Source organism: Comamonadaceae bacterium OTU4NAUVB1, from assembly GCA_024372625.1.
Taxonomy (GTDB): domain Bacteria; phylum Pseudomonadota; class Gammaproteobacteria; order Burkholderiales; family Burkholderiaceae_C; genus Variovorax.
In genome coordinates, this window is sequence record CP099605.1 from 173,015 (window position 1) to 401,871 (window position 228,857).

Annotated in this window: 199 protein-coding genes and 2 pseudogenes (2 of these 201 running past the window's edge); 121 read left to right on the forward strand and 80 right to left on the reverse strand. The window is 70.1% G+C overall.

Annotated features, from left to right (window positions below; translation table 11 throughout):
* The 3 genes from NF681_04275 to NF681_04285 form a co-directional block, all read right to left on the reverse strand.
* Window positions 1-1,321 carry the 5' portion of a PAS domain S-box protein gene (locus tag NF681_04275; protein UST55859.1) on the reverse strand. The gene continues 716 nt to the left of window position 1, outside the view, so the window shows 1,321 of its 2,037 coding nt (coding positions 1-1,321); it begins with the start codon at window positions 1,319-1,321; its stop codon lies beyond the left edge, outside the window.
* 73 nt (window positions 1,322-1,394) lie between these two features.
* A complete protein-coding gene (locus NF681_04280) occupies window positions 1,395-2,210 on the reverse strand; it encodes a carbon-nitrogen hydrolase family protein (GenBank protein UST54435.1) in 816 nt (271 codons plus the stop codon).
* The gene (locus tag NF681_04285; protein UST54436.1) at window positions 2,207-6,343 is read right to left on the reverse strand and encodes a TIGR02099 family protein; all 4,137 of its coding nucleotides are present in this window, start codon (window positions 6,341-6,343) and stop codon (window positions 2,207-2,209) included. Before NF681_04285 ends, NF681_04280 begins: the two co-directional genes overlap by 4 nt.
* 23 nt (window positions 6,344-6,366) lie before the next feature.
* Between NF681_04285 and glnE the strand changes: the two genes are divergently transcribed.
* Entirely contained in the window at window positions 6,367-9,192 is a 2,826-nt protein-coding gene (gene glnE, locus NF681_04290; protein UST54437.1) for a bifunctional [glutamate--ammonia ligase]-adenylyl-L-tyrosine phosphorylase/[glutamate--ammonia-ligase] adenylyltransferase, read from the forward strand.
* 60 nt (window positions 9,193-9,252) lie between these two features.
* Here glnE and NF681_04295 read toward each other — a convergent pair whose 3' ends face one another.
* Complete coding sequence (locus tag NF681_04295) at window positions 9,253-10,110, reverse strand: ferritin-like domain-containing protein (GenBank protein ID UST54438.1); 858 nt, start codon at window positions 10,108-10,110, stop codon at window positions 9,253-9,255.
* A 400-nt stretch (window positions 10,111-10,510) separates the two neighbouring features.
* On the opposite strand from NF681_04295, the gene yajC reads away from it, so the two are divergent.
* The 4 genes from yajC (at window position 10,511) to NF681_04315 (ending at window position 16,245) form a co-directional block, all read left to right on the forward strand.
* Window positions 10,511-10,843, forward strand: coding sequence for a preprotein translocase subunit YajC (gene yajC / locus NF681_04300; protein UST54439.1), 333 nt, complete (start codon window positions 10,511-10,513; stop codon window positions 10,841-10,843).
* 51 nt (window positions 10,844-10,894) lie between these two features.
* Complete coding sequence (gene secD, locus NF681_04305; GenBank protein ID UST54440.1) at window positions 10,895-12,778, forward strand: protein translocase subunit SecD; 1,884 nt, start codon at window positions 10,895-10,897, stop codon at window positions 12,776-12,778.
* A 36-nt stretch (window positions 12,779-12,814) separates the two neighbouring features.
* Entirely contained in the window at window positions 12,815-13,768 is a 954-nt protein-coding gene (gene secF, locus NF681_04310; protein UST54441.1) for a protein translocase subunit SecF, read from the forward strand.
* Window positions 13,769-13,887: 119 nt separating this feature from the next.
* The gene (locus NF681_04315) at window positions 13,888-16,245 is read left to right on the forward strand and encodes a DUF1631 domain-containing protein (protein UST54442.1); all 2,358 of its coding nucleotides are present in this window, start codon (window positions 13,888-13,890) and stop codon (window positions 16,243-16,245) included.
* Between the two features lie 46 nt (window positions 16,246-16,291).
* On the opposite strand, the gene NF681_04320 is transcribed toward NF681_04315, so the two are convergent.
* The 3 genes from NF681_04320 to NF681_04330 all read right to left on the reverse strand — a co-directional run bounded on the left by NF681_04320 (window position 16,292) and on the right by NF681_04330 (window position 19,278).
* Window positions 16,292-16,810 carry a DUF494 domain-containing protein gene (locus tag NF681_04320; GenBank protein ID UST54443.1) on the reverse strand — a complete coding sequence of 173 codons (519 nt, stop codon included), beginning with the start codon at window positions 16,808-16,810 and terminating at the stop codon, window positions 16,292-16,294.
* Between the two features lie 64 nt (window positions 16,811-16,874).
* Entirely contained in the window at window positions 16,875-18,047 is a 1,173-nt protein-coding gene (gene dprA, locus NF681_04325; GenBank protein ID UST54444.1) for a DNA-processing protein DprA, read from the reverse strand.
* A gap of 25 nt (window positions 18,048-18,072) precedes the next feature.
* Window positions 18,073-19,278: a LysM peptidoglycan-binding domain-containing protein gene (locus tag NF681_04330; protein ID UST55860.1), complete on the reverse strand. Its 1,206-nt coding sequence runs from the start codon at window positions 19,276-19,278 to the stop codon at window positions 18,073-18,075.
* A gap of 200 nt (window positions 19,279-19,478) precedes the next feature.
* Between NF681_04330 and def the strand changes: the two genes are divergently transcribed.
* The 7 genes from def to NF681_04365 all read left to right on the forward strand — a co-directional run bounded on the left by def (window position 19,479) and on the right by NF681_04365 (window position 26,681).
* Entirely contained in the window at window positions 19,479-20,012 is a 534-nt protein-coding gene (gene def, locus NF681_04335) for a peptide deformylase (GenBank protein UST54445.1), read from the forward strand.
* Complete coding sequence (locus tag NF681_04340; GenBank protein UST54446.1) at window positions 20,009-20,542, forward strand: hypothetical protein; 534 nt, start codon at window positions 20,009-20,011, stop codon at window positions 20,540-20,542. The genes def and NF681_04340 overlap by 4 nt, the downstream gene beginning before the upstream one ends.
* A gap of 10 nt (window positions 20,543-20,552) precedes the next feature.
* Complete coding sequence (gene fmt / locus NF681_04345) at window positions 20,553-21,542, forward strand: methionyl-tRNA formyltransferase (GenBank protein ID UST54447.1); 990 nt, start codon at window positions 20,553-20,555, stop codon at window positions 21,540-21,542.
* Complete coding sequence (locus tag NF681_04350) at window positions 21,542-22,279, forward strand: AzlC family ABC transporter permease (GenBank protein ID UST54448.1); 738 nt, start codon at window positions 21,542-21,544, stop codon at window positions 22,277-22,279. Before fmt ends, NF681_04350 begins: the two co-directional genes overlap by 1 nt.
* Window positions 22,276-22,626: an AzlD domain-containing protein gene (locus NF681_04355; GenBank protein UST54449.1), complete on the forward strand. Its 351-nt coding sequence runs from the start codon at window positions 22,276-22,278 to the stop codon at window positions 22,624-22,626. The genes NF681_04350 and NF681_04355 overlap by 4 nt, the downstream gene beginning before the upstream one ends.
* A 210-nt stretch (window positions 22,627-22,836) precedes the next feature.
* Window positions 22,837-25,281 (forward strand): DUF6351 family protein, encoded by a 2,445-nt coding sequence (locus NF681_04360; protein ID UST54450.1) that lies wholly within the window; start codon window positions 22,837-22,839, stop codon window positions 25,279-25,281.
* A 206-nt stretch (window positions 25,282-25,487) separates the two neighbouring features.
* Window positions 25,488-26,681, forward strand: coding sequence for a phosphoglycerate kinase (locus NF681_04365; protein UST54451.1), 1,194 nt, complete (start codon window positions 25,488-25,490; stop codon window positions 26,679-26,681).
* 16 nt (window positions 26,682-26,697) lie between these two features.
* Here NF681_04365 and NF681_04370 read toward each other — a convergent pair whose 3' ends face one another.
* On the reverse strand, window positions 26,698-27,390 hold the full coding sequence (locus NF681_04370; GenBank protein UST54452.1) for a hypothetical protein: 693 nt from the start codon (window positions 27,388-27,390) through the stop codon (window positions 26,698-26,700).
* A gap of 85 nt (window positions 27,391-27,475) precedes the next feature.
* On the reverse strand, window positions 27,476-28,579 hold the full coding sequence (locus NF681_04375; protein ID UST54453.1) for a fatty acid desaturase: 1,104 nt from the start codon (window positions 28,577-28,579) through the stop codon (window positions 27,476-27,478).
* Window positions 28,580-28,776: 197 nt separating this feature from the next.
* Between NF681_04375 and pyk the strand changes: the two genes are divergently transcribed.
* From pyk to NF681_04395, 4 genes are all read left to right on the forward strand, one after another.
* Complete coding sequence (pyk, locus tag NF681_04380; GenBank protein UST54454.1) at window positions 28,777-30,225, forward strand: pyruvate kinase; 1,449 nt, start codon at window positions 28,777-28,779, stop codon at window positions 30,223-30,225.
* 52 nt (window positions 30,226-30,277) lie between these two features.
* On the forward strand, window positions 30,278-31,189 hold the full coding sequence (locus tag NF681_04385) for an alpha/beta hydrolase (GenBank protein ID UST54455.1): 912 nt from the start codon (window positions 30,278-30,280) through the stop codon (window positions 31,187-31,189).
* An 86-nt stretch (window positions 31,190-31,275) separates the two neighbouring features.
* Window positions 31,276-32,163 (forward strand): fructose bisphosphate aldolase, encoded by an 888-nt coding sequence (locus NF681_04390; protein ID UST54456.1) that lies wholly within the window; start codon window positions 31,276-31,278, stop codon window positions 32,161-32,163.
* A gap of 127 nt (window positions 32,164-32,290) precedes the next feature.
* Window positions 32,291-33,196, forward strand: a complete 906-nt coding sequence (locus NF681_04395; GenBank protein UST54457.1) for a phosphoribosylaminoimidazolesuccinocarboxamide synthase — start codon at window positions 32,291-32,293, stop codon at window positions 33,194-33,196.
* A gap of 22 nt (window positions 33,197-33,218) precedes the next feature.
* Here the strand turns inward: NF681_04395 and NF681_04400 are convergent, their stop codons facing one another.
* Both NF681_04400 and NF681_04405 read right to left on the reverse strand, forming a co-directional pair.
* The gene (locus NF681_04400; protein ID UST54458.1) at window positions 33,219-33,707 is read right to left on the reverse strand and encodes an META domain-containing protein; all 489 of its coding nucleotides are present in this window, start codon (window positions 33,705-33,707) and stop codon (window positions 33,219-33,221) included.
* Between the two features lie 74 nt (window positions 33,708-33,781).
* A complete protein-coding gene (locus tag NF681_04405; protein UST54459.1) occupies window positions 33,782-34,702 on the reverse strand; it encodes a tetratricopeptide repeat protein in 921 nt (306 codons plus the stop codon).
* Window positions 34,703-34,738: 36 nt separating this feature from the next.
* Here NF681_04405 and purE point away from each other — a divergent pair, with 36 nt between their 5' ends.
* The 3 genes from purE to NF681_04420 all read left to right on the forward strand — a co-directional run bounded on the left by purE (window position 34,739) and on the right by NF681_04420 (window position 37,594).
* Window positions 34,739-35,320 (forward strand): 5-(carboxyamino)imidazole ribonucleotide mutase, encoded by a 582-nt coding sequence (gene purE / locus NF681_04410; GenBank protein UST54460.1) that lies wholly within the window; start codon window positions 34,739-34,741, stop codon window positions 35,318-35,320.
* A 71-nt stretch (window positions 35,321-35,391) separates the two neighbouring features.
* Window positions 35,392-36,525, forward strand: a complete 1,134-nt coding sequence (locus NF681_04415; protein UST55861.1) for a 5-(carboxyamino)imidazole ribonucleotide synthase — start codon at window positions 35,392-35,394, stop codon at window positions 36,523-36,525.
* A gap of 76 nt (window positions 36,526-36,601) precedes the next feature.
* Window positions 36,602-37,594 carry an L-threonylcarbamoyladenylate synthase gene (locus NF681_04420; GenBank protein UST55862.1) on the forward strand — a complete coding sequence of 331 codons (993 nt, stop codon included), beginning with the start codon at window positions 36,602-36,604 and terminating at the stop codon, window positions 37,592-37,594.
* 52 nt (window positions 37,595-37,646) lie between these two features.
* Here the strand turns inward: NF681_04420 and dacB are convergent, their stop codons facing one another.
* Window positions 37,647-39,017: a D-alanyl-D-alanine carboxypeptidase/D-alanyl-D-alanine-endopeptidase gene (gene dacB, locus NF681_04425; GenBank protein ID UST55863.1), complete on the reverse strand. Its 1,371-nt coding sequence runs from the start codon at window positions 39,015-39,017 to the stop codon at window positions 37,647-37,649.
* Between the two features lie 147 nt (window positions 39,018-39,164).
* Between dacB and NF681_04430 the strand changes: the two genes are divergently transcribed.
* The 5 genes from NF681_04430 to pyrF are packed head-to-tail and all read left to right on the forward strand — an operon-like array spanning window position 39,165 to window position 43,266.
* Window positions 39,165-40,214, forward strand: coding sequence for a DMT family transporter (locus NF681_04430; GenBank protein UST54461.1), 1,050 nt, complete (start codon window positions 39,165-39,167; stop codon window positions 40,212-40,214).
* Window positions 40,207-40,920 (forward strand): tRNA (adenosine(37)-N6)-threonylcarbamoyltransferase complex dimerization subunit type 1 TsaB, encoded by a 714-nt coding sequence (gene tsaB, locus NF681_04435; protein UST54462.1) that lies wholly within the window; start codon window positions 40,207-40,209, stop codon window positions 40,918-40,920. The genes NF681_04430 and tsaB overlap by 8 nt, the downstream gene beginning before the upstream one ends.
* Window positions 40,917-41,444 carry a ribosomal protein S18-alanine N-acetyltransferase gene (gene rimI / locus NF681_04440; protein ID UST54463.1) on the forward strand — a complete coding sequence of 176 codons (528 nt, stop codon included), beginning with the start codon at window positions 40,917-40,919 and terminating at the stop codon, window positions 41,442-41,444. Before tsaB ends, rimI begins: the two co-directional genes overlap by 4 nt.
* The gene (locus NF681_04445; protein ID UST54464.1) at window positions 41,441-42,394 is read left to right on the forward strand and encodes a uracil-DNA glycosylase; all 954 of its coding nucleotides are present in this window, start codon (window positions 41,441-41,443) and stop codon (window positions 42,392-42,394) included. The genes rimI and NF681_04445 overlap by 4 nt, the downstream gene beginning before the upstream one ends.
* 47 nt (window positions 42,395-42,441) lie before the next feature.
* Window positions 42,442-43,266, forward strand: a complete 825-nt coding sequence (gene pyrF / locus NF681_04450) for an orotidine-5'-phosphate decarboxylase (protein ID UST54465.1) — start codon at window positions 42,442-42,444, stop codon at window positions 43,264-43,266.
* A gap of 6 nt (window positions 43,267-43,272) precedes the next feature.
* On the opposite strand, the gene NF681_04455 is transcribed toward pyrF, so the two are convergent.
* From NF681_04455 to NF681_04465, 3 genes are all read right to left on the reverse strand, one after another.
* Window positions 43,273-44,811, reverse strand: coding sequence for an EAL domain-containing protein (locus tag NF681_04455; GenBank protein ID UST54466.1), 1,539 nt, complete (start codon window positions 44,809-44,811; stop codon window positions 43,273-43,275).
* A gap of 91 nt (window positions 44,812-44,902) precedes the next feature.
* Window positions 44,903-45,130: a SlyX family protein gene (locus NF681_04460; GenBank protein UST54467.1), complete on the reverse strand. Its 228-nt coding sequence runs from the start codon at window positions 45,128-45,130 to the stop codon at window positions 44,903-44,905.
* A gap of 41 nt (window positions 45,131-45,171) precedes the next feature.
* Window positions 45,172-46,002, reverse strand: coding sequence for an IclR family transcriptional regulator (locus NF681_04465; GenBank protein ID UST54468.1), 831 nt, complete (start codon window positions 46,000-46,002; stop codon window positions 45,172-45,174).
* 179 nt (window positions 46,003-46,181) lie between these two features.
* On the opposite strand from NF681_04465, the gene hmgA reads away from it, so the two are divergent.
* From hmgA to NF681_04480, 3 genes are all read left to right on the forward strand, one after another.
* On the forward strand, window positions 46,182-47,582 hold the full coding sequence (gene hmgA, locus NF681_04470; GenBank protein UST54469.1) for a homogentisate 1,2-dioxygenase: 1,401 nt from the start codon (window positions 46,182-46,184) through the stop codon (window positions 47,580-47,582).
* On the forward strand, window positions 47,579-48,877 hold the full coding sequence (fahA, locus tag NF681_04475; protein UST54470.1) for a fumarylacetoacetase: 1,299 nt from the start codon (window positions 47,579-47,581) through the stop codon (window positions 48,875-48,877). Before hmgA ends, fahA begins: the two co-directional genes overlap by 4 nt.
* Before the next feature lie 180 nt (window positions 48,878-49,057).
* A complete protein-coding gene (locus tag NF681_04480; GenBank protein ID UST54471.1) occupies window positions 49,058-50,851 on the forward strand; it encodes an ABC transporter ATP-binding protein/permease in 1,794 nt (597 codons plus the stop codon).
* Here the strand turns inward: NF681_04480 and NF681_04485 are convergent, their stop codons facing one another.
* Window positions 50,852-51,346, reverse strand: a complete 495-nt coding sequence (locus NF681_04485; GenBank protein UST54472.1) for an acyl-CoA thioesterase — start codon at window positions 51,344-51,346, stop codon at window positions 50,852-50,854.
* A 102-nt stretch (window positions 51,347-51,448) separates the two neighbouring features.
* Between NF681_04485 and NF681_04490 the strand changes: the two genes are divergently transcribed.
* The 3 genes from NF681_04490 to NF681_04500 all read left to right on the forward strand — a co-directional run bounded on the left by NF681_04490 (window position 51,449) and on the right by NF681_04500 (window position 55,382).
* Window positions 51,449-52,342: a LysR substrate-binding domain-containing protein gene (locus tag NF681_04490; GenBank protein UST54473.1), complete on the forward strand. Its 894-nt coding sequence runs from the start codon at window positions 51,449-51,451 to the stop codon at window positions 52,340-52,342.
* 198 nt (window positions 52,343-52,540) lie between these two features.
* On the forward strand, window positions 52,541-54,202 hold the full coding sequence (locus NF681_04495) for an L-lactate permease (protein ID UST54474.1): 1,662 nt from the start codon (window positions 52,541-52,543) through the stop codon (window positions 54,200-54,202).
* A gap of 28 nt (window positions 54,203-54,230) precedes the next feature.
* Window positions 54,231-55,382 (forward strand): alpha-hydroxy-acid oxidizing protein, encoded by a 1,152-nt coding sequence (locus NF681_04500; protein ID UST54475.1) that lies wholly within the window; start codon window positions 54,231-54,233, stop codon window positions 55,380-55,382.
* Window positions 55,383-55,404: 22 nt separating this feature from the next.
* Here the strand turns inward: NF681_04500 and NF681_04505 are convergent, their stop codons facing one another.
* Genes NF681_04505 through NF681_04515 form a run of 3 tightly spaced genes read right to left on the reverse strand, consistent with a single transcriptional unit; the run spans window position 55,405 to window position 59,026 of the window.
* Window positions 55,405-57,267: a dihydroxy-acid dehydratase family protein gene (locus NF681_04505; protein UST54476.1), complete on the reverse strand. Its 1,863-nt coding sequence runs from the start codon at window positions 57,265-57,267 to the stop codon at window positions 55,405-55,407.
* Complete coding sequence (locus tag NF681_04510) at window positions 57,264-58,283, reverse strand: NAD-dependent epimerase/dehydratase family protein (GenBank protein ID UST54477.1); 1,020 nt, start codon at window positions 58,281-58,283, stop codon at window positions 57,264-57,266. The genes NF681_04505 and NF681_04510 overlap by 4 nt, the downstream gene beginning before the upstream one ends.
* Entirely contained in the window at window positions 58,280-59,026 is a 747-nt protein-coding gene (locus NF681_04515) for an FCD domain-containing protein (GenBank protein ID UST55864.1), read from the reverse strand. The genes NF681_04510 and NF681_04515 overlap by 4 nt, the downstream gene beginning before the upstream one ends.
* A gap of 192 nt (window positions 59,027-59,218) precedes the next feature.
* Between NF681_04515 and ugpC the strand changes: the two genes are divergently transcribed.
* From ugpC to NF681_04540, 5 genes are all read left to right on the forward strand, one after another.
* Window positions 59,219-60,292 (forward strand): sn-glycerol-3-phosphate ABC transporter ATP-binding protein UgpC, encoded by a 1,074-nt coding sequence (ugpC, locus tag NF681_04520; GenBank protein ID UST54478.1) that lies wholly within the window; start codon window positions 59,219-59,221, stop codon window positions 60,290-60,292.
* A gap of 82 nt (window positions 60,293-60,374) precedes the next feature.
* Window positions 60,375-61,703, forward strand: coding sequence for an extracellular solute-binding protein (locus tag NF681_04525; protein ID UST54479.1), 1,329 nt, complete (start codon window positions 60,375-60,377; stop codon window positions 61,701-61,703).
* Between the two features lie 43 nt (window positions 61,704-61,746).
* Window positions 61,747-62,649: a sugar ABC transporter permease gene (locus NF681_04530; GenBank protein ID UST55865.1), complete on the forward strand. Its 903-nt coding sequence runs from the start codon at window positions 61,747-61,749 to the stop codon at window positions 62,647-62,649.
* Window positions 62,646-63,527 (forward strand): carbohydrate ABC transporter permease, encoded by an 882-nt coding sequence (locus tag NF681_04535; protein UST54480.1) that lies wholly within the window; start codon window positions 62,646-62,648, stop codon window positions 63,525-63,527. The genes NF681_04530 and NF681_04535 overlap by 4 nt, the downstream gene beginning before the upstream one ends.
* 70 nt (window positions 63,528-63,597) lie before the next feature.
* On the forward strand, window positions 63,598-64,614 hold the full coding sequence (locus NF681_04540; protein ID UST54481.1) for an LLM class flavin-dependent oxidoreductase: 1,017 nt from the start codon (window positions 63,598-63,600) through the stop codon (window positions 64,612-64,614).
* Between the two features lie 10 nt (window positions 64,615-64,624).
* Here NF681_04540 and NF681_04545 read toward each other — a convergent pair whose 3' ends face one another.
* Complete coding sequence (locus tag NF681_04545; GenBank protein UST54482.1) at window positions 64,625-65,533, reverse strand: ChbG/HpnK family deacetylase; 909 nt, start codon at window positions 65,531-65,533, stop codon at window positions 64,625-64,627.
* Window positions 65,523-66,722 (reverse strand): glycosyltransferase family 2 protein, encoded by a 1,200-nt coding sequence (locus NF681_04550; GenBank protein UST54483.1) that lies wholly within the window; start codon window positions 66,720-66,722, stop codon window positions 65,523-65,525. Before NF681_04550 ends, NF681_04545 begins: the two co-directional genes overlap by 11 nt.
* Window positions 66,723-66,875: 153 nt before the next feature.
* On the opposite strand from NF681_04550, the gene NF681_04555 reads away from it, so the two are divergent.
* The 5 genes from NF681_04555 (at window position 66,876) to NF681_04575 (ending at window position 72,664) form a co-directional block, all read left to right on the forward strand.
* Window positions 66,876-68,525, forward strand: a complete 1,650-nt coding sequence (locus tag NF681_04555; GenBank protein ID UST54484.1) for a glycosyltransferase family 39 protein — start codon at window positions 66,876-66,878, stop codon at window positions 68,523-68,525.
* Between the two features lie 374 nt (window positions 68,526-68,899).
* Window positions 68,900-70,492 (forward strand): hypothetical protein, encoded by a 1,593-nt coding sequence (locus NF681_04560; protein ID UST54485.1) that lies wholly within the window; start codon window positions 68,900-68,902, stop codon window positions 70,490-70,492.
* Between the two features lie 81 nt (window positions 70,493-70,573).
* The gene (locus tag NF681_04565; GenBank protein UST54486.1) at window positions 70,574-71,563 is read left to right on the forward strand and encodes a UbiA family prenyltransferase; all 990 of its coding nucleotides are present in this window, start codon (window positions 70,574-70,576) and stop codon (window positions 71,561-71,563) included.
* The gene (locus tag NF681_04570; protein UST54487.1) at window positions 71,560-72,276 is read left to right on the forward strand and encodes an HAD family hydrolase; all 717 of its coding nucleotides are present in this window, start codon (window positions 71,560-71,562) and stop codon (window positions 72,274-72,276) included. Before NF681_04565 ends, NF681_04570 begins: the two co-directional genes overlap by 4 nt.
* A 4-nt stretch (window positions 72,277-72,280) precedes the next feature.
* Window positions 72,281-72,664 carry a GtrA family protein gene (locus NF681_04575; GenBank protein UST54488.1) on the forward strand — a complete coding sequence of 128 codons (384 nt, stop codon included), beginning with the start codon at window positions 72,281-72,283 and terminating at the stop codon, window positions 72,662-72,664.
* A gap of 51 nt (window positions 72,665-72,715) precedes the next feature.
* Here the strand turns inward: NF681_04575 and ssb are convergent, their stop codons facing one another.
* Entirely contained in the window at window positions 72,716-73,276 is a 561-nt protein-coding gene (gene ssb / locus NF681_04580) for a single-stranded DNA-binding protein (GenBank protein UST54489.1), read from the reverse strand.
* A gap of 195 nt (window positions 73,277-73,471) precedes the next feature.
* On the opposite strand from ssb, the gene uvrA reads away from it, so the two are divergent.
* A complete protein-coding gene (uvrA, locus tag NF681_04585; protein UST54490.1) occupies window positions 73,472-76,573 on the forward strand; it encodes an excinuclease ABC subunit UvrA in 3,102 nt (1,033 codons plus the stop codon).
* Here uvrA and NF681_04590 read toward each other — a convergent pair.
* The 3 genes from NF681_04590 to NF681_04600 form a co-directional block, all read right to left on the reverse strand.
* The gene (locus tag NF681_04590) at window positions 76,570-77,376 is read right to left on the reverse strand and encodes a polyphosphate kinase 2 family protein (protein ID UST54491.1); all 807 of its coding nucleotides are present in this window, start codon (window positions 77,374-77,376) and stop codon (window positions 76,570-76,572) included. The genes uvrA and NF681_04590 overlap by 4 nt on opposite strands.
* A gap of 82 nt (window positions 77,377-77,458) precedes the next feature.
* Window positions 77,459-78,577, reverse strand: a complete 1,119-nt coding sequence (locus NF681_04595) for an NADH:flavin oxidoreductase/NADH oxidase (protein UST54492.1) — start codon at window positions 78,575-78,577, stop codon at window positions 77,459-77,461.
* A gap of 10 nt (window positions 78,578-78,587) precedes the next feature.
* On the reverse strand, window positions 78,588-79,412 hold the full coding sequence (locus NF681_04600; GenBank protein UST55866.1) for an acyl-CoA thioesterase II: 825 nt from the start codon (window positions 79,410-79,412) through the stop codon (window positions 78,588-78,590).
* A 287-nt stretch (window positions 79,413-79,699) separates the two neighbouring features.
* On the opposite strand from NF681_04600, the gene mnmA reads away from it, so the two are divergent.
* Window positions 79,700-80,863 (forward strand): tRNA 2-thiouridine(34) synthase MnmA, encoded by a 1,164-nt coding sequence (gene mnmA / locus NF681_04605; protein ID UST54493.1) that lies wholly within the window; start codon window positions 79,700-79,702, stop codon window positions 80,861-80,863.
* A gap of 40 nt (window positions 80,864-80,903) precedes the next feature.
* On the opposite strand, the gene NF681_04610 is transcribed toward mnmA, so the two are convergent.
* Both NF681_04610 and NF681_04615 read right to left on the reverse strand, forming a co-directional pair.
* Window positions 80,904-81,425, reverse strand: a complete 522-nt coding sequence (locus tag NF681_04610) for an NUDIX hydrolase (protein ID UST54494.1) — start codon at window positions 81,423-81,425, stop codon at window positions 80,904-80,906.
* Window positions 81,426-81,519: 94 nt separating this feature from the next.
* Entirely contained in the window at window positions 81,520-82,266 is a 747-nt protein-coding gene (locus NF681_04615) for a response regulator transcription factor (protein ID UST54495.1), read from the reverse strand.
* Window positions 82,267-82,601: 335 nt separating this feature from the next.
* Between NF681_04615 and NF681_04620 the strand changes: the two genes are divergently transcribed.
* Genes NF681_04620 through NF681_04635 form a run of 4 tightly spaced genes read left to right on the forward strand, consistent with a single transcriptional unit; the run spans window position 82,602 to window position 87,327 of the window.
* On the forward strand, window positions 82,602-83,732 hold the full coding sequence (locus NF681_04620) for a Re/Si-specific NAD(P)(+) transhydrogenase subunit alpha (GenBank protein ID UST54496.1): 1,131 nt from the start codon (window positions 82,602-82,604) through the stop codon (window positions 83,730-83,732).
* Between the two features lie 39 nt (window positions 83,733-83,771).
* Window positions 83,772-84,113 (forward strand): NAD(P) transhydrogenase subunit alpha, encoded by a 342-nt coding sequence (locus tag NF681_04625; GenBank protein UST54497.1) that lies wholly within the window; start codon window positions 83,772-83,774, stop codon window positions 84,111-84,113.
* The gene (locus NF681_04630; GenBank protein ID UST54498.1) at window positions 84,110-85,615 is read left to right on the forward strand and encodes an NAD(P)(+) transhydrogenase (Re/Si-specific) subunit beta; all 1,506 of its coding nucleotides are present in this window, start codon (window positions 84,110-84,112) and stop codon (window positions 85,613-85,615) included. The genes NF681_04625 and NF681_04630 overlap by 4 nt, the downstream gene beginning before the upstream one ends.
* A 35-nt stretch (window positions 85,616-85,650) precedes the next feature.
* Window positions 85,651-87,327 (forward strand): long-chain-fatty-acid--CoA ligase, encoded by a 1,677-nt coding sequence (locus NF681_04635; protein UST54499.1) that lies wholly within the window; start codon window positions 85,651-85,653, stop codon window positions 87,325-87,327.
* A 3-nt stretch (window positions 87,328-87,330) separates the two neighbouring features.
* On the opposite strand, the gene corA is transcribed toward NF681_04635, so the two are convergent.
* Window positions 87,331-88,317, reverse strand: coding sequence for a magnesium/cobalt transporter CorA (gene corA, locus NF681_04640; protein ID UST54500.1), 987 nt, complete (start codon window positions 88,315-88,317; stop codon window positions 87,331-87,333).
* 234 nt (window positions 88,318-88,551) lie between these two features.
* Here corA and NF681_04645 point away from each other — a divergent pair, with 234 nt between their 5' ends.
* From NF681_04645 to hprK, 4 genes are all read left to right on the forward strand, one after another.
* Window positions 88,552-90,696: an ATP-dependent helicase gene (locus NF681_04645; protein UST54501.1), complete on the forward strand. Its 2,145-nt coding sequence runs from the start codon at window positions 88,552-88,554 to the stop codon at window positions 90,694-90,696.
* Window positions 90,697-91,159: 463 nt separating this feature from the next.
* Complete coding sequence (gene raiA, locus NF681_04650) at window positions 91,160-91,489, forward strand: ribosome-associated translation inhibitor RaiA (protein UST54502.1); 330 nt, start codon at window positions 91,160-91,162, stop codon at window positions 91,487-91,489.
* Window positions 91,490-91,583: 94 nt separating this feature from the next.
* Window positions 91,584-92,051, forward strand: coding sequence for a PTS sugar transporter subunit IIA (locus NF681_04655; GenBank protein ID UST54503.1), 468 nt, complete (start codon window positions 91,584-91,586; stop codon window positions 92,049-92,051).
* 24 nt (window positions 92,052-92,075) lie between these two features.
* Window positions 92,076-93,032 carry an HPr(Ser) kinase/phosphatase gene (gene hprK / locus NF681_04660; GenBank protein ID UST54504.1) on the forward strand — a complete coding sequence of 319 codons (957 nt, stop codon included), beginning with the start codon at window positions 92,076-92,078 and terminating at the stop codon, window positions 93,030-93,032.
* Between the two features lie 66 nt (window positions 93,033-93,098).
* On the opposite strand, the gene fur is transcribed toward hprK, so the two are convergent.
* Window positions 93,099-93,518 carry a ferric iron uptake transcriptional regulator gene (fur, locus tag NF681_04665; GenBank protein UST54505.1) on the reverse strand — a complete coding sequence of 140 codons (420 nt, stop codon included), beginning with the start codon at window positions 93,516-93,518 and terminating at the stop codon, window positions 93,099-93,101.
* 87 nt (window positions 93,519-93,605) lie between these two features.
* Here fur and NF681_04670 point away from each other — a divergent pair, with 87 nt between their 5' ends.
* From NF681_04670 to NF681_04685, 4 genes are all read left to right on the forward strand, one after another.
* On the forward strand, window positions 93,606-94,154 hold the full coding sequence (locus NF681_04670; GenBank protein ID UST54506.1) for an outer membrane protein assembly factor BamE: 549 nt from the start codon (window positions 93,606-93,608) through the stop codon (window positions 94,152-94,154).
* Between the two features lie 214 nt (window positions 94,155-94,368).
* Window positions 94,369-95,133: a 4-hydroxy-tetrahydrodipicolinate reductase gene (gene dapB / locus NF681_04675; GenBank protein UST55867.1), complete on the forward strand. Its 765-nt coding sequence runs from the start codon at window positions 94,369-94,371 to the stop codon at window positions 95,131-95,133.
* A 20-nt stretch (window positions 95,134-95,153) separates the two neighbouring features.
* Window positions 95,154-95,900: a MotA/TolQ/ExbB proton channel family protein gene (locus tag NF681_04680; protein ID UST54507.1), complete on the forward strand. Its 747-nt coding sequence runs from the start codon at window positions 95,154-95,156 to the stop codon at window positions 95,898-95,900.
* Entirely contained in the window at window positions 95,900-96,373 is a 474-nt protein-coding gene (locus NF681_04685) for a biopolymer transporter ExbD (protein ID UST54508.1), read from the forward strand. The genes NF681_04680 and NF681_04685 overlap by 1 nt, the downstream gene beginning before the upstream one ends.
* Window positions 96,374-96,395: 22 nt before the next feature.
* On the opposite strand, the gene NF681_04690 is transcribed toward NF681_04685, so the two are convergent.
* The 4 genes from NF681_04690 to glgX all read right to left on the reverse strand — a co-directional run bounded on the left by NF681_04690 (window position 96,396) and on the right by glgX (window position 103,970).
* Window positions 96,396-98,909, reverse strand: a complete 2,514-nt coding sequence (locus NF681_04690) for a glycogen/starch/alpha-glucan phosphorylase (protein ID UST54509.1) — start codon at window positions 98,907-98,909, stop codon at window positions 96,396-96,398.
* Between the two features lie 67 nt (window positions 98,910-98,976).
* On the reverse strand, window positions 98,977-100,461 hold the full coding sequence (gene glgA / locus NF681_04695; protein UST54510.1) for a glycogen synthase GlgA: 1,485 nt from the start codon (window positions 100,459-100,461) through the stop codon (window positions 98,977-98,979).
* Window positions 100,461-101,768, reverse strand: coding sequence for a glucose-1-phosphate adenylyltransferase (glgC, locus tag NF681_04700; protein UST54511.1), 1,308 nt, complete (start codon window positions 101,766-101,768; stop codon window positions 100,461-100,463). The genes glgA and glgC overlap by 1 nt, the downstream gene beginning before the upstream one ends.
* Window positions 101,769-101,858: 90 nt before the next feature.
* Window positions 101,859-103,970, reverse strand: coding sequence for a glycogen debranching protein GlgX (glgX, locus tag NF681_04705; GenBank protein ID UST54512.1), 2,112 nt, complete (start codon window positions 103,968-103,970; stop codon window positions 101,859-101,861).
* A 130-nt stretch (window positions 103,971-104,100) separates the two neighbouring features.
* Between glgX and leuS the strand changes: the two genes are divergently transcribed.
* From leuS to NF681_04740, 7 genes are all read left to right on the forward strand, one after another.
* Entirely contained in the window at window positions 104,101-106,740 is a 2,640-nt protein-coding gene (leuS, locus tag NF681_04710; protein ID UST54513.1) for a leucine--tRNA ligase, read from the forward strand.
* A gap of 32 nt (window positions 106,741-106,772) precedes the next feature.
* Window positions 106,773-107,294: an LPS assembly lipoprotein LptE gene (gene lptE / locus NF681_04715; protein ID UST54514.1), complete on the forward strand. Its 522-nt coding sequence runs from the start codon at window positions 106,773-106,775 to the stop codon at window positions 107,292-107,294.
* Between the two features lie 13 nt (window positions 107,295-107,307).
* On the forward strand, window positions 107,308-108,372 hold the full coding sequence (gene holA, locus NF681_04720) for a DNA polymerase III subunit delta (GenBank protein UST54515.1): 1,065 nt from the start codon (window positions 107,308-107,310) through the stop codon (window positions 108,370-108,372).
* 55 nt (window positions 108,373-108,427) lie between these two features.
* Entirely contained in the window at window positions 108,428-109,723 is a 1,296-nt protein-coding gene (locus NF681_04725; GenBank protein ID UST54516.1) for a glutamate-5-semialdehyde dehydrogenase, read from the forward strand.
* A gap of 131 nt (window positions 109,724-109,854) precedes the next feature.
* Window positions 109,855-111,156: a glutamate--cysteine ligase gene (gene gshA, locus NF681_04730; GenBank protein ID UST54517.1), complete on the forward strand. Its 1,302-nt coding sequence runs from the start codon at window positions 109,855-109,857 to the stop codon at window positions 111,154-111,156.
* A gap of 134 nt (window positions 111,157-111,290) precedes the next feature.
* On the forward strand, window positions 111,291-113,159 hold the full coding sequence (locus NF681_04735) for a potassium transporter Kup (GenBank protein ID UST54518.1): 1,869 nt from the start codon (window positions 111,291-111,293) through the stop codon (window positions 113,157-113,159).
* 53 nt (window positions 113,160-113,212) lie between these two features.
* Window positions 113,213-113,815, forward strand: a complete 603-nt coding sequence (locus tag NF681_04740) for a YitT family protein (GenBank protein ID UST54519.1) — start codon at window positions 113,213-113,215, stop codon at window positions 113,813-113,815.
* A gap of 10 nt (window positions 113,816-113,825) precedes the next feature.
* On the opposite strand, the gene NF681_04745 is transcribed toward NF681_04740, so the two are convergent.
* Both NF681_04745 and NF681_04750 read right to left on the reverse strand, forming a co-directional pair.
* Window positions 113,826-114,767 (reverse strand): polysaccharide deacetylase family protein, encoded by a 942-nt coding sequence (locus NF681_04745; GenBank protein UST54520.1) that lies wholly within the window; start codon window positions 114,765-114,767, stop codon window positions 113,826-113,828.
* A gap of 16 nt (window positions 114,768-114,783) precedes the next feature.
* Window positions 114,784-115,215: a nuclear transport factor 2 family protein gene (locus NF681_04750; GenBank protein UST54521.1), complete on the reverse strand. Its 432-nt coding sequence runs from the start codon at window positions 115,213-115,215 to the stop codon at window positions 114,784-114,786.
* Window positions 115,216-115,344: 129 nt separating this feature from the next.
* On the opposite strand from NF681_04750, the gene NF681_04755 reads away from it, so the two are divergent.
* Both NF681_04755 and gshB read left to right on the forward strand, forming a co-directional pair.
* Window positions 115,345-116,661: a benzoate/H(+) symporter BenE family transporter gene (locus tag NF681_04755; GenBank protein ID UST54522.1), complete on the forward strand. Its 1,317-nt coding sequence runs from the start codon at window positions 115,345-115,347 to the stop codon at window positions 116,659-116,661.
* Window positions 116,658-117,608: a glutathione synthase gene (gene gshB, locus NF681_04760; GenBank protein UST54523.1), complete on the forward strand. Its 951-nt coding sequence runs from the start codon at window positions 116,658-116,660 to the stop codon at window positions 117,606-117,608. The genes NF681_04755 and gshB overlap by 4 nt, the downstream gene beginning before the upstream one ends.
* A gap of 46 nt (window positions 117,609-117,654) precedes the next feature.
* Here the strand turns inward: gshB and NF681_04765 are convergent, their stop codons facing one another.
* From NF681_04765 to NF681_04775, 3 genes are all read right to left on the reverse strand, one after another.
* The gene (locus NF681_04765; protein UST54524.1) at window positions 117,655-119,907 is read right to left on the reverse strand and encodes a TonB-dependent receptor; all 2,253 of its coding nucleotides are present in this window, start codon (window positions 119,905-119,907) and stop codon (window positions 117,655-117,657) included.
* Window positions 119,908-120,044: 137 nt separating this feature from the next.
* Complete coding sequence (locus tag NF681_04770) at window positions 120,045-120,809, reverse strand: class II glutamine amidotransferase (GenBank protein ID UST54525.1); 765 nt, start codon at window positions 120,807-120,809, stop codon at window positions 120,045-120,047.
* Window positions 120,810-120,813: 4 nt separating this feature from the next.
* On the reverse strand, window positions 120,814-122,295 hold the full coding sequence (locus NF681_04775) for a DHA2 family efflux MFS transporter permease subunit (GenBank protein UST54526.1): 1,482 nt from the start codon (window positions 122,293-122,295) through the stop codon (window positions 120,814-120,816).
* A 106-nt stretch (window positions 122,296-122,401) separates the two neighbouring features.
* Here NF681_04775 and NF681_04780 point away from each other — a divergent pair, with 106 nt between their 5' ends.
* A complete protein-coding gene (locus NF681_04780) occupies window positions 122,402-123,841 on the forward strand; it encodes a putative zinc-binding peptidase (GenBank protein UST54527.1) in 1,440 nt (479 codons plus the stop codon).
* Here the strand turns inward: NF681_04780 and NF681_04785 are convergent.
* The 4 genes from NF681_04785 to NF681_04800 form a co-directional block, all read right to left on the reverse strand.
* Window positions 123,826-124,083 carry a cysteine-rich CWC family protein gene (locus tag NF681_04785; protein UST54528.1) on the reverse strand — a complete coding sequence of 86 codons (258 nt, stop codon included), beginning with the start codon at window positions 124,081-124,083 and terminating at the stop codon, window positions 123,826-123,828. The two genes, NF681_04780 and NF681_04785, sit on opposite strands and share 16 nt — an antisense overlap.
* Window positions 124,084-124,139: 56 nt before the next feature.
* On the reverse strand, window positions 124,140-124,559 hold the full coding sequence (locus tag NF681_04790; GenBank protein UST54529.1) for a type II toxin-antitoxin system VapC family toxin: 420 nt from the start codon (window positions 124,557-124,559) through the stop codon (window positions 124,140-124,142).
* Window positions 124,553-124,828 (reverse strand): type II toxin-antitoxin system Phd/YefM family antitoxin, encoded by a 276-nt coding sequence (locus tag NF681_04795; GenBank protein UST54530.1) that lies wholly within the window; start codon window positions 124,826-124,828, stop codon window positions 124,553-124,555. Before NF681_04795 ends, NF681_04790 begins: the two co-directional genes overlap by 7 nt.
* A gap of 118 nt (window positions 124,829-124,946) precedes the next feature.
* Window positions 124,947-127,124 carry a malate synthase G gene (locus NF681_04800; protein UST54531.1) on the reverse strand — a complete coding sequence of 726 codons (2,178 nt, stop codon included), beginning with the start codon at window positions 127,122-127,124 and terminating at the stop codon, window positions 124,947-124,949.
* A 218-nt stretch (window positions 127,125-127,342) separates the two neighbouring features.
* Between NF681_04800 and NF681_04805 the strand changes: the two genes are divergently transcribed.
* Window positions 127,343-128,347, forward strand: coding sequence for a LysR family transcriptional regulator (locus NF681_04805; GenBank protein ID UST54532.1), 1,005 nt, complete (start codon window positions 127,343-127,345; stop codon window positions 128,345-128,347).
* On the forward strand, window positions 128,344-128,796 hold the full coding sequence (locus NF681_04810) for a DUF2214 family protein (protein ID UST54533.1): 453 nt from the start codon (window positions 128,344-128,346) through the stop codon (window positions 128,794-128,796). Before NF681_04805 ends, NF681_04810 begins: the two co-directional genes overlap by 4 nt.
* Window positions 128,797-128,878: 82 nt before the next feature.
* On the opposite strand, the gene NF681_04815 is transcribed toward NF681_04810, so the two are convergent.
* The gene (locus NF681_04815; GenBank protein ID UST54534.1) at window positions 128,879-129,262 is read right to left on the reverse strand and encodes a PsiF family protein; all 384 of its coding nucleotides are present in this window, start codon (window positions 129,260-129,262) and stop codon (window positions 128,879-128,881) included.
* A gap of 145 nt (window positions 129,263-129,407) precedes the next feature.
* Between NF681_04815 and argS the strand changes: the two genes are divergently transcribed.
* The 8 genes from argS to NF681_04855 all read left to right on the forward strand — a co-directional run bounded on the left by argS (window position 129,408) and on the right by NF681_04855 (window position 138,101).
* On the forward strand, window positions 129,408-131,093 hold the full coding sequence (gene argS / locus NF681_04820; GenBank protein ID UST54535.1) for an arginine--tRNA ligase: 1,686 nt from the start codon (window positions 129,408-129,410) through the stop codon (window positions 131,091-131,093).
* Between the two features lie 34 nt (window positions 131,094-131,127).
* Window positions 131,128-131,856 (forward strand): SPOR domain-containing protein, encoded by a 729-nt coding sequence (locus NF681_04825; protein ID UST54536.1) that lies wholly within the window; start codon window positions 131,128-131,130, stop codon window positions 131,854-131,856.
* A gap of 128 nt (window positions 131,857-131,984) precedes the next feature.
* Window positions 131,985-132,638: a thiol:disulfide interchange protein DsbA/DsbL gene (locus NF681_04830; GenBank protein UST55868.1), complete on the forward strand. Its 654-nt coding sequence runs from the start codon at window positions 131,985-131,987 to the stop codon at window positions 132,636-132,638.
* A gap of 396 nt (window positions 132,639-133,034) precedes the next feature.
* Entirely contained in the window at window positions 133,035-133,673 is a 639-nt protein-coding gene (lptA, locus tag NF681_04835) for a lipopolysaccharide transport periplasmic protein LptA (GenBank protein ID UST55869.1), read from the forward strand.
* Between the two features lie 20 nt (window positions 133,674-133,693).
* Entirely contained in the window at window positions 133,694-134,485 is a 792-nt protein-coding gene (gene lptB / locus NF681_04840) for an LPS export ABC transporter ATP-binding protein (GenBank protein ID UST55870.1), read from the forward strand.
* A gap of 199 nt (window positions 134,486-134,684) precedes the next feature.
* Complete coding sequence (rpoN, locus tag NF681_04845) at window positions 134,685-136,298, forward strand: RNA polymerase factor sigma-54 (GenBank protein UST54537.1); 1,614 nt, start codon at window positions 134,685-134,687, stop codon at window positions 136,296-136,298.
* A 14-nt stretch (window positions 136,299-136,312) separates the two neighbouring features.
* Complete coding sequence (locus NF681_04850; protein ID UST54538.1) at window positions 136,313-137,635, forward strand: THUMP domain-containing protein; 1,323 nt, start codon at window positions 136,313-136,315, stop codon at window positions 137,633-137,635.
* 28 nt (window positions 137,636-137,663) lie between these two features.
* The gene (locus NF681_04855; protein UST55871.1) at window positions 137,664-138,101 is read left to right on the forward strand and encodes a putative toxin-antitoxin system toxin component, PIN family; all 438 of its coding nucleotides are present in this window, start codon (window positions 137,664-137,666) and stop codon (window positions 138,099-138,101) included.
* A gap of 139 nt (window positions 138,102-138,240) precedes the next feature.
* Here the strand turns inward: NF681_04855 and NF681_04860 are convergent, their stop codons facing one another.
* Window positions 138,241-139,077: a hypothetical protein gene (locus NF681_04860; GenBank protein ID UST54539.1), complete on the reverse strand. Its 837-nt coding sequence runs from the start codon at window positions 139,075-139,077 to the stop codon at window positions 138,241-138,243.
* Window positions 139,078-139,121: 44 nt separating this feature from the next.
* Window positions 139,122-140,978 carry an FMN-binding glutamate synthase family protein gene (locus NF681_04865; GenBank protein UST54540.1) on the reverse strand — a complete coding sequence of 619 codons (1,857 nt, stop codon included), beginning with the start codon at window positions 140,976-140,978 and terminating at the stop codon, window positions 139,122-139,124.
* On the opposite strand from NF681_04865, the gene NF681_04870 reads away from it, so the two are divergent.
* The 3 genes from NF681_04870 to NF681_04880 all read left to right on the forward strand — a co-directional run bounded on the left by NF681_04870 (window position 140,977) and on the right by NF681_04880 (window position 142,776).
* Window positions 140,977-141,816 (forward strand): UPF0149 family protein, encoded by an 840-nt coding sequence (locus NF681_04870; GenBank protein UST54541.1) that lies wholly within the window; start codon window positions 140,977-140,979, stop codon window positions 141,814-141,816. The genes NF681_04865 and NF681_04870 overlap by 2 nt on opposite strands.
* Window positions 141,817-141,853: 37 nt before the next feature.
* Window positions 141,854-142,444, forward strand: coding sequence for an NAD(P)H-dependent oxidoreductase (locus NF681_04875; GenBank protein UST54542.1), 591 nt, complete (start codon window positions 141,854-141,856; stop codon window positions 142,442-142,444).
* Window positions 142,445-142,530: 86 nt separating this feature from the next.
* Window positions 142,531-142,776, forward strand: a complete 246-nt coding sequence (locus NF681_04880; GenBank protein ID UST54543.1) for a DUF1272 domain-containing protein — start codon at window positions 142,531-142,533, stop codon at window positions 142,774-142,776.
* 18 nt (window positions 142,777-142,794) lie between these two features.
* On the opposite strand, the gene NF681_04885 is transcribed toward NF681_04880, so the two are convergent.
* The 8 genes from NF681_04885 to apaG all read right to left on the reverse strand — a co-directional run bounded on the left by NF681_04885 (window position 142,795) and on the right by apaG (window position 151,391).
* Window positions 142,795-144,171, reverse strand: a complete 1,377-nt coding sequence (locus NF681_04885) for an HD-GYP domain-containing protein (protein ID UST54544.1) — start codon at window positions 144,169-144,171, stop codon at window positions 142,795-142,797.
* A 106-nt stretch (window positions 144,172-144,277) separates the two neighbouring features.
* Complete coding sequence (locus tag NF681_04890) at window positions 144,278-144,820, reverse strand: nicotinamide-nucleotide amidohydrolase family protein (protein UST54545.1); 543 nt, start codon at window positions 144,818-144,820, stop codon at window positions 144,278-144,280.
* Window positions 144,821-144,872: 52 nt separating this feature from the next.
* A complete protein-coding gene (locus tag NF681_04895; protein ID UST54546.1) occupies window positions 144,873-145,430 on the reverse strand; it encodes a phosphatidylglycerophosphatase A in 558 nt (185 codons plus the stop codon).
* A 20-nt stretch (window positions 145,431-145,450) separates the two neighbouring features.
* A complete protein-coding gene (gene thiL, locus NF681_04900; protein UST55872.1) occupies window positions 145,451-146,419 on the reverse strand; it encodes a thiamine-phosphate kinase in 969 nt (322 codons plus the stop codon).
* A gap of 8 nt (window positions 146,420-146,427) precedes the next feature.
* Window positions 146,428-147,615 carry a YbdK family carboxylate-amine ligase gene (locus tag NF681_04905; protein UST54547.1) on the reverse strand — a complete coding sequence of 396 codons (1,188 nt, stop codon included), beginning with the start codon at window positions 147,613-147,615 and terminating at the stop codon, window positions 146,428-146,430.
* Window positions 147,612-148,904 (reverse strand): cation:proton antiporter, encoded by a 1,293-nt coding sequence (locus NF681_04910; GenBank protein ID UST54548.1) that lies wholly within the window; start codon window positions 148,902-148,904, stop codon window positions 147,612-147,614. Before NF681_04910 ends, NF681_04905 begins: the two co-directional genes overlap by 4 nt.
* Window positions 148,901-150,952, reverse strand: a complete 2,052-nt coding sequence (locus NF681_04915) for a site-specific recombinase (GenBank protein UST54549.1) — start codon at window positions 150,950-150,952, stop codon at window positions 148,901-148,903. The genes NF681_04910 and NF681_04915 overlap by 4 nt, the downstream gene beginning before the upstream one ends.
* A 37-nt stretch (window positions 150,953-150,989) precedes the next feature.
* Window positions 150,990-151,391, reverse strand: a complete 402-nt coding sequence (apaG, locus tag NF681_04920; protein ID UST54550.1) for a Co2+/Mg2+ efflux protein ApaG — start codon at window positions 151,389-151,391, stop codon at window positions 150,990-150,992.
* Window positions 151,392-151,454: 63 nt separating this feature from the next.
* Here apaG and rpe point away from each other — a divergent pair, with 63 nt between their 5' ends.
* Window positions 151,455-152,189: a ribulose-phosphate 3-epimerase gene (gene rpe, locus NF681_04925; protein UST54551.1), complete on the forward strand. Its 735-nt coding sequence runs from the start codon at window positions 151,455-151,457 to the stop codon at window positions 152,187-152,189.
* Here rpe and NF681_04930 read toward each other — a convergent pair.
* Complete coding sequence (locus tag NF681_04930; protein UST54552.1) at window positions 152,179-152,544, reverse strand: hypothetical protein; 366 nt, start codon at window positions 152,542-152,544, stop codon at window positions 152,179-152,181. The genes rpe and NF681_04930 overlap by 11 nt on opposite strands.
* 107 nt (window positions 152,545-152,651) lie before the next feature.
* Between NF681_04930 and NF681_04935 the strand changes: the two genes are divergently transcribed.
* The 3 genes from NF681_04935 (at window position 152,652) to ligD (ending at window position 157,312) form a co-directional block, all read left to right on the forward strand.
* On the forward strand, window positions 152,652-153,665 hold the full coding sequence (locus NF681_04935) for a succinylglutamate desuccinylase/aspartoacylase family protein (GenBank protein ID UST54553.1): 1,014 nt from the start codon (window positions 152,652-152,654) through the stop codon (window positions 153,663-153,665).
* Window positions 153,666-153,756: 91 nt separating this feature from the next.
* The gene (locus tag NF681_04940; GenBank protein ID UST54554.1) at window positions 153,757-154,761 is read left to right on the forward strand and encodes a Ku protein; all 1,005 of its coding nucleotides are present in this window, start codon (window positions 153,757-153,759) and stop codon (window positions 154,759-154,761) included.
* A gap of 55 nt (window positions 154,762-154,816) precedes the next feature.
* On the forward strand, window positions 154,817-157,312 hold the full coding sequence (gene ligD / locus NF681_04945; protein ID UST54555.1) for a DNA ligase D: 2,496 nt from the start codon (window positions 154,817-154,819) through the stop codon (window positions 157,310-157,312).
* Here the strand turns inward: ligD and NF681_04950 are convergent, their stop codons facing one another.
* A complete protein-coding gene (locus NF681_04950; protein UST54556.1) occupies window positions 157,313-158,128 on the reverse strand; it encodes a transglutaminase family protein in 816 nt (271 codons plus the stop codon). It lies immediately after the preceding gene.
* Between the two features lie 432 nt (window positions 158,129-158,560).
* On the opposite strand from NF681_04950, the gene katE reads away from it, so the two are divergent.
* Complete coding sequence (gene katE / locus NF681_04955) at window positions 158,561-160,735, forward strand: catalase HPII (protein UST54557.1); 2,175 nt, start codon at window positions 158,561-158,563, stop codon at window positions 160,733-160,735.
* Between the two features lie 88 nt (window positions 160,736-160,823).
* Here katE and NF681_04960 read toward each other — a convergent pair whose 3' ends face one another.
* Window positions 160,824-161,672 (reverse strand): NAD-dependent protein deacetylase, encoded by an 849-nt coding sequence (locus tag NF681_04960; GenBank protein ID UST54558.1) that lies wholly within the window; start codon window positions 161,670-161,672, stop codon window positions 160,824-160,826.
* Window positions 161,673-161,786: 114 nt separating this feature from the next.
* Between NF681_04960 and NF681_04965 the strand changes: the two genes are divergently transcribed.
* Both NF681_04965 and NF681_04970 read left to right on the forward strand, forming a co-directional pair.
* Window positions 161,787-163,895, forward strand: a complete 2,109-nt coding sequence (locus tag NF681_04965; GenBank protein ID UST54559.1) for a molybdopterin oxidoreductase family protein — start codon at window positions 161,787-161,789, stop codon at window positions 163,893-163,895.
* 26 nt (window positions 163,896-163,921) lie between these two features.
* Window positions 163,922-165,001: an aminopeptidase gene (locus NF681_04970; GenBank protein ID UST55873.1), complete on the forward strand. Its 1,080-nt coding sequence runs from the start codon at window positions 163,922-163,924 to the stop codon at window positions 164,999-165,001.
* Here the strand turns inward: NF681_04970 and NF681_04975 are convergent.
* From NF681_04975 to NF681_05000, 6 genes are all read right to left on the reverse strand, one after another.
* Complete coding sequence (locus NF681_04975) at window positions 164,984-165,244, reverse strand: acyl-CoA-binding protein (protein ID UST54560.1); 261 nt, start codon at window positions 165,242-165,244, stop codon at window positions 164,984-164,986. The two genes, NF681_04970 and NF681_04975, sit on opposite strands and share 18 nt — an antisense overlap.
* Before the next feature lie 79 nt (window positions 165,245-165,323).
* Window positions 165,324-166,181 (reverse strand): hypothetical protein, encoded by an 858-nt coding sequence (locus NF681_04980; GenBank protein ID UST54561.1) that lies wholly within the window; start codon window positions 166,179-166,181, stop codon window positions 165,324-165,326.
* 37 nt (window positions 166,182-166,218) lie between these two features.
* Window positions 166,219-166,893, reverse strand: coding sequence for a TetR/AcrR family transcriptional regulator (locus NF681_04985; GenBank protein ID UST54562.1), 675 nt, complete (start codon window positions 166,891-166,893; stop codon window positions 166,219-166,221).
* A gap of 111 nt (window positions 166,894-167,004) precedes the next feature.
* On the reverse strand, window positions 167,005-167,448 hold the full coding sequence (locus tag NF681_04990) for a phasin family protein (protein UST54563.1): 444 nt from the start codon (window positions 167,446-167,448) through the stop codon (window positions 167,005-167,007).
* An 81-nt stretch (window positions 167,449-167,529) separates the two neighbouring features.
* Window positions 167,530-168,660 (reverse strand): GDP-mannose 4,6-dehydratase, encoded by a 1,131-nt coding sequence (gene gmd, locus NF681_04995; GenBank protein ID UST54564.1) that lies wholly within the window; start codon window positions 168,658-168,660, stop codon window positions 167,530-167,532.
* Between the two features lie 5 nt (window positions 168,661-168,665).
* A complete protein-coding gene (locus tag NF681_05000; GenBank protein UST55874.1) occupies window positions 168,666-170,120 on the reverse strand; it encodes a mannose-1-phosphate guanylyltransferase/mannose-6-phosphate isomerase in 1,455 nt (484 codons plus the stop codon).
* 325 nt (window positions 170,121-170,445) lie between these two features.
* Here NF681_05000 and rfbB point away from each other — a divergent pair, with 325 nt between their 5' ends.
* From rfbB to rfbC, 4 genes are all read left to right on the forward strand, one after another.
* Window positions 170,446-171,519, forward strand: coding sequence for a dTDP-glucose 4,6-dehydratase (rfbB, locus tag NF681_05005; protein ID UST54565.1), 1,074 nt, complete (start codon window positions 170,446-170,448; stop codon window positions 171,517-171,519).
* Complete coding sequence (rfbD, locus tag NF681_05010; protein ID UST54566.1) at window positions 171,516-172,406, forward strand: dTDP-4-dehydrorhamnose reductase; 891 nt, start codon at window positions 171,516-171,518, stop codon at window positions 172,404-172,406. Before rfbB ends, rfbD begins: the two co-directional genes overlap by 4 nt.
* A gap of 70 nt (window positions 172,407-172,476) precedes the next feature.
* Window positions 172,477-173,367, forward strand: a complete 891-nt coding sequence (rfbA, locus tag NF681_05015; GenBank protein UST54567.1) for a glucose-1-phosphate thymidylyltransferase RfbA — start codon at window positions 172,477-172,479, stop codon at window positions 173,365-173,367.
* Window positions 173,364-173,912, forward strand: a complete 549-nt coding sequence (gene rfbC / locus NF681_05020; GenBank protein UST54568.1) for a dTDP-4-dehydrorhamnose 3,5-epimerase — start codon at window positions 173,364-173,366, stop codon at window positions 173,910-173,912. The genes rfbA and rfbC overlap by 4 nt, the downstream gene beginning before the upstream one ends.
* Window positions 173,913-173,957: 45 nt before the next feature.
* Here rfbC and NF681_05025 read toward each other — a convergent pair whose 3' ends face one another.
* The 3 genes from NF681_05025 to NF681_05035 are packed head-to-tail and all read right to left on the reverse strand — an operon-like array spanning window position 173,958 to window position 178,265.
* Window positions 173,958-175,187 (reverse strand): class I SAM-dependent methyltransferase, encoded by a 1,230-nt coding sequence (locus NF681_05025; protein ID UST54569.1) that lies wholly within the window; start codon window positions 175,185-175,187, stop codon window positions 173,958-173,960.
* Window positions 175,184-176,383, reverse strand: a complete 1,200-nt coding sequence (locus NF681_05030) for a glycosyltransferase (GenBank protein UST54570.1) — start codon at window positions 176,381-176,383, stop codon at window positions 175,184-175,186. The genes NF681_05025 and NF681_05030 overlap by 4 nt, the downstream gene beginning before the upstream one ends.
* Window positions 176,384-176,387: 4 nt before the next feature.
* On the reverse strand, window positions 176,388-178,265 hold the full coding sequence (locus tag NF681_05035) for a hypothetical protein (protein ID UST54571.1): 1,878 nt from the start codon (window positions 178,263-178,265) through the stop codon (window positions 176,388-176,390).
* A gap of 1,860 nt (window positions 178,266-180,125) precedes the next feature.
* Here NF681_05035 and NF681_05040 point away from each other — a divergent pair.
* The 4 genes from NF681_05040 to NF681_05055 all read left to right on the forward strand — a co-directional run bounded on the left by NF681_05040 (window position 180,126) and on the right by NF681_05055 (window position 184,008).
* Window positions 180,126-181,853, forward strand: a complete 1,728-nt coding sequence (locus tag NF681_05040; protein ID UST55875.1) for a glycosyltransferase family 2 protein — start codon at window positions 180,126-180,128, stop codon at window positions 181,851-181,853.
* Between the two features lie 148 nt (window positions 181,854-182,001).
* On the forward strand, window positions 182,002-182,550 hold the full coding sequence (locus tag NF681_05045; protein ID UST54572.1) for a hypothetical protein: 549 nt from the start codon (window positions 182,002-182,004) through the stop codon (window positions 182,548-182,550).
* Window positions 182,551-182,680: 130 nt separating this feature from the next.
* Window positions 182,681-183,025, forward strand: a complete 345-nt coding sequence (locus tag NF681_05050) for a hypothetical protein (GenBank protein ID UST54573.1) — start codon at window positions 182,681-182,683, stop codon at window positions 183,023-183,025.
* Window positions 183,022-184,008 (forward strand): glycosyltransferase, encoded by a 987-nt coding sequence (locus NF681_05055; protein UST54574.1) that lies wholly within the window; start codon window positions 183,022-183,024, stop codon window positions 184,006-184,008. The genes NF681_05050 and NF681_05055 overlap by 4 nt, the downstream gene beginning before the upstream one ends.
* A gap of 11 nt (window positions 184,009-184,019) precedes the next feature.
* Here NF681_05055 and NF681_05060 read toward each other — a convergent pair whose 3' ends face one another.
* The 5 genes from NF681_05060 to NF681_05080 form a co-directional block, all read right to left on the reverse strand.
* The gene (locus NF681_05060) at window positions 184,020-184,985 is read right to left on the reverse strand and encodes a glycosyltransferase family 2 protein (protein UST54575.1); all 966 of its coding nucleotides are present in this window, start codon (window positions 184,983-184,985) and stop codon (window positions 184,020-184,022) included.
* Window positions 184,982-185,980 carry a glycosyltransferase family 2 protein gene (locus tag NF681_05065; GenBank protein ID UST54576.1) on the reverse strand — a complete coding sequence of 333 codons (999 nt, stop codon included), beginning with the start codon at window positions 185,978-185,980 and terminating at the stop codon, window positions 184,982-184,984. Before NF681_05065 ends, NF681_05060 begins: the two co-directional genes overlap by 4 nt.
* On the reverse strand, window positions 185,977-186,729 hold the full coding sequence (locus NF681_05070; GenBank protein UST54577.1) for an ABC transporter ATP-binding protein: 753 nt from the start codon (window positions 186,727-186,729) through the stop codon (window positions 185,977-185,979). Before NF681_05070 ends, NF681_05065 begins: the two co-directional genes overlap by 4 nt.
* Before the next feature lie 4 nt (window positions 186,730-186,733).
* Window positions 186,734-187,537 carry an ABC transporter permease gene (locus NF681_05075; GenBank protein ID UST54578.1) on the reverse strand — a complete coding sequence of 268 codons (804 nt, stop codon included), beginning with the start codon at window positions 187,535-187,537 and terminating at the stop codon, window positions 186,734-186,736.
* A gap of 96 nt (window positions 187,538-187,633) precedes the next feature.
* Window positions 187,634-188,437, reverse strand: coding sequence for a glycosyltransferase family 2 protein (locus NF681_05080; GenBank protein UST54579.1), 804 nt, complete (start codon window positions 188,435-188,437; stop codon window positions 187,634-187,636).
* A 53-nt stretch (window positions 188,438-188,490) separates the two neighbouring features.
* Between NF681_05080 and NF681_05085 the strand changes: the two genes are divergently transcribed.
* The 3 genes from NF681_05085 to argB all read left to right on the forward strand — a co-directional run bounded on the left by NF681_05085 (window position 188,491) and on the right by argB (window position 191,886).
* Window positions 188,491-189,585, forward strand: a complete 1,095-nt coding sequence (locus NF681_05085; GenBank protein UST54580.1) for a glycosyltransferase — start codon at window positions 188,491-188,493, stop codon at window positions 189,583-189,585.
* 67 nt (window positions 189,586-189,652) lie between these two features.
* The gene (locus NF681_05090) at window positions 189,653-190,984 is read left to right on the forward strand and encodes a flippase (protein UST54581.1); all 1,332 of its coding nucleotides are present in this window, start codon (window positions 189,653-189,655) and stop codon (window positions 190,982-190,984) included.
* A complete protein-coding gene (argB, locus tag NF681_05095) occupies window positions 190,981-191,886 on the forward strand; it encodes an acetylglutamate kinase (protein UST54582.1) in 906 nt (301 codons plus the stop codon). The genes NF681_05090 and argB overlap by 4 nt, the downstream gene beginning before the upstream one ends.
* A gap of 10 nt (window positions 191,887-191,896) precedes the next feature.
* Here argB and galE read toward each other — a convergent pair whose 3' ends face one another.
* Window positions 191,897-192,913 carry a UDP-glucose 4-epimerase GalE gene (galE, locus tag NF681_05100; protein ID UST54583.1) on the reverse strand — a complete coding sequence of 339 codons (1,017 nt, stop codon included), beginning with the start codon at window positions 192,911-192,913 and terminating at the stop codon, window positions 191,897-191,899.
* A 144-nt stretch (window positions 192,914-193,057) separates the two neighbouring features.
* Here galE and slmA point away from each other — a divergent pair, with 144 nt between their 5' ends.
* Entirely contained in the window at window positions 193,058-193,684 is a 627-nt protein-coding gene (gene slmA / locus NF681_05105) for a nucleoid occlusion factor SlmA (protein ID UST54584.1), read from the forward strand.
* Window positions 193,685-193,721: 37 nt separating this feature from the next.
* Here the strand turns inward: slmA and NF681_05110 are convergent, their stop codons facing one another.
* From NF681_05110 to NF681_05135, 6 genes are all read right to left on the reverse strand, one after another.
* Window positions 193,722-194,822 (reverse strand): malate/lactate/ureidoglycolate dehydrogenase, encoded by a 1,101-nt coding sequence (locus NF681_05110; GenBank protein UST54585.1) that lies wholly within the window; start codon window positions 194,820-194,822, stop codon window positions 193,722-193,724.
* 91 nt (window positions 194,823-194,913) lie between these two features.
* Window positions 194,914-196,443 carry an altronate dehydratase family protein gene (locus NF681_05115; GenBank protein UST54586.1) on the reverse strand — a complete coding sequence of 510 codons (1,530 nt, stop codon included), beginning with the start codon at window positions 196,441-196,443 and terminating at the stop codon, window positions 194,914-194,916.
* Window positions 196,444-196,453: 10 nt separating this feature from the next.
* The gene (locus NF681_05120) at window positions 196,454-197,848 is read right to left on the reverse strand and encodes a TRAP transporter large permease (GenBank protein ID UST54587.1); all 1,395 of its coding nucleotides are present in this window, start codon (window positions 197,846-197,848) and stop codon (window positions 196,454-196,456) included.
* 33 nt (window positions 197,849-197,881) lie between these two features.
* On the reverse strand, window positions 197,882-198,457 hold the full coding sequence (locus tag NF681_05125) for a TRAP transporter small permease (GenBank protein ID UST54588.1): 576 nt from the start codon (window positions 198,455-198,457) through the stop codon (window positions 197,882-197,884).
* The gene (locus NF681_05130; GenBank protein UST55876.1) at window positions 198,457-199,386 is read right to left on the reverse strand and encodes a sialic acid TRAP transporter substrate-binding protein SiaP; all 930 of its coding nucleotides are present in this window, start codon (window positions 199,384-199,386) and stop codon (window positions 198,457-198,459) included. The genes NF681_05125 and NF681_05130 overlap by 1 nt, the downstream gene beginning before the upstream one ends.
* 208 nt (window positions 199,387-199,594) lie before the next feature.
* Window positions 199,595-200,305 carry a GntR family transcriptional regulator gene (locus NF681_05135; protein ID UST54589.1) on the reverse strand — a complete coding sequence of 237 codons (711 nt, stop codon included), beginning with the start codon at window positions 200,303-200,305 and terminating at the stop codon, window positions 199,595-199,597.
* A gap of 243 nt (window positions 200,306-200,548) precedes the next feature.
* Here NF681_05135 and NF681_05140 point away from each other — a divergent pair, with 243 nt between their 5' ends.
* The 11 genes from NF681_05140 to NF681_05190 all read left to right on the forward strand — a co-directional run bounded on the left by NF681_05140 (window position 200,549) and on the right by NF681_05190 (window position 212,860).
* The gene (locus NF681_05140; protein UST54590.1) at window positions 200,549-201,283 is read left to right on the forward strand and encodes an SDR family oxidoreductase; all 735 of its coding nucleotides are present in this window, start codon (window positions 200,549-200,551) and stop codon (window positions 201,281-201,283) included.
* A 184-nt stretch (window positions 201,284-201,467) separates the two neighbouring features.
* Complete coding sequence (locus tag NF681_05145; GenBank protein ID UST54591.1) at window positions 201,468-202,130, forward strand: TetR/AcrR family transcriptional regulator; 663 nt, start codon at window positions 201,468-201,470, stop codon at window positions 202,128-202,130.
* Window positions 202,131-202,294: 164 nt separating this feature from the next.
* The gene (locus tag NF681_05150; protein ID UST54592.1) at window positions 202,295-204,091 is read left to right on the forward strand and encodes an acyl-CoA dehydrogenase C-terminal domain-containing protein; all 1,797 of its coding nucleotides are present in this window, start codon (window positions 202,295-202,297) and stop codon (window positions 204,089-204,091) included.
* A gap of 47 nt (window positions 204,092-204,138) precedes the next feature.
* The gene (locus NF681_05155; protein UST55877.1) at window positions 204,139-204,558 is read left to right on the forward strand and encodes a DUF2147 domain-containing protein; all 420 of its coding nucleotides are present in this window, start codon (window positions 204,139-204,141) and stop codon (window positions 204,556-204,558) included.
* 47 nt (window positions 204,559-204,605) lie between these two features.
* Complete coding sequence (locus NF681_05160; protein UST54593.1) at window positions 204,606-207,017, forward strand: 3-hydroxyacyl-CoA dehydrogenase/enoyl-CoA hydratase family protein; 2,412 nt, start codon at window positions 204,606-204,608, stop codon at window positions 207,015-207,017.
* Between the two features lie 43 nt (window positions 207,018-207,060).
* Window positions 207,061-208,257, forward strand: a complete 1,197-nt coding sequence (locus NF681_05165) for an acetyl-CoA C-acyltransferase (GenBank protein UST54594.1) — start codon at window positions 207,061-207,063, stop codon at window positions 208,255-208,257.
* 148 nt (window positions 208,258-208,405) lie between these two features.
* Window positions 208,406-209,245 (forward strand): thioesterase family protein, encoded by an 840-nt coding sequence (locus NF681_05170; GenBank protein ID UST54595.1) that lies wholly within the window; start codon window positions 208,406-208,408, stop codon window positions 209,243-209,245.
* A 54-nt stretch (window positions 209,246-209,299) separates the two neighbouring features.
* Window positions 209,300-210,046: an SDR family oxidoreductase gene (locus NF681_05175; protein ID UST54596.1), complete on the forward strand. Its 747-nt coding sequence runs from the start codon at window positions 209,300-209,302 to the stop codon at window positions 210,044-210,046.
* 33 nt (window positions 210,047-210,079) lie between these two features.
* Window positions 210,080-210,730: a 2-hydroxychromene-2-carboxylate isomerase gene (locus NF681_05180; GenBank protein UST54597.1), complete on the forward strand. Its 651-nt coding sequence runs from the start codon at window positions 210,080-210,082 to the stop codon at window positions 210,728-210,730.
* A gap of 59 nt (window positions 210,731-210,789) precedes the next feature.
* The gene (locus tag NF681_05185; GenBank protein ID UST54598.1) at window positions 210,790-211,593 is read left to right on the forward strand and encodes an enoyl-CoA hydratase; all 804 of its coding nucleotides are present in this window, start codon (window positions 210,790-210,792) and stop codon (window positions 211,591-211,593) included.
* Between the two features lie 172 nt (window positions 211,594-211,765).
* Entirely contained in the window at window positions 211,766-212,860 is a 1,095-nt protein-coding gene (locus tag NF681_05190) for an ABC transporter substrate-binding protein (GenBank protein ID UST55878.1), read from the forward strand.
* A 7-nt stretch (window positions 212,861-212,867) separates the two neighbouring features.
* Here the strand turns inward: NF681_05190 and NF681_05195 are convergent, their stop codons facing one another.
* Complete coding sequence (locus NF681_05195; protein UST55879.1) at window positions 212,868-213,233, reverse strand: acyl-CoA thioesterase; 366 nt, start codon at window positions 213,231-213,233, stop codon at window positions 212,868-212,870.
* Between the two features lie 154 nt (window positions 213,234-213,387).
* Between NF681_05195 and NF681_05200 the strand changes: the two genes are divergently transcribed.
* From NF681_05200 to htpX, 14 genes are all read left to right on the forward strand, one after another.
* The gene (locus tag NF681_05200) at window positions 213,388-215,301 is read left to right on the forward strand and encodes an ABC transporter ATP-binding protein/permease (GenBank protein UST54599.1); all 1,914 of its coding nucleotides are present in this window, start codon (window positions 213,388-213,390) and stop codon (window positions 215,299-215,301) included.
* Window positions 215,302-215,376: 75 nt separating this feature from the next.
* Window positions 215,377-216,321 (forward strand): 2-hydroxyacid dehydrogenase, encoded by a 945-nt coding sequence (locus tag NF681_05205; protein ID UST54600.1) that lies wholly within the window; start codon window positions 215,377-215,379, stop codon window positions 216,319-216,321.
* 19 nt (window positions 216,322-216,340) lie between these two features.
* Window positions 216,341-217,357: a LysR substrate-binding domain-containing protein gene (locus NF681_05210; GenBank protein UST54601.1), complete on the forward strand. Its 1,017-nt coding sequence runs from the start codon at window positions 216,341-216,343 to the stop codon at window positions 217,355-217,357.
* Between the two features lie 269 nt (window positions 217,358-217,626).
* Window positions 217,627-218,526 carry an amino acid ABC transporter substrate-binding protein gene (locus NF681_05215; GenBank protein ID UST54602.1) on the forward strand — a complete coding sequence of 300 codons (900 nt, stop codon included), beginning with the start codon at window positions 217,627-217,629 and terminating at the stop codon, window positions 218,524-218,526.
* A 113-nt stretch (window positions 218,527-218,639) separates the two neighbouring features.
* Window positions 218,640-219,368, forward strand: coding sequence for an amino acid ABC transporter permease (locus NF681_05220; GenBank protein ID UST54603.1), 729 nt, complete (start codon window positions 218,640-218,642; stop codon window positions 219,366-219,368).
* Between the two features lies 1 nt (window position 219,369).
* The gene (locus NF681_05225; GenBank protein ID UST54604.1) at window positions 219,370-220,038 is read left to right on the forward strand and encodes an amino acid ABC transporter permease; all 669 of its coding nucleotides are present in this window, start codon (window positions 219,370-219,372) and stop codon (window positions 220,036-220,038) included.
* Window positions 220,039-220,068: 30 nt separating this feature from the next.
* On the forward strand, window positions 220,069-220,806 hold the full coding sequence (locus tag NF681_05230; protein UST54605.1) for an amino acid ABC transporter ATP-binding protein: 738 nt from the start codon (window positions 220,069-220,071) through the stop codon (window positions 220,804-220,806).
* Window positions 220,807-221,066: 260 nt separating this feature from the next.
* Complete coding sequence (locus NF681_05235) at window positions 221,067-222,086, forward strand: tripartite tricarboxylate transporter substrate binding protein (GenBank protein ID UST54606.1); 1,020 nt, start codon at window positions 221,067-221,069, stop codon at window positions 222,084-222,086.
* 43 nt (window positions 222,087-222,129) lie between these two features.
* Complete coding sequence (locus tag NF681_05240) at window positions 222,130-223,011, forward strand: polysaccharide deacetylase family protein (GenBank protein ID UST54607.1); 882 nt, start codon at window positions 222,130-222,132, stop codon at window positions 223,009-223,011.
* Window positions 223,012-223,062: 51 nt separating this feature from the next.
* The gene (locus tag NF681_05245) at window positions 223,063-223,770 is read left to right on the forward strand and encodes a GntR family transcriptional regulator (protein UST54608.1); all 708 of its coding nucleotides are present in this window, start codon (window positions 223,063-223,065) and stop codon (window positions 223,768-223,770) included.
* A 130-nt stretch (window positions 223,771-223,900) separates the two neighbouring features.
* A complete protein-coding gene (gene pyrC / locus NF681_05250) occupies window positions 223,901-224,965 on the forward strand; it encodes a dihydroorotase (protein UST54609.1) in 1,065 nt (354 codons plus the stop codon).
* The gene (locus NF681_05255; GenBank protein UST54610.1) at window positions 224,962-225,960 is read left to right on the forward strand and encodes an NYN domain-containing protein; all 999 of its coding nucleotides are present in this window, start codon (window positions 224,962-224,964) and stop codon (window positions 225,958-225,960) included. Before pyrC ends, NF681_05255 begins: the two co-directional genes overlap by 4 nt.
* The gene (locus tag NF681_05260) at window positions 225,957-226,784 is read left to right on the forward strand and encodes a DUF3025 domain-containing protein (protein ID UST54611.1); all 828 of its coding nucleotides are present in this window, start codon (window positions 225,957-225,959) and stop codon (window positions 226,782-226,784) included. Before NF681_05255 ends, NF681_05260 begins: the two co-directional genes overlap by 4 nt.
* Before the next feature lie 79 nt (window positions 226,785-226,863).
* Complete coding sequence (htpX, locus tag NF681_05265; protein UST54612.1) at window positions 226,864-227,739, forward strand: protease HtpX; 876 nt, start codon at window positions 226,864-226,866, stop codon at window positions 227,737-227,739.
* Between the two features lie 152 nt (window positions 227,740-227,891).
* On the opposite strand, the pseudogene NF681_05270 reads toward htpX, so the two are convergent.
* Both NF681_05270 and NF681_05275 read right to left on the reverse strand, forming a co-directional pair.
* Window positions 227,892-228,002 (reverse strand): annotated as a pseudogene (locus NF681_05270) (DNA-binding response regulator).
* A gap of 392 nt (window positions 228,003-228,394) precedes the next feature.
* Window positions 228,395-228,857 (reverse strand): annotated as a pseudogene (locus NF681_05275) (ProQ/FINO family protein); it runs 260 nt beyond the window's last position.

The window sequence follows — 228,857 nt, forward strand, 5'->3', positions numbered from 1 at the left end:
GCCGCGCGCTGGCCTGCAGCCGCTCCTGGCTGGCGCGCGAGAGTTCCTCGATGCGGCGCTGTTCGCCGATGTCCACGACCGCGCTCATCCAGCCGGTCTGCTCGCCCTGGGCGTTGATCAGAGGCGCCTCGAAGACCAGCACCGGGAAGCGCGAACCGTCCTTGCGCATGAAGACCGATTCGAAGCCCTCGCGCGGCGGCGTGCCGCCCGACAGGCGGACGTTCTGGCGCTTCCTGTACTCGTGCGCCAGCTCGGTGGGCCAGTAGGGCGATTCGTCGGCTCCGGCGGCCATGATCTCGGTGGCGCTGAAGCCCACCATCTCGCAGAAGGCCGGATTGACGTAGGTGGTGCGGCCCCGCGTGTCGCGCGCGCGCATGCCGGTGATGACCGAGTCCTCCATCGCCTTGCGGAAGGCCAGCGCGTCGGCCAGCTCGTGCTCGGCGCGCAGCCGGCGGCGCGTGTCGCTCGCCAGCAGCGCCAGCACCGACACCAGCGCGATCGAGATCGCCGTGACCAGCCCGGTCAGCAGGTTGGGGAACACGTCGGGCGCGGCGCGCCAGCCGTCCACGCGCAGTGCGAGCGAGATGCCGGGCAGGTCGATCTGCTGGCGCGCGGTGAACACGCGGCTGCCGCTGCGTCGCGCGGTGCCGACCGAGGCGAGCCGCGTGCCGTCGGGCTCGGTGAGCGACACCTCCTGGCCGCGCCGCAGGGTCGGCGCGACCAGCTCGATGAGCACGTCGCGCAGCGCGTAGATCGCCACCAGGTGGCCACCCCCGTCCACCGGCACGCACACCGCCATCACCTCCAGGCCGCTGGTGCCCGGCAGGGGCGCGTAGACGCTGGGCGAATAGGCCGCCGCGCCGAGCCGTCCGGCGGCGCCGCAGGCCGCGCGCGCGACCTCCTCGAGCGCGGCGTCGGCACCGGCCGGGACGCCCTCGGGGCCGTCGGCGCGCCGGATGCGGTAGGGCGTGTCGGTCGACGCCGCCCGCCCGAAGGCGTCGTCGCGCCACTCGAGGCGCAGCCACTCGCGGTGGCCGCGCATCAGCGCGGCGGATTCGGCCGGCCAGCGCCCGAGGTCCAGGCCGTTGGCCTGCAGCGCGCGCAGCCCGAGCACGTTGCGCTGCAGCCCGGTGCGCAGGTCGGCGACGGCGTCGGCGGTGTCGCGGTCGAGGATCTCCTGCACCTGCTCGGCCTCGTGGCGCCCGGCCAGCCAGACCACCGTGGCCAGCAGCACCAGCACCAGCATCGCCAGCAGCACCCACAGGAACCAGCGCTGCCACACCGCGCGCAGGCTCAGGAAGGCCTGGCCGCCGATGCGCATCGCCAGCCGGGTGGCGAGGTTCTCGCGCGCCGGCGCGGCGGTGTCGATCGGACTCACGCGCGGATCGCCGGGCTCACAGCACGGCGTGCGAGAGCGCCGGCAACTGGGTGCGGGCGGCGACGGTCTGCCGCGCGTCGAGGTCGAACAGCACCACGCCCGCGCCACTCGCGCGCTGGGCGACGATGCGGCCCCACGGATCGACGACCAGCGACTGGCCCCAGGTCTCGCGGCCGTTCTCGTGCGTGCCGCCCTGCGCCGGCGCGGCGACCCAGGCCAGGTTCTCGATGGCGCGGGCGCGCAGCAGCACTTCCCAGTGAGCCGCGCCCGTGGTGCGCGTAAACGCGCTGGGCACCAGCAGCAGTTCGGCGCCGCGCCGGGCCAGCTCGCGGTAGAGCTCGGGAAAGCGCAGGTCGTAGCACACCGACAGCCCGATGCGCCAGCGATGGCCGTCGCGCGAGGGCAGCTCGAACAGCACCGGTTCACCGCCCGGCGCCACCACGCGGCGCTCGTCGTGGCGCTCGGCGCCGTTGTCGAAATAGAACAGGTGGATCTTGTCGTAGCGCGCCACGCATTCGCCCGTGGCGGCGTAGACCATCGAGGTGTTGAAGACGTGGTCGGCGTCCTCGGTCGCCAGCGGCAGCGTGCCCCCGACGATCCACAGGCCGAGCTCGCGCGCCGCCGCGGCCAGGAACGCCTGCACCACGCCTTCGCCGGGCCGCTCGCGCAGCGCGAGCTTGTCGGTGTCGCGCGCGCCCATGATGCAGAAATACTCCGGCAGCACGGCGAGCTCGGCGCCCGCGGCGGCGGCTTCGGCCAGCAGGGCGCGCGCGTGCGCGAGGTTGGCGTCGCGGTCCGTGCCCGAGACCATCTGGATGGCGGCGACTTTCATGGCGATCTCTCCTTGGACGGTTCGCCGGCCGAGACGGCGCGGCGCGGGACGCGGGTGATTTTCGGGTCGGCCCAGGTGCCTTCGATCTGGAACTCCTGCGTGGCCGCGGCCGACAGCGGCCGGCTCAGCAGCCACTGCGCGATGAAGGTGCCCAGGCCGACGACCGGGTTGATGGCGGTGGCCACCAGGGCGGCCGTGCCGGCGGTGATCTCGGGCACCACCACCACGCGCAGGTCCTGCGTCTCGCGCACCAGGTCGGCCGAGCCGTCCATCAGCACGGCGGCGTTGACGCCCTTCATCTGCAGGTTGTTGGTGGTGGCGCGACCCTGCGCGATGCGGGCGTCGCCACGCACGATGTCGAAGGCGAAACCTTCGCTGAAGACGTCGCGGAAGTCCAGCACCAGCCGGCGCGGCAGCGCCTGCAGGTTGAGCACGCCCAGCAGCTTGGCCAGGCCCGGGTCGGCCTTGAGGAACTGGCCGCTGGCAACCTCGATGTGCAGCTGGCCGCCCAGGCTGGCCGCGTCGAGCGACAGCGGCGAGCCGCGCCAGTCGACCTCGCCGGAGAGCGAGCCCTGTCCGCGCCGGATCACGTCGGGCATGCCGAAGCGCGCGAGCAGGGCGCCGGCGTCGGCCATCTCCAGATGGAAGGTCATGGCGGTGCGGCGCCGGTCGCCGGCGGCCGTCGGGGTGCCGTCGGCCGCCGCCCAGGACCCCTGCGCGGTGAAGCTCGCCTCCGGCATCGTGAAGGCGAGCCGGTTGAGCCGCCATTCGCGTCGCGCGCCGCCACGGTTGACGGCGTCGATCTCGGCGCGCCCCAGGTGCCGGCCGAGGAGTTCGAGGTCGTCGATCACGATGTCCAGCGCCGGCAGCGTGCCGGGCTGCTCGTCGAGCAGCGATTCCACGTCCTGCGCGGTCTCGCCCGGCGCGATCCTCAGGCGCGCGAGGCGGGCATGGACGCGCCCGGCCTGCGCGGCGTTGTATTCGACATAGCCGCTCAGCTCGGTGGCGTCGACGTTGGCGCGCCAGAGCGAACCCTCGCGCGAACCGCCCAGCACCACGTCGTGCAGCGTGCGCCCGCCGCCGATGGCCAGCGCCTGCGTCCGCACGGCCACGCGGGTGGGCAGGTAGCCCTGGACGTCGGCATCGGCGGCGGATGCGACCGGGGTGCCCGCCGCGCCAGTGCCGCCCGGGCCCGGCGGTGCCGACGCGGCCTCGTCGACGAGCGACTGCCAGGCCGCGACGCTGAACGCGGGCAGTGCCAGGTCGAACTGCACGCCGTCCTCGGGCAGGGCCGCGCCGGCGCCATCCGGCGCGACGACGTCCGGGCCGACGGCCAGCGCGCCGCGCAGCACGCGCGTGCGCTCGCCCGACACGTCGCGCACGTAGCGCGCCGAGGCGACGTCGCCGAGTCGCGCCGACAGGGCGTCGTGGACGCGGGGCAGGCCGTCCACGGTGTCGCGCAGCACCACCTTCTGCTCGACGCGCAGCGCCAGCGCGGTGCCGGCCACCTTGGCGAGCGGGGCGGGCAGGTCCAGCGCGAGGCCCTGCAGGCTGCTCGCAAAGGTGAATTCGGGCGCGCCGCCGCGCAGCGCGAAGGTGGCGTCGTAGCGCATCGCGCCGCTGGCGTGCCGCGCCACGGCGGCCAGCGGCGGCACCTCGCGCAGGGCCCGCAGGCCCTCGGCGGTGGCGCCGCCCTGGGCGGCGAATTCCAGTTCGGCGCCCGCCGTGCCGCCGTAGCGGCCACGGCCCTCGATGCGCGCCTCGCCACCGGCCAGGCGCGCCTGCACGCCGGCGAGCGTGAAGCCGGTCTCGGTGAAAGTCAGGGTGCCGCGCGCCTGGACGAGGGACGGCGCCTGCGGCAGCAGCTGCAGGTCGTTGCCGCCCAGCGTGACGCCGGCGCGCACCCGCGCCTGGTCCATGGTTTCCAGCGGCAACTCGATGCACAGGGCGTAGTCGGCCGCGCCGGTCGCGCGCATGCGCCCGATCGCGCCGGCGGCACCGCCCAGCAGCGGGGCGCCGACCTTCAGCAGTTCGTCGAGCGGCCCCCGGGCCAGCGCGTCGATCTCCAGCACCGGCGCGTGGTGCGCCATGTCGGCGATGCGCACGTCCGCCTTCGTCACCTCGATGCCCGGCGCGCCCGCGAGGCGCCCGCGCGCGTCGCGCACCTGCAGGCCGGCGCGCTCGAAGATCAGCTCGCCCGACACGCCGGTCAGCCCCGGCCAGGGCGCCGCCTTGCCCGCGGCGACGCTCGAGGGCATCACGTAGGCGTAGTCGACGTCCCGCACGCGCGCCGCGATGCGGAACTCGCCCTGACGGGCACGGGCGATGTCGGCCGGCGTCGCCGTGCGCGCCTCGGCGGCATGCACGCCGGAGAACGGCACGTCGTGCAGGTCGCCCTTGACGCGGAAGTCGACGCCCGTGGCCACGCCGCGCGTCACCGTCTCGCGCACGTAGTCGCGCGTGTGCCTGGGAATCGACAGCGGCAGGTAGCGCGCGACGCGCGTGCCGTCGGCGCGCGTGAGCCGTCCCTGCAGGTCGAGCACGCCCGGAAAACGCGAGCGGCTGCCCGAGACCGCCGGGTCGGCGGTGCGCCAGTTCGCCTGCGCCTCGCCGGCGGCGTCTGCATTGGCCAGGCGCAGCTTCGCGACCTGCAGCTGCGCCCGCGCGCCGTCGAGCTTCCACTGCAGCTGCGCCGAGAGCGTGTCCAGCGGGATCAGCGACTCCTCGAAGATGCCGGGAAAGTCGAGCGCGCCCTGCGCGATGTCGATCGAGGCGTTGCCGCCCTGGTGGGTGGCGTCGAAGTCGACGGTGGCGCCGCGCAGGCCGGGCGTCCGGGTGGCGGGCTGCGCGTCCAGGCCCAGGCCGCTGACCCGCCCGCGCGCCTGGTAGCGCAGCGGATCGGCCAGCGGTCCCTGCCAGTTCGCGTCGATGGCCTCGACCACGCCGCGCGGCGCGTAGGCGGCGATGGCGCGGTGCGTCGCCTCGCCCAGCGGCAGGCGGCCGGCGACCAGCGCCAGCGCGCCCAGGTCGAGCCGGTCGGCCTTGAAGGCACCGCGCTCCGGGCGACGCTCCCGCCCGGGCGTGTGGCGAAACGACAGGTTGCCCCCCGGCCAGCGCAGGCCGTCGGCGTCCGCGAACTGCAGCCGCTGCGTCGACACCTCCAGCGTGCCGTCGTCGTCGCGGCGTCCGGCCAGGCGGCCGGTCACGTCGCGCAGCACAAGCGGCGCCAGGCCGTCGCCGAGCGAGGCGTCGATGCGCTCGAGCGCCAGGTCGGCGGCGCCGCCCGTGGCCCGCCCCGCGCGCACGTCGACCCAGGCGCGCAGCGCCCCGCGGCCCTCGCGGATGCGCGCGTCGAGCGCGACGTAGCGGCCCAGGCGCCGCACGTCGATGCGGGGCAGCTCGGCGTAGAGCTCGCCGTTCCAGGTCTGCCAGTGGCCGCTGCGCACCGACAGCAGCGGCTGGCGGAAGCGGCCGCGCAGGGTGAAACGCTCGCCCCAGCCCTCGGGCGGCGTGGCATCCAGGCGCAGCGTGTGTCGCAGGCCGCCGTTGCGCGCGGCGAAGCGCACGTCAGTCAGCAGCAGCGGCTCGGCGCCGCGGCGCTCGTCGGTCCAGCGCACCGTGCCGCCCTCGACGACGACCTCGCGCTGGGCGAAGAACCAGTCGGCCGCGCGGCCCTCGCCACTGGTGTCGGTGGTCACCACGTCGAGGCCTGCCACGTGCAGTCGGCCCTGCGCGTCCAGGCGCACGTCGAGCTGCGGGCGCTCCAGGTAGAGCTGCTCCAGGCTGAGGCGCCAGAGCGAGCGCGGCGAGACGCTGGCCACCACGCGCGCGAGCCGCAACGCCTCGCGCCCCTGCGCGTCCTGCAGGGTCACGCCGCCGAGTTCGATGCTGGGGAACAGGCCGTCCGAGCGCGCCGTGACGGTGGCGATGCGCACCGTTACCCCGATGGCGCGTGTGGCCTGGGTTTCCAGCAGGCCTCTGACCTCGCCGATTCGCGGCACAATCCAGCCGTGTAGGACAACGACCGACAGCGCAAACAGCAACCACGCGGCGATCAGCAGACCCAGCAGCCAGCGCGCCGTGGCGGTGGTGAACCTGAGCAGCCGTGAAGGAGAGGATGCCGGGTCGTTCATTGAGGATCGCTGTGCCAGGAATTATGACCCCCAGCCTCTCCGCGGGCCCCGATCCGGCAGCCCCTTCGCCCACGGGGCCTTCGGCCCTTTCGGGCCATTCCCGCTTCGTCCAGCGCCTGCGACGGCGCTATGCCGGCGAACTCGCCCTGCTGGCCGAGGGCGCGCCGCGCCGCGCCGCCATGCAGGCCACCTACGACGTGCTGCGCGCGCGCGGCGATGCCGCCGGCGTCGCCCTGCGCATCGTGCGCCAGCTGGTCATGGAGCGCCTGGTGGTGCTCGACTGCGAGCGTCAGGCGCCGCTGGACGTGGTCACCGACGCCGTCACCGACCTGGCCGAGTTCGCGCTCGACGTCGCCTGCCGCGAAAGCTTCGCGGAGCTCGACGCGCGCCATGGCGCCCCGATCGGCGCGAACGGCGAGCGCGCGCAGATGTGGGTCGTGGGCATGGGCAAGCTCGGCGCGCGCGAGCTCAACGTGTCCAGCGACATCGACCTGATCTACCTGTATGACCAGGACGGCGAGACCGCTGGCGGCGAGGGCGGGCGGGGCCGCGTCTCCAACCACGAGTACTTCGCCTTCGCGGTCAAGCGCATCTACGCGCTGGTGGGCGACACCACCGAGCACGGCTTCGTCTTCCGCGTCGACCTGGCGTTGCGGCCGAACGGCAACTCCGGGCCGAGCGTGGCCTCGGTCGACGCGCTGGAGGAGTACCTGCAGGTGCAAGGCCGCGAGTGGGAGCGCTTCGCCTGGATGAAGAGCCGCGTCGTGGCGCCGCAGTCGGTGATCGACGACGGCTCGGCGCAGGCGCTGCGCGGCGTGGTGCTGCCGTTCGTCTTCCGCCGCTACCTCGACTACGCCGTCTTCGATGCCCTGCGGGTGCTGCACCGCCAGATCCGCGAGCAGGCCGCGCGCCGTGCCGCCGGGCGGCCCGAGCGCGCCAACGACGTCAAGCTCTCGCGCGGCGGCATCCGCGAGATCGAGTTCACCGTGCAGCTGCTGCAGGTGGTGCGCGGCGGCCAGTTCCCCGAACTGCGCACCCGCCCCACGCTCGACGCCCTGCAGCGCCTGGCGCGCGCCGGCCTCATGCCGCAGGAGACGGCCGACGCGCTGGCGCAGGCCTATGTCTTCCTGCGTCGCGTCGAGCACCGCATCCAGTACCTCGACGACCAGCAGACCCACGTGCTGCCGGTGGAGGACGCCGACGTGCGCTGGATCGCCTCGACCCTGGGCTATTCCGACTGCTGCGCCTTCCTCGCGCAGCTCGATGCGCATCGCGAGGTGGTGGCCCAGGAGTTCGACCGACTGCTCGGCGGCGCGCCCAAATGCGTCGGCTGCAACGGCGGCGCGCGTGCCGCGCCGCCGCCGGCCGATCTCGAGGACCTGATGGCGCGCCTGCCGGCGGTCTTCGCCGCGCGCGTCGAGCGCTGGCGCGGCAACCCGCGCATCCTGGCACTGCGCGACGAGACGCGCGTGCGGTTGCGTCAACTGGTGCAGCGCACCGGCGAATGGATCGGGACGCCCGCCGCCGACGAGGCGATCGGCGAGGCCGCCGCCGCCGAGGGACTGGCCCGGCGCGGCGAGGCCGCCCTGCGCTGGGCCGACTGGATCGAGCCGCTGCTGCGCCGCGAGAGCTACCTGGCGCTGCTGGTGGAGCGCCCGGCCGTGCAAGCGCGCCTGCTGGGCCTGCTGGCGGCGGCGCGCTGGCCGGCGCGCTACCTGCTGCAGCACCCGGGCGTGATCGACGAGCTGGCCAGCGACGAGATGCTCGAAGGCCGCTTCGACGCCGTCGAGTTCGAGCGCGAACTGGAGCGGCGCCAGGCCTCCCTGCGCCGCACCGGCGAGGACGACGAGGAACGGCTGCTGAACCTGCTGCGCCATGCCCACCATGCCGAGGTGTTCCGCACGCTGGCGCGCGACGTCGAGGGCCGCATCACCGTCGAGCAGGTCGCCGACGACCTGAGCGCGCTGGCCGACACGGTGCTGCGCGTGACCGCGCGCTGGTGCTGGCGCCATGTGCGCGATCCGCACCGCGAGACCCCGCGGTTCGCGATCATCGGCTACGGGAAACTCGGCGGCAAGGAACTCGGCTATGGCAGCGATCTGGACATCGTCTTCGTCCACGAGGACGACGACGAGCGCGCCAGCGAGGTCTATGCGGCCTACGTGCGGCGTCTCATCAAGTGGCTGTCGGTGAAGACGCGCGAGGGCGATCTGTTCGAGATCGACACCGCGCTGCGTCCGAACGGCAACTCCGGGCTGCTGGTCACGAGCCTCGCGGCCTACGAGAAATACCAGCTCGGGCGTGGCGGCAACACCGCATGGACCTGGGAGCATCAGGCCATGACGCGCGCGCGCTGCATCGGCATGAGCGACGCGGCTGGCAGCGATGCCGCGTTCGGGGCGGAACTGGTCGCGCACTTCGACCGCATCCGGGAGGCGGTGGTCACCGCGCCGCGCGACCGGGCGGCCCTGCGCCAGGAGATCGTCGCCATGCGCGCCAAGGTGAGGGCGGCCCATCCCGTCAAGGCCGGCCGCTTCGACGTCAAGCACAGCCCCGGGGGCATGGTCGATGCCGAGTTCGCGGTGCAGTTCCTGGTGTTGTCGCACGCGCACGCGCACGCCGAACTGGTGCCCAACGTGGGCAACATCGCCTTGCTGCGCCGGGCCGAAACGGCGGGTCTGCTGCCCGAGGGCATGGGCCGTCGTGCCGGCGCGGCCTATCGCGAACTGCGACGCATCCAGCACCGCGCCCGCTTGAACGAGGAACCGACGTCGGTCGCGCTGCCGGCCCTCGCCGTCGAGCGCGAGACGATGCTCGCGTTGTGGAAGGCCGTGTTCGAAAGTCCGTGAGGACTCGCCCTTGTGCTTCGTGGACCGCGTGCCCGGTGGCGTGTCGGGCGACGCAGCGGTTCAGGCGCCCTGGTATTCCGGCTTCGGCCCGAGCGAGGACGCGAGTTCCTTGCGATAGCGGTTGAGTTCCTGCACGGTCTTGAAGCTGCGGTTCATCAGCAGGCTGAGGTTGTGCAGGATGCGCTCGCCGACCTTCTGTTCCCAGACGGCGTCAAACTTGATCTGGTGGTCCAGCCAATGCTCCAGCCAGTCCGGGTCGGGCATGCGGCTCTGGATGGTGTCGTTCGGGAAGTGCGCCTTGCTCACGTGCAGGTTGGTCGGGTGCAGGGCCTGCGCCGTGCGCCGGGCGCTTGCCATCAGCACGCCGACCTTCGTGAACGCGCCGCGCGCCTCGTCGCCGAACTTCTCCAGCGCGCGCTTCATGTAGCGCAGGTAGGCGCCGCCGTGGCGCGCCTCGTCCTGGCTGAGCGTGGTGTAGATGTGCTTGATGACCGGCTCGGTGTGCCACTCGGCGGCGCGCCGATACCAGTGGTTCAGACGGATCTCGCCGCAGAAGTGCAGCATCAATGTCTCCAGCGGCGGCGCCGGATCGAAGTCGAAGCGGATGTCGTGCAATTCCTGCTCGGTGGGCGCGTGCTGCGGGGCGAAGCGCTTGAGGTACTCCATCAGCACCAGGGAATGCTTCTGTTCCTCGAAGAACCAGATCGACATGAAGGCGGAGAAATCGCTGTCATGGCGGTTGTCGCGAAGGAACATCTCGGTGGCCGGAAGGGCGGCCCACTCGGTGATGGCGTTCATCTTGATGGTCTGGGCCTGTTCGTCGGAAAGCTTGTCGCCTTCGAACTTGTCCCAGGGAATGTCGCGGTCCATGTCCCAGCGGACGGATTCGAGTTGTCTGAAGAGTTCCGGATAGAGCATGGTGATCCTTCGTGCGCTGACGGAAAGAAAGAAGATACGCGCGCTGTCGCGCGCGGGAACAAGGCCGGGTCGCAGAAGTTAACAGGCAATTCGGACGATTCTGCGACGAAACCGACCGATTCCACACAGGACAATCCCGCTCGTCTGTGGCCTGCGACGACGAAAGGTCGTCAGCCTGGATCGCCCCGGTGGGCTGACGACGCTTTCCGAGCCAATGCCCGGACGACGGGGCCGGGCTCCACGACCGGGCGGGTCGCAAGCGCCGCCCTACAATGGCATTCGACGCGAGCGACCCCTGCCGCGCCGGCTGGTCGCGAGGCGCGGTGCTCCGTCGCCGACCGCGACCACGACGCGGACGCTTCGATCCGCCCCCCACCTTTTTCTTCTGCTGGAGACTCCCTTGTTCATTTCCTCTGCCTTCGCCCAGGCCGCGCCCGCTGCTTCCACCGGCGGCGATCTGATGTCCTCGCTCGGGAGCATGCTGCCCCTGGTGCTGATGTTCGTGGTGCTCTACTTCGTCATGATCCGCCCGCAGATGAAGCGTCAGAAGGAAGCCCGCGCCATGATCGAGGCGCTGGCCAAGGGCGACGAGGTGGCGACCGCCGGTGGCCTGCTCGGCCGCATCACGTCGCTGGGCGACCAGTACCTGGGTCTGGAGATCGCCAACGGCGTCGAGATCCGGGTGCAGCGCACCGCCGTGGTCCAGGTCCTGCCCAAGGGCGCGATCAAGTAAGCCGCGCCCGGCTCCTTTCCCACGCGGCACTGCCGCAACACCGATGCGATCATGAACCGTTACCCGGTCTGGAAATACGCGATCCTCGTGGTCGTGCTGCTGGTGGGGCTCGTCTATGCCCTGCCCAATTTCTTCGGCGAGGCGCCTGCCGTCCAGGTCTCCGCGGCCAAGTCGGTCACCAAGATCGACGTCGCCACCCAGGCGCGCGTGGAGGGCCTGCTCAAGGCCGGTGGCCTCGTGCCCGACCTGCTGACGCTCGACGCGAACTCGGTGCGTGCCCGCTTCGCCACGCCGGACGAACAGCTCAAGGCGCGCGACGTGCTCCAGCGCGGCCTGGTGCCCGACGCGAACGATCCCGCCTACGTGGTCGCACTCAACCTCGTGCCGCGCTCGCCCGCCTGGCTGAGCGCGCTGCACGCCTTTCCGATGTACCTGGGCCTCGACCTGCGCGGCGGCGTCGACTTCCTGCTGCAGGTCGACATGAAGGGTGCCATCGACAAGAAGGCCGAGTCCTTCGCGAGCGACCTGCGCACGGCGCTGCGCGACAAGAACATCCGGGGCAGCGCCGTCAGCCGCAATGGCCAGACGGTCGAGGTGCGCCTGCGCGATGCCGCGAGCGCCGAAGCCGCTAGGCGGCTGATCCAGGACCAGTTTCCCGATCTCGTCGTCGCCGACACCCAGGACGGGGCCAGCTGGCTCCTCGCGGCCACCATCAAGCCCGAGGCGGCGCGCCGGCTGCAGGACGGCGCTCTCAAGCAGAACATCACGACGCTGCACAACCGCATCAACGAGCTCGGCGTGGCCGAGCCGGTGATCCAGCAACAGGGCCTCGACCGCATCGTGGTCCAGCTGCCGGGCGTGCAGGACACGGCCAAGGCCAAGGACATCCTGGGGCGCACGGCGACGCTGGAGATGCGCCTGGTCGACGAGAGCGCCGAGGGCCGGGCCGCCGAGACCGGTGCGGGGCCGGTCCCCTTCGGCTCGGAGAAGTTCCTCGACCGCCAGGGCCGCCCCGTGATCGTCAAGAAGCAGGTGCTGGTCACCGGCGAGAGCCTGACCGACGCGCAGCCGGGTTTCGACTCGCAGACCCAGCAGCCCAAGGTCGACCTGACGATGGACGCCAAGGGCGGCCGCATCATGCGCGATGTCAGCCGCGAGAACTTCAGGAAGCGCATGGCCATGCTGATCTTCGAGAAGGGCAAGGGCGAAGTGCTCACGGCGCCGTCGATCAACGGCGAACTGGGCAACCGTTTCCAGATCTCCGGCTCGATGAACGTCGTCGAGGCCAACGACCTCGCGCTGCTGCTGCGCGCCGGCTCGCTCGCCGCGCCCATGGAAATCATCCAGGAGCGCACCATCGGTCCGAGCCTGGGTGCCGACAACATCAGCAAGGGCTTCCACAGCGTGGCCTACGGCTTCCTGGCGATCATGGTCTTCATGTGCGCCTACTACGCCCTGTTCGGCGTGTTCTCCTCGATCGCGCTGGCCGTCAACCTGATGCTGCTGGTGGCCATCCTGTCGATGCTGCAGGCCACGCTCACGCTGCCCGGCATCGCGGCCATGGCGCTGGCCATCGGCGTGGCGATCGACTCCAACGTGCTCATCAACGAGCGCGTGCGCGAGGAGCTGCGCAACGGCGCCTCGCCGCAGGCGGCCATCCACGCCGGCTACGAGCGCGCCTGGGGCACCATCCTCGACTCCAACGTGACCACGCTGATCGCGGGCATCGCGCTGCTGGCCTTCGGCTCCGGCCCGGTGCGCGGCTTCGCGGTGGTGCACTGCATCGGCATCGTGACCTCGATGTTCTCGGCGGTGTTCTTCTCGCGTGGCCTGGTGAACCTCTGGTATGGCGGCAAGAAGAAGCTCAAGAGCGTGTCGATCGGCACGGTCTGGCGTCCCAAGGCCGACGGCGCCGCCGTGGCCGAGGCCCACTGACCCCACGCCCGATCAAGGACCCGTCCCAGGACCGTCATGGAATTCTTCCGCATCCACCGCACCATCCCGTTCATGCGCCATGCCCTGGTGCTGAACATCGTCTCGTTCGCCACCTTCGCGCTGGCCGTGTTCTTCCTGTTCCATCGCGGGCTGCACCTCTCGGTGGAGTTCACGGGCGGCACGGTGATGGAGGTCGCCTACCAGCAGTCGGTCGACGTCGGCCAGGTGCGCGAGACCATCGGCAAGCTCGGCTACCAGGAAGTCCAGGTGCAGAACTACGGCACCTCGCGCGACGTGCAGATCCGCCTGCCCGTGCAGAAGGGCCAGACCTCGGCCCAGCAGAGCACCCAGGTCATGGAAGCGCTCAAGGCGGCCGACGCGTCGGCCACGTTGCGCGGCACCGAGTTCGTCGGCCCGCAGGTGGGCGAGGAACTCACCACCAACGGCCTGAAGGCGCTGGGCATGGTGGTGGTGGGCATCATGATCTACCTGGCGTTCCGCTTCGAGTGGAAGTTCGCCGTCGCCACCGTGCTGGCCAACCTGCACGACGTGGTCATCATCCTGGGCTTCTTCGCCTTCTTCCAATGGGAGTTCTCGCTCGCGGTCTTGGCCGCGGTGCTGGCGGTCCTGGGCTATTCGGTCAACGAGTCGGTGGTGATCTTCGACCGGGTGCGCGAGAACTTCCGGCGCTTTCGCAAGCTCTCGACCCCGGAGGTGATCGACAGCGCTATCACCTCCACCATCAGCCGCACGATCATCACGCACGGCTCCACGCAGCTGGTGGTGCTGTCGATGTTCTTCTTCGGTGGTCCGACGCTGCACTATTTCGCGCTGGCCCTCACCATCGGCATCTGCTTCGGCATCTATTCGTCGTGCTTCGTCGCGGCGGCGATCGCGATGTGGCTGGGCATCAAGCGCGAGGACCTGATCAAGGTCGCCGCCAAGCGTGAAGGCGATCCGGACGATCCAAACGCGGGTGCCACCGTCTGAGCATGCCGGCACCGCTCCGTGCGTTTGTCCACCATCCGAAGGCATCGTCCTCTTGTGTGGCGACGTGTCCCCGGGCAAGCTGACGCGCTGGAAACCCGACGCCAGACAACCCCGACACCATGAGCACCGATCGGCCCTCCGTTCCCCCCCGGCAGATCGCCCGCGAAGCCCGCGAGCGCTTCGTCCAGGCGACCGAGGCGCTGGTGCTGCCCGTGACACGGGCCCTCCACGAGCGACTGATCACGCTCACGGGCGAACCGGGCACGGCGCGTGACCTGCAGGATCGTCGCGACGACTTCCTCGCCTTCCAGGCGCTGGGCGATCAATGGGCCGACACCACCCGGGCCGCCTGGCGCAAGGCGCTCGCCTCGAGCGGTCCCGCGGCGGCCTCGAACTCGCTCCTCAGGCTCGAACTCATCGGCGACGACGTCGTGGAGACCCAGATCCTGTCCTCGCGGCTCGCCCAGGCGATCCAGGGCAAGGCGAATTTCGATTTCAGCGACCTGCGCCTGCGCATCCAGCACCTCGAAGGCACCTCCGAACTCGACGGCCGGGACGTGCTGCGGCCCGAGACCCTCGCCAAGGTGTGGGTCGAGCAATGGCTGGCCACCGGCCTGAGCCGCGCACTGTGGACGAAGCTCCAGGACGTCGTGCAGCGCGAGGTCCTGGAGCCGGTCGCCAATGCCTACCGCGACGTCAACGTCTTCCTGGTCGACCACGGCGTGATGCCCGAGATCGACCTCAAGAGCTTCGTGCGTCGCCCGGCCGGCAGCGCCTCGGGCCTCATGCCGCTGCCTTCGGGCAACGCGCGCTCGGGAGGCGAGCCCGCGCGTGCGCCGGCCGCCGGTCGATTCGACGGCGCATCTCCCATGTCGTCCGCGGCCGCCGACGGCATGTCTGCCATGGCGGCGGGCCAGGATCGCTTCGCCTACCCGGGCGGCCCGTCGCCGCTGACCTCGGCCCGCCAGCGTGCCCAGGGCGTCCTGCAGAATCTCAAGCGCTTCGTCGCCGCCCGCATCGGCAACGAAGGAGGGGGCCTGGGCGCACCAGGGTCCGCTTCGGGCGTCGATCATGGCGGACCGGGCAGCATCAGTGCGCGTGCCTTCGCGGCCGCCATCGCCGAAGCCGGGGTCGCCTACCAGGCTTCGGCGTCGAACTATGCCGTGGGCAACGATGCGCTCGCGCTTCAGCAGAGTGCGGCGGAATTGCGCCGACGCACCAGCGAACTCAAGCGCCGCGCCCCCACCACGGCCGACAAGGCGACGGTCGAGGTCGTCGCGCTGATGTTCCAGGCCATCCTCTCGGAAGAGCGGATCCCGTTTTCCGCGCGCGTGTGGTTCGCCCGCCTGCAGATGCCGGTGCTGCGCGTGGCCATCGCCGAGCCCGAATTCTTCGGCACCATCCAGCATCCGGCGCGCATGCTCATCGACCGCATGGGTTCGGTCGTGATGGGCTTCGACGCCGCTGCCATTTCCGGCAGCGCCCTCGAAGGCGAGATCCGTCGGGTGGTGCAGGTGATCGAGCAATACCCCGAGACCGGGCAGCGCGTCTTCAAGCTGGTGTTCGACGAGTTCGTGGTCTTCCTCAACAAGTACCTGACGCAGAGCGACGCCACCCAGCGCGTGATGAGCGTGGCGCAGCAGGTCGAGCAGAAGGAGACGATGGCGATCCAGTACACCATCGAGTTGCGCAAGATGCTCAACGACATGCCCGTGCGCGAGGAGATCCGCGAATTCCTCTTCAAGGTCTGGGCGGAGGTGCTGGCCATCGCCGCCCTGAAGTACGGTGCGCAGGACGTCCAGACCGTGACGCTCAAGCGCGCCGCCTCCGAGCTCGTCTGGGCCGCCAGTGCGAAGCCCAGCCGTCCCGATCGCGCGCGTGTGATCCAGGACCTGCCGCGCCTGCTGCAGCAGTTGCGCGCCGGCATGACGCTGCTGGGCGTGGTCGGCGAGCCGCAGGAGACGCACATCAAGTCCATCGGCGCGACGCTGACCGATGCGTTCATGTCCAAGACCGAGGCGATCCCGGCCGCGCAGATCGAGGCGCTCGCCAAGCGACTGGCGCACCTGGAGGATTTCGTGAGCGACGAGGGCACCGGCGAACTGTCGCTGGACGCGGCCAGCATCGAACTGCTGCTGGGCGTCGACGCCGCCACCATCGAGGTCGCGCCCGACACCAGCGTCAAGGCCACCGAGGACATGCTGCAGTGGGCGCGCGAACTGCAGGTCGGCCATTGGTTCATGCTCGACCACAACGGGCGCGCCAGCCAGGTCCAGTTCGTCTGGCGCAGCGAGCGTGGCCAGTTGCACCTGTTTGCCTCGGCCGACGGCCGCAGCTTCCTCATCCAGACCGGCCGGCTCGGCTCCTACCTGCAGACCGGCCTGCTGGTACCGGCCGAGGACGAGACACTGACCGTGCGCGCGACGCGCGAGGCGCTGGCCAAGCTGGACGCGCATCCCGAGAGCCTGCTGAACTGACCGGACCGGCGAGCCGCGCGGCCGGCCAACGCAAGCGTCGCGTCAGTCAGTGCGCGGTGCGTGCCGAGCGGTCGCTGCGCAATTCGTCGAGCACCAGGGCGTCCGGCTCGAGGCCGCTGCTCCAGTGCACCATCAGCAGGATGATCTTGAAATCGTCCAGTGAAACCGGACAGGAGGGCGCCGCCATCGCACGCTCGACGACGATCTCGCGCAGCCCGCCGGGCAGCACGCCCGCGGATTCCATGAAATGCAGGAAACCCATGCAGTCGGCGCCCAGCATGTCCTGCTCGACGCCCGAATAGACACGCATGGCGCCGGGCGATGCCGGCCGCACGTCGTCCCGTCCCCGGGGCGAGTCGACGACCGCCGTGGCGACGTCGGTGGGATGGGGCATGAGCGGGAGGCCCTGGGTCGCCTGGCTCAATTCGTCGAGCCAGCGCAGCGCGACGGTGATCTCGTCGGCATCGAAGCCCTGTGCGCTGAGCTTGCGCCCGAGCTGCTCGGATTGGGGACAGACGTCGCCACGCCAGTAGTTTTCGTAGACAAACGCGAGCACTTCGAACATGGCGGTCAATATAGCCCACGCCGCGATCGCGCCCTGCGCAAGCGCGCCGAACCGGCGCTGGCGCTCAGGCGGAGGCGCGACGCTGGAACAGGCCGCCGGGCAGGCGCGCCACGAGGCCGTCGAGTTCGAGTTCGAGCAATTGCGCCTGCAGCTGCGCCACGCTCTGGCCGCTGCGCGCGCAGAGGGCATCGAGTCCGACGGCGTCGAAACCGAGTTGCCTCAGCAGCGCCGACGCGCGTGGCGACGCGCTGTCCTCGTCGGTGACGGCAGCGGCATGCGGCGCCTGCGGTGAGGAGGATGCCGTGTCGTCGTCGAGCCGCAGCTCTTCCAGCACGTCCTGCACCGACTCGACCAGCTTCGCGCCCTGGCGGATCAGTGCGTGACAGCCGCGCGATTGCGGCGCGTGGATCGAACCCGGGATGGCGAAGACCTCGCGACCCTGCTCGGCCGCCAGCCGCGCGGTGATGAGCGAACCCGACTGCAGGGCAGCCTCGACCACCAGCGTGCCGCGCGAGAGCCCCGCGATGATCCGGTTGCGCTTGGGGAAGTTTTGGTTGAGCGGGGGCGTTCCGAGCGGGAACTCGCTCACGATCAGTCCGTGCCGGACGATGCGATGGGCCAGTTCGCGATGGCGCGCCGGATAGACGCGGTCGAGTCCGGTCCCCACCACGGCCACCGTCGCCAGTCGGCCGGACGGCGCCGCGGCTTCGGCCGCAGCGTCGAGCGCCCCTTGATGCGCGGCGCCGTCCACGCCCAGCGCCAGTCCCGAGACCACCGTGATGCCATGCGCGACGAACGCCCTGGCGAAGGCGCGGGCGTTGTCCTCCCCCTGGGCCGTGGGGTTCCGGCTGCCGACCATCGCCACGCTGCGGCCGAGCTGCGTCAGGTCGAACCGGGCCGGGCCTGTCAGGTAGAGCATCAGCGGCGGGTCGGCCATCTCCAGCAGTTCGGCGGGATAGCCGGGGTCGCCGAGCGTGACGACGCGGTGCACGGCACCGTCGGCGCCGTCGTGAGCCAGCCACTGGCACGTGCGCTCGAGGTGCGCCGACAGCGCCTCGGGAATCCGGCCCAGCGCGGCGCACTGGGCGGATGTCGCGACCTCCCGCAGGATCGAGGCCGGCTGCGACAGCACGTCACGCGGCAGACCGAAGGCGGCCATCAGCCGGCGCGCCGTGAGGTCGCCGACGCCGGGCGTCAGTACGAGGCGCAGCCAGTCGGCGAGTTCGTCGCGTCCCATCGTCGGTCGAAGCCCGCGCGCGGATTCAGGGATTGGCCAGCAGATCGCCCACGCGCGGCGTGTCGGTGACTTCGAGCACCAGCGCGTACGACACGCGCTCGAACGGCCGGAACACCATGAGCAGTCCGATGCGTTCGCTGGGCAGCTTGAGCAACTCCTTGCCGTCGGCCGTGCGGTCGAGGACGGTGTCGCCGTTCTTCAGGATCGCCAGCACGTGGCCGCTCTCGATGCCGTCGCGCAGCCCCTTGCTGATCGCCACCACCTGGTTCTGGGCGGCGAACTGCACGGCGTTGCCGTAGACCGAGACGATCCGGGCATCGATCGGCATGGCCGGCGCGTGCGGCGTGTAGCTCACGAGCTGGCGCGGCGGCTCGGGCAGCAGGCGGTCGCCGGCGCGGATCTCCTCGCGGGCCGCCACGATGTCGATCGTCGCCGGAACGACGCGGGCGATGTCCTTGTCGCCCTCGCGCACCGGCACGGTGGATTCGCTGCGCTGGAGCCGCGCCCGGCCCAGGTAGTGCGCCTCGTAGCCGAGGATCTCGCCGCTGACCGGGTCCGCGAGCGGCGTCGCGTTGCGGAAGACGCGGTAGGTCCTGAGGGGGCCGGGGGCATCGAGCAACGGCGCACCGGGCTCGCCGCGCGCGTAGGCGCGGTCGCCCCGGGCGAGCAGCACGCGGTTGTCGTTGCCCGCCACGACGCGCGGCGCGCGCGTCAGCGTGTCAGCGTCCACCACGATCGGCTCGCTCAGGAACGGCTCGATCAGGCTGGGCTTGAGCGTGGGCAGCGCCAGGCTCGCGAGCGACTCGACCCGCGTGCGCGGGGTCAGCTTGACGGTGTCGATGTCCCCGCCGGCACCGCCGCGACGTGTGCTCAGGCGGGCCCGGCCGCCGACCCGGTCGAGGTGGAGCACCTGACCCGGGAAGATGCGGTGCGGGTTGGTGATGTCGCCGAGGTTGAGGCCCCAGAGTTCCGGCCAGCGCCAGGGGCCACGCAGGTAGAGCCGCGAGATGGCCCACAGGGTGTCGCCGGGTTGGACGGTGTATTCGTCCGGGGCGCCGGGCACGAGTTCCTCGATCGGCACGCCGTCCTGGGCCGCCTGCTGCGCGATGGCGCGTTGCGTGGGCGTGACGGGGTAGTCCTGCGCGGCGGCCGTCGGGGCCCCGGTCACGGCGGCCAGGGCGAGGAATGCGCCGCCGCACGCGAGGACGCGAGGCCCGGAGGCGCGCGGCATGCGCTGGAAAAGGAAGTCGGAAGAGAGGAATTTTTTCATGGTTCGATCGAACGGCACCCGGACCCGCACCGACCTCGGGATGCTCACAATTTGCAACGAATTCTGCGCGCAAGCCCCTGATAGGGCAACGACTTGGCCGGACAGGGGCGGCAGCGTCACGGGGAATTGGGGAAAATAGCGACACTATCCCCGCAGTTGCCATGGCCAAACGAACCATTCTCAGTTTTCCCGATCCGCGTCTGCACACGGTCGCCAAGCCCGTGCAGGGCGTGGACGCCCGCATCCGCACCCTGGTGGCCGACATGCTGGAGACCATGTACGACGCCAGCGGCATCGGACTGGCGGCGACGCAGGTCGACGTGCACGAACGCCTGGTGGTGATCGACGTCTCCGAGGAGCGCGACCAGCCACTGGTGCTGATCAATCCCGAGATCGTCTGGGCCAGTCCGGAACGGGTGCTCAACGAGGAAGGCTGCCTGTCGGTGCCCGGCATCTACGACGGCGTGGAGCGTTCCACGGCGGTGCGCGTGACCGCGCTCGACCTCCAGGGCGAACCCCGGACGATCGAGGCGGAAGGCCTGCTGGCCATCTGCATCCAGCACGAACTCGATCACCTGCTGGGCAAGGTGTTCGTCGAGTACCTGTCGCCGCTCAAACGCACCCGCATCAAGGGCAAGCTCCTGAAGCAGCAGCGTGAGGACGCGCGCGCCGACTCGCGCGAGGGGCGGCGATGAGCGCGGCGGGCCACTTTCCCGGGCGCCGGGCCGTTCGGCGCGGCGCCGCCGCCCTGGCCATGTGCGCCGCCGCGTTCGGCCTGCTGGCCGGCTGCGCGAGCGATCCGACCCGGCTACCGCCCGGCGCCTCGCGCGCCGACATCCTGCAGCGCCTGGGCGCGCCCACGGCCACCTACCCGCTCGCCAATGGCGGCGAGCGTCTGCAGTATTCGCGCGCGCCGGCCGGCACCGAGGTCAGCAACGTCGACGTCGACGCCGCGGGCCGTGTCGTGTCCAACCGGCAGGAACTCGACGAGCGGCTGTTCGGCGACACCATCCGCGTCGACGGCTGGACCCAGGCTGACGTGCTGCGCACCTACGGCCGGCCGTTCGAGATCCGTCAGGTCGCTTCCTACGCCGGCGTGGTCTGGACGTGGCGCTACCGGGCGGTGAACGACGTGCGCCTGCTGCACATCTACATCGATCCGGCCGGGCGCGTCACGCGCTATCACACGGGCCCCGACCTCACGCGCCAGTGGATGCGCTGGTGAGGGCGCCCGCATGACCGCGCGGCCGCGGATCGCCTTCGCGGGCACGCCGGAATTCGCGCGCGTGGCGCTGGAGGCGCTGCAGGCGGCGGGCTTCGAGATCACGCTGGTGCTGACCCAGCCCGACCGTCCCGCGGGGCGTGGCATGAAGCTGCACGCCTCGCCGGTCAAGCGCTTCGCGCTCGAGCAGGGTTGGGCGGTCGCGCAGCCGCGTGGTCTGCGGCTGGAAGGCAGATATCCCGAAGACGCGCGTGCCGCGCAGGCGGCCATCGCCGAGGCGCGACCCGACGCGATGGTCGTCGCCGCCTACGGGCTCATCCTGCCGCAGTGGGTGCTCGATGTGCCGCGTCGGGGCTGCCTCAACATCCACGCCAGCCTGCTGCCGCGCTGGCGTGGGGCCGCGCCGATCCATCGCGCCATCGAGGCCGGCGATGCCGAGACCGGGGTCACCCTGATGCAGATGGACGCCGGCCTCGACACCGGCGACATGCTCGCACGCGAGGCCATCGCGATCGAGCCCGACGACAGCACCGCGCGCCTGCACGACCGCCTGGCCGCGCTCGGCGCTCGGATGGTGGTCGAGACCGTGCGGCAGGCGATCGACGGCACGCTGCGGCCGGTGCCGCAGCCCGCCGAGGGCGTGACCTACGCGCACAAGATCGAAAAGCACGAGGCGCCGGTCGACTGGCGCCAGGACGCTCCGGCCATCGCGCGCCGCGTCCGCGCCTTCGACCCGTTTCCGGGCGCCACCGGCACGCTCGGGGGCGAAACGGTCAAGTTCTGGCGGGCCCGGGCGCTGAGCGCCGCCACTGGCGACCGCTCCGACCCTGGCGCGGGTCCGGCGCCGGGCACGGTGCTGGCCGTGACGCCCGAGGGCATCGACGTGGCGACCGGCCATGGCGTGCTGCGGCTGACCGAACTCCAGCGCGCGGGCGGCAAGCGACTGTCGGCGTCCGATTTCCTGCGTGGCTTCGGCATCGGGCCCGGCCAGGTCTTCGACTGATGTTCCTCGACCCCGCGGTGCGTCGCGAGCCGGCCTTCGGCGCGGGCTTCCGGCACATGGCGCCGCTGGCCGCGGGCATCGGCGCCTGGGGCCTCATGACCGGCGTGGCGATGGTCAAGTCGGGCATGAGCGTCGTCGAGGCGACGGCCATGACGCTGCTGGTCTACGCCGGCAGCTCGCAACTCGCGGCCATTCCGCTGCTGGTGGCGGGCGCGCCGGCCTGGGTGATCCTGGCGACGGGTTTCTGCGTCAACCTGCGCTTCGTGGTGTTCAGCCTGCACCTGCGGCCCTACCTGATGCACATGCCGCGCTGGCGGCGCATGACCCACGGCTACCTCACGGCGGACCTGAGCTATGCCGTGTTCACCGGCCGCTATCCGACGCCGGCGACGACCGAGGCGGGGCGGCGTGAACAGGAGGCCTTCCTCACCGGCGGCTACTGCGTCACCTGGCTGTCGTGGATGGGTCTGAGCCTGCTGGGCATCGCGCTGGCCAACCTGATTCCGCAGCGCTGGGGACTGGGTTTCGCGGGCGTGCTGAGCCTGGTGGGCATCCTGTGCTCGATGGCGACCACGCGGCTGCGCCTGCTGGCCGCGGCGATCGCCGGGGTCACGGCGGTGGCGGCCTATGCGCTGCCGCTCAAGCTCAACATCGTCACCGGCATCGGCGTGGCGGTGCTGCTGTCGTTCTGGCTGGAGCGGCAGTTCGTGCGCGATCCGCAGGAAGCGGGCGCATGAACGCGGCGGCGGGCGCCCACACCGACGGCTGGACCCTGGGCGTGATCGTCGGCCTGGCCGGCGTCACGGTGCTCACGCGGTGCTTCTTCTTCATCCTCGACCGGCCCTGGGGCCTGCCCGACTGGGCGCACCGGGCGCTGCGCTACGCGCCGGTGGCCGCCCTGGCGGCGGTCGTCATCCCGGAGGTCGTGATGACGCAGGGGCATCTGGTGGCGACCTGGCGCGACGCGCGCCTGTTCGCGGCGGTCGCCGGGGCCGCCTGGTACTTCCGGCGTGGCGGCGTCCTGGGCACGATGCTCGTGGGCATGGCGGTGTACCTGCCGCTGCACCTCGGACTGGGCTGGTAGCTGGGACGGCGGCCCGCCGGCAGCGCCGTTGCGGTCGCGCGGACGTGGCACCTGCGCGACACCGAGTGATGGAAATCCCGGAGGTCGGCCCGTGATCGCGGTTGCAGACTGGCGCCGCCCCGGAAGCGCCATGCATCGGCCTGCCGGGTCCGACGGTTCGACGGTCCCACGAGGACACGTCCCGGTCCATTCCTGCAGGAGACAGTTCCCATGCATTTCCCTGATTCGACGACCTCCGCCGCGCGCGCAGGTCGATGGCTGCCGGCCGCGCTGGCGATGGCGGCGCTCGCCGCCTGTGGCGGCAGCGGCGATGGCGACGGCGACGCCGGGTCCGGCGGCGCGTCCGTGAACAAGCTGGAGATCCGCACGCTGTCCACGCGCGCCGACTGGGTCACCGACGGCGACGCACTGGTCGAACTGGTGCTGCCCGCCGGCGTCGGCGCGAGCGCCCTGGCGGTGGACGTCGACGGCCGCGACGTCACCAGCGCCTTCGCGACGCGCCCCGATGGCCGCACCCTGGGCCTGGTCACGGGCCTGAAGGCGGGTGCCAACGTGCTCAACGCCCGCACCGCCGCGGGCGCGGCCAGCCTGACCCTCACCAACACCGCGCGCAACGCGCCGGTGTTCTCCGGCGCCCAGGTCACGCCCTTCTATTGCGCCACGCCGGTGCCCCAGGGCGTCACCGCCACGGCGCCGGCGAGCAACGGCAGCGGCCTGTCGACGCCGGCGAGCGACGCGCAATGCACGACCGCGAGCGAATTCAAGCTCTACTACCGCACGACCGTGGCGGGCTGCTCGTTCGGCCTGCCCGATCCGAGCCCGACCGTCGGCTACAACGACACCGCGCCGCCCGTCTCGGCGGCGGCGCCGGCCAACCCCTGCTTCAAGCCCTACGCCGCCGGCGCGTCGGCGCCGGCCGACCTGGCCACCACCACCACCGACGCCGGCGTGACCGTGCCCTACGTCGTGCGCGTGGAGCGCGGCGTGATGAACCGCGGCATCTACGACCTGGTCGTGCTGCACGACCCGGCGAAGGCCTGGACGCCGACCGCGCCGCAGCCCCAGTGGAACGGCAAGGTCTACTACCAGTTCGGCTCCAGCACCGGCCAGCCGAGGCGCCAGATCCGCCCGCAGAGCGCCTGGCCGTCGTTCGACGCCCAGCTCGCGCGCGGCTACCTGGTGGCGGCCAACAGCATGACCGACTCGGCCATCAACTCCAACCGGGTCATGATGACCGAGACCGTCGGGCGCATGAAGGAGCGCATCGTCGACGGCTACGGGCCGATCCGCTTCACGATGGGCGCGGGCTGCTCGGGCGGTTCGATCAACTCGCACATGAGCGCCTCCATCTCCCCCGGGCTGCTCGACGGCGTGACCGTCTCCTGCGCCTACCCGGACTCCGAGACCACCGCCATCGAGGTCGGTGACTGCGTGCAGCTGGTGGAGGCCTACCGCAAGCCGGCCTGGCTGCAGCTGATGAGCGGCAACGGCGTCACGCCCACAGCCGAGGCGGCCAAGAAGGCCGCCATCAACGGCCACCCCGACCAGACCGCCTGCCACGGCTGGTACAACGCCTTCGGCAGCAACGCCAAGGCCGGCAACTACGTGCAGAAGCTCGTGGCCTCGCCCGACGGCGTGCTGGTCGCCCCCGGCCCCGTGGTCAACAACTGCCAGATGCCCGCCGGCCTGGTCTACGACCCGGTGACCAACCCCGGCGGCGCGCGCTGCAACGCCTGGGACTGGGCGGTGTCGGTCTTCGGCAAGACCGCCGACGGCATCCGCGCCAACGAGACGCGCGACAACGTCGGCGTGCAGTACGGCCTGAAGGCGCTGCTCTCGGGCGCCATCACGCCCGAGGAGTTCGTCGTCGTCAACGAGATCGCCGGCGGCGCCGATCACGACACCAACCCGCAGGCCGCGCGCACGCAGGCCGACGCGCCGGCGCTGTCGGTGGCCTACCGCGCGGGCATCGTCATGAGCGGGCGCAACCTGGCCAAGACGGCGGTGATCGACATGCGCGGCTGGGACGACTCCGGGCTGATCCTGCAGCCGGGCACGACCGCGCGCAGCACCATCCCGATCCACTACGTGTGGCGCAGCTTCTCGATCCGCGACCGCCTGGTGCGCGAGTACGGCGATGCCAACAGCCACGCGCTGTGGCGTTTCGGCCGCGGCGGGCTGCTCTCGCCGGTGCTGGCGCCGCAGGCGTTCACCACGATGGACCAGTGGCTCACCACGATCAAGGCCGACACCAGCGGCCGCAGCATCGAGGACAAGGTACGCGCCGCGCGGCCGGCCGACGCGCAGAACTTCTGCGTGCTCTCGAGCGACGTGGCGCAGTCCACGCGCATCACCGACGCGGCCGTCTGCGATGCCGATCCGTTCCTGAAGCCGTCGTCGTCGCCGCGCCAGGTGGCCGGTGGCCCGCTGTCGGAACACATCCTGAAGTGCCAGCTGCGGCCGCTCGACGCGGGCGAGTACGGCGGCCGGCTCAACGCGACGCAGCTCGCGCGCCTGCAGGCGGTGTTCCCCGGCGGCGTGTGCGACTGGAGCAAGCCCGGCGTCGGCCAGCAGGCCGCGGTGGGCCCGCTGGAATTCAGCGCCGGCCCGGGCGGCCGCGCGCTGGCGGCGGCACCGGTGTCGATCGCGAAGTGACCTGAGACACCGCGCGGACGCGGGCCCCGGGCCCGCTGCGCGCGGCGTCCGACGTCCGGCACGGGCCGGCGGAGCGATCCGCCGGCCCGTGCCGTTTTTGGGAGTGCTCCGAGAGGCGCTCCTACAATTCCGCGCTGCAGGCGCTCCCGCCTGTGCCCGTCGGCATCGCCGATCAGGCCCACTCCCCCTTCTTCCTCCAGACCGCCATGAACGTCATCCGCTTTTCCGATCTGTGCGCCCAAGGCCGAGTCGCCGGCCAGCGCGTTTTCATCCGCGCCGACCTCAACGTGCCGCAGGACGACACCGGCCGCATCACCGAGGACACCCGCATCCGCGCCTCGGTGCCGTGCATCCGCCAGGCGCTCGACGCCGGCGCCGCCGTCATGGTGACCTCGCACCTGGGCCGTCCGACCGAGGGCGAATTCAAGCCCGCCGACTCGCTCGCGCCGGTCGCCACCCGCCTGGGCGAGCTGCTCGGGCGCGAGGTGCGCCTGGTGGCCGGCTGGGTCGACGGCGTCCAGATCGAACCGGGCGAGGTCGTGCTGCTGGAGAACTGCCGCCTCAACAAGGGCGAGAAGAAGAACGACGAGGCGCTCGCGCGCAAGCTCGCCGCGCTGACCGACATCTACGTGAACGACGCCTTCGGCACCGCGCACCGCGCCGAAGCCACCACCTACGGCATCGCGCAGTACGCGAAGGTCGCCGCCGCCGGCCCGCTGCTGGCCGCCGAGATCGACGCCATCACCCAGGCACTGGCGCAGCCGAAGCGTCCGCTGGTGGCGATCGTCGCCGGCTCCAAGGTCAGCACCAAGCTGACCATCCTCAAGAGCCTGGCCGACAAGGTCGACCAGCTCGTCGTGGGTGGCGGCATCGCCAACACCTTCATGCTGGCCGCCGGCCTGTCGATCGGCAAGTCGCTGGCCGAGCCGGACCTGGTCGACCAGGCCAGGGCGGTGATCGAGGCGATGCGCGCGCGCGGCGCCGACGTGCCGATCCCGGTGGACGTCGTGACCGCCAAGACCTTCTCCGCCACGGCCGAGGCGAGCGTGAAGGCGGCCGACGCGGTCGCCGAGGACGACCTGATCCTGGACATCGGCCCGAAGACCGCCGAGATGCTCGCCACGCAGTTGCGCAAGGCCGGCACCATCGTCTGGAACGGCCCGGTCGGGGTGTTCGAGTTCGACGCGTTCTCCAAGGGAACGGAAGCCATCGCCCGCGCCATCGCCGAGAGTCCGGCGTTCTCGATCGCCGGCGGTGGCGACACGCTGGCCGCGATCGCCAAGTACGGCATCGAGGACAAGGTCGGCTACATCTCGACGGGCGGCGGCGCCTTCCTGGAGATCCTTGAAGGCAAGACGCTCCCGGCGCTGGAGATCCTGGAGCGGCGCGCGGCGGGCTGAGGCCGGCCGGGCGTCGTCAGACGGCGCCGCCAGCCACGCGGTCGCCGCGCAGTTCGTCGAACAGGCGCGCCTGCACCAGGAGCAGGGCGAGGTAGCAGACGGCCTCGGCCAACTCCTCGGCCATCATGCGCAACGCCTCGGTGTCCTGCGCCTCGAAGAACATGCTGCTCTCCGACAGCGTGGCCATCAGGGCCGCGGCAGCGCCCAGCACGAACTCGAACCAGGGAAAGCGGTGCCGCCGCATCAGCGCGACCAGCGGGCGGTCGAGCCGCCAGCGCAGGAAGGCCAGCACCGCCACCGCCACGGCCGCCAGCACGAGCGGCTTGATGGCCATGTGGTACCAGAGCTTGCTGGAGGAGAAGTACGGCCCGTCGGCCTCCATCACGCCATGGGTGAGGAAGGTGGCGCCCCAGCTGGTCTCCCGGCCGGCGCACAGGAGCCAGAACGCCAGGGCGATCAGGCTCAGGCGCAGGGCCGCCGCGCACCCGGGGGCGATCCGCGCGGCGGGTGCACGGCGCAGCTTGCGCCAGGTCCAGGCCGCCCAAGAGAAACCGATCAGCAGGATGGCGATCTGCGCGTCCTCGACCCAGCCGTTTTCCCAACTGGAGCGTTCGGGCAGTCGACGGGCCAGCGGATAGACGGCGATCAGCAGGACCAGCAACCCCCACCGCGCGATGCCGAAGAGGCGGGTGCGGCAGATGGAGGGCATGGAGGCTGGATCGGTCGAGACGCAGGAAGTCATCCTTGCGACGATAGGCAAAGGCGCCGGAGCGCGCCAGCAGCCGGCGTCGTCTTTACATGGCCGACACGAAGCGTGGCGCGCTGGTCGCGCGGCCCTCGAAATCGGTCCAGCACTGGCGCGTGAAGTCGTAGAGCTTGCAGGCGCGCGCGGTGTCGAAGTACCACCGCCAGGAGAACCGCTGGACGATGATCCGCTCGGGCAGCAGATGCTCCAGGGTGCGCTGCGCTTCCTTCAGCTTGTAGAGCGGGATGCTCATGTCGACGTGATGCGCGGTGTGCTCCATGATGTGGTGCAGCAGGGCGCCGAACTGCAGCGGGAAGGTCAGGTGCACGGTGGTCGAGACGAAGGGCTGGGCGCGCTGCCAGGCCGCGCGGTCGTCGTGCCACTGCGCTCTGACGTGCGTGTGGTGGCCGTAGATCACGAAGCCCATCATGTGGAACCAGAACACCACCGGCACGCCGAAGCCCGCCAGCAGCACCCAGCCTACCGGCTGCCCGGCGGCCAGCGCGCCCGCGGCGAGTGCGGCGACCCAGGCGGCGGTGAAGGCGCAGACGAGCAGGCAGTCCTTCCAGAAGATCGGCCGCATGGTGTTGCCCAGCGCCTTCTTGGTCGGAAACATCATCTTCTTCCACCAGATCTCGACCATGTAGTAGGCCCCGGGGCCCCAGCCGCTGCGGTAGAGGCGCTGGAACAGCCGGCCGACGGGCGACAGCGCGCGGTATTCGGCCTGCGTGAGCGGCGCCCAGACGAAGTCCACGCCCTTGAGGTTGGTGAAGCCGTGGTGGACCACGTTGTGCCCCATGTCCCAGAGGCTGTAGGCCGTCAGCGAGGGCAGGAAGGCGATGCGCCCGAGCCACTTGTTGAGCCGGCGGTGCGGCGTCAGGCTCTGGTGGCAGCCGTCGTGGCCGATGATGAAGAGCCGTCCGATGACGAAGCCCGCGAGCAGGCCGGCCAGCAGCTTCAGCCAGACCGACTTCACCAGCACGGTGGCCGTGAGCAGCGCGCCGAACAGCAGGTAGTCGATGGCCAGCAGCACGAAGGCGCGCACGGTGGTGCGCTGGGCCAGGGGAATCAGCCACAACCGGATGACCTTGCGGTGGGGCAGCGGTGCGTCGGGCGGCAGGGGCGAAGGAACGGGTTCGGTGGGGGTCTGCATGAGACGGACAGGAAAGGTGAAGGAAATCGCGGCACGCGAGGCGTCCACGTCGCATTCATCGAGGGACCGGTCGTGACGGGCGGGGAACAGGGGGAGGGCGAAGGGTGCCGACCGCTTCCCGGACGATCTTGCATGCCGTTCGATGTCACGACCTCATGTGAGAATTGTGCCAAAAGCCACACACCGGAGACCCATCCATGGACATCGTCCGCCTTCCCCGCCACGCCACCAAGATCGTCGCGACCCTCGGTCCCGCCTCCAACACGCCGGAGTTGCTGGAGCAGATGATCCACAGCAAGGTCAGCGTGGTGCGACTGAACTTCAGCCATGGCACGGCCCAGGACCACATCGCCCGCGCGGCGATGGTGCGCGAGGCGGCGCGCAAGGTGGGTCGCGAGGTGGCGATCATGGCCGACCTGCAGGGCCCGAAGATCCGCGTGGGCAAGTTCGCCGAGGGGCGCATCTGGCTCGAACCGGGCGCCAGCTTCACGCTCGACGCGGCGCGCACGGTGCCGGGCGACATCGCCGCGGTCGGCCTCGACTACAAGGACCTGCCGCGCGACGTCAAGGCCGGCGACCGGCTGCTGCTCAACGACGGCCTGATCGTGCTGCGCGTGGACGCGGTCAAGGGCGAGACGGTGGTCACCACCGTCGTCCTCGGCGGCGAGCTGTCCAACAACAAGGGCATCAACAAGCAGGGCGGCGGCCTGACCGCGCCCGCGCTGACGGCCAAGGACATGGAGGACATCAAGACCGCGATGAGCTTCCAGGCCGACTACGTGGCCGTGAGCTTTCCCAAGAACGCCACCGACATGGAGATGGCGCGCCAGCTGTGCAACGTGGCGGCCGCCGAGTACGGCCACCGGCCCGGCATGATCGCCAAGATCGAGCGCGCCGAGGCGATCCCCAAGCTCGAGGAGATCCTGCGCGCGAGCGACGGGATCATGGTCGCGCGCGGCGACCTGGCCGTGGAGGTGGGCAACGCGGCGGTGCCGGCGCTGCAGAAGAAGATGATCCGCATGGCGCGCGAGATGGACAAGGTGGCCATCACCGCCACGCAGATGATGGAGTCGATGATCACCAATCCCGTGCCCACGCGCGCCGAGGTGAGCGACGTGGCCAACGCGGTGCTCGACGGCACCGACGCCGTCATGCTGAGCGCCGAGACGGCCTCGGGCCGCTATCCCCTGGAGACGGTGCAGGAGATGAGCCGCATCTGCGAGGCCGCCGAGCAGGCCGAGGACACCGCGCGCGACACCGATTTCAGCGGCCACACCTATGCCCGCATCGACCAGGCCATCGCCATGGGGGCGCTTTTCACCGCGCACCACCTCGGCGCCAAGGCGATCGTCGCGCTGACCGAATCGGGCTCCACGCCGCTGTGGATGAGCCGGCATGCGGCCCACATCCCGGTCTATGCGCTGACCTCGCGGCTGGCCACGCAGCGCAGGATGGCGCTCTACCGCAACGTGCGTCCGCTGCTGATGGATTCGCACACCGATCGCGACACGGCGCTCGACCACGCCGAGGCCCACCTCAAGAAGCGCGGCATCGTGCAGAGCGGCGACGTCTACGCCATCACCTGCGGCGAGCCCATGGGCGCGCCCGGCGGCACCAACATGCTCAAGATCTGCCGGGCGACCTGAGCGGCGCGCGGGGCGCGCGAAACCGAAACGCCCGCGCGCGCGTACCTCCCGCATGACCGCAGTCCCCCCGTTCCCGCGCCGCCGCCTGCTGGCGTCCGCCCTCGCCCTGTGCGCCACCGCGGCGCTCTCCGCCTGTTCGCCGGCCCGGCTCGTCAACGGGCTGGTGCCCTCGGACACCTATCGGTTCGAAGGCGGGATCGCCTACGGCGCGGCGCCGCGCCAGCAGCTCGACGTCTACCGCCCGCTGGCCGATGCCGCCGGCCCGACGGACGGCCGCAAGCCGCCGCTGGTGGTCTTCCTGTACGGCGGCACCTGGACCCACGGCGATCGCGCCGGCTTCCGCTTCGTCGGCGAGGCGCTGGCCGCGCGGGGCGCGGTGGTCGTCATCCCGGACTACGGCCTGTCGCCGGCGTTCCGGTATCCGGCCTTCGTGCGCGACAGCGCGCTGGCCGTGAAATGGGCGCTCGACCACGCCGTGCGGCTCGGCGCCGATCCCCGGCGCGTCCACGTCATGGGCCACAGCTCGGGGGCCTACAACGCCGCCATGGTCGCGCTCGACGGCCGCTGGCTGGCCGAGGCGGGCGCACGGCCGGATCAGCTCGCCGGCTGGATCGGCATGGCCGGTCCCTATGATTTCCTGCCGATCGACGATCCCGAGGCCCGCGTGGCCTTCGACTGGCCCGCGACCCCGCCCGATTCCCAGCCCTACGCGCATGCCGGCGCCGGCGCGCCACGCACCCTCCTGATGGCCGCGCGCGACGACCGCAGCGTCGATCCCGTGCGCAACACCGCGCGGCTGGCGACCAAGCTGCGCGCGGCCGGCGTCGAGGTGCGCACCGAATCGTTCGACGACCTGGGCCACGTCACGCTCATCGGTGCCATCGCCCGCCCGCTGGCCTGGATCGGCGGGCCGGTGCTGCCCCCGATCCTGGATTTCATCGGACTCGCGCAGGCCGGGCGGTAGGCGCCCTGGCGTCGATACAATCTTGCGCAATCTTTCTCCTCACGCCATCAACGGCCGTCAACGGCCACGAACAAGAGAGCAACGCAGTGAATCAGGAACAACTCACCCAAGTCACCACCGGCAAGGGCTTCATCGCCGCACTGGACCAGAGCGGGGGCAGCACGCCCAAGGCGCTCAAGCTCTACGGCATCGAGGAAAGCGCCTACCAGGGCGATGCCGAGATGTTCGACATGGTCCACGCCATGCGCAGCCGCATCATCACCAGCCCGGCCTTCGACGGCCGCCGCGTGATCGGCGCCATCCTGTTCGAGGCCACCATGGACCGCCAGATCGACGGCATCGACGCCGCGACCTACCTGTGGGAGCGCAAGCAGGTCGTGCCTTTCCTGAAGGTCGACAAGGGCCTGGCCGACGAGGCCGACGGCGTGCAGCTCATGAAGGCGATGCCCGAACTCGACGTGCTGCTCCAGCGCGCCGTCGCCAAGGGCATCTTCGGCACCAAGATGCGCTCGGTGGTCAACCGCGCCGACGAGAAGGGCATCGCCGCCGTGCTCGACCAGCAGTTCGCCGTCGGCCGCCAGATCCTGGCCGCCGGCCTGATGCCGATCCTCGAACCCGAGGTCTCCATCGGCGCGGCCGACAAGGCCGAAGCCGAGGCGATCCTCAAGAAGGCCTTCCTCAAGCGCCTCGACGCACTGCCGGCCGACACCAAGGTCATGCTCAAGCTCACGCTGCCGACCGTGGACGGCTTCTTCCAGGAACTGGTCGACCATCCGAACGTGGTGCGCGTGGTGGCCCTGTCGGGCGGCTACGCCCGCGACGGCGCCAACGAGCGCCTGGCGCGCAACCCGGGCGTCATCGCCAGCTTCAGCCGCGCGCTGACCGAGGGCCTGAGCGCCCAGCAGTCCGACGACGGCTTCAACGCCGCCCTGGACAAGGCCGTCGAGTCGATCTACCAGGCTTCGATCACCTGATCGACGAAAAACGTCGCCGGGGCCGCGTGCCCCGCCGCACCAGCCACCGCTCGCGGTGGCTTTTTTCTGCGCGCACAATTCGCTTCTCCGCGCTGATTTCCTTCGTTTTCCACCCACGCCGACCGCCATGACCACCGTCCACACCTCCTCGATCCAAAGTCTGCCCCTGCTCGCGCGTGGCAAGGTGCGCGACAACTACGCGGTGGGCGACGACCGCATCCTGATGGTCGCGAGCGACCGCCTCTCGGCCTTCGACGTGATCATGGGCGAGCCCATTCCGGGCAAGGGCGTGATCCTCACGCAGATGGCCCTGTGGTGGTTCGAGCGCCTGGGCCATCTGTGTCCCAACCACCTCACCGGCGAGGCGCCCGAGAGCGTGGTGACCGACGCCGAGGTGCCGCAGGTGACCGGGCGATCGATGCTGGTGCGCCGTCTCAAGCCGATCCCGGTGGAGGCCGTGGTGCGCGGCTACCTGGCCGGCAGCGGCTGGAAGGAGTACCAGGAGACGCGCTCGGTGTGCGGCGTGCCGCTGCCCGAGGGGCTGACCAACGCCAGCAAGCTGCCCCGTCCGATCTTCACGCCCGCGGCCAAGGCCGCCGCCGGCGAGCACGACGAGAACATCACCTACGACCGCGTCGTCGAGCTGATCGGCCCGGCCCTGGCGCAGCAGATCCGCGAGATCAGCATCGCGATCTACGAGACGGCCGCGCAGATCGCGCTGGCCAAGGGAATGATCATCGCCGACACCAAGTTCGAGTTCGGCCTGGACGACGCCGGCGCACTGGTGCTGATGGACGAGGTGCTCACGCCCGACAGCTCGCGCTACTGGCCGGTCGAGGGCTACGACGACGCGCTCGCCACGGGCGCCAACCCGCCGAGCTACGACAAGCAGTTCGTGCGCGACTGGCTCGAGGCCACCCGCATCAACGGCAAGCCCTGGGACAAGACTCCCCCGGCGCCGCGCCTGCCGGCCGAGGTGATCGAGAAGACGGCGGCCAAGTACCGCGAGGCCCTGGAGCGGCTGACCGGCTGATGCGCGGCCGCCGTCGGGCGACTCAGCGGTTCTCCAGCACCGCCAGCGTGCGTCCGCTGGCGTCGAGCAGCGTGAGCTGGTTGCCTCCGAGCAGGCTGTAGGCGGTGGTGGCCTGCAGGGCGTCGACGAAGGCGCTCTCCAGCTGGCCGCGCTCCGCGTCCACGCAGGCCATGCGCGTGGCCGCCAGCGGACCGATCCTGAGGCTGCCGCCTTCGCGCAGGTAGCCCCCGGAGATGCGGTTGCAGCCGCCCGAGCCGCTCACGCGCGTGCCGTCGAAGCGCACCTGCGCATCGCGCTGCGGGTCGCCACCGGCCGCGACGGGCTGCGGGCCCAGGCGAACGAGGCGCCAGACCCGCGACTCGATCGGCTCGTCCAGGCTGATGCCCGAGCCGCAGGCCGACAGCGCCGTCGCGCCCGCCATGGCCAGCAGCACGGCCAGGGCGCCGCGCCGGCCGGCGGGGGAGGGCGACGGGGTCGCGGAGACGGCGTGACGATCGACGGGGAGGCGCATGGCAGGGTTCCTTTGTGACGGTCATTGTGGGCCGGCGAACCGCGCCCCGGCGATCGGGTCGAACCCGTCCGGGCTCAGCTCAGCACGACGCTGCTGAGCCGGCGGCGATAGGTCGCCACGGTCGGGTCGTCCGGCGGGATCTGGCCGTCGGCGACCTTCGGACGGGGCGGCTCGATGACATCGAGGATGGCGATGTAGGTCTTGCGCGCCAGATCGTCGCTCCAGGTCTTGTCGCGCATCAGGATCTCCAGCAGCTCGTCCATGGCGTCGGTCCAGCGCTGCGCGGCCGCGAGCAGCCGGGCGCGAGCGAAGCGGGCATCGAAATCGCGCTTGGCCGTGGCGATCCTGGCGTCGAAGGCCGACAGCGAGGGGGCCTCCCCGGCGACGGGCCGCGCGAAGTCGATGGCGTCCATCCAGCGCGCGAGCGAGTCCAGGCGCCTCACCTGAGCGGTCTTGACGATCACCGGCGCGAAGGCGACCTTGGCGTCGTCGATGCGGCCCTGCTGGAGCAGCAGCTTCACGTAGTCGAAGCGGGCGTCGTCGTTGGCCGGATCGGTGGCCACGGCGTGCTGGAGCTTTTCCAGCGCGCCCTCGGTGTCGCCGGCGGCCAGGGCGTCCAGCGCCGCCTCTTCCTCGGCGGCGGCCTCGACTTCCTCGGCCGCCGGCACGTGCTTGTCGAGGAACTCGCGGATCTTGTCGGCGGGGATCGCGCCGACGAAGCCGTCGACCGGCTGGCCGCCGACGAACATCACGCAGAACGGGATGCTGCGCACGCCGAACATCTGCGAGAGCTGCGACGAGATCTGCGGCACCTTGTCGGCGTCGAGCTTGGCGAGCGTGAAGCGCCCGGCGTATTCGGTCTCGAGCTTTTCGAGCACCGGGCCGAGCTGCTTGCACGGGCCGCACCATTCGGCCCAGATGTCGAGCAGCACGGGCGTCTGGGCCGAACCTTCGATGAGGTCGGTCTGAAAGTTTTCGAGGGTGATATCGATCATCGGGAGCAGGTGGGCACGAAACGTAAAATTGCGACCATGAACCAAACAATCCGGGTCGGTGTGGTGATGGGCTCGAACTCCGACTGGGAGACGATGCGCCACGCGGTCGAGATTCTTACGCAATTCGACATCGCCCACGAAGCCCGCGTGGTGTCGGCCCACCGCATGCCCGACGAACTCTTCGCCTACGCCGAGGGTGCCGCCGGGCGCGGCCTCGCCGCGATCATCGCCGGCGCCGGCGGCGCCGCCCACCTGCCGGGCATGCTGGCGTCGAAGACGACCGTGCCGGTGCTCGGCGTGCCCGTCGCGAGCCGCCACCTGCAGGGCGTCGACTCCCTCTACAGCATCGTCCAGATGCCCAAGGGCGTGCCGGTGGCGACCTTCGCCATCGGCACCGCCGGCGCCGCCAACGCGGCGCTGTTCGCCGTGGCGATGCTCGCCGCGGCCGGCGACACCGCACTGCGCGAGCGGCTCGACGCGTTCCGCGCGCGCCAGACCGCCGCCGCCCGCGCCATGACCCTGCCGCCGCCGGAGGCCGCGTCCGAAGGCGCTGCGACGGCCCACGCATCGATGGCCCCGGTCTCGCCGTTCTCGCCCCAGGGCGGAGGCGCGCTGTGACCGCGCCCGCCACCCCCTGCCTGGCGCCCGGCGCCACGCTCGGCGTGCTCGGCGGCGGCCAGCTCGGACGCATGTTCGTCCACGCGGCCCAGCGCATGGGCTACGCCACGGCGGTGCTCGATCCCGACGGCGACAGCCCGGCCGGCCGCATCAGCCACCACCACGTCCACGCCGACTACACCGACATCGCCGGTCTGGCGCGCCTGGCCGGCCTGGCCGAGGCCATCACGACCGAGTTCGAGAACGTGCCCGCGCCCTCGCTGGAGCACCTGGCGGTGGCCCGGCCGGTGGCGCCCGCCGCGGCCGCCGTCGCCATCGCGCAGGACCGCATCCGCGAGAAGGCGCATTTCGTGCGCTGCGGCGTCGCCTGCGCGCCCTACGCGGTGATCGAGAACGCCGTGCAGCTCGCCGCCGTGCCCGACCACCTGCTGCCCGGCGTCCTCAAGACCGCGCGGCTGGGCTACGACGGCAAGGGCCAGCAGCGCGTGACCACGCGCGACGAGCTCGCCGCCGCCTGGAACACCACCAACGGCCTGCCGTGCGTGCTGGAGCAGCTGCTGCCGCTCGAATTCGAGTGCTCGGTGATCGTCGCGCGCGGCCACGACGCGCAGATGGTGCACCTGCCGCCGCAGCGCAACTGGCACCGCGACGGCATCCTCGCCGTGACGGAGGTGCACGAGGCCAGCCTGCCGGCCGGCGTGGCGCTGCGCGCGGTCGAGGCCACGCGCGCCATCGCCGAGGGCCTGGACTACGTGGGCGTGCTGTGCGTCGAGTTCTTCGTGCTCGCCGACGGCAGCCTGATCGTCAACGAGATGGCCCCGCGACCGCACAACAGCGGCCACTGGTCGATGGACGCGTGCGACGTCTCGCAGTTCGAGCTGCAGGTGCGCACGCTCGCCGGCCTGCCGCTGTGCGCGCCGCGCCAGCACGGTCCCGCCGTGATGCTCAACCTGCTGGGCGACCTGTGGTTTCCCGGCCCGGCGGCCGGCGCGGACCGCGGCGACCGAGAGGTCGCGCAGGAACCCCCGTGGGCCGATGTCCTCGCGCTGCCCGGGACGCACCTGCACCTCTACGGCAAGGCGGAGGCCCGGCGCGGCCGCAAGATGGGTCACCTGAACATCACCGGTGCCGACATCGAGACCGTGCGCAAGACCGCCGACTACGCCGCGGCGCTGCTCGGTCTGGCGATTCCGCTGTCGGAGTGAACCGCATGCCGAGCCATCCGAGCGCCGCGCCCGAGGACGTCTCGTGATCCGCGACGCCCGGCCCTCCACGGTCGGCGTGGCGGTGGCCGAGGCGACCCTCGCCGAGGCCGCGGGCCGGCTGCGCGCGGGCGCGCTGGTGGCCTTTCCGACCGAGACCGTCTACGGCCTGGGCGCCGATGCGGCCAGCGACGAGGCCGTCGCCGGCATCTTCCGCGCCAAGGGCCGGCCGAGCGACCACCCGCTGATCGTCCACATCGCCGCCGGATCGCATGGCGCGCAGTCGCTGTCGCGCTTCGCGCAGCCGCTGCCGGCGTTCGCGCAGCGTCTGGCGCAGGCTTTCTGGCCCGGGCCGCTGACCCTGATCGTCACGCGCCAGCCCGGTGTCGCCACCGCCGCGGCCGGCGGACAGGACACGGTCGGCCTGCGCTGCCCGGCGCATCCGGTGGCGCAGGCGCTGCTGGCGGCCTGCGCCGCGCAGGGCGTCGCCGGCCTGGCCGGGCCGAGCGCCAACCGCTTCGGCCGCGTCAGCCCGACGACCGCGCAGCACGTGCACGCCGAGTTCGGCGACGACCTGCTGGTGATCGACGGCGGGCCGTGCGACGTCGGCATCGAGTCGACCATCGTCGACTGCAGCCGGGGTGCCCCGGTGCTGCTGCGCCCGGGCGCCATCACGCGTGACCAGATCGAGGCCGCCTGTGGCGAGCCGCTGCGCGACCGGCGCGACCTGGCCGCGCCCGATCCGCGCGCCTCCGGCACGCTGGCCGCGCATTACGCGCCCGATGCGCGGGTGCGCCTGATGGACGCGCGCGCGTTGCAGGCGGCGCTCGACGTGCTGGGTGCGCAGGCCGCGCACCTCGCGGTGTGGGCGCGCACCGAACTGCGCACCGCGTCGTCGGGCGTGCTGCGCCGGCGCATGCCCGGCGACGCCGGCGACGCGGCGCGCGAGCTGTTCGCCGTGCTGCGCGATTTCGACGCCCGGGGCGTGCGCCTGATCTGGGTCGAGACGCCGCCCGACACGCCCGAATGGGAAGGGGTGCGCGACCGCCTCCAGCGGGCGGCGGCCGCCTGAGCGGACGCCCGGGCCGGTGCGCCGGCGGGGGCCGGCCCGACGGTGGCGCGCGTCAATCCTGCGTGGCCCAGTCCACCAGGGCGTCGAAGGCCGGCCGCGCCGCCGCGGCGTTGTCGTGGTTGGCGATGGCCACCACCACGTAGCGTCGTCCGCTCGCGCCGTCGACGAATCCGGCCACGCCGGCCGCGTCGCGCAGCGTGCCGGTCTTCAGGTGCGCCGAGCCGCCGGAGCGCAGCGCGCGGCGCCGCAGCGTGCCGTCCACGCCGGCGGACGGCAGCGACGCCATCAGCTCGGCCATCACCGGCGAGCGCCACGCGACCTGGAGCATCCGCGCCAGCGCCGCGGCGCTGATGCGTTCCTCCCGCGAGAGTCCGGAGCCGTTGTCGAACACCGGCGTCTCCTCCCCGCCGATGCGCTCGCCCCACCACCGGCGCACGACGGCGCGCGACGCCTCCAGCGTGCCGCTGCGCCGCTGCTGGAGCCCCAGCGTCAGGAAGAGCTGCTGCGCCATCACGTTGTTGCTGTACTTGTTGATGTCGCGGATGACCTCGGACAGCGGCGGCGAGGCGACCTCGAACACCGGCTTCGAGCCGGCGGGCACGCGGGCCTCGCGCACCCGGCCGCGCACCTGTCCGCCCATCTGCGCCCAGGTCCCGGCGATGGCCCGGGCGGCGAAGCCGCGCGGATCGGCGTAGGCCACGCCCCAGGTCCGCTCGCCGCAGTCGGCGACATAGCCCCCGGCGAAGCGCAGGCGCGACGGGTCGGCGAAGTCGGGCGCCAGCACGGTCTGCCAGTCGCCGCATTCGCCGGCCGCGAGCGGCACCGTGGCCTGCATCGCCACGCCGGCGAGCGTCGGCTCCCAGCTCACGCGCGCGACCTCGGCGCCCCGGTCGGGCACGAAGGTCGCGACCACCGACTTGTAGTTGACCAGCAGCGCATCGGGCCCGGCGTTGTACGGGCGCAGGCCTTCGCCGTCGAAGGCGGCGGGGTCGGCCTCGGGCGTGTCGAAGGCTTGGCGGTCGAGCACGATGTCGCCCGCGATGGTCTGGATCCCCAGGCCCTGCACGCGGCGCAGCAGCAGCCACAGCCGCTCGGCGACGAGCTTGGGATCGCCCCGGCCCTGCAGGTAGAGGTTGCCCTGGAGCACGCCGTCGCGCACCGGCCCGTCGACGTGGACCGACGTGGTCCAGGCGAAGGCGGGGCCCAGCAGGTCGAGCGCGGCATAGGTGGTGACCACCTTCATGATGGAGGCCGGATTCATCGGCGCCTGCGTGCGCCAGGCCAGGCGCGGCGCTCGCGCGCCGTCGGCATCGGCGACCAGGAAGGTGACGGCCTCGCGCGGCACCTTCGCGCGCGCCAGCGCGGCCTCGACGCCGGGCGGCAGGGCCTGCGCCGCGGCGGTGCCGGCGAGTCCGCCCAGCATGGCGCCGGCGAGGAGGGCGCCGGCCACGGCGCTCCCCAGGCGACGGCCGGCGCGGGTGGCGGCCGGAAGGGGGGAGGCGACGACGACGGGCATCGGCGGATTATCCCGGCCGCGGCCGGCGTCCGTGGGCGCCTCGATAATCGGTGGATGACCCGCGTCGCCCGTCCACCCTCCCGATTCACCGCGCGCCAGCTGGGCATCGCGGCGGCGATCGTCACGGTGGTGGTCTGGACGGCTTTCATCCTCGTGGCACGCGCCTCGGCCGCGCGCTCGCTCGGATCGCTCGACATCGCCTTCCTGCGCATCTGCGGGGCGGGTCTGGTGCTGGTGCCCTGGGGCGCCTGGCAGGTGGCGCGGATGCGGCGTGACGCGGCACCCCGGCGCCCGGACGCCCCGCGCCCGGACGCCGTCTTCGGCCTGTCGCCGCTCGGAGCGAGACTGACGGTCGTGGGCGGCCTGCTCGGCGGCCTGCTCTATGCGCTGCTCGCCTACAGCGGTTTCTTCTACGCCCCGGCCGCGCACGCGTCGGTGCTGCTGCCGGGCAGCCTGCCGCTGTGGACCTCGCTGCTGGCGGTCGCCGTGCTCGGCGAGCGCATGACGGCCACGCGCGCGCTGGGTCTGGCGCTGATCGTCGCGGGCGACCTGCTGGTGGGCGGACGCAGCCTGCTGCAGGCCTTCGAGGGCGGCCAGGTCTGGAAGGGCGACCTGTTCTTCATGGCGGCGGCGTTCTGCTGGGCCTGCTACAGCGTCTTCGCGCGGCGCCATGCGCTCGACGCGGTGCGCGCCACCACCGCCATCACGGTGTTCGCGTTCGTGGTCTACCTGCCCGCCTACGCCCTGCTGGTGGGGACCGGCGCCCTGGCCAGCCGGCTCGACGCCGCCCCATTGAGCGAGATCGTCTTCCACATGCTGTTCCAGGGCGTCGGGTCGGTGGTCGTCTCGGGCATCGCCTTCACGCAGATGATCGGGTACTTCGGCCCGGTGCGCTCCACCATGATCACCGCGCTGGTGCCGGGCCTCTCGGCCATCGGCGCGGTGCCGCTGCTCGGCGAGCCGCTGTACTGGAACCTGATCGCGGGCCTGCTGCTGGTGACGGCGGGCATCCTGTTCGGCGTGCGCAGGACCGCCCCGCGCGCCACCGCCGACACCATCGCCGATACCCCTCCCCTCCCAACCACCGGGCGCTGCCATGGCTGACAGGTTCCTCGCCTTCGACACCAGCACCGATCGCCTGTCGATCGCCGTGCGCCACGGCGCGCGCACCGTCGCGCACGAGGGCCCGGGTGGCGCGCAGTCGTCGACCACGCTGATCCCGCGCATCCGCGAGCTGCTGGCCGAGGCCGGTCTGGCGCTCGGCGAGCTCGACGCCATCGCCTTCGGTCGCGGCCCGGGCTCGTTCACCGGCCTGCGCACGGCCTGCGCGGTGGCGCAGGGCCTGGGCTTCGGCGCGGGCGTGCCGCTGCTGCCGGTCGACACGCTGCATGCGGTGGCCGAGGAGGCGCGCCATCGCTTCGGCGTGTCGCGCGTGGTGGCGGTGCTCGACGCGCGCATGGACCAGGTGTATGCGGCCCGGGTCGCGTTCGACGGCGACGCGGCGACGGTGGGCGACACCGAGGTGCTGGCGCCCGAGGCGGTGGTCGTGCCCGAAGGCTGGGTGCTCGCGGGCAACGCCTTCGCCGCCCATGGCGATCGCCTCTGCGCCGCCGTCCGCCACGAGGCCCTGCCGAGCGCCGCGGCGCTGCTGCGTCTCGCGCCGGGGCTGCTCGCGGCCGGCCGGGCCGTCGCCCCCGCCGACGCTTGGCCGCTGTACGTCCGCGACAAGGTCGCCCAGACCACCGAGGAGCGCCTGGCGGCCAAGGCCGCCACGGCGCTCGCGGCCCTTTCCGGGAGCGCGAGCCCATGAGCGCCGTCCTGCAGGCCCCGGAGGCCCGCCTCGAGCCGATGACGATCGGCCACCTCGACGCCGTCTGCGCCATCGAGCAGACCGCCTACAGCCACCCCTGGAGCCGGGCGAACTTCATCGACTCGCTGGCCGTGGGCTACGAGTGCCGGCTGCTCGTCGGGCCGGCGCAGGCGCCGCGCGGCGCGGCGCCCGATGCCGTCATCGGCTATTTCGTGGCCATGAAGGGCGTCGACGAGGTGCACCTGCTCAACATCACGGTCGCGCCGGCCTTCCAGCGCCAGGGCTGGGCGCCGTTGATGCTCGACGCGCTGGCGGGCTGGTCGCGTGCGCAGGGCGCGCAATGGCTGTGGCTGGAGGTGCGTACCGGCAACGCGCGGGCGCTGCACGTGTATGAACGCCATGGCTTCCGGCGCGTGGGCGTGCGCCGGGGCTATTACCCGGCGCACGGCGGGCGCGAGGACGCCATCGTCATGAGCCTGCGCCTGGACGCGTCGTCCGGCACCTGGGGCGCGATGCCGTCATGAGCGAGACGTCCGGTCGACCGGTGACGGGCCTGCGCCTGGACGCGCGGCAACGCGCGATGCTCGACGAGATGGGCGTCAAGGTCTGGTGGCCGGCACAGCGCGTGCCGTGCCCCACCGACGCCACCGACACGGCGGGTCCGGGCGATGGCGTCTTCGATGCGGCCGGCGCGGCTGAAACGGCCGACACGGTCCGTGCCGGCGTGCATCCGCAAGGCGCTCCGCCGGCGGCTGCGCCCGTCCCGGCCGTCCGGGCGTCGCTCGGGACCGTGGCGGCGCCGGCCCCGGCGCCCGTCGCCGTGCCACGCGCGACACCGGCACCGGCACCGGCGGTCACGCGCGTGCCGGAAGCCGGCCCGGCGCCGTCCGCGCGCTCCGCTTCGACATCGACATCGCGCGGTGTTCCCGGCGTGGCCTTCGAGTCACCCCTGCGCCTGTACACGGTGCTCGACGAGGACGGCATCGCCGCGCCGCCCCAGGGGGGCTGGCTGGTGGTCGCGGACCTGCCGTCCGGGGCCGACGACGACCCGGCCGAGCCGTTCGCGGGCGAGGCCGGGCGCCTGCTGGACAACATGCTGCGCGCGCTGCGGCTGCACGACGGCCGCGTGCCGGTCCACCTGATGCGCACGCGCCGCGCGGCACCGTCCGGGCGCGAGGCCGCCGCGCCGTCGGCCGGCACGGACTTCGTGGCGCTGGCGGGGGCGCTGGCGCCGCGCATCGTCCTGGCCCTGGGGCCGCTGGCCGCGCAGAGCCTCCTGCAGAGCACCGAGCCGCTCGGCCGGCTGCGCGGCCGCGCCGAGCCGCTGCGCATCGCGCCGGGCGGTCCGCTCGATGGCGTGCCGGTCGTGGTGACCTACCCGCCGGCCTACCTGCTGCGCAATCCGGCCGACAAGGCCCGCGCCTGGGCCGACCTCTGCCTCGCGGCCGAGCGGTCCGAGACGCCGCCCGCCTGAAGCCGGCACAGCCGCCGGCGGCGCCGACCCCCATCCTAGAATTCCGCATGAACTTCATCGACAAGCTGCGCGCCGCAGAACAGAAGAACCGCTCGCTGCTGTGCGTCGGCCTCGACCCGGAACCCAACCGCTTCCCCGCCGCCCTGAAGGGCGACGCCGGCCGCATCTACGACTTCTGCGCCCGCATCGTCGACGCGACGGCCGACCTGGCGCTCGCCTTCAAGCCGCAGATCGCCTATTTCGCCGCGCACCGTGCCGAGGACCAGCTCGAACGGCTGCTCGACCACATCCGCCGCACCGCGCCCGACGTGCCGGTCATCCTCGACGCCAAGCGCGGCGACATCGGCTCGACCGCCGAGCAGTACGCCATCGAGGCCTTCGAGCGGTATGGCGCCGACGCGGTCACGCTGTCGCCGTTCATGGGCTTCGATTCCGTCGAACCCTACCTGCGCCACGCGGGCAAGGGCGCCTTCCTGCTGTGCCGCACCAGCAACCCCGGTGGCGACGACCTGCAGGGCCAGCGCCTGGCCAGCGTGGCCGGCGAGCCGCTGCTCTACGAGCACGTGGCCGGTCTGGTGCAGGGTCCGTGGAACGTCAACGGCCAGCTCGGCCTGGTGGTGGGCGCGACCTATCCGGCCGAGATCGAACGCGTGCGCGCGCTGGCGCCGACCGTGCCGCTGCTGATCCCGGGCATCGGCGCGCAGGGTGGCGACATGGTGGCGACGGTGCGCGCCGGCTGGCGACCCGACGCGCCGATCGTGGTGAGCTCCTCGCGGGCCATCTGCTATGCGTCGTCGGGCGAGGATTTCGAGGCCGCCGCGCGCCGCGAGGCCGTCCGCACCCGCGACGCGCTGGAAGCGGCCAAGGCCTGAGCGGCCTCAGGAGCCGAAGAGCTTGGACGCCTCGACGGGCTTGCTGAAGAGCCAGCCCTGCGCCAGCGCATGGGGCGCCAGCGTGAGGAAGTAGGCGGCCTGGTTCTCCTCCTCGATGCCCTCGATGACGATGCCCAGGCCCAGCACCTCGGCCATGGCCACGATCTGCGGGGCGATGGTGTCCTGGTCGCTCTGGTCGTGCAGCGCCTGCATGAACGTGCGGTTGATCTTGATGGCGTCCACGCGCAGGCGCGAGAGGTAGGAAAGGCTGGAGTAGTCGGTGCCGAAGTCGTCGATGTAGACCTTGTAGCCGGCCTCGCGCAGGCGGGCGATGGCGCGGCCCATCTCGCGGCTGTTGGCGGTGGTGCGCTCGGTGAGTTCGAGGCCGATGCTCGCGGGCTTCAGGCCGGCGTCGTGGAGGCGCGAGTTCAGGAACGGCAGGAAGCTGCCATCCATGATGTCGCTGGCCGCCACGTTCACGGTGATCTTGTAGTCCGGCCGGCGCCGGAGTTCGTCGCCCAGTTCCTGGAGCACGTGGTTGATGACGAAGCGGGTGATCTCGCCGATGAAGCCGTCCTGCTCGGCCACGCTGATGAAGGCGTCGGGGCTGACCTGCTTGCCGGTGGTGTCGGTCCAGCGCAGCAGGGCCTCGGCGCCGACACGGCGACGGTCGGTCAGGCGCACGATGGGCTGGTAGACGAGCTTGAGCTTGCCCGAGTGCAGGGCGAGCCGCAGCTGGCGGCCCAGCGAGTTGGACCGCCCGATCAGCGAGCTGAGGACGAAGCCGCCGCTCAACCCCAGCAGCAGGCCGAAGATGCCGAATTCCAGCAGCACCGGCGAGCGCAGGATGGAGGCCGGACTGCGCAGGGTGGCGACGATGCAGCCGGCGTACGAATCCGAGCAGCGCACCTCGTAGCGGCGGTCCTGCACGTCGAAGGACTCGCCCGTGCGCAGCGGGATCTGGTCGAGTTCCAGGGCCGGACCGTCGGAGAACAGCACCCGGCGCTTGCCGCCGGTCTCGGCCACCACCGTGTAGGACAGCCGCGGATCGACGGCATCGGCATAGGCCCGCCCGTTGATGGTGACCACGGCGTCGCCCTGGGCGATCATCAGGGCTGACGCATCGGGGATGCCCAGCTGCGGCGTGGACAGCACCACCTGCCGGCCCTGCGCGCTGACGAAGTCGGGCACCGGCAGGGCCACGGGCGGCTCGACGCGCCCGATGGTCGAGGTGCACACCAGCCGGCCTTCGCGCAGCCGCGATGCCACCTTGATGTATTGCGAGGCCAGCACGATGCCGCGCAGGCGGCCCACCTCGTCTTCCGAGCAGTTCGTCTCCGGCAGGGCGGTGATCCGGACGAGCGCGTCGGTGGCCTCGGCGCTGATGCGGTCGGTGCGCGTGATGTAGGTCGCGGCCAGTTCCGCGGCCTCGGCCTGCTGCTGGCGCTGGACCGTGAACTCTCCGATCAGCAACGCCAGCGACGTGGCCGCGACGGCCATGCCGAGCATGCTGAAGACGGTACGGGCCAGGGGTTTTTGGAACATGTTCTTGGAGCGGCAGCCGAAAGCCGGAAAACTGGATTTTCGATGGACGGGCGCCGCGCCCGGACGGCAGGGTGATGGAACGGGTCCGGACTCAGTAGTGGGGAGGTAACTCCGAGCGCGGATTGTGTCCTGAGGCGACTTCGCCGGTGTTTTCGTCGGGCAACTGGCGGCGCAACTGGTTGAGCTGAAGGAGCAGGCGGTCGATCTGCTCCTGCTGACGGTAGATGACCAGGTTGAGCCGGTCGAGCAGGTCGTCGGTGAAACTGGCCTTGACCTCCAGGTCGACCAGGCGGCGCTCGATGCGGGTTTCGTGAGGCATGGCCGGATTGGACAGGAAGACGGTGACGCGCGCGACCGTTTTCAGCGCCCCAGCCGTTTCGAGACGGCGTTCGCGTTCTCCTTGAGCGCCTGCGCGACCGGTCCGTCCCAGCCGGTGTCGAAGGTCCCGGAGGGGCCGATCGCCGTCATCGCCAGCACGATGGCGCCGGTGTGGTCGAAGACCGGCGCGGCCATCGCGCTGACGCCGGGCACCACCTCGTTGGCCGAACGGCTCGCGCCCTGGGTGCGCACTTCCTGCAACTGCAGTTCGAACTCGGCCCAGGACGGCAGCGGCGCGGCCGCGGGGAGGCCGGGCCGGGCGGTCGCGCCGGCATCGGCGTCGGCCGTCGGGTGCTGCCGCTCGCGCCGGCGTTCGGCGTCGAGCTGCCGGCGCACCACCTCCTGCGGCAGGTGGGCCGCGAACAGCCGGCCCGAGGCCGTGCGCGTCGGCGAGAACACCGTGCCGTGGCGCAGGCTCACGTGCACCGGCGAGGGCGCCTCGGCGATCTGCACGATGGTCGCGCCGCGCGCGCCCCATACCGCGATGGCCACGGTCTGGCCGATCGCGCGCGCCAGCGGCGCGAGCAGCGGCGCGGCGATGCGCACCGGATCGGCCTGCTGCAGGCCGATCAGCCCGAGCTGCAGCGCCAGCGGTCCCAGCAGGTAGTGGCCGCTGACGGCGTCCTGCTCGATCAGCCCGAGGCGCCCGAAGCTGACCATGTACGGGTGCGCCTTGGCCGGCGTCATGTCGGCCTCGCGCGCGAGGTCCTTGAGCGCCATCGGGCGCCCGTGATGGACCATGGCGCGCAGCAGCTGGCCGCCCACCTCGATGCTCTGGATGCCGCGCTGGACGCGGTCGCTGCCGGTGGCCATCGTTGTCGTGCCCTGTCGTTGGTTCGTTCGTGCGTTCGCGGGGACTGGGGATTAGACATGAAGCGCCGGACGCCCTAAACTCACCGAATTCGCTCAAAGCGAATGAATTCAGATTAGACGAACAAAATCGACGAGACGAGTTGCCGAGCCAGTTCCACCCGACCACGGAGACACCACCCATGACATCGCCTTCCCTCGCCGAGCCCTCGCAGGCGCCCGGGACCGCCTCCCGCGCGACGCCGGACGCGCCGCTGCGCTACCAGTCGGGCTTCGGCAACGAATACGCCACCGAGGCCGTCGCCGGGGCCCTGCCCAAGGGCCGCAACAGCCCGCAGCGCGCGCCCTTCGACCTCTACCCGGAACTGATCTCGGGCACCGCCTTCACCGCGCCGCGCCACGAGAACCGCCGCAGCTGGCTGTATCGCCGCCAGCCTTCGGTGGTGGCCGGGCGCTACCGGCCGTATGCGCAGCCGCACTGGACGACCGGCGGCGGTGGCCCCGCGCTGGTGCTGCCGCCCGAGCCGCTGCGCTGGGCGCCGCTGCCGTTCGACGGCGCCGAGGGCGCGGAGGTCGACTTCGTCGACGGCATGCGCACCCTGGCGGCCAACGGCGACGCCGAGACGCAGACCGGCGTGGCCGCGCACGTCTATTTGGCCAATCGCTCGATGACGCGGCGCGCCTTCGTCGATGCCGACGGCGAACTGCTCCTGGTGCCGCAGCAGGGCCGCCTGGTGCTGACCACCGAGATGGGCGTGCTCGAGGTGCGCCCGGGCGAGATCGCGGTGCTGCCGCGCGGCGTGGCGTTCAAGGTCGGCCTGCCGGATTCCAATGCCGGTGGCGGCTTCTCGCGCGGTTACGTCTGCGAGAACTACGGGGCGCAGTTCCGCCTGCCCGAGCTCGGGCCGATCGGCTCCAACGGCCTGGCCAACGCGCGCGACTTCCAGGCCCCGGTGGCCGCCTACGAGGAGGACGCGGCGCCGTCCGGGACGGGCGAGGACGGCTACGAGATGGTGAAGAAGTTCGGTGGCCACTTCTGGCGCGCGCCGCTGAAGCGTTCGCCTTTCAACGTGGTGGCCTGGCACGGCAACCTGGCGCCGGTGAAATACGACACGGCGCACTTCATGACGATCGGATCGATCAGCTTCGACCATCCGGACCCCTCGATCTTCACCGTGCTGACCTCGCCGAGCGACACGCCCGGCACCGCCAACTGCGACTTCGTGATATTCCCGCCGCGCTGGCTGGTGATGGAGGACACCTTCCGTCCGCCCTGGTACCACCGCAACCTCATGAGCGAGTTCATGGGTCTGGTCTACGGCCAGTACGACGCCAAGCCCGGCGGCTTCAAGCCCGGCGGCGCCAGCCTGCACAACCCGATGGTGCCGCACGGCCCCGACGAGGAGGCCTTCGACAAGGCCAGCCATGGCGACCTGAAGCCGCACAAGCTCGATCACACCCTGGCGTTCATGTTCGAGAGCCGCTACCGTCTCGTCCCGACCGCCTACGCGATGGGTTCGAGCGCCCTCGACGACGACTATGCCGACTGCTGGGCCGGCCTCAAGGACCAATTCAAGCCATGACCATCCCTTCCGACACCTCCCTCGGCATCGCCCTCGACGCCACCCACGATGCCCGGCTGCGCAGCTGGGTCGCCTCGGCCAATGCGGACGGCGGCGATTTCCCGATCCAGAACCTCCCGTTCGGCCGCTTCCACACCGCCGCCGACGCGACCCCGCGCATCGGCGTGGCGATCGGCGAGCACATCCTCGACCTGCGCGCGGCCGGACTGGTCGACCACGTCGACATGAACGCGCTGATGGCCGCGACGCCGGCGCAACGCGCGGCGCTGCGCGCGCGCCTCTCGCAGGGCCTGGCCGAGGGCAGCGACCGGCGGTCGGCCTGGGAAGCCTGCCTGGTCGCGCAGGCCGACGCGACGCTGCACGTGCCCTGCCGCATCGGCGACTACACGGACTTCTACACCAGCGTCCATCACGCGACCACCGTGGGCAAGCAGTTCCGCCCGGACAACCCGCTGCTGCCCAACTACAAGTGGGTGCCCATCGGCTACCACGGCCGTGCCTCGTCGATCATTCCGAGCGGCCAGGCGTTCCGGCGCCCCAAGGGCCAGACCAAGCCGGCGGACGCCGAGGTGCCCACGCTCGGTCCGTCCCGGCGGCTGGACTGCGAACTCGAACTCGGCTGGCTGGTCGGCCCCGGCAACGCGCTGGGCGAGCCGATCGCGCTGGACGACGCCGAACGTCACCTGTTCGGCGTGACGCTGTTCAACGACTGGTCGGCGCGCGACATCCAGGGCTGGGAATACCAGCCGCTCGGACCGTTCCTGTCGAAGAACTTCGCCAGCACCATCTCGCCCTGGGTGGTGACGATGGAGGCGCTGGCGCCGTTCCGCACCGCGTTCGAGCGTCCGGCGCTCGACCCGCAACCGCTGCCCTACCTCGACGCGTCGGCCAACCGCGAGCACGGCGCCTTCTCGATCGCCCTGGAGGTGCTGCTGCAGACCGAACGCATGCGCGCGGCCGGCGAGGCGCCGGTGCGCCTGTCGGCCACCGACATGGCGCGCGCGGCCTACTGGACGCCGGCCCAGCTGGTCTCCCACCACACGGTCAACGGCTGCAACCTGCAGCCGGGCGACCTGATGGGTTCGGGCACGCTGTCGGGCCCCGGCGAGGGCGAGGCGGGTTCGCTGATGGAACTGACCGGCGGTGGCAAACGGCCCCTGCTGCTGCCCAACGGCGAGCAGCGCACCTTCCTGGAGGACGGCGACACGCTGGTCCTGCGCGGCTGGTGCGAGCGCGAGGGCGCCGTGCGCATCGGCCTGGGCGAGGCCCGGGGCACGGTGCTGCCGCCCGCCTGAGAGCGTCGCGCCGCGCGCCGCGGCGCCCCGGTGGCTTCGTCCGACACGGGGCATGGAAAGGGGCCGTCCAGAATCCCGGCTGCCCGATTCCCCGGGCTCCCCTTTCCCAGGCGCTCCGTGTCCGACCTCCCACCCCGATCCTCCCGCGTCCGTCGCAAGCGCGGGGCGCCGACGCTGTCGATGACCGCCTGGCGACAGTTCCTCGCCGTCGCCAAGCCCTACTGGCAGGGCGATCAGCGCAAGCGGGCCTGGTCGCTGATCGCGCTGCTGGTCGCGCTGATGCTGCTGGAGACGCAACTGGCGGTGATGCTCAACGACAAGACCGGCGAGCTGACCTCGGCGCTGGCCGGACGCGAGGCCGACCGCTTCTGGAGCGCGGTGCGCGCCTGCCTGGCGGTGCTGGCCGTCGCGGTGCCGGTCTACGCGTTCTACTACTACATGCGCGACGCCTTCTCCAACGGCTGGCGGCGCTGGCTGACGGCGCGTTTCCTCGACGGCTACCTCGGCAGCCGGCGCTACTACGAGATCGGCGCCAGTGGCGACGTCGACAACCCCGACCAGCGCATCAGCGAGGACATCAACACCTTCACCGGTCGCTCGATCCACTTCATGCTGATCTTCATCGGCTCGCTGATGCAGCTGGTGGCTTTCAGCGCCGTGCTGTGGTCGATCTCGCACGTGCTGGTGGGCTTCCTGGTGCTGTACGCGCTGGCGGGCACGGTCGGGGCGCTCTACCTCTTCGGGGCGCCGCTGATCCGTCTGAACTTCTGGCAGCTGCGGCGCGAGGCGGATTTCCGCTTCGGGCTGATCCGCCTGCGCGAGAACGCCGAATCGATCGCCTTCTACCGGGGCGAGTCGCAGGAGCGCACCGAGATCGACGCGCGCTTCGGCCAGGTGTTCGTCAACTACGCGCGGCTGATCAAGAAACAGCGCTCGCTCAACCTGTTCCAGCGCGCCTTCAGCCAGCTCACCCTGGTGCTGCCGAGCATCATCCTGGCCAACGACGTGCTCTCGGGCGAACTGGAGGTCGGCCGCGCGGTGCAGGCGGCCGGGGCGTTCGCGGCGGTGCTGGGCGCGGTCTCGCTGATCGTGGACAACTTCGAGAGCCTGAGCCGCTTCGTCGCCGGCATCGACCGCCTGCACACGCTGTCCCAGCGCGTCTTCGGCGGGCCGGTGCCGCACACCGGCCACGTGGCGACGCCGACGGCCTCCAGCACCAAGGCGGCGCGGCGGCAGATCGTCCCGGGCGCGGAGAACGTCGCCGTCGAGGGCGCCACGTCGGCCGACGCGCCGGGGCCGCGCATCCAGGTCGAGATCGGCGACCAGCTCACGCTGGCCGCGCTGACGCTCTACACGCCGCAGTTCGGCCGCCTCCTGGTGGAGGACCTGAGCCTGTCGCTCGCGCCGGGCGACGGCCTGCTGATCAGCGGGCCGAGCGGTTGCGGCAAGAGTTCGCTGCTGCGCGCCATCGCCGGGCTGTGGCGCACCGGCAGCGGCACGGTGCGCCATCCGCCACCGCAGGACGTGTTCTTCCTGCCGCAGCGGCCCTACATGCAGACGGGCTCGCTGCGCAGCCAGCTGCTCTATCCCGGCGGCGGCGACACGCCCCCCGACGACGAACGGCTGCTGGCGATCCTCGGCGAGGTGCAGATGCCCGAGCTGGCCAAGCGCGTGGGCGGCCTGGACGCGGCGCACGACTGGGAGAAGCTGCTGTCGATGGGCGAGCAGCAGCGCCTGGCCTTCGCCCGCGTGATGGTGCGCCAGCCCCGGCTGGTGATCCTGGACGAGGCCACCAGCGCGCTCGACAGCGCCAACGAGGGGGTGCTCTACCGGCGCCTGCGCGACGCCGGCATGACGGTGATCAGCATCGCCCACCGCCCGGCGGTGCTGCGCTACCACTCCCACGTCCTGCGCCTGAAGGGCGGCGGTGCCTGGGAGCTGCTGCGCGCCGAGGACTACACCTTCGACGACTGACTAGGGGCTCGCCACCGTGCCGGCCATGCCGCGCGGGACCGCGCCGGCCGCGCCGCCGGCCACGCTCCGGCCGGCTTCCAGGTACGCCCGCGCCCGTTGCGCCAGGGCCATCTCGCCCGGCGTGGCGGGCGCGAAGGCGTCGACCGGCACGGGACGGCCCTGCGCGTCGGGCGCGACGCAGACGATCAGGCATTCGGTGGTGGTCTGCATCTCGCCGCCGGCCACGTCGCCGCTGCGCACCTCCACGGAGAGGTTCATGCCGGTCCTGCCGGTGTAGGCGAGGCGGGCTTCCACCTCCACCAGGGCGCCGGCCTGGATCGGGCGCTGGAAGCGGATGCTGCCGACGAAGGCGGCCACGCAGCGGCGCTGGGCCCACTGGGAGGCGCACGCGCAGCCGGCCTCGTCGATCCACTTCATGACGGTGCCGGCGGAAAGCCTGCCGCCGGTCTCGGCGGCGCCGGGTTCGGCCAGGAATCGCAGGGTGAGGGAGGGCATGGATGGACTCCGGCGGGGATCGGAAAGGCTGGGCCGACCGATTATCCCGGCGCGCCGTGGCGCCCGCATGGCCACAATGCCCAATCTTCCGCCCACCGACCGATGACGCTGCCCCGCATACCACCCATCGCCAGCCTGCTCGCCTTCGAGGCACTGGCGCGCCTGCGCAGCGTGACGCAGGCGGCCGCGGCGCTGAACGTCACGCCCAGCGCGGTGAGCCACCGCATCCGCCAGCTGGAGACGCAGCTGGGCTTCAAGGTCTTCGCCCCCGGCGACTTCAGCCTGAGCGCCGACGGCGCGGCCTACCTGGTGCGGGTGCGCGAGGCGCTCGCGGCCCTGCAGCAGGTGCCCGGGCAGGCGCCGGCCGCGCGCGTGCCGCCGGTGGCGCGGCTGCGGGTGGCGGTGACGCCGACCTTCTCGCGCCAGCTGCTGCTGCCGCGCCTGGCCTTGTTCCGCCACGCCTTTCCCGACATCGAGCTGGTGCTGCAGGTGGTCATCCCCTTCCACCACGTGACGGCCGAGGAGGCGGACATCGAATTGCGTTTCGGCACCGGCCCGTTCGCCGACCGCGAGTCGATGCACCTGCTCTCCGACGAGGTGTGCCCGGTGTGCAGTCCCGCCTACCTGCACGAGGTCGGCCCGCTGGAGGACTTCGCGAGCGACGAGGCGGTGGCGCGCGCGCACCTCATCCGCACGCCGCTGGAGCCGTGGCGCACCTGGTTCCACGCCACCGGGGTCCTGCGGCCCGAGCCCCTCGCGGGCGCGCAGTTCGACGACCTGGGGCTGGTGCTGGACGCCGCCGTGGCCGGCTTCGGGGTCGCGCTGATGCGCCTGCGCCTGGGCCAGGCTTGGCTCGACAGCGGCCGGCTGGTGCGGCTGTCGCGTCAGAGCGTGCGGTCGCCGCACGACTACTTCCTGTGCTGGCGCCCGGGCACGCTGGAGCGCTGGGAATGCGCCGCCTTCGTCGACTGGCTTCGCCAGGCCCTGAAGGACTGACGGCAGGGATATCACCCCCTCCGCGCCGGGGCGGGGGCCGTGAAAATCCTTCACGCCGCGCGGCACCGAAATTCACGGCCGCCGCGCACCGGCCTCCTTACAGTCCGTCGTCCGCTCACGGCGTCGTCCCCATCGGCGATCCGGGCCCGGGCGCGGCCCGCACGAGGCCGCCCACAACAACACCTGGAGACGAAGCACATGGTCTGGCAGCAGATATACAACCCGTTCGGCAACATGATCATCTCGACCGCGCTGGCGGCGATTCCCGTGATCGTGATGCTCGGCGCCCTGGGGTTCTTCCACATCAAGGCGCACATCGCCGCCGGGATGGGGCTGGTGGCGGCGCTGATCGTGGCCGTCTTCGCCTACGGCATGCCGGTGGACATGGCCGGGCGCGCGGCGCTGCTGGGCGGCTTCACGGGGCTGCTGCCGATCGGCTGGATCGTGCTGAACATCATCTTCCTGCACCAGCTGACCGAGCAGAACGGCAGCTTCAAGGTGCTGCAGGACTCGCTCTCGGGCATCACCGAGGACCGGCGCATCCAGCTGCTGCTGATCGCGTTCTGCTTCGGCGCCTTCTTCGAGGGCGCGGCGGGCTTCGGCACGCCGGTGGCGGTGACGGCGGCGATCCTGATCGGGCTGGGCTTCTCGCCGCTGGCGGCCTCGGGCCTGTCGCTGATCGCGAACACGGCGCCGGTGGCCTTCGGCGCGCTGGGCACGCCGGTGATCACGCTGGCCCAGGTGCACGGCTACGACCTGCAGCAGGTGACCGCCATGATCGGCCGCCAGCTGCCGTTCTTCTCGCTGCTGGTGCCGTTCTGGCTGATCTGGGCCTTCGCCGGCTGGAAGGGCATGAAGGAGATCTGGCCCGCCATCCTGGTGGCCGGCGCGACGTTCGCGATCCCGCAGTACCTGGTGTCGAACTTCATGGGCCCGGAGCTGGTGGACATCATCGCGGCCATCGTCTCGATGGCGTGCCTGGTCGGCTTCCTGCGCGTGTGGCAGCCGAAGAAGGTCTGGACCTCGCCGGCCCTGCGCGGGCGCGACATCAGCGCTTCGGAAGCCAAGCCGCCGCAGCCCGTGGTGCGCCACTCGCGCGAGGCGCTTATCGCCGCCTGGACGCCCTGGGCCATCCTGTCGATGTTCGTGTTCATCTGGGGCCTGCCGCCCGTGAAGGCCTGGCTCAACGGCGTCTTCGCGCCGAAGTTCCCGATCGCCGGCCTGCACAACCTGGTCATGAAGGTGCCCCCGGTGGTGCCCACGCCGCATCCCGAGTCCGCCATCTACACGCTCAACCTGCTCTCGGCCACCGGCACCGGCATCCTGCTGGCGGCGCTCGTGAGCGCGCTGATCATGAAGTACAAGCCCTTCGAGATCCTGCGCACGTTCTTCCGCACGGTGTGGCTGGTGAAGTTCTCGTTGCTGACCATCGTGCTGATGCTGGCGCTGGGCACGCTCACGCGCTTCTCCGGCACCGACACGACGCTGGGCCTGGCCTTCGCCAACACCGGCGTGTTCTACCCGTTCTTCGGCACGCTGATGGGCTGGATCGGCGTCGCGCTGACCGGCTCGGACACGGCGTCCAACGTGCTGTTCGGCGGCATGCAGAAGGTCGCGGCCGAGCAGCTGGGCCTGTCGCCCAACCTGATGGGCGCGGCCAACAGCTCGGGCGGCGTGATGGGCAAGATGATCGACGCGCAGTCGATCGTCGTGGCCTCCACCGCCACGCGCTGGTTCGACCACGAAGGCGACATCCTGCGCTACGTGTTCTTCCACTCCATCGCCCTGGCCTGCCTGGTGGGCCTCTACGTGACGATGCAGGCCTACGTCTGGCCCTTCACCCTGATGGTGGTGCGCTGAGCCCCACCGCCCTGGAAACCCCGTCCCCATGACCGTCATCACCACCATCGAGGACCTGCGCGTCCTCGCCGAGCGCCGCGTGCCGCGCATGTTCTACGACTACGCCGACTCCGGCTCGTGGACCGAGGGCACCTACCACGCCAACACCGACGACTTCAAGAAGATCAAGCTGCGCCAGCGCGTGGCCGTGAACATGGAGGGCCGCTCGCTGGCCACCACCATGGTCGGGCAGACCGCGAAGATGCCCGTGGCCATCGCGCCGGTGGGCCTCACCGGCATGCAGCACGCCGACGGCGAGATCCACGCGGCGCGGGCGGCGGAGAAGTTCGGCATCCCGTTCACGCTCTCGACGATGAGCATCTGCTCGATCGAGGACATCGCGCAGAACACCACGGCGCCGTTCTGGTTCCAGCTCTACATGATGCGCGACCGCGAGGCCATGGCCCGCATGATCGAGCGTGCCCGCGCCGCGAAGTGCAGCGCCCTGGTGCTCACGCTCGACCTGCAGGTGATCGGCCAGCGCCACAAGGACCTGAAGAACGGCCTGACCGCGCCGCCGCGTCCGACGCTGCGCAACATCGTCAACCTCGCGACCAAGCCCGGCTGGTGCCTGGGCATGCTGGGCACCAGGCGCCACACGTTCCGCAACCTGGTGGGCCACGTCAAGGGCGTGAGCGACATGCGCTCGCTCTCGGCCTGGACCAACGAGCAGTTCGACCCGACGCTGTCGTGGGCGGACGTGGCATGGGTGAAGCAGCAGTGGGGCGGCAAGCTGATCCTCAAGGGGATCATGGTGCCCGAGGACGCGCTGCTGGCCGTGGACGCGGGCGCCGACGCCATCGTGGTGAGCAACCACGGCGGGCGCCAGCTCGACGGCGCGCCCTCGAGCATCGAGGCGCTGCCCCCGATCGTCGAGGCGGTGGGCGACCGCACCGAGGTCTGGATGGACGGCGGCATCCGCAGCGGCCAGGACGTGCTCAAGGCCTGGGCGCTGGGCGCGCGCGGCACGATGATCGGCCGCGCGATGGCCTACGGCCTGGGCGCGATGGGCGAGGCCGGCGTGACCAAGGCGCTGCAGCTCATCCACAAGGAGCTCGACGTGACGATGGCCTTCTGCGGCCACGTCGACATCCGCAACGTCGACCGCTCGATCCTGCTGGCGGGGACCTACCCCACCTGAGCGGACGGCGGCCCCGCCGGCGTCAGTGGTTGTCCCGCGGCACGCCGAAGGTCGCGTCGATGCGCTGGTACTTCACCGCCGGCTTGAGCACCATGCCCTCGGACAGCTCGCCGACGATGGCGCGCTGGATGTCCTGCCAGGGCGTCTGGCTCGGCGGGTACTGGTAGCCGCCGGCGGCGTCGAGTTCGGCGCGGCGGCGGCGCAGTTCCTCCTCGTCGACCAGCATGTCGGCGCTGCGCTTGTTCAGGTCGATGCGCACGCGGTCGCCGGTGCGCAGCAAGGCCAGGTTGCCGCCGGTGGCGGCCTCGGGCGAGGCGTTGAGGATCGAGGGCGAGCCGGAGGTGCCCGACTGGCGGCCGTCGCCGATGCACGCCAGCGCCAGCACGCCGCGCCTGATCAGGTAGTCGGGCGCGCGCATGTTCACCACCTCGGCCGCGCCGGGGTAGCCCACCGGGCCGACGCCGCGCATGAACAGCACGCTGTGCTCGTCCAATGCCATCGCCGGGTCGTCGATGCGGCGGTGGTAGTCCTCGGGGCCGTCGAAGACGGCGGCCGTGCCCTCGAAGGCCATCGGATCGGCGGGGTCGGCCAGATAGCGTTCGCGGAATTCCGGCGTGATCACGCTGGTCTTCATGATGGCCGAGTCGAACAGGTTGCCCTTGAAGTGCAGGAAGCCGGCGTCGGCCTTCAGGGGCGCGTCGTAGGCGAAGATGACCTCGCGGTCGTCGGTGAAGCGGTTCTCGCAGTTCTCCACCATCGTCTTGCCGTTGGCCGTCAGCGCGGCCTGGATGCGGCCCTGCGCGATGAGCTCGGCCACCACCGCCGGCACCCCGCCGGCACGGTAGAAATCCTCGCCCAGGTACTTGCCCGCGGGCTGCAGGTTGACCAGCAGCGGCACGTCGTAGCCGTGCGCCTCCCAGTCGTCGTTGTCCAGCGCGACGCCGATGTGCTTGGCGATGGCGTTCAGGTGGATCGGCGCGTTGGTGGAGCCGCCGATGGCCGAGTTCACGGCGATGGCGTTCTCGAACGCCGCGCGCGTGAGGATGGCCGAGGGCCGCAGGTCCTCGCGCACCATCTCGACGATGCGCCGGCCGGTCATGTAGGCCATCTCCTGGCGGTCGCGGTAGGGCGCCGGGATGGCGGCGCTGCCCGGCAGCGTCATGCCCAGGGCTTCGGCCAGCGCGTTCATGGTGGAGGCCGTGCCCATGGTGTTGCAGTGGCCGGTCGAGGGCGCCGAGGAGGCCACCAGCTTCAGGAACTCCTGGTAGCCGATGGTGCCGGCGGCCATCAGCTCGCGCGCCTTCCAGACGATGGTGCCCGAGCCGGTGCGCTCGCCCTTGTACCAGCCGTTGAGCATCGGGCCGGAATTCAGCGCGATGGCCGGAATGTCCACCGTGGCGGCGGCCATGAGCTGCGCCGGCGTGGTCTTGTCGCAGCCGGTGGTGAGGACCACGCCGTCGATCGGGTAGCCGTAGAGCACCTCGACCAGCGACAGGTACTGCAGGTTGCGGTCGAGCGAGGCGGTGGGGCGCTTGCAGGTCTCCTGGATCGGGTGGATCGGGAACTCGAAGGCGATGCCGCCGGCGTCGCGGATGCCCTCGCGCACGCGCTCGGCCAGCACGATGTGGTGGCGGTTGCACGGCGCGATGTCCGAGCCGGTCTGGGCGATGCCGATGATCGGGCGGCCCGACTGCAGTTCGTCGAAGCTCAGGCCGAAGTTCATGGTGCGCTCGATGTAGAGCGCGGTCATGTCGGCGTTGTCGGGGTTGTCGAACCACGACTGCGAACGCAGCCGCTGCGGGCTGGTGCGCGCCGGCGCGGGTTCGGCCTTGGGGCTGAGTTCGGTGCCTTCGCCGGTGTTCAGGGCGGCTTCGGAATCGGTCATCGGGTCATTCCTTTCAGGGTCTGCGCGGCGTCGGGCCGCGCGGCGCAGTCGTCGATGTACTGCCGGACGATGTCGGCGAAATTCTCGTGTGGCGCGAGGCCCAGGCGCTTCGCGCGCTCGGCCGTGGCGCCGCCGGGCCAGTTGGCGACGATGCCGGCGATGCGCTCGTCGCGCTCGAAGCGCACGCGCGCGCGCACCTCGGGGCCGGCGACGGCCTCCAGCGCGTCGAGCATGTCGCTCACACGCACGTTGAGCGCGGGCAGGTTCATGGCCAGCCGGCCGCCGAAGGCCTCGCGCGAGGCCTCGTAGACGGCGATCAGCCCGTCGACCGTGTGCGCCGGCGAGGACATCGGGTGCGAGACGTCCGGCGACACCGGACAGACCGATTCGACCCCCGCCAGCGGCTCGCGGATGATGCCGCTGAAGAACGACGAGGCGGCGCCGTTGGGCCGGCCCGGGCGCACCGTGACGGTCATGAGGCGCGCGGCGCGGCCGTCGATGTAGCCCTTGCGGGTGTAGTCGGCCACCAGGTGCTCGCAGATCAGCTTCTGCGTGCCGTAGGAGGTCTGCGGCGCGGGCAGGGTGTCGTCGCCCACCAGCGCGGGCAGCGGCATCGACGCGTCGGGGCCGAAGACGGCCACCGAGCTGGAGAACACCAGCCGCGCCACCGCCCCGCCGGCCTCGACCCGGGCGCGCAGGGCGTCGAGCAGGGCGCGCGTGCTGTCGAGGTTGGAGCGCAGGCCGAGCTCGAAGTCGGCCTCGCATTCGCCCGAGACGGCCGAGGCGAGGTGGAACACGCCGTCGAAGGGTTCGGTGCGTAGGGCGTCGACCTGGGTCAGCAGCGCGCCCGTGCGGGCCTCCACGCGCGCATCGGCCAGCAGGTCGGCCGGGGGCGGGGCGATGTCGGTCAGCACGAGGCGTTCGATGGTCGATCCGGCCAGGGTGCCGCGCGCGAGCAGCGTGCGGGCGAGGCGGGCGCCGACGAAGCCGCCGCCGCCGGTGATGAGCAGTTTCATGGGGTCTCCTTGATGGTTCTGGGTGGCTTCGGGGAAGGACGGCGCCGCGCACCGATCACGCCGGCCTCGACCAGCCGGCCCTCGCCGCTGAGGATGTGCCGCGTGGCGTGGTCGCGCGCCGCCGCCGGGTCGCGCGCGGCGATGGCCTCGACGATGGCGCGGTGCTCCTGCTGCACGGCCTGCATGAAGTCGGCGCGCCGGGCCTCGTTGCCGCGCGTGATGCGCATGCCCTCGCGCAGGTACTGCTCCAGGAAGCCCAGCAGCAGCCGGAACTGCGGGTTGCCGGTGGCCTCGCCGATCAGGCGGTGGAAGCCCAGGTCCTCGGCCACGCCGTCGCGCCCCTCGGCCACGGCGGCGTCGATGGACTTCAGCGCGCGGCGCATCGCGGCGATCTGGGCGCGCGTGGCGCGCTCGGCGGCCAGCGCGGCGATCTCGCCTTCCAGCACGCGGCGCACCTCCACCACGTGAACCACGGCCTGCACGGACCCCAGCACGGCCGGGTCGAAGGCCAGGGCGCGGTGCGTCGGTGGCTGCGCGACGAACACGCCCGAGCCCTGGCGCGAGACGACGAGCGCCTTCGACTTGAGCTGGTGCACCGCCTCGCGCACCACGGTGCGCGAGACGCCGTGCGCGAGCGCCATGTGGTGCTCGGTGGGCAGGCGGTCGCCGGGCCGCAGTTCGCCCGATTCGATCTGCGCGGCCAGGCGCGAGGCCAGGCGGTCGGACAGGCGGTCGGACTCGATGCGAAGCGGTGGGGAGGAGGCCGGCGCGGGGCCGGCGATGGCGACAGGATTCAGCACGGTTATCTGCTCATCATACAAATTTGGGGCGAGGATGTAAGCGGGTTTTCTCTTAACGGTTTGTCCGTATGGCGAGGCCCGCGCGGCATGCAGATACTGCGCCGGTCCGCAAACCTTCCAGAGGATTTCCATTCCATGGCGAGTGTCACGATCCAGGGCGTCAAGAAGAACTTCGGCGAGGTGCCCATCCTCCATGGCGTCGACATCGACATCCAGGACGGCTCCTTCACCGTGCTGGTGGGTCCGTCGGGCTGCGGCAAGTCGACCCTGCTGCGCATGATCGCCGGGCTCGAGCAGGTCAACGGCGGAGAGATCCGCATCGGCGAGCGGCGCGTGAACGACCTGCCGCCGAAGGAGCGCGACATCGCGATGGTGTTCCAGAACTACGCGCTCTATCCGCACATGACGGTGCGCGACAACATGGCGTTCTCGCTCACCCTGGCCAAGGCCGACAAGTCGGTGGTGGACGCCAAGGTGCAGCGCGCCGCCGAGATCCTGGCGCTGGTGCCGATGCTCGAGCGCTACCCGCGCCAGCTCTCCGGCGGCCAGCGCCAGCGCGTGGCGATGGGACGCGCCATCGTGCGCGACCCGCAGGTGTTCCTGTTCGACGAGCCGCTGTCCAACCTCGACGCCAAGCTGCGCGTGGCCATGCGCAGCGAGATCAAGGAGCTGCACCAGCGCCTGCGCACCACCTCCATCTACGTCACGCACGACCAGATCGAGGCCATGACCATGGGCGACAAGATCGTGGTGATGCGCGACGGCCGCATCGAGCAGACCGGCAGCCCGCTGGAGCTGTACGACCGCCCGGCCAACCAGTTCGTGGCCGGCTTCATCGGCTCGCCGTCGATGAACTTCCTGCCCGGCACGCTGCACCGCGCGAGCGGCGCGGCGCACGTCGAGCTGGCCGACGGCACGCGCCTGGACGCCCCGCTGCACGCCGGCGGCACCGACGGCCAGCCGGTGGTCTACGGCACCCGGCCCGAGCACCTGGTGCTCTCCGCGCACGACGGCATCCCCTCCCGTGTGGTGGTGATGGAGCCCACCGGCATGGACACCTTCGTCTCGTGCCGCCACGCCGGCACCGAGCTGTCGGCGGTCTTCCGGGAGCGCCACGACTTCGAGCCCGGCAGCGTCATCCACCTGCAGCCCGACCTGCAGCGCGCGCACCTCTTCGACGCCGACACCGGCGCCCGCCTGGCGGCCTGAAGGCGCCGCCGTCCCGTCCCCCCGCGCGCGGACGCGCATCGGTCCGCGCGTTCCATTCACGAAAAGACCAGGAGACAAACGAATGACCGAGTTCAATCGCCGCAGGTTTCTGGAAGGCACCGCCGGCCTCACCGCCGCCGCCTCGCTGGGCGCGGGCAGCACGCTGTTCGCGACGGCCGCGCAGGCCCAGACCATGACCTTCAAGCCCGAAGCCGGCGCCAAGCTGCGCGTGCTGCGCTGGAGCCGCTTCGTGCAGGGCGACATCGACGCCTACATGGCCAACGTGAAGAAGTTCACCGAGGCCACGGGCGTCGAGGTGCGGGTGGACAACGAGGGCTGGGAGGACGTGCGTCCCAAGGCGGCGGTGGCGGCCAACACCGGCGCCGGCCCGGACATCATCCTGTCGACCAACGACGACGCCAACCTGTACCCCGACAAGCTGCTCGACGTGACCGACCTGGCCGAGTACCTGGGCAAGAAGTACGGCGGCTGGTATCCCGCCGGCGAGGCCTTCATGCGGCCCGACGGCAAGAAATGGATCGGCCTGCCGCTGGGCGCCTCCGGTTCGCTGATCGTCTACCGCGAGAGCATGGTCAAGGCCGCCGGCTTCGACACCTTCCCCAAGACCACCGACGGCTTCCTCAAGCTCTACCAGGCGCTCAAGGCCAAGGGCACGCCCGGGGGCATGGCGCTGGGCAACGCGACGGGCGACAGCGTGTGGTGCAACTGGCTGGTGTGGTCGCACGGCGGCAAGCTGGTGGACAAGTCCAACAAGGTCGTGATCGACAGCCCGGAGACGATCAAGGCGCTCGAATACGCCAAGGAGCTCTACGCGAACTTCATCCCCGGCACCCTGTCGTGGCTGGACCCGAACAACAACAAGGCCTTCCTCGACGGCCAGATCAGCATCACCAACAACGGCATCTCGATCTACTTCACCTCGAAGAACTCGGCCGACCCGAAGCTCAAGGAGCTGGCCGCCGACATCAACCACGCGGTGTTCCCGATCGGGCCGGTGGGCGTGCCCACCGAGTCGCACCTGTTCTTCAACCAGATGGTGATGAAGTACACGAAGTACCCGATGGCGGCCAAGGAGTTCCTGCGCTTCATGATGGAGAAGGAGCAGTTCGACCCCTGGCTGCAGGGCGGCGGCGGCTACGTCGCCCAGCCGCTGCGCTTCTACGAGAACAGCGCGATCTGGACCTCCGACCCGAAGAACATGCCCTACCGCGACTCGGTGAAGAACCTGCGCCCGGGCGGCTACGACGGCAAGCTGGGCTACGCCTCGGCCGGCGCGGCGGCCGACTTCATCATCCCGAACATGGTGGCCGAGGCCGCGAGCGGCGCGAGGACGCCCAAGGAGGCGGCCGAACGCGCGCAGAAGCGCGCCGAGCGCTATTACAAGACCTGATCCTCCAGTCTTCGCTCGACACCACGGAAGGGGTCCCATGACATTGATCGCGAGGATGCAGAACAGCCGCAACGCGCTGGGCTTCATGTTCATGCTGCCGGCGGCGGTGCTGCTGCTGCTGTTCCTGACCTATCCGCTCGGGCTGGGGACCTGGCTCGGCTTCACCGACGCCAAGGTCGGCCGGCCGGGCCAGTGGATCGGGCTGGAGAACTACGAGTACCTCTGGAGCGACTCGGTGGTGCGGCTGGCGCTGTTCAACACCCTGTTCTACACGGCGGTGGCGAGCGTGCTGAAGTTCTTCCTCGGGCTGTGGCTGGCGATCCTGCTCAACCGCAACATCCGCTTCAAGACCTTCTTCCGCGCGGTCATCCTGCTGCCCTACATCGTGCCGACGGCGCTGTCGGCGATCGCCTTCTGGTGGATCTACGACTCGCAGTTCTCCATCATCAGCTGGGCGCTGGTGAAGATGGGGCTGATCGACAGCTACATCGACTTCCTGGGCAGCCCGTGGAACGCGCGCGTCGCGGTGATCATCGCCAACGTGTGGCGCGGCGTGCCCTTCGTGGCGATCACGCTGCTGGCCGGCCTGCAGACCATCTCGCCGTCCTACTACGAGGCCTCGGCCATCGACGGTGCGACGCCCTGGCAGCAGTTCCGCCACGTCACGATGCCGCTGCTCACGCCGATCATCGCGGTGGTGATGACGTTCTCGGTGCTGTTCACCTTCACCGACTTCCAGCTGATCTACGTCATCACGCGCGGCGGGCCGCTCAACGCGACCCACCTCATGGCCACGCTGTCGTTCCAGCGCGCCATCTCCGGCGGCGCGCTCGGGGAGGGCGCGGCCATCGCCATCGCGATGGTGCCGTTCCTGCTGGCCTGCGTGATGTTCAGCTTCTTCGGCCTGCAGCGACGCGCCTGGCAACAGGGCGGGAGCGACAAATGAGCAAGACCTCCGACGCCCGCGCCGACACCGTCGGCATGAGTTTCCTGGACTCCGTGCCGCGCAAGATGGTGACGGTGTACCTGCCGCTGGTGGTCTTCCTGATCGTGCTGCTGTTCCCGTTCTACTGGATGGCGATCACCTCGGTGAAGCCCGACGCCGAGCTGCTCTCGCGCGACGGCAATCCGTTCTGGGTCATCACGCCGACGCTGGCGCACTTCCACAAGCTGCTGTTCCAGACCGCCTACCCGCAGTGGCTGTGGAACACGGTGCTGGTGTCGGTGGTCTCGACCTTCGTCTCGCTGGCGGCGTCGGTGTTCGCGGCCTACGCCATCGAGCGGCTGCGGTTCTCCGGCGCCAAGCACGTCGGGCTGGGGATCTTCCTGGCCTACATGGTGCCGCCGTCGATCCTGTTCATCCCGCTGGCCAACGTGGTGTTCAACCTCGGCCTGTTCGACACGCGCTGGGCGCTGATCCTCACCTACCCGACCTTCCTGATCCCGTTCTGCACCTGGCTGCTGATGGGCTACTTCCGCTCCATCCCGGCCGAGCTGGAGGAATGCGCCCTCATCGACGGCGCCAACCGCTGGCAGATCCTGGTGAAGATCGTGCTGCCGCTGGCGGTGCCGGGCCTGATCTCGGCCGGCATCTTCGCCTTCACGCTGTCGTGGAACGAGTTCATCTACGCGCTCACCTTCATCTCCTCGTCGGAGGTCAAGACGCTGCCCGTGGGCGTGGTGACAGAGCTGGTGCAGGGCGACGTCTACCAGTGGGGGCCGCTGATGGCCGGGGCCCTGCTGGGCTCGCTGCCGGTGGCGTTCATCTACTCGTTCTTCGTCGAGTACTACGTCTCGGGCATGACGGGGTCGGTCAAGGAGTGAGCCCCGCCGGCGCGGCGCCGGGCAAAACCTCGCGCCGGCAAGCGTTTTCCGGGCGGCGGATGATGGGCGCATGACCACGCCGTCCACCCCGTCCACTCCGCTGTCCATCCTCGATCTCTCCCCGGTCTGCGAAGGCAGCACCCCCGCCCAGTCGTTCCGCAATTCGCTCTCGCTCGCGCAGCACGGCGAGCGCCTGGGCTACCGCCGCTACTGGCTCGCCGAACACCACGGCATGCCCGGCATCGCCAGCGCGGCGACGTCGGTGCTGCTGGCGAACATCGGCGCGGGCACCTCGACCATCCGCATCGGCGCGGGCGGCGTGATGCTGCCCAACCACTCGCCGCTGGTGATCGCCGAGCAGTTCGGCACGCTCGAATCGCTCTATCCCGGGCGCATCGACCTCGGCCTGGGCCGCGCGCCGGGCTCCGACCAGCGCACCGCGCAGGCCCTGCGGCGCGACCTGCAGTCCGACGCCGACCAGTTTCCGCAGGACGTGATCGAGCTGATGGACTTCATGAGCGAGTCGCCGCGCCAGTCGGTGCTGGCGGTGCCGGGCCGCGGCCTGAAGGTGCCGGTCTGGATCCTCGGTTCGAGCACCTTCGGCGCCCAGCTCGCCGCCCACCTGGGCCTGCCCTATGCCTTCGCGTCGCACTTCGCGCCGCAGCAGATGATGCAGGCCGTGCGCCTCTACCGCGAGACCTTCAAGCCCTCGGCCCAGCTGGCCCGCCCGTACGTGATGCTGGGCTTCAACGTGTTCGCGGCCGACACCGACGCCGAGGCGCAGTTCCAGGCCAGCTCGTGGCAGCAGGCCTTCGTCAACCTGCGCAGCGGCCGGCCGGGCCGCCTGCCGCCGCCGGTGCGGGGCTACCGCGAGAACGTCGGGCCTGGCGAGCGCACGCTGCTGGACTCGGTGCTGTCGTGTTCGGCCGTGGGTGCGCCGGAGACGGTGCGCGAACAGCTCGCCGCGTTCGTCGAGCGCACCGGCGCGGACGAGCTGATGGTGACCTCGCAGGTGTTCGACCACGCGGCGCGGCTGCGCTCCTACGAGATCCTGGCGAGCGTGCAGCAGGAACTGGCGCCGGCCTGAGCGCCCCCGTTCAGCGCGCGCCGTCGAAGCGCGCCAGCACGACACCGTGCCGTCGCAGGCTGTCGCCGAAGGCGTCCGAGGCGAGGTAGTCGAACTCCACCACGCGCTGCGCCGCGATGGCGTCGCCCGTGACGATCGACGTCGCCGGGTGGCACATCATCAGCGTGCCGTCGGGGCTGCCGGCGAGCCAGCGGTCCATGTGGCGACCGTAGTCGGCCGGGGTGGGGGCGTCGAAGCCGTAGACGCCGGCGAAGCCGGTGTTGTGGGGGATGCCCAGCCGGTCGAGCCGGCGGCGCAATTCCCAGCCGCCCAGCACGGCCAGCACGCCGGCCTTGCCCACGCCCCAGGCCCGCCGCGCCGGCACCGTGGCGCGCACGGCGGGCATCGCCGCCGCGTCCGCCGCGACGCCATACCGCTCGGCCAGCACGTCGAGCAGGGCGTCGCGCACTCTGGGCAGCTGGTGGACGTGCTGGTGGCCGTCGATGAAATCCGGGGCCCGGCCCATGGCCTGCTCGAAGGCGTCGAGCTGGCGCACGACCGAACGGCGCGCATCGGCCTTTCCGAGACGGCGCGCATAGGTGTCGCGCAGCACGGCGACGAGCGTCGGCGCGGCGCCGCCATGGCCTTCGGTGAGGTTGAGGTGCAGACCGGTCGCCAAGCCCGGCGGCGCATCGGCGCGCAGTCCGCGCGCGGATTCGGCCCAGCGCGGCGAGGTCGTCATGCAGCTGGTCGCGCCCAGCCGGCCCTGGTGCGCCAGGCGCAGCACCGCGTCGTCGACGGCCGGATGCAGCGCGAAGTCGTCGGCGCACAGCGCGATGCGTGTGGGCGACCGGGGGGCCGCGCCGTCCGGCCGCGGGCCCGCGTGCGCGGCGCCGGTCCCGGCCGGGGGCGCGTCCCGGTCCGGGCGTTCAGACGGCATGCGTCGGGCCGCCGTCGCCCCGCGCGGCGTCGCGCGCACGGGGCGCGGCGTGCGGCTCCGAGCGGGGCCGCGACGTCTGCGGGTGCGGTTGCGGATGGGGGTGGTGCGCGTCGGTCAGTGGGCTGTGGTCGAGGTCCTCGGCCAGCAGGTAGAGCGGGCGGCGCTTGACCTCGACGTAGATGCGCCCGATGTACTCGCCCAGGATGCCGATCGACAGCAGCTGGACGCCGGAGAACAGCATCAGGCCGGCGGCCAGGGTCGGCCAGCCCTGCAGCGGGTTGCCGTACATCCAGGCGCCCACGGCGATGTAGAGGCCGTAGCAGATCGCCAGGAACGAGATGATCAGCCCGGCCGCGCTCCACACCCGCAGGGGCAGCGAACTGAAGGAGGTCAGGCCCTCGAGCGCCAGCATGCCCAGGCCGCGCAGGCTGAAGCTCGATTCGCCGCCGCGCCGCGCGTCGGGCGTGAAGGGCAGGGCCACCGAGCGGAAGCCGACCCAGGCGTAGAGCCCCTTCATGAAGCGGTTGCGCTCGGGCAGGCGGCGCAGCGCGTCGACCACCTTGCGGTCCATCCAGCGGAAGTCGCCCGCGTGCTTGGGGATGTGGACCGAGCTGCCCATGCGCAGCAGGCCGTAGAAGAGGTCGCTGCCGGCGCGCTTGCCCCACGACTCGGCGTCGCGCTCGGCGATGACGCCGTAGACCATGTCGTAGCCGTCGCGCCAGAGCCGCGCCATCTCCGGCACGAGCGACAGCGGGTGCTGGAAGTCCGAATCGATCAGCAGCACCGCATTGCCGCGCGCGTGGGCGATACCGGCGGTCAGCGCCGCTTCCTTGCCGAAATTGCGCGACAGCTCCAGGTAGCGCACGCCCAGGGCCTCGGCGTGCGCGTGGGCGATCTCGCGCGTGGCGTCGCGGCTGCCGTCGTTGACGACGATGATCTCGACATCGGGCGTGAGGGCGGTCAGCGCGGCGTGCAGCGCGGCCAGGAACTCGGCCAGGTGGCCGGCCTCGTTGTAGGCCGGCACCACGCAGCTCAGGCGCAGCGTCTCGCGGCCGGTGGCGACGCCGGCCTTGCCGGAGGGCAGCGCGGCGAAGCCGGCGGGCGCGAAGGCATCGGCGAGCCGCGCGGCGTAGGAGGCACGGGAGACCGGGTCGGGCGAATCTTCCAGCGAAGGCGGATAGAAGGACATGTTCGTTCGTTTCGAGGGACGGGCGGGGCACGCGCGCCATGCGATGGAGATAATCCGCGCGCACCGCGCCGTTCCGATGCCGGGCGGCCCCGATTGTCCTCGCTGACGCCCCGCCGGCCACCGCCCCGGGCCCTTTCCCCTGCCGCCTCCCCCATGCGCCCTGACCGCACCCGCCCTCCGCACGCCCTGTCGCCGGCCGCCGCCTTCGGGTGCTTCGCGCTCCTGCACGTCGCGCTCTGGACCCTGCTGCCGAGCCTGCTGGCCGCCAACCTGCCGCTGGACACCATCGAGGCCCTGAGCTGGGGCCGCGAGTGGCAGGCCGGCTACTACAAGCACCCGCCGGCCTCGGGCTGGCTGGCCGAGCTGTTCCGCTGGGGGTCCCTGGACTGGCCGCTGTTCCTGCTCTCGCAGCTCGCCATCGCCGCCGCCTTCTGGGCCGCCTGGGAGATCGCGCGGGACGTGCTGCCGCCGTGGACCGCGCTGGTGGCGGTGATGGCCCTCGAGGGCGTCAATTACTACAACCTCACCGGCCTGGAATTCAACGCCAACGTGGTGCAGTACCCGTGCTGGGCCATCGCCTCGCTGGCCTTCTGGCGCGCGGCGCGGCGCGCTCCGGGCACGGCGGGCGGCGCCGGCCTGGGCTGGTGGGTGCTGCTGGGGGTGGCGTGCGGTTTCGGGGCGCTGGGCAAGTACTCCTTCCTGACCCTGCCGGTGTCGATGGCGGTGGCGCTGATCGCGGTGCCGTCGCTGCGCGGCCACTGGCGCGGCGCCGGCCCCTGGCTGACCCTGGTCATCTCGCTGGCGATGTTCGCGCCGCACCTGGCGTGGGCGCACGCCAACGACTATCCGACGCTGCGCTATGCCACCGGGCGCGCGATGGCGGCGGGTGGCGGCTCCGGCGGCGCGGTCGTCGCCCGCCTGAAGGACATCGCCGCCTTCCTGGGCGCGCAGGCGGGCTCGGTCGCGCCCCTGGCGCTGCTGCTGTGGATCGCCAACGGCTGGCGGCGACGCGGCGGCGGTGCCGTGGCTGGGAGTGCCGTGGCCGGTGGCGTCGCCGGGAACCGCGCGGCGGACGGCGGCGTCGCGCTGCGGGGCCGCGACGGCTGGCTGCTGCTGGCGATGGGCGGTGGGCCGCTCGCCATCTACCTGATCGCCGGCGCGGCCGGGGTGCACCTGCACGACATGTGGGGCTCGCCCCTGTTCCTGGTGATCGGGCCGGCGCTGGCGGCGGCGCTCGGCCTGCGGTTGCGGCACCCGAAGCGCTTCGCCTGGGCCTTCGCCGTCTGGACGCTGGTGCTGGTGCTGCTCTACGGGCTGATCGCCATCGGCGGGCCGCTCGCGCGCGGCCGGCTCTCGCGCATCCACTACCCCGGGCGCGAACTGGCCGTGGACGTGGCGCAGGGCTGGCACCGGGCGGTCGGGTCGCAGGCGCCGTTGCGCATCGTCGCGGGCCATGCCTGGCCGGCGGGCAACGTGGCGCAGTACCTGCCGCCGCAGGCCGGCGGACGGCCCTCTGTGTACATCGACGCCGACCCCGGCCGCGCCGCCTGGCTCGACGACGCCGCGGTGCGGACGCGGGGCGCGGTGTTCGTGTGGGAGGCGGTGTCGGGCCAGGTGCTGGAGACGCCGCCGGTCCTGCCGCCGGCGGACTGGTCGGCGCGCTTTCCGGGCCTGCGGGTGCAGCCGCCGCTGCACCTGACGGCGCGGCGTTTCGGCCGGCCCTTCGAGGTCACGGTCGGCTGGGCGATCCTGCCGCCGGCCGGCGATACGATGCCCGCCGAGACCACCGGACCGGCGCGCTGACCGGCAAAAAGCGATCTGCTGTGGCAGATGCGGCACAAAGAAGCAAGGGCATTGACCTCAAATTTGAGGATCGATAGGACTTTAGTAGTGCCCTTTATACAATTGTTCACGGTCTAAGGACCGATGCCAAGCATTCGGCTCCCGTCGAGCCGCTGCGCAACGACACCAGGTCGCCGCGATGCTTGTTCCTCCCCCTGCATGCGATGCCATGCATTCCACCCCGCGCCCTGACCGGCGGCGGCTCCGGCAGTTCGGGCTCGGCCCTGCGCGGAACCGCCCCATGTCGCGGATGCCTGGACCTCCGGCGCCCGCCGGGGTCGCGGCGACGCCCATGCCGAAAGGTTCGACCAACGAAGATGCAAGCCGACCGCTCTGTGCCCCACTGGGAACCTCCGCACCTGCGACGCCGCACCGGGTGGCTGCTGCTGGCCGTCTGGCTGTCGCTGGTGCTGGCGCTGCTGACGCGGCACGTGGTGTGGCGCGACGAGGTGCGCGCGCTGTCGCTGGCGCTGCAGGGCGAGGGGGTGCTGGGGATGCTGCGGGGGCTGCACGGGGAGGGCCACCCCGCGCTGTGGTACCTGCTGCTGCGCGCGGGCGCCACGGTGGTGCCGGCGACGGCGCTGCTGCCGGTGGTCTCGGTGGCGGTGGCGGTGGCGGCGATGGTGCTGCTGGTGCGGCGCTCGCCGTTCGGCGCGGTGCTGGTGGGGGTGTTCATGCTGGGGCGCCCGGCGCTCTACGAGTACTCGGTGATGGCGCGCAACTACGGCATCGCCATGCTGCTGATGTTCGCGTTCGCCGCGCTCTACGAGCGCCATCGCGACCGGGGGGTGGCGCTGGGGGTGGTGCTGGCGCTGCTGGCCAACTGCAACGTGCACTCGGCCATCCTGGCCGGGGCGCTGAGCCTGTTCTGGCTGCTCGACCTGCGCTGGCGCGGGGCGGGGCTGCGCGCGGGGGCGTGGCGCAACTTCTGGGTCAACGCCGCGCTGGCGGTGCTGGGGGTGGTGGTGTGCGCGGCCACCATCTACCCGCCCTTCAACGACGCCGCCCGCGTGGACGCGAGCGGCTGGAGCCTGGCGGCACTGGCCAAGGCCCTGCTGCTGCCCTCCATGGGCTTTCCCTACCTGTCGGGCCACGCGCTGGGCGAGTCGGTGCTGAGCGCCACGCCGCTCTGGGGTCCGTCCCTGGAACGGGTCGTGCAGGCGGCGACGTCGCTGCTGATGGTGGGCAGCGTCCTTGGCCTCGCGGCGCGGCCTGCGGCGGTCGTCGCCGGCGGCATGGCGCTGCTGGGGCTGTCGGTGTTCTTCTCGCTCATCTACGTGGGCGACTACCGCCATCAGGCCGTCTGGCTGGTCTTCCTGCTGAGCCTCTACTGGATCGTGGGACGCGCGGCACCGGCGCCCGACCTCTCGCCCCTGCGGCGCCGGCTGAGCCGGGCCGGCCGCGTGTGCTTCTACCTGCTGCTGGCGCTGCAGATCGCCTCGAGCGCGTCCCGCGCGGTGTCGCTCTTCGCCGGCGAGGCGCCGGAGAGCCGCAGCCGCGATCTGGTGCGGCTCGTCGCGAGCCGGCCCGAACTGCGCGACGCCATCATCGTGGCCGACCCCGATTACCTGGTGGAATCGGTCGCCCACTACCTCCCCAACCGCACCTACCTGCTGCGCGAACAGCGCTTCGGCAACGTCGTCATGTTCACGCGCAAGGCCCGCCTGGCGCTCGGCCTGGACGAGGTGCTGGCCGACGCGCGGCGCCTGCGCGCCGAGACGCAGCGCCCGGTGATCATCCTGCTCGCGCACCGCCTGGACGCGGCCGCGCCCGCGCCCGCGGCGACGGTGACCGAGGGCTACAACTGGACGTTCTCCACCACGCCCGCGCAGGTGGCCGAATTCCTCTCGGCGACCCGGCGCCTGGCGAGCTTCGGGCCCGTCTGCTGCACCGACGAGACCTTCGACGTCCACCTGCTGGACCGCTGACAGGCACCGGCATTCCCCTCGTTTCCCGTCTCCTCCACTTCATCAGGCCCCCCGCCATCACCCATGGAAAAAGGACTCCCCATGCAACAGCCCCACCTGAGCGCCGGTCTGCCGCCCCCGAAACGGGCCGGCGGATTCAAGGACTACCTGGCGATCGCGCGCCTGGACCACAGCACCAAGCACATCTTCATCGTGCCGGGCATCGTGCTGGCGTTCGTCCTGCGCGGCGTCCACAACCAGGACCTGGCACTGCACGTGGTCCTGGGGCTGGTGGTGGCGGTGTGCATCGCCTCGGCCAACTACGTCATCAACGAGTGGCTCGACCGCGAATCCGACAAGCACCACCCCACCAAGTCCAAGCGCTCCGCCGTGCAGACGCAGCTCTCCGGCGGCTGGGTGCTGGTCGAATGGCTGTGCTTCGTCACCGTGGGACTGGTCTGCGCCTGGCTCTCGAGCTGGACGATGCTGGGCGTCGCGGTGCTGTTCGCGCTGCAGGGCGTGGTCTACAACGTGCCGGGCATCCGCACCAAGGACAAGGCCTACCTCGACGTCGTCTCGGAGTCCATCAACAACCCGCTGCGCCTGATGATCGGCTGGGCCATGGTCGATGCGACGACGCTGCCGCCGGGCTCGGTCATCCTGTCGTACTGGCTGGGCGGGGCGTTCCTGATGGCGGCCAAGCGCCTGTCGGAGTACCGCGAGATCGTCGCCTCGCACGGCCGCGACCTGCTGGTGCGCTATCGCGCGAGCTTCGCCGGCTACAGCGAGACCGCGCTGACGGTCTCGTGCTTCGTCTACGCCATGCTCTCGGCGTTCTTCCTGGCGGTGTTCCTGCTGAAGTACCGCATCGAGTACATCCTGCTGATGCCGCTGATCGTGGCGCTGTTCGGCCACTACCTGGCCCTGTCGATGCAGCCCGGATCGTCGGCCCAGAAGCCGGAGAAGCTGTTCCGCGAGCGCGGCCTGCTCACGATGATGGTCGTGCTCGGCCTGGGCTTCCTGGCCGCCACCTTCGTCGATTCGCCGTTCCTGGAGTCTTTCACGGACCAGCAGTTCATCGACCTGCGATGAGCGCGGCGAACGATCCGGAAGGCACCGGCGCGATCGACTGGTCGCGCATCGCGCTCGTCGCGTTCGACGTCGACGGCACGCTGTACGACCAGCGGCGCCTGCGGCTGCGGATGATGCGCGACATGGGCTGGCACGTGCTGCGCGCGCGCAGCCTGGACGTGCCCGCGGTCATCGGGCGCTACCGTCACCTTCGCGAGGAACTCGGCGACGCCGAGCAGGACGGCTTCGAGGACGAACTGGTCCGGCGCACCGGCCTGGCGACCGGTCGCGACGAACACCGGGTGCGCGCCATCGCCCACGAGTGGATGGACCGCCGCCCGCTGCCCTACCTGGCGGCGTGCCGCTACGACGGCGTGGCCCGGCTGTTCGACGGGCTGCGTCGTCACGGCAAGCGCATCGGCGTCGTCTCCGACTATCCCGCGCGCGCCAAGCTCGCCGCCCTGGGGCTGGAGGCCGAGGTGATCGTCAGCGCGACCGACCCCGGCGTCGGCATCCTGAAGCCGCATCCGCGCGGGCTGCTCGACCTCATGGCCCGCGCCGGGACCGGACCGGCCGCGACGCTGCTGATCGGCGACCGGGTCGAGCGCGACGGCGCGGCGGCGCGGCGCGCGGGCGTCGCCAGCCTGATCCGCACGTCGAAGCCACGGCCGGGCTGGCGCACCTTCACGCGTTTCGACGATCCGGTGTTCGCGCCGATGCTCGCGGCGGGCTGAGCGGATGCATCCCCTGCTGAAGCGGCTCGGAGGCTACGTCGCGACCGGCGGCGCGGCGGCGGTGGTCGATGCCGGCGGCTTCGCGGCGCTGACGTGGCTGGGCGTCGCGCCGCTGCCCGCGGCCGTCGCCAGCTTCGCGCTGGCGGCGATCCTCAATTTCCAGCTGTCCGCGCGCTTCGTCTTCGGGCACGTCCCCACCGGGCGGGCCTTCGCGGTGTTCATCGCCGCCGCGCTGGTCGGCCTGTCGGTGAACGTGGGCGTCACGCTGGCGATCCTGCGGCACGTCGACGGCGTGCCGGCCGTGCTGGCGAAGGTCGGCGGCATCGGCGTCGCCTTCTTCGTCAACTTCGCCCTGAACCAGTGGGTGGTGTTCCGGGCGTCGCGCTGAGAGGGACGCCGCCCGCCGGGCCGCCGACGGGCCGGCGTGGGTCGTGAACGATCAGAACGGAATGTCGTCGTCCATGTCGTCGAAGCCCGAGGAGGACTTCGCCGGTGCCGGCGCCGGACGGGCCGCCGGCGCGCGTGGCGCGGCCGCCGGCGGGCGCGAGTAGCCACCACCACCACCGCCGCCGCCGCCACCGCCGCCACCGGCGCTCTGGCCGTAGCCGCCACCGTTGCCGCCGCCGTATTCGTCCTCGCCGCCGCCCGACGGGCCGCCCTGGCCCTGGCGGCTGCCCAGCATCTGCATCTGGTCGACGCGGATGTCGGTGGCGTACTTCTCGACGCCGTCCTTGTCCTGGTACTTGCGGGTGCGGATCTGGCCTTCGACGTAGATCTGCGAGCCTTTGCGCAGGTACTGCGCGGCGATCTCGGCGAGGCGGCCGTTGAAGACCAGGCGGTGCCACTCGGTGGCCTCGCGCATCTCGCCGCTCTGCTTGTCCTTCCACTTGTCGGTGGTGGCCAGGGTGGCGTTGCAGACCTGGTCGCCGCTGGGGAAGGTCCGGGTTTCGGGATCGCGGCCGAGGTTGCCGACGAGGATGACTTTGTTGACCGATGCCATGTGTGCGCTGCTCCTGATGAATGGAGGAAAGGAGGAGGAAAAGGGGAAGGACGAAGATTGTGCCGCAGTGCCCGAAATCAACCCGGTGGGGGCGGGCGAACCGGACGTTCCGGGGCCCTCGGCGGCGACCCGCGGCGCCGGTCGGGCGTTCTCGGGAAGGTCGACGACAGGCACGGTCGGGAACCGGCACTTATCATGTTCGGTTGCCTCAAAGTTACTCCCCCGCCCGTGACCGCTCCTGAAGACCACGCCTACCTGGGCGCCGTGCTCGCGCAGCAGCGCATCAGCATCCGCGGTGCGCGGACCCACAACCTCAAGAACGTCGACCTCGACATCCCGCGCAACCGGCTGGTGGTGATCACCGGGCTGTCGGGCTCGGGCAAGTCGAGCCTCGCCTTCGACACGCTCTACGCCGAGGGCCAGCGCCGCTACGTCGAGAGCCTGTCGGCCTATGCACGGCAGTTCCTGCAGCTCATGGACAAGCCCGACGTCGACGTCATCGAGGGCCTGTCGCCCGCCATCAGCATCGAGCAGAAGGCCACCAGCCACAACCCGCGCTCCACCGTGGGCACGGTCACCGAGATCCACGACTACCTGCGCCTGCTGTTCGCCCGCGCCGGCACGCCGTTCTGCCCGGAGCACCACCTGGCGCTCCAGGCGCAGACCGTCTCGCAGATGGTCGACGCGGTCATCGCCATCCCCGGCGAGCCGCGCCTCATGATCCTGGCGCCGGTCGCGCGCGAGAAGAAGGGCGAGTTCGTCGAACTGTTCGCCGAGATGCAGGCCGCGGGCTACGTGCGCTTCCGGGTCGATGGCGCGACCTACGAATACAACGACCTGCCCAAGCTCAAGAAGACCGAGAAGCACGACATCGACGTCGTCATCGACCGCCTGCGCGCGCGTCCCGACATGCAGCAGCGCCTGGCCGAGAGCTTCGAGGCGGCGCTGCGCCTGGCCGACGGCCGGGCGCTGGCCGTGGAGATGGACGCGCCGCCCGACGGTGGCACGCCCACGCCGACGAGCCTCGCGGCCGCGCCGCGCGAGCACCTGTTCAACGCCAAGTTCGCCTGCCCGGTCTGCCACTACTCGCTCGCCGAACTCGAACCACGGCTGTTCTCCTTCAACTCGCCCGTGGGCGCCTGCCCGAGCTGCGACGGCCTGGGCCACCGCGAGTTCTTCGATCCGGCGCGCGTGGTGGCGTTCCCGTCGCTCTCCCTGGCCAGCGGGGCGGTCAAGGGCTGGGACCGCCGCAACGGCTACTACTTCAGCATGCTGGAGAGCCTGGCCGCGCACTACGGCTTCGACCTCGACGCGCCCTTCGAGTCGCTGCGCGCCGAGGTCCGCCACGTGCTGCTGCAGGGCTCGGGCGAGGAACTGATCAAGTTCGACTACACGATGGAGTCTGGCCAGTCGGCCGGCAGGAAGCTGGTGAAGAAGCACCCCTTCGAAGGGATCATCCCCAACTTCGAGCGCCGCTACCGCGAGACCGATTCGACCACCGTGCGCGACGACCTCGCGCGCTATCGCAACCTGCAGCCGTGTCCGGAATGCGACGGCTCGCGGCTGCGGATCGAGGCGCGCAACGTGTTCCTGGTGGACGACGCCGCGCCGTCAAAGCAGGCGATCTACGAGATCAGCCACCTCACGCTGCGCGATAGCCTCGCCTACTTCCAGACGCTGCGCCTGCGCGGGGTCAAGGCCGAGATCGCCGACAAGATCGTGCGCGAGATCGGCCTGCGGCTGAAGTTCCTGAACGACGTCGGCCTGAACTACCTCAGCCTGGACCGCAGCGCCGAGACGCTCTCGGGCGGCGAGGCGCAGCGCATCCGGCTCGCGTCGCAGATCGGCTCGGGCCTCACGGGCGTGATGTACGTGCTCGACGAGCCCAGCATCGGGCTGCACCAGCGCGACAACGACCGCCTCATCGGCACCCTGAAGCACCTGCGCGACATCGGCAACAGCGTGATCGTGGTCGAGCACGACGAGGACATGATCGCCGCGGCCGACCACGTGATCGACATGGGCCCGGGCGCCGGCGTGCACGGCGGGCGCGTGATGGCCGAGGGCACGTACGCCCAGGTGCGCGACAACCCCGCCTCGCTCACCGGGCAGTACCTCTCGGGCGCGCGGAAGATCGAGGTGCCGCGCCGGCGCACCGCCTGGCTGCCGGCGGTCGCGAAGCCGGCCTTCAACGAGGGCAAGAAGGCCTCGCGCTTCCCGCAGAGCCCGGCGGCCGAGCGCCGCGCCGCGCGCGAGGCGGCGCACCGCGCCTCGCAGACCGCGCTGCAGGAGATCCGCGTCGTCGGCGCCACCGGCAACAACCTGAGGAACGTCAGCGTCGCCTTCCCGGTCGGCCTGCTGACCTGCGTGACGGGCGTGTCCGGCTCGGGCAAGTCGACGCTGGTCAACGACACGCTCTACGCCGCCGTCGCGCGCACGCTCTACCGCGCGCACGAGGAGCCGGCCGCGCACGAATCGATCGAGGGCATCGAGTACTTCGACAAGGTCATCAACGTCGACCAGAGCCCCATCGGCCGCACGCCGCGCAGCAACCCGGCCACCTACACCGGCCTGTTCACGCCGATCCGCGAACTGATGGCGGAGACCAACACCGCGCGCGAGCGCGGCTACGGCCCCGGGCGCTTCAGCTTCAACGTCGCCGGCGGGCGCTGCGAGGCCTGCCAGGGCGACGGCGTGGTCAAGGTCGAGATGCACTTCCTGCCCGACGTCTACGTGCCGTGCGAGGTCTGCCACGGCCAGCGCTACAACCGCGAGACGCTGGAGGTGCAGTACAAGGGCCGCAACATCGCGCAGATCCTGGACATGACGGTGGAGGCCGCGCACGAGTTCCTGAAGGCGGTGCCGACCATCGAGCGCAAGCTGCACACGCTGCTCGACGTCGGGCTCTCGTACGTCAAGCTCGGCCAGGCCGCGACCACGCTGTCGGGCGGCGAGGCCCAGCGCGTGAAGCTGGCCCTCGAACTCTCCAAGCGCGACACCGGGCGGACCCTCTACATCCTCGACGAGCCCACCACCGGCCTGCACTTCGCCGACATCGAACTGCTGCTCAAGGTGCTCCACCAGCTGCGCGACGCGGGCAACACCATCGTCGTGATCGAGCACAACCTCGACGTCATCAAGACCGCCGACTGGCTCATCGACATCGGCCCCGAGGGCGGCGCCGGCGGCGGCACCGTGGTGGGGGAGGGGACGCCGGAGGACATCGCGGCGAACGAGGCGAGCCACACGGGGCGGTACCTGAAGCGGCTGCTTCCGGCCCCGGTTCCCGGAACTTAACGCACCACCAGCCCCTTCAACCCCGCATCGCCCACCGGCGCCGCCAGCTTCATCGCCTTCATCGTCCTGACCATCAGCCGCGCGATCATCAGGTTGCGGTGCGTCTTGCTGTCCGCCGGGATCACGTACCAGGGGGCGGCATCGGTGGAGGTGGCGTCGAGCGCCTTCTCGTAGGCGTCCTGGTAGGCGCTCCACTGCTTGCGCACGTCGAGGTCGCCCAGGCTGAACTTCCAGTTCTTGGCCGGGTCGTCGATGCGCGCCTGCAGGCGCTTCTTCTGCTCGTCCTTGCCGATGTGCAGCATGCACTTGAGCACCGTCGTGCCGGTCTCCACGAGCAGGCGTTCGAAGTCGTTGATCTGGTCGTAGCGGCGCTTGAGTTCGGCCTTGCCGAGCGAGCCGTCGACCACGGGCACCAGCACGTCCTCGTAGTGGCTGCGGTTCCACACGCCGATCTCGCCGGCACGCGGCACGACGGCATGGCAGCGCCACAGGAAGTCGTGCGCCTGCTCGTCGATCGACGGCGCCTTGAACGCCGCCACCCGCACGCCCAGCGGCGAGGTGCGCGAGAACACCCAGCGCACGGTGCCGTCCTTGCCGCTGGTGTCGGTGCCCTGCAGCACCAGCAGCAGCTTGCGCCGGCCCTCGGCGTGCAGCAGGTTCTGCAGTTCGTCGAGTTCCTCCGCGAGTTCGTCGAGCCGTTCGCGCCGGTCGCGCTCGTCGCCCTTCATGAACGGCGTGTCGCCGGGATCGATGTCGCGCAGCCGGACCTTGCCGCCGATGCGGTATTTGGCGAAGCCTGTCATTCGGAGGCGTCCTTTCGAGACGGAAGAAGAGAAGCCGAGGAAGGCGAAGGCACGCCGGGCGTCGCGGCGTGCCGGGGCGGCATCAGCGCGCTCCGATGCGGGCCGCGTCGCCGAACAGCGCCTTGGCCTCGCGCGGCTGCGAGCGCCAGTACTGCGGCGGCGCGGTGACCTGGGCGCCCAGCGCCATCGCGGCGCGCCACGGCCAGTGTGGCTCGAACAGCATGGCGCGGCCGAGCGCGACGGCGTCGGCCCGGCCCTCGGCGACGATGGCGTCGGCCTGCGCCGGCTCGGTGACCAGGCCGACCGCGAAGGTGGGCAGGCCCGGCGCCGCGGCCTTGATCCGCTCGGCCAGCGGCACCTGATAGCCCGGACCGACCGGGATCTGCTGCAGCGGCGACACCCCGCCCGAGGACACGTCGATGAAGGCGCAGCCACGTTCGGCCAGCGCCCGTGCGAACACGGCGCTCTGCTCGACGTCCCAGCCGCCCTCGACCCAGTCGGTGGCCGAGATGCGCACGCCCACCGGCATGCGCGGCGGCACGGCCGCGCGCACCGCGTCGAAGACCGCCAGCGGAAAGCGCATGCGGTTCTCCAGCGAGCCGCCGTATCCGTCCTCGCGCCGGTTGGCGATCGGCGAGAGGAACTGGTGCAGCAGGTAGCCGTGCGCCGCGTGCAGCTCGATGGCGTCGAAGCCCAGGGCGTCGGCGCGCCGCGCGGCCTGCACGAAGGCGTCCGTCACGCGCTGCAGCCCGGCGGCGTCGAGCGCGACCGGCGCGGGCTCGCCCGGCGCGTGCGGCAGCGCCGACGGCGCCGAGGTGGTCCAGGCGCCCTCGTCGGCGCGCAGCGACTGCCCGCCGTCCCAGGGCACGTGGCTCGACGCCTTGCGCCCGGCATGGCCGAGCTGCACGGCGATGGGCATGCGCGAATGGCGTCGCACGGCCCGCAGCACGCGGGCGAAGGCGGCCTGGTTGGCGTCCGAGTACAGGCCGAGGTCCGCGGGCGTGATGCGGCCCTCCGGCTCGACGGCGGTGGCTTCGACGATGAGCAGCCCGGCGCCCGACGCGGCGAGCTGGCCGAGGTGCATCAGGTGCCAGTCGTCGGGGTTGCCGTCCTCGACGGCGTACTGGCACATCGGCGAGACGACGATGCGGTTGGCCAGCGTCAGCGGGCCGATGGAGAGGGGATCGAAGAGGTGTGTCATGGGTTGGGGTTCAAGGGCGGACGCGGACCATGCCTTCCTGCGCCATCGAGGCGACCAGCCGGCCGTCGCGGGTGAACACGCTGCCCCGGCTGAGGCCGCGCCCGCCACCGGCGCTCGGCGAGTCCATCACGTAGAGCAGCCAGTCGTCGAGGCGGAAGTCGCGATGGAACCACATGGCGTGGTCCAGGCTCGCGAGGCGCAGGCGCGGCTGGGCGTAGCTCAGGCCGTGTGGAAGCAGCGCCGCGCTGAGCAGGCCGTGGTCGGAGGCGTAGGCGAGCAGCGCGCGGTGCAGCACCGGGTCGTCGGGCAGCGGCGCGACGGCGCGCATCCAGACCGAGCGCTCGGGCGCGCGCGCCACGGGCGCGAGCAGGTCGTCGTCCTCGACGCTGCGGAACTCCAGGCCGTGCGGGCGCAGCGCCTTCACGCGCAGGCGCTCGGGCATGCGGTCGGCGAAGTCGAAGCGACGCTCGAGATCACTGCGCAGGGCCTCGGGTCCCGGCCGCGCGGGCATGGCCGACTGGTGTTCGACGCCGTCGTCCACGGTCTGGAACGAGGCCGACATCTCGAAGATCACGCGCTCCTGCTGGCGCGCGACGACGTGCCGCGTCGTGAAGCTGCGGCCGTCGCGCACGCGGTCGACCGCGTAGTCGATGGGCGCATGCTCTCCGGGCAGCAGGAAATAGGCGTGCATCGAATGCACCGGGCGCTCGGGGCCGACCGTCAGGCTGGCCGCCATCAGCGCCTGGCCGAGCACCTGCCCGCCGAAGACGGCGGGCGTGCCGATGTTGTGGCTCTGCGCGCGGAAGCGGTCTTCGCCCAGCGGCTGCAGGCGCATCAGCGAGACCAGGCGCTCGACGAGGGCGGCCGGCGCGGGCGCCGCCGGGGCGGCATCGGCGGGATCGTCCGGTGCGTGGGAGGGCGCGAAGGGGCCGGCGGGAGGGGAGTCGTTCATCGGGCGGCGGGAAGAGTCTGCGGCGACCATAGCAAAGACGCGGGAACGCCGCTGTCCCGGCCGCGCATCGCCCGTCGTGCCGGTCCGCCTCGACCGGCGCCGGGGGCCACGGCCGCGCGGATGCCCGGCGCCGCGCGCCGGCGTTCCCGGGCGGGGAGAATCCAGGTCCTATGGAAAAGCAGCGCATCGTGGTGGGCCTGAGCGGCGGCGTCGATTCCGCCGTCACGGCGCACCTTCTCAAGCAGCAGGGCCACGAGGTGGTCGGCATCTTCATGAAGAACTGGGAGGACGACGACGACAGCGAATACTGCGCGTCGAACGTCGATTTCATCGACGCGGCGGCGGTCGCCGACGTGCTGGGCATCGAGATCGAGCACGTCAACTTCGCGGCCGACTACAAGGACCGCGTGTTCGCCGAGTTCCTGCGCGAGTACCAGGCCGGCCGCACGCCCAACCCGGACGTGCTGTGCAACGCCGAGATCAAGTTCAAGGCCTTCCTCGACCATGCGATGCGCCTGGGCGCCGGCAGGATCGCCACCGGTCACTACGCCCGGGTGCGCTTCGACGCCGCGACCCAGCGCCATCAGCTGCTCAAGGGCCTCGACCCGGCCAAGGACCAGAGCTATTTCCTGCACCGCCTGAACCAGGCGCAACTCGCCAAGACGCTGTTCCCGGTGGGCGAACTCAGGAAGACCGAGGTGCGCCGCATCGCCGACGAGATCGGCCTGCCCAACGCCAGGAAGAAGGATTCGACCGGCATCTGCTTCATCGGGGAGCGACCGTTCCGCGAATTCCTCAACCGCTACATCGCCAAGGCGCCGGGGCCGATCAAGGACGAGCGTGGCCGCACCCTGGGCGAGCATCAGGGCCTGAGCTTCTACACGCTGGGCCAGCGCCAGGGCCTGGGCATCGGCGGCGTGAAGGCGCGCGGCGCCGAACTCAAGGCCGTCGAGGCGCAGGGCCTGCGTGGCGTGGGCTCGCACGCGCCCTGGTTCGTGGCGCGCAAGGACATCGCGCGCAACACGCTGTGGGTGGTGCAGGGCCATGACCATCCCTGGCTGCTTTCCGGCACGCTGACGGCCGACGACGCGAGCTGGGTCGCCGGCGCGCCACCGGCGCCGGGGGCGTATGCCGCCAAGTCGCGCTATCGGCAGACGGACGCGGCCTGCCGCCTGCATGCCGGCGGCGGCGAGGACGCCGCGCGGGCGTTCCGGCTCGATTTCGACGATGCGCAGTGGGCCGTCACGCCGGGCCAGTCGGCGGTGGTGTACGACGGCGACGTGTGCCTGGGCGGCGGCGTGATCTCCGCGGCGGTGCCGTCCGACGAAGGCTGAGCCCCGTCGAGGGACGTCCGGCGCGCCGGGGACGGTGGTCTCAGGCAGCCGCGTCCGGTGGCGTGAGGACCGAGATGTCGGTGTGGACGAGTTCGAGCGGATGGCGCTGTCCCGCGAGGTAATCCTCCACGCACCGCAACAGCAGGGGGCTGCGATGGCGCTCGACGCTGGCGCGCAGCTCGTCGATGTCCATCCACAGCGTGCGCACGATGCCCTCGTCGAGCGCACGGTCGGGCTCGAAGGCCCCGAGCGTGCCGGCGAAGGCGAAACGCAGGTAGGTGATGTCGGTCTCGCCGTCGGACCCGGGCTGTGCCGCCGGCCGCTGGAAGCGTGCCAGGTACACCCCCACCAGCGCGGTCGGCGTGAAGTGGTGCGCGGTCTCTTCCAGCGCTTCGCGGGCGCATCCCTCGGCGGGCGACTCGCCGGGATCGAGGTGGCCGGCGGGCGTGTTGAGCTTCAGTCCACCCGAGGTGTGCTCCTCGACCAGCAGGAAGCGGCCATCGCGTTCGATCACCGCCGCCACGGTGACATTGGGTTTCCAGCGGGAACGTGATGCGGTCATGGGGCGATGCTCTTGTGGGAACGCCCGGCGCGAAGGCCGAGCGGGCTTCGACTGTAGCGCCGGGACGATGCCCGGACGCCGGCCGCGTGGCGGCTCAGGCCGCCGGTGTGGAGGCGGCGCCCGGACTCGTCGCGAAACGCGTGTTCACGAAGTCCTCGGCATCGACCGCTTCCAGGCGGTAGCCCATGCCATAGATGGCCGACAGCAGGAAGCCGTGCGACGGACGCAGGTCGAGCTTGGTGCGAAGCCGCGAGACGTGGGTGTCGAGCGAGCGCGAGGGCGTGTCGTCGCTGACGCCCCAGATCGCCTCGCGCAGGTGCTCGCGCGAGAGCAGGCGGCCCATGTTCTGGAACAGGAACAGCGCCAGCTCGTACTCCCGGTGCTTGAGTTCGGCCTGCACGCCGTTGACCTTGAGCATGCGCCGCTGGGGCAGGAAGTGATAGGGGCCGAAAGCCAGTTCGGTGTCCTGCCGGGCCGGGTAGGCCCGTCGCAGCAGGGCGTGCACGCGCGCTTCGAGTTCGGCGGTGCGGATCGGCTTGAGCATGAAATCGTCGGCACCGGCCGCGAGTCCCTCGACCATGTCGGCTTCCTCGTGGCGGTCGGTCACGAACAGGATCGGAAGGCGGTTGTTGAAGTCTTCCCGGATGCGCCTGACGACGGCGGGACCGGGCATGTCGGGCAGCGACCAGCCCAGGATCAGCAGGTCGAAGCTCTGGTGACGCAGGTCGTGCAGCAAGGGCTTGGCGAAGCCGTAGCCATGGCACTCGTGACCCATCCGCGCCATCGTCATGCGTATCAGGTCGCGCTGGCTGGACTCGTCGTCTAGCGCTGCAATTCGCATTTCCTGTCCCTTCGTCGCTGGCTCGCCATCCCGAACACGGGAATTAATGAAAACCATAGTACTAGTTTTAAATGTTAACCCGAGCGATCCCCCGGATGCAAATGAACGGCGGCCGGCGCGCTGGCGCGAAGGAAAAGGCCGGTGCATCGCGGTGCCGGCGCGCCTGCGGAGGCGGATTGAAACCCAATCCGCGACGGCTCACGCCGCGCGGGTGACACTTGTTTTCATTTGTAGGACGCTTCTTTGCCCAGCGCTAACCCCATGCGAGACGCGGAAGGGTTCGAGTAAGCTCATTTGAAGAAAAAGGGCACCGGCGCTGCCCGAGGAGATGGCTCATGCAGATAGGCGTACCTGCCGAGACGGCAGCGGGCGAGACCCGGGTGGCGGTGACGCCGGAGACGGCGAAGAAGCTGGTGGCGCAGGGCCACGCGGTGCGGGTGGCCTCGGGCGCGGGCGTGGCCGCGAGCGTGCCCGATGCGGCCTACGAGGCCGTGAGGGCGACGCTCACGGACGCGGCGGGCGCCTTCGGGGCCGAGGTGGTGCTGAAGGTGCGGCCCCCCTCGGGCGCGGAGCTGGGACTGATGCGGCGCGGCGCGGTGCTCGTGGGCATGCTCGAGCCGTTCGACGCACCCGGGCTGGCGCGCCTGGCCGAGGCGGGGGTGAGCGCCTTCGCGCTGGAGGCGGCGCCGCGCACGACGCGCGCGCAGAGCATGGACGTGCTGTCCTCGCAGGCCAACATCGCCGGCTACAAGGCCGTGATGATCGCGGCCGACCGCTACCAGCGCTTCTTCCCGATGCTCATGACGGCCGCGGGCACGGTCAAGGCCGCCCGGGTGGTGGTCCTGGGGGTGGGGGTGGCGGGGCTGCAGGCCATCGCCACGGCCAAGCGCCTGGGCGCGGTGATCGAGGCGTCGGACGTGCGCCCGAGCGTGAAGGAGCAGGTCGAGTCGCTCGGCGGCAGGTTCATCGAGGTGGCCTACGACACGCCCGAGGAAAAGGAAGCGGCCGTCGGCGTGGGCGGCTATGCCAAGCCGATGCCCCCGAGCTGGCTCGCGCGTCAGCAGGTGGAGGTCGCCAAGCGCGTGGCGGCGGCCGACATCGTCATCGCCACTGCGCTCATCCCCGGGCGGGCGGCACCGACGCTCGTCACCGAGGCGATGGTCAAGTCGATGAAGCCCGGCTCGGTGATCGTCGACATCGCCGCGGGCAAGGGCCCTGGCGGCGTGGGCGGCAACTGTCCGCTGTCCGAAGCCGACCGCACGGTGGTCAGGCACGGCGTGACGATCGTGGGAGAGACCAACCTGGCGGCGTTGGTGGCGGCCGACGCTTCGGCGCTGTACGCGCGCAACGTGCTCGACTTCCTCAAGCTGATCCTGGGCAAGGACGGGGGTGTCGTGATCGACCTGGAGGACGACATCGTCGCGGCCTGCCGCGTGGCGCAGGACGGCCAGGTCACCCGCAAGTAGAACGACACCGCGACAACGCACAACGAGGAGCGAAGCGCCATGGACCCCGTATCCCCCACCGTCATCAACCTGATCATCTTCGTGCTGGCCATCTACGTGGGCTACCACGTGGTGTGGACGGTCACCCCGGCGCTGCACACGCCGCTCATGGCGGTGACCAACGCCATCTCGGCCATCGTCATCGTGGGGGCCATGCTGGCCGCGGCGCTGACGGTCACGCCGCTGGGCAAGACCATGGGCGTGCTGGCCGTGGCGCTGGCGGCGGTCAACGTCTTCGGCGGCTTCCTGGTCACGCGCCGGATGCTGGCGATGTTCAGGAAGAAGGAGCGCAAGGCGCCCGCCGCAGCCGCTGCCGCCGGCGCGAAGGGAGACGCCTCGTGAGCATGAACGTCGTCACGCTGCTCTACCTGGTGGCCAGCGTGTGCTTCATCCAGGCCTTGAAGGGCCTGTCGCATCCCACCACCTCCATCCGCGGCAACCTCTTCGGCATGAGCGGCATGGCCATCGCGGTGGCCACCACCGTCGCGCTCATCCACGGCCAGGCCGCGATGCTCGGGGTGGGCTTCGCCAGCGGCATCGCCTGGGTGCTCGCCGCGCTGGTGATCGGCGGCGGCGCGGGAGCCTTCATGGCCCACAAGGTCGAGATGACCAAGATGCCCGAGCTGGTGGCGTTCATGCACAGCATGATCGGTCTGGCGGCGGTGTTCATCGGGGTGGCGGCGGTGGCCGAGCCCTGGGCCTTCGGCATCACGCCGCCGCCGGTGGCGGCGGTGGCGGCCACGGCCACCACCACCGGCGCGGTGCTGGTGGACGGCGTGCTGCGCTACGCCATCCCCCACGGCAACCGCCTGGAGCTGTTCCTGGGCGCGGCCATCGGCGCGATCACCTTCAGCGGCTCGGTCATCGCCTTCGGCAAGCTCTCGGGCAAGTACCGCTTCCGCCTGTTCCAGGGCGCCCCCGTGGCCTTCAAGGGCCAGCACCTGCTCAACCTCGCGCTCGGGCTGCTGACGGTGGCGCTGGGCCTGGTCTTCGTGGCCACGGAACGCTGGGACGCGTTCTTCGCGATGCTCGCCCTGGCCTTCGTGATGGGGGTGCTCATCATCATCCCGATCGGCGGGGCGGACATGCCGGTGGTGGTCTCGATGCTCAACAGCTACTCGGGCTGGGCGGCCGCGGGCATCGGCTTCTCCCTGAACAACGCCATGCTGATCGTGGCGGGCTCGCTGGTGGGCAGCTCCGGGGCGATCCTCTCCTACATCATGTGCAAGGCGATGAACCGCAGCTTCTTCAACGTCATCCTGGGGGGCTTCGGGGGCGAGGCGGTGACTGCCACGGCCGGTGGCGCGGCGGCGGTGCAGCGCCCGGTCAAGAGCGGCAGCGCCGACGACGCGGCCTTCGTGCTGGCCAACGCCGAGACGGTGGTGATCGTGCCGGGCTACGGGCTGGCCGTGGCGCGCGCGCAGCACGCGGTCAAGGAGCTCGCGGCCAAGCTCACCGACAAGGGCATCACCGTGAAGTACGCCATCCATCCGGTGGCCGGGCGCATGCCCGGGCACATGAACGTGCTGCTGGCCGAGGCCGAGGTGCCCTACGACCAGGTCTTCGAGATGGAGGACATCAACGGCGAGTTCGGCCAGGCCGACGTGGCCATCATCCTGGGCGCCAACGACGTGGTCAACCCGGCCGCGCACACCAAGGGCAGCGCCATCTACGGCATGCCCATCCTGGAGGCCTACAAGGCCAAGACCGTCATTGTTAACAAACGCTCGATGGCCGCGGGCTATGCCGGCCTGGACAATGAGCTCTTCTACATGGACAAGACCCTCATGGTCTTCGGCGATGCCAAGAAGGTCGTCGAGGACATGACCAAGGCCATCGAGTGAAGCACGACACGCCCAGGAACCCAGCCCCCAACGCCATGAACGACCGCCCCTGGCTCGCCAGCTATCCCCCGGGCGTGCCGGCCGACATCGACGTCGGCCGCTACGCCTCGTTGCCGGCCCTGATGGAGGAGAGTTTCTCCACCCATGCCGATCGCATCGCCTACAGCTTCATGGGCCGCGATGCCACCTATGGCGAGGTGGACCGCCTGAGCCGTGCCTTCGCGGCCTACCTGCAGGGACTCGGACTCAACCCCGGCGATCGCGTCGCCGTCATGATGCCCAATTGCACGCAGTACCCGATCGCCGTCGCGGGCATCCTGCGCGCGGGTCTGGTGCTGGTCAACGTCAACCCGCTCTACACCCCGCGCGAGCTCGCCCACCAGCTCAAGGACAGCGGCGCCACGGCGATCGTGATCATGGAGAACTTCGCCGCCACGCTGGCGCAGTGCCTGGACTCGACGTCGGTGAAGCACGTCGTGCGTTGCGCCATGGGCGATCGCCTCGGACTGCTCAAGGGCGCTCTGGTCAATTTCGTGGTGCGCAAGGTGAAGAAGCTGGTGCCGCGCTGGCACCTGCCCGGCGCGGTGACCTTCAACGCCGCGCTCGGGCACGGCGCTCGCGCGACGCTCAGGCCGGTCGCCCTCGGGCCCGACGACATCGCGGCGCTGCAGTACACCGGCGGTACCACCGGCGTCTCCAAGGGCGCGGTGCTGCTGCATCGCAACGTGATCGCCAACGTGCTGCAGTCGGAGGCCTGGAACGCGCCGGTGATGGCGAAGGTGCCCGATGGCGAGCAGCCCACCAGCGTCTGCGCGCTGCCGCTCTATCACATCTTCGCCTTCACGGTGAACATGATGCTGGGCCTTCGAACCGGCGGCAAGGTCATCCTGATCCCCAATCCGCGCGACCTCGCCGCCACGCTGAAGGAACTGTCCAAGCACACGTTCCACAGCTTTCCGGCCGTCAACACGCTCTTCAACGGACTCGCCAACCACCCGGATTTCGGCACCGTGAACTGGAAGAACCTGAAGGTGTCGGTCGGCGGCGGCATGGCGGTCCAGGGCGCGGTCGCCAGGCTCTGGCTGGAGAAGACCGGCTGCCCGATCTGCGAGGGCTACGGGCTGTCCGAAACCTCGCCGTCGGTGAGCTGCAACCCGACCACCAGCGCCGCCTACACCGGCACCATCGGCGTGCCGCTGCCCGGCACCTGGATGACCCTGCTGGACGACGAGGGCCGTCCCTCCGCGCCCGGAGAGGCCGGCGAGATCGCGATCAAGGGGCCGCAGGTGATGGCCGGCTACTGGCAGCGCCCCGACGAGACCGCGAAGGTCATGACGGCCGACGGCTGGTTCAAGTCCGGGGACGTCGGCCGCGTCGACGAGCGGGGTTTCTTCCGCATCGTTGACCGCAAGAAGGACATGATCCTGGTGTCGGGATTCAACGTCTATCCCAACGAGATCGAGGACGTGGTCGCCCAGATGCCGGGCGTGCTCGAATGCGCGGCGGTCGGCATCGCCGACGAGAAGACGGGCGAGGCCGTCAAGCTGGTGATCGTGAGGAAGAGCGCTGACCTCACGGAAGCCCAGGTGCGGACCTTCTGCAAGGAGAACCTCACGGGCTACAAGCGACCTGCGCGCATCGAGTTCCGTGCCGACATGCCCAAGACGCCGGTCGGCAAGATCCTGCGACGCGAGCTGCGCGACAAGGCCTGAAGGCTACTTCAACCAGCCACGCCGGCGGAAGTACCACATCGGTCCGAGCGCGCTCGCCACCATCAGCGCGATCGCGTAGCCGTAGCCGAAGGTCCAGTCGAGTTCGGGCATGAACTTGAAGTTCATGCCGTAGACGCTCGCGATCAGCGTGGGCGGCAGCAGCGCCACGCTGGCCACCGAGAAGATCTTGATGGTCTTGTTCTGGTTGATGTTGATGAAGCCGACCGTCGCGTCCATCAGGAAGTTGATCTTGTCGAACAGGAAGGCGGTGTGGTTGTCCAGCGACTCGATGTCGCGCAGGATCTGGCGCGCCTCCTCGAACTGGTCGGCATTGAGCATGCGGCTGCGCATCATGAAGCTCACCGCGCGGCGCGTGTCCATCACGTTGCGGCGGATGCGTCCGTTCAGGTCTTCCTGACGCGCGATGGCGCCGAGGACCTCGCCGGCGAGTTCGTCGCTGACGTTGCCGGCCAGCACCTTCTTGCCGACGACCTCCAGTTCGTCGTAGATGTTCTCCAGCGTGTCGGCCGAGTATTCCGCGTCGGCGTCGAGCAGCTTGAGCAGCACCTCCTTGGCGTCCTCGATGAGTCCCGGCGCGCGCCGCGCGCGCATGCGCAGCAGTCGGAACACCGGCACGTCCTCGTCGTGGATGGAGAACAGCACGCCACGGCTGCGCAGCTCGGCGTTGTGCTGGTTGAGGATGAAGGCCACGCGCACGGAGCGCGGGTTCTCGTCGTCGTCGATCAGGAAGTCGCTGCGGATGTGCAGCTCGCCGTTGTCTTCCTCGTAGAAGCGGGCGGACTCCTCGATGTCCTCGTCCATCGCATCCTCGGGGATGGACAGGCCGTAGTACTGCTTGATCCAGCGCTTCTCCTCGAGCGTCGGCGATTCGAGGTCGACCCAGATGGGCTGGAACTGGGACAGCTCCTCGAGGGCCTCGATCTCTTCCTGGACCAGGCGCCCGTTGGCGAGCGTGAAGATGTTGAGCATGGGCTCACTCCCGTGAAAATTCTGACGATGGGCGAGGGGGTGGGACGCTTCCGATTCCCTCGCCGATGGCGTTCAGGCGGGAGTCGAAAGCTGTCGAGACGGACAGCTTTCCAAGTCGATATCTCCGGTTGAAGCGACGCGCGATTATGGCATCGGCCCCCGGCATTTACCCGTAGAGACGCCGCGTCCCGGACCCCGTTCGTTCTGGATGGACATCCAGTAAAGTCGAGTCCGATGCCCACCGCCGCGACCGTCCCAGCCCCCGCGCCTTCCACGTCGGCCGAGCGCCTCGCCCAGGCGTTGTCGACCCTCAACGAAGCCCAGCGCGCGGCGGTCGAACACGGCTGGGCACCGGGTGGGGCGGGCGCCGCGGATGCGCGTCCGCTGCTCGTGATCGCCGGCGCCGGATCGGGCAAGACCAGCACCCTGGCGCATCGCGTCGCCGGCCTGATCGCCCGCGGCACCGATCCACGGCGCATCCTGCTGCTGACCTTCTCGCGCCGCGCGGCCCAGGAGATGGCGCGCCGCGCCGGCCAGGTTGCCGCGCGCGTGCTGGGACTGCGCGACGAGGCCACGCCCGTGCTGCCGTGGGCCGGCACCTTCCACGGCATCGGCGCGCGGCTGCTGCGCGAACACGCCGTTCAGATCGGCCTGGACGAGGACTTCACCATCCACGACCGCGGCGATGCCGAGGACCTCATGGGACTGGTGCGCCACGACCTGGGCCTGTCGGCCACCACCCGGCGTTTTCCGCGGAAGGGAACCTGCCTCTCGATCTACTCGCGCGCGGTCAACACGTGCATGCCGCTCGGCCACGTGCTGGCGGAGGCATTCCCGTGGTGCGGCGAATGGCAGGACGAGTTCCGGCGGCTGTTCGCGGCCTATGTGGAGGCGAAGCAGCATCAGCATGCGCTCGACTACGACGACCTGCTGCTCTACTGGGCCGGCATGGTGGCCGAGCCCGCGCTCGCGGCGCAGGTCGCAGCGCGCTTCGACCACGTGCTGGTCGACGAGTACCAGGACACCAACCGGCTGCAGGCCTCGATCCTGCTCGGCCTCAAGCCCGACGGGCAGGGCCTCACGGTGGTCGGCGACGACGCGCAGTCGATCTATTCGTTCCGTGGCGCGACGGTGCGCAACATCCTCGATTTCCCCGCTCAGTTCTCGCGTCCTTCGCCCGAGGGGCCGCAGCCGGTGGAGACGCGCATCGTCACGCTGGAGCGCAACTACCGCTCGACGCAGCCGATCCTCGACGTCTCCAACGCCGTCATCGCCGCCGCGGCCGAACGGCATGCCAAGACCCTGTGGACCGACAAGGCCTCGGCCGGCCGGCCCCAGCTCGTGCTGGTCCCGGACGAAGCGCAGCAGGCGCAGTGGGTGGCCGACCGCGTGCTGGCGCATCGCGAGGGCGGGCTGGCACTGAAGTCCCAGGCGGTCCTGTTCCGCACCTCCTCCCACAGCGCGGCACTCGAGCTGGAACTGGCGCGACGCAACATCCCGTTCGTCAAGTACGGCGGACTCAAGTTCCTCGAGGCGGCGCACGTCAAGGATGTGCTGGCCGTGCTGCGTTTCGCCCAGAACCCGCGCGGCCGCATGGCGGGATTCCGTGTCACGCAGCTCATCCCCGGCATCGGCCCGGCCACCTCGGCGCGGCTGCTCGACGCGATGGACGCCGCGACCGACCCCGGCGCCGCCGTGCAGGCGTTCGTGCCGCCTTCCACGGCGAAAGTGGAATGGGCGCGGTTCGCGCAGGCGTATGCCGCGCTGCGTCGACCGGATCTGGCATGGCCGGGCGACATGGACATCGCCGTGCGCTGGTACCTGCCGCACCTGGAGCGCCTGCACGACGATGCCGCCGTCCGGCGCGGCGATGTCGAGCAACTCGCCCGGCTGGCCGTGGGCCACGGTTCGCGCGAGCGTTTCCTGACCGAACTCACCCTCGACCCGCCAGAGGCCACCAGCGACCGGCCCGGCCCGCCGCTGCTCGACGAGGACTACCTGATCCTGTCGACCATCCATTCGGCCAAAGGCCAGGAATGGACGTCGGTGCACGTGCTCAACGCCGTCGACGGCTGTCTACCGGCCGACATGGCGCAGGGCGCGCACGAACTCGAAGAGGAGCGGCGACTGCTCTACGTGGCCATGACCCGGGCCAGGGACCACCTCCATGTCCTGGTGCCGCAACGCTTCTACGTCACGCAGCAGGCGGTGCGCGGCGAGCGCCACCTGTATGCCGCCCGCACCCGCTTCATCACCGAGGCCGATGCCGACCGGTTCGAGCGCGTGACCTGGCCAGCGGCCCCGCCGCGAGGTCCCGCCGTGCCACCACCGGCCGCCATCATCGACCTGCTGGGCCGCATGCGAGCCGCCTGGCGCTGAAACGCAGGCACGGTCGCCGGACGGGCGCACGGGCATCGCGCCCGGCATCGGTATCGGCAATGGCGTTGGCCTTGTCCGCAGGAGGGTCGAAGCCTTCGCTTCGGGCCGTGAACTTTTTTATTAATGTCTTCCGCAGGCGGCGACCCCTGGCGCTGCCTTGCTATGAATTGAAGAGCGGCCGATGCCGCGCGACGAGTCGCTTCCGGGGGGCTGTCTCCAGGCGGTTGCAATGCCTGCGCACCTTGGGCATAGTGAATCCGTCCTCTCCGACTCGTGACCTCGTTCCGATTCGACGAAGGCCGAACACACACCCATTTCCCTTTCCGATCACCCGTCGCTCCCGCTTCCTCCCGTCCCCCATCGCCGCAAAGTCCGCCTTTTCCCCACTCCTTTTTCGCCGGCTGGCGCCTTCATCCCGAAGCGCCGGTCATTTCCCCAACCGTCAATTCCAGGAGGTCATTTCATGAATTTGACGATCAGCGGTCATCACCTCGACGTTTCTCCCGCCTTGCGCAACTACGTCACCACCAAGCTCGACCGGATCACCCGGCATTTCGACCAGGTGGTCGATGTCAAGGTGATCCTCACGGTGGAAAACCAGAAGGAAAAGGAACGACGCCAGAAGGCGGAGTGCAACATCCATGTCAAGGGCAACGACATGTTCGCGGAGTCGAGTCACGCTGATCTCTATGCCGCCGTGGACGACCTCGTCGACAAGCTCGACCGCCAGGTCGTCAAGCACAAGGACCGACTGCAGGACCACCATCATCAGGCGCCCAAGCGCGTGATGTAAACCCTCATTCGGGCAAATCCCGTTGCGGGCCACCTTCGGGTGGCCTTGGCTTTTTGGGAGGCGGGTGCATAATCGCCCCCGCCCCGACCTCACCATGAACCGCCTCGCGTCCATCCTGCCGCCCGCTCAAGTCCTCGTGAGCGTCGACGCCACGAGCAAAAAACGTGCTTTCGAAGAAGCTGGCCTGCTGTTCGAGAACCTCCACGGCCTCGCGCGGGCGCTCATCACCGACAGTCTGTTCGCACGCGAACGCCTGGGCTCGACCGGACTCGGCCATGGCGTGGCGATTCCGCATGGGCGCATCAAGGGCCTCAAGTCACCGATGGCTTCGGTGTTCCGGCTGGCCGATCCGATCGGCTTCGATGCCCCCGACGAACAACCGGTGGTGTTGCTGATCTTTCTGCTGGTGCCCGAGGCCGCGACGCAGAAGCATCTGGAAATCCTTTCGGAGATCGCGGAACTCCTCAGTGACGCGAGTCTGCGCGAGCAGATCAAGTCGAGCACCGACGCTCAGGCACTGCACGCCCTGATCGCCGGCTGGCAATCCGCTCAGGTGGCCTGAACCGCCTGCTCGTCGCACCCGCGCATGAAACCGACGGTGATCAGCGCGGATGCGATGTTCGAGGAATTCCGCGCATCGCTGCGCTGGGAGTGGCTGGCCGGACTGGGCGCGTCGGAGCGTCAGTTCGACCCCGATGTCATCAGTCGCGCGCAATCCGCCGCCGATCTGGTGGGCTATCTCAACTACATCCATCCCTACCGGGTGCAGATCCTGGGCACCCGCGAAGTCGCCTACCTGACCCGTGGCAGTCCGGAAGACTGCGCCCGGCGCGTCGCACGCATCGTGATGCTGGAGCCTCCGATGCTCGTTCTGGCCGATGGCCAGACCGCTCCCGATGAACTGCTCGCCATCTGCGAACGCGCTCAGCTGCCGCTGTTCGCGACGCGCGAGAGTTCGGCGTTCGTGATCGACCTGCTGCGTGCCTACCTGTCCAAGCATTTCGCCGAGCGCACGTCAATGCACGGCGTGTTCATGGACATCCTGGGGCTGGGCGTGATGATCACCGGCGAATCGGGTCTGGGCAAAAGCGAACTCGGTCTGGAGTTGATCTCGCGCGGCAACGGACTGGTGGCCGACGATGCGATCGACCTGTTTCGCATCAATCAGAACACCATCGAGGGCCGTTGCCCGGAATTGCTGCAGAACCTGCTGGAGGTGCGCGGCATCGGTCTGCTGGACATACGCGCGATCTTTGGCGAGACGGCCGTGCGGCGAAAGATGCGACTCAAGCTGATCGTCCACCTCGTGCGACGCGACAGCTTCGAACGCGACTACGAGCGCATGCCGGCCGCGCCGCTGACCCAGGACGTCCTGGGCATCCCTGTGCGCAAGGTCATCATCCAGGTGGTCGCGGGACGCAACATCGCCGTGCTGGTGGAAGCAGCCGTGCGCAATTCGATCCTGCAATTGCGTGGCATCGACACCTACGCCGATTTCGTCGCGCGCCATCAGCGCGCGATGGAAAGCAGCGCCGATACCTGAGGACTCGCGCCGCATCTGCGCAGCGGTGCGCGTCGGTCGGCGAAGCTCGCCGAAGGCGAGGCGAGGTCAGCGCTTCTGGGTGCAGTCCGCGCACAGGCCGTAGAGCGACATCGCATGGTCCTGCAGGATCCAGCCCTTGTCCTTGGCGACGAGTTGCTGGCGGCTTTCGATCTCCGCGTCGTAGAACTCCTCGACCTTGCCGCATGACGTGCAGATCAGGTGGTCGTGGTGCGAGCCCTCGTTGAGTTCGTAGACCGCCTTGCCACTTTCGAAATGGCTGCGCTCCAGAATGCCGGCCTGCTCGAACTGCGTCAGCACGCGGTACACGGTCGCCAGACCGATGTCCGAGTGCTCGTTGAGCAGCACGCGGAACACATCCTCGGCGGTCATGTGCCGCTGGCTGGTGGTCTGGAAGATCTGAAGGATCTTCAGTCGGGGCAGCGTGGCCTTCAGGCCGGTGCTCTTGAGTTCGTCGATGTTGCCCATGGTCTTTTCCTGCGCCTGCCCTGCAGGGATGAGCCTCCGAAGGGCAGCCGTTACAATCGTCCGATCATATCGTTCGATCCTCCATTCATGCTTGTCAATCTCCAAGGCCGTCTGTGGCCGATGGCTGCGGTCGCGGTGGCGGGCTGGTCGCTGAGCGGCTGTGGCAGCGTCACCGATCGCACGCGGGACGCGCTGGTCGCCGTGACACCGTACAAGGTCGAGGTGGTGCAAGGCAATTTCGTCTCCAAGGAGCAGGTCGAGTTGCTCAAGCCGGGCCTGTCGCGCCAGCAGGTGCGGGAGATTCTGGGTACGTCGCTGCTGACCGACGTGTTCCATGCCGATCGCTGGGACTATGTCTTCACCATCCGGCGCCAGGGTGTCGAGCCGCAACAGCGACGTCTCACGGTGTTCTTCAAGGGCGAGCTGCTCGACAGGTACCAGGGCGACGTCATGCCCAGCGAACAGGAGTTCGTCGCCACCCTCGACACCCGTCGCCGCATCGGCAAGGTGCCCGTGCTCGAGGCCTCCGAGGCGCAACTCGACAAGGTGGCGCCGGTTAAGTCCACGCCGTTGCCGGCCAACGCGCCCGCTCCGTTGGCGCCCTTGCCGGCCAGTTACCCACCACTGGAGCGCTGACGCGCACGGTCGGGCGGTCGCTCCGTGCCGGTCGTCCTGCAGGCAGGGTCCCATCCGGTCTGCGCGAGGAAGCCGGCCGCGATGCCCGAACCGGCCTCGCACTCCTTGAATTGAAGGCTTGTTCAAAGTGACCGCATTCACCGCTTCTTCCGACGATGCCTCGCCATCCCTCGCCCTCCCACGCCGCGTCGCGATCGCGGGGGCGTCCGGCCGCATGGGCCACATGCTGATCGAAGCCGTGCGCGATGCCGGGGATTGTTCCCTGGCGGGCGCGCTCGACGTGGCCGGCAGCGCCGCGATCGGTGACGACGCCGGAGCTTTCCTGGGCTTCGACAGCGGGGTGCGGATCGCGTCCGATCTGCGCGCCGGGCTGCAGGGCGCGCAGGTGCTGATCGACTTCACGCGTCCCGAGGGCACGCTCGCCCACCTGGCCGTGTGTCGTGAACTGGGCGTTCAGGCGGTCATCGGCACCACTGGTTTCAGCGATGCGCAGAAAGCCGAGATCGCCGACATCGCGAAGGACATCGCCATCGTGATGGCGCCCAACATGAGCGTGGGCGTCAATGTCACGCTCAAGCTGCTGGAGATGGCGGCCAGGGCGCTTTCGACCGGCTACGACATCGAAATCGTCGAGGCGCACCACCGCCACAAGGTCGACGCGCCCTCTGGCACCGCGCTGAAGATGGGCGAAGTGATCGCCGAGGCGCTCGGGCGCGACCTCAAGGACTGTGCCGTGTATGGGCGCGAAGGCGTGACCGGTGAGCGCGACCCGTCGTCGATCGGATTCGCCACCATCCGCGGCGGCGACATCGTCGGTGACCACACGGTGCTGTTCGCCGGCACCGGCGAGCGCATCGAGATCACGCACAAGTCGGCCAGCCGCGCGACCTACGCCCAGGGCAGCCTGCGCGCGGTGCGCTTCCTGGCGACGCGCGAGGCGGGCCTGTTCGACATGTTCGACGTGCTGGGCCTGCGCTAGGCGCACGAGGCGATCCGGCCATGACGGTGCTGCAACTGCTCGGGCACGGCGATGCCGTCAGCCGCGCGGTGGCGGCGCTGCTGCTGGCGATGTCGGTGGCCAGCTGGGTGGCGATCCTCTGGAAGGGCTGGCTGCTGCGCGCCGGCACGCGGGGAGTGATGCGCAGCATCGCGGCGTTCTGGCAGGCCCCCTCGCTCGCCGAAGCCGAGCGCGGCCTGAATGTCTTCGACGGTCCAGGCTGGGTGCTGCCGACGGTGACAGCGTTGAAGGAACTCGCCGGAACATGGCCGCCATCGTCCCGGGACGACCATCCCGCGCAACGCGCGGCCCCGGACGGTCCCGGGACCCTCGGTGCGGCCGGTGGTCGCGATCAGCGGCTGACGCGCGTGCTGCGCGATGCGCTGCACGGGGTCCTGCGCCGCCTTCAGGGCGGGCAGATCCTGCTGGCGACGGTCGGGGCCACGGCGCCTTTCGTCGGTCTGCTCGGCACGGTCTGGGGGATCCGAGGGGCTCTGGCCGGCCTGTCCGACGCCGGGGGCTTCACCATCGACCGCGTCGCCGGGCCGGTGGGCGAGGCGCTGGTCATGACGGCGTTCGGCCTGGCGGTGGCGCTGCCGGCCGTGCTGGCCTACAACGTGTTCGGCCGCGTCATCGCCCGCATCGAGGCCGAACTCGAAGGCTTCGCGCACGACCTCCTGGGCGTCTTCGGCGAGCCGCGGCCGGCCCTGGCGCCGCTGCCGCCCGCACGGCCGATGCCGGTGGCCTGATGGCTTTCGGTCGTGGTGGCCTCACCGCCGGCGGCGCCGTGCCGGGCGGCCGCTCGACCGGCGCGGGCGGCCAGCGCCCGCTCTGCGACATCAACGTGACGCCGCTGGTGGACGTGATGCTGGTGCTGGTCGTGATCTTCATCGTCACCGCGCCGCTGATGGCCACCGCGATCCGCGTCGATCTGCCGCGCGCCGACGCCGGCCGTGCCGCCACCCGGGCGGCCCGGCCCGTGCGGTTGTCGGTGGACGCACGCAGCGCGCTGTTCCTCGACGACCAGCCGGTCGACGAAGCCATGCTGTCCGCGCGCCTGGCGGCCCTCGCCGCCACCGCGCCCGACACCGAAGTGGAGTTGCGCGCCGACCGCGCCATTCCCTATGGCCGGATCGTCGAGCTCATGGGGATCGCCGGGCGTGCCGGCCTCACCCGCATCGGCTTCGTCGCCGATGCGCCGACCGCCGGCCCCGCCCGCTGACCGGCGTCGGGCGGCCGCCCGATCAGCTCAGCACCACGGGCCTGGTGTTCCAGATCTCGTGCGCGTACTGCGCGATCGTGCGGTCGGACGAGAAGGCGCCCATGCCCGCCACGTTCAGGATCGCCATGCGCGTCCACGCGTCGGCATCGCGGTAGAGCGTGTCGACCTTGTCCTGCATCGCCACATAGCTCGCGTAGTCCGCCAGCAGCAGGTACTGGTCGCCCCAGTTGACCAGCGTGTCGAAGATGCCCTGGTAGCGCGCGGGCTCTCCCGGCGAGAAGGCGCCGTCGCGGATCGAGTCCAGCACCTCCTTGAGTTCCGGGTTGGACTCGTAGAAGTGACGCGGCTGGTAGCCCTGGGCGCGGATGTCGGCCACCTGCGGCGTGGTGTTGCCGAAGATGAAGATGTTCTCGTCTCCGACGTTCTCCTTCATCTCGACGTTCGCGCCGTCGAGCGTGCCGATGGTCAGCGCGCCATTGAGGGCGAACTTCATGTTGCCGGTGCCGGAGGCTTCGGTGCCGGCGGTGGAGATCTGTTCGGAGAGGTCGGCCGCCGGCATGATGATCTCGGCCAGGCTGACGCTGTAGTTGGGCAGGAACACCACCTTGAGCAGCTTGCCCACGCGCGGGTCGTTGTTGACCACGGCCGCGACGTCGTTGATGAGCCGGATCACGAGCTTGGCCGCGTGATAGGCCGAGGCCGCCTTGCCGGCGAACACCACCACGCGCGGCACCACGTCGGCCGGCTGGCCGGCGTCGTGGGCGGCGACGATGCGGCGGTAGCGCGCGATCACGTGCAGCACGTTCAGGAGCTGGCGCTTGTATTCGTGGATGCGCTTGACCTGCACGTCGAACATCGCGTCGGTGTCCACCACCAGGCCCATGTGCTGCTCGATCCAGTTGGCCAGGCGCAGCTTGTTCTCGCGCTTGGCGTGACGGAAGGCGCGGATGAAGGGCGCCTGCTGGGCCATCGGGCGCAGGGCCTGCAGCTGCGTGAGGTCGCGGCGCCAGCCGCGGCCGATGCGCTGGTCGAGCAGGGCGGCCAGGGGCGGGTTGGCCTGCGCCAGCCAGCGCCGGGGCGTGACGCCATTGGTCTTGTTGTTGAAGCGCTCGGGAAAGAGGCGATAGAAGTCCGCGAAGATCGATTGCGTCATGAGCTCCGAATGCAGCCCGGAGACGCCGTTGATCGAGTGGCTCGCCAGCACCGCCACGTAGGCCATGCGCACGCGGCGCTCGCCGGTCTCGTCGATCAGCGACAGGCGGCGCAGCAGCTCGACGTCGTTGCCGAGCTTCTCGGTCACCGAGCCGAGGAAGCGCGAATTCAGGTCGTACAGGATCTGCAGGTGGCGCGGCAGGATGCGTCCCATCATCTCCACCGGCCAGGTCTCCAGCGCCTCGTGCATGAGGGTGTGGTTGGTGTAGCTGAAGACCTTCTGCGTCTGGGCCCAGGCGCTGTCCCAGTCGAGCCCGTGCTCGTCGAGCAGCAGGCGCATGAGTTCGGGCACCGCCAGCACCGGGTGGGTGTCGTTCAGGTGGATGCTGACCTGGTTGGACAGGGCGTCGAAGGTGTCGTGGTTGCGCAGGTAGCGGCGCAGCAGGTCCTGCACGCTGGCGCTGACGAAGAAGTACTCCTGGTGCAGGCGCAGCTCGCGTCCCGAGGGCGTGGAATCGTCCGGGTAGAGCACCCGCGAGACGTTCTCCGAGTGATTCTTGCTTTCCACGGCCTGCATGTAGTTGCCGCGGTTGAAGGCCGACAGGTCGATCTCCTCGGTCGCGCGCGCCGACCACAGGCGCAGCGTGTTGGTCGCCTGCGTGCCGTAGCCCGGGATGATGGTGTCGTAGGCCATGGCCAGCACGTCGTGCGTGTCGACCCAGTCGGCCGCGCCGAAGGGCTCGTTCTGCGAGCTGGGCGGCTGGCCCTCGCGCTGCGGTCCGGCGCGGCGCTGGACGCGGCCGCCGAAACGCACGCGGTAGGTGACCTCGGGCCGCTGGAACTCCCACGGGTTGCCGCGCGTGAGCCAGTAGTCGGGCGTCTCTACCTGCTGGCCGTCGACGATCTTCTGGCGGAACATGCCGTATTCGTAGCGGATGCCGTAGCCGAAGCCCGGCACGCCCAGCGTGGCCATCGAATCCAGGAAGCAGGCCGCCAGCCGGCCCAGGCCGCCGTTGCCCAGCGCCGCGTCGGGCTCGCGCTCGGCCAGCTCCGCCATGTCGACGCCGAAGTCCGCCAGCGCCTGCTTCACCGTGGCCTGCAGGTCCAGCGCGAGCAGGGCGTTGGTGAAGGTGCGCCCGATGAGGAACTCCATCGAAAGGTAGTAGACCCGCTTGAGCTCCTGGTCGTAGCTCGCGCGCGTGGTCGCCATCCAGCGCTCGACCAGCTGGTCGCGCACGGCCAGCGCGGTGGCGTTGAGCCAGTCGTCGGGGCTCGCGGTCACCGGGTCCTTGCCCACGGCGTAGATGAGCTTGTTCGCCACGGCGCGCTTGAAGGCGGCGACGTCGCGGTCGGGATGGTCGTAGGCGAAGTCTTTGATCGTCATGGGGGAACTCGTCGTTGGGGAAAGTCGGGTCGGTGGGTTGAGGGCAAAAGGTGACGGCGACTCGTCCTCAAGCCGCCAGGGCCTGACGGTAGACGTCGGCGTACCGCGCCGCGGGGCCGGCCCAGTCGGCGCTGCGGCGCATGGCGGCGGCGCGCACGCGGCGCCAGTCGGCCGGCCGCTCGTACAGGGCGAAGGCGCGGCGCACGGCGGCGGCGTAGCGGCCGCCGTCGAAGCCGTCGAAGACGAAGCCGGTGGCGCTGCCGTCGGCCATGTTCTCCAGCGTGCAGTCGGCCACCGTGTCGGCCAGGCCGCCGACGCGGTGCACCAGCGGCAGGCAGCCGTAGCGCAGGCCGTACATCTGGGTCAGGCCGCACGGCTCGAACATCGAGGGCACCAGGGTCACGTCGCCGGCGCCGAAGAGCAGGTGGGCGAAGCGCTCGTCGTAGCCGATGGTCGCGCTCACCGAGCGCGGCGCGGCGGCGGCGCGCGCGACGAAGGCGTGCTCCAGCGCGGCGTCGCCGCTGCCTAGCACGGCGAGCTGGCCACCGCGCGCGATCAGGGCGTCGAGTCCGTCGAGCACCAGCGGCTGGCCCTTCTGCGGGGTGAGGCGGCTGACCATCACGAACAGCGGCACGTCGGGGTCGACGGCCAGACCGAGCGAGGCCTGCAGCGCCGCCTTGCAAAGCGCCTTGCCGGCCGGGCGGCGCACGTCGTAGCGGTGGGGGATCAGGGCGTCGGTGGCCGGATTCCAGACCGCGTCGTCGACGCCGTTCAGGATGCCCGTGAGCGCGCCGGCGCGGTCGCGCAGCAGGCCGTCGAGCCCGCAGCCCTGTTCGGACGTCTGGATCTCGCGCGCGTAGGTCGGGCTCACGGTGGTGAGGCGGTCGGCATAGAACAGGCCGGCCTTCATGAAGGAGAGCTGGCCGTGGAACTCGACGCCGCGGACGTCGAAGGCCTCGCGCGGCAGGCCCAGGCCGTCCAGTGCCCAGGGCGGGAACACGCCCTGGTAGGCCAGGTTGTGCACGGTGAAGACGCCGGCCGCGCGCGGCACGCCCGGCGTGGCCGGCGCGAGCGCCATGTACGCGGGCGCGAGGCCGGCGTGCCAGTCGTGAGCGTGCACCACCTCGGGGCGCCACGCCGTGTCCAGACCCTGCGCCAGAAGCGCCGCCGCCCAGCCCAGGAGCGCGAAGCGGCGGTGGTTGTCGCCGTAGGGCTGACGCGACGCGTCCTCGTAGGGATTGCCCGGCCGGTCGTAGAGCGCGGGCGCGTCGATGACGTAGGCGGCGACGGTCGTCGCGGCGGCCCCGGCCGGGGCGGGCGCGATGCCGATGCGGCCGAACCGCAGCACGGCGCGCTCGCCCCAGGGCGCCTGGAACGTCGCCACCTCGACCGCGTCGCTCACGCCCGCCACGATCGCCGGAAAGCCCGGCAGCAGCACGCGCACGTCCTCTCCGGCCGCGCCGAGCGCCAGCGGCAGGGCGCCCGTGACATCGGCCAGCCCGCCGGTCTTGAGCAGCGGGAACAGTTCGGCGCTGACTTGCAGGATCCGCATCAGGCCGGCGCCTTCTCGAGGGCGGCGAGCATGTCGCGCGTGACGAGCACCACGCCCGTCTCGGTGCGCTCGAAGCGCGCCGCGTCGGCCTCGGCGTCCTCGCCGACGACCATGCCCGCCGGGATCGCGCAGCCCCGGTCGACCACCACCTTGCGCAGCCGCGCGCCGCGGCCGACTTCCACGTCGGGCAGCAGCACGGCCTGGCCGATGTCGCAGAACGAATGGATCCGCACGCCCGAGAACAGCACCGAGTCCTTCACCTTGGAGCCCGAGACGATGCAGCCGCCCGAGACGATGGTGTTGACCGTCGTGCCGTTGTTGCCGTCGAGGTCGACGACGAACTTCGCCGGCGGCAGTTGGCGCTGGTAGGTCCAGATGGGCCAGTCGGTGTCATAGATGTCGAGTTCCGGGGTGACGGAGGCGAGGTCGAGGTTGGCGGCCCAGAATGCATCGATCGTGCCCACGTCGCGCCAGTAGGCCTGGGTCTGCGGCCCGCGCGGGCCGCGCGTGACGCACGACATGCCGAACGGATGCGCCAGCGCGCGGCCGGCGGCCACGGCGCGCGGGATGATGTCCTTGCCGAAGTCGTGATCCGAGTCCGGATTGGCCGCGTCCTCCTCCAGCAGCTGATAGAGGTAGTTGGAGTCGAACACGTAGATGCCCATGCTCGCGAGCGCGACGTCGGGGTGGCCGGGCATGGCCGGCGGGTCGGCCGGCTTCTCCAGGAAGGCGGTGACCTTGCGGTCCGCGTCGATGGCCATGACGCCGAAGGCGGTGGCCTCCATGCGCGGCACCTCGATGCAGCCGACGGTGCAGCCCAGGCCGCGCTCGGCATGGTCCTTCACCATGATGGAGTAGTCCATCTTGTAGATGTGGTCGCCGGCCAGCACCACGACGTAGTCGTGCAGCGTCGAGCGGGTCTGGATGATGTCGAGGTTCTGGAACACGGCATCGGCCGTGCCCCGGTACCAGTGCTCGTCGCCGGTGCGCTGCTGCGCGGGCAGCACGTCGACCATCTCGTTGAGTTCGGCGCGCAGGAAGCTCCAGCCGCGCTGCAGGTGGCGCATGAGCGAGTGCGACTTGTACTGCGTGACCACCGCCATGCGCCGGATGCCGGAGTTCAGGCAGTTCGACAGCGCGAAGTCGATGATGCGGAACTTGCCGCCGAAGTACACCGCCGGCTTGGCACGCCGGTCGGTCAGCTGCTTGAGCCGCGAACCGCGCCCGCCCGCGAGCACGAGGGCGATGGTGCGCCGCACCAGCTGGTGCGACTGGAGCGGCGTGGCCGGATTGCGTGGTGAGTCCATGGGGTTGTCTCCTGGGATGGGAATGTCCGTGCCGTCGCGAAAGTTCGCCCGCCGGTGCCGTCGTGTTGTTCTGTGACTCCCTGACCGTGGTCACGCCAGCGTAGCACCGGCGCCGGGGTCCGAAGCCCCGCAGGCGAGCCAGAGGCAGCCGGCCTGCAGTTTCCAGAACCCGGTCCGCGCGGCCGCCGGCGTCGCCGGCCCGTCCGGCGGGGCATCGCTGGCGAACCGGCACCGCCAACGGCCCGGCGGCAGGTCGAATTCAACCGCCTCCGGACCGGCGTTCACCAGCACGAGCCATGCCACCTCCGAAGGCGGCGCGTCGAACAGGATCGCCAGCGCGTGGCGACCGCGGCGCAGCCAGTCCTCGGGCCGCATGTCCGTGCCGTCCGGCGCGAGCCAGCGCAGGACATGGGCGCCACCGGGCTCGTCCGCCGCCGGTGGCGCCGCCGGCCACCAGGCGCCGCTGCGCAGCGGCGCGGCCTCGCGACGCAGGGCCAGCAGCTGCGCGACGCAGCGCTGCAGGCCGATGTCGGCGTGCGCCCAGTCGAGCCAGCTGGTCGCGTTGTCCTGGCAATAGGCATTGTTGTTGCCACCCTGGGTGTGGCCGATCTCGTCGCCGGCCAGCAGCATCGGCGTGCCCTGCGACAGCAGCAGGGCGGCGAGCAGCGTGCGCTGCAGCCGGGCGCGCCGCGCGCGCACGGCGGGGTCCGTCGTCTCCCCCTCGACCCCGCAGTTGCGGCTGAGGTTGTGGCTGCTGCCGTCGCGGTTGCCTTCGCCGTTGGCGAGGTTGTGGCGTGCCTCGTAACTCACCACGTCGCGCAGGGTGAAGCCGTCGTGCGCGGTGACGAAGTTGACGCTGGCCGTCGGCGCGCGGCGGTCGTGCTGGAACTCGCCGCTGGAGCCCGCGAACCGGTGCGCGAACTCGCCCAGGCCGGTGCCGTGGTCGAGCCAGAAGCCGCGCTGGGCATCACGGAAGCGGTCGTTCCATTCCAGCCAGCCCGGCGGGAAGCCTCCCAGCCGGTAGCCGCCGGAGCCGATGTCCCAGGGCTCGGCCACGAGCAGCGCGCGCGCGAGCACCGGGTCCTGCGCGACGGCGGCCAGGAACGGCGCGCGCGGATCGAAGTCGCCGCCGGCACGCCGCGCCAGCACCGGCGCCAGGTCGAAGCGGAAGCCGTCGACGCCCAGTGCCTGCACCCAGTGGCGCAGGCTGTCGGTGGCCAGCTGCACGACGCGCGGTTCGGTGAAATCCAGGCAGTTGCCGCAGCCCGTCCAGTTCTCGTAGCGGGCGCGGTCGTCGGGCCGCAGGTGGTAGTAGAGCGCGTTGTCGATGCCGCGCAGCGACAGCGTCGGGCCGTCCTCGTCGGTCTCGGCGCTGTGGTTGTAGACGACGTCGACGAGCAGTTCCATGCCGCGCGCGTGCACGGCGGCGGCCAGGGCGCGGAACTCGCTCGCCGGCGTGGTGCCGGGGCGCCCGCTCCAGTAGCGCGACTCCGGGGCGAACCAGCCGATGGTGCTGTAGCCCCAGTGGTTGGACAGGCCCGCCTTCAGCAGGCGCGCCTCGTCGGCGCGGTGCTGCACCGGCATCAGGCTGAGCGTGGTGACGCCCAGGCGCTGGAAGTGGTCGAGCACGACCGGCTCGGCCAGCCCGGCGTAGGTGCCGCCCAGCGCCTCGGGCACGCGCGGATGGCGCATGGTCTGGTTGCGCACGTGGAGCTCGCAGATCACGCGGTTCGTCGCGGCGACGCGCGGGCGTGCCTCGATCGGCGGGGGCCGGGCGCCGGGCGCCAGGGGCGCCTCGACGCGGGCCTTGAGCGCGACGGCGGCGTTGTCGCGCGGATCGCGCTGCGCCGGGCGGCCCGGCACGTGGCCCAGGAACAGGTCGCCGCCGTCGTAGCGCCCGACGATCTCGCGCGCGTACGGGTCGAGCAGCACCTTGGCGGGGTTGAAGCGCGCGCCCTCGTGCGGCGCCCAGCGGCCGTGCACCCGCCAGCCGTAGACCAGGCCCGGGGCGGCGCCGGCCAGGTGGCCGTGCCAGACGCCGTCGGTGCAGGCCGGCAGCCACAGGCGTCGCGTCTCGACGCGCCCGGCGGCATCGAACAGGCAGAGTTCGACGTTCGTGGCGCCGGGCGCGGCGAGCGCGAAATCGACGCCGGCGGGGCCGGCCGTGGCGCCCAAGGGAAAGGGCCGTCCTTCGGTGAGCATGGGAGATCGATGGCGGCAGAAGAGGGAGGGAACGCGTTCTCGGCGAGGGTCGGGCCTGACTGTAGGGGCGTTGACCGCGATAATCCATTCTCCCCGGCCGACCGAGCGCCGGGCCGTTGCCAGAACCCCCATGAATCCCAGCTACAAGCCCTCCGAAGTCGAAGCCAGCGCCCAGCGGCAATGGACCGCCGCCGACGCCTACCGCGTGACCGAGGACGCCTCCCGGAAGAAGTACTACGCCTGCTCGATGCTGCCCTACCCCAGCGGCAAGCTGCACATGGGCCACGTGCGCAACTACACCATCAACGACATGCTCGCGCGCTACCTGCGCATGTCGGGCTACAACGTGCTCATGCCCATGGGCTGGGACGCCTTCGGCCTGCCGGCGGAGAACGCGGCGCTGAAGAACGGCGTGCCGCCGGCGAAGTGGACGCACGAGAACATCGACTACATGCGCGGCCAGCTGCAGGCGATGGGCTTGGCGATCGACTGGAGCCGCGAGATCGCCACCTGCGATCCGAGCTACTACAAGTGGAACCAGTGGCTGTTCCTGAAGATGCTCGAGAAGGGCATCGCCTACCGCAAGACCCAGGTCGTGAACTGGGACCCGGTCGACCAGACCGTGCTGGCCAACGAGCAGGTGATCGACGGCAAGGGCTGGCGCACCGGCGCCACCGTCGAGCGCCGCGAGATCCCCGGCTACTACCTGAAGATCAGCGACTACGCCGAGGAGCTGCTCGATCACACCCAGCACAAGCTGCCGGGCTGGCCCGAGCGCGTCAAGCTGATGCAGGAGAACTGGATCGGCAAGAGCGAGGGCGTGCGCTTCGCCTTCACGCACGACATCCGGGGCGAGGGCGGCCGGTTGATCCAGGACGGCCGCCTGTACGTCTTCACGACGCGCGCCGACACCATCATGGGCGCGACCTTCTGCGCGGTCGCACCCGAGCATCCGCTGGCGCTGCACGCCGCCAGGACCGATCCGGAGGTCGCCGCCTTCCTCGAGGAATGCAAGGGCGGCGGCACCACCGAGGCCGAGCTCGCCACGCAGGAGAAGAAGGGCGTGGCGACCGGCCTCACCGTCACGCATCCGATCACCGAGGAGCAGGTGCCGGTCTGGGTCGGCAACTACGTGCTCATGGGCTATGGCGACGGCGCCGTCATGGGCGTGCCCGCGCACGACGAGCGCGACTTCGCCTTCGCCAACCGCTACGGCATCGAGATCGTGCAGGTCGTGCTGGTCGACCACGAGCCGCACTTCGACTACCACCGGTGGCAGGACTGGTACGGCGACAAGGCGCGAGGCGTGACCATCAACTCCGACAACTTCAGCGGCATGCACTTCAAGGAGGCCGTGGCCGCCGTGGCGCACACGCTGGCGCAGAAGGGCCTGGGGGAGATGCAGACCACGTGGCGCCTGCGCGACTGGGGCGTGAGCCGCCAGCGTTACTGGGGCACGCCCATTCCCATCATCCATTGCGACGAGCACGGCGCCGTGCCGGTGCCCGAGGCCGACCTGCCGGTCGTGCTGCCCACCGACTGCGTGCCCGACGGCTCGGGCAACCCGCTGCACAAGCACGAAGGCTTCCACGCCGGCGTGGTGTGCCCGGTGTGCGGCAAGCCCGCGCGCCGCGAGACCGACACGATGGACACCTTCGTCGACTCGTCGTGGTACTTCATGCGCTACTGCGACCCCAGGAACGACCAGGCCATGGTCGGCGAAGGCGCGCGCTACTGGATGCCGATGGACCAGTACATCGGCGGCATCGAGCACGCCATCCTGCACCTGCTCTACGCGCGGTTCTGGACCAAGGTGATGCGCGACCTCGGCCTGGTGACGGTCGACGAGCCCTTCGCCAAGCTGCTGACGCAGGGCATGGTGCTCAACCACATCTACTACCGGCGCGGCCCGTCGGGCGGCAAGGACTACTTCCCGCCGCTCGAAGTGACGCCGGTGCTCGACGCCCAGGGCCGCATCGCCGGCGGCACGCTGGCCGACGGCTCGGCGGTCGAGTACGGCGGCATCGGCAAGATGGGCAAGAGCGAGCGCAACGGCGTCGACCCGCAGGACCTGATCGAGAAGTACGGCGCCGACACCGCCCGGCTCTACACCATGTTCACCGCGCCGCCGGAGGCCACGCTGGAATGGAACGACGCGGCGGTCGAGGGCAGCTACCGCTTCCTGAGGCGGGTCTGGAACTTCGGTGCCGCGCAGCAGGCCGCCCGCGCCGCCGCCGGGGTGCCGGGGACGCCGGCGGCGTTCGGCAAGGCCGCGCAGGCGCTGCGCCGCGAAGTCCACATCGTGCTGCGCCAGGTCGACTACGACTACCAGCGCATGCAATACAACACCGTCGTCTCGGGCGCGATGAAGCTGCTCAACGCGCTGGAGTCGTTCAAGCCCACCGGCGAGCCGGGCGACGCGGTGGCGCTGCGCGAAGGCTTCGGCATCCTGCTGCGCGTGCTCTATCCGGCCACGCCGCACATCGCCCAGCAGCTCTGGAACGAACTGGGCTACGCGGGCGATCACGGCGACCTGCTCGACGCGCCCTGGCCGGTGGTCGACGTGGACGCCCTGGTCCAGGACGAGATCGAGCTGATGCTGCAGGTCAACGGCAAGCTGCGCGGCGCGTTGCGCGTGCCCGCCGGCGCGTCCAGGGAGGAGATCGAGGCCGTGGCGCGCGCCAGCGAGGCCCTGGCCCTGCACGCGGCGGGCGCCGTGCCCAAGCGCGTGATCGTGGTGCCCGGGCGTCTCGTCAACGTGGTCCTGTGAGACGCGCGACCCCCACCGACTCCCTCATCCCGATGACGACGACACACCCCGCTTTCCCTTCGCGCCGCGGCGCGCTCGCCCTGCTGGGCGCCCCGGTCCTGGCCGCCGGCCTCGCGGGCTGCGGCTTCGCGCTGCGCAAGGCGCCGATCTTCGCCTTCAAGACGCTGTCGGTGGCCGGCAATACGGCCTTCATCAACTACCTGCGCCGCCTCTTCGTCGCCGCCGGCACGGTCACGCTGCTGCCGCCCGAGCGTGCGAACGAGGCCGAGGCGATCCTGGCGATCCTGGGCGAGGGCCGCGAGCGCCGGGTGCTGTCGACCAACTCGGTCGGCGAGGTGCGCGAGCTGCAGCTGCGCCTGCGGGTGCGCTTCCGGCTCTACACGCCCGCCGGCAAGGAGCTGCAGGCCGACGAGATCATCCAGCAGCGCGACCTGACCTACAACGAGACCTCCGCGCTGGCCAAGGAAGGCGAGGCCGAACTGCTGTTCCGCGACATGCAGAACGACATCGCCCAGCAGCTCCTGCGGCGGCTCGCGGCGGTCAAGGAACTGTAGGCGGACGCGTCCGATGCAGCTGAACCCGGCGCAGTTGCCGTCGCACCTGGCCAAGGGCCTGCGTTCGCTCTACGCGATCCACGGCGACGAGCCGCTGCTCTCCCAGGAGGCGGCCGACGCCATCCGCGGCTCGGCCCGCGAGCGCGGCTACACCGAGCGCACCTCGCACACCGTCGCCGGCGCCCACTTCGACTGGAGCGCGGTGCTGGCCGCCGGCGGCTCGCTCAGCCTGTTCGCCGACCGTCAGGTGGTGGAGATCCGGATCCCCTCGGGCAAACCCGGCAAGGATGGCAGCGCCGCCCTGCAGCAGATCGCCGAGGCCGCCGACGGCAACGACACCACGCTCACGCTGGTGCTGCTGCCGCGCCTGGACAAGGCCACGCGCAGCGGCGCCTGGTTCGCGGCGCTGGAAGGCCACGGCGTCACGCTGCAGGTCGATCCGGTGGACCGCGCCGCGCTGCCGCAGTGGATCGCCCAGCGCCTGGCGCGGCAGGGCCAGCGCGTGAAGCCCGGCGAGGAAGGCCAGCGCACGCTGCAGTTCTTCGCCGACCGCGTGGAGGGCAACCTGCTGGCCGCGCACCAGGAGATCCAGAAGCTCGCACTGCTGCATCCGGCCGGCGAGCTGGCCTGGGAGCAGGTCGAGGGCGCGGTCAACAACGTCGCGCGCTACGACGTCTTCAAGCTCTCCGAGGCGGTGCTCGCCGGCCAGCCACTGCGCGTGGCGCGCATGCTCGACGGCCTGCGCGCCGAGGGCGAGGCCGAGGTTCTGGTGCATTACGCGCTGGCCGAGGACATCCGCGCCCTCAAACGCGTGCGCGACGCCCTCTCGGCCGGCCGGCCGCTGCCCATGGCGCTGCGCGAGAACCGCATCTGGGGCGCGCGCGAACGGGCCTTCGAGCGCGTGCTGCCGCGCCTGGACGACCGCGCCCTGGCCCGGCTGCTGCGCGCCGCGCACGTCGTCGACGGCATCGTCAAGGGACTGCGGCAGCCGGACTGGCCGGTGGGCGGGTGGCCCGCCCTGCAGCGCCTGGCATTGATGCTGTGCCGCGCCTGCATGGCCGCGCCGGCGACCGACTGAGCCGGCGCCACGCGGGCGGTCGGGTCCCGCGCGCCGGCAATGGGAAAATGCCGGCATGAACGCCTTCAACCCGAACGAATCCATGCAGGCCCTGGGCTCCCAGGCCAAGGCCGCGTCGGCCCTGATGGCCAAGGCCAGCGCCGCCGTCCGCAACACCGCCCTGCGGGCCCTGGCCCGCCGCCTGCGCGAGGCCGGCCCCGGGCTGGCCGAGGCCAACGCCCGCGACATCGAGCGTGCCGTCGCCGCCGGGCTCGCCGCGCCCATGGTCGACCGCCTGAAGCTCACGCCGCCGGTGGTCGAGACGGTGGCCCTGGGCTGCGAGCAGCTCGCCGCCATGCCCGACGTCATCGGCGAGATCATCGGCCTGAAGCAGCAGCCCAGCGGCATCCGGGTGGGCCAGATGCGCGTGCCCATCGGGGTCTTCGGCATGATCTACGAGAGCCGGCCGAACGTGACCATCGAGGCCGCGAGCCTGGCCATCAAGAGCGGGAACGCGGCCATCCTGCGCGGCGGCTCGGAAGCCATCGAGTCGAACAAGGCGCTGGCGCGGCTGGTCGGCGAGGCGCTGGAGGAGGCCGGCCTGCCGGTCGACGCCGTGCAGCTGGTGCGCACCACCGACCGCGAGGCCGTCGGCCAGCTCGTCGCCATGCCGCAGTTCGTCGACGTGATCATCCCGCGCGGCGGCAAGGGGCTGATCGAGCGCATCAGCCGCGAGGCCAAGGTGCCGGTCATCAAGCACCTGGACGGCAACTGCCACGTCTACGTCGACGACACGGCGCCTCTGGACATGGCCGTGCGGGTGGTCGACAACGCCAAGACGCAGAAGTACAGCCCGTGCAACGCCGCCGAGGGCCTGCTCGTGGCGGCCTCGGTGGCCGAGGTGTTCCTGCCGGAGATCGCCGCCGTGTTCGCGGCCAAGGGCGTGGAGATGCGCTGCGACCCGGCCGCGGCGGCCATCCTGCGCGCCGACGGCGCCGCCCTGGCCGCCTCGGCGCGGATCGTCGACGCGGTGGAGGCGGACTGGTCGGAGGAATACCTCGCGGCCGTCATCAGCATCAAGGTGGTGGCCGGGCTGGACGAGGCGATCGCCCATATCAACCGCTATTCGAGCCACCACACGGACGCCATCGTCACGCGCGACCACGTCAACGCCCAGCGTTTCCTGCGCGAGGTCGACTCCGCCAGCGTGATGGTCAACGCCAGCACCCGCTTCGCGGACGGCTTCGAATATGGATTGGGCGCGGAAATCGGCATCAGCACCGACAAGTTTCATGCGCGTGGTCCGGTCGGGATCGAAGGGCTGACTTCGTTGAAATACGTGGTGCTCGGACAGGGCGAGGTTCGCGGCTGACGGGTGCGGGCGATGGGCTCGCGACAGGGCGCGATCGCCGTCGGCCCGCCCGGCCGTGCGTTGCGAATCGCCCCGTCGTCCCCAAATCCTGAAGTCCCACCCAATTTCCGCTCAATGCGCAAGGCCGCCGTATGGTCCCCCACCTCGTCACCGCCCTGACCGGCCCGATCAACGAACTCGAACAGCGCGTCCTGGACTCCACACCGGCCATCGAGCGCTGGTTCCGTCTGGAATGGATGGAGCACACGCCGCCGTTCTACAGCGCGGTGGACATCCGCAACGCCGGCTTCAAGCTCGCGCCGGTGGACACCAACCTGTTCCCGGGCGGGTGGAACCACCTCACCGCGCAGATGCTGCCGCTGGCGGTGCAGGCCGCCCAGGCTGCCATCGAGAAGATCTGTCCGGAGGCGCGCAACCTGCTCGTGGTGCCGGAGAACCGGTCGGACAGCACCTCCTACCTGTCGAGCATCGCGCAACTGGTGCGCATCTTCCACATGGCGGGGCTGAACGTGCGCATCGGCTCCATCGACCCGGCGATCAAGTCGCCCCGCACGATCGCGCTGCCCAACGGCGACAGCGTGACCCTGGAGCCGGTGGTGCGCACCAAGCGCCGCCTGGGCATCAAGAACTTCGACCCCTGCACGATCCTGCTGAACAACGACCTCGCGGCCGGCACGCCCGGCATCCTGGAGGACCTGCACGAGCAGTACCTGCTGCCCCCGGTGCACGCCGGCTGGTCGATCCGCCGCAAGAGCAACCATTTCCGCGGCTACGAGGAGATCGCCAAGCGCTTCGGCAAGCTGCTGGGGATCGACCCGTGGCTGATCAATCCGATGTCCACGCACGCCCGGGACATCGACCTGTCCACCGGCGCCGGGCAGGACGACGTCGCCGGCCACGTCGACGCCATGCTGGCCAAGGTGCGGCGCAAGTACAAGGAATACGGCATCAACGAGAAGCCGTTCGTGATCGTCAAGGCCGACGACGGCAGCCGGGGCATGGGCGTGACCACGGTGCGTGACGCCAAGGATTTCGAGGCCTTCGCCCGCCGCTCGCGCGAGCGCGCCGCCGAGCCTGGCGACGGCCCGGGCCTGGGCGTGCACGACGTGATCGTCCAGGAAGGCGTGCTGACCAACGAGCGCGTGCACGACAACGTCGCCGAGCCGGTGGTCTACATGATGGACCGCTACGTGGTGGGCGGGTTCTACCGCGTGCACGCCGGGCGCAGCACCGACGAGAGCCTGGCCCTGCCGGGGGCGAGCTTCGTGCCGCTGGCGTTCTCCGACAGCGCCCACCTGCCCCAGCCGGGTGCCAAGCCGGGCGCCAGCGCGCCCAACCGCTTCTACATGTACGGCGTGATCGGCCGCCTGGCGATGGTGGCGGCGAGCTACGAAATGGAAGCCACCGACCCCGACGCCGAGGTCTACGAGTAACAGGCGTACGCGATCTTTGCCGCCCCGGGGCGGCAAAGGCAGAATAGCGGCCCCACAGCCAACGGAAAAACAGGCGACGCGACGCGAACGGGCAGTGCCGCCCGCTCAGACGCCGACGTCGTTTCCCCCGACCCGTGTCCTCCCCCAAAAGCTCCTCGGCTGGCCTGATCCTGGGCGCCATCGGCGTCGTCTACGGCGACATCGGCACCAGCGTGCTGTACGCGACCAAGGAGGTGTTCGGTCACGGCCACGTGCCGTTCACGATCGAGAACGTCTACGGCATCCTGTCGATGTTCTTCTGGACGCTGACGACCATCGTCTCGATCAAGTACGTGGTGCTGGTGCTGCGCGCGGATAACGAGGGCGAGGGCGGTCTGGTGGCGATGCTGGCGCTGGCCTCGCGCGCGGTGGCCGACAAGCCCCGGCTGCGCAGCGTGCTGCTGGCCGTGGGCATCTTCGGCACCTCCCTGTTCTACGGCGACGGCGTCATCACGCCGGCCATCTCGGTGCTGTCGGCGGTCGAGGGGCTGGAGGTGGTGTCGCCGCACTTCACGCGCTATGTCATCCCGATCACGCTGGTGGTGCTGTTCGTTCTGTTCCTGGTGCAGAAGCGCGGCACGGCGGGCATCGGCAAGTTCTTCGGGCCGGTGACGCTGGTGTGGTTCGTGGTGCTGGCGGTGCTGGGCGTCTCGCAGATCCTCAACCACCCGGAGATCCTCAAGGCGGTCAACCCCTACTACGCGCTCCGGTTCATCTGGGACAACCCGATGACCAGCTTCATCGTCCTGGGCGCCACCGTGCTGTGCGTGACCGGCGCCGAGGCGCTCTATGCCGATCTCGGGCACTTCGGCAAGGGCCCCATCCGCATCGCGTGGTTCTCGGTGGTGATGCCCGCGCTCACGCTGAACTATTTCGGCCAGGGCGCGCTGCTGCTGGAGAACCCCGAGGCGGTGAAGAACCCCTTCTTCATGATGGCGCCCGAATGGGCCCTCGTGCCGCTGGTGCTGCTGGCCACGCTGGCCACCGTGATCGCCTCGCAGGCGCTCATCACGGGCGCCTTCAGCGTCACGCGCCAGGTGATCCAGCTGGGCTACCTGCCGCGCCTGAACATCGAGCACACCAGCGTGCGCTCGGCCGGGCAGATCTACATCCCGTTCATCAACTGGGGACTGTTCGTGGCCATCGTGCTGGCGGTGGTGATGTTCCGCTCGTCGAGCAACCTGGCCGCCGCCTACGGCATCGCCGTGACCACCGACATGCTCATCACGACGGTGCTGACCTTCTTCGTGATCCGCTACGCCTGGAAGCTGCCGCTCGCGCTGTGCATCGGCGCGACCTCGGCCTTCTTCGTCATCGACTTCGCCTTCTTCGCCTCCAACCTGCTGAAGCTGCCCGAGGGCGGCTGGTTCCCGCTGATGATCGGCGGGGGCATCTTCATGCTGATGATCACCTGGAAGGAAGGCCGGCGCCTGATGGGCGAGGCGCAGCGCTCCGACGCGATCGACCTGCGCAGCTTCCTGGACGCCGTCTTCGTCAGCCCGCCCGTGCGCGTGGAGGGTTCGGCCGTCTTCCTGACCGCCGAGCCGGGGTCGGTGCCCAACGCGCTGCTGCACAACCTCAAGCACAACAAGGTGCTCCACGCGCAGAACCTGTTCGTCACGGTGCGCAGCCACGAGGTGCCGTGGATCCCGATGGCGCAGCGCGTGGAGATCACGCCGCTGGGCCATCACTGCTGGCAGGTGGTGGTGAACTACGGCTTCAAGAACGACATCGACCTGCCGCGCGCCCTGGAGAACGCCCGCATGCGCGGCTGCCAGCTCGAACGCATGACGACGAGCTACTTCCTCTCGCGCGACGTCGTCATCCCCACGATCGGCAGCGGCATGGCGCCCTGGCGGGAGAAGCTGTTCGCGCAGATGCACCACAACGCGAGCGGTGCCGCGGGCTTCCTCAACCTGCCCACCAACGCGGTGGTGGAGCTGGGCTCGAAGATCGAGATCTGACGCCGCGCGCGGAACGACGCGCCGCCGCGCCCGGTTCTTGCTGCGGCCCCGCCATGTCCTCCCTGCGCCACAGTCATTTCGAGGACGCCCAGGCGATCTTCGCCGGCACGCTGTTCGTCTCGCTCGCGCTCATCCTGTTCAACCAGGTCGGGCTGCTGACCGGCGGCGCGGCGGGCATCGCCTTCCTGCTGCACTACCTCACGGGGGTGGGTTTCGGAAAGCTGTTCTTCCTGGTCAACGTGCCGTTCTACGGCTTCGCGTGGGTGCGCATGGGGCGCGAGTTCACGCTCAAGACCTTCGTCGCGATCGCGATGCTCTCGGCGATGACCGAATGGTCGCCCGCGCTGTTCGCCATCGAGCGCCTGCACCCGGCCTACGCGGCGGTGCTTGGCGGACTGCTCCTGGGCGCGGGCTGCCTGTTCCTGGCCCGCCACCGCGGCAGCCTGGGCGGCGCGACCATCGTCTCGCTCTACATGCAGGAGAAGCACGGCTGGCGCGCCGGCAAGGTGCAGCTGTGCATCGACTGCAGCATCGTCGCGCTGGCTTTCCTGGCGATCGAGCCGACCCGGGTGCTGTACTCGGTGCTGGGGTCGGTGGTGATGAGCGTGTTCCTGGCGGTCAACCACAAGCCGGGGCGCTACGTCACGGCGGTCTAGGGCCGACCGGTCAGGCGAAATCGTCCGGACGCTCGGCCGCCAGCGTGCGCATGTGCGCGGCGATGGCCCCCGGCGTGGTGAACCAGACCTCGCCCCGGTCCCGGGCGCGCGCCAGGTGCGCGAGCGCGGTGCGCAGGTGCCGCAGGCGATAGGGCTGGCCCACGATGTACGGGTGCAGCGCCAGGCCCATCACCAGCGGCTGCGCGCGCGACTGCTCGCGCATCTCGTCGAAGTTGTCGATCACCATGGCGGTGAAGTCCTTCATGTCCATCTGGCGGCCCATGATCATCGGGATGTCGTTGAGCTCCTGCGGGTAGGGCACCGACCAGAGCGTGCCGCCGCCGCGCGTGCGCAGGCGCGTCGGCTGGTCGTCGTGGCACCAGTTGAGCGTGTAGCCGTAGCCGGTCTCGGCCAGCAGGTCGGGCGTCGCGGCGCTCTCGGAGATCCAGGGCGACAGCCAGCCGGCCGGCGTCTGGCCGCTCTCCAGCGCGATGCGGTCGCGGCAGCGCGCCAGCAGGGCGCGCTCGTCGGCCTCGGCGAGGCCGCCCTGGCGCTCGGCGTTGCTGTGGCCGTGGCCGACGAGCTCGTCGCCGCGTGCCACGCAGGCCCGCACCAGTTCCGGACAGTGGTCGTAGAGCGCGGTGTTGATCAGCGCGCCCGTGGGCAGGCCGAGCGCGTCGAACAGCTCGAGGCAGCGCCACGCGCCCACGCGGTTGCCGTACTCGCGCCAGCCGTGGTTGAGCACGTCGGGCTGCGGCGCGGCCGGAGCGAGGTTCGCGCCCAGCCCGTCGCCGAAGGCGAAGTGCTCCAGGTTGAAGCCCAGGTACACCGCCAGCCGCGCGCCGTTGGGCCAGAGGTGGTCCGCTCGCCGCGTGATGGGCCGGTAGTCGAAGCGGCCGTGGCCGGGGAGCCGGCCGGGCCAGCGGGTGGAGGTCGGGTCGGGGGTCGTCATCGCGGGGCCTCGGCGCTCAGGACGCGGCCAGGCCGGCACGCACCAGCAGCCACTCGGCGCTGTCGTTCCAGACGTCCATGCCCACGATGAGGCCGTGGCGCACCACGTAGCGGTCGACGTAGCGGTTGCCCTCGAAGGCCGTGCCGTCGGGCCAGGCGCCATGCAGCGTGCCCAGGCTGTAGACCACGGTCTCCGCCGGCGTGCCCCCGGCCACCACCTCGGTGCGTTCGATCCGTTTCTTGACCCAGGCATAGCGCTTCGCGTTGAAGGCGGAGGTGTCGGCCGGCCGCGTCATCGCGCGGTTGCCGGTGAAGCGGATGCGGATGTCCGGCGCGGTGAAGCGCGAGGCGGCGGCCGGGTCGGGAATCATGACCAGGCGCAGGAACTCGTCGACCACGGCGGCGGGATCGGTCGGTCGCGGGGCGTCGGTCGTCGGGGGGATGCTCATTTCACTGCTCCATCGGGATGCGGGGTCGGCCAGGGTAGCCGGCGGGGTGACCGCGTGCAGCAAGTCACATGCCCGTGGCGGCGCGCCGTCGCGCCCCGGGGCGCGTCGCGCGACCGGCACAATCGCGCGATGCGTTTCCTCAAGGACCTGAGCCTTTCCGCCTTCACCGCCGGCTTCGTGGCGGTGCTGGTGGGTTTCACCAGTTCGGTCGTGATCGTGTTCCAGGCCGCGCGGGCCTTCGGCGCGACGCCGGAGATGATCGCCTCCTGGATGTGGGCGCTGGGGCTGGGCATGGGACTGGCGTCGGCCCTGCCCTCGCTGTGGCTGAGGAAGCCAGTGATGATCGCCTGGAGCACGCCCGGCGCGGCCGTGCTGGCCACCGCCGGCGCGGGTTACGGGATGGGCGAGGCGGTGGGCGCCTTCATCGTCTGCGCGGCGCTCATCACGCTGGCCGGCGCCACCGGGCTGTTCGAACGCGTCATGAATCGCATCCCGATGGCGCTCGCCTCGGCCCTGCTCGCCGGCGTGCTGGCGCGCTTCGGCCTCGCCGGCTTCGCCGCCGCCCAGACCGCGCTGCCGCTGGTGCTGCTGATGCTGGGCACCTACCTGGCCGGCAAGCGCTTCGCGCCGCGCTACGCGGTGCCGCTGACGCTGGTGGTGGCCGTCGCCTTCGCGGCGGCGCGCGGCGAGCTGGCCTGGTCGACGGTGCATTTCAGCCTGGCGATGCCGGTCTTCACGATGCCGGTGTTCACCTGGCAGGCGGCCGTCAGCCTGGCGCTGCCGCTGTTCGTCGTGACCATGGCGTCGCAGAACCTGCCGGGCGTGGCGGCCATCCGCGCGGCCGGCTACGACCTGCCGATCTCCAGGCTCATCACCCTGACCGGCGTGGCGACGCTGGTGCTCGCGCCCTTCGGCGGCTACGCGCTCAACCTCAGCGCCATCACCGCCGCCATCTGCATGGGCCGCGAGGCGCACGAGGATCCGGCGCGGCGCTACACGGCGGCGGTGAGCTGCGGCGCGATCTACGTCGTCATCGGCCTGTTCGGCGCCGCCGTCACGGGGCTGCTGACGGCGTTCCCGGCGGAACTGGTCGCCGCCATCGCCGGCCTCGCCCTGCTGGGCACCATCGGCGGCGGCCTGGCCGCGGCGCTGCGCGACGAGCCTCACCGGGAGGCGGCGCTGATCACTTTCCTGGTGACGCTCTCGGGCGTGACGGTCGCAGGCATCGGCTCTGCCTTCTGGGGGGTGGTGGCGGGTGGCGTGGCGCTCGCCGCGCAGCGCGTCGGCCGGGCAAAGGCCCCGACCGGCAAGGACATCGCGCCGGCCTGCAAGATCAGGCTCGACGACCGCGCCGGCCCGACGTCCGCCGGCGCGCCGGCCGGACCGGACCCGTCGCGTGCCCCCGGCACCTCCTCTCCGCATCCTTCCTCCCCGAACCGACCATGAACTTCCTCTTCGTCGCCGATCCGATCGAGCAATTCAAGACCTACAAGGACACCACCTTCGCCATGATGCGCGAGGCCCAGCGGCGCGGGCACCGCATCGCGGCGTGCCTGCCACAGGACCTGCAGTGGCGATCCGGCGGCGTGGTGGAGGCGCAGCTGCGCTGGATCACGCTCACCGGCGCGCCCGTGGCGTGGTTCGTCGAGGACGCGGTCGAGACGAAGGCGCTCAAGGATTTCGACGCCGTGCTGATGCGCAAGGACCCGCCCTTCGACGCCGAGTACATCTACGCGACGCACCTGCTGGAGCAGGCCGAGCGCGAGGGCGCGCGCGTGGTCAACAAGCCCCGCGCGCTGCGCGACCACCCCGAGAAGCTGGCGATCATGCAGTTTCCGCAGTTCACCACGCCGACCCTGGTCACGCGCAGCGAGGCGGCGGTCAAGGCCTTCCACGCCGAGCACGGCGACGTCATCCTCAAGCCGCTCGACGGCATGGGCGGCATGGGCATCTTCCGCGTGCGGCAGGACGCGCTGAACCTCGGCTCGATCGTGGAGACGCTCAACAAGGGCGGCGCCGAGACCCTCATGGTGCAGCGCTTCGTGCCGCAGATCGCCGAGGGCGACAAGCGCATCCTGATCATCGCGGGCGAGCCGGCGCCCTTCGTGCTCGCGCGCATCCCGCAGGGCACCGAGGTGCGCGGCAACCTGGCCGCCGGCGGCAAGGGCGTGGCCCAGCCGCTGACCGCCAGGAACCGCGAGATCGCCGAGACCGTGGGCCGCACGCTCGCGCCGCGCGGGCTGCTGCTGATCGGCCTGGACGTCATCGGCGACTCGGTCACCGAGATCAACGTCACCAGCCCGACCTGCTTCCAGGAGATCACCGACCAGACCGGCTTCGACGTGCCGGCGATGTTCGTCGATGCGCTGGAGGCGCACCTGGCGGCGGCCTGAGGACGGGCCGCGCGGAAACCGACGCCCGGTGGGCCCGGGCGCCGCCTCAGAAGTTGACCGAGGCGGTCAGGCTGAAGGTGCGCGGGTTGCCCAGCACCAAGTAGCCGCTGCCCGGGTAGCCGCCCACCGACGCCCAGTAATCGCGATCGGCCACGTTGTCGATGCGCGCGCGCAGGGTCACCAGCTTGCCGGCCATCTCGCTCACGTAGCGCGCGCCGAGGTCCAGCCGGCCCCAGCCGCCCACGCGCAGGGTGTTGGTGGCGTTGGCGTAGCTGCCGCCCGTGGCGACCACGCGGCCGTTGAGCGACAGGCCCGGCACGCCCGGCACGTCCCAGTCCACGCCGATGCTGCCCTGGGCCGTCGGCACGCCGATCACGCGCTGGCCGTCGGTGGCGGCGGTGCCGGTGGCCTTCTGCTTGGCGTCGAGCAGCGTCACGCCGCCGAGCAGGCGCAGCCCGCGCGTCACCTCGCCGAAGGTGGTGAGTTCGAGGCCCTGGTGGCGGTCCTTGCCCTCGGAGACGAAGAAGCCGGCACCGTTGACCAGCGCGCGGGGCTTCTCGGTGGAGAACAGCGCCACGTTGGCGCCGATGCGGCCGCCGTCGTACTTCAGGCCGACCTCCTGCTGCTTGGAGACGTAGGGCCTGAGCGATTCACCGGCGTTGCGCACCGGCGCGTTGTTGAGCTGCGCCGGCGCCGATTCGCCCTGCGACAGGCCTTCGATGTAATTGGCGTAGACCGACAGGTCGGGGCGGGCCTTGAACACGATGCCCGCGACCGGGCTGGTGCGGCTCTGGTCGTAGGCGGTGACGGCGCCGCCGGGGTTGGACACCGTGCCGTTGAAGGTCGTGCGATAGGCCGTGTCCTGGCTCGCCAGGCTCTGCTGGCGCAGGCCGACCGTCAGGCGCACGCGGTCCTGCATGAACGACAGCGTGTCGCCGATGGCGACGCTGTGCAGCCGGACCTTGCCGTTGAGCGCCGGGCTGGCCAGATCGTTGCCCAGGAAGTCGAGGCCCGGCGTCGCGTAGCCGACGGGGCGGTAGAGGTTGGTCGCGAGCGACGAGCCCGCGCCGGTGCCGAGTCCGTAGGCGTTCTTCTTCTCCAGGTCGAAGAACGAATACGACGCGACCCATTCGTGGCCCACCGCGCCGGTCATGAATCGGCCGCGCACGCCGAGTTCGGCAGTGCGCACGTCGTCCTGGCGCGTGTTGTCGAAGCGCGACTGGGTGCCCGCGCCCGTGGCCGCGCTGTTCACGGTGAAGCCGGCGAGCGAGTTGGCCTCGTCGCCGCGCCGCGCGCCGGCGGCGGCCCAGGCCGTGATGCCGGGCGTGAGGTCGTACTCGCCGCGCACGGTGCCGAAGGTGTCGCGCTCGTTGGAGTACGTCCAGGGCTGCGCGAAGTTGGTCTGGTTGTGGGGCGCGCGCGGGATGGCGGTGAGCGTGCCGCCGGGCGTCACGTTCGGTCGCGTGCCGCTCAGGCGGTGTTCCTGGTGGCCGATGTCGGCCGAGATGCGGGCGTTCCGGCCGCGCCAGTCGAGGCCGACGGAGAACAGGTCGAGCTTGACGCGCTCGCCGTCGATGCCGGTGCCGCCGTCGCGGTGCGCCGCGTTCAGGCGGATGCCCAGGCTCTGGTCGGGGCCGAAGCGCCGGGCGATGTCGGTGGCGGCGTAGGCCTGCGAGCCGGTGGCGATGCCCAGGCTGACCTCGGTCAGCGCCTCGCTGGGCGCGCGCTTGGGCAGCAGGTTGATGTTGCCGCCGATGCCGCCGCCCGAGGGCGTCGCGCCGTTGAGGAAGGCGCTCGCGCCGCGCAGCACCTCCACGCGTTCGAAGAGCTCCGAGGCGATGTACTGGCGCGGCAGCAGGCCGTAGAGGCCGTTGTAGGCGATGTCGTCGGAATTGACGATGAAGCCGCGGATGAAGAACGATTCCTGGAAGTTGCCGAAGCCGCGCGCGACGCGCACCGACGGATCGTTCTGCAGCACGTCGGCCACGCTGCGCGCCTGCTGGTCCTGGATGAGTTCGTGCGTGTAGCTGGTGGTGGAGAACGGCGTGTTCATGACGTCCTGCGTGCCCAGGATGCCGACCCGCCCGCCGCGCGCCACCTGGCCGCCGGCGTAAGGCTTGGCGAGGCCTTCGGCCGAAGCGTCGGCGCTGGCCTCGACGGTCACGGTGGACAGCGTGGCGCCGCCGTCGGCGGTGGCCGGGGGCGCCGCGCCCGGGGTCTGCGCCAGGGCGCCGAGCGCGTGGAGCGCCAGGGCGGCGGCGATCGTGACCGGACGGAGGGAGCAGGAGAGGGAGGACATCGGGATGGGAAATGAGCGAGGAACGGCATCGCAAATGCGAACCGTTATTATCCTCATCCAGTCCCGGTGAGCGCTCGCTCGCTGGGGCGAAACCGCCGCAGTGTTGTTTGGATGCGACCTTTGGTACTAAGCCTGGCTCAACTCTGGCGGCGCCCGTCGACGAACACCGCCAGTTCGCCCGGCGCGAAGGCGGTCCAGGTCTCGTTGGTGGTCAGCGGCGCGGTCACGACCATCGCGACGCGGTCCTCGGGCGTGGTGTGCTGGGCGAAATCGATCGCGACGTCCTCGTCGGCCAGGTGCGCCAGCATGAAGGGGTGCTGGCGCTCGATGTACCATAGGTTCGTCGAGGCGTGCGACCACAGCGCCTGGCCGTTGGAGAGCATGAAGTTGAAGGTGCCGTGGCGCGCGACGCGGGGCGCGAGTTCGCGCAGCGTCAGCGTGAGCTCCTCGATGCTGGGCACGTCGGCGTGCGACTTGGCCAGCTCCTGCATCAGCCAGCAGAAGGCGTGCTCGCTGTCGGTGTCGCCCACCGGGTGGAAGCTGCCGTGCAGGCGGGGCCGGAAATCCTTCAGGTCGCCGTTGTGCGCGAACACCCAGTAGCGGCCCCACAGCTCGCGCACGAAGGGGTGGCAGTTCTGCAGGTTGACGCGGCCCTGGGTCGCCTTGCGGATGTGGGCGACGACGTTGCGGCTCTGGATCGGGTAGCGGCGGATCAGTTCGGCCACCGGCGATTCGCACGCGGGGAGGTGGTCGACGAAATGCCGCAGACCGCGGTCCTCGAAGAAGGCGATGCCCCAGCCGTCGGCGTGGTGGTCGGTGCGACCGCCCCGGTGGGCGAAGCCCCGGAAGCTGAAGGTGACGTCGGTGGGGGTGTTGCAGTTCATGCCGAGCAGCTGGCACATGGGATCAGGACTCCTTGGGACGCGGGGCAGGGGACGGGGCGTCGCCATCGGTGCGCAGTTGCCACGCCGCCAGCAGCGCGATGGCGCACAGCGACGCGAGCATCAGGAAGACCTCGTTGAAGGCCGCGAGCCGTGCCGGGCTGCTGGCCGCCCGGGTGAGCGAGTCGCCATGGACGGCGAGGCGCCATTCGAGCGCGATGGCGCACAGGCTCACGCCGGCGGCGCCGCCGAGCATTCGCAGGAAGCTGATCGCGCTGGCGCCCTGGGGGATCAGCGGCTTGGCCAGCGGGCGCATCGAGCCCAGGTTGAGCGAGGGCAGGATGAAGCCCAGCCCGATGCGCCCGACGACGGCGAACGCCACCAGCCACCACAGCCGGCTGTCCATGCGCAGCGTGACCATCAGCGCGAACGAGACGGCCAGCAGCGCCAGGCCGATGCTCACCAGCAGCCAGGTCGGCTGGCGGTCGGCCAGGCGCCCGACGCCGGCGATGGTGAAGGCCAGCACGATGCCCGCCGGCAGCATGATCGTGCCCACGTGCGAGGCCGACAGGTGCAGCGCCACCTGCATGTACACCGGCAGCAGGTAGGTCGAGCCGAACAGTGCCGCGCCGTAGATGAAGGCCACCACGCTGCCCATCGAGAACTGGCGGTAGCCGAACAGCCCCATGTGCATCAGCGGCGCCTCGCCGTGCGCCGTCATGCGTCGCTGCAGCCGGATGAAGGCGACCAGCGCGACGACGGCGCCGGCGAGCAACGCACCGGCCTGCAGCGTCGAGTCGCCGCGCAGCGCCACCAGCCCGTTGAGCAGGCACAGCGTGCCGACCGTGCCGATCAGCAGGCCGCGCCAGTCGAGCGCCCGGTCGCGCGCCGCCGCCACGCCGCCCGGCGCCGTGACCGGCACGAAGCGGTAGGCCAGCGCGATCGACACGATGCAGAACGGCACCACCATGAAGAAGATCGAGCGCCAGCCGAACAGGTCCACCAGCACGCCGCCGATGCTCGGGCCGATGGCCGGCGCCAGCACCACGCCCATGCCGAAGATGCCGCTCGCGCGGCCCTGCTCGTGCGGCTCGAAGGCGCGCAGGATGATGATGGCCGGGATCGGCTGCACCACGCCCGCGGCCAGTCCCTCGACGATGCGCGCGGCCAGCACCAGCGAGAAGTTCGTCGCCAGTCCGCCGGCCACGCCCCCGGCCAGCAGCAGCACCATCGTGCCGACGTAGGTGCGCCGGTAGCCGTAGCGCCCGAGCAGCCAGGGCGTGGTGAGCATCGACACCGTCATCGCCACCATGAAGCCCGAGCTCACCCACTGCGCGCGCTCCTGGCCGAGCACGAAGTAATGGCTCATGTCGGGGATGGCCACGTTGACGATGGTCGAGGACATGATGGACGCCATCACGCCCACCATCACCGACAGCAGCAGGAACCACCGGTAGCGCGCGCCGTAGCGGGCCCGCAGGGGGGAGACGGGGTCGGGATTGGACATGGGTGTCCTACGAGGATATCGGCCTTTGCGAGGCGGGGCTGCAGGAGGAGGCGCCCAGAATCCCTGCCTCGCACTTTCGCTTTCCAGCCCCGACATTCCTCGCACCATGGACGCCTTCGCACCCGACTCCCGCCCACCGCTCGACCACGGCCGTGTCCCGCCCGAGATCGACGCCGGCCCCGAGATGGCGCAACCCCGCGAGGAGGACAGCGGCTCGCTCGCCGTCGAACTGCGCGCGCCCACCATCAGCCGGGCCTACCAGTGCCAGTGCGGCCGTCCCGTCTACCTGCGCAACAGCCAGTGCCTGGCGTGCGGCACGCACCTGGGCTACGTCACCGAGCGGCTGGGCGTGATGCCCCTGGAGTCGGCCCACGCCGATGGGGCCGATCCGTACCTGTACGTGGTCCATGGCGACCATGGCGGGCGCCAGTGGCGGCGCTGCGCGAACTTCAACACGGCCTCGCGCTGCAACTGGATGGTGCCGCAGCCCCGCACCGGCGACGATACCGAATGCACGGGCCACGGCCTGCTCGACGGCTTCTGCCTGTCGTGCAGCGCCACGCGCACCATTCCCGACCAGTCGATCGAGGGCAACGGCGCGCTGTGGAACAAGCTCGAGCTGGCCAAGCGACGGCTGATGTCGCAACTGCTCGTGCTGGGGCTGCCGATCGTCACGCGCCACGCCGACCCCGTCGGCGGCCTGGCCTTCGACTTCCTCAACGACGTGCCCGGCGGACCTCCCGTCGTCACCGGCCACGAGGCCGGCGTGATCACCCTGAACGCCGCCGAGGCCGAGGACGTGGTGCGCGAGCAGATCCGCGCCGAGATGCGCGAGCCGTACCGCACGCTGGTGGGTCATTTCCGCCACGAGATCGGCCACTACTACTGGGACCGGCTGGTCTACCCGACGCAGTGGCTGTTCGATTTCCGCGAACTCTTCGGCGACGAGCGCGCCAACTACATGGACGCGCTGCGCGTGCACTACGAACAGGGGCCGCGACCCGACTGGGCCGACCGCTGCGTCACCAGCTACGCCAGCGCGCACCCGTGGGAGGACTGGGCCGAGACCTGGGCGCACTACCTGCACATGGCCGACGCGGCGGACACGGCGATGAGCTTCGGCGTCGATGCGCGCAACGTCGAGCTCTCGGCCGACCTGTTCGACTTCGCGGACCTCTGGCAGCCCGACCACCTGGGAGCGGCCAAGTTCCTGGATTTCCTCAACGGTTGGGTGCGCCTGACCAACGTGCTCAACGAACTCTCGCGCAGCATGGGCCAGTCCGACTACTACCCCTTCACGCTGCCGCGCGCGGCGGTCGGCAAACTGCAGTTCATCCACCAGGTTGTCACCGAGCAGCGCCTGCATGCGCAGGCCGTCGGCGAGATGCCGAAGCCCGAGGTGAAAGGCGACGACGGCACGACGGACGTGCTGGAAGACGACCAGGGCCAGGACCAGGACCAGGGCGATGGCGCGTCCGGCGACGGCTTCGCACCGCCGCCACCGTCATCGTCGCGGGACCGCTCGCCCGTTCAGCTCGCCGCTTGAGCCGCGGCCGCTTCGGCGGTGGCCCGTGCCGCGCAGCGCGCACAGATGCAGGCGACGCCACGTGCCGCATCGGGCAGAGGCATCTTCAGCGCGGCCGTGAAGTCGACCGACAGGCACCAGCAGGATGCCGGTGCGTCGGCAGTGCCGTTGGAACGCGCTGCTTCCATGGCACAGGCGTTCGATGCGCCACACAGCGGGCACAGCGCGGCATCGATCGAAGCGAGGATCGTCGATGCCTCCACCCGTCGATGAGGGGCCGCAGTCGAGGGACCAGGACCTGGATCGGCAGCGCAGGGCATCAGGCGGCACTCCACCAGTTCGTGGTTCGCAGGCCAGGAACGGACACGAAGTCTTTCCGATTCCGCGTGACCAGCGTCAGTCCGTGCGCGATGGTGATCGCCGCGATCTGCCCGTCGACGAAGGGCAACGCCACACCCGCCTTTTCACGATCCGCGCGGATCTCGGCATGGATGCGCGCAGCGGCCGCGTCGTAGGGCAGCATGGGCAGCGAGCCCACCACGTCGGTCAGGTAGCGCTCGATCGCATCGCGCCGCTTGCCTTCGGGCATGCGCAGCCATCCGAATCGCAGTTCGTGCCAGACCGGCGTCGCGATGGCCAGTTCGCCGGCATGGCGCGTCAACGCCGCCTTCACGCCCGCATCGGGCGCCGGGCGCGTCGCTTCGGAGAGCACGTTGGTATCGAGCAGCCAACTCACCATTCGACGTCGCGCCCTGGTGATGGATCGCGAACGTCGACCCACGGGTCGTCGACCGGAGCGTCGCCATCGAGATGATGCTGGCGCCAGTCGTGGAGCAGCTCCGCGAAGTTCCGCGAAGCACCCGACAGCCGCCGGAATTGCGCGATCGACATCAGTACGGCGGCGGGTTCGCCACGGCGCGAAATCAACGCTGGTTCCGTGCCGATCTCCACATTTCGCAAGGTGTCGGCGAGGTTGGCACGGGCTTGTGAGAGGGGAATGTGCCGCATGAAAAGGAACTCTGTCGAAACGTACGTCTGAATTGTACATTTCAGGAGGGTCTGATCATGCCGCAGGTTCCTCAACCCCCCAGCATCGCCCGACATGAGCGATGTCTGGGTCCGGCGTTCAGGCCGCGGCCTTCACCTTCAGCCGCCAGGCGTGCAGCAGCGGCTCGGTGTAGCCGCTGGGCTGGTCGACGCCCTTGAACACCAGGTCCTGCGCCGCCTGGTAGGCCGCCGAGGTCTTGAAGTTGCCGGCCATCGGCCGGTAGAGCGCATCGCCGGCGTTCTGGCCGTCGACCACCGCGGCCATGCGCTCGAAGGTCTCGTTCACCTGGGCCGAGGTCACCACGCCGTGCACCAGCCAGTTGGCGATGTGCTGGCTGGAGATGCGCAGCGTCGCGCGGTCCTCCATCAGGCCGACGTCGTGGATGTCGGGCACCTTCGAGCAGCCCACGCCCTGGTCGATCCAGCGCACCACGTAGCCCAGGATGCCCTGGACGTTGTTGTCGAGTTCCTGCTGCTTCTCGGCATCGCTCCAGTCCGCCTTCGGCGCCACCGGCACCTGCAGCAGGTCGTCCAGGATGCGGTCGCGCTTGGCGTCGGCGTCGATCTTCTCCAGTTCCTTCTGCACGTCGGCCACGCTGACCTGGTGGTAGTGCAGGGCGTGCAGTACCGCGGCGGTGGGGGAGGGCACCCAGGCGGTGTTGGCGCCGGCCTTGGGGTGGGCGATCTTCTGCTTGAGCATGTCGGCCATAAGGTCGGGCATGGCCCACATGCCCTTGCCGATCTGCGCCTTGCCACGCAGGCCGCAGGACAGGCCGGTCAGCACGTTGTTGCGCTCGTAGGCGGCGATCCAGGGCGTGGTCTTCATGTCGCCCTTGCGCAGCATCGGCCCCGCGCGCATGGCGGTGTGCATCTCGTCGCCGGTGCGGTCGAGGAAGCCGGTGTTGATGAAGGCCACGCGCGCCGCGGCCTCGGCGATGCACGCCTTGAGGTTGACGCTGGTGCGCCGCTCCTCGTCCATGATGCCGAGCTTGACGGTGTTGGCCTCCAGGCCCAGCAGCTGCTCGACGCGGCCGAAGAGTTCGCTCGCGAACGCGACCTCGGCCGGGCCGTGCATCTTGGGCTTGACGATGTAGACGCTGCCGGTGCGCGAGTTGCCCTTGCGCTTCAGGTCGATGGTGGCGATGGTGGTCGTCACCACGGCGTCGAGGATGCCCTCGGGAATCTCCTTGCCGGCGGTGCCGTACAGGATCGCCGGGTTGGTCATCAGGTGGCCGACGTTGCGCAGGAACATCAGCGAGCGGCCGTGCAGCTTCAGGGGGCGGCCGTCGGCGCCGGTGTACTCGCGGTCGGGGTTGAGGCCGCGCGTGAAGGTCCTGCCGCCCTTGTCGACCTGCTCGGTCAGGGTGCCCTCGATGATGCCCAGCCAGTTCGCGTACGCCAGCACCTTGTCGGCCGCGTCCACCACCGCCACCGAATCCTCCAGGTCGAGGATGGTCGAGAGCGCGGCTTCGAGCACCAGGTCGGACACGCCGGCCGGATCGGTCTTGCCGATGGCGGTCGCGCGGTCGATGCGCAGGTCCAGGTGGATGCCGTTGTGCTTCAGCAGCACCGACGACGGCGCCGCGGCATCACCCTGATGGCCGACGAACGCGGCCGGGTCCTTGAGGCCGGTGGCGCTGCTGTGCAGCGTGACGACCAGCGCGCCGTCCTTCACGGCATAGCCGGTGGCGTCCTTGTGCGAGCCGTTGACCAGCGGCGCGGCCTGGTCGAGCACGTCGCGCGCGAAGGCGATGACCTTGGCGCCGCGCGCCGGGTTGTAGCCCTGGCCCTTCTCGGCGCCGTCGGTCTCGGGGATGGCGTCGGTGCCGTAGAGCGCGTCGTAGAGCGAGCCCCAGCGCGCGTTGGCGGCGTTGAGCGCGTAACGCGCGTTCAGGATCGGCACCACCAGCTGCGGGCCGGCCTGCTGCGCGAGCTCGGCGTCCACGTTGGCGGTGGTGGCCTGCACGCCGGCCGGCTGCGGCAGCAGGTAGCCGATCTTCTCCAGGTGGGCACGGTAGGCCGGCATGTCGGCGATGGGGCCGGGGTTGAGCTTGTGCCAGGTGTCGAGCTCGACCTGCAGCCGGTCGCGCTCGGCCAGCAGCGACGCGTTCTTCGGCGCCAGGTCCGCCACGATGGCGTCGAAGCCCTTCCAGAAGGCGGCGCTGTCGATCCCGGTGGCCGGCAGCACGCGGTCCTCGATGAAGCGATGGAGTTCGTTGGCGACCTGGAGGCCGTGGACGGTGGTGCGATCGGACATGGGGAACCTCGTTGAATGAAGAAGGGGTGCGGACGAACCGTGGCGCGCCGGCCGGGGGGCTCCGAGCGTAAGCGCTTCGCCGCCGGGCGGATGTCGTACTTTAGGAGATCGGCGCGCGGGGATTGCGCATCGCCGGCGCGTTGGATTCGTGACATGGATGAGGGTAATGGAGGGTGGGGGTGCCATCGGAGCCTCGCCCGCCACGGATAATCCGGCCCATGGACCGCCTCACCCAGCTCGAATCCTTCGTCTCGGTCGCCACGCGCGGCAGCCTCGCCGCGGCGGCCCGCGCCGAGGGCGTGGCGAGCGCAGTCGTCGGCCGGCGCATCGACGCCCTGGAGGCGCGGCTGGGCGTCAAGCTGCTCGTGCGCACCACGCGGCGCCTGACGCTCACGCACGAGGGCAGCGCCTTCCTGGAGGACTGCCAGCGCCTGCTGGTGGGATTCGCCGACGCGGAGGCCGGCGTGAGCGCGGGCGGCGTGAAGGCGCGCGGCCATCTGCGCGTGACGGCGCCGGCGGGTTTCGGGCGCCGCCACGTCGCGCCGCTGGTGCCGCGCTTCCACGCGATGCATCCGGAGGTCACGCTGTCGCTGAACCTGAGCGACCGGGTGGTCGACGTGGCGGGCGAGGGCTTCGACTGCGCGGTGCGCGTGGGCGACCTGCCCGATTCGTCGCTGGTCGGCCTGCGGCTGGCCGACAACCGGCGCCGCTGCGTCGCCACGCCCGCCTTCCTGCAGCGCCACGGCACGCCGCGCCATCCGGCCGACCTGGCGCGCTTCGCCTGCCTCACGCTGTCGAGCGACGCTTCGCAGACGCGCGGCTGGGCCTTCCGCGTGCCCGTCGGCGCGGGGGACGAAGGGGAGGGCGCGACCACGACCATGCACCTGAAGCCGCACGGCCCGCTCGACTGCAGCGACGGTCAGGTGCTGCACGACTGGTGCCTGGCCGGCCACGGCATCGCCTGGCGCAGCACCTGGGAGATCGATGCCGAGATCGAGGCCGGCGCGCTGGTGCCGGTGCTCGACGAATTCGCCGCGCCACCCAACGGCATCTATGCCGTGTTCCCGGGCGCGAAGCACCTGCCGCTGCGCGTGCGGCTGTGGCTGGACTTCCTGAGGGCCGAATACGGTCGTGCCGATTTCTGGGCCGCCGGGGGACCGTCGGCCCGCACAATGGCGCGCGCCGTCCCGAGCGCCCAAATCCCCACGGAGTCCCCCCGATGACCCTCGAAGCCATCCTCGCCTACCTGCACCTGCTGGCCATCCTGACGATGGTCGTCTTCGTCGCCAGCGAGGCCGCGCTGTGCCGCGTGCAGTGGCTCAACGCCGCCGTGGTCGAGCGCCTGGCGCGGGTCGATCGCATCTACGGCTTCGCCGCGCTGGCAGTGCTCGCGACCGGGCTGGCGCGCACGCTGCTGGGCGTCAAGGGGACGGCGTGGTACTGGAGCAATCCGCTGCTGCACATGAAGCTCACGCTGTTCGTCGTGGTCGGCCTGATCTCGATCTTCCCGACGCTCGCCTTCCTGCGCTGGCGCAAGGCCCTGCGCGCCGACGGCAGCCTGCCGGACGAGGCGCAGATCGCAAAGACGCGGCGCCTGGTCATGGTGCAGGCGCACATCCTCGCGGTGATCCCGCTGCTGGCCGTGTTCCTGGCGCGCGGCTACGGCAAGTGAGGCGCGGCCGGGGAACGCGGACCGGGCGCAGGCGCGGCGCCCGCACCTCCCGGCGCGCCGCGCGACGCGGGTCGCTCCGGCGTCAGGCCGCGGGCGTGCTCAGGCAGGCCTTCATGTAGGTCTTGCGGTCGTCGCCCTTGAGCTTCTTGTCGGTGGCGCCGGTGTTGCAGGTCTTCATCTTTTCCTGCGGCGTGGCCTTGGCGGCGACGGGCGTGCCGGCGGCCGACAGGCACTGCTTCATGAACGCCTTGCGCTCGTCGCCCTTCTTTCCGGCGGCATCCTTGTTGCAGGCCGTCATCTTGTTCTGCTGGGCGGTCGGCGCGCGCTCCGAGGCGTTCTGGGCCGGGGACGGCGCCGAGGACTGCGGCGCGGCCGAGGGCGTCGTCATCGGCGCCGCCGGCTGGGCATGGGCCGCGCCGAACGACAGACAGGCGCCCAGGGCGATCGAGGAGAAAAACGTCTTCATGGTGCGGAGTCCTTGGAGGAGTAGGAGTAACGGCGTACAGGTCGATCCACCGTGGTTCAGTGTGACCGCTTTAGTTAACGCCTCCATGGTCGGCGCGGATGACGCTGCGCGCGGGGGCCGGGAAGCACCCCGGTAAAATCGGTCGATGCTATTGGTCAAACAGGAGTTGCTCGCCGCCCTCGCGAGCACGCTCGAATCCTTCTCCCCCGGCGCTGGCGCACGGGCCGTCTTCGAATCCCCGAAGGTCGCCGCGCATGGCGATTTCGCCACCACGGCGGCCATGCAGCTGGCCAAGCCGCTCGGGCGCAAGCCGCGCGAACTGGCCGAGGAGATCTCCGCCGCGCTGCGTGCCACGCCGGTCTTCGCGCGCTGGGTCGAGGCGGTCGACATCGCCGGCCCCGGGTTCCTCAACATCCGCCTGAAGACCGCCGCCAGGCAGGAAGTGGTGCGCGAGGTGCTGGCCGCCGGCGCGGACTTCGGTCGCCGCCCGCCCACCGGCGAGCGCGTGCTGGTCGAGTTCGTCTCGGCCAACCCGACCGGTCCCCTGCACGTCGGCCACGGCCGCCAGGCCGCGCTCGGCGACGCGATCTGCAACCTGATGGCGACCCAGGGCGCCGACGTCTGGCGCGAGTTCTACTACAACGACGCCGGCGTGCAGATCCAGACGCTGGCCGCGAGCACCCGGCTGCGCCTGCAGGGCTTCAAGCCCGGCGATCCGGAATGGCCGAGCGGCGAGAAGGCCCCGGCCTACAACGGCGACTACATCGCCGACATCGCCGCCGACTTCCGGGCCGGCAAGACCGTCAAGGCCGACGACCGCGAGGTCACGGCGACCGGCGACATCGACGACCTCGAGGCGATCCGCCAGTTCGCCGTGGCCTACCTGCGCCACGAGCAGGACCTCGACCTGCGCGCCTTCCAGGTCAGGTTCGACCACTACTACCTGGAGTCGAGCCTCTACACCAGCGGCCGCGTGGCGGCCACCGTGGCGAAGCTCGTGGCGGCCGGCAAGACCTACGAGCAGGACGGCGCGCTGTGGCTGCGCTCGACCGACTACGGCGACGACAAGGACCGCGTCATGCGCAAGTCCGACGGGGGCTACACCTATTTCGTGCCCGACGTGGCCTACCACATCGCCAAGTGGGAACGCGGCTTCCGCCGCGTCGTCAACATCCAGGGCACCGACCACCACGGCACCATCGCGCGCGTGCGCGCCGGCCTCCAGGCCGCCGGCGTCGGCATCCCCGAGGGCTATCCGGACTACGTGCTGCACACGATGGTGCGCGTGGTCAAGGGCGGCGAGGAAGTCAAGATCAGCAAGCGCGCGGGCAGCTACGTCACGCTGCGCGACCTGATCGAGTGGACCAGCACCGACGCCGTGCGCTTCTTCCTGCTCTCGCGCAAGCCCGACACCGAATACACCTTCGACGTCGACCTCGCCGTCGCGAAGAACAACGACAACCCGGTCTACTACGTCCAGTACGCGCACGCGCGCATCTGCTCGGTGCTGGCGGCCTGGGGCGGTGAGGAGACCGGTCTCGCCGAAGCCGACCTGTCGGCGCTCGACAGCGCGCCGGCCCAGGCGCTCATGCTGATGCTGGCCAAGTACCCGGAGATGCTCACCGCCGCCGCGCGCGACTTCGCGCCGCACGACGTCACGTTCTACCTGCGCGAACTCGCCGCCAGCTACCACAGCTACTACGACGCCGAACGCATCCTGGTCGAGGACGAGGCGCTCAGGCGTGCCCGGCTGGCGCTGGTCGCCGCCACGGCACGCGTATTGCACAATGGCCTCGCCGTCCTCGGCGTGAGCGCGCCGCGCAAGATGTGATCGTCCCGATCCCCGGTTTTCTCCTTCCCCGACCATGAAACACAGACAACGCGGCAACATGGCCATCGGCCTGATCATCGGCATCGTCGTCGGCCTGGGCGTGGCGCTCGGCATCGCGCTCTACGTGACCAAGGTGCCGGTTCCGTTCATGAACAAGACCCAGCGCGGCGGGGCCGACCAGGACGAGGCCGAGGCACGCAAGAACCGCGACTGGAACCCGAACGCGCCGCTCTCGGGCAAGGCGGCGCGCACGACGCCGACGCAGCCCGCCTCGGTCGGCCCGCTCAATCCTTCGACCGCCGACGGAGCGGGCTCGGGCCCGACGCCCGTGACCGTGGCGCCCGACGCGCGCGGCAGTGGCACGTCGCCCGCCAACACGTCGCGCGCCACGCGCGCGCCGGTGCCGGCCGAAGTGAAGCCGCCTTCGGCATCGAGCGCCAACGTGCCGGCGGCGTCGGGCGATCCGCTGGGCGACCTGGCACGCGCGCGCGCCGGTGCCGCCACCGGCGCGGCGGGCGAGGCCGATCCGTTCATGTACTTCGTCCAGGCCGGCGCCTTCCGCAGCAACGACGACGCCGACGCCCAGCGCGCCAAGCTCTCGCTGATGGGCGTCGAGGCCCGCGTCACCGAGCGCGAGCAGGCCGGGCGCACCGTCTACCGCGTGCGCGCCGGTCCGTTCAACAAGAAGGACGACGCCGACCGCCTCAAGGAGCGGCTCGACAACGGCGGACTCGAATCGAACCTGGTGCGCGTCCAGCGCTGAAGCCCTTCCTCTGTCTTTATCGAACGCCGGGCCGTCCCGGCCGTCCTTCCAGGAACCGGAGCGACGCGGCGCGGGAACTCCCCGCCGGACTTCGGGCTCCTCTCTGCCCTACAGGAGAACCTTTGATGATGAAACGCCGTGATTTCTCGCTGACCGCCGTCTCGCTCGGACTGCTGCCCCTGGCCGCCGCGACCGGCGCCCACGCCCAGGGCGGCGCTCCCAAGGCCGGCACCGACTACCAGGTGCTGGGCAAGCGCGTGCCGACCGACGCCCCCGCCGGCAAGGTCGAGGTGGTCGAATTCTTCTCCTACAACTGTCCGCACTGCGCCGCCTTCGAGCCGCGCCTGGAGAGCTGGGTCAAGCAGCTGCCGGCCGACGTCGTCTTCCGGCGCATCCCGGTGCCGTTCGTCGGCACCGACACCGAGCCCAAGCAGCGGCTCTACTACACGCTCGAGGCGATGGGCAAGCTCGACGAACTCCACCTCAAGGTGTTCCAGGCCATCCACCAGCAGCGCCAGCCACTCTCGGGCGACGCCGGCATCACGGCGTGGATCGAGAAGCAGCCGGGCGTCGACGCGAAGAAGTTCAACGAACTGTTCAAGTCGTTCACGGTCGTGGGCAAGGCCAAGCGTGCCATGCAGCTGACCACCGACTACAAGGTCGAGGGCGTGCCGGCGCTGGGCGTGGCGGGGCGCTTCTATGTGGACGGCGGCACGGCCGGCTCGCTGGAGCGCGCGCTGCAGGTGACGGACGCGCTGATCGTCGAAGCCCGGAAGGGCTGATCGCCGGGGCGGCCACCCCGCACTGCGCACCGCCTCGCCACCCCTGTCCGGAAGGCCGAGCGCCGGGCGGTGGGCGCGATGGAAGGAGACGGCGGACGTGGCGCGAGCAGCGGAGGTGGCAGCGCGGTCGCCCCGACGTCCGGGTGACGACTTCGTGGGTCGCGCGCGTGAAAAGCGGCCCCGACCCGCATGCCATCCGGCCCGCCTCGGCGGGCTTCGTTCTGAGCGAGCCGATGCGCGGCATGGGCGCATACAATCTTCGAGCAAGTTTCGTGCCTTTGCGCCCGTGCGGTGCCGAGTCTCAGCTTCTTCCGTGCCTTCCCTGCATCCATGAACCTGCAATTAATGCTTTCCACTTCAAAACTGGCCCGTTCCGTCGCCGCGCTGGCCGTGTCGATGGGATTGGGGTTGCTGCTCGCGGGCCTGTCCGTGCCGGCATCGGCCGAGAAGGCCGATCGCACCAAGCCGATGAACATCGAGGCCGACGCCCTGCGCTATGACGACCTCAAGCAGACGAGCGTGTTCACCGGCAACGTGCTGGTGACCAAGGGCACCATCATCATCCGCGGCGCGCGCATCGACGTGCGCCAGGATCCGGAGGGCTACCAGTACGGCATCGTGACCGCCGCGCCGGGCAAACTGGCCTACTACAAACAGAAGCGCGACAGCGGCGCCGACGAATGGACCGAGGGCGAGTCCGAGGTGATCGAGTACGACAGCCGCGCCGACAATGTGAAGTTCATCCGCCGCGCCGTGATGCGTCGCCTGATCGGCAGCAAGGTCAACGACGAGACGACCGGCGCCATGATCATCTACGACCAGAGCAACGACACCTTCACCGTCAACGGTTCCTCGGTGCCGCCGGGCGCCAGCGTGGCGGCCGGCGCCCAGGGCGGCCGCGTGCGCGCCGTGCTGACGCCGCGCGCGGCGACCGAAGGCGCCGCCGGAACGCCGGCGCCGCCCGCGGCCCCGGCGGGTCGCGGCCTGCGGCCCAGCGGCACGCTCGGCGGCGGCAACGGGGCGCCCGCGCAGTGAACGCCATCGACGCCAACCTCGTGGGCGCCAGGGCGGCCCGCTCCGACGCCGGTGCGCCGGTCAGCCGGCTGGTCGCCCGTGGCCTGCAGAAGACCTACGGCAGCCGCAAGGTGGTGAAGGACGTCTCGCTGCAGGTGCAGAAGGGCGAGGTCGTCGGGCTGCTCGGCCCCAACGGCGCGGGCAAGACGACGTCGTTCTACATGATCGTGGGGCTGGTGCGCGCCGATGCCGGCGACATCAGCATCGACGGCCAGCCCATCGCCCACATGCCCATCCACAAGCGGGCGCGCATGGGCCTGAGCTACCTGCCCCAGGAGGCTTCGATCTTCCGCAAGCTCACCGTGCGCGAGAACGTGCGCGCCGTGCTGGAGCTGCAGGAGGAGCCCGACGCGCGCGGCCGGATGGCCCCGCTGTCGAAGCAGCGCATCGACGAGCGCCTGGAGGAACTGCTGGGCGACCTGCGCGTGGAGCACCTGCGCAACTCGCCCGCCCTGGCGCTGTCGGGCGGCGAGCGCCGGCGCGTGGAGATCGCGCGCGCGCTGGCCACGCAGCCGCGCTTCATCCTGCTGGACGAGCCCTTCGCCGGCATCGACCCGATCGCGGTGATCGAGATCCAGCGCATCGTGAGCTTCCTGAAGGAGCGCGGCATCGGCGTGCTGATCACCGACCACAACGTGCGCGAGACGCTGGGCATCTGCGATCACGCGTTCATCATCAGCGACGGCCATGTGCTGGCGCAGGGCACGCCGTCGGAGATCGTGGACAACGCGGAGGTGCGCCGGGTCTACCTGGGCGAGCACTTCAAGATGTAGGGACGGTCGTGCGCCTCCGGGCACCGGCGCGCCGGCGGCGCCCGATCCGCGGCGCTTGCGGCGCGGAAGGCTTCGGCCGGTGCCTCGCCTTCCCTCGCTTCCCACCTTTCTCCCTTTCTCCAATTCCTCGGCTCCTTCCTCAACGCATCGGCATCGATTTGATTCTCTCGACTCTTCCGGCCGCCCCGACCCCACGCCCGTGAAACAAGGCCTTTCCCTTCGCGTCTCGCAGCATCTGGCGCTCACGCCCCAGCTGCAGCAGTCGATCCGGCTGCTGCAGCTGTCGACGCTCGAACTCAGCCAGGAGGTCGAGCAGATGCTCGACGAGAACCCGTTCCTCGAACGCACGATCGAGGAGGCCGCGCGCGAGGAATTCGGCGTCGACGCGGCCGATGCGCCCGCGCGGCGCGACGACGGCGATGGCGACGGCCCCGATGCCGCCGACGCGTTCCTCGACGGCGCCGCGGCCACGGCGTCCGTCTCGACCACCAGCGCCGTGACCGAAGGCGACGCACCGGGCGCCGACGCCACCGATTCCACCGCCGCCGATGCCCAGCCCGACTGGGAGGGCGACGGCACCGTCGAGATGGCGCCCGACGACAGCGAATGGGGCGGCGACGCGCCGGCGCGCAACACGTCCTCCAGCGACGACGGCGAGCGCGCCGATGCGGCCGAACTCGCGCGCAGCCAGGAATCGCTGGCGGCCTTCCTGCACCGCCAGGCCCTGAGCCTGCGCCTGGGCGAGAACGACCGCGCCGCGCTGGCCTTCCTGATCGAATCGCTCGACGACGACGGCTACCTGGAGGACTCGCTGCCCGCGCTGGCCTCGGGCCTGGCGGGCGACGACAACGACGAGTTCGACGGTCTGGTGCATCACTTCCAGGTCGCGCTGGGGCTGCTGCAGAGCCTGGAGCCGGTGGGCGTGGGGGCGCGCGACCTGGGCGAGTGCCTGACGATCCAGCTGCGCGCGCTGGAGCGGCCGGACGAGACCGAGGCGGTGGCGCAGGTCCGCCGCGTCGCCATCGCCGTGTGCCGCCAGCCGATGGAACTGCTCGCGCGGCGTGACTTCAAGCGCCTGGCCACGCTGGTGCGCAGCAACGAGGAGACGGTGCGCGCCGCGCTGCAGCTGGTGGCCACGCTGGAGCCCAAGCCGGGCCGGCGCTTCGTCGACGTCGAGCGCAACATCGTCGTGCCCGACGTGATCGTCACGCGCACCGGCCGGGGCACCAACGTCAAGTTCCGCGTCGCGCTCAACCCGGACGTCATGCCGCGCCTGCGCGTGCACGACATCTACGCCGGCGCGCTGCGCCAGCACAAGGGCGAAGGCAGCCAGGCGCTGTCGCAGCGGCTGCAGGAGGCGCGCTGGTTCATCAAGAACATCCAGCAGCGCTTCGACACCATCCTGCGCGTGTCCAACGCCATCGTCGAGCGCCAGAAGAGCTTCTTCATCCACGGCGAGCTGGCCATGCGCCCCCTGGTGCTGCGCGAGATCGCCGACGAACTGGGCCTGCACGAGTCCACCATCAGCCGCGTGACCACCGCCAAGTACATGGCCACGCCCTACGGCACGGTCGAGCTGAAGTACTTCTTCGGCTCGGCGCTGGGCACCGAGACCGGCGGCAACGCCTCCAGCACGGCGGTGCGCGCCCTCATCCGGCAGTTCGTCGGTTCCGAGGACATCGGCAAGCCGCTGTCGGACAGCCAGATCTCCGAGATGCTCAAGGAGCAGGGCATCGAGTGCGCACGACGCACCGTGGCCAAGTACCGCGAGGCGCTGCGCATCGCGCCGGCCAACCTGCGCAAGGCGCTCTGAGGACGACCCCCACCATGAACCAGTTGCGACTCTTCCTGCCCTGCGCCGCCGGCGTCGAGGATTTCCTGGCCCGGGAGGTGCACCACCTCACCGGCCTGGCCGGCGACGACCTGATGTCCTCGCGCGGCGGCGTCTTCGTGCGCGGCTCCTGGCGCGACGCCATGGAGCTCAACCTGCACAGCCGGCTCGCCCAGCGCGTGCTGGTGGAGCTGGCGCACGGCGACTACCGCAGCGAGAACGACCTCTACGCCATCGCCGGCGGCGTCGCCTGGGAGATCTGGTTCACGCCCAGGCAGACGTTCAAGATCGAGACCACGGCGCAGCACAGTCCCCTCACGAGCCTGAACTTCGCCACCCTGCGCATCAAGGACGCCATCGCCGACCGCTTCCGCGCCAAGGCCGGCGGCGTGCGCCCGAGCATCGAGACGCAGTGGCCCGACTGCCGCGTCTTCGCCCACCTCACCACCGACACCTGCACGCTCTACATCGACACCTCCGGCGAGCCGCTGTTCAAGCGCGGCTGGCGCCAGGACAAGGGCGACGCGCCGCTCAAGGAGACGCTGGCCGCGGCGATGCTGGCGGCCAGCGGCTGGTGGGACCCGGAGACCGGCGCGGTGTCGGCCGCGCCCCTGTACGACCCGTGCTGCGGCAGCGGCACGATCGCCATCGAGGCGGCGCAGATCGCCCTCGGCCTGGCCGCGGGCGGACAGCGGCGCTTCGGCTTCGAGAAGCTGCTGCCGTTCCAGGCCCACGTCTGGGCGGCGCTGAAGGACGAGGCCGAGCGGTCCGCCGCCACGGCCGCCGCGTCGGCCGCCACGGTGCCGCCCGCCATCTTCGGCAGCGACGTCTCGCACCGCATGGTCGACTTCGCCCAGCGCAACGCCGAGCGCGCCGGGGTGGCCGCGTCGATCGATTTCCGGGGCGGCGACGCGCTGCAGCGCATGCCCCCGGCCGAGGGCGGCGTGATCATGCTCAACCCGCCCTACGGCGAGCGCATCGAGGTCGGCGGCGTGGCCGCGCGCGGTGCGCGCGGCGGCCCGGCCCGGATGCAGCGCGACGACGGCTTCGACGGCGAGGCGCCCGCGCCGCGCGCCGCCGGGCGCGAGCAGGCGCAGACCGAGGACGGCGGGGAGTTCTTCGCGCAGCTCGCGAGCCACTGGAAGAAGCACTACGCCGGCTGGACCGCCTGGATGCTCACGCCCGACCTGCAGTGCCCCAAGCGCATGCGCCTGAAGGAGTCGCGCCGCGTGCCGATGTGGAACGGGCCGATCGAGTGCCGTCTGTTCCGCTTCGACATGGTGGCGGGCTCGGCGCGGACGCCGCGTGGTCCGGACTGAGGCCGCCGCCGGTCGCGTGGGCGACGTCGTGGATGCCGGCGCGGCGGACGCGCCCGCCGCGCCCGTCGTCATCGACACCAACATCGCGCTCGACCTGCTGGTGTTCGACGATCCGTGCTGGGCGGGTCTGCGCGCCGCGCTGGCGGCGGGCGGGCTGCGCTGGATCGCCTCGCCGCCGATGCGCGTCGAACTCGCGCGCGTGCTGGGCTATCCGCTGATCGCGCGGCGACTCGCGCGCGACGCCCGTGCGCCGCAGGCCGTGCTGGCCGCCTTCGACGCCGCCGCGCACCTCGTCCACGCCGTGCCCGCGCGCGCGCCCTTCGTCTGCAAGGACACCGACGACCAGATGTTCATCGACCTCGCCGTCGCCCACCGCGCGCGGCTGCTGAGCAAGGACGGCGCGGTGCTGTCGATGCGCAAGCGGCTCGCGACCCTGGGCGTGGCAGTGGCGCCGGCCTTCGGCTGAGCGACGCAGCGCACGGGCGCGCGGGACCGGGACCGTCACCAGGCGTCTCGCCAGGTCCGCCGTGGCCGACCCCGGCGCCTGAACCGCGTCCAGCCACGCCTGGCGGCGCACCGCCTGAACCGCGTCCCGCCGGTCCGGCTCAGGCCTCGTCGCCGTGCCAGCGCGCCAGCAGCCGCGCGCAGGCGCGCACGCGCTGGGTGTCGCGGCCCCAGCGCCGTCCCTGGGGCAGGTGGCGCAACCAGCGCATGCGGCGCGCGGCGGCGGCGATGCGCGCGCGCACCGCGGCGTCGGCACCGGCGAGCGCGGCGTGCCAGTGGGCGCCGGCGGCCTGGGGCGTGGCGGCGCGCACCAGCATCGCCGTGGAGTGCAGGTAGCTCAGCCAGTCGCGCACCTGGCACTCGGCCAGGCCGAGCGTGGCGCGCGGGTCGTCCTCGAAGTCGATGTAGCCGATCACGCCGTCCGGGCACTGCACCAGGTTGCGGTCGAAGGCCTGGCTCAGGCAGGTGCCGCGCGCGTGGACGGCGGCGATGGCGTCGAGCCCGTCGCGCCACACCGTGAGCAGCGCGGCCGGGCCGGCGGCGGCGGCCTGGTCCAGGCGTTCCTGCAGGACCACCACCGTGGCGCGGCTCTCGCCCAGGTCCGACAGCAGCAGGCCGTCGTCCTGCTGCGCCAGCACGCGCGGCACGCGCAGGCCCAGGGCGCCGAGTTCGCGCAGGCGCCGCGCCTCGATGGCGATGGCGGCCTGGCCGCCGGGGTTGGGCACCGGGCGCAGGACGTCCAGCCGCAGCGTCGCGGCGATGAAGCCCAGCACGCGGTAGCGCCAGGCGCCGTGGCGCGGTCCGGCCTTCTTCAGCCAGACCCGCTCGCCGTCGAAGCGATGGCTGGCCACGGCCAGGGGCTGCCGGGGCAGCGTCGCGCGCAGGAAGCCCGCGTAGTCGCCGGGTGCCTGGCTGGTGGCGGGCGGGAGTCCGGGCATGGCGCGATCCGGTGCGGCGGCGCGGGCGCGGCGTCGGAAGGGGTTCATGCGATGGCGGCGAGCCCGGTGGGCGGGGCGGCGGCGTAGGCGGCCGGATCGACGGCCTGGAAGCTGTGCGCGCTCGCCAGCGGCCAGTAGTTGCGGAACACCGTGTGCTGGTCGTCCAGCGGACCGAGCAGGGCACCGGGCTTCACCTGCATCACCAGGTTGCTCAGCAGCCGCACCTCCGTCGCCGAGATGCGCCGCACGATGTGGTGGGCGGTGATCTGCCGCGGGTGCGCGAGGCCGGCGGCCTGCACCAGTTCCTGCAGCGCGTGCAGCGTGGAGCGGTGGAAGTTGCGCACCCGCTCGGCCTTGTCGGGCACCACCAGCGCCTGCTGGCGCACCGGGTCCTGCGTGGTCACGCCGGTCGGGCAGAAGCCGGTGTGGCAGGTCTGCGCCTGGATGCAGCCCAGCGCCATCATGAAGCCGCGTCCGGCATTGCACCAGTCCGCGCCCAGCGCCATCACGCGCGCCAGGTCGAAGGCGGTGATCACCTTGCCGGCGCAGCCGATGGCGATGCGATCGCGCAGGTGGGTGCCCACGAGCGTGTTGTGCACCAGCAGCAGGCCCTCCTGCATCGGCACGCCGACGTGGTCGATGAACTCGACCGGCGCCGCGCCGGTGCCGCCCTCGGCGCCGTCGACGACGATGAAGTCGGGGGTGATGCCGGTCGCCTGCATCGCCTTGACCATGGCGAACCACTCCCAGGGGTGGCCCAGGCAGAACTTGAAGCCGGTGGGCTTGCCGCCGGAGAGCCGGCGCAGCCGCTCGATGAAATGCATCATCTCCACCGGCGTGGAGAAGGCGCTGTGGCCGGCCGGCGAGATGCAGTCCACGCCCTCGGGTACGCCGCGCGCCTGGGCGATCTCGGCGGTCACCTTCGGGCCGGGCAGCACGCCGCCGTGGCCCGGCTTGGCGCCCTGGCTGAGCTTGATCTCGATCATCTTCACCTGCGGATCGCGCGCGTTCTCCGCGAAGCGCGTCTCGCTGAAGCGGCCGTCGTCGTCGCGGCAGCCGAAGTAGCCCGAGCCGATCTCCCAGATCAGGTCGCCGCCGTGGACGCGGTGGTGGCGCGAGATCGAGCCCTCGCCCGTGTCGTGCGCGAAGCCGCCGAGCTTCGCGCCCTTGTTCAGCGCCAGCACGGCGTTGGCCGAGAGCGAGCCGAAGCTCATCGCCGAGATGTTGAACACGCTGGCCTCGTAGGGCCGGGTGCAGCCGGTGCCGGGCGCGGCGCCGGGCGCCGGCACGCCGCCGATGACGATGCGGAAGTCGTGGCCGTCCAGGCGGCTCGGCTGGACCGAATGGTTGATCCACTCGTAGCCGGTCTCGCCGACGTCGAGCTGGGTGCCGAAGGGCCGGTTGTCCGGCTCGCCCTTGGCGCGCTGGTAGACCAGCGAGCGCTGCGCGCGCGAGAACGGCGCCGCCTCGCGGTCGCTCTCGATGAAGTACTGGCGCAGTTCGGGGCGGACGTACTCCAGCAGGAAGCGCAGGTGGCCGACCACGGGGTAGTTGCGCAGGACGGCGTGGCGCGGCTGGCGCAGGTCGCGCAGGCCCAGCACGGTCAGCGCGCCGGCGACCGCCGCCAGCGCGGTCCAGCCGGGCGCCGGGAGCGAGGGCAGCGCCAGCGCGACGCCACCCAGGCCGGCCGCGAAGCCGGCCGCGCACAGCGCGAGGACGGTGTAGCGGACCGGAAAGGGTGAAAAAGTGGGTGCGGGAATGATCGGTCTCCGGGAGCCTGCTGCATCATAGAGGGCCGGTTTCGCCGGTCGCCCGCGCCGCGCCGCCCGGCGGCCGGCCGTCGCCCCGACTTCCTTCCATCCCCTGGCGCGTCCCGCGCCGACCCCGCCCGCCTTCGCCATGACCACGCCCGCTCCCGACCTGCCTTCCGACGCGCCCGACGAATCGCCTGCCCCCGGCGGCGCCGTGACCCCGACGACGTCGTCCGCCCTCACCGGCGACAAGCCGCTCGGCCCCGAGGATTTCGACCTCCTCGACGGCCTGCTCGACACCCTGCGCGAGCACGACGACGAAGTCCCCCAGTGGGAGTTCTGCGAGGGCTTCATGGCCGCGCTGATCTGCTCGCGCCGCCCGGTGCCGCCGGCCGAGTATTTCCCGATGATCTTCGGCGAGGACTTCGTCGCCGCGCGCAACATGGAGCTGGTGTGGCACTGGAAGCGCCGCTGGCAGGAGATCGAGACCGCGCTCGACGCCGCCGTGGAGGCGCTCGACGACGACCGCGCCTACCAGCCCGAGGTGCTCGACACGCGCGGCGCCATCGCCTCGCTGCCCGAGGCCGAGCGCGCCGAGGTCGCGGGCGAGGCCATCCCGTCGTTCGCGCAGGTGTGGGCCCTGGGCTTCATGTTCGCCGTCGAGAACTGGCCCGAGGACTGGGCCGCGCCGCGCGACAAGGAGGCCGCCGGCATGCTCGACGACGCGCTCGACGCCATCGTCGCGCTGACCGAGGACGACACCGGCAAGCCCGAGGTCTCGATGTTCAGCGAGGACGGCCCGCCCAGCGTCAGCCAGCGCCGGCTCGACGAATTCGGCAAGGCGATCTGGGCCGTCTACGACCTGCGCCAGCTCTGGAAGAGCATGGGCCCGCGCCAGGAGACGATCCGCAGGGAAGCCACGCCCGGGCGCAACGACCCCTGTCCCTGCGGCAGCGGCAAGAAGTTCAAGAAGTGCCACGGCGCCTGAGCGGCGCCTCCCATCCCATCCCCGAGGAGCGACGACCATGGCCGACAAGGTGCTGGTGTTCTACGGCTCGTACCGGCGCGACCGCCAGGGCATCCGCCTGGCCGACTACGTCGTCGCCGGCCTCAAGGCGCGCGGCGCCGAGGCCGAACTGATCGACGCGCGGGCCGTCGGCCTGCCGCTGCTCGACCGCATGTACAAGGAGTACCCGCCGGGCGAGGCCCCGGCGGCGATGGAGACGCTGGCCGGCAAGCTGCGCGCCGCCGACGCCTTCGTCTTCGTCACCGGCGAATACAACTGGGGCCCGCAGCCCGGCCTGAAGAACCTGACCGACCACTTCCTGGAGGAGTGGTTCTGGCGCCCGGCGGCCATCGCGAGCTACTCGGCCGGCCGCTTCTCCGGCGTGCGCGCGGGCGCGGCCTGGCACCCGATCCTCTCGGAGATGGGCATGGTGGTGGTCTCCAGCACCCTGGCCGTCGGCCCGATCGCGCAGACGCTCGACGAGCAGGCGAAGCCGCTGGGCAAGCCCGGCGAATCGCTCGACCGCGCCTTCGGCCGCTTCGCCGACGACCTCGCCTGGTGGACCGAGGCGGCGCGCGCGCAGCGCGCGCGCCGCGCCCCGCCGTACTGACGCGCGCCCCGCGCGAACGCCGGCCCCGGGTTCGCGCCATTGCCCATTCCTCATTGCCCATTGCCTGGAAGACCGGAGTCCCCGCCATGCTTCAGATGCGCCCGGGTTGCGAGTGCTGCGACCGCGACCTGCCCCCCGACACCGCGGACGCGCGGATCTGCACGTTCGAATGCACCTTCTGCAGCGACTGCGCCATGCGCCGCCTGGGCGGCACCTGCCCCAACTGCGGCGGCGAGCTGCTGGCGCGGCCGCGCCGCCCGGCGGGCCGGCTGGCGGCCGCGCCGGCCTCGACCGAGCGGGTGTTCAGGCCCGGGGGCTGCGCGGCGGCCTGAGGCCGGCCGGCCGCGGCCTCACGCCCGCGCTACCACCCGCTTCAGCGCCTCGAAACACACCGGGTCGATGGCCGTGCCGACGCTCTCGGCCATGATCTCCAGCGTGCCCGCCACGGGGATCGCGCCGCGGTAGGGGCGGTCGGCGGAGATGGCGTCGAAGATGTCGGCGGTGGTGATGATGCGGGTCTCCAGCGAGATCAGGTCGGCGCCGATGCCGCGCGGGTAGCCCTTGCCGTCGAGCCGCTCGTGGTGCGCCGCGGCGATGCGCGCCAGCTCCTCGAAGGCGCCGATGCGCGAGAGGATGGCCTCGGTGTGCTGCGCGTGCCGCTGCACCGACACCCATTCCTCCTGGTCGAGCTTGGCCGGCTTGTCGAGCACCGAATTGCTCACGCCCAGCTTGCCGACGTCGTGCAGCAGGGCGCCCCGGCGCAGCCAGCGACGCCGCTCGGGGGCCATGCCCAGGTCGGCCGCGATGGCCTCCACGTAGTCGGCCACCCGCGCGCTGTGGCCGCTGGTGAACGGGCTCTTGCTGTCGACCACCTGGCCGAAGGCCTCGGCGATGTCGTCGAGGTAGTCCTCGTCGAGCACCACGCGGCCCGACCCGGGCTCCATCGCGAAGACCATCGCCTCGACGCCCGGGGAGGCCAGGTGGCGCCAGAACGCCGGGTCCAGCGCGACGCGCTCGAAGGCCTTGACCAGCGCCGGATCGAACCAGCCGCCGGCGCGCCGCCGGGCTTCCTGCAGGGCGGCATCGGCGTTGCCGGCGGTGTGGAAGACGTCGATCACCTGCGACAGCAGCGCGATGCGCGCGTGCAGCGGGATGCGTTCGCCGGCCAGGCGCTGCGGCCGGCCGCCCCCGTCCCAGTGCTCGTCGAGGCTGGCGATGCCCTCGGCCACGGTTTCCCCGAAGCGCAGCTGGCGCGCGATGTCGGCGCCGCGCGTGCAGCGCGTCTGGATCAGCTCGTCGGCGATCTGCGGCCCGTTGCGCATGATGTTGACGATGCCGCGCAACCGGTCGGACAGCCCGGCCTTCAGCCCGGTGTGGCTGAAGACGAAGCTCAGCATCTGCGGCAGGCTGTCGCCCACGGCCTTGAAGTCGCGCTTGAAGCTCAGGTCGTCGGTCATGTAGAGCTCGCAGATGCGCGCGGCGTTGCTGCTGCAGCCCAGGTCCTTGAGCAGGATCGTGTAGTAGAGGTCGCGCAGCGTCGCCTCGTCCAGCCCGAGCTGGCGGCCGATGTGCATGCCGATCCAGCAGGCGCGCACGCAGTGGCCGCGCGGCTGGCCCTCCGTGATGTCCAGCGCGTGGCTGAGCGAGCCGATGAGTTCGGACAGGCGCAGGCCGGCGACGGCCGGGCCCGGGATCGGCGCCGCGTTCTGGTAGTGGGATGGCTTCATGGAAGGCTTATCGGCAGGTTCGGCGCGCGACTTGAAGCGGCCGACGGCGTTGAATGCCAAAACCTGCACGGCGCAGCCGGCCGTCGCACCGGCCGGACCCGGCGGTTCAGGCGCCCGGCGGTGTCTCGAGCCAGCGCACCAGCGTGCGCAAGGCGTGCCGCACGGTGGCCCGGCGCACGGCGGCGCGGTCGCCCTCGAAGCGGCGGCGCTCGGTGCGCACCTCGCCGTCGAGCGCCCAGCCGAACCACACCGTGCCAACGGGCTTGTCGGCCGACCCGCCCGTGGGGCCGGCGACACCGGTCACGGCCACCGCGACCCGGGCCCGCGAGCGCGCGACGGCGCCCGCGGCCATGGCCCGCGCCACCGGCTCGCTGACGGCGCCGTGCGCGGCGATCGAGGCCGCGTCGACGCCCAGCATGTCGTGCTTGGCTTCGTTGGAGTAGGTGACGAAGCCGCGGTCGAACCAGGCGCTGGAGCCGGCCAGGTCGGTGCAGGCGCCGGCGATCAGGCCGCCGGTGCAGCTCTCGGCGGTCGCCAGCAGGCGGCCGTCGCGCCGCAGCGCCGCGGCCAGCCGCGCGGTCAGCGCCGCGAGGTCGTCGCCTTCATCGCCGTCGACGGCGTCGCGGCCGTGCGGGGTGTCGTCGTTCATCGGGGACTTCGTCGGATCGGGGGGAGGGAAGGACCGGGCCGGGCGCCGCCGCTCAGACGAAGGCACGCCACAGCGCGATGACGAACAGCGTGCAGAAGGCCGCCACCAGGTCGTCGAACAGGATGCCCAGGCCGGCCGCGCTCCAGCGCACCCGGCCGGTCGGGTCGGGCTTGAAGAGCGCGTCGGCCCAGCCCACCGGGCCGGGCTTGGCGGCGTCGAAGTAGCGGAACAGCGCGAAGGCGGCGATCTGGCCCCACAGCCCGGTCGGGGCGATCAGCCACAGCACGATCCAGAAGGCGACGATCTCGTCCCAGACGATGCTGCCGGGATCGGCCACGCCCATGTGGCGCGCGGTCACGGTGCAGGCCCACCAGCCCACCGGCAGCGCCGCCAGGATCACCCAGCCCAGCGTCGCGTCCGACCACCCGAGGCTCTGCATCGCCAGGAACGCCACCCAGCCCCACAGCGTGCCGATGGTGCCGGGCGCGCGGCGCGCGAGGCCCGAGCCGAAGCCCAGCGCGATCCAGTGCGCCGGGTGCGTCCGCATGAAGGCGAAGGTGGGGCGGGCTGTGGACGGCGCGGCGGGGACACGGTCGGGCAGGGCGTTCATGGGCGGGTGGGCGGATGGCGTCACGCGAAGTGGTCGAAGGCGGTGAAGCGCTGCGCGACCGGGGCGCCGGCGGCGTCGACGATGCGCAGGCCGGGCTCGGCGTCGATGCGGCCGATGCGCGCGACCGGCGTGTCGGCATCGCGCCCGGCGCGTTCGACGGCGGCGCGGGCGGCGGCCGGGGCGGTGAACACCAGCTCGTAGTCGTCGCCCCCGGAGAGCGCGCACAGGCGCAGCAGGTCGGTGTCCAGGCCCGCGTCGGCGCCCGGCGCGCCCAGCGCCACCCGCGCGGCGGCGGCGTCGGCGTCGAGCGTGGCGCCGACGCCGCTGGCCTCCAGGAGGTGGCGCAGGTCACCGACCAGGCCGTCGCTGACGTCGAGCGCCGCCGTGGCGACGCGGCGCAGGGCCAGCCCCAGCGCCACGCGCGGCGTGGGCGTCTCCATGCGCCGGCGCGCCAGCGCGAAGGCGGCCGCCGGCAGGTCCAGCGTGCCGCGGAACACCTCCAGCGCCAGCCGGGCGTCGCCCAGCGTGCCGCTGACCCAGACGTCGTCCCCCGCGCGCGCGCCCGAGCGCAGCAGCGCCGCGCCGGGCGGCACCTCGCCGAAGACGGTGATGCAGACATTGAGCGGGCCGCGCGTGGTGTCGCCGCCGACCAGTTCGCAGCCGTGCGCGTCGGCCAGGGCGAAGAGGCCGCGCGAGAAGCCCTCGAGCCAGTCCTCGTCGACCGCCGGCAGCGCCAGCGCCAGGGTGAAGGCCAGCGGCCTCGCGCCGCAGGCGGCCAGGTCGCTCAGGTTGACCGCCAGCGCCTTGTGGCCCAGGCGCGCCGGCGCGACGGTCGACAGGAAGTGACGCCCCTCCACCAGCATGTCCGAGGAGACCGCCAGCTGCATCCCCGGCGCCGGCGCCAGCAGGGCGCAGTCGTCGCCCACGCCCAGGGGCGAGCGCGTGGCGGGGCGCCTGAAGTAGCGCGCGATGAGGCCGAACTCGCCCAGCGCGCCCGTCATGCGCCGCCTCCGCGAAAGCGCAGCGCCGCCTGGCGCACCACCTCCGGCAGCATCTTCTCGCGCGCCTGCCGCTCGCGCAGCCAGCGCGCGTCGTTGTGGCCGCGCTCGACGTCGGTGCGCAGGCTTGCGATGGCGCGCGTGGCGTTGAGCGCCTCGCTGTGCCATTCGAGCTCGGTCATGGTCATCAGGATGTGGTCGCGCAGCGGCATGTGGTCGCCGGTGGCCGGGTCGACGTAGACCGCGTCGAGCCCGAAGCGGCAGGCCTGGAAGCGGTTGTAGGTGTAGACGAGGTAGTCGTCCTCGGTCGGCACGAAGGGCTGTTCCTGCAGGAACCACGCGCCCAGCGACTGCACGTAGCCGGCCAGCGCGGCGGCGCGCTCCACCGTGAGCGGGGTGTCGAAGACGCGGATCTCGATGGTGCCGAACTCCGGCTTGGGCCGGATGTCCCAGTAGAAGTCCTTCATGCTGGTGACCACGCCGGTGCGGGTCATGCGCTCGAAGTAGTTGCCGAATTCGTCCCAGCTCAGGGTGAAGGGCGCGCGGCCCGACAGCGGGAAGGCGAACACCGAATTCAGCCGCGCCGAGTCGAACTGCGTGTCCTGCCCCTGCACGTAGGGGCTGGAGGCCGACAGCGCGATGAAGTGCGGGATGTAGCGGCTCATGCGGTGCAGCATCAGGAGCGCCGCGTCGGCGTCGGGGCAGCCGATGTGCACGTGCTGGCCGAAGATGGTGAACTGCTTGGAGAGGTAGCCGTAGAGCTCGGAGAGCTGGCGAAAGCGCGGCTTGTCGTAGATGCGCTGCTCGTGCCACTGCTGGAAGGCGTGCGTGCCACCGCCGAGCACGGCGATGTTGAGCCGGTCGGCGTTCCTGACCAGCGCGTCCCGGATGGGCGTGAGCTGGTCGATCACGTCCTGCGCCGAGTGGCACACGTCCGTCGAGATCTCGATCATGCTGGAGGTCATCTCCGGCACCACGCTGCCGGGCAGCGGCGTCTCGGCCATCAGGCGCAGCATGTCCTCTGCATAGGGCGCGAGGTCGTAGTCGTGCGTGTTGACCAGCTGCAGTTCCAGCTCCACGCCCAGCGACAGCGCGCGCGAGTCGTTGAAGGGTTCGAGCGCGACGGTGCGGTCGGCGCGCGCCGGCAGCGGGCGTGCCTGGGGGGAGTCCAGCGGCTGCGTGCTCATCGCCGGGTCTCCCGGTCGTCGTCGTCGGCCGCGAACGTCATGAAGGCCTCGGGTCGCCAGGGCCGCGAACTCTCGCCGCAGGCGTGGACCGCCACCGTCGCCAGCACCGCGCCGAGCATCTCCATCACCAGGATCGTCGGCAGCGCGATCTGCGTGATCATGGCGCCCAGCAGCGGCGAGGCGGTGGAGAAGTTCGACGCGATCAGCAGCGCGATCGAGGACAGCGGCGACATCGCGCAGCCGACCCAGAAGGCCTGCTTCCAGCTCGCGCCGCTGCCCGGATTGGCGATGGCGACGCCGGCGATCTTGGCCAGCGCGCGCACGCCGATGAGCGCCATCACCACGCCGGCGACCGGCACGCTCCAGTCGCCCTGCGCCGCGACGATGGACACCAGCACGAACATCAGCATGGTCAGCAGCGACGCCGCCGTGCCCAGCTGGCGCTGCCACGCCCACGGCTTGGGATTGAGCTGCTTGAGCAGGATGCCGCCGATGAGGGCCGCCAGCGCGGCCGCGCCCCCCAGGTGCGCCGCCACCGCCGCGCCCGCGCCGATGATCGCCAGCAGCAGGATGGCGGTGTTCTCGCTGGTCGGGCTCATCACGCGCAGCGCCGAGCGCAGCGCCAGCGCCATCAGCGCGCCCACCACGAACGACAGGCCCAGCACCACCAGCACCGGGTGCAGCCGGCCCATCAGGCCCTCGGGGCCGCGCTCGAGCAGGCCGGCCTGCGCGTAGCCCAGCGCCAGCGCGTAGAAGGTGTTGAGCGCGGCCAGCGTCATGGCGCGCTCGGTCATGGGGCCGGAGGCGCGCGTGTCCATGACCACGCGGCCGAGCACCGCCGGCGAGGCGACGATGGCCATCAGCGCCACCGGGTTGGCCACCGGGTCGGGCACGCCCATCGCGTGCAGGGTCCAGAAGACCGCGAAGTAGGTCAGGGCCGATTCGAGCAGGCTCTGCAGCAGCACGCGCGGGTTGTGGCGGAACCAGCGCAGCGGCAGCCGCCCGCCGGCCTCGAACAGCACGATCGCCACGCCCAGCTCCAGCAGGAACAGCGGGATGCCCTGCAGCGGCCACACCGCGCCCTCGAAGCCGGCCAGGCCGACGGCCGTGCCGACCATCGAGTAGCCCACCACCTTGGGCAGCCCGAGGTAGCGCTGCACCAGGTGGCCGGCGGCGGCGGCGGCGGCCAGCAGCAGCGCCCACAGCACGGTCGGCAGCCCGGCCGAGGGCCGCAGCCATTCGGCCCAGAAGCCCAGCAGGTCGGCCGGCAGGAGCGAGGACGGGTTCATCGGCCGGCTCCCACGGGCAGGAAGAAGCTGGTCGCGCGGCGGCGCCAGCGCGCGAGGATGGCCGCCCGGATGAGCACGCGGTCGGCGCGGCTGACGCTGTGCGCGCGCAGCGCCAGCCGGAAGGCGCAGTAGAAGCTCACGCCGACGTTGAGCGCGCCGATCGCGGGGATCGCGGCCACCGCCCACCACAGCGCGGGCAGGTGCAGCGCGGACGGCCCGATCGACGCGGCGGCGGCGGCGATCTGCCCGGCCGACAGCGTGACGTGGCGCACGTCCAGTCCGAGCCCGAAGAAGGCGGCGAAGGCCGGCGCGAGGCCCAGCATGAAGCCCAGCGAGATGTTGGAGGCGAAACCCGAGACGTGCGTGCGCATGAAGCCGGCCCAGCGCCGCGCGCGCCGCGCGCCGAGCACGGCGCCGATGCGCGGGTTGTGGCGCAGGGCCGAGTCCAGCCGGTGCAGCACGAAGGCGTTCTCGGTCCAGCCCGCCACGATGCTGGCGGCGAACAGCAGCACGCCGGTGAAGGCGGCGTAGATCGCCGTCGGCCCGGCCAGGGACAGCGAGGCCAGCACCGCCCGGGCGTGGGCGTCGTCGAGCACCGGATGGTCGAGCACCGTGCGCGCGAGCACGGCCACCCCCAGCAGCACCGGCACCACCACGCCGAGGTTGCCCAGCACCGCCGCCACCTGCGATCGCACCAGGTGCGCGACCTCGTCGACGAAGGCCTCGACGCCGCCCTGGTCCCTGAGGCGGTGCAGCCGCGCGGCCATGGCCGGCGCCGTCATGGCCGGCTGCTTGGTGGCCAGCGTGAGGTGCAGCAGCTGGATCGTCACGAAGCTCGCCGCGTACATCGCCCCGGCCCAGAAGCCGCCCCAGAAGGCCGACAGGCCGACCGCCACGATGGCGAACTTCATCAGCACCGTGACCCCGGTGAGCGCGCCGCCGCCGGCGGCCTGGCGCAGCATGCGCAGGTAGGCCGCCCGGTCGCGCGTGATGTAGTGCTCGCCGGCCTCGGCGCTGCGCTCGGTCACCTTGGCCGCCAGCAGCGACGAGTTGGTGGCGATCAGCCCGCGGATCGAGCTGCGCTCGCCACCCGCGGTCACCAGCCGGCCCACCAGCCGCGCCACGCTCGGCGCCGGAGCCGGCGACAGCACGCAGTCGAGCAGCTCGCGGATGCGCAGCACGCGCTCGCGCAGTTCGCGCAGGCGGAACACCAGCCCCACCGAGATGCCGTTGTCCTCCAGGTGCGCGTAGACCGACGCGGTCGCGAGGCGGCAGTCGTCGAGCCGGTCGCGGAACGCGACGAAGGCGGTCTGCAGCGCGGCCGGGTCGGACGGCGCGCGCAGGACCTCCTCGCGCAGACCGTCCAGGGTGCTCATCAGCGTGCGGAAGGCCCGCGCGCGCGAGGGTTGCGCCACGCCGTCCGGCCCGGTGGGCGCGACCGGGCCCATGCGCAGCCGCAGTTCCGGCGAGAAGCCGGCCGCCACCACCTGGCTCGCGCAATAGGTGACGGCGTCCATGACCGTGCGGCGCCAGTCGGCGCAGGGCACGCCGGCGCCGCTGGCGCCGGTCGGCGCCCCGGGGTCCGCCGCGGCCGTCTCCGCCAGCGCCAGCAGCCCGCCGATGCGCGCGAGCGTCGCCTCGTCGAGCAGCGCGATCCAGCGCGCGTCGAAGTCGCCGGGCAGCACCATGCGGAACAGGTCCGACGCATCGGTGGTCTCGGGCGTGCCGGGCAGGACCTTGCGGCGCAGCCGCTCGCCCAGCTCGCTGAGGAACGCGGTGCGCGGCGCGAAGCCGTGGTCCGCCAGCAGCGCCGTGAGGTCGACCGTGCGCGTGAACACCACCCACCAGTCGCGCGCCCGGGCGCGCAGGTCGGCCCTCGCCTCGATGGCGTCCACCAGCAGCACCGCGCGGCCCGCCGCCGCCTGCGGCGAGGCCCGGTCGCCGCGCACCCAGTCGAACATCCCGATCAGCCAGACGTGGCGCGTGGCCAGGTCCGCCGCCGGGTCGAGGCGGGCGAGCAGGGTCGACAGATCGCGCACGGCGGCCATGGCGGGGCGGAGGAGGGGAAAAAGAGGGGGGAGGAGGCTAGTGGAGCACGCGCGGCACGGGCGGCTCGCCGGCATCGTCCTGCGCCTCCAGCACGAACAGCGGCACCGGCACCTCAAAGCGCTCGCCGAGTTCGTCGATCACCAGGAAGCTGCCGTGCATCGTGCCGCTCGCCGCGCGCAGGCGGCAGCCGCTGGTGTAGCGGAACGACTCGCCCGGCGACATCAGCGGCTGCTGGCCGACCACGCCCAGCCCCTTGACCTCCTGCCGGTGGCCCGAGGCGTCGTGGATGATCCAGTGCCGCGCGATCAGCTGCGCCGGCACCTTGCCGACGTGGGTCACGGTGATGGTGTACGAGAAGGTGAAGACGTGGTCGTCCGGGGCCGACTGGTCGGCGAGATAGCGCGGCTCGACCGTCACGCTCAGTGGGTTCTGGGACATGGCGTGCATGGTAACTGGAGCCTTTCGTATTCCCTGTCGGAAGGCGCTGCGACAATTCCGACCATGAGCACCCCCCGCGCCCCCTTCCTCATCGCCCCGTCCATCCTGTCGGCCGACTTCGCCCGCCTGGGCGCCGAGGTCGCCGACGTCATCGCCGCCGGCGCCGACTGGATCCATTTCGACGTGATGGACAACCACTACGTCCCCAACCTGAGCTTCGGGCCGATGGTGTGCAAGGCGTTGCGCCCGCACGCGAAGCAGGCCGACGGCACGCCGGTGCCGATCGACGTGCACCTCATGATCCAGCCGGTCGACGCGCTGGCCGCCGCCTTCGCCGAGGCCGGCGCCGACTACATCAGCTTCCATCCCGACGCCTCGCCGCACGTGCACCGCAGCATCCAGGCGATCCGCGCGGCGGGCTGCCGGCCGGGGCTGGTGTTCAATCCCGGCACCGGGCTCGAGGCGCTCGACTGGGCGATCGACGAGATCGACCTGATCCTGATCATGAGCGTGAACCCCGGCTTCGGCGGCCAGAGCTTCATCGATTCGGCGCTGCGCAAAGTCGAGCAGGCCCGCCGGCGCATCGAGGCCTCGGGTCGCGACATCCGGCTGGAGGTCGACGGCGGCATCAAGGCGGACAACATCGCGCGCGTGGCCGCCGCCGGCGCGGACACCTTCGTGGCCGGCAGCGCCATCTTCGGCACCGGCGACTACCGGGGCGTCATCGACACCATGCGCGGCAACCTCGCCGCCGTGACGGGCGGCGCGGCACCGCGCGGTCAGGCCGTCACGGCTTGACCTTGTCGTTGTAGACCTTGTCGGTCACCGGCGCGAGGCTGGTGTCCTGGGTGTCGCCGGCGGCGTCGTCGTGGGCGCGCTTGCCGATGCCGACCGGGTCGTCGCGGGTGCGGTCGTCGCGCCGTTCCTGCGTGCCCGCGCCACCCGCCGTCTGGTCGCGCTCGTTGGGATTGCGCGGCAGCGATTCGCCGTCCTGGGTGGCGCGCGTGTTGCCCCGGGCGACCTTGTCGGCGCCGGGCGTGGCCGGCGTGTCGGTGCGGCTCGCCGCGACGTTCTCGCGCGGATCCGGATCGGCGCCGTCGGCGCCGGCGTCGGAACGGGGGGGCGATGCGGGCTGGGTGTGGGACGGGTTCATGGGTCGCTCTCTCCTTGTGTCTGGGGCCTCGTGGCGGTTGTCGGTTCGCGGCTCCCGCGTGTCGGTAGGACCGCCGGGCCGGCGACTGTAGGTAGGATGGTCCGATCATGAAGCCCACCCTTGCGTCCGCCGAATCCGCCCGCGCCGGCACCCTGCGCGTCCACGCCTTCGAGAGCGTCGAGCCCGGTCCGCGCCTGATCGTGCTGGGCGGCGTGCACGGCGACGAGACCTGCGGCACCGTCGGCATCGAGCGCGTGCGGGCCGAACTTGACGACGGCGCGCTGCGCCTTGCGCGCGGCGGCCTCACCCTGGTCCCGGTGGCCAATCCGCTCGCCCGCGCGCTCGGCCGGCGCGAGGGCGAACGCAACCTCAACCGCTCGTTCCGCCCGAGCGTCGCGCCGGCCGACCACGAGGCGCGCCTGACCAACCTGCTGTGCCCGCTGCTCGAGCGCCACGACGCCCTGCTTGACCTCCACTCCTTCGAGAGCGCCGGCGAGGCGTTCGCGATGATCGGGCCGCGCGACAACGCCGGCCCGCTCGAGCCCTTCGCCCGTGCCAGCGAGGAGGGCCGCCTCGCGCTGCACCTGGGCACGCCGCGCGTGGTGGAGGGCTGGCTGGACATCTACGCGGCGAGCCTGGCCGAGCGCGCCGGCGGCGCCGCGCCCGACGAGGCCGCGCTGTCCTTCGGCTGGGGCACCAACGAATACATGCGCAGCCGTGGCGGCTATGGCGTCACCCTCGAATGCGGCCAGCACCGCGATCCGGCCGCGCCGGAGGTCGCCTACCGGGCCATCCACGCCGCCCTGCGGCTGCTGGGCCTGATCGAGGCGCCGGCCGCCGCCGTCGCCGTCGCGCCGCCGCCGCCGCCGCCCACGCTGCTGCGGCTGGTCGGCGTGACCGACCGCCACCACGAAGGCGACCGCTTCGTGCGCGAATGGGCGACGTTCGACGCGGTGGCGGCCGGCGAGACCGTCGCCGTACGCGCCGACGGCACGGTGCTGCGGGCCCCGCGCGACGGCGTCATCGTCTTCCCGAACGCCAAGGCCATCGTCGGCACCGAGTGGTTCTACTTCGCGGTGGCGAGCGATCGCGACCTGGGCGCGCGCACCCCGGGCGTCTGACGGCGCCCGAAGCCCACATCCGCCCGGTTCCTACAGGAGGCGGGCGGATGTGGGGCTAGGTTGGGATTTCCGTGTTCCGGGAGAGTTGTCCATGCCCCGTGCCTCGCGTTCCTCGTCCGCCACCGCCGCGCCCACCCCGGCGCACGCGCCACGCGCGCTGTGGAAGGGCGCCATCAGCTTCGGGCTGGTGCACATCCCGATCGCCCTCTACCCCGCCACCGCCGACCACGCCATCGACTTCGACTGGCTCGACAAGCGCACGATGGACCCGGTGGGCTACCGGCGCATCAACAAGAAGACCGGCCGGGAGATCCCGCGCGAGCAGATCGTCAAGGGGATCGCGTACGAGAGCGGGCGCTACGTGGTGCTCGGCGACGACGAGATCGCCGCCGCCTATCCGACCACCACGCAGACCATCGAGATCGAGTGCTTCGTGCCGGCCGACGGCATCCCGTTCATCTACCTGGAGCGGCCCTACTACGTGGCGCCCCTGGGCAAGGCGGCCAAGGTGTACGCCCTGCTGCGCGAGGCGCTGCACGCCGCCGGCCGCGTCGGCGTGGCGCGGGTGGTGATCCAGACCAAGCAGCACCTGGCCGTGCTGGTGCCCAGCGGGCCGGGCCTGGTCCTCAACCTGCTGCGCTGGGGCGCCGACATCCGCTCCTGGCAGGACCTGCCGCTGCCCGCCGAGGGCGCGGAGGCCGCCGGCCTGAGCGAGCGCGAGTTGAAGATGGCCGTCCAGCTGGTCGAGGACATGAGCGGCGACTGGGACCCCGGCGCCTACCGGGATTCGTTCAAGGACGCGATCATGAAGCTGGTCGATCGCAAGGTCGCCAGCGGCGAGACCTCGGGCGCGGCGCCGCTGGAGGACGCGCCCGATCCGAAGCGCGGCGAGGCCAGGATCCTCGACCTGACCGAACTGCTGCAACGCAGCCTGCGCAAGGGATCGGACGGGGCGAAGGCGGCGAAGCCCGCCCGCGCCGCCAAGGCCGGCAAGGCCTCGCCCGCCAGTCCGGCCGTCAAGACCGCCAAGGCCAAGTCCCCCGGCGCGCGCAAGACCGCCGCGCCGGCCCGGGCGCCGGCACGTCGCGCCGCCTGAGGCCCGCGCCACGCGGCGAGCGCGCACCCATCGCCCGCAAGCAAGGAGTTCCGCCATGGACAAGCGCGATCCACTGGCCGCCTATCGAGAAAAACGCGACTTCGCCCGCACGGCCGAGCCCGACCAGGCCCCCACCGCCCGGGGCCCGCGTTCCGGTGCCGGGGCGTTGTCCTTCGTGGTCCAGAAACACGACGCCAGCCACCTGCACTACGACTTCCGCCTCGAACTCGACGGCACGCTGCGCAGCTGGGCCGTTCCCAAGGGGCCGAGCCTCGATCCGGCGGTCAAGCGCATGGCGGTGGAGGTCGAGGACCATCCGCTGTCATACGCCGACTTCGAGGGCACCATCGCCGCCGGCCAGTACGGCGCGGGCACCGTGATCGTCTGGGACCGCGGCGAATGGCGACCGGAAGGCGACCCACGCGCCGCCCTGGCGGCCGGCAAGCTGAAGTTCGAGTTGCGCGGCACCAAGCTGCGCGGGCGCTGGACGCTGGTGCGCATGCGCGGCAAGGGCGAGCGCAAGGCGCCCTGGCTGCTCATCAAGGAGCGCGACGCCGAGGCGCGCGACGCCGACGTCCACGACGTGCTCGAGGCGCTGCCCGACAGCGTGATCGGCGCCGCGTCCCCGAAGCCGGGCCGCGCGCGGTCCCGTCCGGCGACCGTCGACCTGCCCGAATCGCTCGCCCCGCAACTTGCCACGCTGGCCGCCGCGCCGCCGCAGCCGCCGGGCGACTGGTTGTGGGAACTCAAGTTCGACGGCTACCGCATCCTCGTGCGCATCGAGCACGGCGAGGTCCGCTGCTTCACCCGCAACGGCCACGACTGGACGGCGCGCCTGCCCGAGATCGCCCGGGCGCTCGGCCGGCTGAAGCTGCGCTCCGGCTGGCTCGACGGCGAGATCGTCGTCATGGACCCGGCCGGCCGGCCGGCCTTCCAGACCCTGCAGAATGCCTTCGACCACCGCGCCACCGCGACCATCGCCTGCTGGCTGTTCGACCTGCCCTTCCACGACGGCGAGGACCTGCGCGAGCGGCCGCTGGAGGAGCGCCGCGCCCGGCTCGCCGCGCTGCTGGGCGACGAGGAGGCGCCCCGCCTGCGCTTCTCGGAGCACTTCGACGCGCCGCCGCGCGAACTGCTCGAATCGGTCGGCCGGCTCGGCTTCGAGGGCCTGATCGGCAAGCGGCGCGGCTCGCCCTACGTGTCGGGCCGCTCGAGCGACTGGGTCAAGCTCAAGACCGGGCGGCGCCAGGAATTCGTGATCGGCGGCCACACCGCGCCCCGGGGCGTGCGCGAGCAGTTCGGGGCGCTGCTGCTGGGGGTGTACGACGAGGGGGGCCTGCTGCGCTATTGCGGCAACGTCGGCACCGGCTTCGACGGCGAAGCGCTCGAGGCCGTCAAGGCCCGGCTCGACGCGCACGCGGCGCAGGCCTCGCCGTTCGTGGCGGGCGAGGTGCCCAGGTCGGTGAAGGCGCGCTGGGTCGCGCCGGTGCTGGTGGCGGAGGTGGCCTTCGGGGAATGGACGCGCGAGGGCCGCGTGCGCCAGGGCGTCTTCCACGGCCTGCGCGACGACAAGCCGGCGCGCGAGATCGTGCGCGAGCGGGCGCTGCCGCAGGTGGCCCTGGCGCCGGCCAAGCCGGCGCCGACGCGGCCCGCGGCGGCCTCCGGCGTCCGCATCACCCACCCCGAGCGCGTGATCGACGGCGCCAGCGGCGTCACCAAGGGCGAGCTGGCGGCGTACTTCGAGCGGGTCGCGCCGTTGCTGCTGCCGCACCTCGAAGGCCGTCCGGTGTCGCTGGTGCGCGCGCCCGAGGGCATCGGCGGCGAGCTGTTCTTCCAGAAGCACGCCAGGGGCCCGGGGCTGACCGGCGTGACGCGGCTCGATCCGGCGCTCGACCCCGGCCACGCGCCGCTGCTGCAGATCGACACCGCGCGCGGCCTGCGGGGCGCGGCGCAGATGAACGTGGTGGAGCTGCACACCTGGAACGCGACCTCGGCGGCCATCGACCGGCCCGACCGCATGACCTTCGACCTCGATCCGGGCGAGGGCGTGGCCTGGGAGCGGGTGCAGGAGGCGGCCTTGCTGGTACGCACGCTGCTCGACGAGATCGGCCTCGCGGGCTTCCTCAAGACCAGCGGCGGCAAGGGCCTGCACGTGGTGGTGCCGGTGCGCCGCCATCACGGCTGGGCGGCGGTGCGGGCGTTCTCGCAGGCGCTGGCCGATCACCTGGCGGCGACGATCCCGCAGCGCTTCTCGGCCAGGAGCGGGGCCGGGCACCGCGTCGGCAAGGTGTTCGTCGACTGCTTGCGCAACGGCTTCGGTGCCACCACGGCGAGCGCGTGGTCGGTGCGGGCGCGGCCCGGGCTGGGGGTGTCGGTGCCGGTGGCGTGGGAGGAGCTGCCATCGCTGACCAGCGGTGCCCACTGGACCCTGCGTTCGATCGACGCGCGCCTGGGCGCCGGCAACGATCCCTGGCGCGCGATGGCGCGGTCGCGCCAGGGACTGGCGGCGGCCATGAAGCGCATCGGCTTCAGGCCGCCGGACGCCGAGTGATCAGACCACTTCGTCCGTCACCACCTCGAAGCGCTGCAGCGTGTTGGCGCCGAACACCATCGTGATCGGCACGTCGGCGGCGTCGCGGCCGCGGGCGATGACGATGCGTCCGATGCGCGGCGTGTTGTGGCGCGCGTCGAAGGTGTGCCAGCGATCGCCCAGGTAGACCTCGAACCAGGCGCTGAAGTCCATCGGGTAGGGCACCGCCGGGATGCCGATGTCGCCGAGGTAGCCGGTCACGTAGCGCGCCGGGATGTTCATGCAGCGGCACAGCGTGACGGCCAGGTGCGTGAAGTCGCGGCAGACGCCCACGCGCTCGTTGAACCCTTCCTGGGCGGTGCGGGTGGCGCGCGCCTGCTGGTAGTCGAAGCGCAGGTGGTTGTGCACGAAATCGCAGATGGCCTGCACGCGCGACCAGCCGGGCGCGACGTTGCCGAACTGGCGCCAGGCGAAGCCGAGCAGTTCGCCGTCGACCTCGCAGTAGCGGCTGGGCAGGAGGAAGGGCAGCGCCTCGACCGGGAGCTCGGCCACGGCATGCTCCTTGGCGCCGTAGTCGACCGGATCGGGCAGGCCGTTGTCGTAGACCACGGCCTCGTTGCGCAGGCGCACGCTGTTGACGCCCCAGGGCACGTGCACGCGGGCGCACTCGTTGTCGAAGCTGTCGCGGTAGAAGTCGGTGACCAGCGGCGGGCTGATGGTGATGTTCTCACCCTGGGTGACGTCGCCGGCACGCGACGGATGCACCTTGAGCATGTAGATCAGCGCGGTGGGGGCGCTGACGCCGAGTTCGATGTCGTAACCGATTTTGATGAGCATGGCGGGCGCCTCGCAGGAAGGAATGAGCGGAAAAAGAACGAGGAGTGGTTCGGATGCAAACCACCACCGACGCAAGCACGAGACGTGCCGTCCCCGTACCAAGCTGAAGTCGATGGTATGCAGTCCGAGGGGTCTTCGTGGGATTCACGGACGCATGCGGGCGTAGGTTAAGGCTGATTGCCGCCGCCTCGCTTTTTTACTTACTGTAGATGCATCCAGCGTCCTACGCAGCGCGTAGCCAGTCGCGTCAAGGCATCGGGTCGGCGAGGCTTAATCTGTCGGGTGGGCGAGATCGTGCGCGGTGGCGCGGCGATCCGGGGACCGTCTGCCGCGGTGACTCGCTCGCCCGACATCGACAATTTTTCCCTCCGCAATCTGACGCAGGTTCCTCACAAGGGGTCCGCGCATCGAGAGTTTCATCAAGGATCTGGAATGACGCTTAGAAACAGGGCGGCCGCCGGCCGTCGCCCGAAGGCCGGCGATGCCGTCAACCCGAAACAGCAGCAACTCGCCGGCTTCGCGCAGGACCCTGGGGCGCAGCTCACGACCAACCAGGGGGTGCAGATCCCCGACAACCACAACTCCCTCAAGGCGGGGGTGCGCGGACCGACGCTGCTGGAGGATTTCATCCTGCGCGAGAAGATCACGCACTTCGACCACGAGCGCATTCCGGAGCGGGCGGTGCATGCGCGCGGTTCGGCCGCGCACGGCTATTTCCAGGTCTACAAGTCGATGTCGCAGTTCACCTCGGCCGACTTCCTGCAGGACCCGTCGCAGCGCACGCCCGTTTTCGTGCGCTTCTCGACCGTGGCCGGCGAGCGCGGCTCGGCCGACACGGTGCGCGACGTGCGCGGCTTCGCCGTCAAGTTCTACACGCAGCAGGGCAACTACGACCTCGTGGGCAACAACATGCCGGTGTTCTTCATCCAGGACGCGATGAAGTTCCCCGACCTGATCCATGCCGTGAAGCCCGAGCCGCACCACGCCATTCCGCAGGCGGCCTCGGCGCACGACACCTTCTGGGACTTCGCCTCGCTGATGCCGGAGACCACCCACATGCTGATGTGGGCCATGAGCGACCGGGCCATCCCGCGCAGCTACCGGATGATGGAGGGCTTCGGGGTCCACACCTTCCGCCTGGTCAACTCGCGGGGCGAGTCGCACTTCGTCAAGTTCCACTGGAAGCCCAAGCTGGGCGTCCACGGGCTGGTCTGGGACGAAGCGCAGAAGATCGCCGGCAAGGACGCCGACTTCCATCGGCGCGATCTCTGGGAGGCCATCGAGAACGGCGACTTCCCGGAATGGGAGCTGGGCGTGCAGATGATCCCGCAGGACAAGGAGCATTCGCTGGGCTTCGACCTGCTCGATCCGACCAAGCTGATCCCCGAGGAACTGGTGCCGGTGCAGCGGATCGGCCGCATGGTGCTCGACCGCAATCCGGACAATTTCTTCGCCGAGACCGAGCAGGTGGCCTTCCATCCCGGCCACGTCGTGCCGGGCATCGATTTCTCGAACGACCCGCTGCTGCAGGGCCGGCTGTTCTCCTACACCGACACGCAGATCTCGCGCCTGGGCGGCGCGAACTTCCACGAACTGCCGATCAACCGCACGGTGTCGCCGTCGCACAACTTCCAGCGCGACGGGATGCACCGCCAGACCATCGCGCGCGGCCAGGTCGCCTACGAGCCGAACTCGCTGGGCACCGGCGCCGAGTACCGCGTGGACGGCGCGAGCGCGGGCTTCCAGTCGTACCCCGAGGCGATCGAGTCGCCCAAGGTGCGCCGGCGCAGCCCGTCGTTCGACGACCACTTCACGCAGGCCCGCCTGTTCTTCAACAGCCAGAGCACGGCCGAGAAGGAGCACATCGTCGCGGCCTTCCGCTTCGAGCTGTCCAAGCTGGAGGTGGCGGCGATCCGCCAGCGCGTGGTCGACAACCTCGCGCACGTCGACGAGAAGCTCGCGCGCCGCGTGGCCGAGCCGCTGGGCATCGGCGCGCCGGACGCCCGCGCCGCCGCCGGACGCGCGGGTTTCCGCGACCACCAGATCGCCACGACCATCGAGGAGTCGCGCGCGCTGAGCATGGTCGACGCGGGCGAGGGCTCGGTCAAGACGCGCAAGGTCGCCATCCTGGTGGCCGACGGCGTCGACTCGGCCTCGCTCAAGCCCATCCGCGAGGCGCTGGAGAACGCCGGGCTGACCTGCAAGGTGGTGGGTCCCCGGCTGGGCACGGTGTCGAGCGCGTCCAAGCGCCAGATCGAGGTCGACGCGACGTTCTCGGCCATGCCCTCGGTGATGTTCGACGCCGTGCTGGTGCCCGCCGGCAGGGAAGGCATCGCGGCGCTGGCGAACCACGGCGAGGCCGTGCACTACGTGCTGGAGGCCTTCAAGCACTGCAAGGCGATCTGCACGATCGGCGAAGGCGCCCAGATGCTCGACGCGCTGCGCCTGGCCGAAGGCGCGAAGCCGGTCGGCGTGATCGTCGCGCCCACGCCGGTGACCAACCTCGGCGATGCCACGGCGGCCCTGCAGATCGCCAGCGACTTCGTCGCGGCGATCGCCAAGCACCGCCATTGGGACCGCGCCGGCATCGAGGCCGTGCCGGCCTGACCCGGGCGGCGCCGAGGGCCGAGGGCCGAGGCGCCGCGCGCGATCGCCGCGTCGGGACCCCGTGCCGATGGCGGCCGGGGTCCGTGCCTCAGGCGAGCGTGGCGGCCAGCGCCGCCAGCGTCTCCCCCACGGGCTGTTCCACCTTGAGGTCGAACAGGTCGTCGGCCCGGGTGCGCCCCAGGTTGACGGCGGCGATGGGCTTGGCGGCCTTGGCGGCCGCCTGCACGAAGCGGAAGCCCGAATAGACCATCAGTGAGGAGCCCGCGACCAGCACCGCGTCGGCGGCCTCCAGCGCGGCGAAGGCGTCCGCGATGCGCTGGCGCGGCACGCTTTCGCCGAAGAAGACCACGTCGGGCTTGAGCATGCCGCCGCAGATCGGGCAGTCCGGCACGTCGAAGCCGGAGAAATCCAGGCCGTCGAGGTCGGCGTCCCCGTCCGGCGCGGCCCGGGCCTCGAGTTCGGCCCAGCGCGGGTTGCGGCGCCGCAGCTCGGCCTGGAACAGCGTGCGCGGCGTGCGGGCCTCGCAGCCCAGGCAGCGGATGGTGTCGATGCGCCCGTGCAGGTCGATGGCGCGACGGCTGCCGGCGGCCTCGTGCAGGCCGTCGACGTTCTGGGTCAGCAGCAGCTCGACCCGGCCGGCCGCCTCCAGGCCGGCCAGCGCGCGGTGCGCGGCACCGGGACGCGCGTGCGCCATCGTCGGAAAGCCCACCAGGCTGCGTGCCCAGTAGCGCCGGCGCGTGGCGTCCTCGCCGGTGAAGGCCTGGAAGGTCACGGGCGAGGGGCGTTTCCATTCGCCGCGCACGTCGCGGTAGTCGGGGATGCCGGACTCGGTGCTGCAGCCCGCGCCCGTCAGGACGAACAGGCGGGGGTGGCGGGTGGCGAAGTCGACCAGTTCGCGGGTGGCGTCGGTGGCGTGCGTGGCGTGCGTGGTGTCCATGGGAACGCAGTAGGCCGAGCCGCCGGAAACGGCGATGCAGGCGATTTGCCCTGGCGGTGGTCAGCCGGGCATGCGTCGCGCCCCGGACGGACCGATGGAACTTAGACTCGCGCGATGACCGATGCCCTGGCCTCCGCGCCCCGCGCGCCCACCGCCGCCGCCACCACCACCGTGCTCGGCGCCTGTCCGCACGACTGCCCCGACACCTGCTCGTTCGTGACGACGGTGCAGGACGGCGTCGCCACGCGCCTGCAGGGCAACCCGGCGCATCCGCACACCGGGGGCGTGCTGTGCACCAAGGTGTCGCGCTACCTGGAGCGCTGCGCGCACCCGGAGCGCCTGCTGCAGCCGCTGCGCCGCGTCGGCGCCAAGGGCGAGGGCCGCTTCGAGCCCGTGAGCTGGGACGAGGCGCTCGACGACATCGCCGCGCGCCTGCGCGTCGTGGCGTCGGGCCCGGGAGGCGCCGAGGCCATCCTGCCCTACAGCTATGCCGGCACCATGGGCCTGGTGCAGGGCGAGTCGATGGACCGGCGTTTCTTCCACCGGCTGGGCGCCTCGCAGCTCGATCGCACCATCTGCGCCTCGGCCGGCGCCGAAGGCCTGACGATGACCCTCGGCGGCAAGGTCGGCATGCGCGTCGAGCACTTCGCCGAGTCGAGGCTGATCCTGATCTGGGGAAGCAACGCGATCGGCAGCAACCTGCATTTCTGGCGCCACGTGCAGGCCGCCAAGCGCGCCGGCGCGAAGCTGGTGTGCATCGACCCGCGCCGCTCCGAGACCGCCGACAAGTGCGACGAGCACATCGCGCTGCTGCCCGGCACCGACGCCGCGCTGGCCTTCGCGCTGATGCACCAGCTGATCGTGAACGACGCGCTCGACCACGACTACATCGAGCGCCACACGCTCGGCTGGGCCGGCCTGCGCGCGCGCGCGCTGCAGTGGCCGCCCGCCCGCGCGGCCGCCGTGTGCGGCGTGCCGGAGGCGCAGATCGTGGCGCTGGCGCGCGACTACGCGTCCATCGGGCCGGCCGCGATCCGCCTGAACTACGGCATGCAGCGCGTGCGCGGCGGCGGCAACGCGGTGCGCGCGGTGGCCTGCCTGCCGGCGCTGGTGGGCGCCTGGCGCCATCGCGCGGGCGGGCTGCTGATGAGCGCGTCGAGCCAGTTCCCGGTCGATCGCGCGGCGCTGCAGCGGCCCGACCTGATGCCCGGCGGACGACCGACGCGCACCCTCAACATGAGCCGCATCGGCGAGGTGCTCGCGGGCGACGCCGACGCGCTCGGCGGCGGGCCGCCGGTGCGCGCGCTGGTGGTCTACAACAGCAACCCCGTCGCCGTGGCGCCCGACTCGGCCAGCGTGGTGGCGGGGTTCGCGCGCGAGGACCTCTTCACGGTCGTGCTCGAGCAGTTCCGCACCGACACCGCCGACCACGCCGACTACCTGCTGCCGGCCACCGTGCAGATCGAGCACTGGGACATCCACATGAGCTACGGCCACACCGACGTGGTGCTCAACCGTCCCGCCGTCGCCCCGCGCGGCCAGGCGCGCAGCAACGCCTGGGTGTTCCGCGAGCTGGCGCGGCGCATGGGCTTCGACGAGCCCTGCTTCGGCGACGACGACGAGACGCTGTGCCGCAGCGCGTTCGCCCCGGACACGGTCGACTTCGACCGCCTGCTGGACCACGGCTTCGCGACCCTCGCCTTGCCCGAGGCACCGTTCGCCGAGGGCCGCTTCCCGACGCCGTCGGGGCGCTGCGAGTTCTTCAGCCAGCGCCTGGCCGACCGGGGCCAGGACGGCCTGCCCGACCACCTGCCCAATCACGAGCCGATCGGCAGCTCGGCCGAGTTCCCGCTCGCCATGATCTCGCCGCCGGCGCGCAACTTCCTCAACTCGACCTTCGTCAACGTCACCAGCCTGCGCGCCATCGAGGTCGAGCCGGTGCTGGAGATCCACGCCGCCGACGCCGCCGCGCGCGGCATCGAGGACGGCGCGATGGTGCGGGTCTTCAACCGCCGCGGCGAGCACCGCTGCCGCGCGAAGGTCTCGCGCCGGGCGCGCCCGGGCGTGGTCAACGGCCTGGGCATCTGGTGGCGCAAGTTCGGCGTCGACGGCACCAACGTCAACCAGCTCACCAGCCAGCGCCTGACCGACCTGGGCCGGGCGCCGACCTTCTACGACTGCCTGGTCGAGGTGGAGCGCGTCGCCGGGAGCGTTCCGGCGTGAGGCGCGCGGCGCGGAGGTCGGCCGGCATCGCGCTGGCCGTGCTCGCGGCGCTGGCGTCGAGCGCCTGCGCCGACCTGGGCTACTACTGGCAGTCGGCCAACGGCCACGTCGGCCTGCTGCGCGCGGCGCGGCCGGTGTCGCAGTGGATCGACGATCCGGCGACCGGCGAGGCGTTGCGCACCCGGCTCGAACTCACCCAGCGCATCCGCCGCTTCGCCGTCGACGCGCTCGCGCTGCCCGACAACCGCAGCTACACCGGCTATGCCGACCTGCACCGCAACGCGGCGGTGTGGAACGTGGTCGCGGCGCCGCCGTATTCGTTGACGCTCAAGACCTGGTGCTTCCCGGTCGCGGGCTGCGTGGGCTACCGCGGCTACTACGCGGAGGCCGACGCCCGCGCCGAGGCCGCGGCCCAGGCCGCCCAGGGACTGGAGACGGCGGTCTATCCGGTGCCGGCCTACTCCACGCTCGGCTGGCTCGACTGGGCCGGCGGCGACCCGCTGCTCAACACCTTCATCGGCTATCCCGAGGGTGAGCTGGCGCGGCTGATCTTCCACGAACTGGCCCACCAGGTGGTCTACGTGCCGGGCGACACACTGTTCAACGAATCGTTCGCGACGGCGGTCGAGCGCCTGGGCGGGATGCGCTGGCTGACCGAGCGCGCGGGCGAGCCGGCGCGCGCCGAGTACGCCCGGTTCGACGCGCGGCGCCGGCAGTTCCGCGCCCTGACGCTGGCGACGCGCCAGCGGCTGCAGGCGGTCTACGACACGCCCGCCGCGCGCGCCGGCGACGCCGCCACGGTCGAGCCGATGAAGCGCGCGGTCATGGACGCCTTCCGCGCCGAGTTCGCGACGCTGCGCGCCACCTGGCCGCCCGAGCGGCAGGCGGCCTACGACGGCTGGATCGCGCGCGCGAACAACGCGATGTTGGGCGCCCAGGCCGCCTACGACACGCTGGTGCCGGCCTTCGAGGCGCTGTTCGAGCGCGAGGGGCGCGACTGGCCGCGCTTCTACGCCGAGGTCCGGCGCATCGCCGCGCTGCCCGCGCCCGAGCGCCGGGCCGCCCTGCCGGCGCTCGCGCCGACGGCCTCAGCCGGCGCGGAGTGAAGCGATCAGGTCGATGTACTTCTGCTTGGCCTCGTCGGCCGACACGCCCTTGTGCGACGACCACGCGTCCCATTTGGCGCGCGCGACGAAGTCGCTGAAGCTCGGCCGCTTGGCGGTGTTGTCGCCCTGGGTGGCCTGCTTGAACAGGCCGTAGATCTTCAGCAGCGTCGGGTTGTCGGGACGCTCGGTCAACAGCTTGGAATCGGCCTGGGCGGCTTCGAAGAGGGCGTTCAGATCGGACATGGAGGGGGCGGGAAAAGGAGGGACAGGAAGGAAGCGGAGGAGGAGAAGGCCGCGGCCGGGACGCGCGAGCGCCGGTGCATCAGCCGATGCCGGCGGTCCGCGCCAGTTCGGCGTCCAGTCGCTCGCGCGCGTCGGCCGGCACGATGGCCGCGGCCCGCTCGTAGAGACGTCCGGCCTCGGCGATCTTCGCATCCCCCTCGAGCATCATCAGGCCGCGCGCGTATTCCATCCAGCCGCTGGCGGAATGGGAATTCAGCGCCACGCCACGCTCGAACATGGCGACGGCGGTCTCGGCGCGCACGCCGTAGGTCATGCGCGCGACCAGGGCACCGACCTTGTCGATCACCTCGGCATGGAACGTTCCCAGCGCGATGTGCGCGTCGGCGTGCAGCGGCTCCAGCGCGACGACGCGCTCGAGCGCCTCCTTGATCCGTCCGCCCAGGCCCTGCGCCAGCGCCCGCGCCACGCTGATGCCCTGGCTGTAGCGCCCGAGCGCGTAGGCCTCCCAGAACAGCGCCTGCGGATCGTCGGGATTCTTGACGAGCTGGTTGGCGGCGCGTTCGGCCACCTGCAGGAACAGGGCCAGCCGCACCGACTCGCGCGGCTCCAGGTAGTTGGCGTAGACGGCGGTGGCCTGGTTGGCGAGCGTGAGGCCCTCGGCGCCGTGCATCAGGCCGGCCGCCGCGGCGCTCTCGAACTGGCCCATGTGGAAGAGCATCCAGCCGTCGATCAGGCCCGACGACGGCAAGCCCAGCGCCTGGCCGGCGTGCAGCCGCGCCCAGCGCGACAGCAGGGTGTCGGCATCGAAGCGCGGCACGTCCGGGTAGGGCATCGCGACCCAGGGGCCGGTCGCGGGCTCCGGGGCGGGAACGGCCGCAGCCGGGCGTCGCGGGGCGCCGGGCAGGAACGCCAGGGGCTTGAAGTTCGTCATCGGCATGGGGTCGCTGGGCGCCGGGTTCGGACGTCGCGGGTGGTCATGCGGCCAGGGCGAGGTCGTCGCGGGCGTACGCACTGCTCAGCTCCAGCAGGTGCCGGCGCTGCGCGGGCGCGAGGTAGGGGGCCATGAGGTGCAGGGTGTGGTGCGCGCCGCGCAGCAACGCCGCCTGCGCGTGCGCGGGTTCCAGCGCCTCGCGCGGATTGCGCACGTACTCGTAGCTCAGCCAGTAGGTCAGCACGACCACCATGCTCTGCGCCAGCATGCCGACCTCCCTGGCGTCGATGTCGAGGTGACCGGCGCGGCCCAGGCCGGCGAGCATGGCGCGCACGGCCTCGGTCTTGTTCTGCAGCACGTTCTGGAAACGCATCTCCAGGTGCCGGTTCTTGCTGAGCAGGTCGTTCAGGTCGCGGTAGAGGAAGCGGTGGCGCCACAGCAGCTCGAACAGGCTGTGCATGAAGAACCAGGCGTCCTCTACGTCGCCCACGCCGTCCGCGGCATGGAGCAGCTCGTCGAGTTCGAGCTCGTAGGCCTCGCAGAGGCGGTTGATCAGCTCGTCCTTGGCCGGGTAGTGGTAGTAGAGGTTGCCAGGGCTGATGTTGAGTTCGCTCGCCACCAGCGTGGTGGACACGTTGGGTTCGCCGAAGCGATTGAACAGGTCCAGCGCCGCCTCCAGGATGCGCTCTGCGGTGCGTCTCGGCGCCTTCTTGGCCATGGTGGTGCCCTGGTTGGTGTCTCCAGGACACTCTAGCTCAACTGTTACCTTTCAGGTACCTCACCGCGATGGAGTGCCGGGTAAGTCCGCATGGAACCGGACCGCGCGACCTCAGGACGTCTCGTCGTCCGACGTCTGACGACGCGGCGCGCGGGCGCCCGGGGCCCTCGATTTCGAGAGGGTGTCGAGTTCGTCCTCCAGGTCCTCGACGCGCGCCTTCAGGGCCGCGAATTCCTCGGCCGTGGGCGTGCCCAGGCTCGCCAGCGCGCGCGCCACGCGCTCCTCGAAGATGTTCTCCAGCTTGCCCCACCCGCCCGAGGCCTTGCTGCCGATCTCGCTGGCCAGCCCGGCCATGCGCGCCTGGGCCTGCGACAGCGTCTCCTCGGCCGCCTGCTGGGTCTTCTTCTGGATGCCGACGCCGTCCTTGACCAGTGCCTCGAACGCCTTGCTGCCTTCCTGCTGCATCTTGGCGAAGGCGCCGAGTCCGGCCAGCCAGATCTGCTGGGCCGAGTCCTTGATGCGCTCGGCGGCCTTGTCTTCTTCGGGGGTTGCCATGAACGGGTGCTCCTTGAATGCGGTGAGGGGACGCGCACGGTGCGTGCGCGTCCCCTCAGTTTGGCAGGCTCGCGGTGGTTGTCAGTCTTCCTTGCTCACCGACACGTTGTAGCCGTGCTTCTTCAGCAGCGAATGCTGGCGCGAGTCTTCCAGGTCGCGCGCCACCATCTCGGCGACCATCTCGTCGAGCGTGATCTCCGGGATCCAGCCGAGCTTGTCCTTGGCCATCGTGGCGTCGCCCAGCAGCGTCTCGACCTCGGCCGGACGGAAGTAGCGGGCATCGACCGAGACGATCGTGTCGCCGACCTGCACGCCCGGCGCCTTGTCGCCGGTGATCGCGCGCACGACCGCCTTTTCCTCGACGCCACGGCCGACGAAGTCGAGCTCGATGCCCAGCTCGGCGGCCGACTTGCGCACGAAGTCGCGCACGCTGTACTGCACGCCGGTGGCGATCACGAAGTCCTGCGCCTCTTGCTGCTGCAGCATCATCCACTGCATGCGCACGTAGTCCTTGGCATGGCCCCAGTCGCGCAGGGCGTCCAGGTTGCCGACGAACAGGCACTTCTCCAGGCCCTGGGCGATGTTGCACAGGCCGCGCGTGATCTTGCGCGTCACGAAGGTTTCACCGCGGCGCGGGCTCTCGTGGTTGAACAGCACGCCGTTGCAGGCGTACATGCCGTAGGCCTCGCGGTAGTTCTTGGTGATCCAGTAGGCGTAGAGCTTGGCCACGCCGTAGGGGCTGCGCGGGTAGAAGGGCGTGCTCTCGCGCTGCGGGATCTCCTGGACCAGGCCGTAGAGCTCGCTGGTGCTGGCCTGGTAGAAGCGCGTCTTGTCCTGCAGACCCAGGAGGCGCACGGCCTCCAGCAGGCGCAGCGTGCCGATGGCGTCGACGTCGGCCGTGTACTCGGGCGCCTCGAAGCTCACCGCCACGTGGCTCTGCGCGCCCAGGTTGTAGATCTCGTCGGGCTGCACCTGCTGCACGATGCGCGTCAGGTTGCTGGTGTCGGTCAGATCACCGTAGTGCAGGTGCAGGCGGCGGTTCTGCTCGTGCGGGTCCTGGTAGAGGTGGTCGATGCGATCGGTGTTGAACGAGGACGCGCGGCGCTTGATGCCGTGCACCTCGTAACCCTTTTCGAGCAGGAACTCGGCCAGGTAGGAGCCGTCCTGGCCCGTGATGCCGGTGATGAGGGCTTTTTTCGGAGTCGTGGTCATTGTTCTTATTTCGCGCGAGCGTTGAGAGGGGTGACGCGGCCGTAAGTGTCGTCGAAGCGCACGATGTCGTCTTCGCCCAGGTAGCCGCCGGACTGCACTTCGATGACCTCGAGCATCAGCTTGCCGGGGTTCTCCAGGCGGTGCACGGTGCCCAGGGGGATGTAGACCGATTCGTTCTCGCGCACCAGGATCGTCTCCTCGTCGCGCGTGACCTTGGCGGTGCCCTTGACGACCACCCAGTGCTCGGCGCGGTGGTGGTGCATCTGCAGGGACAGCTTGGCGCCCGGCTTGACGGTCAGGCGCTTGACCTGGAAGCGTTCGCCCGAGTCGACGCCGTCGTACGCGCCCCAGGGGCGCGCCACGCGGCGATGCTCGACGGCCTCGAGGCGACCTTCGCGGTTGAGCATGCTCACCACGTCCTTGACCTGCTCGGCGTACTTGACGTTGGCCACCAGCACGGCGTCCTGCGTGTCCACGATGATGAGGTCCTCGGTGCCCAGGGCCACGACCGGGCGGATCGGCGCATGCACGAAGGTGTTCTTGGCATTGAGCGCGCTGGCCATGCCGTTCAGGCGGTTGCCGGCGTCGTCGGCCGGGTACAGGTTGGCCACCGCGTTCCAGCTGCCGACGTCGCTCCAGGCGCCGTCGAAGCGCAGCACGGCGATGTCCGCGTGCTTCTCCAGCACGGCGTAGTCGATGCTCTCGCTGCGGCAGGCCGCGAAGGGTTCGCGGTTCAGGCGCACGAAGTTGCCGTCGGCGGCGGCGCCGGCGGTGGCCTGCTGGCAGGCCGCCAGGATGTCCGGGGCCTGCTGGCGCAGGGCTTCGATGAGCGTGCCCGCTCGCACCAGGAAGATGCCGGCGTTCCACAGGAAGCCGCCCTTGAGCAGCATCGACTGGGCGACATCCTCGTTGGGCTTCTCGACGAAACGCACCACGGCGTTGCCGGCCGGGGCGTCGGCGCCGTCCGCGCCGGTCAGGGCCGCGCCCGTTTCGATGTAGCCGTAGGCGGTGCTCGGCGAGGTCGGCACGATGCCGAAGGTGACGATGTGGCCGGCCAGGGCGGCATCGGCGCCGGCGCGCACGGTCTCGGCGAAACGCTCGGCATCGGGAATGTGGTGGTCGGCCGGGGCGAACAGCAGCAGGTCGTCGCTGTCGGCGAGGAGGGCGGCCGCGGCCATGGCGGCGGCGGTGTTGCGACCCACGGGCTCCAGGATCAGCTTGCCCGTCACCTTGGCGGCGTCCAGGGCTTCCTGAACCAGGAAGCGATGGTCGTCCGCGGCCATGCACGTGATCGTGTCGTTGACGCTGCGCAGGCGCTCCAGCGTCATCTGCAGCAGGCTCTTGCCGTCGATCAGGGGAGTGAACTGCTTGGGCAGCGCCTTGCGGGAAAGGGGCCACAGACGGGTGCCGTTTCCGCCGCAAAGAACAACTGGGTGAATGGATGTGGTCATGAGAGCAATGATCGGTCTTGATGGACGGGTTTTGGAGCCGTCATGCGCGTCGTCCAAGACACACGACGTTGTGACAAATTAATACAAAAGAACGCTTACTGTAACGCTCAATTGTTTCTCAAATCTTGTAGCAACAGCGTACAAAGTGGATGAAAGGGCTTGTGAACAGGCTGAAAGTCACGGATGCGGAAAGAATGCGAAACGTTTCGAGTCGCCGGATTTTCAGGTCCGGCCGACCAGCCCGGTCGGATTTCCCGGCTGGGCCCTTGTGGATAATCGCCGCTCGGACCGCCGGGATCGGCGCTCATACAAGTCAACAGGACACAAGCCCCCCATGATTCTGGTCACAGGCGGCGCCGGCTTTATCGGTGCCAATTTCGTTCTCGACTGGCTCGCGCAGAACGATGAACCGGTCGTCAACCTCGACAAGCTTACCTACGCCGGCAACCTTCAGACGCTGTCGTCGCTCGATGGCAACGCTTCGCACATATTCGTTCAGGGCGATATCGGTGATAACGCGCTCCTGGATCGACTGCTCGCCGAGCACCGCCCGCGCGCCGTCGTGAACTTCGCGGCCGAGTCCCATGTCGACCGTTCGATCCATGGCCCGGAGGACTTCGTCCAGACCAACGTGCTCGGGACCTTCCGGCTGCTCGAAGCCGTGCGTGGCCACTGGAACACGCTGCCCACAGAGGAGAAAGCCACCTTCCGCTTCCTGCACGTGTCGACCGACGAGGTGTACGGATCGCTGTCGGCCACCGATCCGGCGTTCACCGAGACGCACACGTACGAACCCAACAGTCCGTACTCGGCCAGCAAGGCCGCGAGCGACCACCTCGTCAGGGCCTGGCACCACACCTATGGTCTGCCGGTGCTCACTACCAATTGTTCCAACAATTACGGGCCGTTCCATTTCCCGGAGAAGCTTATTCCCCTGATGATCGTCAACGCGCTCGCGGGCAAGCCCCTGCCGGTGTATGGCGACGGCATGCAGGTGCGCGACTGGCTCTACGTCAAGGACCACTGCAGCGCCATCCGCCGCGTGCTCGAAGGCGGACGCCTGGGCGAGACCTACAACGTCGGCGGCTGGAACGAGAAGCCCAACATCGACATCGTGAACATCGTCTGCGACCTGCTCGACGAACTGCGTCCGCGGCCCGACGGCAAGCCGTACCGCGAACAGATCACCTACGTCACCGACCGGCCGGGCCATGACCGCCGCTACGCCATCGACGCGCGCAAGCTGGAACGCGAACTCGGCTGGAAGCCGGCCGAGACCTTCGAGTCGGGCATCCGCAAGACGGTGGCGTGGTACCTCGCCAACGGGGAATGGGTGCGCAACGTGCAGAGCGGCGCCTACCGCGAATGGGTGGAAAAGCAGTACGACACCTCGAAGGCGGCCGCATGAAGCTGCTGCTGCTGGGCAAGGGCGGGCAGGTGGGCTGGGAGCTCCAGCGCAGCCTGGCGCCATTGGGCGCAGTCGTCGCGCTCGACCACGACAGCCAGGAGTTCGCCGCCGATTTCAGCCGGCCGGAGGCGCTGGCCGAGACCGTGCTGAAGGTGCGCCCCGACGTGATCGTCAATGCCGCCGCGCACACGGCCGTTGACAAGGCCGAGAGCGAGCCCGATGTCGCACGCCTGCTCAACGCCACCTCGCCCGGCGCCATCGCCCGCGCGGCACAGGAGATCGGCGCACTGCTCGTGCACTACTCCACGGACTACGTGTTCGACGGCAGCGGCAGCGCGCCGCGGACCGAAGACGCCGCCACGGGCCCGTTGAGCGTCTATGGCCGCACCAAGCTCGAGGGTGAGCAGCTGGTGGCGCAGCATTGCGCGAAGTACCTGATCCTGCGCACCAGCTGGGTCTACGCGGCACGAGGCGGCAATTTCGCCAAGACCATGCTGCGCCTGGCGAAGGAGCGCGAGCGCCTGACCGTCATCGACGACCAGTTCGGCGCGCCGACCGGCGCCGAGTTGCTGGCCGACATCACCGCCCACGCCATCCGCGACACCCTGCGCGAGCCGTCGAAGGCGGGGCTCTATCACGCGGTCGCCGGTGGCGAGACGAACTGGCATGGCTATGCGAGGTTCGTGCTCGAGCAGGCGGAAAAGGCCGGCATCGCGCTCAAGGCCGGTCCCGACGCCGTCGATGCCGTCCCGACCAGCGCGTTCCCGACGCCGGCGCGGCGGCCGCACAATTCGCGCCTCGATACCCGCAAGCTGCAATCGACTTTCGGCTTGGTGCTGCCCGACTGGCGTGCCGGCGTGGCGCGCATGCTGCAAGAAACGCTTTGATCGTTATGCCGGCGGCGACTCACCACGGTCGCGCCCACCCTTCATCAGAAATACAAACACACGAGACGCCATGACGACCTCACGCAAAGGCATCATCCTCGCTGGCGGATCCGGGACCCGGTTGCACCCGGCCACGCTGGCCGTCAGCAAGCAGCTGTTGCCTGTCTATGACAAGCCCATGATCTATTACCCGCTGAGCACACTGATGCTCGGTGGCATCCGCGACGTGCTCATCATCAGCACGCCACAGGACACGCCGCGCTTCGAGCAGTTGCTGGGCGACGGCAGCCAGTGGGGCATGAACCTCCAATACGCCGTGCAGCCGAGCCCGGACGGGCTGGCGCAGGCCTTCATCATCGGCGCCGAGTTCATCGGCGATTCACCGAGCGCCTTGGTGCTGGGCGACAACATCTTCTACGGCCACGACCTTGCCCACCTGCTGGCGGACGCCGACCGGAAGGACGACGGCGCCACCGTTTTCGCCTACCACGTGCACGACCCAGAACGTTATGGCGTCGTCGCCTTCGACGCCGATGGCAGGGCCAGCAGCATCGAGGAGAAGCCGAAGGCGCCCAAGAGCAGCTATGCCGTCACGGGCCTGTACTTCTACGACAACCAGGTCGTCGACATCGCCAAGGCCGTGAAGCCCAGCGAGCGCGGCGAGCTAGAGATCACCGCCGTCAACCAGGCCTACCTCGACATGGGCCGGCTCAACGTGCAGATCATGCAGCGCGGCTATGCGTGGCTGGACACCGGCACGCACGAGAGCCTGCTCGAAGCCGGCCAGTTCATCGCCACCCTGGAACACCGCCAGGGCCTGAAGATCGCTTGCCCGGAAGAGATCGCGTGGCGCGCCGGCTTCATCGACAAGGAACAGTTGGCCCGCCTAGCCGCGCCGCTGCAGAAGAATGGCTACGGCAAGTACCTGAACCACCTGCTTGCCGAAGGGGTGCGCGCATGAATGTCACCGCGACGAGAATCCCGGATGTGCTGATCTTCGAGCCGAAGGTCTTCGGCGATGCACGAGGCTTCTTCATGGAGAGCTTCAACAGCCGCGCATTCGACGAGGCCGTCGGGCGGCACGTGGAATTCGTCCAGGACAACCATTCGCGCTCCACGAAGGGCGTCCTGCGTGGATTGCATTACCAGATCCAGCAGCCTCAAGGAAAGCTGGTGCGCGTGTCGACCGGTGCCGTGTTCGATGTGGCGGTGGACATCCGCAAGTCGTCCACCACGTTCGGGCAGTGGGTGGGCGTCGAGTTGAGCGCCGAGAACAGCAGGCAGCTGTGGGTGCCTCCAGGCTTCGCGCACGGCTTCTTGGTGCTCAGCGAGACGGCGGACTTCCTCTACAAGACCACGGACTACTACGCGCCAGCGCACGAGCGCAGCATCCTGTGGAACGACGAGGGACTGGGGATCGAGTGGCCGGATGTCGGTGTGATCCCGAGTCTGTCGGCTAAAGATGCAAAAGGCACGTGTTTGCCAGACGCGGACCTCTTTGACTGAGGTGATCGCTCCTGACGCTTCACTTGTGACAGGTAAAGCGCTTCTCTATCGAAGACGAGCCGCAATCGCCCTGGCCAGAGTCTTCCACTGAAGCGTTAGAAGCAGCCGACTGCCCCGGAGTGCGGCCCATAAGATGCGAACGCGTTTGGGATGGGACTTTGAATAGCGGGCAACGAAGAGAGTCAGTGGATGGATCCTGGCCCCAGTACTCGACGAAGCGGCCATCGAGAGACTCGTCAAGAGGGCATATCGACTCTGTGATTCCGACTCGGTAGCCATCCTCTGTTTGGCCAACTCCGAATCCCGCAGCGCCATCCTCTCCTCAAGCCGCGACACGGTGACCTTCAACTCCCTGATGACGTCCGTCGCTGCGGAGTGTTGCTTCATTGCATCGATGATCTCGGCCTGTAATTTCGTTTCAGTGCGTTTAAGCGATTCGAGTTCCTTGTGCTGCACGACCTTCAGAGCCAGCTCATGCTCGCGCCTTTTCAGAATGGCTGTTGTCCGCGCCTCGGCTTCAACAGCTGCATTCACCTTTGAATCGGCGAGATGATTGGTCGTGATGGACCGGCCTAGCCTACCGTAGGTCGCCCGAACCAGATTGATCTTGTTGTGTGGCGCCTGCATCAGCGCAGCAATCGGTGGAACGATGTTGCTTCCTACTGCGAGAACGCCTAGGCCTTTTCCGTGAATGAACTCGAACGACGGATAGCTATCTTTGAGCTCTGTCCAGAGACGCCATGCCCCCGAGCGGTCATCATGGAGATTGATGTCGTGGACAAGGACAATCCCTGAGGAAGAAATTTTTGGAAGCCATCTTTGGCAAACGTTCAAAAGTTCCTCGTAATTCTTTTGGCCCGTCAAATGCAACAGGTCAACGCTTGAGTCAGTGAAATAGAGGGCGGCATCTATCGACGAGACATTGCGAAGCTCGGCCATGCTGGAGTAGTCACGTTCGATAAGCCCTGCGAGTTGGCGGTAGACCTCATCGCTCTTAAGGCTTGCACCCTCCGCATTGTTCCATTGACCTACCCCATAGCATGCGCATTCAATGCCCAGCGCCTTGCCAGCTTGACAGAAAGTCAAAAGAGAAAATCCGTTGTACGTTCCAATTTCGACGACACGATTGGGACGCAATGCATCCATCAGCCAGAATCCAAAAGGAGCGTGTTCCATCCATGTGGATGCCGTCGAATAATGAGGTAACCAAAAAGATGCAACCGAAATGGCCGGATGGTTGGACAGGGGCGTCGCTGCTTGCCAGTCAGGATTCATAGGGTCTTTTGCTCAAAATAAGGATTCAGTGCGGCAAGGATTGTCGATAGCTGCTGATCCCACCCGTATGTTTCATAAGTTTGCCACGCTGTAGCACTGGCACAAGTCCCGTAGGCCTTTGGATCGCGCGCCAGTTCCAACGCCTCTTCAAGTGCGACGTCCCATTCATGCGCACGTGCCAAGCGGCCCGTCACCTTGTTGGACATCGCGTTGCGGAAAGTGGAAGTGGGTGACGCTATGGTCCAGGTGCCGACCGCTGCGGCTTCGAAAAACTTTAGTTCCGACTTGCAGTTGGTAAAAACATTGTCTTGCAGCGGTGCGATGTTTATCTCGACTTCAGCGATGGCGCGCTGCAAAGATATGTAATTCATCAGGGGCAGTATCTCGACGCGATCCCGATAGGCCCCGACCGGCCCTGTCTCATCCAGAAAACCCACTACCCGTAATCGGACGTCGGAATGTTTCTTCAGGACGCGGGCAATTGCCGGCGCAGCTACCGCAAAATCCCGGTTATGTGTAGGCGAACCACTGAAGTACCCGATAGTAATGTCGCCGCGACGGTGCCAACCACTCTCCTGCTTAGCCGCTAGCAAGGCTTCTGAATAAGCCTGCTGCTGGCGGTTCATGAAATTGGGAATAACCGCAACGCTCTTTCCGCTCAAGGTGTTTTTCATACGGGAGGCCAGATATTCGTTGGTGGTGATGCCGCCATCGCAAAGCTTTAGGCTTGCATTCAATCTTCCAATGTACGCAAACCAACTTTCCCATACCCTTGATTCCTCGGCATTCTGCCCCAGACTTTCGATCACGATGCGTACATAATCAATATCGAAAACCAGATCGTCGCTTTCGAAAACAATCTTGATCCTAAACCTGAGTGCACGCGCAATGACTCGATGCAGCGCTGCGCCATAACAGAATCTAGCTACGATGATCACGTCAAGTTCGGAGACAAATGGAACGATGCTATCGAGTTCGTCACCGCTGAACCAAGTTGCACCTACCCGTTTTTCTGGGTCAGCCTGAAGCGCCTCGACCATATTGAAAACTCGATATCGAAATGTGCTCGTATCCGGTGTGTTGTATAGCCAAACAACCCGTCGTGGACGACTGAAGAGAGCAGTTGTCCTTTTTTCTAAAGACACGTCCCAGGGAACAGAATCAAGAACCGGAGCAGCAGGCAGTAGATCGAACATTTTTTCATTGCTCCATTGAGAAATGGTTGGCAAGATGCTCGACGACTTTCCCCAAAGATTTTCCCCAATCGCGCGAAATACTATCTTCAGAGCTATTGGATTTGCGCAATATTGCATTGCCTCCCAAAGAAGTTACGCGTGATAGACCGTCAAGTAAGCTTTTTTCATCTAAATCGCAAGTCAATATATTCTTGGAGTAATTTGAAAGATCCTGCTTGATGCCATGCTTGTTTGTCAGAACGGCTACACCAGCTCCTGCCAGATCGAACGGCGGATACGATGGATGAGGTGTATCCATCAAGACAAATGCCGCATCCATTTTTGCGACAAATTCTTGATACGTCGCCCAGTCCATGCCTTCAACAAGAGTAGGTCTGACACCACGGGGTAAAGTACATTTTGGCGTATCTTTCCCAACCCAATAAAACTCCCATTCCTCTGGATCCAGTATCCCGATCCTGATTGCTTGTGCGAGAGCTGTTGCTCCCCTCCAAAACAAATTGCGATAGTTGTTTGGCCGAGCGTAAAAAAAGAATTTTTTCTTACTGTCTGGGTTGCGACTGACTCCTAATGTGCCCGCACTGGGAAATGCAGGCTCGAAAGCTATAGCGCGGCCTTTGAAGTCATATGCATCAGGCCCGCCGGTCAAGTGGTCCAAAAGCAATTGTGTGTTGACGACAATCGGAATTTCATCTTCTCCTAGTGTTTCAGAGCACAGCAGACGGTCGTCGCCGAATGGATAAAACATCCGTTCGTCCTCCTGCAAAAGATAGGCGATTTGTTTTCTTGGAACTGCCTCCAAGACTGCACGTGTACTCCACCACGAAGTTGTCAAAAATATATCCAGGTTTGTCACTGGCACCTGCATTTGTCCGCTATTGGGTGCAAATGCAACTTCAAAAGAATTTTCAAGCGATAAAGAATTGCTGCTGAGAATGCTGTTCAATACAGTAGCATCAGGCTGTTCGTGTTGAGTGATCAAACGCAACGTTGCATTGAGACGGTTTGCCAGAAGTGTTCCGAGGATGATCGATGTTCCTACGCCACCAAATAACGAGGAAGGTGCAACACTGTCAGTGACGATATTGACTCGCAGGACCGAAGCAGGAATGCTGAAGACCGGCAGAGGCCTGAGAGCTGGCCATCTAATTTCGTAGAGATCGAAGATAGAAGGGAAAAGCGGTTTTGCCGATGGTGCCGTTCGACCCTCGCTGCGACCATGCTGCAGGAAATGCACTAGAGGATTTAGTTTTGCAGCGGCAACGTCTGGATACTTTTTGAGATAGCCCGAATTGGAAAAAGACTCGCTTGGATCCCTGCCCTCTGCGGCGCCCCACTCCAAATAGTGCTTCACGGCATCAATTCCATGCGCGGCCACATCTGGATTACTAGTTAAATAATAATTGTCATCGAAAAAAGTAGACTTTCGTACGAGATCTTCCTCTTCGGTTGAAATTTCTGCAGACGAAAAATCAACAGGATGAGGATCGAGCGAGGTGGCACTTGGTGATATCGACTGGTGTGCGTTCGAAATGCCGGGATCTCGGCCTTCAAATATTCCATGCTTGATGAAATGAATGAGAGGATTTGTGCCTGATGCAGCCACGTCAGGGTACAGCGTGAGATACCCTAAGGTCGAAAACGACGGACTTGGATCGCGTCCTTCAATCGCACCGTGCTGAAGATAATGTTGTTCTGGATCCAGGCCCGCAGCAGCAACGTCAGAATAAAGGGCTAGATAAAAGGAGCTATTAAAGAAAGCTGATCCCCTTAAAAGTTCCAAATCTGTTTGTTGCGCGAGGGAGGGTTCTGTACTCGATCTGGAGTTACGGACTGGCATGAGGCTTAAATCTTCAATTTTGTACACGAGGCTGGCTGTCATGATCGAGCTTGCTATCTTCGTTCAGGACAGGATGTTTGTGCGATCGCCGATTCAGACATGTTAGCGATCCATCGAGAATTTTACCTTTGCGAGGCCGCTTACGTGCACTGGGGTTGCGATGAATCTACAGAAAGTGTCGCTAGACTTTGCGACGATCGATGCTGTGACTGTCGAGATCGACTCTATGTGTCTAGAATCCAACTTCGCTTTTCTTGTGGCGAATTTTCCTTGCATCGTGGTTTGCCGTGATCGCTCAAGACGCTCGCGGACATGCTAGGAGGTAGAGGAAGAAGACTTCAAAATCATCTTTTGTATCATCTGATTGTTTGCGAACTGGGGTAAACAAGTCAGATTCAAGAAAGTAGAATCCAGATTTTCATCGCTCGGCAATGAGGTTTGTTGACAATTATGCATCGATGGATTTTGGGGTCGCCCAATAAAATTGGGCGAAGTGCTCTGTCGACGGTGAATTTCTAGCGAAACAGCATTTGGAAATCCGGCCCCTACGAATATATAAGACTTATGCACAACAAAACTCTCGAAGAACTGTATCGTTGCCATAAGGGCAAGATATCTGACAAATGGTCTTTATATATCAAGGAATATGCGCGAATTTTCGAAGATTATAGGTCGGCCCCTATCCGGATGCTGGAGATCGGCATTCAGAACGGCGGTTCTTTGGAAATTTGGTCTGATTATTTCGAGAACGCTTCGTGCATCATCGGATCCGATATAGACTTCTTGTGTTCGGAATTAGAGTATGTTAATCGAAATATATGCGTTGTAATTGGCGATGCCAATTCGGACGAGGTTGCTCGTGAAATATTTGCGAAATGCGATGTGTTCGATATCGTGATCGACGATGGTTCGCATCGATCGAGTGATATTGTTCGATCATTCGCCAGATATTTTCCTGCAGTAGCAGATGGGGGTCTGTATGTGGTGGAAGATCTACATTGCAGTTATTGGGGCAGCCATGAGGGCGGTCTTTTCGATCCGCTCTCGTCGATTTCATTTTTCAAAGCTCTGGCCGATGTGATCTCCCATGAGCATTGGGGTGTTAGCCTTTCCAGGCAAGAGCTGATCGTGGATTTTCGCGACGCTTATGGAATCGATATGGTCGATGAGGTTTTGGCCAGCATACATTCAGTAGAATTTGTTAATTCGATGTGCTTCATTCGACGAATGCCGCCATCATCGAATGTCCTTGGCCTTCGTTTCATCACTGGCCAGCATGCGGTTGTAAGTTCAGCCATGAGGGGGCTGCATTTGAGCCACTCGAGTGCTCCCTCTCAGGTGAACAATGACCGGTCTATTCGATCTTTTAGCGCGCGTGAAATCGAATTGCAGGCCAGCATCCGAAGCCTGACGCGGGCGATCGAATCCCAGAGTGCCGAGATACTTGAAGGCAAGACGAGAATTCTGGATATTGAAAGGCAGAGCGATCGGCTCGCGGAGAGCAACGAAAAAGCGACGCGGGAGTTGATCTTCCAGACTTCGCGCGCTGATGAAATGCAATCGAAATATGAGAATCTGTTGGGCAAGTACACAAAACTAAAACGTATTGATGCGGGAAAAATAGAAGCTCGAAAGGTGGAGGAAAAAATCCAAAGAGCATTGGCGCCGTACGTGCTTGAGCTTGACGATGTTCGGAATTCAACAAGCTGGCGTTTGAGTGCGCCAGTACGATGGGTAGGCGGCAAAGTGAAGACATTAAAAAATACAAGGCGGGGTATTTCTGCCATGCTTGAACGCCATGGTGGCTTATCGGGGACGCTTAGTCAGTCCATCAAACTGTGGCGCGCGACCGGATGGCACGGTATCAGCCGGAGTTTGCGAGGTCTGGCGGCCGGCTCTGTAATGACCAACTCTGGAAAGGCTGTCGCCAATGACTACGCTGCGTGGGTCGAGCGATATTACACACTCGATGACACGAAGCGTGGTGAGATCCGCGCAATGATCGAAAATCTGGCAGATGTTCCCCGAATTTCGATTCTTATGCCGACTTACAAGGCCAAGCTATCTTGGCTGTCCGCCGCCATCGAATCGGTGCGTAACCAGCTCTATACGAATTGGGAGTTGTGCATCGCGGACGATGCCTCCCATTCGCCAGAGACGTCTGAACTACTCGACTCCTTCGCTCGCCTGGATCCGCGCATCAAGGTGGTCCATCGGTCCGAGAATGGCCATATTTCAGCTGCGTCGAACAGCGCGTTGGCACTTGCGACCGGTCATTGGATCGCATTGATGGATCATGACGATCTGCTGTCGGAAGACGCCTTGTTCTGGATGGCGGATTACATCGATGGTCATCCGGATGTCAAGCTCATCTATTCTGATGAAGACAAGGTGGACGAAGACGGAAATCGAAAGGATGCTTATTTCAAGCCCGATTGGAATCTGGATCTCTTTTATTCCCAGAACATGTTTTCTCATCTGGGATTGTATGATGCGGATTTGATTCGCAAAGTTGGAGGTTTCCGCACAGGGTTCGAGGGGTCGCAGGACTACGATCTTGTTCTTCGCTGCATCGAGCATGTGACGCCGGCACAGATAGGTCATGTCCCGAGGGTTCTTTACCACTGGCGTGTCCACCCGCAGAGCACCGCGAGTTCAACCGATGCCAAGCCTTATGCGCAACTGGCTGGCGAAAGAGCCTTGAACGAACATTTTTTGCGCTCTGGCATCAGGGGACGAATAGAATATGTTGGTAATGGCTACAGGGCGTTCTACGATTTGCCTGATCCGCAGCCACTTGTATCGCTGATTATTCCAACGCGCAACGCGTTGGGCCTTGTGCGTCAATGTATCGACAGCATTTTAAGTCGGACAACTTATCAGAATTACGAAATTATCTTAGTAGACAATGGTTCGGATGACGCGGATTCGATCGGGTATTTTAAAACGCTTGCCGAGCATCCTAAGATCAGTGTGATGAGGGATGATGGAGAATTCAATTACTCCGCGCTCAACAATGCCGCGGTTCTCCGAGCCAAGGGCGAATATGTCGGATTGATCAACAATGACATCGAAGTCATCACGCCCGAATGGCTCTCCGACATGGTTGCAATTGCCAGCCAGCCTGGTGTCGGTGCTGTAGGGGCTCGTCTCTGGTACTCCGACTACACCCTTCAGCATGGCGGTGTCATCTTGGGGATCGGTGGCGTTGCAGGGCATGCGCACAAAAGGTTACCTAAAGAGCGCAGGGGATATTTCGAACGTGCTGCATTGATGCAATCCTTTTCCGCAGTTACCGCAGCATGTCTGGTCATCCAAAAAAAGCATTACCTGGCGGTGGATGGGCTCAATGAGACTAATCTGAAAGTCGCTTTCAACGACGTTGATTTTTGTATCAGGCTCCGAGATTTGGGTCTCAGGAACGTTTGGACACCGTACGCTGAGCTTTTTCATCATGAATCTGCTACACGCGGTGACGATACGCATCCGGAGAAGCAGAAGCGGTTCGAATTGGAAGCTCGGTATATGCTCACTCGTTGGGGAGATGCCTTGAGACATGATCCGGCATATAACCTCAACCTGACGCTGGTTCATGAAGATTTCAGCTTGGCTTGGCCGCCAGCAATTTAAAGAGGGCTCGATGCGGAAGCTGGCTGAAAAGAATTCAATAATTTGGGCCATCTACCTATCACTGGGCTTTCTGTATGTATCGCAGTATTGGTCGCCATCTTCCTATGCGCTGGTGCTGCGCTAATTGGGGGTGGCGGATGTTGGTCTGGTGTTTGGCGAGCCGCGCGCTATCCGTTCCGATGAATGGGCGGTGGTCACGCCGCTGACGCAGGCGACCGTCCGCAATGATTTCCAGCGCATCAACCAGACCTCCTACTACAAGGAGGATCTGCGCATCAACTACGGGCTGCCGCTGCGTGACTGGGAACTGATCTTCAAGCCGACGATGTGGGGCTACCTGATCCTGGATGCCGCCCATGCCTATTCCCTGCACTGGTACGCGGCCTTCGCGATGTTCCTGATCGGGCATGCGCTGCTGTTCCAGCGCCTGAGCCTCGGAGCGGTCGAGGCCTGGGTGTTGTCGTGCGGGCTCTATTTCACCGGCTACGCACAGTTCTGGTGGAGCGAGAAAGGACCGGTCTTGGCGTTCTTTCCCTGGGTCGTGTTGGCACTGCTGGCACCCTTGCCCCGGCTGGCGCGTTTGACGTTGTTCTACTGGCTGGCCGCGTCGTGGCTCATCACGGACTTCTATGTGCCCGTGTTCATTTCGCTGGCTTTCGTCGCCGCATTGCTCCTGCTGGTGACGGGCCGTGACTAGCTGCGATTGGGACGCTTGGCTGCGCTGCTGCTCGCGACCATCGCCGCTGGTGGCACGACTGCGCTATACCTGAAGGACTATCTGATCAAGACTGCCAGCACGATCTACCCAGGGCGCCGCGTGATCGACGGTGGTGCGGTTCCAGCGTTCGAATGGTGGGGTCAGTGGCAGCGCCGACGGCTGGCTGCACCTGCGGGTCTGCGAACCTGTGGCGCAGGTGTGTGCGAGCGGGCGCCGCGCACTGCGCGAAACCGCCGACAACGCCTATGCCACCGTGACCCTGGACCGCTCCGTGACGTTGGCCGCCACGCCGACCGCGCTGACCTATTCGCTGTGGACCGAGGGCGCCCGCACGCCCGTGGCGCTCCTGACCCAGCCGGCCGCAGGCCCGGATGTCGGCCCGTTCGAACTCGACGGCGTTCCCTCCCACCTGACCGCGCGCTTTCGCATCGACCTCGAACCCATTGCGCCATGACAACGACTCTATCGCCTGCCAACGATGCCCGGGCCTCCGCGCGCTACCGTGGCCAGCGCCTCGCCCTGATCGTGCCCTGCTACAACGAGGAGCATGCCATCAGCCTGGTGATCGAGCAGTTCCGCGTAGCCATGCCGGCGCTCGACATTCATGTCTTCGACAACGCATCGTCTGATCGCACGTCCGTTCTCGCACGCGCGGCCGGCGCGCAGGTGTCGTACGTTGGCTTGCGCGGCAAGGGCAACGTGGTGCGGCGTATGTTCGCGGATGTCGAGGCCGATGTGTATGTCATGGTCGACAGCGACGCGACCTACGACGCGGCCAGCGTACGCCTGTTGGTCGACAAGCTCCTGGACGAGCGGCTCGACATGGTGGTGGGGTGCCGCCAGACCCCGGTCCAGACCTCGGACGCCGCATACCGCCGGGGCCACCAGTGGGGCAACCGGATGCTGACGAGCAGCGTCGTGAGAATCTTCGGCGGCCATTTCACCGACATGCTCTCGGGCTACCGCGCTTTCTCGCGGCGCTATGCCAAGTCCTTTCCGGCGATTTCGCATGGCTTCGAGACGGAAACCGAACTGACGGTGCATGCGCTGGAGCTGCGCATGCCCTATGGCGAGGTGATGACGCCCTATGGCGCGCGTCCCGAGGGCTCGGTGAGCAAACTTTCGACGTATCGCGATGGCTGGCGCATCCTCCGCACGACCAGCGGGCTTTACCTGGCCGAGCGCCCGCTGACCTTTTTCGGTCGCCTCGCCGTGGCGATGGCCCTGGTGTCGCTGGTGCTGGCCACGCCGGTGTTCCTGGAATTTCTGCACAGCGGCCAAGTTCCGCGCTTGCCGACCGCCGTGTTGTCGGCCACGCTGATGCTCGCGGCCATGCTCTCGCTGTCGTGCGGACTGATCTTGGACAACGTCACGCGCGGCCGCCAGGAGACACGACGTTTCGCCTACCTGTCCGTCGGTGCCACCACGTCCCGGTGACGGAGGCCGCCCTACCGGGGCATCGGTCCGTCAATGCTCCGGAGGCCATGCCACAGTCCGCGCACCATCATGCGCAGGTAGCGCAGGCGCGGCGCGACGAACAGCGCGGTACCGAAGAACTTCAGAACCAGCCGCGGCAGGTCCTGGGCGATCCAGACGGCGGGCGTCTCCTTTCGCCCATAGAGCAGCACCCGGTTGCGCATGATGTAGTAGAGCCTCAAAGGCTTGTGGATCATTACGCCGCCGGGCTTGAGCCAAGCGGCCCGTAGTGTGTCGCCAATGCTGTGCCGCATGCGCGCATCGCAGATGCCGAACAGTCCGAAGCCGCGATGACGGGCGCGAAAGCACCACTCCATGTCGACGTTGTCGATGAACAATCGTTCGTCCATGCCGCCGATCAATGCCAGGGTGTCCAGGGGCAGCAGGCTGCCCGAAGAGATCAGGAAGTCGCACGGCACGATCTGGCCCGGTCCGCCGAACAGCTTGCGGTTGAGCGGGAAGCCGATCTCGATGAACGGCGCGACGTGGCCATTGCGCCGGTCGCTGAACTGTGGTCCCACGGCCGCCACCGGACGGGTCTTCGCCAGTGCCTCATGGGCGTCCTGCAGCGTCGCGACCATGTCCGGATCGAGCAGGCTGTCCTGGTCGAGCAGCAGCAGGTAGGCGAAGCCGGCCGCCCGCGCATGCTCAGCCGCGCGGTTCATCGCCGCACCGAGGCCGACGTTGACCGGCGAACGCATGACGACGATGCCTCGTTCACGCTCGGCCTCGTCGAGCAGGGCCGCGAGCGCCGCAGCGTCCGGACCGCCCGTGGCGTTGTCGAACACCAGGACGCGCCCGACCTGGGGCTCGACGCCGTCGAGCACCTGGCGCAGCACGTCGATCTGCGGCTGGTAAGTAACGACGACCGCGCAGACCGCCGTGCAGCGGCGCGATGCGCGGGCCGCCGCCGGCTCGTTCGCGTCGAGAAGGTTCATTTGCGCAGCAGGAGCAGATCGCTCATGGCCGAGCGGGGACCGTTCGAAAAGCGCGAGTAGCGGCCGCTCGCGTACTCACGCAGGATGGCCGGCAGCCGCTTGTGGATGCGTGGTGGCGGCATGGCGCGAAAGCGCGCGTGCGTGAGCCGGTCGCGCAGCAGATGCATCTTCGATGCGCCCAGCTTCAACCGACCGGCTTCGGCTTCGTCGAGCAGCGTCTGCGTGCGCAGCAGGGTGCGTGTCATGAATTCGAGGCGCGACATGCCACCGCCCGTCAGGCGCTCGACGAAGCCGCGTCGACGCATGCCGATCTGGTTGTTGCCATGCTGACGGTAATCGATGCTGGCGACTTCCAGGCAATCGGTCGTTCCCTTGGATGTGGCGATCATCGCCAGCCATTCGTCGTGGATCCAGCCCTCGGGCACCGTGAAGTCGTCTGCGAACACCTCGCGCCGAACGGCCATGGTCGCGCCGGTCACGATGTTGCGGCGGACGAGGACCTCGAACATGTCGCCCGCATGGACCGCGGCCAGTTCCTCCTGCGTAACCTCCAGGGCTTCGAACAGGCCGCAATTCAGACTTGATTCCTGGTCGTCGACCAGACGTGCGTCGCTGTGCAGCATCAGCAAGTCGGGACGCCGCTCGAACTCGGCGGCGAAGCGCTCGACCTTGGTCGGATGCCAGAGATCGTCCTGATCGCACAGGAAGACGATGTCGCCGGTGGTAGCCCGCAGCGCCTGCTCGAAATTGGCGACGTAGCCGACATTGGCGGCATTGCGGTGCATGACGAACTGGATGCCGGCCGCGCGGACCCGCGGCGCGAAAGACTCCAGCAGTGCCCACGTGCCATCGGGGGAGGCGTCGTCGAAGACGACCAGCTCCTGCGGTGGCCGCGTCTGCGCCAGGATGCTGTCCAGTTGCGCCGCGAGGTAGGGCTCGCCCCGGTAGGTGCACAGCGCCACCGACACAACGACGGTGGAATCGGGCCGGGTCACTGCTTGAGGCCGGTGTATCCGGTGCCTTCCGCATTGGGCGTAAGCGCATAGGCGTCGACGATGCGGCCGTGTTCCATGTGGACGACGCGATTGCATTCCTTCTGGATGAGGTCCATCGAGTGCGATGCCAGAACCAGGATGCCCGACTTGGCCACCACGTCGCGCATGCGCTTCTCAGCCTTCTCGGTGAACTCCGCGTCGCCGACCGACAGCCATTCGTCCATCAGCAGGATGTCGGCCTCGACGCTGGTCGAGATGGAGAATGCCAGTCGCATCAGCATGCCGGTGGAGTAGGTGCGCACCGGCATGTTCACGTACTCGCCCAGGCCGCTGAATTCACAGATTTCGTCGGTAAGCGCATCGACCTGCTTCTTGCTCATGCCCATGACCAAGCCACGCAGCATGATGTTCTCGATGCCCGTCGCGTCCGCCTCGATGCCCAGCGATGGGTCGATCAGGCTGGCCACGGTGCCACGGCGTTCGAAGTCGCCCGACGAGGGTTCGTAGACGCCGGCGAGCGTGCGCAGCAACGTCGACTTGCCGGCGCCGTTGTGGCCGATCAGCCCCAGGCGGTCACCGCTCTGGAGTTCGAGGTCGATGTCGCTCAGGGCCTGGACCACGCGCACGCCGGTCTCCTTGCCCAGACGCCCGCCGGTGACGGACGCGGCAAGCGTCTTTTTTAGTGAAGCCGATCCGGCGCCGTAGATCGGAAAGCTCACCGACGCTTTTTTCATGGAGATGAAGGGCATGTTCTCAAAGCCAGTAGACGATGCGACGACGGTATTTTGCGAAGAGCAGGGCGGAGGAGGTCACGCAGACGACGGTCCAGCCCAGGATGCCAAGCCAACTGTGCAGCGACGCCTCGCCGCCCATCAGGGGCGTGCGCAGGAGGTCGAGCATCTGCGCGAGCGGGTTGTACAGGATGTAGCGCGCGCGATCGGGCAGGCTCTCCGGCAGCCAGAACACGGGCGTCAGAAACATCAGCATCTGCATGACGCTGGTGACGATCTGCGCCACGTCGCGGAATCGCGTGCAGACGAGGCCCAGCGCGATGCCCAGGGCATGGGCATTGATCAGGAGCAGCAGCAGCGCTGGTAGCACCAGCAATGCCGACCATGACAGCGAGATGCCGGCCCAGACCGCCACGGGAATGTAGATGACGATCTGATGGAGGAACTGGATGATGTTGCGCGACATGCTGCGCCACACGAACAGGCTGATCGGGAAATAGCCTTGCTTGAGGTAGTTGGCGGAGGTCACGAAGGCATTGCAGGACTCGTTCACCAGGGAGGAGAAGAAACTCCAGAAGATGATCCCCAGCGCCAGGTGCGGGAAGAACTTTGACAGTTCGGCGCCGAAGAGCGAACTGTAGAGCGGTCCCATGCCGCCGATCATGGCGGCCATGCTCAGGGTGAGCCACAGCGGTCCGAGCATCGAGCGCCGGTAGCGCAGCACGATGTCGAACCAGGCGAGCGTCCACCAGATGTCGGTGCGCCGCGTGCCTTCCCACCAGTCGGCCCAGGCGGTGCGGTGCAGGTTGGAGTGCGCTTGGCTCATGCGGTGCGGCTCGTCGGGAGAATTTGCATTGGAAGATCGCGCATTGTTTTTTGGAATGGGGTAGGGCGAAGAAAGTGTGCGTTCGGTGCGCGATCGTCATTCCGCCAGCCGTCGATAGCGCCAAAACGCCCCCGACAGCCACACCTTCATCAGGCTGGTCACGTGCCAGGCGAGATGGCTGCGGCTCGAATGGCTGGCGCGTTGCGCTTCGTGCCGGGCTTGCAGACCTTCGGCGACCTGCAGTCGCCAGCCGGCGAGCCGGGTGCGCGCGCAGATGTCGAAGTCCTCGCCGTACATGAAGAAACGCTCGTCGAAGCCTTCGATCTGGTGGTAGGCGGCACGGCGGAACAGCATGAAGAGGCCGGGAATCCAGGCCGGAACGGCCGGCGGTACATAGGTCGCACGCTTGCGTGCGAGGATCTCGAGCGGCGAGATTATCGCCCGGTGCGGCTCCGGCCCCGTCTTGCCCGGTTCCAGGATGCGTGGCGTCAACAATCCGGCGTCGGGCCGCGCCTGAGCCATCAGCGGCGCCAGCACATCGCTGTCGAGCCGGATGTCCGGATTGAGCACCAGGAACCACGGCGTCGCGCAATGGGCGAACGCGGCGTTGTGATTGGCCCCGAAACCCTTCGGCTTCGGGTTGTCGATGCGCTCGATCGGAAAGCGCGGATGCAGGCCGGCGAGGGCGTCGTCCGACTCCCGAATGTTGATCGTCAACACCACCTTCTCCACCGATCCGGCGCTCCAGCGATCGAGCTGCTCGAGCAGCGGACGGATCAACGCCAGCTGTCCGTGGCTCACGATCGAGACCGTGATGGGCCGCTGCGCCGGTGCCTCGGCATCGAAGGTGGTGGGGCGGGGCGATTCGGATTGGGAAGCGGGGGAGGCGGTGGTGGACATGGTCTAATTTCGCCGGGAATTCTAGGTTCCCGCCCCTCTCTTCCTTCCCCCCAATGATTGCCCTGATCGTCATCAGCTTCGTCGTGTCCGCCTTCGCCGTGCTGGTGTTCATGCGGCGCGCGCGGCGCCATGCGCGGCGCTATGCGGCGGACATGCCCCAGCGCTTCCATAAGGGCCACGTGCCGCGCCTGGGCGGCGCCGGCATCTTCGTCGGCACCGGGGCGGCCTGGCTGGCGGCGGGGCTGTTCGGCGATCCGTTCAACGTCGGCTGGCGCGCGTCGGCGTCGTCGCTGGTGCTGCTGTGCATGGCGCCGGCCGTCGTCGGCGGCATCGCCGAGGACGTGACGCAGCGCGTGCAGGTGCGCTGGCGGCTGGCGCTCACGCTGGGCTCCGCCCTGCTGCTGTGCTGGTTGCTCGGCCTGGGCGTGCATCGCACGGGCCTGGGCATCGTCGACGCCGGGATGCGGGCCATGCCGTTCGCGGGGGTGCTGCTGGCGGTGCTGGCCATCGGCGGGCTGCCACACGCCTTCAACATCATCGACGGCTACAACGGACTGGCGGGTACGGTGGCCGTGCTGGTGTGTCTGGCGATCTCGCACGTGGCGCTGCAGGTGGGTGATCGGCAACTGGCGGCGATGGTGGTCTGTCTGGTCGGCGCCACGATGGGTTTCCTGATGTGGAACTACCCGAGCGGCAAGATCTTCGCCGGCGACGGTGGCGCCTACGTGTGGGGCATGGTGATCGCGGTGGCCTGCGTGGCGCTGGTGCAGCGCCACTCGGCCGTCTCGCCGTGGTTTCCGATGCTGCTGCTGATCTACCCGGTGTGGGAGACGCTGTTCTCCATCTACCGGAAGCTCGCGCGCGGCCAGTCGCCGGGCACGGCCGACGCGCTGCACTTCCACCAGCTGATCTTCCGGCGCATCGTGCGTGTCGCCTTCAGCGACGACGAGGCCCGCCAACTGCTCGCCCGCAACAACCGCACGTCGCCCTACCTGTGGATGTTCGCCGCGCTGTCGGTGGTGCCGGCGGTGCTCTTCTGGCGCAACACGCTGGCGCTCATGCTGTGCTGCCTCCTGTTCATCACCACCTATGTGCTGGCCTACCTGATGATCGTGCGGTTCAAGGTGCCTCGCTGGCTGCGGCCCTGACCCGCGGACACCGCCTCGCCGCCATCGCGCCCCTTCCTTGCGTTCCTTCGCCCCACGAACCCGCCCGATGTCCCTGCGCCGCAACATCCTGTGGAACCTCGCCGGCGCCGGGCTGCCCCTGCTCGCGGGCGCCGCGTTCATTCCCTACCTGGTGCGCGAGGCCGGTGTCGAGGTCTTCGGCATCCTGACGCTGGTCTGGGCGCTGATCGGCTACTTCAGCCTGTTCGACTTCGGCCTCGGCCGGGCGCTCACCCAGCAGGTGGCGCAGAAGCTCGGCGCCGGTCATGTCCACGACGTGCCGGCGCTGGTCAAGGGCGGGCTGGGCCTGACGCTGGCCACGGGGCTGGCCGGCGGCGTGCTGCTGGCCGTGTTCGCGCAGCCGCTGGCCGAGCGCTGGCTGGGCGTGTCCCCGGCGCTGCGCCGCGACGTGTCCATCGCCTTGCTGATCGCGGCGGTGAGCGTGCCGGTGACCACCATCACCGTCGGCCTGCGCGGCGTGCTGGAGGCCTACGAGGACTTCCGCGACGTCAACCTGCTGCGGATGCTGCTGGGACTGGCGAACTTCGGCCTGCCGGCGCTCAGCGTGCTGTGGTTCGGCCCGTCGCTGGTGCCGATGGTGGCCAGCCTGATGATGGCCCGGCTGGTGTTCTGCCTCGCCCACTGGACGCTGGTGCGCCGGCGCCTGCCCGGCGGGTTGGGAGCGGCCGTGCTCCACCGGGTCGACCTGCGCCGCCTGCTGACCTTCGGTGCCTGGATGACCGTGTCCAACATCGTCAGCCCGCTGATGGTGACGGGCGACCGCTTCGTCATCTCGGCCGTGCTCGGCGCGGCCGTGGTGGCGTACTACGCGGTGCCCTCGGAGGTGATGGCGCGCGTCCTCATCCTGCCCGCCGCGCTCACGGGGGCTCTGTTCCCGCGGCTGGCGGCGCTCATGACCGCCGCCGATCCGGGCGCGGCGCGGCGCCTCTACCTGCAGTGCATCGCCGTGGTCGCCGCGGCGCTGCTGCCGGCCTGCCTGGCGCTCGGGCTGGGGGCGCACTGGGGGCTGTCGCACTGGCTGGGGGCCGAGTTCGCCGAGCGCTCCGCGCCGGTGGTGAGCATCCTCGCCCTGGGCCTGCTGCTCAACGGGATCGCGTTCGTTCCCTTCGCGGCGGTCCAGGCGGCCGGGCTCGCGCGCATCACGGCGCAACTGCACGTGATCGAGGCCCTGCTGTATTTCGCGATGCTGTGGGTCGGGCTCCATGAATTCGGGCTGGTCGGCGCCGCCATGGCCTGGACGGTGCGCGTCGGCATCGACCTGATCCTGCTGCTCGTCGTGGCGCAGCGACGGATCTTCAGGCGGCCGCCGTCACCGCCCGTGCGTCACAATTTGCCATCCTTCGAACCGGAGTCTCCATGACCGTCCCCGCGAGCGATCCCGTGCTCAACATCCCCCCCCGCGACAAGGCCGAGATCCTGGCCCAGGCACTGCCCTACATCCGCAAGTTCCACGGCAAGACCATCGTCATCAAGTACGGCGGCAACGCCATGACCGACCCGGCCCTGCAGGCCGATTTCGCCGAGGACGTGGTGCTGCTCAAGCTGGTGGGCATGAACCCGGTGGTGGTGCACGGCGGCGGCCCGCAGATCGAGGCGGCGCTCAACCGGCTGGGCAAGAAGGGCAGCTTCATCCAGGGCATGCGCGTGACCGACGCGGAAACCATGGAGGTCGTCGAGTGGGTGCTCGCCGGCGAGGTGCAGCAGGACATCGTCGGTCTCATCAACCAGGCCGGCGGCAAGGCCGTGGGCCTGACCGGGCGCGACGGCGGCCTGATCCGCGCGCAGAAGCTCAAGCTGGCCGACCGCGCCGACCCGAGCCTGATGCACGACGTCGGCCAGGTCGGCGACATCGTCTCGATCGACCCGAGCGTGGTCAAGGCGCTGCAGGACGACGCCTTCATTCCCGTCATCAGCCCGATCGGCTTCGGCGAGGACAACGAGAGCTACAACATCAACGCCGACGTCGTCGCCGGCAAGCTCGCCACCGTCCTCAAGGCGGAGAAGCTGATGCTCCTGACCAACACGCCCGGCGTGCTGGACAAGGCCGGCACGCTGCTGACCAACCTGAGCGCGCGCGAGATCGACGAGCTGTTCGCCGACGGCACCATCTCCGGGGGCATGCTGCCGAAGATCGAGGGCGCGCTCGACGCGGCCAAGAGCGGCGTGAACGCGGTGCACATCATCGACGGGCGGGTGCCGCACGCGATGCTGCTGGAGATCCTGACCGACCAGGCCTACGGCACGATGATCCGGGCCCGGTAGTCGACCCCGCCTATTCGTAGCCGCGCGGATTGCCCTGCTGCCAGCGCCAGCTGTCGGCGCACATCTGGTCGAGGCCGCGGCGGGCGCGCCAGCCGAGGGTGGCTTCGGCCAGGGCCGGGTCGCCCCAGTACGCCGGCACGTCGCCCGCGCGGCGCGGGCCGATGTCGTAGGCGATGCGCCGGCCGCTCGCGCGCTCGAACGCCTTGACCACGTCGAGCACCGAGGCGCCGGTGCCCGTCCCGAGGTTCAGGGTGACCAGGCCGGGGGCCTTCTCGGTGTGGCGCAGCGCCGCGACGTGGCCTTCGGCCAGGTCCATGACGTGCACGTAGTCGCGCACGCCGGTGCCGTCGGGCGTCGGATAGTCGCCCCCATGGACCGCGAGCTTCTCGCGCAGGCCCACGGCGACCTGGCTCACGAACGGCATCAGGTTGTTGGGCTTGCCGTTGGGGTGCTCGCCGATCAGGCCGCTCTCGTGGGCGCCCACGGGGTTGAAGTAGCGCAGCAGGGCGATGCGCCAGTCGGGCTGCGCGATCTGCAAGTCGCGCAACGACTCCTCCACCATGTGCTTGGAGCGTCCGTACGGGCTCGCCGGGCGGCAGGGCGCGTCTTCGGGGATCGGCGAGCGGTCGGGTTCGCCGTACACCGTGGCCGACGAGGAGAAGATCAGCGTCTTCACGCCCGCCGCCTGCATGGCCTCGGCCAGCACCCAGCTGCCATGCACGTTGTTCTGGTAGTACGCCATCGGCTCGGCCACCGAGTCGCCGACGGCCTTCAGGCCGGCGAAATGGATCACGCCGGCGATCTCGTTCTCGGCGAACACCCGGTCGAGCAGGGCGCGGTCGCGCACGTCGCCTTCGATGAAGTCGGGCGCCTTGCCGGTGATGCGCGCCAGGCGATCGAGGACGCGCAGGTCGCTGTTGCCCAGGTTGTCCAGGACGAGGGGCGTGTAGCCCGCCTCGGCGAGCGCCACGCAGGTGTGGCTGCCGATGAAGCCCGCGCCGCCCGTCACCAGAATGCAATTGCCCATGTCGGTTTTCCTATTTGATCCATGAAGTGAGTATCTATTCTCATGCAGCGTGGTTTTCCGGCTTGCTCCCCCGCTCACGTCAAGTGTGGCATGCGAGAATTAATTTTTTACATTTATCTACACGCAATGACAATTGAAGCGAACATGGCTGTCCTCGTGCCGGGCACCTCCGTGTCGTCAGGCGCCGTTGCGCTGCTGACGCGAAGGCGACCCAAGCCTGGCGAACGCCGCGTCCAGATCATGCAGACCCTCGCGGCGATGCTGGAGCGCCCGGGCGGCGAGCGCGTGACCACCGCCGCGCTGGCGGCCGAACTCGACGTGAGCGAAGCCGCGCTCTACCGTCACTTCGCCAGCAAGGCGCAGATGCTCGAAGGTCTGATCGATTTCATCGAACAGAGCGTGTTCGTCGAGGTCGACCGGATCGTGGGGCACGAGGTCGCGCCGCGCGAGCGGGCGGTCCGCATCGTCGCCGCGCTGATGCAGTTCGCCGAGAAGAACGCGGGCATGGCGCGCGTGATGGTGGGCGACGCGCTGGTCTACGAGAACGAGCGGCTGCAGAACCGGATGAACCAGTTCTTCGACCGCATCGAGTCGACCCTGTGCAAGGTGCTGCTCGAGGACGCCACCGGGGACGCGGGATCGCTGGACGCCCAGGTGCGCTCGGGCGTGCTGACGGCCTTCGTCGCCGGCCGCCTGCAGCGCTTCACGCGCTCGGGCTTCAGGCGTCTGCCGACCGAGCACCTCCAGCTGGCGATCGACCGGATCGTCTGAGGGCTCACGGCTCGCGGCTCGCGGCCCGCCCCGGGTCTCAGGCCGTGACGGCCACGCCGACCCGGGCGCCGGCCGCGACGATCTCGTCCCAGGTGGCCTCGTCGAGTTCGATGCCGCCCTGGGCGCGGGCCGCGCGCGCGGCGCGTTCGGGTTCGCCGGCGATGCGCACGGCCTCGTGGCCCTCGCCGGGCGGGCTCTGGCGAAGCCAGTCGACAAAGGCGGTCGCTTCCTGCTCGAAGGCGGCGCGCGTGCCCAGGCGCGCCGGGTCGATCAGCACCGTCAGCATGCCGTTGTAGACCGAGCGCGCGGCATCGGCCGGCCGGTGCCAGGTGCCGCCGCCGGTGAGCGCGCCGCCGAGCAGTTCGCACGCCACGGCCATGCCGTAGCCCTTGTGTTCGCCGAAGGTCATGAGCGCGCCGAACAGGCCGCCGCCCGGGGGCGGGTTGCCGTCGCCGTCGCCGGCCGGATCGCGCTGCGGCACCACGACCACGCCCGGGTCGTCGGTCGGGCGGCCATGCTCGTCGATCAGGTAGCCCGGCGGCACGCGCTCGCCCTTGTTGTGGGCCACGCGCATCTTGCCCTGGGCCACGCGGCTGGTCGCGAAGTCCAGCACGAAGGGTTCGGCGCCCGCCAGCGGCACGCCGATGCAGCACGGGTTGGTGCCGAAGCGCCCGTCGCCGCCGCCCCAGGGCGCCACGACCGGCCGCGACAGCACGTTGACGAAGTGCATCGACACCAGCCCCTGCGCCGTCGCCATCTCCGCGAAATGACCGATGCGCCCCAGGTGGTGCGCCTGCGCCAGCGTGAAGATGCAGCTGCCGTGCTCGCGCGCCCGCGCGATGCCCAGGTCCATGGCCTGCACGCCGACGATCTGGCCGTAGCCGCGTCGGCCGTCCAGCGCCAGCAGCGTGCCGATGTCCAGGGTCACGGCCACCGAGGCGCCGGGCACCAGACCGCCCTCGGCCACCGCGTCGACGTAGCGCGGCAGCATGCCCACGCCGTGCGAGTCGTGCCCGCTCAGGTTGGCCAGCACCAGGTTGTCGGCGACCTGCGCCGCCTCGGCGGGCGAGCTGCCCGCCGCCTCGAGGATGGCCGCGCACCGTGCCCGCAGCACCGAAGCCTGAAAAATCCGGGACATGAGAAATCTCCTATCGATATGAAGTCCAGCAGACGGAACCGTAACCCAGGTCCCGCGCGGCGCGGCGCGTCCGCGACGGCCCCGGGCGGGCTCACATGGTGGCGCCGATCTGCCACGGCACGAACTCGTTCTGGCCATAGCCGTGCTGCTCGCTCTTGGAGGGCTCGCCCGAGGCCGTCGCCAGCACCAGGCGGAAGATGCGCTCGCCCATCTCCTGGATCGAAGCCGTGCCGTCGACGATCTCGCCGCAGTTGATGTCCATGTCCTCCTCCTGGCGGCGCCACAGCGCGGAGTTGGTGGCCAGCTTGAGCGAGGGGGAGGGCGCGCAGCCGTAGGCCGAGCCACGTCCGGTGGTGAAGCAGATCAGGTTGGCGCCGCCGGCGACCTGGCCGGTGGCGCTGACCGGGTCGTAGCCCGGCGTGTCCATGAAGACGAAGCCGTGCGCGGTCACGGGCTCGGCGTACTCGTACACCGCCTCCAGGTTGCCGGTGCCGCCCTTGGCGACGGCGCCGAGCGACTTCTCCAGGATGGTCGTCAGTCCGCCGGCCTTGTTGCCGGGCGAGGGGTTGTTGTTCATCTCGCCCTGGTTGATGGCGGTGTAGTGCTCCCACCAGCGGATGCGCTCGACCAGCTTCTCGCCAACCTCGCGGCGCACCGCGCGCTGCGTGAGCAGGTGCTCGGCGCCGTAGACCTCGGGCGTCTCGCTGAGGATGGCCGTGCCGCCGTGCGCCACCAGCAGGTCGACCGCCGCGCCCAGCGCCGGATTGGCGCTGATGCCCGAATAGCCGTCCGAGCCGCCGCACTGCAGCCCGATGGTGAGGTGCGCCGCGCTGCAGGGCTCGCGCGTCGCCGCGTTGGCGCGCGGCAGCATCGCCTCGATCAGCGCGACACCCTTGTCCACGGTCTTGCGCGTGCCGCCGGTGTCCTGGATGTTGAAGGTGCGGAAGTTCTCGCCGTCGGCGAGGTTGCCGGTGGCCAGCCAGGCGTTGATCTGGTTGACCTCGCACCCCAGGCCCACCACCAGCACGGCGGCGAAGTTGGCATGCGTCGCGTAGCCCGTCAGGGTGCGGCCCAGCACCCGCATGCCCTCGCCGTCGCCGTCCATGCCGCAGCCGGTGCCGTGCGTGAGCGCGACGACCCCGTCGACGTTCGGGTAGGCGGCCAGCGCGGCCGGGTTGGTGCGGCGCGAGAAATGGTCGGCGATGGCGCGCGCCGCCGTCGCCGAGCAGTTCACGCTGGTCAGCACGCCGATGTAGTTGCGCGTCGCGACGCGGCCGTCGGCGCGGCGGATGCCCATGAAGGTGGCCTCGCGCCGGGCCGGGGCCGGTTTCACGTCGCTGCCGAAGGCGTAGTCGCGCGCGAAGTCGCCCTTGTCCGGGCCCATGTCGAGGTTGTGCGTGTGCACGTGCTCGCCCGGGGCGATCGGCTGGCTGGCGAAGCCGATGATCTGGTCGTAGCGGCGCACCGGCTCGCCCGGCGCGATGGCGCGCATGGCGACCTTGTGGCCCGGCGGGATCAGCCCGCGGCTGGTGACGTGCTCGATCGGCGTGCCGCCCACGAGCTGCGCGCGCGCGATGACGACGTCGTCGGCGGGGTGGAGGCGGATGAAAGGGGTGGTCATCGGGGGGCTTTCATTGCATCAGCCGGGGCAGCCACAGCACCGTGGCCGGCCAGTAGGTGATCAGCGCCAGGCTGAACAGCAGCGGCACCAGCCACGGCAGGATCGCCATGGTCGTGCGCTCCAGGCTCAGGTTGGCGATGCGCGCGAGCACGAACAGCACCATCCCCATGGGCGGGTGCAGCACGCCGATCATGAGGTTGAGCACCATCAACACACCGAAGTGGACCGGGTCGATGCCCAGCTGGTTGGCGATCGGCAGCAGGATCGGCACGAGGATCGTGATGGCCGCCGTGGTCTCCAGGAAGCAGCCGACGAACAGCATCAGCAGGTTGGCCAGCAGCAGGAACACCCAGGGTTCCTTGGTGAAGTCCAGCACCCAGGCGGCGATGTCCGCCGTGACGCCGGTGGCCGTGAGCATCCAGCCGAAGATCGAGGCGGCCGCGACGATGAAGAGCACCGTGGCGGTCGACTCCACCGTCTCCAGGCAGACCTTGACGAACATCTTCCACTTGAGCGTGCGATACCAGAAGAAGCCCAGCGCCATCGCCCACACGCAGGCCGCGATGGCGCCCTCGGTGGCGGTGAACAGGCCGGTGGCCATGCCGCCGATGAGCAGCACGGGCGTCATGATCGGCAGCACGGCCTCGAAGCGGAACACCTTGTCGGCCACGAAGAGGATGACCAGCGCCACCGCCACGGCCGGCTGCGCCGGCAGGCCCAGCCGGTCCACCGCCAGCCACAGCGCGGTCGGCCAGACGCACACCACCAGCAGCTCGACCAGCGCCTTCATCAGGCGCGGCCACTGGAACTTGACGTCCGAACCCCAGCCGTTCTTGTGGGCGTAGTAGGCGACCGTGAGCATCATCAGCAGCGTCATGATCACGCCGGGCACGATGCCGGCGAGGAACAGCGAGCCGACCGAGACGTTGGCCATCATTCCGTAGATCACGAAGGGCAGGCTCGGCGGGATGATCGGCCCGAGCGTGGCCGAGGCGGCCGTCACGCCGACGGCGAACTCGGTCGAGTAGCCGTGCTCCTTCATGGCCTTGATCTCGATCGTGCCCAGCCCGGCGGCGTCGGCGATGGCCGTGCCGCTCATGCCGGAGAAGATCACCGAGCCGAGGATGTTCACGTGCCCCAGCCCGCCCTTGAGCCAGCCGACGAGCGCGAGCGCGAAGTTGTAGATGCGGTTGGTGATGCCCGCGTTGTTCATCAGGTTGCCCGCCAGGATGAAGAACGGCACCGCCAGCAGCGGGAAGCTGTCCACGCCGCTGACCATCCGGTGGATGACGACGAAGCCCGGCAGGTTGCCCGACCACCAGATGTAGACCAGCGAGGCGCCGGCCATCGCCACGGCGACCGGGATGCCGGCGCTCATGAACAGGAGGAATGCGATCTTGAGCATGTGTGTCCGATGTGTCCGAAGGGTCCGGTCGCCTCAGCGATCCTGCATGGTGGATTCGGGCCGCTCCAGCGCGCAGTAGCCGCGCCGCCAGTGCACCACGCTGACCTGGATCGAACGCGCCAGCATCGCCACGAAGCCGAACAGGCACACGGCGTAGACCACGTTCATCGGCAGGTCGACGATCGTCATGCTGGCGTTGTTGCCGATGCGGATCATCATCTGCACCGTCATCACCACCGCCGCGGCGAAGAAGCCCGTGCGCAGCACGTCCACCACCACGCCCAGGACGCGGCCCACGGACGCGGGCATGTGGCGGTAGAAGAAGTCGACCTGGATGTGGTTGTTCTTGGCCACGCCGATGGCCGCGCCCACGAACACCACGCCCACCAGCAGGTAGCGCGCGATCTCCTCGGTCCAGGCGGCCGAGTCGTTGAGCACGTAGCGCGTGACGAACTGGTAGAGCACCGTCGCGCCCAGCAGCCAGAAGATGCCCAGTGCGATCCAGGCCTCGAAGGTCGTCCCCGAGAGGTCGACCGCCTCGTCGACCGCGTGGAATTCGCCGTCGTCGCCCAGGAGCTTGTCGCTCGCCGATGGTTCCTGCGCCGACATCACTTGATCGCCGTGATGCGGTCGTAGTCCTGCTGGCGGTAGCCGTGGTCGGTCGGCTTGGTGTTCTTCAGCACCGCGTCGCGGAAGGCGTTCTTGTCGACCGCGATGATGTTGTTGCCGCGCTTTCTGAACTCCTCCACCAGCCGCGTCTCCGAGGCGATGATCTCGCGCCCGGTCTTCTCCGCGGCCTCCTCCATCACCTCTGAGAACATCTTCTTCTCGTCGGCCGACAGGCGCCCCCAGAACTGGCCCGAGACCACGGTGAGCAGCGAATCGACGATGTGGCCGGTCAGCGAGATGTTCTTCTGCACCTCGAAGAACTTCTTCGCCTCGATGGTGGGCAGCGGGTTCTCCTGGGCGTCGACCGTGCCGCTCTGCAGCGCGAGATACACCTCGGCGAACGCGATGGGCGTGGCGTTGGCGCCCAGCGCCTTGGGAAACGCCAGGTAGGCCGGCGCGTCGGGCACGCGGATCTTCAGGCCCTTCATGTCCTCGGGCTTGGCCACCGGGCGCGCCGCGCTGGAGGTGACGTGGCGCGCGCCGTAGTAGGTCAGGGCCGTGATGTGGTTGCCGGTCTTGTCGTCGTAGCCCTTGGCGAGCTCGCGGAAGACGTCGCTCTTGGCGTACTTCAGCTGGTGCTCGGCGTCGCGGAAGATGAAGGGGAAGTAGGAGATCGACAGCGGCGTGTAGCTGCGCCCGGCGAAGCTCGCGCCGGTCAGCACCATGTCGACCGTGCCCAGCGTCAGGCCCTGGTTGATGTCGGCCTCCTTGCCCAGGCTGGAGGCCGGGAACACCTGGATGTCGTACTTGCCGTTGCTGCGCTTCCTGATCTCGTCGGCGGCCCACACCGAGTACTTGTGGAACGGCTCGGAGGTCTCGTAGACGTGCGCCCACTTGAGCTTGGTCTGCGCCCGCGCGGTGCCGGGCATGCCCAGCGTGGCGAGGGCCGCGGCCGCCAGGGCCGCGGTGGCGAAGGCCTGCAGCAGCCGCCGGCGCTCGGGCGTGGCCGGGCGGGCGGCGATGCGGGCCGGGCCGCCGTGAAGTGTCGTCGTCGAGTCGTTCATGGGTGTGTCTCCGTCTGTGGTCTTGTGATCGAAAGGAAGGTCGGAACGGGAAGGAAGCAGGGGTGGCGCGACCTCAGGCCGTCCGGCGCGCGCGCCGCCAGCTGGCGCTGAAGCGCTGGTGCGCCCGGTCCATGTGGGCGTGCATCGCGACGCGGGCGGCGTCGGCGTCGTGCGCGGCGACGGCCTCGAGCACCACGCCGTGCTCGGCGATGGCCGCGCGCCACGAGGGGAGGGTCTCGAAGTGGCCGCCCAGGCGGGTGAAGATCGGGCCGCGGCGCGAGTCCCAGAAGCCCTGCACGGTCTCGGCCAGCACGACGTTGCCGCAGGCGGTGGCCACGGCGACGTGGAAATCGCGGTCGCCGTCCAGCGGCATCACCTGGCGCCCGGCGAGGTCCTCCATCAGGGCGATGGCGCGCGCCATGGCCTCGATGTCCCTGCGTCGCGCACCGGCGGCGGCCAGGGCGGCGGTCTCGCCCTCGACCACCCGGCGCGCCCGGATCAGCTCCAGCGGACCCCACTCGGTCGCCGCCACGCGCTCGGCGCTGCGGTGGGTGCGGTCCTGCACGTAGACGCCCGACCCCGTGCGCACCTCGACCCAGCCCTCGACCTCCAGCGCGATCAGCGCCTCGCGCACCGACGGCCGGCTCACGCCGAGCTGGCGCGCCAGGTCGCGCTCGGCTGGCAGGCGCGCGCCGGCCTCGAACTCGCCCTGTCCGATCAGCGTGCGCAGCTGGTCGGCGATCTGGCGGTAGAGGCGCTGCGGTTCGATGGACTGGAGGGGCACGTCGGGTGGCATCGGGTCGGATCGGAGCCGGGGGTGCGACGTCCCGGCGTGGGTGCCGGACCGCTTAAGGGTTGTCCTGAATTGGACAAGTGGTCAGGCCAATCCAGAATAAGTTCGATGCCCCGGCGCCACCATCGGGCGAAACCCTCAAGGTCGGCGCCGGTCTCTTCCGGGGCCGCCCTGCGGCCCGCGCGGGGCCGCCGCGCCCCGCCAATCCGCCGCCACATCAAGGACACACACACCATGCGACTCCAGGGAAAAACCGCACTCGTCACTGCCGCCGGCCAGGGCATCGGACGCGCCACCGCGCTCGCCATGGCGGCCGAGGGCGCGCAGGTCTGGGCGACCGACGTCAACGCCGATCTGCTGGGCAGCTACGCCGGCACGCCCGGCATCCGGACCGCCGTGCTCGACGTGCTCGACCGCGCCGCCATCGACGCGCTGGTGGGATCGATGCCCCGGGTCGACGTGCTGTTCAACTGCGCCGGCGTCGTCCATGGCGGCACCGCGCTGGAGGCCACCGACGACGACCTCGACTTCGCCTTCCACCTCAACGTGCGGGCGCAGTTCTGGACCATCCGCGCGGTGCTGCCGCGCATGCTCGAGGCCCGGGGCGGCAGCATCGTCAACATGGCCAGCGTGTGCTCCAGCATCAAGGGCCTGCCCAACCGGTGCGTCTACGGCACCACCAAGGCGGCCGTGCTGGGGCTGACCAAGAGCGTCGCGGCCGACTACGTGGGGCACAACGTGCGCTGCAACGCGGTGTGCCCCGGCACGGTCGACACGCCCTCGCTGGCCGGACGCATCAACGCCAGCGCCGACCCGGTCGCCGCGCGCCAGGCCTTCATCGCGCGCCAGCCGCTCGGCCGCCTCGCCCAAGCCCACGAGATCGCACCGCTGGTGGTGTTCCTCGCCAGCGACGACGCGGCCTTCGTCACCGGCCAGGCCTACTCGGTGGACGGCGGCATCACGATCTGACCCGCCGGGGGCGCGGGTTCGCGGCCGCTGCTGCCGGGCCGCATCGGCGCCCGGACCCGGGGCGCGTCGAGGGGCGGCGGAAGGCGGGGTAATTCCCGCTTGTCCGCCCGGACCGAAGCATTGCAAAATAGAACGATCGTTCTTTTATTGCCGATCGTCCTCGTTCCGTGCCCGGAGGCCCCCCATGTCCGTCGTCACCGCCCTCGACGCCTCGACCCGTTCCGCCCGCGTCCCGCAGAAGGGCCGCCAGACCAAGTCCGCCATCGTCGACGCCGCGCTGGCGCTGGCCGCGCAGATCGGCCTGGAAGGCCTGTCGATCGGCGCCATCGCCGAGGTCATGCGCATGAGCAAGTCGGGCGTCTTCGCCCACTTCGGCTCGCGCGAGGAACTCCAGCTGTCGGTGGTGCGCGAGTACCACCACCGTTTCGAGCAGGAGGTGTTCTATCCCGCGCTCGCCACCCCGCGCGGCCTGCCGCGCCTGCGCGCCATGTTCGCCAACTGGATGCGGCGCACCTCCACCGAGATCGACTCGGGCTGCATCTACATCAGCGGCGCGGTGGAGTTCGACGACCGCCCCGGCCCCGTGCGCGACGCGCTGGCCGACTCGGTGAACGTCTGGCTCGCGGCCATGACGCGGGCCGTGGTGCTGGCGCGCGAGGCCGGCCACCTCCGCGCCGATGCCGACGAGCGCCAGGTCGCCTTCGAGATCCACGCGCTGATCCTGGCCTTGCATTACGAGGCCCGCTTCCTGCGCGCGCCGGGCTCGCTGGCGCGCGCCGAGGCCGGCTTCGACAACATCCTCGCGCGCCACGCCGCGCCCGCCCCCGGAGGCCCGTCCGGCGGTTGAGGCCGGCCGCCGCGACCACGCGGTCCGCGCGCGCCCCGCGCCGCGCCGGCCCCGGTCCTCGCGGCGCCGACCCGTCCGCCCCGGCCCTCGCCGTTCCGCCTTCCACGGCCTTCCCGCCGCCTTCCGCCTTCCGCCTTCTCACGACCTTTCCACGGAGCCTTCCGATGCCTCTCTACACGCCACCCTTGCGCGACATGCAGTTCGTCCTGCACGAAGTCCTCGACGTCGCCGCCGAATTCAAGGCCATGCCGGCCCATGCCGAGACCGACGCCGACACCATCAACGCGGTGCTGGAGGAGGCCGGCCGGTTCGCCGCCGAGGTGGCCTTCCCGCTCAACGCCGTCGGCGACGCCGAGGGTTGCGTGCTCGACCGCGCGACGCACGAGGTGAGGACGCCCCAGGGCTTCAAGGCGGCCTACGCGCAATACGTCGAGGGCGGCTGGGCGGCGCTGTCGTGCGACCCCGCGTACGGCGGCCAGGGCCTGCCGCTGGTGCTCAACCAGTGCCTCTACGAGATGCTCAACAGCGCCAACCAGGCCTGGACGATGTACCCGGGCCTCTCGCACGGCGCCTATGCCGCCCTCGCCACGCACGGCACCGAGGCGCAGAAGAAGACCTACCTGCCCAAGCTGGTCAGCGGCGAATGGACCGGCACCATGTGCCTGACCGAACCCCAGTGCGGCACCGACCTGGGCCTGCTGCGCACCCGCGCCGAGCCCCAGCCCGACGGCACCCATCGCCTGACCGGCAACAAGATCTTCATCTCCGCCGGCGAGCACGACATGGCCGCCAACATCGTCCACCTGGTGCTGGCCCGCCTGCCGGACGCGCCGCGCGGCAGCAAGGGCATCAGCCTGTTCGCCGTGCCCAAGTTCCACGTGAACGAGGACGGCTCGCTCGGCGCGCGCAACCCGATCCACTGCGGCGGGCTGGAGCACAAGATGGGGATCCACGGCAACGCGACGGCGCAGATCGTGATGGAGGGCGCCACCGGCACCCTGGTCGGCGAGCCCAACAAGGGCCTGCAGGCCATGTTCGTGATGATGAACGCGGCGCGCCTGGGCGTGGGCAACCAGTCGCTGGGCCTGACCGAGGTGGCCTACCAGAACGCCCTGGCCTATGCGAAGGACCGGCTGCAGATGCGCGCGCTCTCCGGCGTCAAGGCGCGGGAGAAGGAGGCCGATCCGATCATCGTGCACCCCGACGTGCGGCGCATGCTGCTGACCGCCAAGGCCTACGCCGAGGGCGGGCGCGCCCTGCAGATCTTCTGCACGCTGCTGCTGGACAAGGAGCATCACCACCCCGACGAGCGCGTCCGCAAGGACAGCGGCGAGCTCGTCGCGCTGCTCACGCCGATCGTCAAGGCCTTCATCACCGACAACGGCCACGTCGCGACCAACGCCTGCCTGCAGGTCTTCGGCGGCCACGGCTACATCCGCGAATGGGGCATGGAGCAGTTCGCCCGCGACAACCGCATCAACATGATCTACGAGGGCACCAACGCCATCCAGGCGCTCGACCTGCTGGGCCGCAAGATCCTGGGCAACAACGGCGCGACGCTGAAGAAGTTCGGCAAGCTGGTGGGCCGGCTGGTGGAGGAGGAAGGCGTGAACGAGTCGATGGCCGAGTTCATCAACCCGATCGCCGCGCTGGGCGACCAGCTGGTGAAGTTCACCACCGAGATCGGCTTCAAGGGCTCGCAGAACGCCGACGAGGTCGGCGCCGCGGCGGTCGACTACCTGCGCGTGGCGGGCCACTTCGTCTTCGGCTACCTGTTCGCCCGCATGGCGCAGGTCGCGCTGCGCGAGATCGAGGCCGGCAGCACCGACGCGTTCTACGTCGCCAAGCTGCAGACGGCGCGCTTCTATTTCGCCCGCCTGTTCCCGGAGACCGCGACGCTGATGCGCACCGCGCGCGCCGGCACCCGCTCGCTGATGGACACCGACGAGGCCCTGGCGTGAGGGCACCGGCGACGCCGGCGCGCCGCCCCGGCTGGCGCCACGCGGCGCTGGCCGCGGCGCTCGCTTCCACGGGCGCCGCGGCCCTCGCGCAGGCGACGCCGGTCGGTCTGTGGCACAGCGTGGACGATAGGACCGGCGAGGTGAAGGGCGAGATCCGCATCGTCGAGCAGGGCGGCGCGCTCAGCGGAAGGCTGCAGCGTTCGCTCAAGAAGGACACCGCCGCCGACGCGGTCTGCGAGGCCTGCACCGACGACCGCAAGGGCCGCCCGATCGCCGGGCTGGAGATCGTGCGCGGCGGCCGCAAGGTCGCCCAACAGGACGTCTGGGAAGACGGCCGCATCCTCGACCCTGAGAACGGCAAGGAATACCGCGCCCGCTTCCCCCCCCTCGACGGTGGCCGCCGGCTGGAGGTGCGCGGCTACCTCGGTCCGTTCTGGCGCACGCAGACCTGGACGCGCCAGGAATGACGCCCGCCACACCAACCCCCTCGTCTCCCTCATCCCCCCGATCCGCCATGTCCAGATTTCAAGTGAAGAAGGTCGCCGTGCTCGGCGCCGGCGTGATGGGCGCGCAGATCGCCGCCCACCTCGTGAACGTGCGCGTGCCGGTGGTGCTGTTCGACCTCGCGGCCACGGAAGGCCCCAGGAACGGCATCGTCGTCCGCGCCGTCGAGGCGCTGAAGAAGCAGAAGCCCGCGCCGCTCGGCGACATCGCCGACGCTGCGCTGATCGAGGTCGCCAACTACGACGACGACATCGACCGCCTGGGCGAGTGCGACCTCGTCATCGAGGCCATCGCCGAGCGCATGGACTGGAAGCGCGACCTCTACCGCCGCATCGCGCCGCACGTCGCGCCGCACGCGCTGCTGGCCTCCAACACCTCCGGCCTGTCGGTGACGACACTGAGCGAGGCGCTGCCCGAGGCCCTGCGCCCGCGCTTCTGCGGCATCCACTTCTTCAACCCGCCGCGCTACATGTTCCTGGTCGAGCTGATCGACACGCCGGCCACCGGCGCCGACGTGCTCGACCGCGTCGAGGCGTTCGTCACCACCACGCTCGGCAAGGGCGTGGTGCGCGCGCACGACACGCCGAACTTCATCGCCAACCGCGTGGGCATCGCCGGCCTGCTGGCGACGCTGAAGGAGGCCGAGAAATACGGCCTCACGCCCGACGTGGTCGACGACCTGACCGGCAGGAAGCTCGGCCGCGCCTCCTCCGGCACCTTCCGCACGGCCGACGTGGTGGGCCTGGACACCCTGGCCCACGTCATGCGGACGCTGCAGGACCAGCTCGACGAGGCGAGCGACCCGTTCCACGCGAGCTTCGGCACGCCGCCGGTGCTCGCGACCCTGCTGGAGCGCGGCTTCCTCGGCCAGAAGACCCAAGGCGGTTTCTACAAGAAAGTCGGACGCGACATCCTGCGCTTCGACCCGGCGGCCGAGCGCGGCCAGGGCGGTTACGTGCCCGCCGGCGCCAAGGCCGACGAGGTCTACGCCCGCATGCTGAAGAAGCCGGCCGCCGAGCGCCTGCGCCTGCTGCGCGAGGCCAGGGGGCCGCAGGGGCGCTTCCTGTGGGCCATCCTGCGCGACGGCTTCCACTACGCCGCCGTGCACCTGGCGGCCATCGCCGAGAGCGCGCGCGACGTCGACTTCGCCCTGCGCTGGGGCTTCGGCATGACGCAGGGACCGTTCGAGCTCTGGCAGGAGGCGGGCTGGGCGCAGGTCGCGCGCTGGGTGCAGGCGGACATCGACGCCGGGGAGGCGCTGAGCCGCGCGCCGCTGCCGGCCTGGGTGTTCGAGGGCCCCGTGGCCGAGGCCGGCGGCGTCCACACGCCCGAGGGCTCGTGGAGCGCCGCCGAGCAACGCTTCGTGCCGCGCCGCCGCCTGCCGGTGCACGCGCGCCAGTTGTTCCCCGAGCGCGTGCTGGGCGCCGCCGCGCCCACGGCCGCCGGGTCCGGCACCACGATCAGCGAGGACGGCGACGTGCGCGTCTGGACGCTCGACGGCGAGGTGCTCATCGCCAGCATCACGTCGAAGATGCACGCCATCGGTCCCGACGTGGCCGAGGCGCTGGGCGCCGCCGTCGAGCGGGCCGAGGCCGAGTACCAGGGCCTGGTCATCTGGTCGCCGGACGACGTGTTCTCGGTCGGCGCCGACCTGCAGGCGATGCTGCCGGCCTTCGTGGTGGCCGGCATCGGCGCGGTCGAGGGCGCCGAGGAGGAACTGCAGCAGCTGATGCTGCGCATCCGCTACGCCGCCGTGCCCGTGGTGTCGGCCGTGCGCGGGCTGGCGCTGGGCGGCGGCTGCGAGCTGGCCGTGCATTCGGCGCGGCGCGTGGCGGCCATGGAGAGCTACATGGGGCTGGTGGAGGTCGGCGTCGGGCTGGTGCCGGGCGCCGGCGGCCTGACCTACATCGCCCGCCGCGCGGCCGAGAACGCGGCGGCATCGACCGGCACCGACCTGCTGCCTTTCCTCACCGAAGGCTTCACCGCCGCGGCGATGGCCAAGGTCGGCACCGGCGCGCTCGATTCGAGGCGGCTGGGCTACCTGATCGAGGGCGACGTCGTCGTCGCCCACAAGGACGAACTGCTGCACGTCGCGCTGCAGCAGGTGCGCTCGATGGCCGACGCCGGCTGGCGCGCGCCGCCGCGCCGCCGCTTCCGCGTCGCCGGACGCAGCGGCGCGGCCACCATCCGCGGCCAGCTGGTCAACCTGCGCGACGGCGGTTTCGCCAGCGCGCACGACTTCCACATCGCCGGGCTGATCGCCCACGTGGTGACCGGCGGCGACGTCGACGCCGGCTCGCTGGTCACCGAGGAGTACCTCATGGCGCTGGAGCGCGAGGCGTTCTGCTCGCTCATCGTCCACCCCAAGACGCAGGCGCGGATCATGGGAATGCTGGGGACGGGCAAGCCGGTGCGCAATTGAATCAGCCTCGGGCGCAAGCCGGACACACACCAGGAGCATCCGCATGAAACAGATCCACGACGCCTACGTCGTCGCCGCCACGCGCACGCCGATCGGCAAGTCGCACCGCGGTTTCTTCCGCAACACCCGCCCGGACGACCTGCTCGCCGCCACGCTGCGCGCCGCGCTGGCGGCGGTGCCGTCGCTCGATCCGGCGGCCATCGAGGACATCGTCTGCGGCTGCGCGATCCCCGAGGCCCAGCAGGGCCTCAACGTCGCCCGCATCGCCGCGGTGCTCGCCGGGCTGCCGGCGAGCGTGGGTGGCATCACCGTCAACCGCTTCTGCGCCTCGGGCCTGTCGGCGGTGCAGATGGCGGCCGACCGCATCCGCGTGGGCGAGGCCGACGTGATGATCGCCGCCGGCGTCGAGAGCATGAGCCTGGTGCCGATGATGGGCAACTCGCCCTCGCTCTCGCCGGCGATCTTCGAGCGCGAGGGCGACGTCGGCATCGCCTACGGCATGGGCCTGACGGCCGAGAAGGTCGCGCGGCAGTGGAAGGTCTCGCGCGAGGACCAGGACGCCTTCGCGCTGGCCTCGCACCAGAAGGCGCTGGCGGCGCAGCGCGCGGGCGAGTTCGCCGACGAGATCACGCCGGTCGAGGTGACCGACCGCGTGCCCGACCTGGCGCGCGGCACGTCGGTCGCCACCACGCGCACCGTCGACCTCGACGAGGGCGCGCGTCCCGACACCAGCGTCGAAGGGCTGGCGCGCCTGCGCGCCGTGTTCGCCGCGCGCGGCACGGTCACGGCCGGCAACAGCTCGCAGACCTCCGACGGCGCCGGCGCGCTGATCCTGGCGAGCGAGGCGGCCCTGAAGCGCTTCGGCCTGACGCCGCTTGCGCGCTTCGCCAGCTTCGCCAGCCGGGGCGTGCCGCCGGAAGTCATGGGGATCGGTCCGGTCGAGGCCATTCCCGCCGCGCTGCGCCATGCCGGCCTGACGCACCAGGACATCGACTGGATCGAGCTGAACGAGGCCTTCGCGGCGCAGTCGCTGGCCGTGATCCGCACGCTGGGCCTCGATCCGGCGAAGGTCAATCCGATGGGCGGCGCGATCGCGCTCGGGCACCCGCTGGGGGCGACCGGGGCTATCCGTTCCGCGACAGTGGTTCATGCCCTGCGGCGCAAGAATCTGAAGCACGGCATGGTCACGATGTGCGTGGGCATGGGGCAGGGCGCCGCCGCCGTGTTCGAACGGGTCTGACGGCCCGGGCTGCGTCCTCGCGCATCGGGTGTCGTTTCGCCGACCCCCTTCCCAGGGGGCCCTGCCGGTGGCCCGGAGACGCCGGTTCCGTGGCCTTGCCGGCAGCGCGGCACCTGCGAACGATCTTGTTGACTCGAGGAGACGAACCATGACGCAGCAGCAACCGCACCCGTTCGACCGCGCCCTGGCGCTCGACCACAGCGACCTCCGGGCCGGCCTTTTCGCGGGCACGACCAGCCCGGACTACTGGAACATGATCGGCCCGTTCGGCGGCACGACGGCGGCGGTGGCGCTGCAGGCGGTGCTGCGGCATCCCGACCTGCTGGGCGCGCCGATCGCGCTGACGGTGAACTACGCCGCCGCGATCGAGGCCGGCGCCTTCGACGTGCAGGCCACGCCGGCGCGCACCAACCGCTCGACCCAGCACTGGACGGTGCAGATCACGCAGGCCGGCGCGAGCGGCGCGCCGCAGGTCACCACCACGGCGACGGTCGTGACGGCGGTGCGGCGCGAGACCTGGGGCGCGACCGACCTGGCCATGCCCGCAGCGCCCGCGCCGCAGGCCGTCGAGCGCGTCACGCTCGGCCCGGCCGGTGTCGCGTGGATCGGCCAGTACGAGATGCGCCCGGTCGGCGGCGGCATCCCGGCGCGCTGGGACGGCGGCGGCGACCACAGCGAGACGCTGCTGTGGGTGCGCGACGCGCTGCCGCGTCCGCTCGACTTCCCGGCGCTGGCCGCGATGAGCGACCTGTTCTATCCGCGCGTCTGGCTGCGCCGCGCGACGCGGGTGCCGGCGGGCACGGTGTCCATCACCACCTACTTCCATGCCGGCGCGGCCGAACTCGCCGAGGTCGGCACCGGCCACCTGCTCGGGCGCGCCGTCGGCCAGCAGTTCAGGAACGGTTTCTTCGATCAGGCCGCGCAGCTCTGGAGCGAGGCCGGCACGCTGCTGGCCACCAGCAACCAGATCGTCTACTTCAAGGAATAGGGCGTGGCCGGCCGCGCCCGGCCGCCATCGCCACGCCCCAGGAGCCCCGTCGACATGGACCCGACCCCGAACCCCCCTCGCGCCCCGGCGGTGCTCGTCGTCGGCGCCGGCGACGCCACCGGCGGCGCCATCGCCCGGCGCTTCGCGCGCGAGGGCCTGGCGGCCTGCGTGGTGCGGCGCAACCTGGAACGGCTGCGACCGCTGGTCGAGCGCATCGAGGCCGAGGGCGGCACCGCGCATGCCTTCGGCTGCGACGCGCGCCGCGAGGACGAGGTGGTGGCGCTGGTCGAGCGCATCGAATCGACCATCGGTCCGATCGAGGCGATGGTCTTCAACATCGGCGCCAACGTGCCCGAGAGCATCTTCGACGAGACGGCGCGCAAGTACTTCAAGGTCTGGGAGATGGCCTGCCTGGCCGGCTTCCTGAGCGCGCGCGAGGTGGCGCGGCGCATGGTGGCGCGCGGACGCGGCACGATCGTCTTCACGGGCGCGACGGCGTCGTTGCGCGGCTCGGCGAACTTCGCGGCCTTCTCGGGCGCCAAGATGGCGCTGCGGGCGCTGGCCCAGTCGATGGCGCGCGAACTCGGGTCGCGCGGCCTGCACGTGGCCCATGTCGTGATCGACGGCGCCATCGACACCGACTTCATCCGCGAGCGCTTCCCGGCGCGCTACGCGCTCAAGGCGCAGGACGGCATCCTCGATCCCGACCACATCGCCGACGCCTACTGGATGCTGCATGCGCAGCCGCGCGACGCCTGGACGCACGAGCTCGACCTGCGGCCCTGGTCCGAGAAGTTCTGAACACGACCCCGACGCGACGCGAAGGAAACCCCCATGACCACGACCGAGATCACGACCGACACCGCGACGGATACCGCGACCGACACCGGGACGCGGAAGACCGTCGAGTTCTATTTCGACGTCGGCAGCCCCGCCGCCTACCTCGCCTGGACGCAGCTGCCGCGCCTGTGCGCGGAGGCGGGCGCCGCGCTGGTGTGGAAGCCGATGCTGCTGGGCGGGCTGTTCCAGGCCATCGGCAACCGCTCGCCGGCGGAGATCCCGGGCAAGGGCGCCTACCTGATGCGCGACCTCGCGCGCCACGCGGCGCGCCTGGGCGTGCCGTGGGTGCGCAATCCGCATTTCCCGATCCACACGCTGCTGCTCATGCGCGGCGCCACCGGCTTCCTGATGCACGATCCCGCGCGCCACGACGCCTACCTCGCCGCCGTGATGCATGCCATGTGGGTCGCGCCGCGCGACCTCGGCGATCCCGCCGAGGTGGCCGACGTGCTCCAATCGGCCGGCTTCGACGCCGCCGCCGTGCTGGCCCTGGCGACGCGGCCCGATGTCAAGGCGCGGCTCAAGGCCGTGACCGAGGAGGCGGCGGCGCGCGGCGTGTTCGGCGCGCCGACGATGTTCGTCGGCGACGCGATGTTCTGGGGCCAGGACCGGCTGGACTTCGTGCGCGAAGCCCTGGCCGCCTGATCCCCGCTTCGACCTTCCTTCCCGTCCGTCACCTCCACAGTCCGAAAGCGACGCCCTCCATGAGCGACATCCTCGTCCACGCCGAAGCCGGCGTGATGACCCTGACCCTCAACCGGGTCGACAAGAAGAATTCCCTGACCACCGCCATGTACGCCGCGCTGGCCGATGCGCTCGAAGGCGCGGCGGACGACGCGGCCGTGCGCGTGGTGCTGATCCAGGGCGACCCGGCGATCTTCAGTGCCGGCAACGACATCGGCGATTTCCTGCGCGCGTCGGCCGGGCGCGAGAGCGGCGACGACCAGGCGCCGGACGCGCCGGTGTCCATGGACGAGCCCGTCTTCCGCTTCCTGCGCGCGCTCGCCTGCTTCCCCAAGCCCGTCGTGGCCGCGGTCTGCGGGCCGGCGGTGGGCATCGGCACCACGATGCTGCTGCACTGCGACCTGGTCTACGCCGGCGACAACGCCGCCTTCTCGATGCCCTTCGTCAACCTCGGGCTGTGTCCCGAGGCCGGTTCGAGCCTGCTGGTGCCGCAGATGTTCGGTCATCACCGCGCCGCCGAGGCCCTGCTGCTGGGCGATCCGTTCCAGGCCGAGGCGGCCCTGGAGGTCGGCCTGGTCAACCGCGTCGTCCCGCCGATGGAGGCCAACGCGATCGCCCAGACCCAGGCCCGGCGCCTGGCCGCCAAGCCGGTCGCGGCCCTGATCGAGACCAAGCGCCTGCTGAAGAAGGCCGATCGGGCGGTGGTGCTCGAGCGCATCGAGGAGGAGGCGCTCAGCTTCCGCCGCATGATGCGGGCGCCCGCCGCGCGCGAGGCCTTCGCGGCGTTCATGGAGAAGCGCAAGCCGGATTTCTCCGGACTGTGAGCGCCGGGCCCGGACGGCCCGGGGCCGGAGCGCCCGTAGACTCCGGCCCGTGAAAATCACCGACGCCTCCTCGCTCGCTTCCTCCAGCGCCTTCGCCGTTTCCGCCACCGCGACGACGGGCCGCCGCCGCGCGCTGGCACTGCTCGCCGGCGGCGCGCTGGCCGCGCCGGCCATGGTGCGCGCGGCGCCGCCCGCCGGGCCGCTGCGCATCGGCGTCATCGCCTCCTGGTCGGGCGCGTACGCCGACTACGGCCGGCAGTTCGATGCCGGCATGGCCGTGTGGCTGGACGCCCACGGCGGGCGCATCGCCGGCCGCCCGGTGGAACTGCTGCGCCGCGACGTGCCCGGCAGCGCGCCCGACCTGGCACGGCGCCACGCGCAGGAGCTGGTCGTGCGCGAGCGCGTCGAACTGCTCACCGGCCTGGACTTCAGCCCCAACGCCTTCGCCGTCGGCGCCATCGCGGCTCAGGCCAAGGTGCCGGCGGTCGTCATGAACGCCGCGGCTTCGGACCTGACGGCGCGCTCGCCGTTCCTGGTGCGGGTCTCGTTCACGGTGGCGCAGGTGTCGGCGCCGATGGCGCGGTGGGCGCTGCGCGAGCGCATCGCCAGCGTCTGCACGCTGGTGGCCGACTACGCCTCGGGCGCCGACGCGGAGGCCGCCTTCGCGGGCGCCTTCGCCGCCGGTGGCGGACAGGTCGTGGCGAGCCTGCGCGTGCCGCTCGCCACGCTGGATTTCTCGGCCTACCTTCAGCGCGTGCGCGACCTGAAGCCGCAGGCGGTCTTCTTCTTCCTGCCGTCGGGCCAGCTTCCCACCGCGTTCCTGCGCGCCTGGAAGGAGCGTGGCATGGCCGAGTCCGGCATCCGGCTGCTGGCCACCGGCGAAGCCACCGACGACAACTACCTCGACGGCATCGGCGGCCTGGCCGCCGGACTCGTCACCAGCCACCACTATTCGTACGCCCACGACTCGCAGGCCAACCGGCGCTTCGTCCAGGGCTTCGAGGCGCGCTACGGATCGCGCCTGCGGCCGGGCTATTTCGCCGTCGCCGCGCACGACGCGCTGGCCGCCATCGACGCGGCCTTCGCCCGGGCCGGCGGCGCGGCGCGCGGCGAGGCGCTGGTCGAGGGCTTCAGGGGCCTGCGGCTGGAGAGCCCGCGCGGCCCGATCGCCATCGATGCCGCCACGCGCGACATCGTGCAGACGGTCTACATCCGCCGCACGGAGAAGCGCGCGAGCGACGGGCGCTGGGTGAACGTGGAGATCTGACCCGACGTCAGTCGCGCGGGATGGGGCGGGGACGGCCGTGGTCGTCGATGGCGACGTAGGTGAAGGTGGCCTCGGTGACCTTGACGTAGGCGCCCTGGGCCACGGCGCGTTCGGCGAAGACCTCCACGCTCACCGTGATGGAGGTGCGCCCGATGCGCAGCAGCTTCGAATAGAACGACAGGATGTCGCCCAGGCGCACGGGCTGCTTGAAGACGAACTCGTTGACGGCCACCGTCGCCATGCGGCCCCGGGCATGGCGCACGGGGATGACCGAGGCGGCCATGTCGCAGTGCGCCATGACCCAGCCGCCGAAGATGTCGCCGTTGACGTTGCAGTCCTTGGGCATCGGGATCACCTTGAGGACCAGTTCCATGTCCAGCGGCAGGCTCCGCAGCGTGGCGTCGCGGCCGGTGGCGGGAACGGCCGCGGCGTCGGCGGACGGCGGGGTCATCGGGGCGGGGGAGGGGGGCGGCAGGGTGGACATGGGCACAATCCGGAGCAAACAACACCCACGATTGTCCCCCTCCATGCGCCGCAGCGGCGAGGCGCCTTCGGCCGCCTCCTCTTCCCCCCACCCGTCCTCCTCCCACCCCCATCACGCCGGCGGCATCGAGCCCGCGCGCGCCGACCGCTCCGACGTGGCGACGCTGCGCCGGCTGCTGCCCTACCTGTGGCCCTACAAGTGGCGCGTGGCGGCGGCGCTGGCGTTCATGATCGGCGCCAAGGTCGCCAACGTGAGCGTGCCGGTGCTGCTCAAGCACCTGGTGGACGCCATGACGCCCCGGCCCGACATGGCGCAGGCCCTGCTGGTGGTGCCGATCGGCCTGCTGGTGGCCTACGGGCTGCTGCGCTTCTCGACCTCGCTGTTCGGCGAGTTGCGCGAGCTGGTCTTCGCCAAGGCGACCGAGGGCGCGTCGCGGCGCATCTCGCTGGAGGTGTTCGAGCACCTGCACGCCCTGAGCCTGCGCTTCCACCTGGAGCGCCAGACCGGCGGCATGACGCGCGACATCGAGCGCGGCACGCGCGGCGTGCATTCGCTGATCTCGATGTCGCTCTACAGCATCGTGCCCACGCTGATCGAGCTGGTGCTGGTGCTGACCATCCTGGGGGTGAAGTTCGACGTCCTGTTCGTCGTCATCACCGGCATCGCGCTGCTGCTCTACATCGGCTTCACCGTCACGGTGACCGAGTGGCGCACGCAGTTCAGGAAGACCATGAACGAGCTCGACTCGGTCGCGCAGAGCCGCGCGGTCGACTCGCTGCTGAACTACGAGACCGTCAAGTACTTCAACAATGAGGCCTTCGAGGCCGGCCGCTACGACGCCAGCCTCGACCGCTACCGCAAGGCCGCCATCAAGAGCCAGCGCACGCTGTCCATGCTCAACACCGGCCAGCAGATGCTCATCGCCGTGAGCCTGGTGCTGATGCTCTGGCGCGCGACCTCCGGCGTGGTGGAGGGCCGCATGACGCTGGGCGACCTGGTGATGGTCAACGCCTTCATGATCCAGCTCTACATCCCGCTGAACTTCCTCGGCGTGATCTATCGCGAGATCAAGCAGAGCCTGACCGACCTCGACAAGATGTTCGTCCTGCTGGAGAAGGACCGCGAGGTGCGCGACGCCCCCGGCGCGCAGCCCCTGTCGCTGCCGCCCCTGAGCGCGACGGCGCCCGCGGGGGAGGACCGTGGCCGCGCCGTCGACGCCACCGTCCGCTTCGAGGACGTCAGCTTCGCCTACGACCCCGCCCGCCCCATCCTGAAGCACGTGAGCTTCGAGATCCCGGCGGGCCGGACGGTCGCCGTGGTCGGCCCGTCGGGTTCGGGCAAGTCGACCCTGGCGCGGCTGCTCTACCGCTTCTACGACGTGCAGGCAGGCCGCATCACCATCGGCGGCCAGGACATCCGGGGGGTCACGCAGGCCAGCGTGCGCGCGGCCATCGGCATCGTGCCGCAGGACACGGTGCTGTTCAACGACACGGTCGAATACAACATCGCCTACGGCCGGCCCGGCGCCTCGCACGACGAGGTGGTGGCCGCCGCGCAGGCCGCGCGCATCCACGACTTCATCGCCGCCACGCCGGGGGGCTACGCGACGACGGTGGGCGAGCGCGGGCTCAAGCTCTCGGGCGGCGAGAAGCAGCGCGTGGCCATCGCGCGCACGCTGCTGAAGGACCCGCCGATCGTGATCTTCGACGAGGCCACCTCGGCGCTCGACTCGGCCAACGAGCGCGCCATCCAGGCCGAACTCAAGCGCGCCGCGCAGGACAAGACCACGCTGGTGATCGCGCACCGCCTGTCCACCGTGGTGGATGCCCACGAGATCCTGGTGCTGGAGGCCGGCGTGGTCGTCGAGCGCGGCACGCACGCGCAGCTGCTGGCCAGGCAGGCACGCTACGCCCAGATGTGGAACCTGCAGCAGGTCGAGGCCGGCCAGGCCCCCTGAGCGTGCCGGTCGCCCCGCCACCGAATCCATCCAACTCATCCATTCATTCATTCATCGCGAGGAGCCAAGGAGCGCATGACGACGACGAAGATCCCGATGCTGAGCCTCATCAGCCTGGCCGACGACCACCGCGCCTGGATCGAGGCGCAACACGACCTGACCTACGAACCCGACCCCGCGCGCCGCGGCGAGGCCGTCGCGGCCCATGCCGCGCGGGGCCGCATCGTGCTGACCAACGGCGCCACCGGCCTCACGGCCGGTGAGATCGCCGCGCTGCCCGCGCTCGAACTCGTCTGCACCCTGGGGGCGGGCTACGAGAACGTCGCGATGGACGCGGCGCGCGCGCGCGGCATCGTCGTGGCCACCGGCGCGGGCACCAACGAGGACTGCGTCGCCGACCATGCGCTGGGCCTGCTGATCGCCGCCGTGCGCGGCATCGGGCGGCTCGACGCGCAGTGCCGCGCCGGCGTCTGGCGCGACCACATCCCGCTGCCGCCACAGCTCTCGGGCCGCCGGCTGGGCATCCTGGGCCTGGGCGCCATCGGCCACAAGATCGCCCGCCGCGCCGCCGCCTTCGACCTGGCGATCGGCTATCACAACCGCCGTCCGGTGCCCGACGTTGCGCATCGCCATTTCGACCGCCTCGTGGCGCTCGCCGAGTGGGCCGACTTCCTGGTCGTCGCCACGCCGGGCGGCGCGGGCACGAAACACCTGGTGGACGCCACCGTGATCGAGGCGCTCGGCCCGCAGGGCGTGCTGGTGAACATCGCGCGCGGCAGCGTGGTCGACACGGCCGCGCTGGCCGCCGCGCTGCGCGCGGGCCGGCTCGCCGGCGCCGGCCTCGACGTCTACGAGAGCGAGCCGCGTCCGCCGGAGGCGCTGCTCGGCATGGACAACGTGATCCTCACGCCCCACATCGCGGGCTGGTCGCCCGAGGCGATGGGGGCGTCGGTGCGGCGCGTGCTGGCCAACGCCGAGGGCCATTTCTCGGGGCGCGGCGCGGTGTCGGCGGTGGGCTGAGGTCCGGATAATCCGCGCCATGGAAACCAAGTGGCTCGAGGATTTCGTCAGCCTGGCCGAGACGCGCAGCTTCAGCCGCTCGGCGCAGTTGCGCCACGTCACCCAGCCGGCGTTCTCGCGGCGCATCCAGGCGCTGGAGGGCTGGGCCGGCACCGACCTGGTCGACCGCAGCTCCTACCCGACGCGGCTGACGCCGGCCGGCCAGACGCTCTACAGCCAGGCCATCGAGATGCTGCAGGGCCTGCAGAGCACGCGCGCCATGCTGCGCGGGCACTCGGCCACCTCGCACGACGTCATCGAGTTCGCGGTGCCGCACACGCTGGCGCTGAACTTCTTCCCGGCCTGGGTCAGCACCCTGCGCGAGCACTTCGGGCCGATGCGCAGCCGCCTGCTGGCACTCAACGTGCACGACGCCATGCTGCGCCTGATCGAGGGCGGCTGCGACCTGCTGATCGCCTACCAGCACCCGTCGCAGCCGCTGCAGCTCGACGCCGGGCGCTACGAGACGGTGCGCCTGGGCAGCGAGGTCGTGGCGCCCTGGGTCAGGCCCGATGCCGGCGGCGCCCCGCGCTACCGCCTGCCGGGCCGCCCCGGCCAGCCCCTGCCCTACCTGGGCTACGCGCCCGGGGCCTACCTCGGCGGCGTGGTCGACCAGCTCATCAAGGACTCGGAGGTTGCGATCCACCTCGACCGCGTCTACGAGACCGACATGTCCGAAGGCCTGAAGGCGATGGCGCTGGAGGGCCACGGCATCGCCTTCCTGCCGCAGAACGCGGTGCGCAAGGAGGTCCGCCAGCGCCTGCTGGTGAGCGCGCTGCCGCCGGAGATCGGCCACCTGGAGGCGACGATGGAGATCCGTGCCTACCGGGCGCGGCCCATCGCCGCGACCCCGAAACCGTCGCGCGCGGGCGGCCGTGGCGGCGACATGCAGATCGCGCATGAGGGCGGCGGCATCATGCCGATGTCGCATGGCAGTCGCGCCGTCGACACACTCTGGGCCCATCTGCTGGCCACGCAGCCCGCCGCGACGCCCTGAGGCAGCCCGATCACCGTCGCCGGCGACGGCCGCGAGACGGAATGCCTGTCGCGGGCACAAAGACTGCTTAGCATGAAAAGACAATGCAGCGACTGCGCCGTGCACCCACAAGGCGCACGGCGATGTCGGATCGGGGGGCGTCGGCGTGCACTTCGTGCACCAAGGCGGCGCACGGACGGCCTTTTCGCGGGCTTTCGCGGGTAATCCCTTGGATTCCGATGTCTAGAATTCCGCTGCATGTCCGTCTCACCCACTCAGGAGTTTTCCGTATGAAGAAGCAATTCATGGCGATCGCCATCACCGCGCTGGCCGCGGGCGGCGCATTCGCACAGGCCAACGACACGCTGGCCAAGATCAAGGCGTCGGGTGTGATCACCGAAGGCGTGCGCGAATCCTCCGGCCTGTCCTACACGCTGGGCAACGGCCAGTACACCGGCTTCCACTACGACATCTGCGCCAACATCATCAAGGACCTGGAGAAGGCCGTCGGCAAGAAGCTCGAGACCAAGTACCAGCCCGTGACCTCGCAGAACCGCGTGCCCCTGGTGCAGAACGGCACCGTCGACCTCGAATGCGGCTCGACCACCAACAACGCCACGCGCGCCAAGGACGTGTCCTTCGCCGTCACGACCTACGTCGAGGAAGTGCGCATCGCCGTCAAGGCCAACTCCGGCATCACCGGCATCAAGGACCTCAACGGCAAGACCGTCGCCACCACCACCGGCACGACCTCGGTGCAGACGCTGCGCAAGAACGAGCGCGCCGGCGGCATCGATTTCAAGGAGCTCTACGGCAAGGACCACTCCGACAGCTTCCTGCTGCTCGAATCCGGTCGCGCCGACGCCTTCGTGATGGACGGCTCCATCCTGGCGTCGAACATCGCCAAGTCCAAGTCCCCGGCCGACTACAAGCTGGTGGGCGAGGTGCTCAGCGTCGAGCCCATCGCGATCATGCTGCGCAAGGACGATCCGGCCTTCAAGAAGGCCGTGGACGACAGCATCAAGGCCCAGATCAAGAGCGGCGAACTCGCCAAGCTCTGGGACAAGTGGTTCATCCAGGCCATCCCGCCGGCCAACGTGAAGATCGGCCTGCCCCTGTCGGACGCCACCAAGAGCGCCTGGGCGAATCCGAACGACAAGCCGATGGAAGACTACGCCGCGAAGAAGTGATCCGCGCGCCGATGCATTGACGCCAACGCCCGCCACCCCCGGCGGGCGTTTGCTTTGCGCCGGCGCCGCCCCGACGACGAACGACAACAACGACGACGCGAAGGAGTATCCCGATGGGATCGAACTGGGATTGGCAGGTCTACTTGCAGGACCCGGGCGGGAAATACCCGACCTACTGGGAATGGATGCTCTCGGCCTGGGGCTGGACGGTGTCGGTCGCGCTGCTCGCGCTGATCGTCGCCCTGGTGCTGGGCTCGCTGGTGGGCATCATCCGCACGCTGCCCGACAGCCCGTGGCTGGTGCGCCTGGGCAACGCCTGGGTGGAGCTGTTCCGCAACATCCCGCTGCTGGTGCAGATCTTCCTGTGGTACCACGTCATCCCGGCGGTGCTGCCGTTCATGAAGGACGTGCCCAGCATGGTGCTGGTGGTCCTGGCACTGGGCTTCTTCACGTCGGCGCGGATCGCCGAGCAGGTGCGCTCGGGCATCCAGGCGCTGCCCAAGGGCCAGCGCTACGCGGGCATGGCGGTGGGCTTCACCACGCCGCAGTACTACCGCTACGTCATCCTGCCGATGGCCTACCGCATCATCATTCCGCCGCTGACCAGCGAGACGATGAACATCTTCAAGAACTCCTCGGTCGCCTTCGCCGTGTCGGTGCCCGAACTCACGATGTTCTTCATCCAGTCGAGCGAGGAGACCTCGCGGCCCATCGAGATGTTCCTGGGCGTCACCGCGCTCTACGTGATCTCGGCCTTCACGATCAACCGGCTCATGGCCTTCATCGAGAAGCGCGCGCGCATCCCGGGCTTCATCGTCTCGGCCTCGGGCGGGGGCCACTGACATGACGAACCTCGACTTTTCGTTCTACAACTGGGACGTCATCAGCAAGTTCGTGCTGAACGGGCTGTACTTCAGCGTCATCCTGACCATCGTCGCGACCCTCGGCGGCATCCTCTTCGGCACCCTGCTCGCGCTCATGCGCCTGTCGGGCAAGAAGTGGCTGGACGTGCCGGCCGCCATCTACGTCAACGGCATGCGCAGCGTGCCCCTGGTGATGGTGATCCTGGGTTTCTTCCTGCTGGTGCCCTTCGCCATCGGACGGCCCATCGGCGCCGAGGGCTCGGCGGTGATCACCTTCATCGCCTTCGAGGCGGCGTACTTCAGCGAGATCATGCGCGCGGGCATCCAGTCGATCCCGCGCGGCCAGGTCAACGCCGGCCTGGCCGTGGGCATGACCTACGGCCAGAACATGAAGCTGGTGGTGCTGCCCCAGGCGTTCCGCAACATGCTGCCGGTGCTGCTCACGCAGACCATCATCCTGTTCCAGGACACCTCGCTGGTCTACGCCATCGGCGCCTACGACCTGCTCAAGGGCATCGAGACGGCCGGCAAGAACTACGGCCGCCCGATCGAGGCCTACCTGCTCGCGGCGGTCGTCTACTTCGTCATGTGCTACGTGCTGTCGTACTTCGTCAAGCGCCTGCACAAGCGCATCGCCATCATCCGGTGACCGGCACCCCCAGACAGGAGTTTCAACAAAATGATCGAAATCAAGAACGTTTCCAAGTGGTATGGCCCGGTGCAGGTGCTCAACGAGTGCTCGGTGAGCATCGCCAAGGGCGACGTGGTCGTGGTGTGCGGGCCCTCGGGCTCGGGCAAGTCCACGCTGATCAAGACGGTGAACGCGCTCGAACCCTTCCAGAAGGGCGAGATCACGGTCAACGGCACCGCGCTGCACGATCCCAAGACCAACCTGCCCAAGCTGCGCTCCAAGGTCGGCATGGTGTTCCAGCACTTCGAGCTGTTCCCGCACCTGTCGGTGACGGAGAACCTGACCATCGCGCAGATCAAGGTGCTCGGGCGCAAGCCCGACGAGGCGAAGACGCGCGGGCTGAAGATGCTCGACCGCGTCGGCCTGATGGCGCACAAGGACAAGTTCCCCGGCCAGCTCTCCGGCGGCCAGCAGCAGCGCGTGGCCATCGCCCGGGCGCTGTCGATGGACCCGATCGTCATGCTGTTCGACGAGCCCACCTCCGCGCTCGACCCCGAGATGGTGGGCGAGGTGCTCGACGTCATGGTGAGCCTGGCCAAGGAAGGCATGACCATGATGTGCGTGACCCACGAGATGGGATTCGCGCGCAAGGTGGCCAGCCGCGTGATCTTCATCGACGTCGGCGGGCGCATCCTGGAGGACTGCTCCAAGGACGAGTTCTTCAGCCATCCCGAGAACCGCCAGCCGCGCACCAAGGAATTCCTGAACAAGATCCTGCAGCACTGAGGCGCGCTTCCGGGCGCAGGCCCTCGGGTGTCGCCGCCATCGGCGCGACCCGTCCATGTGCCACCGAAAGGCCCCGCGACGCGGGGCCTTTTTCTTTGCCGTTGCCGTTTCGTCGGAATCCGAATTGCACTGGCACGCATCATGCGATCGGTCTTGATTGTGCACAATCCAATAGCGGGTGTGCACATCGATGGCGCATCACGGTTCGTTTCCGGGCATCGCGCCGTTCTCCCCTCTGGTCCGTCCCCAAGGAGCGCCGCGTGATCGCATTCACTTCCCTTGCCCTGTCCTCCGGCCGCCGTGCCGCCTTCGCTTCCCTCGTGTCCCTCGTCGTCCTGGCCGCGGGCGCCGGCCCGGCCCTGGCGCAGGACGCCGCCGCCTGGCCCGACCGGCCGGTGCGCATCGTCGTGCCCTTCCCGCCGGGCGGGGCCGCCGACATCTACGCGCGCATGGTCGCCCAGAAGCTGTCGGATGCCTGGGGGCAGCGCCAGCCGGTGGTGATCGACAACAGGGCCGGCGCGGGCGGCGTGATCGGGACCGACGTGGCGGCCAAGGCACCAGCCGACGGCAGCACGCTGCTCATGGTCACCATCGGCCATGCGGTCAATCCCTCGATGTACGCCCGGCTGCCCTACGACAGCCGGGCCGATCTGGTGCCCGTCGGCGTGGTGGCGCAGGTGCCCAGCGTCGTCGTGGCGAGTCCGTCGCTCAAGGGCAAGACCCTGGCGGAGGTGCTCGCGATGACGCGCGCGCAGCCCGAGTCGCTGCAGTACGCGTCGTCGGGCGTGGGCACCACCAGCCACGTGGGCGCGGCCCTGATCGAGTCGATGGCGGGCGTGCGCATGATCCACGTGCCCTACAAGGGCGCGGCCCCGGCGCTGCAGGACGTGATGGGCGACCGCGTCGCGCTGTCGGTGGACATCATCACCTCGTCGCTCCCGCTGGTGCGGAGCGGCAAGCTGGTGCCGCTGGCCGTCACGGGCGGCCGGCGCTCGCCGAAGCTGCCGGACGTGCCGACCGTGGCCGAGGCGGGCGTGCCGGGCTACGAGTTCGTGTCCTGGTACATGCTGCTCGCGCCCGCGAAGACGCCCCGGCCGGTGCTCGAGAAACTCAACGCCGAGCTGCGCCGCATGGTGGCCCAGCCGGACTTCAAGGCCCGGGTCGAAGACACCGGCGGCGAGGTGGCGAGCCTGACGCTCGAGCAGTCGAGCGACTACCTCGACGCCGAGTTCGCGCGCTGGACCCGGGTGGTCAGGGAACGCGGCATCAAGGCCGACTGAGCCGGCCGCATCCAGGCACCCGACGACGACAAGGAGACGAGACATGCGTGATTTCGAAGGCTACGGGCGCGCGCTGCCCGCCGTGCGCTGGCCCGGCGACGCCCGGCTGGCCGTGTCGTTCGTGCTGAACTTCGAGGAGGGCGCCGAGTTCTCGGTGGCCGACGGCGACGCCCGCAACGAGGGCGTGTACGAGGTGATCGATCCACGCCCCGGCTGGGACCCGTGCATCGACAGCCACTTCGAATACGGCACCCGCACCGCCTGGTGGCGCATCGCCGACACGTTCGAGCGCCACCGCGCGCCGTTCACGCTCAGCAGTTGCGGCCGTGCCGTCGAGCGCAGTCCCTGGCTGGCGCGCGACGCCATCGCGCGCGGGCACGAAGTGTCGGCCCACGGCCACCGCTGGCAGAGCCATGCCGGCATGGGCCGGGAGGAGGAGGCCGGCGTCATCGACGCGGCGATCCGCGCCATCACCGAGGCGACCGGCCAGCGCCCCGTCGGCTGGCACACGCGTTCGGCCTGCACGCCGCACACCCGCGCGCTGCTCGTGGAACGCGGCTTCCTCTACGACAGCGACGCCTACAACGACGACACGCCGTATTTCGTGGCGGTCGACGGCCGGCCGCACCTCGTGCTGCCCTATGCGTTCGACACCAACGACATGCAGTTCCAGCACACGCAGCGCTTCGACACGGCGGCGAGCTTCGCCGAATACGTCGGCGACGCGGCCGACTGGCTGGCCGAGGAGGGGCGCACGGCACCGCGCATGCTGTCGGTCGGCCTGCACCTGCGCATGATCGGCCGCCCGGCGCGCATGAAGGCGCTGGAGGCGATCCTGGGGCACCTGCGCGCGCGCGGCGACGTCTGGATCGCCACGCGCGCGCAGATCGCGCGCCACTGGCTGGTCGCCCACGCGCCCGGCTGAGGCCCTCGGCCCTGGCGGCCGGCCGCGCGGGGCGTGCACTACATTGCGGGCATGAATCCGCAGGAAGCGTCCATCCACCGCGTGCTCTCCCAGACCCTGCTGGCGGGGCGGCTCGCCCCGGGCACCCGGCTGGTGGAAACGCGCCTGGCGGCGGTGTTCGGCGTGACGCGCGAGCGCGTGCGCAAGGTGCTGCACCGGCTGGGCCACGAGCGCCTGCTGGAGATCGTGCCGAACCGCGGCTGTTTCGTCTCCAGCCCCACGCTCGCCCAGGCGCGCGAGATCTACGACGCGCGGCGCATCGTCGAGGGCGGCATCGTCGGCTGGCTGGCCGGACGCATCTCGGCGTCCCAGCTCGAGGCGCTGCGCGCGCACGCGGCGCGCGAGCACGCGGCGCTCCACGCCGGGGACCGGGCCGCGTCGATCCGCCTGTCGGGCGAATTCCACCAGCTCCTCGCCAGCTTCACCGACAGCCCGTTCGTGGTGCGCCAGCTGCACGAACTCGTCAGCCGCACCGCCATGCTGGTCGCGTTCTTCGAGCCCGCCGCCGCGTCCGAGTGCGCCTGCGAGGAGCACGAGGACATCCTCCGGGCCCTGGCCCGGGGCGACGCGGCGCGCGCGGTCAAGGCGATGCACGTGCACCTGTCGCTCATCGAGACGCGGCTGCGACCGCGCGCGGGCGAGGGCGTCGCGACCGACGCCGACACGGAGGCCGAGATCGCCCGCGCCTGGGCGCGGGCCGGGCGCATCGAGACGGTCTGAGCGTCCTTCCGGATCGATCGGACACGGGCCGGCAGCTTCCAGCCGATCCTCGACCTGGCGCCCGAGCGCGTCGCGGCGTCGGAGCGTCCCCGGCGCGGCCGCCGCGCGGGCGCGATGGGACAATCCCCGCATGACCCGTCCCGCCGCGCCCACCCCTCCCGCATCGCCCGCCACCCTCACCCTCACCCGCCCCGACGACTGGCACCTCCACGTGCGCGACGGCGCCGCGCTGCAGGCCGTCGTGCCGCACTCCGCGGCCCAGGTCGGCCGGGCGCTGATCATGCCCAACCTGCGCCCGCCGGTCACGACCGCGCGGCAGGCCCTGGACTATCGGCAGCGCATCCTCGAGGCCGTGCCCGCCGGCCTGGCCTTCGATCCGGTGATGTCGCTCTACCTCACCGACCGCACGCCGCCCGAGGAGATCGCGCGCGCCGCCGAGGCCGGGGTGCGCGCCCTCAAGCTCTATCCGGCCGGCGCCACCACCAACAGCGACGCCGGCGTGACCGACCTGCGCCTCGCCTACCCGACGCTGGAGGCCATGCAGAAGCACGGCCTGCTGTTCCTGGTGCACGGCGAGGTCACCGACCCGGCGGTCGACCTGTTCGACCGCGAGGCCGTCTTCATCGACCGCGTGCTGATCCCGCTGCGGCGCGACTTCCCGGAGCTGAAGATCGTCTTCGAGCACCTGACGACGAAGGAGGGCGCCCAGTACGTGCGCGCGGCCGACCGCTTCACCGCCGCCACCGTCACCGCGCACCACCTGCTCTACAACCGCAACGCCATCTTCACCGGCGGCATCCGCCCGCACTACTACTGCCTGCCGGTGCTCAAGCGCGAGACGCATCGCCTGGCGCTGGTCGAGGCCGTCACCAGCGGCAGCGACCGCTTCTTCTTCGGCACCGACAGCGCGCCGCACGCCGCGCACCTCAAGGAGCACGCGCTGGGCTGCGCCGGCTGCTACACCGCGCTGACCGCGCTCGAGCTCTATGCCGAGGCCTTCGACGACGCCGGCGCGCTCGACCGGCTGGAAGGCTTCGCCAGCTTCCACGGCGCCGACTTCTACGGCCTGCCGCGCAACACCGACACCGTCACGCTGCGCCGCGAGACCTGGACCGTGCCCGAGACCGTGCCCTACGGCGACGCCACGCTCAAGCCACTGCGCGGCGGCGAGACGCTGAAGTGGAAGCTCGCGTGAGCACCGCCGCCGCCGTCGGGAACGACCCCCTGAACAACGACCGCGTCATGCTGCTGATCGACGCGGACAACGTCTCGGGCGACATCATCGAGCAGGCCGTGCACCAGGTGCTGGCCGAGCACGGCGCGCTGCACGTGCGCCGCGCCTACTGCACCGCCGAGGCGGCGCTCAAGCACCAGATGCTGTTCAAGCGGCTGGGCGTGCGGCCGATGGTCAACCTCGCCGCCGGCAAGAACAGCACCGACATCGCGCTGGCGGTCGACGCCATGGACCTGGTGGTCGCCGAGCGGCCACGCGTGGTCTACCTGGTGTCGTCCGATTCGGACTTCGCGCCGCTGGTGATCCGGCTGCGCGAGAAGGGCTGCCGCGTCTGCGGCATCGGCCAGCAGGGCAAGACGGGCGAGGAGACCGTCGCCGCCTACGACGCCTTCACCGACCTGCGCCATCGCGGTGACGGCACGTCCGCCACGCGCGCCGCCACCGCCCGGCAGGCCGGACCCGCGCCCGCGTCCAGGACCTCGCGCGCGGCTGCGGCGGCGTCAGCGGCGTCGAAGCGCGCACCGGCATCGGCCACTTCGAAGCCCGCGTCGGCCGCCTCCCGCGCCCCGGCCGACACCGCCGCCGACCCGGCGTCGCCGCCTTCGCCGGCGCCGGCGCCGGCACCCGGGACGGCCGTGCCGTCGCCATCGCCGGCCACGTCGCCGATGCGCAAGACGGCGGCCCGCAAGACCCGTGGCGTCAAGGCGTCGACGCCCCCGGTCGACCCCGCCGCGGCGGCCGCGGCCGAGGCCGCCGGCTTCATCCTCGAGGCCGCGCCCAGCCTGCGCGGCGGCGCCGAGGTGGCGCTCAACGACATCGCCCAGGCCCTGCGCACGGCCGGGCTGCTGGGCCGGAACGCGAGTTCGGTGAAGCTGTTCGAGAAATTGCCCAGCGAGTTCATCGTCTTCCACCACCCGGACCGCATCCGCTGGATCGGCGCCGCGAAGGCGCGTTGAACGCTCCGTCCGTCGACTGGGACGCGCCGTGGCTCGCGCCCTACCGCGCGGTCGGCGAACCGGTGCTGCGCGCCGTGGCCGTGGCCGGCGGCATCGCGCAGGCGCTGAACGCCGGCGGACCGCGAGCGCCGGCATCGCCGCCGGGCACGCCGGCGCCCGTGCGCTTCGTTCCCCAGGCGCATCTGCCGCCCGGCGAGTCCTACGAGCGGTTCATCTTCGAGACCGGCACGGTCCCCACGCGCGACAACCCGCACGACCTCTTCAACGGCCTGGTCTGGCTGGCGCGTCCGCAGGCCAAGCGGCGGCTCAACGAACTGCAGGCGGCGGAGATCGCGCGCTCGGGCATCGGCGCCACGCGCGGGCCGCTGCGCGACGCGCTCACGCTGTTCGACGAGAACGGCGCCGTGCTCGATGCGCCGCCGGCGCTGTGGCGCGCGCTCGTGGCGCGTGACTGGCAGGGCCTGTTCGTCACCCGTCGCCATCTCTGGCGCGAGGCGCGGCTGCAGCTGTTCGGCCACGCGCTGCTCGAGAAGCTGGTGACGCCGCGCAAGTCCATCACCGCCCACGTGCTGCTGACCGCGTCCGGTTCGCAGCGGCTGACCGGCGACGACGCCGCGCTGGCCACCGCCCTCGACCCGGCGCACCTGCGCGCCAAGCCCTTCGCGCCCTTGCCGGTGCTGGGTGTGCCCTTGTGGTGGGCAGGGAATAGCGAAACCGGCTTCTATGATGACGCCGACGTTTTCCGTCCCGCGCGGCGCCCCATACCCACGACAACACCAGGCGACGCACCCCCGGACGGCCGGCGGCGTCCCCCTGCGGCTTGAAGCGCGCGACCCGGCCCCCAACTGGATGGCATTGCCGGGCCGGTGCCCGTGTCGTCGTTCCTCCCACGGAGAAATCAACTTGAAACGCATCCTTCTGTTCGTCCTGACCAACGTCATGGTGGTCGCCGTGCTGGGCGTGGTCGCCAGCCTGCTGGGCGTCAACCGCTTCCTCACGGCCAACGGGTTGAACCTGACGTCGCTGCTGGGCTTCGCCCTCGTGATGGGCTTCGGCGGCGCGATCATCTCGCTGCTGATCAGCAAGCCCATGGCCAAGTGGACCGCCGGCCTGCGCATGATCGACAACCCGCAGAACGCCGACGAGGCGTGGATCGTCCAGACCGTGCGCAACTTCGCCGACAAGGCCGGCATCGGCATGCCCGAGGTCGCGATCTTCGAGGGCGAGCCCAATGCCTTCGCCACGGGCGCGTTCAAGAACTCCTCGCTGGTGGCGGTGTCCACCGGCCTGCTGCAGGGCATGACGCGCGAGGAGGTCGAGGCCGTCATCGGCCACGAGGTGGCCCACATCGCCAACGGCGACATGGTCACCATGACGCTCATCCAGGGCGTGATGAACACCTTCGTCGTGTTCCTCTCGCGTGTCATCGGCTACGCGGTGGACAGCTTCCTGCGCCGTGGCGACGACCGCAGTTCGGGCCCCGGCATCGGCTACTACGTGAGCACCATCGTGCTGGACATCGTGCTGGGCTTCGCCGCCGCGATGGTGGTGGCCTGGTTCTCGCGCCACCGCGAGTTCCGCGCCGACGCCGGCGCCGCGCAGCTCATGGGCCGCAAGCAGCCCATGATGAACGCCCTGGCCCGCCTGGGCGGCCTGCCCGCCGGCGAACTGCCCAAGGCGGTCGAGACGATGGGCATCACCGGCTCGATCGGCAAGCTCTTCTCGACCCACCCGCCGATCGAGGAGCGCATCGCGGCGCTGCAGAACGCGCAGGGTTGAGACCCCGGGCATCGGCGGCCGCGTGCCGCCGATCTCGCGGGATGCGGATGGAGGAAGCGCCCCGGTCGGGGCGCTTTTTTCTTGCGCGGACGGCACCTGGCGCCGGTGCGGCGATCCGGCCTGCCGGCACCCGCACGCGAATCACAGGCTCTGGAACCGATGGCCGTCGCGCGGACCCCCACCACCCAGTGCACCTGCCAGAAGACGTCGGCGTCGAGCCGTGGCAGCAGTTGCCTGAGCGGCGTGCGGACCAGGTGCTCGTGCGTCGCGGCCGTTCCGCGGCGCGAAGCGCGGAGCGCCCGGCCCGTTCGCTCGCCCCGACGAAAAATGCCCCGCTCGCGCGGGGCATCTTCGATTCGGAGGGCCGACGGGTCGCCGGCACGGGCCGCGAGTCGCCCGCGCACGGGCGACGCGGCGATGCCGCTCAGTCCGCCGGCTTCGGCGCCACGGACGGCGCAGGTTCCACCGCGTCCTGCGGCTCGACGTCGGCGTTGGCTCCGCCATCGCCATCGCCCTCGGCTTCGACTTCAGCGCCGTCGAGGGGCGCAGAAGGCTCGCCGTGCTCGTCCGGATCACCGTGGGTGTCCGATCCGCCCTCGTCCGATCCGCCGTCGTCCGCCGCGTCGCCGCCGGTGTCCGGCCCGGCCGCCGCCGCCGCTTCGGCCGCGGCCGCCTTGGCCTCGGCGAAGGCCTGCGCGTCCGCCCTGTCCTTGCGCGCGCGTTGCAGCGTGCGCGTGACCTCGCGCGGTTCCATGCCGTACATGTCGGCGAATTCGGCCTCGGTCTTGCCGGTGGTCTCGAAGGCGCGCAGCAGGGCCTCGCGCTTGGCGCCCTGTCGGCCGAGCTCGGCGAGGGCGTCGTCGAGGGCGGCGTTGCCCTTGACGTCGCGGGCGCGCACGCGCTCGGCATAGGCGTCGCGGCCGATGCCCGAGGCTTCGATGGCCGCGATGATGCGGTCGCGCAGCGCGGCGCCCAGGTCGTCCGGCGTGCGCGCCTGGCGGCGGCGGAACACCTCCAGGATGGCGTGGTGGATGTGTTCCGGGGCCACCGGCTCCACGGGCTTGGCATCGAGGTCGTGGCGCGGGTGACCGGCCGCCACGGCATCGAGGTAGCGCGTG

Bases quoted from the DNA above. Each gene is read 5' to 3' on its own strand.
- NF681_04280 (UST54435.1), bottom strand. From the start codon at position 2,210: ATGAAAGTCGCCGCCATCCAGATGGTCTCGGGCACGGACCGCGACGCC.
- NF681_04285 (UST54436.1), bottom strand. From the start codon at position 6,343: ATGAACGACCCGGCATCCTCTCCTTCACGGCTGCTCAGGTTCACCACC.
- glnE (UST54437.1), top strand. From the start codon at position 6,367: ATGACCCCCAGCCTCTCCGCGGGCCCCGATCCGGCAGCCCCTTCGCCC.
- NF681_04295 (UST54438.1), bottom strand. From the start codon at position 10,110: ATGCTCTATCCGGAACTCTTCAGACAACTCGAATCCGTCCGCTGGGAC.
- secD (UST54440.1), top strand. From the start codon at position 10,895: ATGAACCGTTACCCGGTCTGGAAATACGCGATCCTCGTGGTCGTGCTG.
- secF (UST54441.1), top strand. From the start codon at position 12,815: ATGGAATTCTTCCGCATCCACCGCACCATCCCGTTCATGCGCCATGCC.
- NF681_04315 (UST54442.1), top strand. From the start codon at position 13,888: ATGAGCACCGATCGGCCCTCCGTTCCCCCCCGGCAGATCGCCCGCGAA.
- NF681_04320 (UST54443.1), bottom strand. From the start codon at position 16,810: ATGTTCGAAGTGCTCGCGTTTGTCTACGAAAACTACTGGCGTGGCGAC.
- dprA (UST54444.1), bottom strand. From the start codon at position 18,047: ATGGGACGCGACGAACTCGCCGACTGGCTGCGCCTCGTACTGACGCCC.
- NF681_04330 (UST55860.1), bottom strand. From the start codon at position 19,278: ATGCCGCGCGCCTCCGGGCCTCGCGTCCTCGCGTGCGGCGGCGCATTC.
- def (UST54445.1), top strand. From the start codon at position 19,479: ATGGCCAAACGAACCATTCTCAGTTTTCCCGATCCGCGTCTGCACACG.
- NF681_04340 (UST54446.1), top strand. From the start codon at position 20,009: ATGAGCGCGGCGGGCCACTTTCCCGGGCGCCGGGCCGTTCGGCGCGGC.
- fmt (UST54447.1), top strand. From the start codon at position 20,553: ATGACCGCGCGGCCGCGGATCGCCTTCGCGGGCACGCCGGAATTCGCG.
- NF681_04350 (UST54448.1), top strand. From the start codon at position 21,542: ATGTTCCTCGACCCCGCGGTGCGTCGCGAGCCGGCCTTCGGCGCGGGC.
- NF681_04355 (UST54449.1), top strand. From the start codon at position 22,276: ATGAACGCGGCGGCGGGCGCCCACACCGACGGCTGGACCCTGGGCGTG.
- NF681_04360 (UST54450.1), top strand. From the start codon at position 22,837: ATGCATTTCCCTGATTCGACGACCTCCGCCGCGCGCGCAGGTCGATGG.
- NF681_04365 (UST54451.1), top strand. From the start codon at position 25,488: ATGAACGTCATCCGCTTTTCCGATCTGTGCGCCCAAGGCCGAGTCGCC.
- NF681_04370 (UST54452.1), bottom strand. From the start codon at position 27,390: ATGCCCTCCATCTGCCGCACCCGCCTCTTCGGCATCGCGCGGTGGGGG.
- NF681_04375 (UST54453.1), bottom strand. From the start codon at position 28,579: ATGCAGACCCCCACCGAACCCGTTCCTTCGCCCCTGCCGCCCGACGCA.
- pyk (UST54454.1), top strand. From the start codon at position 28,777: ATGGACATCGTCCGCCTTCCCCGCCACGCCACCAAGATCGTCGCGACC.
- NF681_04385 (UST54455.1), top strand. From the start codon at position 30,278: ATGACCGCAGTCCCCCCGTTCCCGCGCCGCCGCCTGCTGGCGTCCGCC.
- NF681_04395 (UST54457.1), top strand. From the start codon at position 32,291: ATGACCACCGTCCACACCTCCTCGATCCAAAGTCTGCCCCTGCTCGCG.
- NF681_04400 (UST54458.1), bottom strand. From the start codon at position 33,707: ATGCGCCTCCCCGTCGATCGTCACGCCGTCTCCGCGACCCCGTCGCCC.
- NF681_04405 (UST54459.1), bottom strand. From the start codon at position 34,702: ATGATCGATATCACCCTCGAAAACTTTCAGACCGACCTCATCGAAGGT.
- purE (UST54460.1), top strand. From the start codon at position 34,739: ATGAACCAAACAATCCGGGTCGGTGTGGTGATGGGCTCGAACTCCGAC.
- NF681_04415 (UST55861.1), top strand. From the start codon at position 35,392: ATGTTCGTCCACGCGGCCCAGCGCATGGGCTACGCCACGGCGGTGCTC.
- dacB (UST55863.1), bottom strand. From the start codon at position 39,017: ATGCTGGGCGGACTCGCCGGCACCGCCGCGGCGCAGGCCCTGCCGCCC.
- NF681_04430 (UST54461.1), top strand. From the start codon at position 39,165: ATGACCCGCGTCGCCCGTCCACCCTCCCGATTCACCGCGCGCCAGCTG.
- tsaB (UST54462.1), top strand. From the start codon at position 40,207: ATGGCTGACAGGTTCCTCGCCTTCGACACCAGCACCGATCGCCTGTCG.
- rimI (UST54463.1), top strand. From the start codon at position 40,917: ATGAGCGCCGTCCTGCAGGCCCCGGAGGCCCGCCTCGAGCCGATGACG.
- NF681_04445 (UST54464.1), top strand. From the start codon at position 41,441: ATGAGCGAGACGTCCGGTCGACCGGTGACGGGCCTGCGCCTGGACGCG.
- pyrF (UST54465.1), top strand. From the start codon at position 42,442: ATGAACTTCATCGACAAGCTGCGCGCCGCAGAACAGAAGAACCGCTCG.
- NF681_04455 (UST54466.1), bottom strand. From the start codon at position 44,811: ATGTTCCAAAAACCCCTGGCCCGTACCGTCTTCAGCATGCTCGGCATG.
- NF681_04460 (UST54467.1), bottom strand. From the start codon at position 45,130: ATGCCTCACGAAACCCGCATCGAGCGCCGCCTGGTCGACCTGGAGGTC.
- NF681_04465 (UST54468.1), bottom strand. From the start codon at position 46,002: ATGGCCACCGGCAGCGACCGCGTCCAGCGCGGCATCCAGAGCATCGAG.
- hmgA (UST54469.1), top strand. From the start codon at position 46,182: ATGACATCGCCTTCCCTCGCCGAGCCCTCGCAGGCGCCCGGGACCGCC.
- fahA (UST54470.1), top strand. From the start codon at position 47,579: ATGACCATCCCTTCCGACACCTCCCTCGGCATCGCCCTCGACGCCACC.
- NF681_04480 (UST54471.1), top strand. From the start codon at position 49,058: ATGACCGCCTGGCGACAGTTCCTCGCCGTCGCCAAGCCCTACTGGCAG.
- NF681_04485 (UST54472.1), bottom strand. From the start codon at position 51,346: ATGCCCTCCCTCACCCTGCGATTCCTGGCCGAACCCGGCGCCGCCGAG.
- NF681_04490 (UST54473.1), top strand. From the start codon at position 51,449: ATGACGCTGCCCCGCATACCACCCATCGCCAGCCTGCTCGCCTTCGAG.
- NF681_04495 (UST54474.1), top strand. From the start codon at position 52,541: ATGGTCTGGCAGCAGATATACAACCCGTTCGGCAACATGATCATCTCG.
- NF681_04500 (UST54475.1), top strand. From the start codon at position 54,231: ATGACCGTCATCACCACCATCGAGGACCTGCGCGTCCTCGCCGAGCGC.
- NF681_04505 (UST54476.1), bottom strand. From the start codon at position 57,267: ATGACCGATTCCGAAGCCGCCCTGAACACCGGCGAAGGCACCGAACTC.
- NF681_04510 (UST54477.1), bottom strand. From the start codon at position 58,283: ATGAAACTGCTCATCACCGGCGGCGGCGGCTTCGTCGGCGCCCGCCTC.
- ugpC (UST54478.1), top strand. From the start codon at position 59,219: ATGGCGAGTGTCACGATCCAGGGCGTCAAGAAGAACTTCGGCGAGGTG.
- NF681_04525 (UST54479.1), top strand. From the start codon at position 60,375: ATGACCGAGTTCAATCGCCGCAGGTTTCTGGAAGGCACCGCCGGCCTC.
- NF681_04535 (UST54480.1), top strand. From the start codon at position 62,646: ATGAGCAAGACCTCCGACGCCCGCGCCGACACCGTCGGCATGAGTTTC.
- NF681_04540 (UST54481.1), top strand. From the start codon at position 63,598: ATGACCACGCCGTCCACCCCGTCCACTCCGCTGTCCATCCTCGATCTC.
- NF681_04545 (UST54482.1), bottom strand. From the start codon at position 65,533: ATGCCGTCTGAACGCCCGGACCGGGACGCGCCCCCGGCCGGGACCGGC.
- NF681_04550 (UST54483.1), bottom strand. From the start codon at position 66,722: ATGTCCTTCTATCCGCCTTCGCTGGAAGATTCGCCCGACCCGGTCTCC.
- NF681_04555 (UST54484.1), top strand. From the start codon at position 66,876: ATGCGCCCTGACCGCACCCGCCCTCCGCACGCCCTGTCGCCGGCCGCC.
- NF681_04565 (UST54486.1), top strand. From the start codon at position 70,574: ATGCAACAGCCCCACCTGAGCGCCGGTCTGCCGCCCCCGAAACGGGCC.
- NF681_04570 (UST54487.1), top strand. From the start codon at position 71,560: ATGAGCGCGGCGAACGATCCGGAAGGCACCGGCGCGATCGACTGGTCG.
- NF681_04575 (UST54488.1), top strand. From the start codon at position 72,281: ATGCATCCCCTGCTGAAGCGGCTCGGAGGCTACGTCGCGACCGGCGGC.
- ssb (UST54489.1), bottom strand. From the start codon at position 73,276: ATGGCATCGGTCAACAAAGTCATCCTCGTCGGCAACCTCGGCCGCGAT.
- uvrA (UST54490.1), top strand. From the start codon at position 73,472: ATGTTCGGTTGCCTCAAAGTTACTCCCCCGCCCGTGACCGCTCCTGAA.
- NF681_04590 (UST54491.1), bottom strand. From the start codon at position 77,376: ATGACAGGCTTCGCCAAATACCGCATCGGCGGCAAGGTCCGGCTGCGC.
- NF681_04595 (UST54492.1), bottom strand. From the start codon at position 78,577: ATGACACACCTCTTCGATCCCCTCTCCATCGGCCCGCTGACGCTGGCC.
- NF681_04600 (UST55866.1), bottom strand. From the start codon at position 79,412: ATGCGCCTGCAGCCGCTGGGCGAAGACCGCTTCCGCGCGCAGAGCCAC.
- mnmA (UST54493.1), top strand. From the start codon at position 79,700: ATGGAAAAGCAGCGCATCGTGGTGGGCCTGAGCGGCGGCGTCGATTCC.
- NF681_04610 (UST54494.1), bottom strand. From the start codon at position 81,425: ATGACCGCATCACGTTCCCGCTGGAAACCCAATGTCACCGTGGCGGCG.
- NF681_04615 (UST54495.1), bottom strand. From the start codon at position 82,266: ATGCGAATTGCAGCGCTAGACGACGAGTCCAGCCAGCGCGACCTGATA.
- NF681_04620 (UST54496.1), top strand. From the start codon at position 82,602: ATGCAGATAGGCGTACCTGCCGAGACGGCAGCGGGCGAGACCCGGGTG.
- NF681_04625 (UST54497.1), top strand. From the start codon at position 83,772: ATGGACCCCGTATCCCCCACCGTCATCAACCTGATCATCTTCGTGCTG.
- NF681_04635 (UST54499.1), top strand. From the start codon at position 85,651: ATGAACGACCGCCCCTGGCTCGCCAGCTATCCCCCGGGCGTGCCGGCC.
- corA (UST54500.1), bottom strand. From the start codon at position 88,317: ATGCTCAACATCTTCACGCTCGCCAACGGGCGCCTGGTCCAGGAAGAG.
- NF681_04645 (UST54501.1), top strand. From the start codon at position 88,552: ATGCCCACCGCCGCGACCGTCCCAGCCCCCGCGCCTTCCACGTCGGCC.
- raiA (UST54502.1), top strand. From the start codon at position 91,160: ATGAATTTGACGATCAGCGGTCATCACCTCGACGTTTCTCCCGCCTTG.
- NF681_04655 (UST54503.1), top strand. From the start codon at position 91,584: ATGAACCGCCTCGCGTCCATCCTGCCGCCCGCTCAAGTCCTCGTGAGC.
- hprK (UST54504.1), top strand. From the start codon at position 92,076: ATGAAACCGACGGTGATCAGCGCGGATGCGATGTTCGAGGAATTCCGC.
- fur (UST54505.1), bottom strand. From the start codon at position 93,518: ATGGGCAACATCGACGAACTCAAGAGCACCGGCCTGAAGGCCACGCTG.
- NF681_04670 (UST54506.1), top strand. From the start codon at position 93,606: ATGCTTGTCAATCTCCAAGGCCGTCTGTGGCCGATGGCTGCGGTCGCG.
- dapB (UST55867.1), top strand. From the start codon at position 94,369: ATGGGCCACATGCTGATCGAAGCCGTGCGCGATGCCGGGGATTGTTCC.
- NF681_04680 (UST54507.1), top strand. From the start codon at position 95,154: ATGACGGTGCTGCAACTGCTCGGGCACGGCGATGCCGTCAGCCGCGCG.
- NF681_04685 (UST54508.1), top strand. From the start codon at position 95,900: ATGGCTTTCGGTCGTGGTGGCCTCACCGCCGGCGGCGCCGTGCCGGGC.
- NF681_04690 (UST54509.1), bottom strand. From the start codon at position 98,909: ATGACGATCAAAGACTTCGCCTACGACCATCCCGACCGCGACGTCGCC.
- glgA (UST54510.1), bottom strand. From the start codon at position 100,461: ATGCGGATCCTGCAAGTCAGCGCCGAACTGTTCCCGCTGCTCAAGACC.
- glgC (UST54511.1), bottom strand. From the start codon at position 101,768: ATGGACTCACCACGCAATCCGGCCACGCCGCTCCAGTCGCACCAGCTG.
- glgX (UST54512.1), bottom strand. From the start codon at position 103,970: ATGCTCACCGAAGGACGGCCCTTTCCCTTGGGCGCCACGGCCGGCCCC.
- leuS (UST54513.1), top strand. From the start codon at position 104,101: ATGAATCCCAGCTACAAGCCCTCCGAAGTCGAAGCCAGCGCCCAGCGG.
- lptE (UST54514.1), top strand. From the start codon at position 106,773: ATGACGACGACACACCCCGCTTTCCCTTCGCGCCGCGGCGCGCTCGCC.
- holA (UST54515.1), top strand. From the start codon at position 107,308: ATGCAGCTGAACCCGGCGCAGTTGCCGTCGCACCTGGCCAAGGGCCTG.
- NF681_04725 (UST54516.1), top strand. From the start codon at position 108,428: ATGAACGCCTTCAACCCGAACGAATCCATGCAGGCCCTGGGCTCCCAG.
- gshA (UST54517.1), top strand. From the start codon at position 109,855: ATGGTCCCCCACCTCGTCACCGCCCTGACCGGCCCGATCAACGAACTC.
- NF681_04740 (UST54519.1), top strand. From the start codon at position 113,213: ATGTCCTCCCTGCGCCACAGTCATTTCGAGGACGCCCAGGCGATCTTC.
- NF681_04745 (UST54520.1), bottom strand. From the start codon at position 114,767: ATGACGACCCCCGACCCGACCTCCACCCGCTGGCCCGGCCGGCTCCCC.
- NF681_04750 (UST54521.1), bottom strand. From the start codon at position 115,215: ATGAGCATCCCCCCGACGACCGACGCCCCGCGACCGACCGATCCCGCC.
- NF681_04755 (UST54522.1), top strand. From the start codon at position 115,345: ATGCGTTTCCTCAAGGACCTGAGCCTTTCCGCCTTCACCGCCGGCTTC.
- gshB (UST54523.1), top strand. From the start codon at position 116,658: ATGAACTTCCTCTTCGTCGCCGATCCGATCGAGCAATTCAAGACCTAC.
- NF681_04765 (UST54524.1), bottom strand. From the start codon at position 119,907: ATGTCCTCCCTCTCCTGCTCCCTCCGTCCGGTCACGATCGCCGCCGCC.
- NF681_04770 (UST54525.1), bottom strand. From the start codon at position 120,809: ATGTGCCAGCTGCTCGGCATGAACTGCAACACCCCCACCGACGTCACC.
- NF681_04775 (UST54526.1), bottom strand. From the start codon at position 122,295: ATGTCCAATCCCGACCCCGTCTCCCCCCTGCGGGCCCGCTACGGCGCG.
- NF681_04780 (UST54527.1), top strand. From the start codon at position 122,402: ATGGACGCCTTCGCACCCGACTCCCGCCCACCGCTCGACCACGGCCGT.
- NF681_04790 (UST54529.1), bottom strand. From the start codon at position 124,559: ATGGTGAGTTGGCTGCTCGATACCAACGTGCTCTCCGAAGCGACGCGC.
- NF681_04795 (UST54530.1), bottom strand. From the start codon at position 124,828: ATGCGGCACATTCCCCTCTCACAAGCCCGTGCCAACCTCGCCGACACC.
- NF681_04800 (UST54531.1), bottom strand. From the start codon at position 127,124: ATGTCCGATCGCACCACCGTCCACGGCCTCCAGGTCGCCAACGAACTC.
- NF681_04805 (UST54532.1), top strand. From the start codon at position 127,343: ATGGACCGCCTCACCCAGCTCGAATCCTTCGTCTCGGTCGCCACGCGC.
- NF681_04810 (UST54533.1), top strand. From the start codon at position 128,344: ATGACCCTCGAAGCCATCCTCGCCTACCTGCACCTGCTGGCCATCCTG.
- NF681_04815 (UST54534.1), bottom strand. From the start codon at position 129,262: ATGAAGACGTTTTTCTCCTCGATCGCCCTGGGCGCCTGTCTGTCGTTC.
- argS (UST54535.1), top strand. From the start codon at position 129,408: ATGCTATTGGTCAAACAGGAGTTGCTCGCCGCCCTCGCGAGCACGCTC.
- NF681_04825 (UST54536.1), top strand. From the start codon at position 131,128: ATGAAACACAGACAACGCGGCAACATGGCCATCGGCCTGATCATCGGC.
- NF681_04830 (UST55868.1), top strand. From the start codon at position 131,985: ATGAAACGCCGTGATTTCTCGCTGACCGCCGTCTCGCTCGGACTGCTG.
- lptA (UST55869.1), top strand. From the start codon at position 133,035: ATGGGATTGGGGTTGCTGCTCGCGGGCCTGTCCGTGCCGGCATCGGCC.
- NF681_04850 (UST54538.1), top strand. From the start codon at position 136,313: ATGAACCAGTTGCGACTCTTCCTGCCCTGCGCCGCCGGCGTCGAGGAT.
- NF681_04860 (UST54539.1), bottom strand. From the start codon at position 139,077: ATGCCCGGACTCCCGCCCGCCACCAGCCAGGCACCCGGCGACTACGCG.
- NF681_04870 (UST54541.1), top strand. From the start codon at position 140,977: ATGACCACGCCCGCTCCCGACCTGCCTTCCGACGCGCCCGACGAATCG.
- NF681_04865 (UST54540.1), bottom strand. From the start codon at position 140,978: ATGGCGAAGGCGGGCGGGGTCGGCGCGGGACGCGCCAGGGGATGGAAG.
- NF681_04875 (UST54542.1), top strand. From the start codon at position 141,854: ATGGCCGACAAGGTGCTGGTGTTCTACGGCTCGTACCGGCGCGACCGC.
- NF681_04880 (UST54543.1), top strand. From the start codon at position 142,531: ATGCTTCAGATGCGCCCGGGTTGCGAGTGCTGCGACCGCGACCTGCCC.
- NF681_04885 (UST54544.1), bottom strand. From the start codon at position 144,171: ATGAAGCCATCCCACTACCAGAACGCGGCGCCGATCCCGGGCCCGGCC.
- NF681_04890 (UST54545.1), bottom strand. From the start codon at position 144,820: ATGAACGACGACACCCCGCACGGCCGCGACGCCGTCGACGGCGATGAA.
- NF681_04895 (UST54546.1), bottom strand. From the start codon at position 145,430: ATGAACGCCCTGCCCGACCGTGTCCCCGCCGCGCCGTCCACAGCCCGC.
- NF681_04905 (UST54547.1), bottom strand. From the start codon at position 147,615: ATGAGCACGCAGCCGCTGGACTCCCCCCAGGCACGCCCGCTGCCGGCG.
- NF681_04910 (UST54548.1), bottom strand. From the start codon at position 148,904: ATGAACCCGTCCTCGCTCCTGCCGGCCGACCTGCTGGGCTTCTGGGCC.
- NF681_04915 (UST54549.1), bottom strand. From the start codon at position 150,952: ATGGCCGCCGTGCGCGATCTGTCGACCCTGCTCGCCCGCCTCGACCCG.
- apaG (UST54550.1), bottom strand. From the start codon at position 151,391: ATGTCCCAGAACCCACTGAGCGTGACGGTCGAGCCGCGCTATCTCGCC.
- rpe (UST54551.1), top strand. From the start codon at position 151,455: ATGAGCACCCCCCGCGCCCCCTTCCTCATCGCCCCGTCCATCCTGTCG.
- NF681_04930 (UST54552.1), bottom strand. From the start codon at position 152,544: ATGAACCCGTCCCACACCCAGCCCGCATCGCCCCCCCGTTCCGACGCC.
- NF681_04935 (UST54553.1), top strand. From the start codon at position 152,652: ATGAAGCCCACCCTTGCGTCCGCCGAATCCGCCCGCGCCGGCACCCTG.
- NF681_04940 (UST54554.1), top strand. From the start codon at position 153,757: ATGCCCCGTGCCTCGCGTTCCTCGTCCGCCACCGCCGCGCCCACCCCG.
- ligD (UST54555.1), top strand. From the start codon at position 154,817: ATGGACAAGCGCGATCCACTGGCCGCCTATCGAGAAAAACGCGACTTC.
- NF681_04950 (UST54556.1), bottom strand. From the start codon at position 158,128: ATGCTCATCAAAATCGGTTACGACATCGAACTCGGCGTCAGCGCCCCC.
- katE (UST54557.1), top strand. From the start codon at position 158,561: ATGACGCTTAGAAACAGGGCGGCCGCCGGCCGTCGCCCGAAGGCCGGC.
- NF681_04960 (UST54558.1), bottom strand. From the start codon at position 161,672: ATGGACACCACGCACGCCACGCACGCCACCGACGCCACCCGCGAACTG.
- NF681_04965 (UST54559.1), top strand. From the start codon at position 161,787: ATGACCGATGCCCTGGCCTCCGCGCCCCGCGCGCCCACCGCCGCCGCC.
- NF681_04975 (UST54560.1), bottom strand. From the start codon at position 165,244: ATGTCCGATCTGAACGCCCTCTTCGAAGCCGCCCAGGCCGATTCCAAG.
- NF681_04980 (UST54561.1), bottom strand. From the start codon at position 166,181: ATGCCGATGACGAACTTCAAGCCCCTGGCGTTCCTGCCCGGCGCCCCG.
- NF681_04985 (UST54562.1), bottom strand. From the start codon at position 166,893: ATGGCCAAGAAGGCGCCGAGACGCACCGCAGAGCGCATCCTGGAGGCG.
- NF681_04990 (UST54563.1), bottom strand. From the start codon at position 167,448: ATGGCAACCCCCGAAGAAGACAAGGCCGCCGAGCGCATCAAGGACTCG.
- gmd (UST54564.1), bottom strand. From the start codon at position 168,660: ATGACCACGACTCCGAAAAAAGCCCTCATCACCGGCATCACGGGCCAG.
- rfbB (UST54565.1), top strand. From the start codon at position 170,446: ATGATTCTGGTCACAGGCGGCGCCGGCTTTATCGGTGCCAATTTCGTT.
- rfbD (UST54566.1), top strand. From the start codon at position 171,516: ATGAAGCTGCTGCTGCTGGGCAAGGGCGGGCAGGTGGGCTGGGAGCTC.
- rfbA (UST54567.1), top strand. From the start codon at position 172,477: ATGACGACCTCACGCAAAGGCATCATCCTCGCTGGCGGATCCGGGACC.
- rfbC (UST54568.1), top strand. From the start codon at position 173,364: ATGAATGTCACCGCGACGAGAATCCCGGATGTGCTGATCTTCGAGCCG.
- NF681_05025 (UST54569.1), bottom strand. From the start codon at position 175,187: ATGAATCCTGACTGGCAAGCAGCGACGCCCCTGTCCAACCATCCGGCC.
- NF681_05030 (UST54570.1), bottom strand. From the start codon at position 176,383: ATGTTCGATCTACTGCCTGCTGCTCCGGTTCTTGATTCTGTTCCCTGG.
- NF681_05035 (UST54571.1), bottom strand. From the start codon at position 178,265: ATGACAGCCAGCCTCGTGTACAAAATTGAAGATTTAAGCCTCATGCCA.
- NF681_05040 (UST55875.1), top strand. From the start codon at position 180,126: ATGACCAACTCTGGAAAGGCTGTCGCCAATGACTACGCTGCGTGGGTC.
- NF681_05055 (UST54574.1), top strand. From the start codon at position 183,022: ATGACAACGACTCTATCGCCTGCCAACGATGCCCGGGCCTCCGCGCGC.
- NF681_05060 (UST54575.1), bottom strand. From the start codon at position 184,985: ATGAACCTTCTCGACGCGAACGAGCCGGCGGCGGCCCGCGCATCGCGC.
- NF681_05070 (UST54577.1), bottom strand. From the start codon at position 186,729: ATGCCCTTCATCTCCATGAAAAAAGCGTCGGTGAGCTTTCCGATCTAC.
- NF681_05075 (UST54578.1), bottom strand. From the start codon at position 187,537: ATGAGCCAAGCGCACTCCAACCTGCACCGCACCGCCTGGGCCGACTGG.
- NF681_05080 (UST54579.1), bottom strand. From the start codon at position 188,437: ATGTCCACCACCGCCTCCCCCGCTTCCCAATCCGAATCGCCCCGCCCC.
- NF681_05085 (UST54580.1), top strand. From the start codon at position 188,491: ATGATTGCCCTGATCGTCATCAGCTTCGTCGTGTCCGCCTTCGCCGTG.
- NF681_05090 (UST54581.1), top strand. From the start codon at position 189,653: ATGTCCCTGCGCCGCAACATCCTGTGGAACCTCGCCGGCGCCGGGCTG.
- argB (UST54582.1), top strand. From the start codon at position 190,981: ATGACCGTCCCCGCGAGCGATCCCGTGCTCAACATCCCCCCCCGCGAC.
- galE (UST54583.1), bottom strand. From the start codon at position 192,913: ATGGGCAATTGCATTCTGGTGACGGGCGGCGCGGGCTTCATCGGCAGC.
- slmA (UST54584.1), top strand. From the start codon at position 193,058: ATGGCTGTCCTCGTGCCGGGCACCTCCGTGTCGTCAGGCGCCGTTGCG.
- NF681_05110 (UST54585.1), bottom strand. From the start codon at position 194,822: ATGTCCCGGATTTTTCAGGCTTCGGTGCTGCGGGCACGGTGCGCGGCC.
- NF681_05115 (UST54586.1), bottom strand. From the start codon at position 196,443: ATGACCACCCCTTTCATCCGCCTCCACCCCGCCGACGACGTCGTCATC.
- NF681_05120 (UST54587.1), bottom strand. From the start codon at position 197,848: ATGCTCAAGATCGCATTCCTCCTGTTCATGAGCGCCGGCATCCCGGTC.
- NF681_05125 (UST54588.1), bottom strand. From the start codon at position 198,457: ATGTCGGCGCAGGAACCATCGGCGAGCGACAAGCTCCTGGGCGACGAC.
- NF681_05130 (UST55876.1), bottom strand. From the start codon at position 199,386: ATGCCCGGCACCGCGCGGGCGCAGACCAAGCTCAAGTGGGCGCACGTC.
- NF681_05140 (UST54590.1), top strand. From the start codon at position 200,549: ATGCGACTCCAGGGAAAAACCGCACTCGTCACTGCCGCCGGCCAGGGC.
- NF681_05145 (UST54591.1), top strand. From the start codon at position 201,468: ATGTCCGTCGTCACCGCCCTCGACGCCTCGACCCGTTCCGCCCGCGTC.
- NF681_05150 (UST54592.1), top strand. From the start codon at position 202,295: ATGCCTCTCTACACGCCACCCTTGCGCGACATGCAGTTCGTCCTGCAC.
- NF681_05160 (UST54593.1), top strand. From the start codon at position 204,606: ATGTCCAGATTTCAAGTGAAGAAGGTCGCCGTGCTCGGCGCCGGCGTG.
- NF681_05165 (UST54594.1), top strand. From the start codon at position 207,061: ATGAAACAGATCCACGACGCCTACGTCGTCGCCGCCACGCGCACGCCG.
- NF681_05170 (UST54595.1), top strand. From the start codon at position 208,406: ATGACGCAGCAGCAACCGCACCCGTTCGACCGCGCCCTGGCGCTCGAC.
- NF681_05175 (UST54596.1), top strand. From the start codon at position 209,300: ATGGACCCGACCCCGAACCCCCCTCGCGCCCCGGCGGTGCTCGTCGTC.
- NF681_05180 (UST54597.1), top strand. From the start codon at position 210,080: ATGACCACGACCGAGATCACGACCGACACCGCGACGGATACCGCGACC.
- NF681_05185 (UST54598.1), top strand. From the start codon at position 210,790: ATGAGCGACATCCTCGTCCACGCCGAAGCCGGCGTGATGACCCTGACC.
- NF681_05190 (UST55878.1), top strand. From the start codon at position 211,766: ATGGTGCGCGCGGCGCCGCCCGCCGGGCCGCTGCGCATCGGCGTCATC.
- NF681_05195 (UST55879.1), bottom strand. From the start codon at position 213,233: ATGGAACTGGTCCTCAAGGTGATCCCGATGCCCAAGGACTGCAACGTC.
- NF681_05200 (UST54599.1), top strand. From the start codon at position 213,388: ATGCGCCGCAGCGGCGAGGCGCCTTCGGCCGCCTCCTCTTCCCCCCAC.
- NF681_05205 (UST54600.1), top strand. From the start codon at position 215,377: ATGACGACGACGAAGATCCCGATGCTGAGCCTCATCAGCCTGGCCGAC.
- NF681_05210 (UST54601.1), top strand. From the start codon at position 216,341: ATGGAAACCAAGTGGCTCGAGGATTTCGTCAGCCTGGCCGAGACGCGC.
- NF681_05215 (UST54602.1), top strand. From the start codon at position 217,627: ATGAAGAAGCAATTCATGGCGATCGCCATCACCGCGCTGGCCGCGGGC.
- NF681_05220 (UST54603.1), top strand. From the start codon at position 218,640: ATGGGATCGAACTGGGATTGGCAGGTCTACTTGCAGGACCCGGGCGGG.
- NF681_05225 (UST54604.1), top strand. From the start codon at position 219,370: ATGACGAACCTCGACTTTTCGTTCTACAACTGGGACGTCATCAGCAAG.
- NF681_05230 (UST54605.1), top strand. From the start codon at position 220,069: ATGATCGAAATCAAGAACGTTTCCAAGTGGTATGGCCCGGTGCAGGTG.
- NF681_05240 (UST54607.1), top strand. From the start codon at position 222,130: ATGCGTGATTTCGAAGGCTACGGGCGCGCGCTGCCCGCCGTGCGCTGG.
- NF681_05245 (UST54608.1), top strand. From the start codon at position 223,063: ATGAATCCGCAGGAAGCGTCCATCCACCGCGTGCTCTCCCAGACCCTG.
- pyrC (UST54609.1), top strand. From the start codon at position 223,901: ATGACCCGTCCCGCCGCGCCCACCCCTCCCGCATCGCCCGCCACCCTC.